The organism is Oceanivirga miroungae (assembly GCF_902505095.1).
GTDB lineage: Bacteria > Fusobacteriota > Fusobacteriia > Fusobacteriales > Leptotrichiaceae > Oceanivirga > Oceanivirga miroungae.
In genome coordinates, this window is the sequence record NZ_CABWIB010000001.1 from 749,729 (window position 1) to 980,414 (window position 230,686).

Consider the following 230,686-nt stretch of genomic DNA (forward strand, 5'->3'; position numbering starts at 1 on the left):
AATACGGACTTGATGCATTTAGATATTTCTTACTTCGTGATTCTAATTTTGGATCAGATTCTGATTATAGTAAGGAATTAGTGATAAGTAGAATAAATTCAGACTTAGCAAATGATTTAGGAAACTTATTAAATAGAACACTTGGAATGCAAAATAAATATTTTGGAGATGTAATACAAGAAGCTACTAAATTAGAAGATATAGAGCATGAAATATATAGCCTATATGAAAAAACAGTAGAAGATGTATATAAAAGCTTACAAGAATTTGATTTTTCTAACGCATTAAAAACTATATGGGTATTAGTTTCAAGAATGAATAAGTATATAGATGAAACAGCACCTTGGCTTTTAGCAAAAGAAGAAAATTTTGATAGACTTAAAACTGTAATGTATACATTATTTGATATGTTAAGAAATCTAGCTTACTTACTATCACCAGTTTTAGTAGAAAGCTCAGCTAAGATTTTACATCAAATAGGACTAGATGAAAAAATAGAACAAAATAATATATATAATATAGGGAAATTAAAAGCAAATACTAGAATAAATGAAGCCCAAATTATATTCCCTAGAATAGAAAAAGAAGTAGAGGAGTATAAAAAGGATTTAAAAATATCTAATCCAATAAAATTAGAAGACTTTAGTAAGGTAAATATAGAAGTTGTAGAAATTGAAAAAGTATATGAAGTAGAAAATTCTAATAGACTTTTAAGATTTATAATTAAAACAAAAAATGAAAAAAGACAAGTAATATCAGGTATTGCAAAAGACTACAAAAACTATAGTGAATTAGTTGGTAAAAAAGTATTAGCTGTACTTAATTTAGAACCAGTTACAATACAAGGTTTTGTATCACAAGCCATGCTTTTAACAACAGTAGAGAAGAAAAAAACTAAGTTAATAGAAGTAGATTTAGATATTAAAGTAGGAGGACTAGTTAAATAATGAAAAAGATAATAATAACAATGTTTTTTGTAGTGGTATCAATCATATCGTTTTCAGAAGCTAATTTTGTAAATGTTTCATCTGATACATTTGATGAAGAAAAATATATAGTGTACACTGCACTTTGGTGTCCTCATTGTAGAGCAGAATATGAACATATACAAAGCATTTATGAAAAATATAAAGATAACTTTAATTTAGTAGTTTATGTATCATCTGATGATACTAAAGAGAAAATATCAAACTATTTTGATGCTAAACATTTTACGTTTCCAATAATTTATGATGAAGATAATTTCTATGCTAAAAGGGTATATAATATAAAATATCTTCCAACAATTATAAAATACAAAAAAGGTTATGATTTAAAAGTATTAGATCTTGTATTTAATGTAAATAACTATTATGAATATAATAAACACTTAATTGATAAAAATGTAAGAAAAAGTCTAAAAGATGTAGTCTTATTAAATAAAGAGAATAAAGAAGTAAAATTAGTAGATATTGCTACAGATAATAAAGTGATAGTTTATGAAAATACAAATGAATTTAACGATGATTATGTATATTTAGTAAATGATAAAATTATGAATATAGATGAATTTCTAAATCTTAATAAAGATAATGTTTTCTATATTTTATCTAAAAACTTAGATTTTGATAAGTCGTATATGGTAATAGTAAAAGATTCATTATTTACAAATTCGTTTATGCCAATAAGATAGATAAAAAAGTGGTAGCTTAGTCTATCATTTTTTAAATATTTTAGTTGACAATTACTCTATTATGGTGTACTATAAACCTATAACACTAAAACAAAAAAAGAAGGTGGTAAAATGAAAAAAAAGCTTGTTTTTATTAGCATGTTTGTAAGCATATTATCAAGTGCTAATATAAAAGAATATAGACCAAATTATGAGCTTTTAGATAAATATAAATTGGCAAAAAAAATTGCAGGTGTTATGCAAGAATATAACTATGTAAGTCCATTTTATTCTAAAACAAATCACAGTGAATTGGTAGGAGTTAAAATTGGAGATATATCTTATTCATATAATAACAAATTAAAAGATTATGAACTAACAATTAGTAAAAATATTTCAGAATTTTTAGATACAACAACGCTAAAGAAATATTATCAAAAATTAAATGAGTTCTATATTTTAAAAGACAAAAAGAAAAATGACTACAAAGAAATTATAGCGGCATATTTTGAATATATTTTAGCTAATATTGAATTAAATAATTCAAAAAATATATATGATAATGCAAAAAAAAGTACTACTGTGTATGAAAAAGCATATGCATTAGGAAATATATCTGAAATTGAATTAGAAAAAATGAAATTGAAGTTAAAATATATAGAGTTAGAGTATATGAAAAATGAGATTAATTTAAAAAATAGAGTGAAGATGCTAGATGTTCTGAATATTGATAAATCTAGTATAGAAGAAGATGATATTAATATATATGAAGTAGAAGAAAAAGATATCAGGAAATATGTAGACTATGAAAATGAAAAGATTGATGTTAATAATAACATAAATTATTATGAGAATTTAAAAAATAGAATTGATTCTTTTATGCCAGATATATATTTAACTTACTCAAAAAACAAAAAAGATAGTGAATTTTCGATTAACGTATCTAAAACAATACCACTAATTGATAGTAAATATATTGATAATGCAGTAAGTGAAAACAGAAAAGTTTTTAGTAAAATAAAATATCAAGATGAGCTAAAAATATATAAATTACATAAAAATATATTAGATATATCAAAAAATGAGTATGAATTAGCTAAAAAAGAATTAGAAATTTCAAAAGTTGAATTAGAACTAGGAAAAATTAGTGAATTAAAGTATATCGAAAAATTAGAAGAAGTTTCTAATAAGGAAATTGAAATGATAAAAAATAAGATAAGTTTATCAAAATATATATTGGAAAGAGAGTAGAAGATGAAAAGAAGATTTAAAAGTAAAATATTAATTCTTATTATAATTTTAATTGTAGCTATAGCATTTATTAAAATAAAAAATAGAAATATGAATGATAATAGTCAAATAATGACAGAAAATGTAAAAGAAAGTAGTTTAGTTTTAAAGTATGATGTACAAGGTTTAATTGAATCTGAAAAAATAGTAAAAGTATTCTCAAATAACATAGCAGTTGTAAAAAAGGTTAATTTTAGAGAAGGACAAGAAGTAAAAAAAGGTGAGGTATTAGTAGAACTAGAAGAAAATATGACAGATAGTGAAGCAAATATTAAAAAAGCTAAATTAGCATATGATAATTTAAAAAAAGAATATGAATCATCAAAAAAACTATATAATCTAGGAGCTATATCTAAAAATGTACTAGAAAGTGCTAAAATGCAATATGATAATTCAATTATTGATTTGAATTTAGCAAAAAGTAGATACAAAAAGTTTGATAGTGAGATTAAATCTCCAATATCAGGGGTTGTTATTGAAACTAATGCGGATGATAATTATACAATAGATAATAGAACTCCCTTATTTAAAATAGCAGATACTGAAAACTTACAAGTTATACTAGAAGTATCTAACTCTATGGCTAAAAATATAAAGTTAGCAGATAGTGTAAGCATTACATCAGATTCATTAAATCAAGGAACAATTTTAAAAGGGACTGTAGAAAAAATTTCTAAAAGTAGTTTTAAATCAAGATTTAGTAATGAAAACATAACAAGAATAATAGTTAAATTAGATAATTATGCTACTTTAAAAACAGGTGATCAAGTAGAAGCTAGTATAATATATAAAAATATTGAAAATAAGATAATAATACCTTTTCAATATATAGTAAATGAAAATAATAAAACAGTAGTATATGTATTAGAAAATGGACTTGTATTAAAAAAAGAAATAGTATTAGGAGCATCAGATGGTATTAACTACGAAGTAACTAGCGGACTTAATAAAGATGAGCTTATGTTATATAATCCTAACGGAAAATATAAAGTAGGAGATAAAATAAAATGATAATTTCAGTTAAAAATTTAAGAAAAACATATACTAATGGAAACTTATCTGTTGAGGTTCTAAAGGGAGTAAATTTAACTGTAGAAAAAGGAGAGTATATCTCAATAATGGGACCTAGTGGTAGTGGTAAATCTACTTTTTTAAATATATTAGGTTGTCTTGATTTATTAACATCAGGGGAGTACATATTAGATGATAAAAATATAACTAATCTAAGTGATGACGAACTATCTGAAGTTAGATGTGAAAAAATAGGCTTTGTATTTCAAGCATATAATTTATTAGCAAAATTAACATCTAAAGAAAATGTAGAATTACCTGCAATATATAAAGGTACTAGTTCAAATAAAAGAAGTGAAAAAGCAGTTGAATTACTTAAAATGGTAGGACTAGAAGAAAGAATAAATCATAAACCTAGTGAATTATCAGGTGGACAAAAACAAAGAGTAGCCATTGCAAGATCTTTAATAAATAATCCAAGCATAATATTAGCAGACGAACCAACTGGAAATTTAGATTCAAAATCAAGTGAAGAAATACTAGAGATATTTAGAAAATTAAATGAGATGGGAGTTACAATAATTATGGTAACTCATGAAGAAGATGTTGCAATGCATACCAAAAGAATAGTTAGATTGAAAGATGGAATAATTGAAAAAGATTATTTAGTAGAAAATAGGCTGGGTGGTAAATAATGAATATATTAGAAATAATGAAATTAGCAGTAGAAAATTTGCTTAGCTTTAAATTCAGATCTTTTTTAACAATGTTAGGTATAATAATGGGAATAGCTTCTGTAGTCTTATTATCATCACTAGGAAGTGGATTTCAAGCTAAAATACTAGATGATGCTAAAGATTCTGTGAATTCTTTAATAAGTGTTAGAATAAATTCAAAATACTATCAAGAAAAAAAAGTTAAAAGTAGTGATTTATTTAATTTAACTGATGCAAAAAAATTATCTAAAATTGATGTTGTAGACAAAGCATTAATAGACATTGAAAATGGATTTTATGAACCAGTAAGTCAAAAGAATTTTATGATCTCAGGTGCTAATGATGACTATTTTGATGTTTTTAATAAAAAGATATTAAAGGGATATAAGTTCATAAGACAAAATGATAATGTAATAATAATATCTGAAAATACAGCCAAAAAATTATTTGATAAAGAAAATCCTATAGGTAAAGAAATAAAGCTTAATAACTATAATGATGATATAGTTGGTAAATTTAAAGTTATTGGAGTATATAACGGTAATTTAGATAAAACATCAGAAATTTTTGGAGATAATATACCATTAGAAGCATTAGTACCATTTGAAGTACTTGATAGGCTAAATTATAATAGAGAAAAAAAATATGAGAATATTATATTAAAACCGAAAGATAATAAAAACCTAAAAGAAAAAATAGATATAATAAAAAAATATCTAGAAACTCGTGGAAGTAAAAAAGATATGTATGAAGTTAAACCAATATCTGAACAATTTAATGAAATAACTGGTATTTTAAATAAAATAGGATTATTTATTAACCTAGTAGCCAGTATTGCTATAATAGTAGGTGGTATAGGTGTTATGAATATAATGCTAGTTAGTGTTAAAGAAAGAATAACAGAAATTGGTTTAAGAAAAGCAATAGGTGCTAAAAATAAAGATATAATGATACAATTTTTAATAGAAACTGTAATACTAACATTATTTGGAGGATTAATTGGAATAGTTTTAGGATATATACTAGCCTTAATTGTAGGAAGTGTTGTAAAGGTATTACCTATATTAGAATTTAAGGTAGTTATAATTTCCTTTATTATATCAAGTTTAACAGGTATAATATTTGGAATATACCCAGCAAAACAAGCAGCAAAACTATCACCAATGGAAGCTTTAAGAAAAGAATAATACATAATATGTATTATTTTTTTTTAATTTGGTATATAATATTAAAAGGTGATAAAATGAATGATAGATGTTATCTAGCGATAGATTTAAAATCTTTTTTTGCATCAGTAGAGTGTGTGGAAAGGAATTTAGATCCACTTACAGCTAATTTAGTTGTCGCAAATGAAGAAAAAACAGATAAAACAATATGTTTAGCAATAACACCAAATTTAAAATCTTATGGTATATCTTCAAGACCAAGACTATATGAAGTAAAGTCTAAAATAGAGATGTTAAATAAAACTAGAAAAGATAAAATAGACTTTATTATTGCAAAGCCTAGAATGAAAAAATATATAGAGTATAGCTCAAAAATATATCAAATATATTTAGATTATGTTTCAAAGGATGATATTCATGTATATTCAATAGATGAAGTGTTTATAGACATTACATCATATTTAAAGCTATATAATATGAAAGCTTATGATTTTGCAAAGCTTCTATTAGAAAAAATATATGAAAAAACTAATATAACAGCAACAGCTGGAATAGGAACTAATCTATATTTAGCAAAAGTTGCTATGGATATTCTAGCTAAAAAAATGAAAGCAGATGAAAATAATTTAAGAATAGCAACACTAACAGAATTAAAATATAAAAAGCTATTATGGGATCATAAGAGCTTAACTGATTTCTGGAGAGTAGGTAAAGCTTATGCTAAGACATTAGAGGCTAATAATATGCATACTATGGGTGATATTGCTATAAAATCAATAGAGGATGAGAATTTACTATATAAGTTATTTGGGGTAGCAGCAGAACTACTAATAGATCATGCTTGGGGAGTAGAAACTTGTAGTATAAAAGAAATTAAAAGATATAAGTCAAAAACCCATAGTTTACAAAGAGCTCAGGTTTTAGATAGACCATATACAAATCAAGAACTACTACTTATTATAAAAGAAATGGTAGATAATATTACTTTAGAGCTAGTTGAAAAGAATTTACTAACAAATAAAGTTATACTTGATATTGGCTATGATGTAGAAAATTTACAAAAAGAGTATTTTGTAAAAGAAACTATAATAGACATGTACGGTAGAGAATTACCAAAAAATACAAAGATTACTTTAAAACTAGATAATTATACTAATTCAGAAAAGAAAATAAAACAGGAGTTAATAAGGCTATATGAAAAAGAGTCTAATAAGATATTTAGTGTAAGAAGGCTAAGTATAACTGTAGCTAATATAATAAATAGTTTTGAATTAGGAGAAAAAAATTATACTCAACTAGATATTTTTAATCTTGGAAATAAGTTGATAGAAGAAGAAAAGTATGAGAAAAAAGAATTAGATATAAGAAATGCAGTTGTTAAAGTTAAAAAAAAATATGGAAAAAATGCAATACTCAAACTAAACAACTTGGAAAAAAATTCAACAGCTATTAAAAGAAATGAAAGCATAGGTGGGCATAATGAGTAAATATGATAAGTATATAAATTTATCAAGACCGCTTAGTAAAAAAGAAAAAATGCCTATAATTAAAAGAGCAGCACAGTTCATGTCATTTGATGCACTGGAAGGTTTTAAAACAGATATTAGAAAAAAGGGTATAGTTTTAGATGAAAAAATCTTACTAAGTGATGAAGAAATTGAAAAAATTAATAGTTTTCTTTATTACTTAACTAGAAATAAAGATCTTTTAATAAATATATGTTATTATGATAAAGGATATATAAAAGAAATAAGTAATAAAAAAGTTAAGAAGATTAATACATATGAAAATTATTTAATCTTAGAAGACTTAGAGAAAATAAATTTTAATGATATAGTAGATATAAATATTGTAGAATGAAAGGAAAAATATGGGGAATTTAGTAATATTAGGTAATTTTGATGGAGTTCATCTAGCACATAAATATCTAATAGAAAAAGCTATAGAATATGCAAAAGAAAATAATTTAAAAACTATCGTATATACTTTTAAAACACTAAAAAAAGATAAAGAATATATTTTATCATTAGATAAGAGAAAAGAAGCAATAAAAGCATTAGGAGTAGATAAAATAGTATTTGATGATTTCGAAAGAGTAAAAAAATTAAGTCCAGTAGAGTTTGTAGAAAGCATTTTAAAAAAGGAATTAAATGTAGAAGTTGCATTTTGCGGATATAACTATACATTTGGATATATGAAAGAAGGAAATGCAAAAATATTACAAAAACTAATAAAAACCATAGTAGTTGATGAGTTTAGACTTGATGATAAATTAGTATCTAGTAGTAAGATAAGAGAACTCTTATACGAAGGGAACATTGAAAAAGCTTGTAGACTACTTGGTCGAAAACTTGAATATGAAGGAATTGTTGTGAAAGGAAGACAATTAGGAAGGTTAATAGGATTTCCAACAGCTAATATAAAATTAGATGACAATAGAATAAAACTTCCAAATGGAGTGTATGGAACAGTAACTAAAATTGAAGGAGATAGTAGAGAGTATCTAAGTGTTACAAACATAGGAAATAATCCAACTATAGCAGAAAATAATAACTTAAGCATAGAAACCTTTATATACAATTTTAGTGAAGATATCTATGGAAAAAGAATATGTGTTAAAATACTTAAGATGATAAGAAAAGAGAAAAAATTTAATACAATTGATGAATTAAAAAATCAAATAAAATTAGATAGTGATAAGTGGGAAGAAGAATATGTTAGATATAAAGATAAATGAGTTTGAAGGACCACTGGATTTACTACTTCATTTAGTAGAAACTAAGAAAATGGATATATTATCTATTAGAATTAGTGATTTAATTGATGATTATCTAGAAATAATAAATCAAAATGAAAAAGATGATAAATTTAAATTAAAGGTAGAATTTCTACAAATGGCATCTGTTCTTTTAGAAATAAAAGCATTTAGTATATTAAGAAAAGATAAGAAAAATAATAAAGAAGTAGATTTAGAAAAAAGATTAGTAGAGTATAAGTTAATAAAAGAATTTTCAGAAATGTTTTCAAAAAATGAAAATGAGTATTATAGATCATATAAAAAATATGGAAATAAGGATTTTTCAGTAGACATAATAGAACATGATAATGATAATTTAACATTAGATTCATTAAAAGAGGCGATAGATAATTTAATAAAAAAATTAAATATTAGAGAAGATAATAAGCTAATACTTAATCTAGAGGAAAAATTTAGTGTAGAAGATGCTTTAGTAGAAATTGATGAATTTAAAGAAAATAAATTTTCTTTTAGCCAATTACTTAAAGCAAAATATACAAAAGAAAGAATAGTATCTTTTTTTATGGCTATTTTAGAAGCCTACAAAGAAAATAAGATAGATATAGAAATAACAGAAGAAGAATTCTATATCATTAAGGGGCAATGTAATGTTTAAAAAGAGTTTTATGGTTTCATTTATCAATATGGTAAGTAGAGTATTAGGTTTAATAAGAGAAGTACTAATGGCAACTTTTTTTGGAAGTAACTCTTTAACAGATGCCTATTTTGCAAGTACAAAGATTGCAAACTTTTTTACAACTCTACTTAGTGATGGTTCTATGGGAACTGTTTTAATCCCCCTTTATTTAGAGAAAGATAATAAGAAAAATGCCAATAATTTTATAAATTCAATTTTACTATTGCTATTTAATTTTAGTTTAGTAATTGCACTTATAATATTTTTTGGATCAGAGTACATACTAAAATATTTAATAGGATTTACTAATATAGACTTATTAGAAAAAGCTAGTTTTATGTTAAAAATAATGTCATTTTATATAGTATTTATTGCATTATCAGCAGTAGTTTCAGCATATCTAAATGCACATAAGTTATTTTTAGTATCTAGTTTAGTTGGAATTTCATTTAATATTACAATAATAAGTGGAATAATACTTGCTAAAAAGACAATGAATATATACGTACTAGCAGCTAGTTTTTTAATATCAGGTTTAGTACAGCTTTTAATACAAGTTCCTAAATTTTTAAGCCTTATTAAAAATACTAATTTTAAAATAGATTTAAAAGATAAGGCAGTAAAAGAATTTTTTGTTTTAATGCTCCCAACTATAATAGGAATATTTGCATACCAAGTAAATGAAATTGTAGATACAAACTTTGCTGCAAGGCTAGAAGGTGGAACAATAAGTGCTATAAACTATGCAAGTAGGCTATACTTACTTCCTGTTGGAATATTTGCAGTTTCTTTTTCAACTGTAATATATACACATATAACAGAAGCAATTATTAAAAAAGAAATTAAAAAGGCAAATAATATGTTTAACATTGGTATGAATATGATAAGTTTTTTTATGATACCCTGTACATTTGGACTATTTTTTTATGGGGAGGATATAATAAAATTAATATTCAATTATGGTGCATTTAATATGCAAAACGTTAAAATGACTGCTGAAATACTTATGATTTATTCACTAGGATTAATATTTTTTGGTCAAAACCACATGCTAATAAGGGTACATTATGCAAATAAAAATAGATTGATTCCAGTAATTTCGTCTTTTATAGCAATAGCTATAAATATATTACTCGATTACTATCTATACCTGCCATATAAGCATATAGGATTAACTATAGCAACTGTTATATCAGCAGCTATAAATTACTTAATATTATTAGTATCGGTTAAGTTAAATTACATAGACTTTAATATAAAAAAACAGCTAATATTTATTACAAAAATACTAGTATTTTCAACAATTTGTTTGTATATATCATCTAAATTTAATTTAGTTATAATAAAAGTAATTGTATTTATGATAATATATGCAATATTATGGGCTTATCCATTTTATAAAAAAAGAAGAAAAATGTTTGATTAAAAAAGATATTTACATAATTAGAAAATTTTAATATAATATACATAGTTTTAAGTAGTAACTTATTTTAAGTTATTTGTATTATTTTTAAAATTTAAAAGGAAAATTTATGTACAAGTTCACATATTTTAATAATGTGCACATAAAAACTATACTATTTTGTTTAATAGTAGGGCTTATTATGATCGCATTACCGTTTTTTGTAAAAGGTCTTGAAAAAACAAGATACACGGTTTATCTAGGGTATTTAATTATACTTGTTAAAATTGCTGATTCTATATACAGATATGTCTACGAAAACGAATCAATTATAGAAACTATGCCACTAAATCTATGTAATATAGCTGTTTTAATAGCCGGAGTATATTTTATAACTAAAAAAAATATACTAATAAACATTGTTTATTTCTTCTCGCTAGGAGCAGTGTTAGCTATATTACTACCAGGTATTGGTAGCTATAATACAAAAATGTATCCATATTTCTTTATGGCTGCACATATGATGGAGTTAATAGCATTAGTGTATGCATTTATTTGGTTAAATGCTAAAATAACTAAAAAAGGATTAATTACATCTATTACACTATACTTAGTATTATCAGTTTTAGTTAAAATATTTGATAATTTAACAGGAATGAATTTTATGTATCTAAATGATTATATAATTCCATTCATGTCAGTTATTAAACCAATAATATTATATGATGTTGTGTTAATATCACTTTTTGTTTTATCAATGATAATAGCATATTTACCATTTAGAAATAGAAAAAAATAGGTTAAGCCCTTTGGGGCTTTTTTTAATTACACTAAGCTTTTTTTGTAATTGAAAAAAATTGATAAAAATGCTAAAATAAATAAGAATACACATACAAATAAAGGGGAAAAATATGAATATATATGATTTAAGCGGAGTAGAAATTGCTAAAAAAATTAAAGATAAAGAACTTAGCAAAGAAGAAGTAATACTTGCATTAGATAAAAGAATAAAAGATGTAGATTCTGATATAAATGCATATATTAGTTATGATACTAAAAAAGCTATAAAAATGGCTAATGAATTAGAAGTTAAAAATGAAACTAATTTAACAGGAGTTCCAGTAGCACTAAAAGATAATATAGTATCGTATCAAGATAAAACAACAGCAGCATCTAAGATTTTATCTAACTATGTTGGAACATATAATGCAACAGTAGTAAAAAGAATGCTAGATGCAGGGATTATACCATACGGTAAATCAAATATGGATGAATTCGCAATGGGGTCATCTAATGAAAACTCTAGCTATAAATCAGTATCTAATCCATTTGATTTAGATAGAATACCTGGAGGAAGTAGTGGAGGAGCTGCAGCTATGGTTGCTGCAAAAGAAGCCTTTATAGCCTTAGGTAGTGATACTGGTGGTAGTGTAAGACAACCAGCAGCATTATCTGGAGTTGTAGGATTAAAGCCAACTTATGGAAGAGTAAGTAGATATGGACTTATGTCATTTGGTTCATCATTAGATCAAATAGGTATACTTGCTAGAAATACAATGGATATTGCTAGTTTATTAGAAGTTATAGCTGGTTATGACGAATTAGATGCAACAAGTTCAACTAAAAAAGTAGACAAGTATTCAGAATTATTAGATAAAGATATAAAGGGATTAGTTGTAGGACTACCTGAAGAATACTTTACAAAAGATTTAAATGAAGATATTAGAAACAACATAAATGAAGCAATTAAACTTTTAGAATCAAAAGGCGTTATATTCAAAAAAATAAATTTAAAACATACTAAATATGCAATCTCAACATACTATATAATATCATCAGCAGAAGCAGCTAGTAATTTATCAAGATATGATGGTGTTAGATATGGTGTAAGACAGTCAAATGAAACTGTAGAGGATATGTATGTAAAAACAAGATCACTTGGATTTGGTAAAGAAGTTAAAAGAAGAATAATGATAGGAAACTATGTACTATGTTCGGGATTCTATGATGCATATTATAAAAAAGCATCACAAGTTAGAAGACTTATAAAACAAGATTTTGTTTCAGCATTTTCTGAAGTTGATTTAATTTTAACACCAACATCACCTTTTATAGCATTTAAAAAAGGTGAAAAAGTAAATCCAATAGACATGTACTTATCTGATATTTACACAGTTTCTATAAGCCTAGCAGGACTACCAGCTATATCAGTACCAAGTGGAATGGTTGATAATATGCCAGTAGGTATTCAACTTATAGGAAACTACTTTAGAGAAGATTTAATATTAAATTTTGCAAACCAATATGAAAAACTTAGAGGAGAAATAAAATACCCAAGTTTAGGAGGAAATGATAATGAATAATTATGAAATAGTTATCGGACTTGAAGTTCACATACAATTAAAAACAAAATCTAAAATTTGGGATAGTTCAGATGCTAATTATGATGATAAAGCCCCTAATACATGTATAACTCCAACAACTGTTGGAGAACCAGGGTCTTTACCTAAGTTAAATGAAGAGGTTTTAAATTATGCAATAAAAGCAGCTCTAGCACTTTCATGTGATATAAATGAGATAAGTTACTTTGATAGAAAAAACTATTTCTATCCAGACTCTCCTAAAAATTATCAAATAACACAATTCTATAAACCATATGCACAAAATGGGAAATTAGAATTAAAAACAAGTAGTGGTAGAGATTTTGTAGCTGAAATTGAAAGAATACAAATAGAAGAAGATACTGCTAAAAGCATACACTTAGATAAAGAAACATTACTTAACTTTAACCGTGCTTCAATGCCTTTATTAGAAATAATAACTAAGCCTTGTTTTAGAAGTAGTGATGAAGCTTATGCATATTTAGTAGCTTTAAAAGAAAGAATTAAGTATACAAATATAAGTGACGTGAGTATGGAATTAGGGTCACTTAGATGTGATGCTAATGTGTCTGTTAAAAAAACAAGTGATACTGTTTTAGGTACTCGTACAGAAACTAAAAATTTAAATTCATTTAAAGCAGTTGTAAAAGCAATTGAATATGAGGCAAATAGACAAATAGAGTTATTAGAAGAAGGTAAAAGAGTAGTTCAAGAAACAAGACTATGGGATGATGAAAATGGAGTTACTCGTGTAATGAGATCAAAAGAGGAAGCTATGGATTATAGATACTTCCCTGAACCAGATTTACCTTTAGTTAGAATAACTAAGGATAGAATTGAAAAAATAAGTAAGACTATGCCAGAATTTTCTGATAAAAAATTAGTAAGATATATTAATGAATATGATATAAAAGAACTAGAAGCTAAGGTATTAGTATCAGATATGAGCCTTGCTACATACTTTGAAAACTTAGTAGCTCTTACAAAAGATGCAAAAAAATCGTCTAACTGGATTTTAACAGAAGTACTAAGAGTTCTAAAAGAAAAAAATATTGATATTGATAGTTTTTCAATAAGAGAGAATAGATTAGCAGAGTTAATTTTATTAATAAATGAAAATGTAATAAGTTCAAAACTTGCAAAAGAAGTATTTGAAATAATGTTAAGTACAGAGGATAATCCTAAAAAAATAGTTAAAGACAATAATATGGGACAAGTTAGCAATGTTAATGAAATTTATGAACTTGTAAAAAAAGTAATGGACGAAAATAAAGAGGCTGTAGAAGACTTAAAAAATGGACGTGATAGAGCTATGAAACATTTAATGGGACAAGCAATGAAATTATCTCGTGGTAAAGCTAATCCAAAACTTGTTACTGATATAATAAATGAGGAAATAAGTAAAAGATGAAAATTAAAATAAAGCATTTATTTCAAAATATAGTTTTAAAGCTATATTTTCTAACTGTAATAGGATTTATACTAGCTTTTATAATCATACTTGTAATTTATCAAATAAAAGGCAATAAGGATGCTAATAATAGGTTAGATAAACTAAGATTTAAAAATGAGTTAATTATTGCTAAAAGAGGAAGTATAATATCTAGTGATAATCATAAGCTAGCTTTTGATATTGATATGTATAATCTTATTTTAGATCCGATGAATATTAAAAAGACAAATAAATATACTCAGGAACAAATGATAGAAAATATAGCAGATGTTATATCCAGAAATACGAATTTAAATAAGTATGACTTAATAAAAGAAATAACTGCTTCAATAGATTCTAAAAAAAGAAACCTTGATTTAAAATACAAGGTTGAATTAGAGCAAAAAGAAAAAATACTAAAAGATATTAGACGATATACAAGTAATAAGATTGTATTTCCTAAAAAAGATAATTTAAGATATTTTAATAGTTATGATGTATTTAAAAATATAATTGGATATTTTAAGCTTGCAGATGGTGTTAATGACTTAGGTGAGAATACTATATATGATAAACCTGTTTATGGATTAGAAAAAAGATATGATTCATATTTAAAAGGAGAAAATGGTATAAGAAGATATTTTATACCAGCTAGTGATAATACACAAATAGTAGCAGCAACTACTCCATATAAGACAGAGGAAAAAATTTTAAAAGATGCAAAAAATGGATATGACCTTCATTTAACTATTGATACAGTTATGCAATTTAGTTTAAATGAAGAATTAAAAAATGTATACGAAAAGTTTAACCCTCAAAATGTCATGGGGATTATAATGGAATCAGATACTGGAAAGATTATAGCAATGGATTCTTATCCAAAATCAGAAAATATAGCAAATATTAAAAACATTAATATATCAGATGTATTTGAACCAGGATCTATATTTAAACCAATAACAACTTCAATAGCTTTAAATGAAAATTTAATAGATACAGACACCATAATTCATTCTAACGGGTACATAGCAGTAAGAGATAGAGTATTTCATGATCATGATAATTCAACAGTAGGTGATTTAACTTTAACTGATGTAATTGCAAAATCAGGGAATGTTGCCATGGTAAAAATATCTAATTTAATTGATACAAAGGTGTTTTATGAATATTTAAAAAACTTTGGATTTGGATCTAAAACTGGAATTGATACTGATTATGAAATAAGAAGACCTTTATTTAAGTTAAAAGACTTAACTGAGGTTAAAAAAGCTACAGTTTCATTTGGTCAAGGTATTGACATGACACAAATGCAGATATTAAACACACTAAATTCAACAATAAATGGAGGTAAATTATTAAGACCATATATTGTTGACTATATTAGTGACCAAAAGGGAAATGTAATAGAGGAAAATAAGCCACTTGTAATAAGTAATCCAATTAGTGAAAAAACTTCAGAAAAAATTAGAAATTTACTTTATTCAGTTGTTGAGACTGGTACAGGTAGAAGTGCTAAAATTAATGGGTATAATATAGGTGGAAAAACTGGAACTGCTCAAAAATCAGGTAAGGGTGGATATATAAAAGGGAAGTATTTCTCATCATTTTTCTCATTTTTCCCAGCAGATAATCCAAAATATTCTATAATAATTACAGTTAATGAGCCTAATAATGAGAAAAAAATATACTATGCAGCAGTAGTTGCTGTTCCTGCAGTTAGAAAAATTGCAGAAAAACTTATTAACTATAAATCAATAACACCAGATTATGAAAAAGAAGAAGTGAAAAATAAAAAGAAAATTGCAAAGAAAGTTTTAAAATCAAATCTTAAAGAAATTGATGCAAAATTTGATAACTTTATTATGCCTAATTTATTAGGACTTAGTTTAAAAGAATTAATATCACTAGATGCATTTACAAAATATAACATACAATATATAGGTAGTGGTAATGTATTTATACAAAATATAGATGAAGGAAAAATAATTGATAAAGATAGTGAGATAATTTTAGAGTTGAGGTAGGAATTATGTTTTATTACAATATACAAGTTGGAAAAAGAAATATGCTATTTACATATAAAAGTGAAATAGAAATTGAAAATGGAACTTTTTGTAGTGTAAGTTTAGCAAATAAAGTAAATGAAGGTATTGTAGTAGGAAAAGTTAATGTAGATGAAAAAAAATTAGACTATGAAATTAAAGAAATTTTAGAAGTAAAAAAAGATAAATTAAATAAAAATCTTTTTTCTCTAATAAATTTTATACACTCTTATTATCTTGAACCTTATTCTAGTTTAATACCACTAATTGATTATTCAAGAGAAAATAGTGAAGAAAAGATAAATGAAGTTATTTCTAATAAAGAATATGAAAAATTTAAATTAAATGACGAACAACAAAAAGTATCAGATGATATAGTAAATTCAAGTGAAATGTTTCATTTAATAAATGGGGTTACAGGTAGTGGTAAAACTATAGTATATATGGATATAATAAGAAAAGCACTAATTGAGGATAAGTCAGTCATCTTTATAATCCCAGAAATATCTTTAACACCACAGTTTTTAAAAAGACTAAATGACGCATTTAAAGACGAACTTGCAATATGGCATAGTAAATTAAGCGAAAAGAAAAAAGAAGAATATAGAAAGAGTCTTAAAATTGGTGAAAAAAAGATACTATTAGGAACAAGATCCTGTATATTTCAAGAGGTCAAAAATTTAGCATATATAATAATCGATGAGGAACAATCTTCAAGCTATAAGCAGGAAAATAGACCAAGGTATCATTTAAAAAATGTTGCAATAAAAAGAGTTATGTTAGAAAATGCAAAATTAATTCTAGGAAGTGCAACTCCATCATATGAAACAACTTACCATGTAAAAAACGGCCTTATTAAACAGCATAATATTTTAAATAGATATAATAATGTTGCTATGCCAGAATACATTATAGTTGATTTAAATAAATATGACAGCTATTTAACTGATGAGTTAATTAAAAATATAAATGAAAAAATTGAAAAAAAAGAGCAAGTCATAATATTATTAAACAGAAAAGCATATTCAATAGCTATTAAGTGTAATGATTGTAAAGTAATACAAGAATGCAAAAAGTGTACATATAATTTAACATACTATGCAAAAAAGAATATATTAAAGTGTAAGCAATGTGAGACTACGTATAAGTATAAACAGAGTTGTTCTAATTGTAATAGTCAAAATTTAATAAAATTAGGATATGGTACTGAAAAACTAGAGGAAGAATTGTGTGAAATATTTGATGAGAACAGAATACTTAGAATGGATTCAGATACAATGAATACAAATAAGAAAATATTAAAAGCATACAATGAATTTTTAGATTATAAGTACGACATTTTAATAGGTACTAGTATAATAGCAAAAGGATTTCACTTTCCAAATGTAACATTAGTTTGTATTTTAAATGCAGATGAACTATCAAATATACCAAGTTTTAAAATACAAGAAAAAACATTTGAGTTAATAACTCAAGCAGCTGGTAGAAGCGGTAGAGCTGATAAAAAAGGTTATGTAATAATTCAAAGTTTTAATAAAGACTCTGATTTAATAAAAGCAGTTATTAGTAACGACTATGAATATATGTATAACAGTCAAATGGAAACTAGAAGGCAACTTAATTTCCCACCATTTACAAAAGCAATAAAAATTTTAATAACAGATAAAAATGAAAAAAGATTATTAGAATTTTCGAATAAATTGTATATAAAAGTATATGGTGCACTAAATGAATTAGCAAGTATAACTGCGTTAAATGATGAATATATATATATGGTATCTAATAGGTATAGAAAAAATATAATAATGTATTTTGAAAAAGCAAATGAAAATAAGGTAAAAAGAATATTAAAAAATATTATAGATAATTTAGATGTAAAATCAAGTATGAAAGTATTAGTAGATGTTGACCCAACATAAAGGAGGAAATTAAATGGATTTACAAATATATGGTTCTAAAGTGTTAAGAGAAAAATCAACTTCTCTTATTGATAATGAAATAAATGATGAATTAAAAGCTGTATTAGATGATATGGTTAGAGTAATGAGATTGGCAAATGGTATAGGACTTGCTAGTAATCAGGTTGATATAAATAGAAGATATTTTGTAATGGAAATAGATGATGTTATAAGAAAATGCATAAATCCTGAAATTGTTGAGGTCTTATCCAAAGAAGACGTTCCAATGGACGAGGGTTGTTTATCTGTTCCAGGAATATATAAAGAAGTTAGAAGACCAGATAAAATTAAAGTGAAATACTTAAACGAAGATGGAGTAGAAGTAGTTGAAGTTTTAGAAGGTTTATGGGCAAAATGCTTCCAACATGAATTAGATCATATAAATGGCTTTTTATTCATAGATAGAATATCAAATATAAATAAAAACTTAATTAGAAAAAAATTGGCTTTATTAAAAAGAAATTCTAAGCCAATTACATATTAGGTGATATAAATGATTAAAACTATTTTTATGGGTACACCTTCTTTTGGAATAAATGCACTAGATTACTTAAAAGAAAATACAAAACTAGTTGCAATTTATACAAAAGAGGATAAGTTAAACAAAAGAGGGAATAAAGTAGAGTATTCACCTGTTAAAGAATATGCTATAAAAAATAATATTGAATGCATACAGGTTAAAAGTCTAAAAGAGGAGTCTGTATGTGAAAAGTTAAAAAGCTTTGATGCTGATTTAATAGTAGTAGCTGCATATGGTAAAATTATACCTAAAAATATAATAGACTTACCAAGACTTGGAATAATAAACATACATTCGTCACTTCTTCCAAAATATAGAGGGGCTTCACCAATACAAAATGCAATTTTAAACGGTGATAAAGAAACGGGAGTTACCATAATGATGATAGATGAAGGTTTAGATACTGGTGATATGCTAGAAAAAGCAAGTATAGAAATTAGTGAAGATGATAATTTAGAAACTTTAACTAATAAATTAGCAATTTTATCAGTAAAACCTTTAGATATAGCTGTAAATAAGCTAATATCTGGTACTGAAACTAGAGAAAAACAAGATGATAGTTTAAAAAGTTTCGTTTATCCAATAAAAAAAGAAGAAGCACTAATAGATTTTTCTAAAGAAAAAGAGCAAATATTTAATATGGTAAGGGCATTTAATCCTAAACCAGTTTCGTACGCCATATTAAATAATGAAGTTTTAAAAATATATGAAGTTGAAAAAGTTGATGAAAATTTTGACGCTAAGTTTGGGGAAGTTGTAAAATTAGAAAAAAAAGGACCTGTAGTAAAAGTGAATGGTGGTGCAATAAGGCTTAAAAAAGTTCAACTACCAGGAAAAAAAATAATAGGTGGATTTGATTTAATAAACGGAAGAAAAATAAGTTTAGGAGATGTTTTAAATGCATAAAAAAATCAAATATGACTCAAAAGATATTTCAAGTAAGATGGTAAGAAGACTTACAAAATATTTAAGAGTATTAAAAGATATTAAAAAGAAAAAAGATAGAGTAAATTCTGTAGAACTTGCAACTAAAATGAATACAACTGCATCGCAAGTTAGAAAAGACTTATCTACTTTTGGAGAATTTGGTGTTAGATCAAAAGGCTATGATTTGGATCATTTAATAAATATTATTGAATCTATACTAGGTATTGATGAAGATAATAAGGTGATAATTATTGGATTTGGTAATATGGGTAGACTACTTAGTTCAAATACAGATGTATTAGGAAAAGGGTTTGTAATTACTGGTATTTTTGATAATAATAAGGATAAAATAGGTACTAAAGTAGAAAAAATAGGTTTAGAAGTTTTAGATTATTCTCAGGTAGCTAAGTTTATAAAAGAAGAAAAAATAACATCTTGTATTTTAGCAGTAAATAGAGAATTTGCACAAGAAGTATCAGAAGAATTAATAGAATACGGTATAAAAGCAATTTTAAATTTAACTACAAAAAGATTACATCTACCAGAAGATATTGCAACAGTTGAAATTGATTTTTCAATTAAATTACAAGAGTTAAATTTCTGGAGAAAGTATAAAAATATAAAATATGGAAATAATTAATACAAAAAATATTATAGAAAAAGAGCTACCTATTTTAAAAAATAAGTATAATGCTTTGAAAAAAAAGTATAAAAAGGAAGCTAATTTTAAAATGATAGTAGTTGGAAATGATTTAGCAACAAAATCATATATTAAATCTAAAGAAAAAATGGCTGATGAAATAGGTATACTAAATGATGTAATATCATTAGATGAAAATATAAGAAAAGAAGAACTAGAAAAAATAATTAAAGATTTAAACGAAGATACCAATGTTAGTGCTATTCTTTTACAAATGCCACTTCCAAATCATTTAGAATATAAAGAGTTAATAGATTTAATTGATCCTATAAAAGATGTAGATTCACTGTGTTCTACAAATATGGGGAAATTAGTACTAGATAAAGCTAACTATATACCTTGTACAGCTAAAGCAATTATAAAAATACTAGATGAAATAAATGAAGATGTTGAAAAAAAAGATATATGTATAGTAGGTAGAAGCAATATTGTAGGAAAACCGCTAGCTAATTTACTAATAAATAAAAGAGCTACAGTTCAAGTATGTAATAGTAAAACAAAAGATTTAGCTAGTAAAGTAAAAAATTCAGATATTGTAATAAGTGCTACTGGAGTAGCTTCATTAATAAAAAAAGAATATATAAAAGAGGGTAGTATATTATTAGATGTTGGAATAAGTAGAGTAGATGGTAAACTAAAAGGCGACTTTGATTTTGATAATATAATAAAAGAAGGAAATGCAAAATATATAACAAAAGTTCCAGGTGGAGTTGGACCGATTACAGTTTTATCTTTAATGGAAAATATAATACTTGCATTTGAAAGGGGAAATGTTGAAAAGTAAAATAAAAAATATAGTAAAACTATTAGCTATCTTTCCCTTTATATTATCTTGTTCTTTGACACAAATAGATTTAAAAGAGGATGTTTTAGCTGTTATAAGTTTTTTAGACTATATAAATATAGATAAGGAGAAGTTTTTACAAAATGCTAAGAGTTTAACAGCTCTTGAAATAAAAGAAAAAGGTGATAGTAATATTTCATATGAAAAATTAGTATTTAAAAAAGCAAAATTAGAGATATTTGCACCTAAAAATAAAAGTAATAAAAGTGTAATATATATAGTTCATGGAGGAGCTTATGTATATCCTTTATCTAATATTTATAGAAATTTAGCTAAATTCTTTATAAACAATAATGATAATTATGATGTTGCACTTTTAGATTATGATATATTAGATAGTGCTAGATACCCAATTGCAAACGATCAAACTTATGATGGTCTAGAATATTTAATGAATAGATATGAAAAAGTAAACGCATTAGGAGATAGTGCAGGTGCTAATCTAGTTATGTCAACTTTAATAAAAAGAAATGAAAATAAAGAAAAATTAGTAAATTCAATTGTTCTATACTCACCATTTCTAGATATAAGTTTTACAGTTGATAGTAGAACAAAAAATAAAAATAAAGATATTTTAATAGGTAGTGTACATAATAAAGATTATGAATTTATAAATCTATTGAAAGATAATGATTATTATAAAAATGTAGAAAACAAAAAAGATTACTACATTTCACCAATTTATTATAACAATTTTAATAATTTCCCACCAACATATATAGAAGTTGGTATGGATGAAGTATTATTTGATGATTCAAAAATACTAGCAAAAAAACTGCCTAGAGTAAAATTAGTAGGAATTAAAGGCTTATTTCATGATTTTCAAATCCTAACTTTCATATCTACAGCAAGAGAGTCAGTAATAAGAACTATAGAATTTTTAGATAAATTCAATTAGAAATTTGACAAGATATAAAAAATATAATAATATAAACTGTAAAAGGAGAAAACAATGAAAAGAGCAATAATACTGGCAATTTTACAAGTAATAATTACAGTATCACTATTCTATATATTTTTTAAAGAAAGAAAAGAAAAAAAACTAGATGAAATAAATATTACAAATGAAAATAACATAGAAAGTGAAATTAAAAGTAACATGCTAGAATTTTCTGACACTAATGTTAAAGAAATTATGACAGCAAGAACTTCTATATACGCACTTGAGAAAAAGGATATATTAGAAGATGTAATTGATGATATAATAGAAAAAGGATTTTCAAGAATTCCTGTTTATGAAGAAAGCATAGATAATATTATAGGTATATTATACATAAAAGATATACTAAAAATAGATTCTAAAAAAAGTGTTGGTGAATATATGAAAGAAGCTTTCTATATTCCTGAAACAAAATCAATTTCAAAATTATTAGAAGAATTTAGAATGAATCACAAGCATATTGCAATAATAATAGATGAATATGGTTGAACTTCAGGTCTTGTTTCAATAGAAGACATACTAGAAGAAATAGTAGGTGAAATAAGAGATGAGTACGATGAAGAAGTTGATGATTTAGTAAAAATTTCAGAAAATATTTATGAAATACAAGGGGATAAATTAGTAGAAGATGTTGATGAAGAATTACAAATTTCAATCCCAATTTCAGATGAATATGATACAATCTCAGGGTATGTACAATATGCATCTGGTAAAGTACCAGAAATAAATGACATAATTTCAACAGATGATTATGTTATTAAAATTCTAGAATTAGAAAATAAGAGAATAAAAAAAGTAAAGTTAGTACTTTTTAATGCAGGAGGTAGCGATAATGAATAGTTTAAAAAAAGTAGAATTAGAAGAAATGATAAGAACTGTTCCAAATTTTCCAAGTGAAGGTATATTATTTAGAGATATAACAACAGCTCTAAAAGATAAAAAAGGTTTAAAGTTAATTATTGAGGATTTCACAAAAAGATATGAAAATAAAGGAATTGACTATGTATTAGGAGCAGATGCAAGAGGATTTATCTTTGGTGCTGCGCTTGCATATAATATAGGGGCAGGATTTGTACCAGCTAGAAAACCAGGAAAACTACCAGCAAAAACTGTAAGAGAAGAATATACATTAGAATACGGTACTAATGCAATAGAAGTACATGAAGATGCAATAGAAAAAGGTGCTAAGGTTGTAATAATAGATGATTTATTAGCTACAGGTGGAACAGCTAAGGCAATGATTAATTTAATGAATAAATTAGAGGCTAATATATATGAATTAGCATTTTTAATAGAGTTAGAGGATTTAAAAGGAAGAGAACTTATTGGGGACTATAGTGTTTATTCAATATTAAAATATTAAGGAGTAAAAATTGATAAAAGAATATAATCATTCAGCATTTGCACTGCATTATGAATTAGTTTTAGTTAGTAAAAACAAGCAAAGAATATTTAGAAAAGAAATTGCTGAATTTTGTATAGATACATTTAAAAAAATTGCAGATAATTATCAAGTTAAGTTTTTAGACGTACATTACGAAGAAGATCATTTACATTTTAAATTTGAGTGTTATCCCACTACAAATTTATCGAAGTTCATAAATGCATTTAAAAGTGCTAGTAGCAGAAAAATAAAAAATAATTATGAGGATATAAGACAAATGCTAAGTACTGGAGCTGTATGGGAGGCTCAATACTTTTTAATGACAGTAGGTATAGAATCAGAAGATTTAGTACTACATTATCTTGATAAGATAATTAGATGTGATGAATTACATCACCAACATAAAATAGATTGTGACGATAAATAATGCACTTTATGGTGCATTTTATATTATTAGGAGAATAATATGATATATGGATTAACAGGTGGTATAGCAAGTGGTAAATCTAATATTTTAAAAGAATTTAAAAATTTAGGATATGATATATTGGAACTTGATAAACTTGGACATGAGCTTTTATTTGATAAAAATATAAAAAATGAAATTTTAGCTAAAATTGATTCTAATATTTTAAATAATGAAGACGAAATAGACAGAAAAAAACTAGGAAAAGTTGTATTTTCAAACAAGGATAAGTTAGAAATACTAAATAGTATACTACATAAAAACATTTTAGATATTATGGACAGTAAAATAAAAAAAGCAAGAGAAAATAATACTAATCTAGTAATTGAAGTTCCTTTACTATTTGAATTGAATTTAGAAAATAAATTTGATAAGGTAATTGTAACTTATGTTGATGAAAAAACACAAATAGAAAGAATTATGAAAAGAGATAATAAGACTAAAATAGAAGCTAAAAAAGTTATTGATAAGCAAATGCCTCAAGAGTTAAAAATTAAAAAAGCAGATATAGTTATAAAAACAGATAAAGATTTATCTTATGTACATGACTATATTATTAAGGAGTTTAAAAAATGAATATAAAAAAAGCAGAATATATAAAGTCATCAGTATCTTTAAAAGATTATCCTGAGACTATAAATAAGGAATTTGCCTTTGTAGGTAGATCAAATGTAGGGAAATCTTCACTAATAAATACATTACTATCAAGAAGAAATTTAGCAAGAACAAGTAAAACACCAGGTAGAACACAACTTATAAATTTTTTTAAGATAAATGATAGTTTTTTTATGGTAGATTTGCCAGGTTATGGCTTTGCAAAAGTTCCTGCAGCAGTTAAAAAAAATTGGGGTAACATTATGGAAACTTATTTATCAAGTGAAAGAGATAAAGTTATATTTTTACTACTTGATATAAGAAGAATACCTAGCGAGGAAGATATGAAAATGCTCGAATACTTAGAATACTATAAGGTAGAATACTATATAGTATTTACTAAAATTGATAAATTATCTAATAATGAAAAATTTAGACAATTAAAAGAAATAAGAAAGAAATTAGTTTTTGATAATGAAGATGTATTTTTCCATTCATCACTAAAAAACACAGGAACTACTGAGATTTTAGATTTTATTGAAGAAAAATTAAATAATTAACTATCTTGTCAATAAAAAAAACTTGACAACAATATTTTTATAGTGTAATATATAGAAGTTATGAGAGAAATAGATGAATTTTTAAAGTATTCAAACTTATTTAATATATATAAGGACTTATTAAGTAATAAGCAAAAAGAATATATGAGTGCATTTTTTGAGGAAGACAATTCCTTTTCTGAAATTGCAGAAGCGCTTAATATCAGTAGACAAGCTGTATTTGAGAATATAAAAAAAGGATGCATTAAATTAGATTTTTTTGAAGAAAAATTAGGTATATTAAAAAAAGAAGAAGAATACATAAATATGTTAGAAGACTTAGATAAAAACTTTAGTAGAGAAAATCTTACTAAGATTATTTCTAAAGTGAAAGGATATTAAAATGTTTGATGCATTAAGTGATAAATTAAAAGGACTTATGAAAAAAGTTAGTGGACAGTCTACTTTAACAGAATCTAATATGCAAGAGGTATTAAGAGAAGTTAAATTAGCCTTATTAGAAGCTGACGTAAATTATAAGGTGACAAAAGATTTTGTTAATAGAATAAAAGAAAAATCACTTGGTTCTAAAGTAATAATGGGAGTAAATGCTAGACAACAGTTTATTAAGCTAATTCATGATGAATTAGTTGAAGTTCTAGGTGGGCAAAATGTTTCATTAAATCCAAAAAACAATAATAAGCAAAATATAATTATGTTAGTTGGATTACAAGGTGCTGGTAAGACTACATTTGCAGCTAAATTATCAAAACTTTCTAAAAAAGAAAAAGAAAAAGTAATACTAATTGGTGCTGATGTATATAGACCAGCAGCTAAAAGACAATTACAAGTTTTATCAGAACAAATAGGAGTAGAATTTTTTACTATAAATGATTCAAATGATGCCTTATTAATTGTTAAAAAAGGATTAGAAAAAGCAAGTGATATTGAAGCTACAACCATAGTAATTGATACAGCAGGAAGATTACATATAGATGAAACTTTAATGAAGGAGTTAGAAGACATAAAAGCTATGGCAAGTCCCACTGATATATTATTAGTTGTTGATGGTATGACAGGGCAAGATGCTGTAAATGTTGCTAAAAAATTCAATGAAACTCTAGTAATAGATGGTGTTGTATTAACAAAATTAGATGGAGATACAAGAGGTGGAGCTGCTTTATCAATAAAAGAAGTTTCAGGTAAACCAATAAAATATATAAGTGAAGGCGAAAAATTAGATGAGATATCTAAATTTTATCCAGATAGATTAGCATCAAGAATACTTGGTATGGGAGATGTTGTATCATTAGTTGAAAGAGCTAAAGATGCGATTGATGAAAAAGAAGCTAAATTAATGGAAGAAAAGTTTAGAAAAAATCAATTTGATTTTGAAGATTTCTTAAAACAATTTAAAATGATAAAAAGAATGGGCTCACTTGGTGGTATTTTAAAATTAATTCCTGGTGTTAACCTTGGAGATTTTGACATGGCTAACGCAGAAAAGGAAATGAAAAAAATTGAGGCAATCATATATTCTATGACATTAGAAGAAAGAAGAAATCCTCAATTATTAAAAGTTTTTTCAAGAAAAAATCGTATTGCAAAAGGTAGTGGAGTAGAGGTAGCAGATGTTAATAAACTTCTTAAGCAACATGAGAATATGAAAAAAATGATGAAAATGTTTAATAGTGGAAATATTCCAGGATTTGGGAAATTTCCAAGATAATATATAAATAAATTTGGAGGTATAAAAACATGGTTAAATTAAGATTAACAAGAATGGGTAGAAAGAAAACACCTTTTTACAGAATAGTAGCAATGGAAGCATTAGGAAAAAGAGATGGAAAAGCAATAGCTTATTTAGGAACATACAATCCTTTAGTAAGTGAAAATCAAGTAAAAATAAATGAAGAAGAAGCTTTAAGATTTTTATCAAATGGAGCACAACCAACTGAAACAGTTAAATCGTTATTAACTAAAATGGGAATTTGGGCTAAATTTGAAGAATCTAAAAGAAAATAGAGGCAGTTTTTTGATAACTGTCTTTTTAAGTTAAAGAGGTGGAAAATGAAATATCATATTGAAGAAATGATAGCAAAAAGCGAAATTGCAAATAAAGTTAGATTATTAGCTGATAATATAAATAAAGACTTAAATAATGAAGATGTCTTATTAATAGGTCTTTTAAGAGGTTCAGTTATGTTTTTAGCAGATATTGCAAGAGAAATAAATAATGTATCTGAAATTGATTTTATGAGTGTTTCAAGTTATGGTTCAGGTATGGTAACAAGTGGAGAAATAAAGATATTAAAAGACCTTGATGTAAATATAGAAGGAAAAAATGTTATCATAATAGAAGACATAATAGATACAGGATTTACTTTATCTAAAGTTACAAAGATATTAAAAGAAAGAAATCCAAAGTCTTTAAGAATTTGTACACTTTTAGACAAACCTGAAAGAAGAGTTACTGATGTATTTGTTGATTATGTTGGATTTATCATACCAGATGAGTTTGTAGTAGGATACGGAATAGATTATGCTCAAAAACATAGAGCTCTTAGCTATATAGGAAAAGTTGTGAAAGATGGTGAAGATAATGAATAATTTTGATACATATGTAATAGTAGGTACACAATTTGGTGACGAAGGAAAAGGTAAAATAATAGATGTATTAGCTCCAGAAGCTGACTATGTAGTTAGATTTCAAGGTGGAAATAATGCAGGTCATACAGTAGTAATTGGTGAAGAAAAATTCATATTACACTTATTACCATCAGGGATTATGAGTTCTAAAGGAAAATGTATTATAGGAGCGGGAGTTGTAGTAGATCCAGTTGTTTTACTAAAAGAAATTGATGAAATAGAAAAAAGAGGCTTAAAAGTAGATAAACTATACATAGATGAAAGAGCACATGTAATAATGCCATATCACATAGCTATAGATAAAGCCAAAGAAGAAGAATTAGGTGAAAATAAGATAGGTACAACTTTAAGAGGAATTGGACCTTGCTATAATGATAAAATATCAAGAAATGGTATAAGAATGGGAGATTTACTAGATAAAGAAAGATTTGCTAGTAAACTTTCATGGAATTTAAAAGAAAAAAATGACTTACTAACTAGATATGGTAAAAAAACATTTGATTATGACAAAATTTTTAATATGTACTTAGAACTAGCAGATAAACTAAAAGACAAAATAATAGACGGAGTATATGAAGTAAATGAAGCTATAAAAGATGGTAAAAAAGTACTTTTTGAAGGTGCACAAGCAATGATGTTAGATATAGACCATGGGACATACCCATATGTAACATCATCATCACCAACATCTGGTGGAGTATGTATTGGTAGTGGAGTAGCTCCTAATAAACTAAATAGAATAATAGGGGTTATGAAAGCATATACAACAAGAGTAGGAGAAGGACCATTCCCTACAGAGCTTGATAACGAATTAGGTGAAAATCTAAGACAAATAGGACACGAATATGGAGCTACTACAGGTAGACCAAGAAAATGTGGTTGGTTAGATTTAGTAATGGGTAAATATACAGTTATGATAGATGGTCTAACAGATATAGTTTTAACAAAATTAGATGTGCTAACAGGTCTTGATAAGATAAAAGTAGCTGTTGCTTATGAAATAGATGGTAAGAAATATATGACATATCCTAGTTGGATTAGAAAAAGTACAAAAGTTAAGGTTATATACAAAGAATTAGATAGCTGGACAGAGGATATATCTAAGATAACTAATTATGATGATTTACCAGAAAACTGTAAAAAATATGTTGAATTCATAGAAAAAGAATTAGATACTAAAATATCTATGATATCAGTAGGACCAGAAAGAACTCAAAATATATATAGAGCCAAATTTTAGGAGGATAAATGAATAAATACAGTAATCCGTTAATTGAAAGATACGCTAGTGAAAAAATGCAATACATATTTTCGCCAGATTTTAAATTTAGTACTTGGAGAAAATTATGGGTTTATTTAGCTGAATCAGAAAAAGAATTAGGAATAGATGTAATTACAGATGAACAAATTGCTAAAATGAAAGAAAATATATACAATATTGATTACGATTTAGCAAAAAAATATGAAAAAAAATTAAGACATGATGTAATGGCACATGTACACACTTTTTCAGATTTAGTTCCTATTGCAAAGCCAATAATTCATCTTGGAGCAACAAGTGCTTACGTAGGAGATAATACTGATTTAATTCAAATAAAAGAAGCCCTATTATTAACTAAATCAAGACTATTAAATGTAATAATAAAACTAAGAGATTTTGCTATTAAGTATAAAGATATACCAACTTTATCATACACACATTATCAAGCAGCACAATTAACTACAGTTGGTAAAAGAGCAACACTGTGGCTAAAATCATTTATGTTTGATTTAGAAGAAATAAATAGAAGAATAGATTTACTTGAATTTCGTGGTGTTAAAGGAACGACAGGAACAGGAGCTAGTTTTAAAGAGCTATTTAATGGAGATTATGATAAATTTAAAAAGCTTGATTTATTGGTTACAAAAAAAGCAGGATTTAAAAAAAGACAAGAAGTTTCTGGTCAAACATATGATAGAAAACAAGATAGCCTAGTATTATCAGCACTTACTGGAATTGCAACAAGTGCGCATAAATTTACAAATGATTTTAGATTACTTCAAAATTTAAAAGAATTAGAAGAGCCATTTGAAAAAAATCAAATAGGATCAAGTGCAATGGCATATAAAAGAAATCCAATGAGATGTGAAAGAATCTCATCTTTATCTAAATTTGTAATAAGTGAAGAATTAAATGGACATTTAGTACATGCAACTCAATGGTTTGAAAGAACTTTAGATGATTCAGCCAATAAAAGATTAAGCTATCCTCAAAGTTTTTTAGCTATAGATAGCATACTTATCATTTTATACAATATATTAAGTGATACAGTAGTTTATGATAAGATGATAGAGAAAAACCTTAAAAGAGAATTACCATTTATGGCAACAGAAAATATAATAATGAGATCTGTGAAAAATGGTATGGATAGACAAGAAGTACATGAAATAATAAGACAATTATCTATGGAAGAAACTAAAAGTATTAAATTAGAAGGAAATGAAAATAGATTAATTGACAGGATTATTGAAGATAATAGACTTGTAATTACAAAAGAAGAATTATCTGATATTCTAGATCCCAAAAAATACATAGGCTTTTCAGTAGAACAAGTACTAGACTATATTAAAGATATTGACTTAGTAATTGAAAAAAATAAAGAATATATAATAGAAAATGATGAAGATTTAAAAGTATAAGCCTTGACAAAGCTACTATATTTGTATATAATAGCTTTGTTAGTACGCCGCTTTAGCTCATTTGGTAGAGCAACTGACTTGTAATCAGTAGGTGGTTGGTTCGAATCCGACAAGCGGCACCATTTATATATATTAGGCAATTTTATGCCGCTTTAGCTCATTTGGTAGAGCAACTGACTTGTAATCAGTAGGTGGTTGGTTCGAATCCGACAAGCGGCACCATAATATGCCTATTTTTTTTTACTTCATTATGATATAATAAAAGTTGAGGTGATTATATGAAAAGTTATGAGGATATACTAGAATTTTATAAAATAAAAAACGAATTAGTTGATTTTTCATATTTTAACGAAACAAAGGAAAAATTTATTGATTTACAAATATATAATAAAAAAGAGGACTTAGAATATGAACTATCATTATTGCAAGATCTAATTGATTTTTATAAATACGATGGTGGTTTTAATATAGAAGAAATTAAAGATATAAATCATGAATTAAAAAAATTAGAAATATTAGGAAGTTACCTAGAAGCTATTGATTTATTAAATATTAGAATAAATTTAGCAATTTATAGAAAATCACAAAATAGGGCAAAGGCAGTTAAGGAAAAATACAAAAAAATAAATGATATTTTTAGTTTAAATATTGATACTCGTGAAATGGAAAAAGTAATCGACGAAATAATTGATGAAAAAGCTAATATTAAAGATGAAGCAAACTCAAATATTTTAGATATTAGAAGACAAAAGAAAATAATTAATCAAAATATTAAAGAAAAAATTGAAAATATATTTAATGATCCAAATTTACAAAATGCAATAGATAATAAGATAATAACAACAAGAAATGATAGATATGTTATAAATATTAAATCTGATTTTAAAGGCTTAATTAAAGGAATAGAACATGATAGATCATCTAGTGGTAACTCGGTATTTATAGAACCATTATCTATAGTTTCATTAAATAATAAGATGCGTGAATATGAATCAAGAGAAAGAGAAGAGATAAGAAGACTACTTATTAGACTAAGTGAGTATTTAAGAAAAAATAGAGATGATATTAAAAATGTATTTGAAACTATAAAGAACTTAGACTTTTTAAATGCAAAAGTCTTATTTAGCAATAAATATGAATGTAATATTGCAAAAATAGCACAAAAACCTATATTAAACATAGTTGATGCAAGACATCCACTACTTGATAAAAATAAGGTAGTACCACTTAGTTTTAGTCTTTTAGAAGATCAAAGAATAATGCTAATAACAGGACCTAATACAGGTGGTAAGACTGTTACACTAAAAGTAGCTGGATTACTTACTTTAATGACTTTATCAGGGCTATCAATTCCTGCAAGTGATAAAACAGTTATTGGAATGTTTGATAATGTCTTAGCTGATATTGGTGATGAACAAAGTATAGAGCAAAATCTATCATCATTTTCATCACATGTTAGATCAATTTCTCATCTAGTTGATGTGTGTACAAGTAAAAGTCTAGTACTACTAGATGAGTTAGGTTCAGGAACAGACCCAACAGAAGGCTCAGCATTTGCTATGGCAATAATAGACTATTTAAGAGATAAAAAAGTCTTTGGAATAATTACGACTCACTATAGCGAAGTTAAAGCACATGCTTTTGAAAGTGAAAATATTAAAAGTGCTTCAATGGAATTCGATGTTGCTACATTAAGCCCAACATATAGATTAATTGAAGGTATACCAGGGGAAAGTAACGCTTTAATTATTGCTAAAAATTATGGAATTAGCGATGAAATTATCAAAAATGCAAAATCATATATTAGTGATGATAATAAGCGTGTTGAAAAAATGATTCTGGCTATAAAAAGTCAAAATGACATACTAGAGAAAAAAAATAAAGAGATTGAGGATTTAAAACTAGAATTAGAAGATAAGAAAAAAGAACTTGATTACGAAATATCAAATCTAAAAATGCAAAAAGAAAAAATAATTGAAGAAAGCATACAAAAAGCAGATGAGTATATAAGGCAAATGCAAAATAAAGCAAAATCTTTAATTGATAAGATAAATAAAGAAGAATCTAATAAAGAAAACATAAAAGATGCTCAAAGAAATATAAACATGCTATATGATTCAATTAGAGAAGATAAAAAGAAAATTAAAGATAAAACTAAATTAAATAAAGAAAAGATAGACTTTAAAGTTGGAGAAGAAGTTTATGTTAAAACTATTAACCAAAATGCAATAATAATTAATATAGTTGAAAATAAGAATTCTGTACAAATACAAGCAGGTATATTAAAGTTATTAGTTCCAATAGCAGAAATTAAAAAGATAGATAAAAAAAATGTAGCTAAAAAAAGAGGAAGCATTAGCTACAAAGCATCAGGTACTAAGCATGAAATTGATGTACGTGGTAAATACGCTGAAGATGCTATACATGAAATAGAAGCCTTTTTAGATAAAGCAACACTAGGAGGCTATCATAGTGTATATATAATTCATGGAAAAGGAACAATGGTTTTAAGATCCAAAATTAGAGAATACTTAAAAGAATCTGCATATGTAAATGATTTTTTTGATGCTAATGAAACTGAAGGTGGTAAAGGATGTACCATAGTTAATTTAAAATAGGAGAAATAGATGAAAATATATAATACTTTAACAAATAGTTTAGAAGAATTTAAACCTATCTCAGATGATTTAGTTAAGATATATGTTTGTGGACCTACAGTATATAACTATATTCATATTGGAAATACTAGACCTATTGTAGTATTTGACACACTAGCAAGGTTTCTTATGCATAAAGGATATAAGCTAAAATTTGTACAAAATTTTACTGACATAGATGATAAGATAATAAAAAAAGCAAATGAAATGAATATATCGATAGAAGAGGTAACTAAAAAGTATATAAACGCTTTTATAGAAGACACAAATAATTTAAATTTAATTAAAGATGTAATAAGACCAAAGGTTACTGAAAATTTATCAGAAATTATTGAAATGATACAAAAGTTAATAGATAATGGCTATGCATATAAAAAGGAAAATGATATCCTATTTTCTATTGATAAATTTAAAAATTATGGTAAGTTATCAAATCAAAAACTAGATGAATTAAATAAAGGGGTTAGAATAGATTTAACTGATAAAGAAAATGAAAAGGACTTTGTATTATGGAAAGGGAAAAAAGAAAACGAGCCATATTATGATTCACCATTTTCAAAAGGTAGACCAGGTTGGCATATAGAATGTAGTGCAATGATAAATAGATATTTAGGAGAAAATATTGATATACATGCAGGAGGTCAGGATTTAATATTTCCACATCATGAAAATGAAATAGCACAATCAGTATGTTCTACAAATGAAAAATCATTTTTTGTTAAATATTGGATGCACAATGCATACATTACATTAAATAATGAAAAAATGAGTAAATCAACTGGTAATTTTTTACTGCTTCATGATGTATTAAAAGAATTTAGTGGTGAAGTTGTAAGATACTTTATTTTAACAAGCCATTATAGAAAGGCACAAAATTTTAGTAAAGAAGAGTTAATAATAGCTAAAAAGACAGTTTTTAATATAAAAAAACAAATAGCTAAATTTAATAATGAAACTGAAAATAATTCTAGTTTAGTAGAAGAAGTTATTAAAGATTTTGAAACTGAATTTAATAAAGCTTTAGAAGATGATTTAAATACTCCAAAAGCCTTAGCAAGTATATCAAAAGCAATAAAAAGTGGTAATAAGTTACTTAGCGAAAACGAGAAAATAAACCTTAGACCACTTGGTCAAAGGCTTGTTTACTACATAGAAAATGTGTTAGGAGTTAAATTAGATAAGGAAATTGAGATGAATAATAATGAAATTTTAAATATACTATTAGAAGTTAGACAAAAATTAAGAGATGAAAAAAACTATAATTTATCTGACTATATCAGAGATAGATTAAAAGAAATTGATATTGACATTAACGATAAAAAATAGGAGTTAAATATGAATTTTACAAAATTTTTAAATATGTTAAGAATAAAAAAAAGCATATCCATTGATTTGGGTACAGCTAATATTTTAATATATGATAAACAAAAAAGAAAAGTTGTTTTAAATGAGCCAAGTGTAGTAGCACTTGATAAAAAAACAGGAAAAGTAATAGCAGTAGGTAAAGATGCAAGACAGATGTTAGGAAAAACTCCAGATAGCATTCTAGCTATTAAGCCTTTAAAAGAAGGAGTTATAGCAGATCTTGATGTTACTCGTCAAATGTTAAATGAGTTTATAGGTAAAATTTACGGTGCTTCATTATTTAAGCCAGAAGTTATGATATGTGTACCATTAGAAGTAAGTTCTGTTGAAAGAAAAGCTTTATTTGATGCTGTAAGTGGTGCTAAAAAGGTATATATTATAGAAGAAGGTAGAGCTGCTATAATAGGATCTGGAATTGATATTTCAAAACCTAATGGGAATATGGTTGTAGATATTGGTGGAGGTAGTACGGATATTGCAATCTTATCATTAAATGAAGTAATAGCAAGTAAATCTATTAAAATTGCAGGAAATACATTTGATGATGATATAGTTAAATATATTAAAAATAAATATAGCTTATTAATAGGTGATAGAGCTGCTGAAAGAGTTAAAAAAACTTTAGGTACAGCTATTAAAAAAGATAATCCTGAAACTATGGAAGTAAAGGGGTTAAATCTTTTAATAGGTTCACCAGATTCAATTACAATAAGTGAAAATGAAATATATGAAGCAATAGAAAATTCTTTATATAAAATAGTAAATGCTACAAAAGATGTTTTAGAAAAATGCCCACCTGAACTAGCATCTGATATACTAGATAATGGTATAGTTATGACAGGTGGTGGATCACTTATACATAACTTTACTGACTTATTAGAAAAAGAAACTAAGGTAAAGGTATTCTTATCTGATAATCCATTAGACTCAGTAGTTTTAGGTGGTGGTTTAGCATTTGATAATACTAAATTACTACATACATTACAAATGAAAGAGAATTAGTATGTTATCAAGTACAATACTACTTTATTCTGATAAGAGGGTGGATTTAAAATCATATGCATATAACAGAGCTAGAAAAATATTTTCAGATAATAACATTGAGTATGTAGAAAGTGATGTTAGATATTATGATAATATTAAAATAAAAGATACAAGAGAAATAATTGAAAAAAGTGTAGAATCTTCATACAAAGGAATAAAGATATTTATATTAGATTTTGATAATATTAGAGTAGAAGCAAGTAATTCCTTATTAAAAGCTATAGAAGAACCTGTAAATGGAACATTTTTTATTCTAATATCAACTAATAAAGACAAGATATTACCTACAATTTTATCAAGATGTATAAAAGAATATATAAAGCCAGAAGTAATTGATGTTAGTGATAAAATATATAGTATTTTAGACGGTGATTACGGGTATATTAAAAGGTTTACTGATGAAAATATTAATTTAGATGATTATAAAGTATCTAATTTAGAAGAGGCATATCAAAATATAGAAAATTATTTTAAATCAAGCGAAAAAAACATATATCAGTTTGTATCATATAACCTAAGTATAATTTATTTGGTACAAGAAGGTAAATTTTCAAAATTAGATGATAAGATTTTATTTATTTCAAATATTCAAAATCTATTATCACAAGATAAAGATAATTTACTACTATTTTTTAATAGAATATTAGTTTTAATTGCGTTTAAAGTAGATAAAAAAGTATATGAAATATTAGTAAATCTAAAAAATAGTATAAAAAATAATGTGAATAAAAAGATATTGATTTATCTTTTTTTATCAATAGTACAAGAGGAGGTTTAATGTATAACACGGTAATAAGTGACTTAGATGGTACATTATTAGGAGAAAATCACGATATAAGTGAGGATAGTATAAAATTATTAAATTATTTAAATAAAAAAGGTGTTAGAATTATTTTAGCAACTGGAAGAAACTATGTAGATGCTAAAAGAATAGCAGAAAAACTTGATTTTACTCCAGAACTTATTACATCTAATGGTGCAGAGCTAACTAATACAAATAAAGAAACAGTATTTAAAAAGACATTAGATAGTAAAATAGTAGAAGGATTAATAAATCTAGATTATAAAAAGTATGATAAGAATACTTATTTAAATCTAATAGAAGATGAAATGTGGTCAGGAGTAGAAGCATATAAAGAAGGTAGTAAGATGCTTGAGTGGCAAGATGATGATTGGAAGTTTTATGTTAAAGAAAAAAAAGACTTAAACATAAATAATACAGATAAGGTGTTCTATATATCAGATCACGATAAATTAGTCTTACTATTAGAGGATATAAAAAAGGAGTTTAAAGACAGTATAAATTATGCATTTACTTTACCTTTCTGTCTTGAAATATTTCCAAATAGCGTTGATAAATCAGAAGGTTTAAAAGAATTATCTAAGATAAATAAGGTTGATTTTGAAAATGCTATAGCTTTTGGAGATGGATATAACGATGTAAATATGTTAAAACTAGCTAAAAAAGCATATATAATGGGGAACGCTCCAGATTCACTAAAAAAAGAATTAAAAGAATTAGAAGTAGTTGATTCTAATGCAAATGAGGGATTACAAAAGAAATTAAAAGAAATTTATGGGATAAAATAATGGCTATAGGTATTTTTGATTCAGGAATAGGTGGTATTACTGTTTATAAAAAAATAAAGGAAAAATACCCAAATGTTCAAGTTATTTACTTTGCGGATTTACAAAATTTTCCATATGGAGAAAAAACTGAAAAAGAGTTAAATGAATTTACAAAAAATATTACAACATACTTAATGAATTTTGATATAGAAGCTCTAATAATTGCTTGTAATACAGCAAGCTCAGTTTCAAAAAAGTATTTAGAAAAAAATTTTAATATAGATATTTATTCTATAATAGAACCTATAACTAATTACTTAAATGCTAATGAATATAGTAATTTAAGCTTGATTGCAACTAATATGACTGTTCGGTCTAATGTTTATCAAGAAATACTTTTAGATAAATTAAAGCATGTTGTATCAGCACCTAAGTTAGTTAATTGTGCTGAAAATTTAGATAAAAGTAATGTATTAGATGTTATAAAAGAATATATTAGTCCTGATATGGCAAAAAATACAAATATTATATTAGCTTGTACTCATTTTCCTTTACTTAGTGAATATATTTATAAGCTATACCCTGATATTAGTTTATTAGATCCAGCAAAATATTTAAGTGAGTCGCTAAGTTTAAAAAATATTAATGATAATAAAAAAGATGTGTTTATAACATCTGATAAATTAGAATATTTTAAAACTCAATTAAAAGATATATTAAAAACGGAGGATTTAGATGTACGAATACATAAGTGGTAAAGTAGTTGAAAAGAACTTAGAATACGTTGCTATAGACATTTCTGGTCTTGCTTACTTAATATATATACCCTTTAAAACATATGAAAAAATTGAAGGTGAAGATGTAAAATTATACATATATCAAAAAGTAAAAGAAGATGATATAAGGCTATATGGATTTTATACTAAACTAGAAAGAGAAGTATTTATTAAAATAATATCAGTTAGTGGAATAGGACCAAAAATTGCGTTATCAATATTATCTAGTTTTACAACTCAAGAAATTTTATCAATTATTAATGCAAATGATCATAAAATGCTAAGTAGCGTACCAGGATTAGGAGTAAAAAAAGCACAAAAGTTAATAATAGAATTAAAAGATAAGTTTGATGATATTGAAGTTGACAATAACTTATTTGAATCTAAAATTATTAAAAATGAGTTAAAATTAGCATTATCATCACTAGGTTACGCAAATGTTGATATAGATAAATATATTAGTGATAGTGAAATTCAGGAAATTAATGATAGTGGTAAGTTAATGAAGTTAATACTAAAAAAAATAGGGAATAAAATTAAGTGAAGTGAGAAATATGAAAGAAAACTATAAAGGTATTTTATTTTGCTTTATTATAGCAATAATCTCAAAATTTATAGGAGATATGTATAAAATAGTAGGTGGAGCTGTATTTGGGCTAATAATTGGAATGATTTTAGGTTTATTTTATTATAATAAAGAATTAGATAAAGGATTAAATTTCACATCAAAAAAAATACTACAGTATGCTGTAATACTATTAGGATTTGGCTTAAATTTAAATGAAGTATTAAAAACCGGAATTGAATCACTTCCAATAATTATTTCAACAATATCAATTTCATTGATAGTAGCATATATTATTCATAGGTTCACAGATATAAATACAAATGTTTGTATGCTAATAGGAGTAGGATCTTCAATATGTGGTGGTTCAGCAATTGCAGCTAGCTCAAATGTAATAGATGCAAGTGAAGATGAAATAGCAAAAGCTATGTCAATTGTATTTTTATTTAATGTAATAGCAGCATTTACTTTCCCAATATTAGGTAAATTACTAGCATTTTCAACAACTACACCAGATGCTTTTGGTTTATTTGCTGGAACTGCTGTAAATGATACATCATCAGTAACAGCAGTAGCATCAGTATGGGATAATATGTATAACTTAGGTAGTTTAACACTAGATAAGGCAGTAACAGTAAAACTTACTAGAACTTTGTTTATAATTCCAATAGTACTAGGCCTTGCTCATTTAAATAAAAGTAAAAATAATGGGAAAAAGAAATTTCCAGTATTTATTATCTTTTTTGTATTAGCTAGTTTAATAACAAGCATATTTGTATATTTTGGTTTTCCTATAAGTATATTTAAGCCGTTTAAAGAATTATCAAAATTTTTAATAATAATGGCAATGGTAAGCATAGGGTATAAGACAAATATTGTAAATCTAATAAAAACAGGAGGAGTAGCATTTTTAGTAGGTTTTTCTTGTTGGGTTTCAATAATAGCGGTAAGTTTAATAATGCAAAGCTTAATGAATATATGGTAGTATAGGACCTTTGGTCCTTTTTACTTTAAAAAAAACTAATTTTTTGGTATAATTATATTAGTAAAAAAAGAAAAAATAAATTATTAGATAGGAGAATACATGTTTAAAATACTTTGTTTAGACGGTGGTGGAGCTAAGGGATATTTTAGTGTATATATATTAAAAAGAATTGAAGAAGAATTTAATATTAAACTAAATGACTACTTTGACTTAATTGTTGGTACAAGTACAGGTGCTTTAATTTCAGCTGCAATTTCAGCAGATATTAGTTTAAATGATTTATCAGAAATGTATTTAACAAAAAATAAAGAGATATTCAAAAAAAGATCTAATAATTTTTTAAAGTTAAAAAGTACTTATATAACAGAATCTTTTGAAGAAGAATTAAAGAAAATATTAAAAGATTTAAATTTTTCTGATCTTAAAACTAATATAATGCTTCAAACGACAGATATAGAAAAAAAAGAACCTATAGTATTTAAATCATGGGATAAGGATAATAATATATGCCTAGTAGACGCTGTAATTTCATCAGCTTCAGCACCAATTTATTTTGATCCGCATCAAGTGGGAGATAAACTATATGCTGATGGAGCTATATGGGCAAATAATCCATCTGTTGTAGCAATAGCAGAAGCAATTTCAAAAGATTCATTTAAGCAAAGTCTAGATAACATTAAAATCTTATCTATAGCTACAGGTAAAAATGAAGAAATAATTAATTTTAGTAATCAAAAAAACTGGGGACTTCTTGCTTGGGCTAATGATATAATGGATATAATCATAGAATCAAATAATGTATCAGATGAATTAAGTGCGAAAAAGATTTTAGATGATAGATATTTAAGAATAAACTATAAGTTAAAAAATAAGGTAGATATAGAAAAAATTCCAACTTATGTTCTGGAAAATAGTGAAGAAATTTTTATGAACTATTATGAAGATATAAAAAAATTTATTAACTTAGAAAAAAATGAAAAGAAAAAATATAATTTAGTTCAAAGAGTAGCTAAATACATATTTAGAATATAGGAGTTATATATGAGCATTACTTTATATAGAAAATATAGGCCACTTAATTTTAATGAAGTTTACGGTCAAGAAAATATAAAAAAATCGATAATAAACGCACTAAATGAAAATAAATTAGCACATGCATATTTATTTAATGGACCACGTGGTACTGGAAAAACTACAATTGCAAGATTAATTGCAAAAGGTGTTAACTGTATGGTAAATGGAATAAGTGCGAATCCATGTGATACCTGTCAAAATTGTGTTAACATAAAAAATGGAAGTTGTCTAGATGTTATTGAAATAGATGCAGCTTCAAATAGGGGTATTGATGAAATTAGAATACTTAAAGAGAATATAAACTATCAACCAGTAAGTTCAAGAAAAAAAGTATATATCATAGATGAAGTTCATATGTTAACTAATGAAGCTTTCAATTCACTATTAAAAACTTTAGAAGAACCACCTGAACACTCAATGTTTGTACTAGCAACAACTGAGATACATAAATTGCCGGATACAATAATTTCAAGATGTGTAACATTTAATTTTAAAACACTAAGTGAATTTGAAATAATTTCTATGTTATCAAGTTTATCAAAAAAAGAAGATGTTAATATATCAGATGAAGCACTAGAAATTGTATATAAAAAATCAGGAGGGAGTGCTAGAGACTCGCTATCTTTATTAGAACAGTTAATTAGTTCTTTTACAGATGCAGAAATTAAAACTCAACAAATCGATGTTAAAATGACAAGAAAAGCACTTGGTTTAATTTCAGAAGAATATTTTAGTGAATTTAATGATATATTAAAAGAAAAAGATAAAAAGAAATTAATTGAGTATATATCAAAAATATATAAAAATGGGATACAAATAGATGTATTTTTAAAAGAATTTTGCGACTATTTAAGATATTCTAATGAAAATCTTGATTATGTAATTTTAACAATAGGAAAAATATATGATATTTTGGCTAAATTTAAAAATGAAGAGGATTTAAGAATATTAGCATATTTAATTTTATATAATCTATTTGAAAATACAGAACCTAGTATAAGAAAAGTTGAACAAAAAGTTAGTGTAGAAAACGTTGAATTTAGTTATGTTGACTTTTTAAAATACTTAGAAAATAATAACTCTATGGTTTTTTATAATCTACTTAATAATTTTGAAGTATATAAAATAGATGATTTTAGTATAATAATAAAACAAAAAAATGAAAGAAAAGATATTAGGCTACTAATTGAAAATGATATGATTTTAAGACAAATAGAAGAGGGTATATTTAAGTATGCTAAGCTAAGATATAAGCTAGTAAATATAGATAGCCAAGGTATACAAAAGAAAAAAGAGGTTGAAAATATTATTAAGATATTTGAAGCAGTAAGAATGTAAATGTGAAAGGATGATTAATATGAAAGTAAGCGTAATTTTATTAGAAAATGTAAAAGGAATTGGGAAAAAAGATGAAATAGTAATGGTAAAAGATGGTTATGCAAATAACTTTTTATTCCCTCAAAAAAAAGCAGTAGCTGCTACAAATGAAAACTTGAATAAATTAAGACAAAAAAACGATAAAAAAGTTAATGATAGCAGAAAAGAATTAGAAGCTTCTAATAAATTAAAAGAAGAAATAAATAATAAAAAAATAGTATTAGAGGTTAAAGCAGGAGATAATGGAAAAGTATTTGGATCAATTGGACCAAAAGAAATTATAGAGGCTATTAAAAAACAATTAAATATTAAATTAGATAAAAAATTATTAACTTCTGATGCAAGAATTAAGGATTTAGGAACACATAATTTAGTTATAAAATTACATAAAGAGGTAGAAGCAAATTTAATAATTGATGTAAAAGGACTATAAAATGGAAAATAGTAGAATTGAAGTAGAAGAAGCAATAATTGGGATGCTAATTGAACATCCTGATATGATGTTAGAAGCAAACGATATATTAAGACCAGATGATTTTTCGACACTAATGTATTCAAAACTTTATAGCATATTATTAGATTTATCTAATACTAATGGAGTTTTTGATATCTTATTAATAGAGAATCAAATGAAAAAAATGGGTATATTTGATAGTTTTGGAGGAAGAGAAAAGTTATTTGAATTAACATCAAATGCTCCTATAACTGTTTCACTTACACAATATATAGAAATACTAAAAACATATTCAATACAAAAAAAGATTGAATCTGCATGTATTGAGTTATTAAATGAAATAAAAACACCAGAAAAGTATAACTATAAAGACTTAATAGATTTATCTCAAAAAAGAATAATGGATATTGATAAAGACGAAAATAGTATAGGAGTTACTAGAATATCAGATGTTGCTAAAAAACAAGTACAAAATCTATTATTATTATCAAAATCAGGAGAATCATCTGGTAAGGGTATACCAACAGATTTTAAAGAATACGACAGAGTAACTGGTGGACTTAATAAGTCTGAATTATTAATATTAGCAGCAAGACCCGCTATGGGAAAAACAGCATTTGCATTAAATATTGCTACAAATTTAGCTAAACAAGGTAAAAGTGTTCTAATATTCTCACTAGAAATGGGAGTTGACCAACTATTTAAAAGAATTTTATCAAATATATCTGATGTAGAGATGTATAAATTAAAAAATAAACATTTAACAGATTTTGATATAAAAAGAATTACTGATAAGCACGAAGAAATGAAGAACTATAATTTATTTATTTCTGAAAAAGCAGGGGTTTCTATACTAGAAATAAAAAATATAGCTAGAAGATTTAAAACACAAAATGATTTAGATTTTATAGTAATAGATTATTTACAACTAATCAACTCTTCTTCAAAAAATAAGAGTCGTGAGCAAGAAGTATCTGAAATATCAAGATCATTAAAAAATTTAGCTAGAGAATTAGATATACCAATACTTGCATTATCTCAATTGTCACGTTCAGTAGAATCAAGATCAGATAAAAGACCTTTATTATCTGACTTACGTGAATCTGGAGCAATAGAACAAGATGCAGACCAGGTTATGTTTTTATTCAGAGAAGAGTATTATAAGCAAATTGCAAGTAAAAGTGAAAATAAAGTAGAAAATGAACAAGTACAAAATAAAGAAACAGAAATAGCAGAACTAATAATAGGAAAGCACAGAAATGGAGAAACAGCCGTAATACACTTAGGAATTGATTTTAAATATCAAAGATTTATAAATGTGCACAAGAAGTTCTAAGAGGAGGAATATTGAATAAAGTAGAATTATTATCACCAGCAGGAAATATGGAAAAATTAAAAGAAGCAATACACTTTGGAGCTGATGCATGTTATATAGGTGGAGGAGCTTTTAATTTAAGAGGAATGTCTGCAAATTTTAGAGATAAGGAATTAAAAGAAGCAGTTGAATATGCACACAGCAAGGGGAAAAAAATATATGTGACATTAAATATTTTTGCACATAATAAAGATATTAACTATATGCCAAGATTTATAAAATATTTAGATGAAATTAATGTAGATGCTGTAATAGTATCTGATTTAGGAGTATTTCAATTAGTTAAAGAGCATGCACCAAATTTAGAAATTCATGTTAGTACGCAAGCTAATACTATAAACTGGGCAGCAGTTAAAGCATGGCGTGATTTAGGTGCTACTAGAGTAATATTAGCAAGAGAAATGTCATTAAATGAAATTAAAGAAATTAAGGAAAAAGTACCTGATATTGAAATAGAAGTCTTTATTCATGGAGCTATGTGTATGGCATACTCAGGTAGATGCTTATTAAGTAATTACATGACAAATAGAGATGCAAATAGAGGGGTTTGCGCACAAGATTGTAGATGGAATTATAAAGTAGTTGCGCAAGATCACGAAGGAACAGGAGCTCATGATATTATAGAAGATTCTGAAGGAACGTATATTTTTAATGCAAAAGATTTATGTACAATAGAGTTTATAAATGAAATTATAGAAGCAGGAGTAGATTCTCTTAAAATAGAAGGTAGAATGAAGTCTATTTACTATAACTCAACTGTAACAAAACAATATAGACAAGCAATAGACTCATATTTAAGTGGTAACTACAAATATAATCCTGATTGGATGTACGAACTTCAAACTATAAGTCACAGACTATATTCAAAAGGATTTTTCTTTGGTAAGACAAGTGATTTAGACCAAAATTATGATACTAACTTATCATATAGTCAAACTTATCAATTAGTAGCTAATGTATTAGAGGATTTAGGAGATAATTTATATAAAGTATATTTAAGAAACAAAGTAATAATAGATTCTGAATATGTAGAGTTTGAAATATTACAACCTAAATTAGACCCGATTTCATTTAAAGTATATGAATTTTTAGATACTAAAGATGAGGAGTATAAAAAAGAGGTTAATCCAAATACAATAGCTATTATTAAATGTCCATATAAGTTAGAAAAATATGATCTATTAAGAAAGAAATTACCATTAGGTGAAGAAGAACCTGATATAGATTACAGTATAAATAGAGAATAAGAATATGGAAAATAGTAAGATAATACTTATAAATAAAGAAATGAATATATCATCGCATAAGGCTATAAAAAAGGTACAAAAGGAATATGGATTTAAAAAAATTGGGCATGCTGGAACACTAGATCCCAGAGCAACTGGACTTATGATTGCGATGTCAGATAAAGCTACAAAATTATCGGACCTTCTTATGAAAAAAGATAAAATCTATAAGGTAGAATTAGAACTAGGGTATGAAACAGATACTCTTGATTTAGATGGTCAAATTATATTAAAAAAGGAGTACCAAGTTCCTAATTTAGATGAATTAAAAGATATTTTAAATAAGTTTTTTAAAGGTGAAATAGAACAAATACCACCTATGTACTCAGCAATAAAAATAAATGGAAATAAGCTATATAACTTAGCTAGAAAAAATATACAAATTGATATTCCTAAAAGATTAGTTAAAATTTATGATTATAGTGATATCCAAATTAATGAAAATAAAATAAGTTTTATTGTAAATGTTTCAAGTGGTACATACATAAGATCTCTTGTTAGAGATATAGCGTATAAATTAGATACAGTTGCTACAATGACATATCTTGAAAGACTTTCAATAGATAAGTTTAAAAATCCAAAAGATATTGAAATAATTGATGTATATGATGCACTTGATTATAAAAGACTAAATCTAGATTTAGTACAATGTGAAAGATTAAAAAATGGACTAAGTATATTTATTAAAAAAGAAAATATTAAAGAAAATGAAAAGTTTCATATATTTTATGAAAATAAATACTTAGGTATTGCAGATGTAATAAGTTTAAATAATGGAACAATAGAATTGAAAAGAAACAAGTTTTTTGGAGGAATTCATGAATAAAATAAAGCCAAATAGACAAAAAAAAGTTTATTGGGCTTTTTTTGTAATTTAGTGTTATAATATATTGACTTAAATATAACTAATAAAGAAAGGTATGTATTATGAAAAAGATTAGAAAGGCTATTATCCCAGCTGCTGGATTAGGTACTAGAGTTTTACCAGCCACGAAGGCACAAGCAAAAGAAATGCTACCAATATTAGATAAACCTGCTATGCAGTATCTAATAGAAGAGCTTGTATCATCAGGTATAACTGAAATCCTTATTATAACAGGAAGAAATAAGGTGAGTATAGAAAATCACTTTGATGTATCTTATGAATTAGAGATGCAATTAGAAAAAAAAGGTAAATTTGAAATGTTAGAAGAAATTGATAAAATTTCAAATATGGCAAATATATATTATGTTAGACAAAAACTCCCTTTAGGATTAGGACATGCTGTATTAAAAGCTGAAGCTTTTGTAGCTGATGAGCCATTTTTAGTCTTATTAGGTGATGATATAATGTATACAGCCGATAAAAAGCCAGTTTCACTACAGTTAATAGAAAAGTACAATGAATTAGGAAAAGAATGCTCTATTTTAGGCGTTCAAAAAGTTCCTAAAAAAGATGTAAATAAATATGGAATAATAGAAATCGAAGATCATGTAGATAAAAATACCTTCTCTGTTAAAAATTTTATTGAAAAACCAGATATAAATGAAGCACCAAGTGAATATGCAGCATTAGGAAGATATGTTTTAGACCCTAAAATATTCAAATATCTTAAAAATACTAAACCTGGTAAATCAAATGAAATACAATTAACAGATGCAATACTTGATATGTTAAAACACAATAACTCTTTATATGCCTATGAATTTGATGCAATTAGATATGATACTGGCGATAAATTAGGTCTATTTAAAGCAACAGTTGAATTTGGACTTAGAAATGAAGAGTTAAAAGACGATATAAGAGAATACTTAAAAGAACTAGGAAAAAAACTATGATAAATATTACAAATAATGAAGAATCAAAAAATATAGATAATATATTGATTAATGAGTATAAGATAGCAGAAATAATTTTAATTGAAAATGCAGCCAATGCAATATTAAATAGTTTAGATTTAGATAAATATGAATCATTTATTATAGCTTGTGGTCCTGGAAATAATGGAGCAGATGGATTAGCCTTGGCTAGACTACTTAATATGAAAAATAAAGAAGTTAAGCTTATTTGTCCATATAATAAGACAATACATTATGATATCTGTAAAAACTTAAATATAGAGTTTATTGAAAAAGTAGAATATACAGACATAATAATAGACGCTTTATTCGGAACTGGGATTAATGATGAAATTAAAAGCCCATATAAAGAAATAATAGAGGATATTAATAATAATAGACATAAAGCCAAGCTAATATCTATAGATCTAATTACAGAAGGTCTAGACAACGTAGATGAAGTTTTAATGTTATCTAGTTATAAAGAAAATATGCTATATATGGATGTGAAAAATAGAGTTTTAAATATAGGAGTTAATAAGAAATACTACAAAAAAGCATCTAATAAGTATATAGTAGACGAAGATTTTATTAAAAGCATAACTAAAAAGATAAGTATCTTTGCAAGTAAAAAAGACTTTGGAAGAAACACTATAGTAGCTAAAAAAGGAGCAGCCTTATTAGCAACAAGAGCTAGTATAAGATGTGGGGCAGGATACACAACATTATTATCGGACGCAGTAACATTAGATAAAAATCTTATAATTAATAATGAAGCTTTGAATAAAGAAATTAACTATGAAATAGAAGAAAAAGTAATCGCAATTGGTCCAAATATAGGATTAGAAGATGAAAACATCGAATTTATAGAGAAGAATCTAGAAAAAGATCTAATAATAGATGCGGATATGATAACTGTTTTATCTAAACATAAAGAATATATTCCATTATTAAATGAAAATACTATATTAACCCCTCATTACGTCGAATTTTGCCGTTTAACGGGCGATTCGTTAGATAGCCTAGTAAGTAATCCTTTTGAAGCTCTAAAACGCTTTAAAACGCATTTTAAAGGGGTAGTAGTATTAAAGGGAAAGAATAATATAATATATGATGGAAATAATTTCTATGTAGTCAATTTAGGCAACAGTAAAATGGCAAAAGCAGGTATGGGAGATACATTATTAGGTATGATAAGCTCATACAAAGCTCAAGGCTATAGCTCACTTAACGCAAGTATAATAGCTACATATAAGCAAGCAAAAGTAGGAAAAGAACTTAGTGAAAAACACGAATCAATAAGTGCAAGTATGATAATAGATAATTTATAAGACCAGAAATGGTCTTTTTTATTATATTAAATAACCTTATCCAAACAAAATGTACATTGATAATAGTTGTTTTATTTTTTAAACAACAAAATAACAAGATAACACACAAGAACAATAAAGCTAATTCCATTTACAATGTACATTGAATTTATTTGTTTTATTTTTGAAACACACTAAAATAGGACGCTTAGATTTAAAACCTAAAATCACGACAACTTATAACACAGAACAAAAGATAAATTAAAAAAATAGAGAACCTTAAATTGACACCCAGTTCATATAAAAAGAGATAGATACACAAAAGATGAAAGTTATCCACAACAACATTTTAGTTTTCCACATTTGTATCAGCCTCATATAAATGTCCGATAATGTATCTTATGATAAAATTAAAAATAAGAACCATTACATAGATTCTTCTATCTTTTATACAAATTCTTATTCTTGTTTTTTATAGCGTCTATTTAAATCAATTTTAAGCTCTTTTATTGTTTATATATGATATTTTATACCTCTATACTCTCTAATTGCTCTTAAAACGCATTTAATTTGATATTTGACTCATTTAAATCAATTTTAAGCTTCTTTTTATATATTCCTCTACAATTTATACCTTTACACCCTCTAATTCGCCTTAAAAAAAATAGAGCCTTAGCTCTATTTGTTACGTCCGATAATTATAGAGTTTTTAACTTACCTCTAAACTCATCTAGACTATTATAGTTTTTTTCTTTCATAATTTCTTTCAACTCATTTAATATTCTTTCAAATACTTTGCTTTTTTCTTTTTGTAATCTTGTTCCTATTTGTACCATATATGCCCCACATAATATGTGTTCATAAACATCTCGTCCTGTATTTACTCCACCTGTTCCTATTATCTTAATGTCTTTATTTAATCTTCTATAAAACGCATTTACATTAGCCAAAGCTGTTGGTTTAATATACTCTCCACCTAGTCCACCAAATCCATTTTTAGGTTTAATAACTACTGTGTCATTTTCGTCAATTATTATTGCATTCCCAATACTATTTATTGAATTTACAAATCTTATAGGGTATTTATTCAATATATTAGCCATTATATCAAAATGCGCTAAATCAAAATATGGCGGCAATTTAACTCCTAAATCTTTTTTAAAATATTTAAATATATCCGCTAATAGTTTATCAGTTGTTTTAAAATCATATGCAATTTGTGGTTTACCCTCTATATTAGGACACGATAAATTAAGTTCAACTAAGCCATTAAAGCTTGATTCATTTATTTTTTCTAAAATTTTATGTATATTTTCAGTATTCATTTCAGTAACTGATAAAAAATATGTTCCATCTAAACTTTCTAAGTAGTTTAAATAGTAATCAATCCCTAAATTTGGTAAACCCATTGAATTGATTGATCCTAGTTCATTTTCATAATATCTTGGTTCTAAGTTACCTTGTCTAGTATTTAATGTACATGTTTTTGTAACGAAACTTGCTGCTTTTGAATTTCTAATTTCCTCTAGCTCGTCTATAGTATAGCAATTAACACCTGCTGCATTCATAAGCGGATTTTCAAACTCAAAATCTTTTATTTTAACTTTTAAATTCATATTTTCCTACTTCCTGGTTTATATATTTCTACTTTATTTTTACATAACTCACAATCTAACTCATCATAATTTTCTACATTTAATTTTAAGGCTGAATAGATGTTATAGCCTATATTTTTTATTTCTGTTCTTCTATCTATTATGCTTGCAATACCTACTATATCTGCACCTAAATTTTCTAAAACACTTATAGTTTCAAGTGATGATTTTGCAGTTGTTACAACATCTTCCACAATTAAAATTTTTTCACCTTTTTCTACACTAAATCCTCTTCTTAAAGTCATTTTGTTATCTACTCTTTCAGTAAACATTGCCTTCACATTTAAGCTTCTTGCCAATTCATAACTGATTATAATTCCGCCCATAGCTGGACCTACTAGTTTATCTATTTTTAAATCCTTTAGCTTTTTAGCTAATATGTCTGCAACTATTTTAGTTTTATTAGGATCTGTTGTAAGCTTAGCACATTGTATGTATCTATTGCTATGTCTTTTACTTGATAATAGAAAATGCCCTTCTAATATTGCATTTGACTCTTTTAAAATATCTAATACTATTTTTTCATCATTACTCATTTATCCCCCTAATATCTGCTATCATATCTATAACAGCCTCTCTTGTATATTTTTCAAAATTTATATCTCCATCTTCATAGTTTTTATAGTTTGTTATAATTTTTCTTGATGAATTTACAATACCTCCTGTATAATCATCTTTCAAATATGTTTTTACTGTATTTGAGTTAGCATTTTGACTGCCATAGCCTGGTAATAAGAAAAATATATTTTCGTATCTATTTCTAATTTTCATTGCTTCTTTGTCATTTGTTGCACCTACTACAAAGCCAATATTACTATACTTTGATTCTCCTTTAAATTCTTTTGCGATTTTATCTAACTTATCACCTACATGATAAAAAATTTCTTTACCTTCTGAATTCAAGCATTCAATATCCTTTGCTCCTTCATTAGATGTTAATAATAGTACAAATACTCCCTTATCTTTTTTTGTATATTCTAAATATGGTAAAATGGTATCTATTCCCATATATGGATTTAGTGTTATAAAGTCGGCTTCAAAATCACCTTCAAAATGTGCTTTTGCATATGCCTTAGCTGTACTTTGTATATCCGATCTTTTAATATCTGCTATACTTATTAAGTTCTTATCTTTTAAGTATTTTAATGTCCTTTTATACGCCATAAGACCACTTATGCCATACTTTTCATAATAGGCTATTTGAAGTTTATATATAGCCACTAAATCACTACTACAATCAATTATTCTCTTATTGAAATTAAATATTATATCTTCTACACTTTCATATTTACTTTTAATACTTTCTGGTATATGTATAAGATCTGAATCAAGTCCTACGCATACAAAACTTTTATTTCCTACCTCTTTTAAAAGCCTATCTATTATCATATACAATTTCTCCTTTTTTCATAGTAAATAAAATTTTTCCATAAAAACTCATATTTTCAAACGGGGTATTTTTACTTTTAGATTTCATATTTTTAGTATCAACTACTACTTTTTCATCTAAGTCAACTAATATTAAATCTGCTTCATATCCTTTTTTTATTAGTCCTTTTTTCTTTTCTATTCCTAGTATTTTATTTGGATTATAGCTCATAAGTTTTGATAACTTTCTAATATCTAAACCATTATTTTTTACTAAACTCGTATAACATACCATAAAAGCAGTTTCAAGATTTATTAAACCAACTGCTCCATTTTTCTTATCTTCTATACTGTGTGGTGCATGGTCTGTTTCTATTATATCAACATAATCTTTTTTTATAGCTTCTATTATATAGTCTACATCCTCTTTCCTTTTTATTGGAGGATTTACTTTATAGTCATTGTCATATAAGCTAATATGATGTGGTGTTACCCCACAGCTAATTGATATATTACTATCTTTTGCCCTTATTATATTTTCCATCGTCTTTTTTGTACTAATGTGAGAAAAATGAACCCCATAAGCTAAGTTTTCACACAGATTTATATCTCTTATAGCCATTATATCTTCTGCTAATCTATAATCCAACTTAGATAATCTAACATTTCCTAAATGCGAAAATATATATTTATTATACTTTTTAGCTTCTTTTATAGCTTCATACATAGTATAGTCATTTTCTATAGAAACGCCATCATTACTATATATTCTACATGATTCAATACTAAAATCAGATAGTTTTTCATCATCAAAGTTTTCTGTCACAGACAGTGCTTGGTACATATCTAAGTAAGTTATTTTTTTTGCTCTATTTAAAATTTCATCGTATATAGACTTATTGTCTACAATAGGATTTGTATTAGCCATCATATTTACAGTTGTATATCCTCCAGAAATAGCAGCTCTGCTTCCACTTACTAAATCCTCTTTATATGTGTACCCTGGATCTCTAAAATGAACATGTAAGTCTGTTAATGCAGGCATTAAATACTTATTTTTACAATCAATAACTTCATATGAATTATTTTCTATTTTTTCATCTACTTTTAAAATATACCCTTCATCAGATATTAATACTTCTAATTTTTTCAATGTATCTTTATCAACTAAGGTGCAATTTTTCATTAGTTTCATTATTTTACACCCATTTTTCTATAATGATCACAGAAATGACATCTATATATGCAGTTTTTTTCATCTTCTAGTATAAATCTTGTAACTACTTTTTCATGCATTGTAACGCATCTTGGATTTTTACATTTTATAAAGCCATAAACAACTTCTGGTAACTTTATTTTAGATTTAGATATTATTTTTTCATTTTCAATAATATTTACCGTTAAATTAGCATCTATTAAACCTAATATATCATGATTTATATCTATAACATTATCTATTTTAATCATATCTTTAACACCATTTTTTTTAGAATCAACATTCATAATTAATGCTACTTTATAGTTTGTTTTGTCTAGCTCTAATAATTTAAATATTTCATAAGCATAACCTGCTTTTATATGATCTATTACAATTCCTTTTTTTATACTATTTACATTTAACATTACATAACCTCCAAAAATTTAAGAATTAATGCCATTCTAACTATCATTCCATATTTAACTTGTTTAAAATATTTTGCTCTATTATCATCATCAACTTCTTCTGCAATCTCATTTACTCTAGGTAGTGGATGTAATACTATCATATCTTCTTTAGCTAAACTCATTTTCTTGTTATCTAAAACAAAAGAATCTTTTAATCTCATATACTCTGCTTCATTAAAAAATCTTTCTCTTTGGATTCTTGTCATGTATAGTATATCTACTTTATCTATTACTTCTTCAATCGTTCTAACTTCTTTAAATTCTATATTTTTTTTAATTAAATCATTTTTAATATATTCTGGGATTTCTAGTTCTTCTGGTGAAATGAAAATGAATTTGTTATTTGGAAATTTTGAAAGTGTTTTTACTAAAGAATGTACTGTTCGACCAAATTTTAAATCTCCACATACAGAGATCACTAAATTATCTAATCTATTTAAACACTGTTTAATTGTAAGTAAATCTGTTAAGGTTTGAGTTGGATGTTGATGTCCTCCATCTCCTGCGTTTATAAAAGGAACATCTGAATTTATAGCTGCAAGTTCTGCACTACCTTCTTGGCTATGTCTCATAACAATAATATCAGAATATTGTGAAACAGTTTTTATTGTATCTTTTAATGACTCTCCTTTAGTAACTGAACTAACATTAGGCTCAGGTATACTTACAACAGATCCACCTAGCCTTAACATGGCTGATTCAAAACTTAGTCTTGTTCTAGTCGAGGGTTCAAAAAAAAGGGAAGCTAATACATATCCATTACATAAATTAGAATACTTCTTAGGTTCCCTATATATATCACTTGCAAGATTTAATATCTCGTATAAATTATCAACATTAAAGTCATCACTACTTACTAAAGATTTCCTTTTCTTCAAAAACTTACTACTTAACATAATTACCTCCTTAATTTGTTCTTTGTAATTATACACAAACTTTTTATAAATGTAAATACTTTTTTTGGAAATTTTAATATTTTTTTATTTTGAGTAAAAATACTTTTACAAATATAAAAGGGTTATTGCTAACCCTTATAATTTCCAATATCTTTTCTAAAATGTTTATCTTTAAAATTAATTTTATCAACCAATTTATATGCATCATGTTTGGCAGCTTCTAAATTATCTCTAATAGCTACCACATTTAAAACTCTACCACCATTAGTTAAAAATTTGTCATTTTCATACTTAACACCTGCTAGATATACTTTATTATTTTCATCTACAATAAAATTCTCTATCCCACTAATTTCATAATTTTTCTCGTATTTATTAGGATAACCTCCACTTGCTAATACAATGCAGCATGATGATTTATTAGACCACTCTAAATTAAATTCACCTAGTTTTTTATCATTAGCAGATATTATTAAATCCAGTAAATTCGACTTCATTAAAGGTAATACTGCCTGAGTTTCAGGATCACCTAATCTCATATTATACTCTAATAAATAGGCCCCATTTTTAGTTAGCATCAATCCAAAGAATATTATACCCGAAAAATCCATATTTTCTTTTTTTATACCTTTTAATGTTGGATTTAAAATATCAGTTATAAACATATTTTGATAATCTTTTGTAAAATATGGGTTAGGAGCAATAACACCCATTCCTCCTGTATTAGGTCCTTTTTCACCTTCAAATACTTTTTTATGGTCTTTTGCAGATATAAAGGGTAAAATAGTATTAGAATCAGTTATAGAAAGCACTGATACTTCAACTCCTTCTAAAAACTCTTCTATTACTATACGTGTTCCAGCTTCACCAAATTTTTTGTTTTCCATCATATCTATTATAGTATCTTTAGACATTTTAATATTCTCTGATATTACAACTCCTTTACCCAGTGCTAATCCACTTGCTTTTATAACTAATGGGTGGGGCATATTTTCTACGTATTTTATCGCTTCATTTATGTCATCAAAACTTTTAGACCGAGCGGTCTTAACGCCGTATTTATTCATAAATTCCTTTGAAAATGCTTTACTTCCTTCTAACATAGCTGCTTTTTTATCTGGACCAAATATATTTAAATTTTCTTTTTTAAAACTATCTACAATTCCTGAAACTAAAAGTTCTTCACTACCTACTATAGTTAAATCAACTTTATTTTCTTTAGAGGCTTTAATTAATTCTTCTATTTCATAAGCATTTATATTTTCTATTCTAGAATCTAGTCTATCTACTGCATTTCCACTTGCTATATATACTTTTTCTACTCTTTTATCTTCCAATAATTTAGAAGCTATTGCATGTTCTCTAGCACCACTTCCAACTACCATTATTTTCATATTTCCTCCTAGTGTTTAAAGTGTCTAATCTTGCTAAATACCATTGAAATTCCTAGTTCATTACATTTATCAATTGAGTCTTGGTCTTTAATTGAGCCACCTGGTTGTATTATACTAACTACTTTATTTTTAGCTACATATTCAACAACATCTGAAAATGGGAAAAATGCATCTGACGCTAGTACTAAATTGTCTAAATTAAATTTTTTAGCTCTTTCTACTGCATTTTCACTAGCCCAAATTCTACTTACTTCTCCCCCGCCAATTCCTAAGGTTACATTATCTTTTGCAATAACTATTGCATTTGATTTAACATATTTACAAACCTTCATTGCAAATTCTAAGTCATCTAATTCTTTTTCACTTGGCTTTTTATCTGTTACAAACTCTAGTTCATCATATATTGTATTATCTGCTTCTTGTACTAATATCCCACCATCAACTTTAATATATTCATATTTATCGCTTGCTTTAACACTGCATTTTATTACTCTTAAATTTTTCTTAGTCTTTAATACTTCTAGTGCTTTTTCTGTAAAATCAGGAGCTATTACTATTTCTAAAAATATTTTAACTAATTCACTTGCAGTTTTTTCATCAACAGTCTTATTAAATGCAATTACTCCCCCAAATATTGAAACTGGATCACTAGTATATGCTTTAATATATGCACTGTATACATCAAAAGATACTGCTACACCACACGGTGTTGAGTGTTTTGTTGCAACACAAGCTGGTTTTTCAAATTCACAAGCTAATTTCCACGCTAAATCCATATCTCTTATATTATTAAACGATAACTCCTTACCATTTAATTTTTCTATATTATTCATTGCTGATTTATTTACTGTATCTGTATAAAAGACTGCTTTTTGATGTGAATTCTCACCATATCTTAAATTCATTTCCTTTTTATATGATACACTTAGATATTCTTTTTCAATATCATCTGATAAAAAATTAGCTATTGCTGCATCATAACTAGAAGTTAGATTAAATACCTTTGATGCTAAATACTTACGAGTATTATATGAAACAACTTTATCATTTATTAGCTCATTTTTAACTAATTCATAGTCTTTTTTATCACTTATTACAACAACATCTTCAAATGATTTTGCAGCACTTCTTAACATTGTAGGCCCACCAATGTCTATAAATTCAACTTTTTCTTCAAATGATATATTGTCATTTACTTTTTCAAAAAATGGATATAGATTAACTATAACATAATCAATAGTATCTATGTTATTTTCTTTTAAACTTTTCATGTGATTTTCATTAGATCTAATTGCTAATATTCCACCATGAATATTAGGATGTAATGTTTTAACACGCCCATCTAACATCTCATTAACACCAGTTACACTGCTTACTTCTAATACATCTATATTATTTTCCTTTAAATACTTATATGTTCCACCTGTTGATATTATTTCTACTCCATTTTCTACTAAAAACTTAGCAAAATCTAATATATTTTCCTTATCATATACTGAAATTAATGCTCTTTTCATTATACTCCTTTATTTATTATACTTTTTACTACCTCTGGTAATAATTTATGTTCTATTTCTAATACTTTTTTAGCAATTTCAAACTCATCTTTGCAATTTGTTATATCAATACTTACTTGCTTTATTATATCTCCTTTATCAACAAGTTCATTTACATAATGTACAGTAGCTCCACTTACTTTCTCACTATTTTTAAATACAGCCTTATGAACATTCATACCATACATTCCAACTCCACCATATTTTGGAAGTAATGATGGGTGTATATTTATTATTTTGTATTTATCTGTAAGTTCTTTAGATATTATTGATAGAAAACCTGCTAGTACAATTAAATCTATTTTTTCATCTTTTAAAATTTCTAATATTTTTTCACTTGTATTAACTCTACCCACATTATATGTTTTAATATTATGATCCTTAGCTCTAGTTAAAGCTAGGCATTCTCTATCTGCTATAACTAATGAAATATTTATATTATTCTCTATTAAAGATAACATATTAGAGCCACCACCAGATACAAAAACCGCTACACTAGACATAAGCTATGTTCTCCTTTTTCTATATATCCTATCGTGTATGCATTCTCACCTAATGAATTTAAATAAGATATGACATCATTTTCAATATTTTTATCAACTATTATACAGAATCCTACTCCCATATTAAATGTCCCATACATTTCATCTTCAGATATATCTGCTCTTTTTTGTATTAATTTAAATATATCTAATACTTTTATTTTATCTTTGTAAACAACTGGTCTTAAATCTTCTTTCATAGCTCTTGGCAAGTTTTCAATTAATCCTCCACCAGTTATATGTGCCATAGATTTTACTTCAAACTTTTCAAGTAAGGATAAAATTGACTTCACATATATTCTAGTTGGTGTTAATAAGGTATCAGATATTTTTTTACCATCTATTATTTCATTGTAATCAGTAAAAACTTTTCTTACTAAAGAAAATCCATTGCTATGTACTCCAGATGAACTAAGAGCTATTATTACATCACCCTCATTTACCTTAGATCCATCTAATAATTTATCTTTTTCAACTACTCCAACGCAAAAGCCGGCTATATCATAATCACCTAGTTTATAAAAGCCAGGCATTTCAGCTGTTTCTCCTCCTACTAATGCTTGATCACTTTCCATACACCCATTAGCAATTCCTGATACAATTTCAGAAGCTACAGTACTATCTAACTTACCACAAGCTAGATAATCTAGAAAAAATAAAGGTTTAGCACCATGACATAAAATATCATTAGCACACATTGCAACACAGTCAATACCTACTGTATCGTATTTTTTTTGTTTTAACGCAATTTCTAATTTAGTTCCAACTCCATCAGTTCCAGATACCAATATCGGATTTTTATACTTTCCTAACTCGTACATAGCACCAAAACTACCAAGGTTTGCTAAAACATTTTTATTATGAGTTTTTTTTACATTTTCTTTCATTAGCTCAACTGCTTTATATCCTTCATTTTTATCTACACCTGCATTTTTATATGTAATACTCATTTTTCCTCCATTTTTAATAATTTATGATAATAAGGACTATTTATATTTTTCAAATATTCTCTTTGTATAGGTGTAATGTGTTCTAAAAATGCTTTTTCATAATCACCCAATCCTGCTACATAGTCAGCATTAAAAGAATCTAAACATAATCTCATACCATCTTTTAGATTAACTGATTCTATAAGACCATCAATGCTTAAAAACTCTAAACTTGTTGCTCCTAGATATTCACACATCTGTTCTTTATTCATATTAGCAGCTAATAGTTCTACACTTTTTGAAATATCTATTCCATAAAAGCTTGGAAATATTAATTCAGGGCTTGCGATTCTTACATGAACTTCGCTAGCTCCTGCTTCATAAAGCATTTTTACAATTCTTTTTGAAGTAGTACCTCTAACTATTGAATCATCCACCATAATAACTTTTTTATTTTTAACTATACTCCTAACAGCCGATAATTTCATCCTTACACCTTGTTCTCTTAACTCTTGTGTTGGCTCTATAAAGGTTCTTGCAATATACTGATTTTTTATTAAGCCCATCTCATAAGGAATCTTAGCTTCTTCTGCATATCCACTAGCTGCAGATAAGCTTGAGTTTGGTACTCCTATTACTATATCTGCATCTACCGGTTTTTCTTTAGCTAATATCATACCAGCTTTTTTTCTAGCTCTATGTACATTTACTTCTGCAATATCAGAATCTGGTCTTGCAAAATATATATATTCCATAGCTGCTATCGTGATATTTCTATTTTCAGTGTACTTTTCAATTCTAAGCCCATTTTTATCTATTATTGCTAACTCGCCACCATATATATTACATAAAAACTCCGCTCCAACTACATCAATAGCACAAGTTTCACTAGCTAATATATATGATCCATTTTTAAGTCTTCCAACTGCTAAAGGTCTTAGTGAATTTTCATCAACTGCACCATAAAGTGTATCCTTAGTTAATAATAGGTAAGTAAAACCTCCTTTTATATTGTTTAGAGCATCTTTTATTTGTTCTACTAAACCTTGTTTTTCACTTCTTCTTATTAAGTGTATTAAAACTTCTGTGTCTGATGATGAATGAAATATAGCTCCTTTTTTTTCTAAGTCTTCTCTTATTGACTTGGCGTTTATAATATTACCATTATGACAAATTCCAATTGAATAATCATAAAAATCATATTTAAAAGGTTGTATATTTCTAATTGAATTACTTCCTGATGTTGCATATCTAACATGTCCTATAGAACTATTTCCAACTAGTTTTTCAAAATCCTTTTCATCAGAGAAAACTTTTGAAATTAAACCAAGTCCACGTTTGTTATATAAATTATTTCCATCAGTTGTTAAAATTCCAGTTCCTTCTTGTCCTCTATGTTGAAGGCTATGAAGTCCAAAATATGTTATCTTGGCAGCATCTTTTGCATTGAATACTCCAAATACGCCACATTCTTCATTTATGCTACGCATTATTTTGCTCCTAATCTTCTAAATATTTCAAGATATGCATCTTCTACATCTCCTAAATCAAATCTAAATCTATCCTTATCTAATTTTTTCATTGTTTTCATATCCCAAAATCTACAAGTATCTGGTGTTATTTCATCAGCTAATAATATTTCTCCTTTAGAGTTTTTACCAAATTCTATTTTAAAGTCAACTAATATTATTCCTAATTCTTCAAATTTTTTCTTTAATAATTCATTTATTTTCATGGTAACTTCATATATTTTATCAAGTTCTTCATAGCTTGCTAAATTTAATGCAACTGCATGATCGTTATTTATTAATGGATCACCATATTCATCATTTTTATAGCATAACTCAAATATTGTATTATTAATCTTTGTTCCTTCAGTTATTCCTAGTCTTTTAGCCATTGATCCTGCTATTATATTTCTAACTATAACTTCCAATGGAAAAATTTTAACTCTTTGACATAATTGATCTCTATCGTTTAATTTTTCTACAAAATGCGTTTTAATATTATTTTCTTCTAACATTTTAAATATGATAGTTGTTATTTCATTGTTTAGAACACCTTTATTTAAAATAGTTCCTTTTTTAGCTCCATTTCCTGCAGTTGCATCATCTTTATAGTGTACTATCACTAAATCTTTGTCAGATGTTTCATAAAGTTGTTTTGCTTTTCCTTCATAGATAAATTTTCCCATTTTCATTTTATTTTCCTCCTATAACTCTACGTTAATATTTTTTTTGAAATTTTCTTTCATATCAATTCTAAATTTTGATAACTTTTCTTTTAAATCTTTATTACTAATAGCTAAAATTTGTACTGCTAAAAGCCCTGCATTATATGAATTATTTATACCAACTGTTGCAACAGGTATGCTTTTTGGCATTTGAACAATTGCTAAAAGTGCATCCATTCCCTGTAAACTTGCATTTATTGGAACTCCTATAACCGGAATTGTAGTAAGACTAGCTATAACTCCTGGCAAGTGTGCTGCCATTCCAGCTCCTGCTATAATTATACTAAAATCCTCTTTTTCTAAATTTTCTATTGTCTCTTTTAATAATTCTGGTACTCTATGTGCTGATAATACAAATGCTTTATACTCTATATTAAATTCTTTTAAGCATTTTGCTGCATTAGACATAATTTCTTTATCTGACAAACTACCAAATATGATTGCTACTTTCATTTAACCTCCTATTTGAAATACTCAACTCCATTTTTAAATATGTTTTGATCCTTATCTTCTAATATATTTTTATAAATATTTTTACTATATCTTTCACTATGTCCCATTTTACCTAAAATATGTCCATCTTCTGATATTATTCCTTCTATCGCTAGACTACTTCCGTTTGGATTAAATGGTGATTCATTTGTTGCATTTTTATCTAAATCTACATACTGAGTTGCAATTTGATTATTTTTTATTAGTTTTTCTAATACCTTCTCATTTGCATAAAATCTACCTTCTCCATGTGATACTGCTATATTATGTACATCTCCTATATTATATGAACTAAGCCAAGGACTGTTATTTGTAACTATTCTAGTATTTACCATTTGAGAAATATGTCTTGATATTTTATTAAAACTTAAAGTAGGACTATCTCTATCTAATTTTCTAACTTCTCCGTAAGGTAATAAGCCTGATTTTACTAAAGCTTGGAATCCATTACAAATCCCTAGTATAAGGCCATCACGAGCAATGAATCTATTAATTGCATCTTTAATTTTAGCGTTATTTAAAATTGTTGCTATAAATTTACCACTTCCATCTGGCTCATCAGCTAGGCTAAATCCTCCAGGTAAAACAAATATTTCTGCATTTTCTAACTCTTTTACTATTTTATCTATTGAATCTTCTATGTATGTTCTATCTAAGTTTCTGAATAATAGAATCTTAGATTTTGCTCCATTTTTATTAAATGCATTATACATATCATATTCTGAATTTGTTCCAGGAAATGCTAGTATTAAGACTCTTGGATTTACTAGATTTAATTTTGAATGCATATCAATTTCTTTTTCTTTACCTACTAAATTTTCATAGATTACTTTTTTATCCTCATACTTATACTCAAATACTTTTGAAAATTTATTTAACCAATGATTTAAAACATCTTCTAAGTCTATATTATAGTTATTTATATTAGCTACAAACTTATCAGTAGTTTTACCTAATAAAACTAGCTTAGAATTATCTAATTTAACACTTGATTCTATTACTAGACTAGATGGTCTAAGGTTGAAAATGTTAATATTTTCATTAGTTATATTAAATCCTATCTTATTTCCAAAACTCATTTTAAGTATAGCTTCTATTATACCTCCAGATGTTACTACATAAGCTGATAAAATATTTTTATTTTTTATATTTTCTAATACATAGTCAAAATTTTTCGTTATAGCATCTTTATCATATAAATTATTTTTACTTATATTATTATCAACTAAATATATATATGAATTAGATTTTTTAAACTCAGGACTTATTATATTTTCTATATTATCACTAGCTACAGCAAATGATATTAAAGTACTTGGTACTTCTAAATCATTAAAAGTCCCTGACATACTATCTTTACCACCAATAGCAGCTGTATTAAAGTCTAATTGAGCTCTCATACTTCCAAGTAGTGATATAAAGGGTTTTGACCATTTTACAGGGTCATTAGCAAGTTTTGGGAAGTATTCCTGGAATGATAATCTAGCCTTTTTATAATCCACACCACTTGCTACTAATTTAGCTAATGATTCTATTACTGAATATATAGCTCCATAATATTCTGAATATTCAAATAAGCTTGGGTTAAAACCATATGTAATAGCACTTACTGTATTTGTATCTTTATCTAGCATAGGTATTTTTGATATAGAAGTTTGTATCGGTGTTAATTGATATTTACCACCATAAGGCATAAGTACAGTAGATGCTCCTACTGTTGAGTCAAACATTTCAGCTAATCCTTTTTGACTTGCTGTATTTAATTTTGTCATATTATTTATTATTTTTTCTTTTAAACTACTTCCTTCTACCTTATTTTCAAATGGATCATATTCTTTTTTATCTTGTATTTGTACATTCGTTTTTTGTGTAATTCCATTAGTATTTAAAAAGCTTCTATCTATATTTACAATTTCTGTTCCTTTCCAACTTAGTACTAGTCTATTATCATCTCTTACACTTCCTACTACTGTTGCTAATAGATTTTCTTCTTTTGCAAGTTCTAAGAATTTTTCTGTATTTTCTTTTGTAATTACTACAGCCATTCTTTCTTGAGATTCAGATATAGCAAGCTCAGTTCCGTTTAAGCCATCGTATTTAGTAGGTACTAGATCAAGATTTACATATATAGAATCAGCCAGTTCTCCAATAGCTACACAAACTCCTCCAGCTCCAAAGTCATTACATTTTTTTATAAGCTTTGTTGCATTTTCATTTCTAAATAATCTTTGTAATTTTCTTTCTTCAGGTGCATTTCCTTTTTGAACTTCAGCACCTGATAATTCTAGAGAATCATTATTATGCTCTTTAGATGATCCAGTAGCTCCTCCTATTCCATCACGACCTGTTTTACCACCTAATAAGATGATGTTATCACCAGCTATTGGTTCTTGTCTTATTACGTTTTCTAGTTTAGCAGCAGCTACTACTGCCCCTACTTCCATTCTTTTTGCCCTATATCCTTCATGATAAATCTCATTTACTAAACTTGTCGCAATTCCTATTTGATTACCATAAGATGAATAACCTTTAGCAGCTCCTTTTGAGATTTTTCTTTGACTTAATTTTGATTTTAATGTATCTTCTATCTTTTCTAGTGGGTTAGCTGCCCCACTTACTCTTATTGCTTGATATACATAAGCTCTACCTGATAGAGGATCTCTTATAGCTCCACCTAAACAAGTTGATGCTCCTCCATATGGTTCAATTTCTGTTGGGTGATTATGGGTTTCATTTTTAAACATTAGTAGGTATTTTTCTATTGCCTTATTCCCCTTATTATCAATGGTATCTACATCAATATATATAGAACAAGCATTATTTTCACTACTTACTTCTAAATCATCTAATTTACCAGTTTTTCTTAAGTATTTAGCAATAATTGTTGCCATATCCATTAAACAAATATTCTTATTTTTTGAAATATCATTTTTTAGTAAGATATATTTTTCAAATTCTTTATTTAACATTTCTCCATATTCACTATCTGGAAATGTTATCTTTTCTATTTTAGTTTCAAAAGTAGTGTGTCTACAGTGATCTGACCAATATGTATCAAATACTCTTATTTCTGTTTCTGTTGGATTTCTTTTTTCTTTTATAAAATAGTCTCTTATATATCTTAAATCCAAATTAGACATAGATAAACTTAAGTCATTTCTCATCTTATCAATTTCTAAATCACTTAGAGTAATAAAGTTATCAAATGTATCAACTTTGCTATTGAATACAACTTCATTTAACTTTAAAACACTTAAATCTTTTTGCCTAGCCTCTATTTTATTTATATAGTTAGACTTTATTTTTTCAAGATCAGCATAACTTATATCTCCATATAGCATAATAAGGTGTGCTGATTTTACATTAAAGTTTTTATTTGTATCAATTAATATATTAATACATTCTATAGTAGAGTTTGCTCTCATATCAAATTGACCATCTAGATATTCAACTGCAAAATAGTTTTTTGTATCCATTTCTATATTTTCATATATATCATCTGTTGTAATTTCAGATAATATACTGTATTTAATAGCTTCTAAATCTTCTTTATTTACTTCTAAATTAAATATATCATATATATTTAGTAATCTTACATTTTCTAATTTTTTTATACCCAGTTCTAACTTAAATTCCTCTAATAGTTTTTTTGCCTCTAAATTAAAACCTTCTTTTTTTTCTACAAAAAACCTTAAATTTGACATCTTACCTCCAAAAATTTTAATAAAAAAAGTCTAAGTAAAACTTAGACTAAAATAGTAGACGCACCTACTCCATAATTTTTATTCTTTATATTTTCAAATTTATTTAATAATAAAAATAGCATATTTCCTCCATTCATAGTCGGTAATTTACGGTAAACCGGTAGAAACGCTCAACCATATTATGAGCTTATACGAACTTATATTTCAATAGTACACTATTTTATTTTTTTTGTAAATAGGAAAGTTCAGCTAATCTGAATTTAAGATAGTCATCAAACGAAATCATTTCACAACCACAATAAGCATTTTCATTATCTTTATATTCTTTCTCTATTTGTTTTATTAATTTTTCATCCATAATAAATCCTTATACTAATTTAGGTATTATTACATAATCTTCATCATTTTCAGGAGCATTTTTTAAAAAATCTTCTTTTTTTAATGTATTACCTTGTAAATCTTCTCTTAATATTTCATTTATTTCATTTACACTATATAAAGGTTCAACATCTGTAACATCAACTTCATTTAATATTTCAACATGCTCTAGAATGTCATTCATTGATTTTCTAATATCTTCTATATCACTATCATTAAATTCTAACTTAGATAATTTTGCTATCTTATTTACTTCTTCTTTTGTTATCATATTGCCTCCTATAAGCTTTTTAAATATTTAATTTCATCACTTGTTAAAGCTCTATATTTACCTACTTCTAAGCCACCTAATGTAAGATCTCCTACTTTTACTCTTTTTAAAGCTTTTACGTTATATCCTAATGTCTTTAACATTTTTCTAACTTGTCTATTTCTTCCTTCAAATATTGCTATTCTTACTTCATTTTTCTTATTTAATTTTTTTACCTTAGCTGGTGCTGTTCTATATTTTGTACCGTCTTCTTCTTTTATTACAACTCCACGAGCTAGTATTTCTATATCTTTATCCATAACTTCTCTATCCACTGTTGCAATATAGCTTTTGTATAGTTTTTTACTAGGGTGCATTATATGATTATATAGCTCTCCATCATTACTTATTATTATTAAACCTTCTGTCATATAGTCTAATCTTCCATATGTAAATAATCTTTTTCTCGATTTTATTAAAGAAACTGCTGTAACTCTGCCTAATTTATCTTCATTTGAACAAATTACTTTAGCAGGTTTATTTAATAAGTAGTATTCCAGACTTACAGCTTTTTTACTTATTTTTTCACCATCAATTCTTACTATATCATTTTCGTTTACTTCATCACCTTTTTTAGCAATTCTATTATTTATTTGTACTCTAGCTTCATCTACTAATTCATCTGCTTTTCTTCTACTACAATATCCAGCATTAGCTATATATTTATTTATTCTCATTTTCATTTCCTTCTATCTCATCTAAGGCCATAAACCATTTAGCCTTATCTAAATTCATTAACTCTTCTTTATCTTCTAGTCCAACATAAGCATAAAAGTTTTCTGTAACTTCATATAGCTTAGGATTTCCTATAGCCTTTTTTCTTTCATTTGACATTATTAATTTTTTTTCCATTAGCTGCATAACACTAGAATCTACACTAACACCTTTAATATCCTCTATTTCAGATTTAGTAATAGGTCCTTTAAAAGCAATTATTGCAAGTGTTTCCATTGCTGACTTACTTAATTTTTTTACCCTAACTGTTGGTGAAAAAAACTTATTTATAGCTTCTCCACACAAAGGATTAGTCATAAAACTTACAAGATTGTTTTTTATTTGTAAATTTATACCAGTATCTTTCTTTTCTTCTTTAATTTCTTTTAATATATCTTTTATTTTTTCTATATCTTCATTAAAAAAATCAGCTAAGTCATCTATTGGTACACTTTTATCACTCATAAAAATTATTGCTTCAATTTCTTTTTTCATTCTAATACTCCGTATGATCAGATATTATTAGGTTTGTATATTTATTAAAGTCATCTAGTATTATACTAAGTCCTTTTATTACAGCGTGTCTTGGTTCTTCAACTACTGTTACATTTAAATTAAACGCTTCTTCAATTCTTTTTTTAAGTAGTTTAATTCTTGCTCCTCCACCAGATAAATATATACCAGTTTCGTAAATATCTGCTGAAATTTCTGGAGCAATTTCTTCTAATGCTTGTTTTATACTGTCAATTATTAAATTTATTTTATAGATTATTGCTTTATTTACTACATCAACTTTAATTTCAACAGATTTTGGTAGGTATGTTATTGTATCTATTCCTCTTATTTCAAATTTTTCATCATCTGTTTCACTCAAGTTTGATTTTATTTTTAATGTTTCTGCAGTTTTTTTACCAATTATTATACCATATTCATCTTTTACATATTCAACTATATCTTGGTCAAAGTGATCACCTGCTATTCTTATAGATTTTGAATTTGAATCACCTCCTGAAGATATGAATGATATTTCAGTAGTTCCTGCACCTACATTTACAACTAGATGAGCTTTTGGCTCAAATATATCTATCCCACTACCTATAGCTGCTGCTATTGGTTCCTCTACTAAATTTACTTCTTTAGCCCCTGCATCTAATACTACATTAAATACTGATCTTCTTTCTACCTGTGTAACACCACTTGGAATACAAACTAATACACTATCATTTGTAATTGCATCATCTCTAATTTCTTCAAAAAAACCTTCTAACATATTTAATGTTGCTTCGTAATTAGATATTACTCCATTTTTTAGTGGTCTTATTATATCTATATATTTTGGCTCTTTACCTGCAATTTTTTTAGCTAATTCTCCAATTTTATCTACTCTTTCTGTCTTATTATTTCTTGATATATATGAAGGCTCATCTATTTTTATACCTTCTTCTTTTATATATATTATTGTATTAGCTGTTCCTAAATCAATACCTATATGTCTAACTTTTTTACCATTAAATATTGAATTTTTTATTTTTTTAAACTTACTAAATACTTTCATCTTCTCTCCTTACAACTTATACCCATTAACATCTAAAACACCATTTTCTTTAAGTGTGTTCATTAAATTTCTTGCTCTATTAAAACCTAATTTCAAATTATTTTGTAACATATTAATTGAAACTTTATCATCAACTTCTTCAACTAAAATTAAAGCTTGTTCATATAAAGAATCAGTGTTAGTATCTTCTTCATTAGGAACTAATATATCCATATTGTAGTTAGGTGGCATATTTTCTTTTAAAACTTCTGTTAATTTATATACTTCATCATCTGAAATATATGCCCCCTGAATACGTTCTAATTTAGCACTTCCATTTTCAATTAGTAACATATCCCCCTTACCTAGTAGTTTTTCAGATCCTCCTTGGTCTAAAATTGTTCTAGAATCATTATATGATGGTAATGCAAATGAAATTCTACTTGGTAAATTAGCTTTTATCATACCTGTTATAACATCTGTTGAAGGTCTTTGCGTTGCAACAATTAAATGTATCCCAACTGCTCTTGCTTTTTGTGCAATTCTTGCTATTGATGATTCTACACTATTTGCTGATGACATCATAAGATCTGCTAACTCATCTATTACAACAACAATAAACGGCATTTTATCATTTTCATTTTTACTATTATAGTCTGTAATCTTTTTAAATCCTAGTTTAGCTAGCTTTTTATATCTTTCGTCCATTTCTGTTTCTGCCCATTTTAATGCAATTGTTGCTTGATTTGGATCATATATTACTGGAACTAATAAGTGTGGTATATCCTTATATGGCATAAGTTCAACCATTTTAGGATCAATCATAATAAACTTAACCTCATCTGGACTTTTTTTAGATATTAATGTTGCTATAAAGGTATTTATTGCAACAGATTTTCCTGCCCCTGTTTGTCCTGCTATCAATAGATGTGGCATTTTAGCTATATCTATTATCTTTTCACGACCAACTACATCTTTACCTAAAACAACATTTAAATCACCCTTATCTAATTCTTTTGAGTGAATTAAGTTAGAGAAAAATACTGTTTCTTTTATTTTATTTGGAGTTTCAATACCTATTGTATTTTTACCAGGAATTGGTGCTTCAAATCTTATACTTTCAGCTGATAAATTCATAGCTATTTCATCTGATAAACTTGTTACTTTTTTAACTCTAGTACCACTTGGTATTGTTATTTCATATCTTGTAACTGTAGGTCCTGTTGTGTAATCTACAACTTTTGCTTCAACACCATATGATAATAGTGCATCTTCTAATTTTTGTATATTCTCTTCAATGTATTTTAGCATTTTTTCTTTTTCGCTATCATCCATTTTCTTATACACAAATATATTTTCAATAGATTTTTTTAACTCTTCTCTTTCTAAAACTTTTTCAAAATTATTCTCTGTTTCTATTTTTTCTGGTTCTGGTGTTTTTATTATTTCATCATTAATAAAATTAGTTTCAATTACTTCTTCTTCATTTTCAAAAGTATTTATAGGTTTAATCTCTTCTGGTACTGGTACTTCTACCTCTTCTTTTGTTATATTTTCTATTTTTTCTTCTACTTTTTCTTCTTCAATTTTTTCTTGCTTTATTGATGATATTACAAGTGATTCTGTTTTAGCTTTTATTTTTTCTTCTTTTTCTTCTTCAATTTTTTCTAACTCTATTTCTTTTTGTTCGTTTATAATTTCAAGCCATCTTTGTCTATTTTCAAAATCTTCTTTTTCGCTATATATCTTTTTTTCTTCATTTTTAGCATTATTATTAGTTTTCAACTCTTTTTCTAGCTTACTATCTACTATATTAACAATGAGCCTTTTATACGCTAAGTCTTCTTTTTCAATTTTTAATTTTTTAGCTTTTCTCTCTTCTTCTAACTTGATTTCTTTCATTCTTTTTTTTGTCTTATATTCATCACTATCATAATAGTCGAATGTGTAGAATATGAATTCGAAAAATAACTTTATTATACCTCTAGCTGATAAGAATAAGAAAAGTAAGGCTAAAATAAATATAAATATTTTATATTCGTTTAAGTTATTAAAACTATACATTGGAATTGATACAAAAGCTCCAAAAAGCCCAGCTCCATAACCTTCAAATGCTTGCTCTATTAACTTTCTACCTGCTCCTATCATTCCTTCATTAGTTATTGTAGGTATTACTGTTATTGTCTTATATGATGAAATGATAATAAAAAATATAGCAAAATATATTATTCTTATGTAATTTAAACTTTTATTTATCAATATTATTATGCTTAGGATTATTAAAAAAGAAAAGAATATATAAAAACTAGTTCCTAGTAGCATATTAAATACATAATATACTTTATAAGCTATGTTATTTAGAACTATAAATTTCTCTGGTGTGAAAGAAACATATAGCATAAATGAAGAAAAAACTAGTAAAATAATTCCTATTAAAAATCTTAATACTTTTTTATTTTCCTTTTTTTTAATTTCCTGCTGTAATTTTGTGTTATTTTTATTCATCTTATTTCTCCTAAATACGTAATTTTACTTATATATCATAACATAAATGCAAAAAAAATTAAAGGAGAAATCAAGATATGAAAAAATGAGATTAGAATAAATCTAATCTCAAATTTTAATCTATTATTGCTTTTGCGATATTTTCGTGAGTCATTCCCATAAAATATCTATTTATGTCTATAGTTTTTAATTTTTCTAATATATCCTCATGATTATATTTTGTACCTGTTAATAATTCTTCTATTTTAGACACATCTTCTATACCAAAAAAATCTCCATATATTTTAATGCTTTTGATTACAGATTCATGTATATCCATATATACATCTACCTTACCACTCGCAAATTTATTTTTTCTCTCTATATTATAGTCAGGAGATTTACCATAAGTCCAATCCCAGTTTGCAAATTTTTCAGTTTTAATTTTTTCAATTTCTTTTTTATCTTCATCAGTTAAAACATATTCAGTCATGTCCTTGTATTCATCTTTCATATATTTTAAAATTAAAGATTTAAACTCTAAAACACTAATTCTTTTAGGAAGTTCTGATAAAATATTAGTAACTCTTGCTCTTACTGATTTAACACCCTTAGACTCTATTTTATCTTTAGATACTTTTAATGCGTTTGATAAAACAGATAAATCTACATCAAATAATAAGCATCCATGATGCATAATTCTTCCATTTATATATGCTTGAGCATTTCCACATATTTTTTTACCATTTATTTCTAAATCGTTTCTTCCAGTAAAATCTGCCTTTACTCCAAGATTAGCTAGAGTGTTTATAACAGGGTATGAAAAAGCTTTAAAATCAAAAGCTTTTTCTTCCTTTTCATTAGATATTATTGTGTAATTTAAGTTATTCAAATCATGATAAACTGCTCCACCACCACTTATTCTTCTAACTACTTTTATACCGTGTTTTCTAACATACTCTGTATTTATTTCTTCTATTGTATTTTGATGTCTTCCCACTACTATCGTAGGAGAATTTATCCAAAGTATAAAAATACTATCAAATTGTTTTAATTTCTTAAAAGCATATTCTTCTAGTGCTATATTATACGCTGGATCATTTGAAATGTTTGTTATATATACCATAATTATCTACTTCTTCATAACATGAACAGATAATCCTAATACATCAGCAAATGCTTCATACATTGCTTCAGAATATGTAGGGTGACCATGTATTGATTTTATAACTTCCTCAATAGTAACTTCTGCAGACATTAATGCAGCAGCTTCATTTATCATCTCTGCAGCATTAGGCCCTATTATATGAACACCTAATATTTCTCCATATTTCTTATCAGCTATTACTTTAATAAATCCATAGTTATTTCCACTTGCTAGTGCTCTTCCGTTACCTGCAAAGTTAAATTTACCTATTTGTACATCATAATTTTGTCTAGCTTGTTCTTCAGTTAACCCAATTGCAGCAACTTCAGGTAAAGTATAAACAGCACTTGGTGTAGCATGTAGGTTAGCTTTAACATGGTTACCTAGTATAGCATTTTCAGCAGCAACTTCTCCCATTCTATATGCAGCATGTGCTAACATCTTAACTCCGTTAACATCCCCTGGTGCATATATACCTTTTATAGAAGTTTCCATATAGTCATCTACTTTAATCTTTCCTTTTTCCATTTGTAAGCTTATTCCTTGGATTCCTTCTAAATCAGGTACACGACCTATTGATAATAAGGCTCTATCTACAACTAAATCAGGTTTACCATCAAGTATTAATCTTAATTTACCATTTTCTTCTTTAATTTCTTTTAATCCAGTTGAAGTATAGAATGTCATACCATTTTTAGCTAATTTAGCTTCTAATGCTTTTGAAACTTCTTTATCCATAGCAGGAACTATTCTGTCAGTCATTTCAACAAATGTAACTTTAGATCCATATGTACTAAATACTTCTCCTAACTCAACACCAACTACTCCTGCACCTATTACTGCTAAAGTTTCTGGTACTTCATTTAATTGTAATATATCATCACTTGTCATAACTAATTTAGAATCTATTCCTGGTATATTTATCTTACTTACTTTAGATCCACCTGCAAATATTATTGTATTAGTAGTTAATACTTTTTCACTATTTACAACTACATCTTTATCTTTAGTTATTTTAGCTACACCTTTGAATACATCTACTTTATTACTCTTTAATAAGGCTGCTACTCCACCAACTAAAGTCTTAACTACTGTATTTTTCATAGCTAACACTTTTTCCATATCAATTTTAAAGTTAGAATCTATTAAGATACCACGACTATTTGCCATGTGTATTCCTTCAATTATTTCAGAATTATGTAAGTATGCTTTTGTAGGTATACATCCTCTATTTAAACATGTTCCACCTAATTCATCTTTTTCAACTATAGCAACTTTTCCACCAACTTGTGCAGCTCTTATAGCAGCTACATACCCTGCTGGTCCTCCACCAATTACTACTGTATCATATTCTTTATTATGTTTTGGTTTAGCTGGTTCTTCTTTTTTTACTTCCTCTGCTTTTTCTTCTTCTTTTTTAACTTCTACTGGTTTTTCTTCTTTTACTTCTGATTTTGTAGTTCCGTCTGGTATAGCTTCACCTTGTTCTCCTAAATATCCAATTACTTCAGCAACTGGTACAGTTTCACCATCACCTTTTAGTATAGCTAGTAGGTATCCACTTTCTTCAGCTTCAAGTTCCATACTTGTTTTATCTGTCATTATTTCTAATAGAACTTCTCCTTCTTTAACTTCGTCTCCTACTTTTTTATTCCATTTAACGATCTGCCCTTCTGTCATGTCGACACCAGCTTTAGGCATAATTACTTCTAACGCCATATTTCTCTCCCCTTTATATTAACATTCCCATTGGATTTTCTATTAATTGTTTCAAGTCTTTCATAAATTTAGCACCTTCTAGTCCATCTACTACTCTGTGGTCTACTGTTAATGCTAAATTCATCATTGGTCTAATTACAACTTCTCCATTTAATGCAACTGGTTTTTCTATAGTTGCACTTACAGCTAGTATTGCTGAGTTTGGTTGATTTATAATAGCGCCAAATGAGCTTACTCCAAACATACCTAAATTACTAATTGTAAATGTAGAATTTTCTAATTCGTTAGCTTTTAACTTCATATTTAATGCTCTTTTTGTAACATCTTTAGATTTTTCTACAAATTCACTTATACTTAATGAATCAGAATTGAATATTACTGGAGTTAATAATCCTCCATCAAATCCAACTGCTATTGCTAAGTTTACATAATCATGTAATTCAATTTCAGTCCCATTATTAACTAAACTTGAATTTACATAAGGGTGTTTTTTTAGTGTTTTAATAACTGCTATTGAAATTAAATCTGTTACTGTTAATTTCATACCAGTTTTTTCCATAATAGGATCTACTAAACTTTTTCTTAAAGCTAATAACTCTGTCATATCTACTTCATAGTTGATTATAAATGTTGGAGCACCTAAATAACTTTCAACCATTCTTTTAGCTATAACTTTTCTCATGCTAGACATTTTAACACGTTCAATATTACCAAATTGATTTTTATTAACTTCTTCTTGTATAGTTTCTTCTTTTTTAACTTCAACTTCTTTTACAACTACTTCTGGTTCAATTAGTTTTAAAATGTCATCTTTAGTTATTTTACCTCTAACTCCAGTACCTATAACTTTAGTTAAATCTATATTGTTTACTAAAGCCATTTTCTTAGCTAGGGGTGTAACTTTAAAGCTATTATGACTAAATTCTATAACATCATCTTTATGAATTCTATTATTTATTCCAGTACCAATAACTTTTGATAAATCTATATTTAACACATCTGCTTCTTTTCTTGCAGCTGGTGTTGCTCTTAATTTTTCATTATTCATATTTGTAACCTCTACTAATATTATCTTTTATTTACTGTATCTCTTACTGCTTCTACTATATCTTCAACATTTGGGATCATTTTCATTTCAAGATTTTGTGCATATGGCATTGGAACATCATATCCAGCTAATCTTCTAATAGGTGCATCTAAGTAATCAAATACTTCTGATTCAGATATTAATGCTGATATTTCACCAATATATCCACTAGTTTTATGTGCATCATTTACTAATACAACTTTACCTGTCTTTTTAACTGATTCAAATATAGCTTCTTTATCTAAAGGAACTAATGTTCTTAAATCTACAACTTCAGCGTCAATTCCTTCTTTTTCTAGTATACTAACTGCTTCCATTACTCTTCTTAACATTTTACCATAAGTTATTATACTTACATCTTTACCAGATCTTTTAATATCAGCTTTACCTAAAGGTATTATGAAATTATCATCTAAAGGTACTTCACCTTTTTGATTAAATTCTGATTTGTATTCTAATATTATAACTGGGTTATTATCTCTTATTGAAGCTTTTAATAAACCTTTCATATCTCTAGGTGTACCTGGTGCTACTACTTTTAATCCAGGAATATGAGTAAACCAGCTTTCTAATGATTGTGAGTGTTGTGCAGCTGATCCTACACCGTTACCTGCAGCACATCTTATTGTCATTGGAACTTGAGCTTTACCACCAAACATATATCTTGTTTTAGCTGCTTGGTTTACTATAGCATCCATTGCTATAACTGAAAAGTCCATAAATGTCATATCAACTATAGGTCTTAATCCTGTCATAGCTGCCCCTGCTGCTGCTCCACTTATTGCAGCTTCTGATATTGGAGTATCTCTTACTCTTTTTTCTCCGAATTCTTCTAACATCCCTACAGATGTTCCAAAGTCTCCACCAAAAATTCCTACATCTTCTCCCATTAAGAAAACATTTTCATCTCTTCTCATTTCTTCAGACATAGCTAATATTATTGTATCTCTAAAAGTCATTAATTTTGTTTCTTCCATTTAATTCATCTCCTTAATCTGCATAGATATCTTCAAATGCTTCAGAAAATTCAGGCTCTGGGCTATTTTCAGCAAATTTAGTTGCTTTTTCTACATTTTCTTTAACACTAGCTTTAATATTATCTAATTCTTCTTCAGTAGCTATACCATTAGACATTAAATAATCTCTAAATTTAAGTATTGGATCTTTTTGTTTCCATGCATCTACTTCTTCTTTAGTTCTGTATTTTCCAGGATCTGATGATGAGTGTCCATACCATCTGTATGTTATACTTTCAATTAAAACTGGTCCTTTACCACTTCTTACATGGTCAACAGCTTTTTTGAATTCATCATAAACTTTAATAACATCATTACCATCTTCTATAAACATACCTTTTATACCGTATGCAGATGATCTTTTATATATATGATCTATATTTATCATTTTAGAAATGCTTGAACTTATTCCATATCCATTATTTATTGAATAAAAAATTACTGGTAAATTCCATATAGAAGCCATATTTAATGCTTCGTGGAAACTTCCTTCATTAGTAGCACCATCACCAAAGAAACATACTACTATTTTATCTGTTCCTAAATATTGTTGTGTTAAAGCTGCTCCTACTGATAAACCATGTCCTCCACCAACAATACCGTTTGCTCCTAAGTTCCCATTTTCAAGTGTAGCTATGTGCATAGATCCACCTTTACCTTTACAAACTCCTGTAGCTTTTCCAAGTATTTCAGCCATCATTTTATCTAAATCTATACCTTTTGCTATAGCTTGTCCATGACCACGGTGATTAGATGTAATTAAATCATCACTATTTAATGTAGCCATAGCTCCTACTGATGCTGCCTCTTCTCCTACTGAAAAGTGAGTCATTCCAGGAACTTTTCCTTTTTTTACTAGTTGTGCAACCTTTTGATCAAACTGTCTAATTTCTTCCATTTTAGTTAACATATCTAACAGTTGCTCTTTACTTAATTTAGCCATACTATATCCTCCTTCTTGGACTTTTATTTCTTACACCTATATTATATTCCTACTTTTATTTAATTTCAAAGCTATTAGGAACTTTTAGATAGTTTTGGCTATTTTTTTAAATAAGATAAAAAAATAACTATTTGTTGTTTCATTTTGTGAAACACGTTTAATAAAGATAAAAGCTGTATAAAAAAAAACATGCACCCAAGCTTTCACAAAATTTTTATCATTTTTATGTCTAGTTTATTGGTACATGTTCTCAATTTTTCATAATTTAACAGTGTCCGTTTTAGGATTTTTTTTTCATTTGCTTCTTTTGTTATTACATATTTAATAAGCTTTCTGTATTTTCTTCACCTAATATTTTTGCTACAAATTCAGCATCAGAATAAGCTATAAACGTAAATTTTGATTCTCCATTATTTATATTTATTTTTCTAAATCCGTGCTATATTGCTATTATTTTATTTTTCATTTCTATTCATTTCTATAACTAATTTATTCTGGATCGCTTAAATCCCGTATTACAAATGTGAATGTAACTTTATTATAGAATTTTTCTACATCTTTATAGATTTTTTGTCTCGTATTTATTCTTCTTATTCCAATTTCAGAAAGTTTGCTACTACTACTAAGAATATTAAAATCACTTGAATATATATGATAATCTTCTTTATACATTTCATTTTCTTCTTCACTATGCAAAACTTTATACTCTATCTCCATAACTAATACAGGATAATCTTCCATGTATTCTATATATTTTCCCCAATCTATATCTTCATATTTGATTTTAGTTTTAAAGAATTCTTTTTCTTTTAAATCTCTTTCTTTGTAAAATAAGTCAGAATCAAAATTTTCATTTTTAACTTCTCTTAAAATATTATCTTTAATTTCATGAATGTCATTGTACCAAACATATTTATTATCATCTAATTTATGAAGAATTAAAGTATAAAATCTAATATTTATTCCATTTTCCCAAGTCTCTCCTAACATACCTTTAAAAATTTCTTCCTTATGCTTTTCTATATATTCTTCTATTTTTTCAAAATGATTTCCTTTACTTTTATCATATATTAATTTTTCTCCTACATAATTATTTTCTCCTAGAAGATGAATATTTAAAGGAATTTCATTCTCATACCATGTATCATATTCTTCTGGTTTTACAATATCATTTTCAAACTTTTTAGTTCTAATCCATTCTATGTCATATCCTGTATTTCCACCAGTATCATAATGGCGTGTTATTTTTATATTTCTTACATTCATCATTATATTTAATTCTTTATTATATCTATTTACATAAGCTAATTTCCATTGATACGGCTTTATATATACACATGAAGCTATTTTAAACATTATAATTAATAATATTCCTAGTAATATTTTTCTTATCATAATTACTTTTCCTTTTCTCTAAACATTAATTTATTCAGGTATTCTTAAATCTCATATTACAAATGTTGGTAATTTTGTTGGTTTTAATACTTCTATTTTATTTTTATATTATTATTTTTTGCAAACTTAAAATTATCTACCAATGCATCTATTTTAGATACCTCTAGTAAATTATTCTTTTTAATAGTATAGTAGAGTTTATATTTATTTCATTACTACCTTCTTTCCCAATTTTTTTATAAATTATTCTCCTTTGTAATAGTTTTATTATTTATACATTAATATTCTACATTGAAATTTATTAAAGGGCAAAAAAGTATTAGGAGTTTAAAAAACTTAAAATTACATGTACACCATTAAAATATTAGTTTTTTAGTCAAGTTTTTTGTAAGTGTAAATTAGAAATATACAAAACAACTTTATCTAAACTACACCTAAAACAAAAGCCCTATAAACTTTTATAAGGCTAATTCTTATTCTATTACTTCATTTGTTTTTCGTATCCTGTCATATTTAAAGCTACAAATCGAGCGTTAGCTGAATATTTAATTTTTATTTTAATTTATTTATTAATGTATCTATTATATCCTTATCTTCCCATTTAGATATAGCAAATGTTTTTCTTCCTGCATCTTTAACTGATGCTCCTATATGGTATACAATTTCATCGTCTATAACTAAAAATCTATCATGGAAATCATCTGTTAATCTTAACTCTAATTTTGGATACTGTTTATTAAATTTATTTATATCTATTTTACTTAATTTTAATTTATTTGATCCAAATATAATAACTTCTACATTAATATTTTTCTTACATAGTATATTAAGAGTTTCTATATCTATATAATTATCAACTAATACTATTTTATCTTTAGCATCTTTTATTAATTCAACTAATAACTTAAACGCATCATATATCTGTCCTTTATAGAAAATATATTTATTTTTAGATTCTTCTGGTTTAAATATTTCAAATATTTCTTCTATTCTTTCTTTATTTTCTTTTAATTTTTCTGTATCTTTAGACGTAGATTCCAATAGTTCCCTAGTTATTTTAGTTTCTTTTTATAATAAATTAATTTTTTCAAACATCAATATATTTGAGCTTATAAATTTCCACATTTCAACAAAAGTTCTCATTATGGTTACGCTTACTTTTGTAGCTACCTCACTTTTTAAAACCGATGCTAACATTGCCACACCTTGTTCTGTATATACTTTTGGCATTTTTCTTCTTCCACCATAGTTTTTTTCTAAACTTGATATTCCATTTTGGAACATCAAGTTATCATATTCTGCTTTTGTTAATTCAAAACAAAAATCATCAGGAAATCTCCCTTCATTTCTCTTAACTGCTTTATTTAAGTTTCCTGTTGTAACATTATATAAATTAGCTAAATCACTATCTAACATTACTTGTTTTCCTCTAATTTCATATATTAAGTTTTTTATATTTTCAGTTTGTATTTCTAGATTTTTTCCCATATTTTCTCCATCATACTTTTATTAATCTATTAAATATTAATAAGTAGAAATTTTTAATTTTCTAGATTTTAATCATTATATAAATATTATAACACTTAAAAATTTTATTTCCAAAAAACTTTATCTAAAAAGCCCTATAAACTTTTATAAGGCTTATTCTTATTATAACTTCTGACTTTTAAAATAAATTAACTTATGCATTTATACAAGCTAAAAAGAGTGAGTTGTATAACTCACCCTATTTAACTTTACCTGTGTATATATCTTTCCATTCGCCTAATATTTCGTCTTCTTTTATTGCTTTTTCCCAAGCATCTTTTTCTTCTTTTTTTAATGGTATTCCTTTTTTCTCAGTAACATGTCCAACCCCACCATTAAATATTACTGTATATTTTTTAGTTTTTGGTTTTGGCAATACTATTGAACCATCTTCATCAAAAACACCTTCAAAAAGAATTAGTTTTCCTTCCCATGTCTTATATGCCCCGTTATAGTTTTTGTCTTGTACAACTATAACTGGTAAGTTATATGCACTTTCTCCATTTGAAAATCCAGCTTGTACAAATATATATCCTGGTTCATCTTCTTCTATTTCTATTGTTGGTGCATGAGAAAAAGTTATAAAAGATAGTGTTGTTATAAGTAATAATAATAGTCTTTTCATTATTCCCCCTTTAAGTTTTTTAAGTTATCTAATAAATAAATATCAAGCCCATCTTCTTTCATTAAATCTTCATCGTCATCATCTTCTAATGGATAAGCTCCTGTATTTATTAGTATATATTTTTTATTGTTTTTATTTAATATTTTAACTATATCACGTTTTAGTGGTTTAGATGTCATTATTACATCTATTTGCTCATCATTTAATATATTTAAAATATTATCTTTTGTTATATCATCATAGTCTTTATTAATAGAGTAAATATTTAAAAAGCCTGCTAAATACTCTATATCTTCTGTTAATAGTATAGCACTATCTAATTCTATACTACTGTATTCTTTAATTAAATTATCGATTTTTTTAAGATTTTTATCTAAATTTTCTAGTATTTTATCTTTATCACTTTCAAATATTTTTGCTAAGTCCATAGCTACTATTTTATACATTTTTTGTAAATTATATAGATTTAACCAAACATATGGGTTTATTTTAGCTAAATTAGAGTTATATTTTTTAGTTGATATTACTAAACTTGTATTATCACTATATGAATAAGTAGCATCTATATTTATTATTCTAATATTTTCTCTTCTTATATGTTCAAATAGACTATCTTCATCCCAAACCTTATCTAAAGTGATTACAGCTATAGCTTCTTTAAACTCGCTTAAATCCATTTTAGATAATTCTTTGTATTGGTTTGCTCTCATATTAGAACCTGTATTAAATACGTCTTTTACTTCAATATTTGTATCTTTAGTTAGATTTTTAGTAATTGTGTAATTTACTTGATTATTTGTTAATACTAAATTAGATGAATAAGAAAATATTGGCAATATTAAAAGACTTATTAGTAATTTTTTCATTAGTTCTCCTTTTTTATTCTAATATTTATAGATTTTATTATTACAGTTAATATAAATATAACTGAAGATACTAGTATAATACTTCCACCTGATGGTATGTTTAGATCTAAATATAAGGGGAGAAGTATTCCTATTATACAGCTTAAAAGAGCAAAGAATATACTATAATAGACAAAACTCTTAAGCGAATTTGATATATTCTTACTACTTGCTGCTGGGATTAAAAATAAGGCTTCTACTAGAGCTGCTCCTATTATTTTTATAGATGATACCGTAACTATTGTTATTAGGATTATAAATAGATACTCTATTAAAACTGTATTTACACCTTTAATTTGAGATATACTTTTATTAAAACTAGACAGTAGCATATGATTATATTTATATAAAACAACTAGAAGTATAAGAATCGTTGAGATTAGTAATATGTATATATCTTTATCTGAAACTGTTAATATAGATCCAAATAAAACACTTTCTAATATATGTGCATTTACCTTATCTGATACTAATATAATTAAAGTTCCTCCTAATGCTATTGATATTGATAAAAATATACCAATTAGGGTATCTTGACCCATTTTTGTTCTATTTCTTGTAAAATTTATTAAAATAGCAAACATCAAACAATAAGTATATAGTAAAATGTATGGACTCTCATAACTCTCACCTAATAAAACTGCTAGTGCTATTCCAGTAAGTGCTGCATGTCCTATAGCTTCACTAAAAAAAGCCATTTTCTTTATTACTACCATAGTACCAAGTCCTCCTAATAAAGGGCCTATTAAAATAGACGATATTAGAGCATTTACTACAAATGAATATTTGAAGTAATTTGGTAATATGTTACTATCTGCTAATTTAAAAAAATACATCCTAATAATTTCAAGCATATTATTTATTCCCGTCTAAACTTTTAATTGCATCAACTATATATGAAAAATCTTCTTTTATAAACTTTTCAAAGGCATCTTTTTCATATTTACCAGTAGTTAAATGTGATAGATGCGCAATTTTAATACCAGTTTCTTTATTTAAAATATTTGCATTCTTAGGATTTGCTCCTAATTCATCAAATAAAATTTGAATATTTTCTTCTTTAATTTTTTCTATAGTATTTTTTAAATCCTTTGTATTTGGATTTTGAGCATGACTTGGTTCTACTACTAATGAAACAGTCATTCCAAACTCATTTAATAAGTAGTCATAACCTGCATGTGTTGTTGCTACTTTTAAGTTAGATAGGTTAATTCCATCTAATTTTTTCAATTCTTCTCTTTTTATTTTTCTTAATTTTCTACTATAGTTTATTGCATTTTTTACATATGTTTTCTTATTTTTGCTATCATACTCAGATAATTTTTTTGCAATATAGTTTACTTGTTCAATAGACTTTTGAATAGATATAAAAGTATGTGGATTTTTTATACCATTTCTTCTTTGCCCTTTAGTATCAAGTAATGCAGTTTCTGTATTTGCATATATTACTTTTAAATTCTTATTATCTTTTTTTATAGCTTCTATCATAGGATAAACAAAATCGTCATGTCCTATTCCGTTTACAACTATATAGTCTAAGTCTAATAGTTTTTGCATATCTTTTGTACTTGGTGAATATGAGTGAACATCTACATTTTCAGGTATTATAGTAACAACTTCCATTTTATCATCTACTATATTTGAAACATAACTATAGTATGGCAGTAATGTTACCCCTATTTTAGCTTTTGCAATACCCATTATACTTAATGTTAAAAAACTAAGTATTAGAGTTATAAGTTTTTTCATTATTTTCCCTTTCCTCTTTCAATATACTCTTTACCTGTATAAGAAATAACTTTTTTATATCTATGAAAATCATTTAGCTTGGTAATATTTTTTTCATAATATATATTGTATTCATTAGTGTCATTTTCAAATACTAATAAAAAATCTGAATTCTTTTTACTTCTTCCTATGTATATTACATGATCTTTATCTTTTTTTAATTCCCAAGAATAACTTTTTTCTACTTCATTTTGAGAATAAAAAGGCTCTATAAATTCATCTTTTAAATCATCTATACTTAAACTGCTAGTATCTTTTAAAAATTCATACGAAAATGCAAAATTTTTAAGTTCAGAGTATATTAAATTTTCATCATTTGTTAAACTAGTATTTAGTATCTCATTTTTTAATATATGATTTTTTTTACTGACGCTATGATTTAACCTAAGTAATATTGTAGCAAATAAAATAAGAGATACTAAAGTTAAAAACACATAGATATACTCATATTTATAGTTGCTACAACTTATTTTTTTTATTTTCATCTTATTTTTCTACTTGTATCCATAAAACAGCATCTAATGATAATTCTTTACCGTCAACTGTTTTTTCACCACCTGCACCAAGAGCTGCAAATCCCCATTGTCCTTCTTTTGTTGGGATAAATGTAAACATTCCATTATCATCTGCGTATATTTTAGCACTACTATGATTAGTTTTTTCTACATCTGAAAAATCTCCATCTTTTATATCATAGTTTCTAAATTCTATTTCTATTTCTGCATTTTTTACTGGTTTATTATCTCCATCTACTACTTGTCCTACAAAAGCTTGATTTACCCAAATATTTGTTGGATCTATATATGAAATTATATCTGGATAACCTTTTTTAGTTTGTTTAGTATGCCACATATCATCATCTACTAATTCACCTTTATGTAAAAATACTTTTGTAACCTGTTGTATATATATATCTTCTGATGCTTCATAGTATGGACTTGGAACCATTATTAATGACCATATACCACTACCACGAAGTCCTAATTTTCTATCTAATGTAAACTTATATGACAAAGCATCTCTAAATTTAGATTTAACTAGCTTAGATTTTGCTTCTATTTCTTTATCACCTTTTTTAACTACAAATGATACTACATCTTTAATATTACCATTCATATCTTTTCCTATATCCATAGAGTGTCCACGTTCTGCTGGATGAGTGAATACTATATCAAAATCAACACTTCTTGTGTCGTTTTCTACATTTAAATTATCTGTATTTATCATTTGAAAATGTGCTAATGACATTGTACTTAATAAACAAAATATTGAAATTAATTTTTTCATTTTTATTTTACCTCCATAATAATATAGTTTTATTATCAAACTTTTTTTTTATTTTGTCAAGTAAAATGTTTTAGAGGGTATATAAAAAGCAAGCTTTACACTTGCTTTAAATCAATTATTTTTCATATGGTTTACCACTTGCTTTAGGTGGTATTGCTTTTCCTATAAATCCTACTAATACTATTAATGTTAGTATATATGGAATCATTGTTAAAAATTGTTGTGGTACAGCTAATGCGTTTGATTTTGAATAATCACTAAATGCTTGTCCAAAGGCAAATAGTAATGAAGCAAGTATTGCTCCTAACGGATTCCATTTACCAAATATCATAGCTGCTAGTGCTATAAATCCTCTTCCTGCTGACATGTTTGTTATAAATTGTTGTAAAACAACTGTTGACATATATGCTCCACCAAGTCCTGCAAACATTCCTGATAGTATAACTCCCATATATCTATATTTATATACGCTGATTCCTACTGTATCTGCTGCTAGAGGGTGTTCTCCAATAGATCTTAGTCTTAATCCAAATACTGTCTTATACACTACAAAGTATGTAAGTATTGCTAATGAATATATGATTATTAATACTAATAATTTATTAGCTGTATTTGGTGCACTTGGAGTTGAACCTGCAGAATTAAAGATTGCTTTTATTAAAAATCCTGTTATTGATACAGCAAATAAGTTAATTGCTACCCCTGATACTATTTGATTTCCTTTTAAATTTATACTAATCACTGCATGAATTACTGATATTAATCCTCCAATTATTATACCAAATAATATTCCTAAATACGGATTACCTGTATATATATTTACAACAGCTGCAGCAAACGCACCACTTAACATCATACCTTCAAGTCCAATATTTACAACTCCTGATAGTTCACAAAGACAAGCTCCTACTGCTGTTATTAAAATAGGCGGAGCTAAAATTATAGTTTGTTGCAGTAAAATTTTTATTGTTTCCATACTATTTTTTCCCCTTTCTATTCATTAGATACTTAAATATATTACCCCCTGCTACTAATATGATAATTAGTGCTTGTATGATATATACAATTTCTTTATCTAATTTATAGTCAATTTGTAAGCTTTGACCACCAATTTCTAATGCTGCATAAAATATTGAAGCCACTATTATACCAAATGGATTATTATTTCCAAGTAATGAAACTGCTATTGCTGTAAATCCAAAGTCTCCCATAATAGCATCTGTATAAACATAACTTGTAGATCCTCCTAATATACGCTCAGCTCCTGCAAGCCCTGAAACAGCTCCTGCTATACCCATAGATATAAAGGCAATCCATTTAGAATTTATTCCAGCATTTTCTGCTGATGTTACATTATATCCAACCGCTTTTATCTTATACCCTAATGTTGTATATTTAAAGAAGAAATATATTAGTATACATACTACTATTGCTATTATTAATCCAATATTTAAACTTTGTTTTGTTATACTTTGAAATAGTGTTGGCATTCTAACACCTTCACTGATAGGTACTGTTTGTACATTTGAAGATGCTTGGTCTCTCATCGGACCTGATATTAGGTAGTTTTGAAATGGTGATATAATATAGTTTAGCATTATTGTACTTATTACTTCATTTATACTAAATACTGATTTTAATACTCCTGCTATACCAGCCCATATAAATCCAAATAACATAGCTACAAAAATTGCAACATACATATTTGAGAAATAATCATTAAAATATAAACCAACTATTGCTGCACCGATTCCTCCAGCCATCATTTGACCTTGTACACCAATGTTAAACATACCTGCTTTAAATGCTATCATAACCCCCATAGATGCAAATATTAATGGTGTTGCATATACTAGAGTCTTTGCTAATCCATTAAATGGATATCTTGTTGATGTTTGATAAAATGCTGCTTTTATCATACTTCCATATGCATTAAATGGATTTACTCCTTTTATTGTAATTATTATTCCACCTATTACTAGAGCAACAAATACAGCTAAGATTGAAGGTAGAATAGCTTTTATCCATAAATTTAATTTCTTGTGCTTAATCATGTAATTTACCTCCTGCCATAAGTATTCCTAATTTTTCAGTAGTTGCATCTTTTCTATCTAAAATATCAACTATTTTTCCTGAATACATTACTGCAATTCTATCACTTAAAGACATTATTTCTGATAATTCCGCTGATACTACTAATATTGCCTTCTTTTTAGTTCTTTCATGAAGTATTGTATTATGTATCATTTCAATTGCCCCTATGTCAACCCCTCTTGTAGGTTGAGCTGCAATTATAAATTTATTTTCTTTTTCAAGCTCTCTTGCAACAACAACTTTTTGTTGGTTACCACCTGATAATCCAGAGAATACTACATTTGGATTTGTAGGTCTTATATCATACTTCACTATCATGTCATCAACACATTTATTTATCTTATTATAGTTTAATATACCCTTATTTTTATAAGGATCTAATACACCTAAGATTAAATTTTCTTTTATAGTAAATTCATTTATTGTAGCTCTTTTATGTCTATTTTCTGGTATGTGTGATAATCCATTGTCTCTAATGTATTTAGCTGACTTATTAAATAAATCAATTCCATTTAAAGTATATGAACCACTATTTGCATCTCTTAATCCTGCTAATACTTCTATTAACTCAGTTTGTCCATTACCTTCAACACCAGCTATCCCTAGAACTTCTCCTTCTCTTATACTAAAGCTAACATCTTTTACTTTATCAAAGCCTAGATCATTTTTAGCATTTACATTTTTAAGCTCAACAACTACATTACCAATTTCAACTTCTTCTTTTTTTACATTAAATAAAACTTCACGTCCAACCATTAAATTAGCAATTTGTTGTTTTGTAGCATTTTGAGTAACTAAATTACCTACATCTTTACCACGACGTATTACTGTTATGTTATCAGATAAGTCTAAAACCTCTTGTAATTTATGTGTTATAAATATAATTGTTTTACCTTCTTTAACTAGATTTCTCATTATAACATAAAGTTCTTTTACTTCTTGTGGTGTTAAAACTGCACTTGGTTCATCAAATATTAATAGTTCTGCACCCTTAAATAGTATTTTTAAAATTTCTATTCTTTGTTGTATTCCAACCGATAAATCTTCTACCTTTGAATCTGGCTCAATATTTAATCCATATTTTTTAGATACTTCTATAACATCTTCTCTTGCTAATTGCTTATCAAATAAGAAACCATTTTTTTTAGGTTCAAATCCTAAAACCATATTTTCTGCTACAGTTAAAGTGTCTATTAACATAAAATGTTGATACACCATTCCAATCCCTAATCTTGCTGCAACAGTTGGACTTGCTATATCAACTTTTTCACCTTTATAAAAAATTTCACCACTTGTCATATCATAAAGTCCGTTTAATATTTTCATAAGAGTAGACTTACCTGCACCATTTTCACCTACTATCGCATGGATTTCACCTTTTTTGACTTTTAGGTTGATATTGTCATTGGCAATAATTTTACCATTTAAAAATGTCTTCCTAACATTTTTCATTTCTAAAATATATTCACTCATATACACTCCCCTAATAATTTAGTAATTTTTCAGCTATTTGTATTGCGTTAGTTGCAGCACCTTTTCTTATATTATCTGCAACTATCCATAAGTTTAAACCATTTTCAACTGACTCATCTTTTCTTATTCTACCCACATAAGTTTCATCTTTTCCTTCTATAAATAAAGGCATCGGATACATATTATCTTTATTTTCATTTAATACTACGACTCCTTCTTTTTCACTAAGTCCTTTTATTAGTTCATCTAGGTCAAACTCATTTTCAAGTTCAACATTACAACTTACAGAATGTGCATACCTAACTGGTACTCTAACACAAGTAGCTGTTACTTTTAAGTTTTCCTTGCCTAAAATTTTTCTTGTTTCATTAATCATTTTAAGCTCCTCTTTAGTATACCCCGTAATATCGAATTTGTCTATGTGTGGTATCAAATTAAAAGCAATTTGAGTTGAAAATTTAGTTGATTTCTCACCTACTAAATTTCTCTCTAGGTCGTTTAAAGCCTCATTTCCAGCACCTGATACTGATTGATATGTTGAATATACCACTCTTTTTATCTTATACTTATCATCTAAATATTTTAATGCTGGCATAACTGTTATTGTTGAACAGTTAGGATTAGCTATTATCATACTATCTGAAATTTTTTCAGGATTTACTTCCGGTACTACTAAAGGTATATCTTCTCTCATTCTAAAATTACTACTGTTATCTATTACAATTGCGCCTTTTTTATTAAATAAAGGAGCATAAACTTCAGAAATACTAGCTCCTGCAGAAAATAGTGCTATATCTATATCATCTTTTATATTTTCTTCAGTTAACTCTATTACTTGATATTTTTTTGATAAAAACTCTAATTCTTTTCCAGCTGATCTTTTAGATGCGTATAAATACAGCTTATTTACTGGAAAATTTCTTTCTTCTAAAACTTTTAAAAACGTTCTCCCTACTAAACCTGTAGCTCCAACTATTGCAATATTTTTTTTCATTTAGATTTCTCCTTTATATACAAATTTTGCTGGTCCTGTCATATATATTTTATTATCTTCTGATATTTCTATTTCTAGCTCTCCACCTAGTAATTTCACATTTACTATATTGTCTACTAGTCCCTTTTTATATGACATATATGCACTAGCACTTGCTCCTGTACCACATGCTAGAGTTATTCCAACTCCTCTTTCATGAGTCATTATTTCTATATTTTTTCTATCTTTCACTCTAACTAAATTAACATTTGTTCCATTTGGAAATAGCTTATTATCTTCTTCTAATTCATGACTATTTTCATTTAAAAAATCTTTTCCATATTTTTTTTCATCATCATAAATTAGTAAATGATGACATCCTGTAAAAACTGCATCAAAATTAATGTTTTCTAATAGAGGTTTATCAGTAAAATCTACTGTTGGCTCTCCCATATCTACTCTAAATTTATCTCCAACTTTTTTTATGTGCTTTATTCCAGATAATGTATCTATTTTAGAGAAATCTTCGCCTTTACTTTCTAAATATGAGGCATAACATCTAATTCCATTACCACACATAGTAGCAATACTTCCGTCTTGGTTATAAAAATGCATATATGGTAATCCATTTTTTTTGCTATTAACTATAATTCCATCAGCTCCAATTCCATAATGTCTATCACACAATAATCTTACTTCTTCTTTTGTTATATCTTTTTCTAGTATTATAAAGTCATTTCCTATTCCTTGATATTTTTCAAATTTCACTGTATTAACCCCTTTTTTCTGAATAATTCTTTTAATGTATTAGTTGTATTCTCACTTGCATTTGCTAATGGTAATCTTACATAGTTTTCACATAAGTCAAGTATACTCATTGCTTCTTTTACTGTTACTGGATTTCCTTCTATAAACATACTTCTACTTATTTCATATAAAAACTCATGAATTTCATATTTTTTTTCATCATAAATGTAAAAGTCCGATAATATTTTTGGTAGTATATTAGATACAACTGATATTACTCCATCACACCCAATAACACTCATTGGCATTATTAAATGATCTTCTCCAGATAATATACTAATACTATCTTTACACTTTAGTTTTATATCTATCATTTGCTCTATTATTCCACTTGCTTCTTTTATAGCTACAATATTTTCTAACTTAGATAATGTGTAAGTTGTGTCAGCTAATATATTAACACCTGTTCTACTAGGTACATTATATATAACAATAGGTATCCCTATTTCATTGATTTTTTCAAAATGCATAATTATACCTTTTTGTGTTGGCTTATTATAATATGGTGCGGAAACTAATATGGCATCTACTCCTAAACTTTTACATAATTTAGCATTTTCTAGAGCTTTTAGTGTTGAATTTGAGCTAGCTCCTGCTATTACTAAAACTCTTTTATTTACTTTTTTTACTACAAATTCAATAACACTTTTATACTCATCGTTTGATAAGGTTGGAGTTTCTCCTGTTGTTCCACATACGACTATACCACTTACCTTATTTTCTATTTGAAATTCTATTAATTTTTCTAATGCAATATAATCTATTTCATAATCCTTATTAAATGGCGTTACTATTGCTGTAAAAACCCCTTTTAATTTTAATTTAGTCATCCTGCTCACTCCCTAAATATATATAGACTATTATACCATATTTGGTATCAATTTCATATAAAAAAAGAGTACAAAAAAAAAATGAAAAATGATATAATAAGAAAAACGATTTATAGGAGGCAAAATGTTATCACTTATACTAGCAGCAGGCAAAGGAACTCGTATGAAATCTAATTTGCCAAAAGTACTGCATTTAGTTAATGGTAAAACTATGCTTGAAGTTGTTATGGACAATACAAAAGTATTTGGAGATAATCTAGTAATTCTAGGGCATAAAAAGGAACTTATACTAGAAAAATATCCTGATATTAACTATGTTGTACAAGAACAGCAACTTGGAACAGGGCATGCAATACTAATTGCTAAAGAAAAAATAAAAAATTATAGTGAAGTATTAATTACTTATGCAGATGGGCCTTTACTAAAGAAAGATACTATTTCTCAAATGATAGCTAAATTTAACAATGAATCATTAGATTCAGTTATGTTAAGCTCAGTTGTAGATGATCCTACTAACTATGGTAGACTTATTAAAGACGGAGAAAATGTATTAGAAATAAAAGAAGAAATTGATGCTACTTTAGAAGAAAAAAAGATAAACGAAATAAATGTTGGTGTTTATTTATTTAAAACTTCTGCTTTACTATCTGTTATTGACAAGTTAGATAATAATAACAAAAAAAATGAATATTATTTAACTGATGTTATAAAACTATTAAATCAAAATAACTATAAGACAAAATCAATTATTTTAAATGATAAAAATGAAATGCTAGGCGTTAATTCTAAAAAGGAATTGTCTTATGCATCTTCTATTTTAAGACAAAGAAAATTAGATAAACTAATGTCTGATGGAGTAATAATTATAGACCCTATGTCTACATATATTGAAGAAGATGTAGAAATAGGAATGGATACTACGATATATCCACAAACAATAATACAAGGTAAAACAAAAATTGGTTCTAACTCTACAATATACTCTTCTAGGATAATAGAAAGTAATATTGGAAATAATGTAGTTATTGATAACTCTGTTATTGAATATTCAAATATAGAATCAAATGTAACAATTGGGCCTTATGCTCATTTAAGACCAAATGCTAATTTAAAAGAAAATGTACATATTGGAAATTTTGTGGAAATTAAAAATTCTACTATAGAAAATTCTACAAAGATTGGTCATTTAAGCTATATAGGAGATAGTATTGTTGGATATAATACAAATATAGGGGCTGGAACTATTACTTGTAACTATGATGGACATAAGAAAAATAAGACATTTATAGGAAATAATTCATTTATTGGTAGTAATTCTATACTAGTTGCTCCAGTAACACTTGGAAATCAAGTTTTAACTGCTGCTGGTTCTGTAATAACTAAAGATGTTGATGATAAAAAACTTGCCTTTGGTAGATCAAGACAAGTCGTATTAAATAGAAAAGATATATAAGAAAGTGAGTTGGGTATGAAAGAAGAAAACAACATTAAAATTTTTTCTGGTTCAGCAAGTACTGAACTAGCTAAAAAAATAGCTAAGAATTTAGGTATTCCATTATCAAAAAGTGAGATTATTCATTTTGCTGATGGTGAAACTTTTGCGAAATCAGATACTACTGTTAGAGGGGATAAAGTATTTATTATTCAATCTACTTCTACTCCAGTAAATGAAAATATAATGGAGCTACTAGTTTTCATAGACTCTTTAAAAAGAGCTTCTGCTAAAGAAATAGTTGCAGTTGTTCCTTATTATGGTTATGCAAGACAAGATAGAAAAGCTCATCCGCGTGAGCCAATTACAGCTAAATTAGTAGCAGATTTACTAACAACAGCAGGTGCTACAAGAGTTGTAACAATGGATCTACACGCAAGACAAATACAAGGTTTTTTCAACATCCCAGTTGATCACATGGAAGCATTACCTATATTTGCAGAATACTTCTTAACTGCTGGATTCTCACCTGAAGATACAGTTGTAGTATCGCCTGATATTGGTGGAGTTAAAAGAGCAAGAGCATTAGCTACTTGGTTACACTCTCCACTTGCAATTATAGATAAAAGAAGGCCTAAACCAAATGTATCTGAGGTTATGAATTTAATTGGAGATGTAAAAGGTAAAAAAGCAATAATTATAGACGATTTAATAGATACTGCTGGTACTATTTGTAATGCAGCTGATGCCTTAAAAAAATTTGGCGCTAAAGAAGTTTACGTATGTGCTACTCACCCAGTTTTTTCAGGGCCTGCAAAAGAAAGATTACAAAATTCTGTTGCTAAAAAAGTAATAGTTTCTGATTCTATTGAATTACCTGAAGATAAGAAATTTGAAAAATTAGAAATAGTTTCTTGTGCTGATATACTATCAGAAACAATAGAAAGAATATATAAAGATATTGCTATTAGTGGATTATTTGAAATACCAAAAGAAATTGAGGTAAAACTAAATGACTAATTCTAAGATTGAAAGTATTTTAAATGGGGAGCTTGTAATTTTTCCCACTGATACTGTTTATGGTCTTGGAGCTATTGCTGAAAAAAAGGCAATAGAAAAGATTTATGCTATAAAAAAAAGAGATAAATCAAAAAAAATAATAGCGCTAATATCTAATATAGATAAAATAAAAGAAATAACAGATGAGAAAATTGATGAAAATATTTTAAAGACATTTTTTCCAGGTCCACTTACTATTATTACCAAATCTAATGATAAATTTAAAGATTTAGTAGGTGATACTGTTGGTATTAGAATGCCTAATTCTAAAATTAGTTTAGAAATTATTGAAGCTTGTGGTGGAATACTAATGACTACTAGCGCTAATATTTCTGGTGAGCCTTCTGCTTCTACTAAGGAAGAATTATCTAAAACTTTACTTGAAAATGTTAAAAATATATTCTATACTAATAATGTCCTATCTGGGATTCCTTCTACTATAGTATCGTATATTGATAAAAATTATGAACTTATAAGAGAAGGTGAAATAAAATATATAGACATACTAAAAGTTGGAGGAAAAATAAATGAAATCTAAAATGGTAAATCCTAATTCCGTAACTGATATGGAAATTATGAATATTAAAAATCAAGCTAAAATGACTCAAGTTCTACAAAAAGTAGGGCGTGGACGTAGAAAAGTTGAAGTTTACTTATCAAAAACTTCTCAAAAATTTATAGAACAATTAGCAACTGAGCTAAAAAAACAAATGGCAATTTATGACAAAAAAATGCCTAATATATTTGATTTTTTTGATTATATTATCAAATGTGTTCATGTTGAAAAAAGACAAAAAAGAGAAAAATATAAAAAGATAATGTTATCTTATGATGAAAAAGATTTCCTAGATATGCAAATAAAAGGTACTTTAGAAGAATTAGAAAGACAGAAAAAAGCTCTTAAATGGTATAACATAATTAAAAAAATTGCTTTTTCTTCTGTAAAAAAACAAAACGAATTCTTATTAAACGAAATTAGAGGAAATATAAAGAAATAGGTGGAGATTACTCCACCTTTTTTAAAAACTTACTTATAATATCCCAATATTCTTTTTCATATACAAAATATGCCTTAACATGTTTTACATCTTTGAATGTATGTACTTCTTTTTTAAAGTTACCATATTTTATCATTTCATTTAAGTTATCTATTGGTACAAATGTATCTTTTTCGCCATGTAAAAATAGTCCTGGTATTTTATTATCTTCTAGTGCTTTTTTAGCATCTACATCTTTAAAATAAAAGCCTGCCCTTATTTTTGTAATAGTTGACGCTAAATTTAGTAATGGGAATTTACTTAGCTTATAGTTTTTCTTTAATTGATAAGTGTATAATTTATCTAATGATATATACCCACTATCTTCTATAAATGCTACTACATTTTTAGTTAAATTCTCATCTAGTGAATTTAATACAGTTGCTGCTCCCATACTAACACCAAATAAAATTATTTTAGACTCCTTATTTTCGCTACTTATTAACTTTACCCACTTAGCTAGATCTTTTGAATCATATGATCCCATAGTATAAAAATCATTTTTACTCTTACCGTGTCCTAATAAATCAGGAAATAGTACATTATATCCTAAATCATAAAAATGTCTTATAAATGTTGCCATTGCATGTCCATTTCTACTATAACCATGCACAGTTATAATCCATTTATTAGCTTCCTTATTTCTTAACTCATAAGCATATATGTCTTTATTTAATACTGATTTTATTTTTCTTTCTTTAACATTTTGTTTTTTTAACCATTCATAATTTTCTTCATACTTAGTATCTTCTATATCTTTTTCTACATCTTGCTCTCTAACACTTGTTTTAGTATTAACATTAAGTGCAACATTATATAAATGATTTGCTGCAAATACTGAGCCTAGTAAAATTATAGTAATGGTAGTTAAAAGGATTTTTAATTTTTTGTTTTTCATTTGCCTCCTTTAAATAAACTGCTTTACTCTTATTACAAACTTCCCTTTTTTACTTTGTTTTATAACTGATTCATATATATATCTACCATATTTTTTTATTGAGATAATGCTATTTTCTTTCACTTCTTTTGAATAGTCTAATACTTCTTCATAATCAAGGCTTACTCCACCTAAAAGTATATATTCTTTAGTTTTTTCACGACTTAGATTAGTTATTTTAGCCACAATACTATCTAACCTAATAGAAGATACTGTATATTCTTTTATTTCATATTTAAAGTCTAATTCAAGTTCTTCTTCTATTACTGATATATAGGCTGTATTTTTAGAAACCTTGTCAAGATTTAAAACTATATCTAAAACCTTATTTGAAACATATACATAAGCTATATTATCTTCTACAAATATATCTCCTATATATTTTCTATCTATATTAAGTGACATTATAGAGCCTAGAAAATCTTTATTACTAAGCTCTTTAAATTTATTACTAACTTCTATTTTAACTAAACTAATTGGGAATGCAACTAAATCCTCTTGATATTCTGGTACAAAGGCTAACATTTTTCTAAGCCTTCCTTTTTTGAATATTTTTATTTCCTTATACTTTTCACCTAATTTTTTATACTCATTAGGTGTTAAAAAATCCGTGTAGTTTATATATGAATAATTAATTGTATCATTTAATAGTTCTTTTACTCTATCAGATAACATTATCTTAACTCATCTAATATCTCTGTTTTACTTAAAGTTTTACCGTCAACTTTTTTTATTATTCTAGCTGGTGTTCCTGCTACAACAACAGACTCTGGTACATCTTTTGTAACTATACTTCCTGCTGCTACTACTGAATTTTTACCAACTCTAACTCCTTCTAATACAACAGCATTAGCTCCAATTACAACATTATCTTCTATTACTACTGGATTAGCACTAGGCGGCTCTATAACTCCTGCTAGGACTGTTCCTGCTCCTATGTGGCAATTTTTACCAACTACAGCACGTCCTCCCATTACAACACCCATATCTATCATAGATTTTTCTCCAATTTTAGCACCAATGTTAATGATAGCACCCATCATTATTACTGCACTTTTACCAATTTCTACCTTATCTCTTATTATTGCACCTGGTTCTATTCTAGCATCTATTTCTTTAATATCTAACATAGGAACTCCAGAATTTCTTCTGTCATTTTCTAGTTTATAGTTTTTTAAATTATTTTCTTTAATTATTTTTTTAATATCTTCATAATCACCAATTATATACTTTAAATCTTTTCCAATTACTTGTAAATTATATGTATTTTTAACATTTTCATCTGTTATTAAAGTACAAGGTGTAACTTTTTTAGCATTTGCTATAAAAGATATAATCTCTTTTGATTTTTCTAATTCTGTCATTATATTCTCCCTATTTTTATTTTATTGTTTTCTAAATCAACATGACACATCGCATCATACTGCATTATCATATGAGGATAACTATGCCCAAAATTTAAGTTATACGCTATATTTATATCTCTATCTTTAAATACTTCTAAATATACCTTTTTATATTCCTCATAATACATCTCATCTTGCGGTTTACCTATTAAAAGTCCATTTATATTATCAAAAAATCCGTATTCTTTTAATAATTCTAAATTAAATTTAAGCTGTTCTTTAGATATTTTATTCTCACTAGTTTCTAAAAATACAATTTTTTCTTTATTATCCTTTGGAATAATTCCATACTTACTATTAACTAAATATACATCACTAAAATTCTTTTCATCTAAATATCTACATATCGATTCTATACAGCCTCCAATTAATCTACCACTAAAGACTTTATTCCCTTTTAACAACTCATAGCCTCTTAGCTCTTTGTGTTTTACTCTAGGAATATTTAGCTGTTTTTTAGAAAAATCTTTTCTTTCTTCATACCAATATTTAGATGGGCTATATATAAATTCATTTTCAGTAAAAAGATTATATAAGGCATTTTTACTGTACTCTAGCATATCTAAATCTAATTCAGAAATATCTGTTAGTATTGACTGACCATAAAAGCTACTAAGACCTAATTTATTTAACATTAGATGATTGGTTGTTGTATCAGAATATCCCATGAAAAACTTTTTATTATTTTTTATTATATCTACATATTCCTTATTTTCTAATATATACTCTACTGTTTTATATGTATCAACTCCACCAATGGCAGTTATTATTCCTTTTATAGTTTTATCAGAAAAAGCTTTAATTAAATCTTCTACTTTTAAAATGGGATTTGCTTCTAATTCTTTTATACCTTTTAAACTATTTGGCATAAATACTGGTATTAAACCTAATTCTTCTAATCTTTTTTTAGCTAAGTCTACTTGATGAGAACAAAAGCTCTCACCTAATATCCCGCTTGATAAACTAACTATTGCTATTTTATCCCCTTTATTTAACTTAAACACTTTAATACCTCCTCTTTATCAGAAAAATGAGTCTTTACCTTCCCTATAATTTGATAATCTTCATGACCTTTTCCTGCAATCATTAAAGAATCATCTTTATTTAACATAGAAATTGCTTTTTTTATAGCTTCTTTTCTATTTTCTATTATTTCATAGTCTTTAAAATTAGATTGAATAAGTCCAAGCTCTATATCTTTTAAAATTTGATATGGATCTTCTTCTCTTGGATTATCACTAGTTAAAATTATGTAATCAGAGTATAAACTAGCCTTATTTGCCATCTTAGACCGTTTGGTCTTATCCCTATTTCCACCAGCTCCAAACAAAGTAATTACCCTTTTTTTTGTTATTTTTCTTAAGGTTTTTAATACATTATCTAGTCCATCTGGTGTATGAGCATAGTCCACTACTATTTTGGCATCTAAGTTGTTTTTAATAAGTTCAAATCTACCAGGAACTGCTTTAATTTCTTCTATACTCTCTATTATTTTTTCTATATCAATCCCTAAATTAGTTAACATTGATATAACCCCTAGTATGTTATATAGGTTATGTTCTCCTATCAATCTAGTTTTTAACTTATACTCACGATTATCATATTCTACTACTGCGTACATATACTCATTACCTGTTTCTATTATACGTCCGATAATATTTCCGTTTCTTATTCCAAAACTAATTGTTTTATCACCATCTAGTCTTTTTACAGTTTTGTCATCTATATTTATACTTAGTTTTGCATCTTTTTTTAGTAAATCCACAATTCTAGCCTTAGCTAAAAAATACTCTTCCATTGTTTTATGGTAGTCTAGGTGATCTTGAGTTAAATTAGTAAAAATTGCTCCACTAAATTCTAACATGTCACATCTACCCATAGATAGCGCATGACTACTTACTTCCATAATAAAGTATTCTACATTTTTTCTAACGCTTTCATCTATTAGCTTTATTAAATCTAATGATTCTGGAGTTGTATTAACTGCTTCATATATTTTATCTAATATTCTATAATTAGTTGTTCCTATTCTACTTGAATTTTTTAGAACATTTTCTAATATATATGTGCTTGTAGTTTTACCGTTTGTACCAGTAACTGCTAATATTTTTATTCTATTTTGTGGGTGCTTATATAGATTAGATGCAATTTCTCCTAATCTATATCTTAAATTTTTTACATAATAAAAATTAGTATTAGGGTAACTTGATATATCTAAATCAATTTTATCTGTTATTACAGTTTTAGCACCGTTATTTATAGCAAAACTAATGTAGTCGTTTGCGTCTACATTAGTTCCTTTCATTGCTATAAATATATTTCCCTCTTTTATTTTTCTTGAATCGTATTCTATTCCGTTAAATTCTACATTAGCTACAAATTGTAATGTAGTGTATTCTATACCTTCAAACATATTAGTAACTTTCTAACATTTTTGAAACTTCATCAAATACATTTTCAACTTTTACTTCTAATACTTCATTAGATTTTCTAGATTTTAATTCTACTAAACCATCTTTAATATTCTTACCAACTATTACTTTAATTGGTATTCCTATTAAATCAGCATCTTTAAACTTAAATCCTGCTTTTTCTTTTCTATCATCAAATATTACATCTACATTTTCTTTTAGTAATTCTTCATATATTTTTTCTGAAGCTTTATATATTTTATCATCATTAATATTTGTAGCTATTACATCTACTGTAAATGGTGCAATATTTTTAGGCCATATCATTCCATTTTCATCATTATTTTGTTCAATAGCTGCTGCTGCAATTCTACTAACTCCTATCCCATAACAACCCATTATTACAGTTTGAAGTCGTCCATTTTCATCTAACACTTTTGCATTCATTGCTTCACTATACTTATATCCAAGTTTAAATATATGTCCTACTTCTATACCTCTAGCTATTTCTAGTGTCCCTTTATTATCAGGTGATATATCGCCTTCTTTTGCCACTCTAATATCAGCTACTTCGTCATATCTGATATCTTCTAGATTAGTGTTAATATAGTGGTAATCTTTTTTATTAGCACCTATTACAAAGTTATATAAGTATTTTACGCTCTCATCTATAACAACTTTTACATCCTTATTTAAATCTTTTACAGGTCCCATAAATCCTTTTTCTATACCTAAGCCTTCTAATTCATGTGATTCAACCATTTCTAATTCTACACTTAGTTTAAAAGCATTTTTAACCTTAATTTCATTAACATCTAAATCCCCTCTTACAACAGCCATAAAGTATTTAGTTTCGTTTTTTATGTTAGCTTTTAATAAGACAGATTTAACTAATTTTTTCTTATCTATATTTAAGAATTTTGATAATTCATCAATTGTTTTAATATCTGGTGTATTAACTAATTCAATAGTTTTTTTATCTTCTATAGCTTGTTCTAAATCAATTATACTCTTAGCTTTTTCTACATTTGCTGCATAGTCACTTACATTTGAATAAAGTATATCATCTTCACCAGCACTCGCTAAAACCATAAATTCATGACTTTCAGCTCCACCAATTGACCCTGTATCTGCTTCTACTGGTCTAAAATTAAGTCCACATCTATTAAATATTCTAATATATGTGTTTTTCATATTTTCATATTCTTCATCCAAACTTTCTTTAGTTAAATGATAACTGTATGCATCTTTCATTATAAATTCTCTACCACGCATAAGTCCAAATCTAGGTCTCATTTCATCTCTAAACTTAGTTTGTATTTGATACATATTTAAAGGTAAATCTTTGTATGAAGTTATCATATCTCTAAATACAGAAACACTTACTTCTTCATGAGTTGGTCCTAATACAAAATCTCTACTATTTCTATCTTTAAATCTCATTAACTCTGGACCATAATCATTAAATCTACCTGATTCTATCCATAAATCACTTGGCTGCATTATAGGCATTAAAATTTCATTAGCTCCTGCATTATTCATCTCTTCTCTTATAATATTTTCTATTTTTTTAATTACTTTTAATCCTAAAGGTAAATATGTATAATTACCTCTTGAAATTTGCTTTATCATTGAAGCTCTTAACATTAACTTATGATTAATTGCTTCTGCTTCTTTTGGACTTTCTTTATATGTCTTTACCATTAATTTTGAAAATCTCATAGTTTCCTCCTACTTATTATAAATAATACTTATTCTATCATTTTGATAAGCTTAATACAAGGTTTTATAAATATATATTTGACTTTTCTCATTTTCAAGTTAAAATACATATTGAGAACGGTTACAAAAGAGGAAATAAATAAATACAGACCTCTTTTTTGCTTAAAATTTAAAAATGAAAACGATTTCAAAAAAGGAGGAGTAAATTTGAATATACGAAAACTAATTATACCTATGTCATTTGTAAGCTTAATTTCATTTGCTGATAGAGTAGACATTGGTACTAATCCAAATTCTGTTTTTATTGAAAAAACAGGTAATACTATAGATGTTACAGGTAGTGGTGAAATAAATAAAGAGAAGTTTAGAAATTTTATGAAAAGACACCTTAGTAAAAATGAAACTACATTAAATTTAAAAAGCCCAGATCTTAGATTTCCAAATGATTCTAGTCGATTTTTTTACGAATATATTGGTCAAATAGAAATTGATAGGGAAATTGATACCTCTAATGTTACTAATATGGAGTCAATGTTTGAGCATACTATAAATGCAAACCCAGATGTTTCTAATTGGAATACTTCTAATGTTACTAATATGAAAAACTTATTTAATTATGCTCGTAATTCCAATCCTGATGTAACTAACTGGGATACTTCTAATGTTACTGATATGAGCTACTTATTCTATTATGCTGAAGAAGCGACTCCTAATGTATCTAATTGGAATACTTCTAGTGTTACTACTATGAAAGAAATGTTTACAAATGCTGTAAAAGCTGATCCTAATGTAACAAACTGGGATACTTCTAATGTTACTGACATGTCTGGAATGTTCTGGGCTGCAAGAGCTTCTAATCCTAATGTTTCTAAGTGGGATACTTCTAATGTTACTAATATGAGTAAGATGTTTTATGGTGCAAGTATTGCTAATCCTGATGTTTCTAATTGGGATACTTCTAATGTCATTAATATGAGTGGAATGTTTAGTACATATAACGCTAATCCTGATGTTTCTAAATGGGATACTTCTAAAGTTAAAACTATGGACTGGATGTTCTATAATAACTATGTAGCTAATCCTGATGTTTCTAAATGGGATACTTCTAGTGTTGTTGATATGGACCATATGTTCTCTAGTACTAAAAAGGCAAATCCTGATGTTTCTAATTGGAATACTTCTAATGTTACTAATATGGCCGCTATGTTCTCATCAACTGATGTTGCTAATCCTGATATCTCTAAGTGGGATACTTCTAAAGTACGTGATATTTCGTTTATGTTTAATGGTTCAAATTCAGCATACCCTGACATAACTGAGCTAAATTTTGATAGTATTAAAAATTCTAATTCCATGTTCAGTAACTCTGCGTTTGAGAAAGAAATACAAAAAACAAAACCATATATATCTAAAGATGACCTTAATGCCTCACATATGAATGAATTAAAAGCTTTACAAAAAAAGCTAAAAAATGAAGCTCCTGAATACACTAAGGTTATTATTCACTATAAGGAAAAAGATAATAAAAATAGAAAAGTTCATGTGTGGGATAATAATTATCACGATAACAATGAAAACTTCTCATCAAGTGGTACTGATGATTATGGTAAGATTTTTGAAGTTGTGCTAAAAGGTAATATTACTAAAATGGGCTATATATTTGCTAATACAGATAATTGGTATGATAAAGATTGTTTAGGAGATAGTAGTTGTAATGCAGATAGAATAATAGACACGACTAAAACTAAAGAAATTTGGGTAGAACAAAATAATAGAGACAGAGATGTAACGAAAGAAACTGATGCAAAACAAAGTAAGGAAGAAAATATACAAAAAATCAATGACTTAACTAACCTAAATGAGAAACAAAAAGAATATTTACTTAATTTAGCTAATAATTCTAGTGATAGTGAATTAAAAGAGTTAGTAAAAACTGCTACTTATTTAGATACTGAAATGAGTAAGTTTAATAATGCTAACGAAACATTTTCAAATAAAACAAGTGAATCAACAGATGATAAAATTATTAGACTTAAAGAATATATCAAGATGCAAAAAATAAAAAATCTAAAATTAAATGATGTATCAGATTTAATAAACAAAATAAAATCTATGGATATTAGACTTCTACAAAATTTAAATAAAAAACAAAAAGATGCGTTAGTAAATAAAGCTAATTCTTCTGATAATTTAGATGATTTATTAAATAAAGCTAAAAAATTAGATGAAGAAATGCTTAAATTAAATAATACTATAGATGCATTTTTAGAAGAAATAAAAAATATACAAAATGATAAGGCTGAAATATTTAAAAATAATATTAATACTGACAAAGAAAGTAATTTAGATATTGATAAAATATCAGACTTAATAAATGAAATAAATGCTTTTAAGTCTAATATTTTAAAGATTGAAGAAATTAAAAAGTTAGAAAATCTAAACGATTCACAAAGAAATGCTTTAATTAGTGAAGCTGATACTTCTGATGACTTAGATGCCTTACTAGAAAAAGCTAGTACTTTAGATGAACAAATGAAAGTATTAAAAGATTTTTTAGTTAATACAGAAAATTCAACTGCTGCAGATGTAAGCAAACTTAGAACTGAAATTAATAGTGTAAAAGAAACTAATTTATCTATTGAAAAAGTAAATGACCTAATAAAGAAAATAAATGAGTTAAATAATTCTAAAAATGATACTATTACCAAAATACAAAACTTAGCAAACTTAAATGCCTTACAAAAAGAAAAACTAATTGAGGTAGTTAATTCTTCTAATGATACTTTTGATATCATATTAGAAAAAGCTACTGCTTTAGATACTAAAATGGGTGAATTAAGACAAAAATTAAAAGATTTAGAAAATATCTCTAATGAAAAAATTACCGAGTTTATAGCTTCTACTACTAAGGAAATAGAAAAAATTACTGTTGAAAATGCTAGAACTTCCATAACTAAATTAAAAAATGATATTACTACATTTGAAACTAAAGTACTTAAGATTGAAGAAATTAAAAAGTTAGAAAATCTAAACGATTCACAAAGAAATGCTTTAATTAGTGAAGCTGATACTTCTAATGACTTAGATGCCTTACTAGAAAAAGCTAGTACTTTAGATGAACAAATGAAAGTATTAAAAGATTTTTTAGTTAATACAGAAAATTCAACTGCTGCAGATGTAAGCAAACTTAGAACTGAAATTAATAGTGTAAAAGAAACTAATTTATCTATTGAAAAAGTAAATGACCTAATAAAGAAAATAAATGAGTTAAATAATTCTAAAAATGATACTATTACCAAAATACAAAACTTAGCAAACTTAAATGCCTTACAAAAAGAAAAACTAATTGAGGTAGTTAATTCTTCTAATGATACTTTTGATATCATATTAGAAAAAGCTACTGCTTTAGATACTAAAATGGGTGAATTAAGACAAAAATTAAAAGATTTAGAAAATATCTCTAATGAAAAAATTACCGAGTTTATAGCTTCAATAGAAAAAATTACAGTTGAAAATGCTAAAACTTCTATAGACACATTAACACAAGAAATTACTGACTTTAAAACTAAAGTTCTTAAGATTCAAAAAATTAGAAAGTTAGAAAATCTAAACGAATCACAAAGAAATGCTTTAATTAGTGAAGCTGATACTTCTAATGACTTAGATGCCTTACTAGAAAAAGCTAGTACTTTAGATGCACAAATGAAAGTATTAAATGACAAATTAAATGACTTCTTAGAAAAAGCAGAAAATCTAGGTGATGAAAATGCTAAAAAAATTGGTAATAATATTAAAGCTAAAATAGTTAAAGAAAATTTAACCATTGATGATATAAATAATCTAAAAAATGAGATTAATAAATTCAAGTTTGAAAACAAGAAAATAGATCTTACTAAGTACAAAAAATACGCTGATGCATTTTACTATACAGATAATAGTATAACTAATAAATTCGATGAAAACTTATACTTTGATGTTAATTTATCTAAATCTTTAGTTACTGTGCTAGATGATTTGGTAAATAAGAAAAAAGTTGATATTAATATTATATCTGGAGTTCAATTAGGTGCTAATTTTAAAGTAAAAAATGATTTAGATTTAAAATTAGGTGGATTTATAGAATATCAAAATGGTTTATCACGTAATATCTCAATTGGTACTAGTATAACATATAAAGAGTTTTTAAGCTTTTTAAGATATAGACGTGCAAGCAAAGATAAATTAGTAAATGATAATATAGATATTTATGCAAGATACTCTAAATCATTTAAATTTAATAATATTAATCTGCAACCCAAATTTGGTCTATATTTAACTTATTCAAGTAAGGTTAAATTAGATAAAAATGTACTGCTAAATTCAAGAATTGGATCTATAGCTGATTTTGCACTTCTAATGTCATATGATATAAATAGATATAGCATATATTTAGAACCTAAATTAGCATTTTCTCAAAATACTCAAAAAATAGTACAAACTAACTATAAATCTAATGAACTTTTAATTAATAGAGCCTATCTAAATTATAGTTTAAGACTAGGAGCTAAATATAGATTTATAAATAATATAACTCTTGATGGAAGCTTTAATTTTAGTAATGATATTAATAAGAATAGTAAGATTGGTGCAAATTTAGGAGTTTCATATAAATGGTAAGTAAAAAGCAGCTAAAGCTGCTTTTTCACTTATTTAAAATAGACTTTGTTGGTCTGTTTCATCCATCCCTTTTATTATTTCGTATTCCTCCATAGTTTTTAAAACTGTACTATTAAGTCCTGTTCTTTTAACTAAATCTTCTTTTGAGCTAAAGCTTTTTTCTTTTCTTTTTTCTTCTATATTTTTTGCTACTACTTCTCCTAGTCCATCAACAACTAAAAATGGTAATCTTATTTTTCCATCTTCTATTATGAATTTATCTGCTTTTGACTTATATAAATCAACATTTATAAGTTCTATATTTCTATAGTGCATTTCTATTAAAATTTCTAATAAAATAACTTCATTTTTATCATTTACATTTTTACTATTTAAATCTCTTAATTCATAATAACGTTTTTTAAGTTTATCTATACTAGCAAAATTTTTACTTAAAGTAAATGAAGAAATTTTTCTGTTTAAGTAAGCTGTATAAAATTCTAATGGATAGTAGACTTTAAAGTAAGCTATTCTTATTGCCATCATAACATATGCTACAGCATGTCCTTTAGGGAACATATATTTAATTTTCTCACACGAGTCAATATACCAACTAGGAACTTTATATTCTTGCATAACTTTTTTATATTCTTCCCATTTTTCTTTATCTTTATTTGGTCTTCCTTTTCTAATGAATTCCATAATAGTAAAGCTTAATCCCTTATCTATACCTTGTAATATTAGATAGTTCATAATGTCATCTCTTACTGTTATTATTTCATTTAAGCTAGCAATTCCCTCATTAACATAATACTGAGCATTATTTAACCAAACATCTGTACCATGTGATAATCCTGATATTCTAACTAGTTCTGTAAATGATGTTGGTCTTGTATCTTTTAACATTCCTTTAACAAATGCTGTACCAAATTCTGGTATACCATTTGTCCCTAAATCTGTTTCAATATCTTCTGGCTTTACATTTAAAGCACTTGTATTTGAAAATAGACTTATAACCTTTTCATCAGTTAATGGTATATCATATGGACTAAGTCCTGTTAAATCTTCTAATAGTTTTAATGTAGTTGGATCATCATGTCCTAGTATATCAAGTTTTACAAGCTGTGCATCCATTACGTGATAATCAAAGTGTGTAGTAGTACTTTGACTTGTCATATCATTTGCTGGTTTTTGAATAGGACTAAATTCATATATAGACTTATCTCTTGGTACTATTACCATACCTCCAGGATGTTGTCCTGTAGTTTTTCTTGCACCTTCTATCATTCTAGCAAGTCTTTCAATTTCTGCCTTATTTTTTCTTATATCTTCTTGAATATACTCTTTTTCAAACTCTTTATTTACTTTGTCTTTACCAAATATTTTTTCACTTTCTTCACGAGCTTTTGCTTGTGAATTTATTTCAAAATATTTTTTAACATAACCCATTGCATTATTATATGCAGTAGTTGATATGGTTCCTGCTCTAAATGTATTTTCTGCACCGAATAATTCTTCAGTGTACTTATGAATATTAGATTGAAATTCTCCAGAAAAATTCAAGTCTATATCCGGTACTTTATCTCCGTTAAATCCCATAAAGACTTCAAATGGTATTGCATGTCCATCACGAATTAGCTCTATATTACATTTTTCACAGTATTTTACTGGAAGGTCTACTCCACTTTTTTCTAACTCAAATATTTCAAAATATTTACATTTAGAACATCTATAATGTGGATATAGCCCATTAACTTCCGTTATACCCATTAAATATGCAACCAAGCTACTACCAACAGATCCTCTTGACCCTACTAAATAACCACTTTCTACTGATTTTTTAACTAACTTTTGGGCTATTAGATATAGAACTGAGAAGTTGTTTCCTATAATTGAATTTAACTCTCTTTCTATTCTATCTTGAACTACCTTAGGTAAATTCTCTCCATATAGCTCATGTGCTTTTTCATATGTTAGTCTTTTAACTTCTTCTTTATCTCCATCTATTTTAGGTGGATAAAATCCATCAGGTATTGGTCTTACCTTTTCTATCATATCTGCTACAATATTGGTATTTTCAACAACTACTTCATAGGCTATTTTTTCTCCTAAATATGAAAACTCCTCTAACATTTCTTTTGTTGTTCTAAAATGCGAATTAGATTCATACTTAGATTCTCTAAATTCATTATTAGCTACCTGTAATACTTTTTTAGCAGGTGCTTCTTCTTTTGTCATGTAAGAAACATCTGATATAGCTACCACAATTTTCCCTAATTTTTTACCTAGATTATAGAAATATTTATTCATTTCTCTTACATATTCAAAATCTGTTATCTCACCTGTTTTAACTTCTTTTTCATATTTTGATTCTGGATAAATTTCTATTAGATCATAAAAATTAGCAGCTTTTTCTATTTCTTCTTTATCTATCCCTCTTATATATAGTTTTACTAGCTCTCCACTTTTGTTGTAACCCATTGAAGGATTTGAAGCTATTAAAAGCTCTTCTCTATTTTTTTCTAAATCACTTTTTTTAATTCTTGGTAACTTATTCCCATAGTTATATATTAATGAATCACTTACAAGTTTATATAAGGTAGGTAGACCTTTTTGACTTTTAAGCAGTATATTAGTTACATTTACCTCTGCAACTTCAATATCTAATTGTAATTTTTCATTAACATCTTTTAAAGTTTTAACATTTTCAGTTAGTACTCTTTTTATTAACTCTATAAATAGTTTTGTAGTAACTTCTGCGTCATTTACTGCTCTATGGTGATTTTCATTGTCTATATTAAATCTTTTACATAAAGCATCTAAATTAAATCTTTTTTGATCTTTTAAAGTTAATTTAGCCCATTCTATTGTATCAATATAGCTAAAATTAGTAGATATATTTAATTGATTTGATTTTTCACTAATAAATCCAACGTCAAATTTGGCATTATGAGCTACTAATGTAGAGTTTTTACAAAATTCTAAGAATCTAGGTAGTACAATATCTACTGTATCAGCATCTTTAACATCATCATCACTAATACTAGTTAAATCTTTAATAACTTTAGGTATGGGTATTTCGGGATTTATAAACTCTGAAAATCTATCTACAATTTCTAATTTCTTTATTTTTACAGCTCCAATTTCTATTATTTTATCATTATATGGATCAAATCCTGTTGTTTCAATATCGAATACTACATATTCTTCTTCTAAAATATCCACATCTTTAGGGTTTATAACTAGCATTTTATTATCATCTACTACATAAGAGCTAAGTCCCAATATTGCTTTTACATCAGAGTCTTTTTTATATACAAAAGGAAATGCATGTACTACTCCTAAGTCAGTTATTGCATATGCACTATGCCCCATTTTAGACATTATTTCATTTAAATCTTTTGCATTTATATTTGAACTCATTTCGCTCATATTAGTTCTAATGCCTAGTTCTACTCTTTTAACATCGCTATCGTCTATTATACTATGATCTACACTTGCTATTTTTTTAATAAACTTAATTTTTATATAGTAATCTTTTTCAAAACTAATATCTTTTGTAAATGTTCCTGTAATTTCTACTACATCATTTACCTTTAGTTCATGGTCATTATCATCATTGTAGAATTTTTTACAAACAAATGATCTTTTATTATTAGTTACATAAAAAGAAACTAGTTTTAATTTTCCACCATCTTTTTTTGTGATTTCCTTTTCATCAATATAGAAAATCTCTGCTTCTATTGTAATAGTTTTCCCTAATTCAAAGTCAACTATTAAAGGTTTTATAGTAAAATTACTGTCTTGTTTTTTAGATTTTTCTTTAGTCTTTTCCAAAACATTAAAATTTAATTCATTTAAAGAAATTTCTAATGCTATATCTTGTTTTAATGATTTTATAAGCTCTTTTTTTAATTCATGGTCTAATTTATTATGAGTAATAAAAGTTTTTTGAATTTCATCACTTATTTTTATATATACAATATTATCATTAGCTAATATTTCTAAGTCTTTTGTAAAAGCAGGATTATTATATGTATAATTTACGTAGTCCCATAAGTATTTTGCCACTTCTTGTAAATTTTCATTTTCAAATCTAAAATGGTATTCTATTCTGTACTTTTTTACATCCTTTGATATCTTATTTCTAATATTAGTATCTAATTTAGTAAAACTTTCAAAATCATTATTATCTAAAACGTTTATATAGCAGGTAATTGTTATTGTATTGTTAGAAATTATTTCTAATTCTTTTAACTCTATACTATTTATACCAAAAGCTAAATCTAAATCTAGTTTTGGTTTTAGTTTTATTATTTCTTTCATTATTTTAATCCTAGTTTTCTATCTATTATATCAAATATGTATTCCCTATCTTCTAAATTATTAACAAAATCTATGTCATCAACATTTATTTTTAAAAAGTCTGATAAATTATAGTTATCAAAATATTCTCTATAATTTTTATCGAGATTAGTCCAATATTCAATTGGAACTATTTGTTCGTATTCTCTTGCTCTTTTTTTGATTTTTTTCACTGCATTTTCTACGCTTGTTTCTAGATATATCATAAGTGCTGGTTTTTTTACATTTTCTAACATGTTATATAGAAGCTCTTCGTATAACTCGAATTCTTCTTTTGTCATATCACCATCGTCTGCTAACATTTTAGAAAAAATCACATCTCCGTATATACTTCTGTCCATAACACAAGCCCCTAAATTTTCAGCTTCTTTTATCATTTTAAATCTTTTATTTAAGAAAAATATTTGTAAAGGAAAACTCCATCTTTTTTTGTTATAGTAAAATTTATCTAATATTGGATTATCTAAAACAGGTTCTTCATATAACTTTATATTGTATCTTTCTGCAATTAGCCTCCCTAATGAACTTTTACCTACTCCTACTACTCCATCAACACAAATTGTTCCCTTCATTACTTCCTCCTTAATCTTTGCTTTTTTAAAAAAGTCTTTATAATAGCTCTGCATTTTTATCTCCTTATGTTCTTAACTAAATATATTTTAACATTATTCTTAAGATAAAAAAAGGAAAAAACTATAAAAATTTTCCCTTTCAATATTCTATTTAATTATCTATCAATATAACTATTTTCGTTCTCTGCCACTGCAATTTTATCAAATTTTATACCTAAATAACCTTCAATATATTCTACATATCTTTTACAATTTTTTGGTAATTTTTCATATTCTTTTATATTTGAAATATCTTCTTGCCAACCATCAAATTCTTTGTATAACACACTAAACTCATTTAAGTTAGATACATTTAAAGGAAATGTTTGATAAACTATTTTATCTATTTCATATGCTACACCTAATTTAATTTTATCCAAACCACTTAGTACATCTAGTTTTGTAAGGTAAAGCTTATTTACTCCATTTAATAATAGACTATATTTTAAAATACCTAAATCAAGCCATGCACATCTTAATGAGCTTTTATTATCTTCTCCTTTTGATATTAAATGTTCTTTTATGTCATAGAACACTTCTGTTGGTAAAAATCCCTCATCTTTTCTAGTTGTATAGGCTTTTAATACTCCTATTTTATTTTCTATTTTATTTGTACTAACACCTACATTATAGCAAATACCTGAAATTGTAGCATTTGTAATATTTACATCTGGATATGTTCCATAATTAATGTCTAGCATTGTAGATGTATTAGTTTTAAATAGTATCTTTTTACCTTCTAATATTCTATTATTTATATCTATCATGGTATCAGTAATATTAAATTTTAAAATATTAGCATACTCTTTATATTTTTCTATAATATACTCAAACTCTATCTCATTTTCTCCTAATTTAGATAATATGGTATTCTTTTCCTTTAATGTATTTCTCAATTTTAATGAAAAATTCTCCATATTTAGTAAATCACAAAATCTTATCGCATTTTTTTGGATTTTATCTAAATACGCATATGATAATCCTGTCATTACATTCTTTATATTATTTTTCCCAAATAATTTTTGTCTAGATTTTTCAATTAAAATATGATAAGACATTATTATATTCGCTCTATAATCAATCCATATCTTAGCAATTTCTAAATTATGTTTTTCTAAAACACGAATATCTTCTAATAATAAATTTATATCTATAAAAGTGCTAGCAGCAAATATTATATTTAAATTTTTATTTATAACCTCAACAGGTAAAACTGAAAGAGAAATTTCTACATCATTTATTTTAACTGTATTTTTTATATTATCACAATTCGCTATAACAATATAGTCACTATCATTTGAAAGTTCTTTTAAAATTCTAGTCTTACCTTCTTCTCCAAATTGTAATCCTACAACTACACTTGTATTAAATTTTTTTTCCATAATATGCCTTTCTTTATTTTTACTCACACATCTATTATACTATTATTTTTATTATTTACAAGTATATAAACTTGTGATATAATTAACATAATAAAAAAAAGAAGGGCGGTATATTCAAAATGAATAACGTAAAATTTCAAACAATAATTGAAGATGTTTATGCAAGAGAAATCTTAGATTCAAGAGGAAATCCAACTGTTGAAGTTGAAGTTTACTTAGAAGGAGGAGCAATGGGAAGAGCTTCTGTACCTTCAGGAGCTTCTACAGGAGTTCACGAAGCTGTTGAATTAAGAGATAATGACAAATCAAGATACTTAGGAAAAGGAACTTCTATCGCGGTTGCAAATGTTAATGGTGAAATAGCTGAAGCTATTATAGGTATGGACGCTTTAGACCAAGTTGCTATCGATAAATTAATGATAGACTTAGATGGTACTGAAAATAAAGCAAGATTAGGAGCAAACGCAATCTTAGGTGTTTCATTAGCTGTTGCTAAAGCTGCTGCTAACCAATTAGGTTTACCTTTATACAGATACTTAGGTGGAGTTAATGCTAAAGAATTACCTTTACCAATGATGAATATCTTAAATGGTGGATCACATGCTGATTCTGCTGTTGACGTTCAAGAATTCATGATCCAACCAGTAGGAGCTAGTAGCTTTAAAGAAGGATTAAGAATGGGTGCTGAAATTTTCCATCACTTAGGAAAATTATTAAAAGCAAATGGAGATTCTACTAACGTAGGTAACGAAGGTGGATATGCACCAAGTAACATTAATGGTACTCGTGGAGCATTAGATATCATATCTGAAGCTGTAAAAGCTGCTGGATACAAATTAGGTGAAGATGTTACATTCGCATTAGACGCTGCTTCTTCTGAATTCTATGATGAAGAAAGAAAAATGTATGTATTCAAACGTGAAGGTGGAGAAAAAACATCTGAACAAATGGTTGAATGGTATGCTGAATTAGTAAGAGACTATCCAATAATCTCAATAGAAGATGGATTAGCTGAAGATGATTGGGACGGATTCAAACTAATGACTGAAAAATTAGGAGATAAAATTCAAATAGTTGGAGACGACTTATTTGTTACAAATACTAAGAGATTAGAAGAAGGAATTAAAAAAGGAATTGCTAACTCTATCTTAATTAAATTAAACCAAATAGGTACTTTAACTGAAACATTAGATGCTATTGAAATGGCTAAAAAAGCTGGTTATACTGCTGTTGTTTCTCACAGATCAGGTGAAACTGAAGATGATACTATAGCTGACGTTGCAGTTGCAACTAACGCAGGACAAATAAAGACTGGATCTGCTTCAAGAACTGATAGAATAGCTAAATACAATCAATTATTAAGAATCGAAGACGATTTAGCTGGTGAAGGAATTTACAAAGGTAAAAAATCTTTATACAATATAACTAAATAGTAAATTAATATAGCGAGTAAGTAATTACTCGCTTTTTATATATATATAAAAATCTCATCTATTTTATTAGATGAGACTTTATAACTATTTAACGAATTCTACTCTTTTGTGTTCGTCTTTTAATTTATCAGAAGGTTCTTCTACTATTCCACCAAATGGCATTTGAGCTAATAATTTGTAGCTTTCAGGTAAGTCAAACATTTCTTTTACTTTTGCGTCTATTACTGGGTTATAGTGTTGTAGAGAAGCACCTATATTTAATTCTCTTAACATACTCCATATAGATAATTGTAACATACCGTTAGTTTGGTTTGCCCATATTGGGAAGTTTTCTGCATATAAGCTGAATTTTTCTTGTAATCCTTTTACAACGTTTTCATCATAGAAGTATAAAACTGTACCTGCTCCAGCTTTGAATGAATCTAATTTTTCCTTTGGTACTTGTCCACCAAATACATTATAGATTTCATCCCATAATTTATCATGTTTTTCACCAAATACTACTAATACTCTTGTACTTTTCATATTAAATGCGTCTGGTACTAATTCTGTTATTTCAGATACCTTTTCTATAATTGTTTCTTCTGAAACATCTATTTTTTTGTTAATGTTGTAATAAGATCTTCTATTTCTTAATGATTGTATTATACTCATTGTAAATTTCCTCCTAATTTTTTTATTCTTCTTTTATACTTTTTTCTAATCTTTTATCTGGTACTATCCATATTAAAGCTATAATAATAAATATTATATATGATACTATTGGATAAAAAATCGAAAAAATAACTGCTAATCCATAAGCTAGTATTGAAATTTTACCTTTCATATCTTTTCCAATATTTTTTGATACCTTTGACTCCTCACCATTTATTTTCACAACTTCTTTTTGGACTATATTATATGATATAGCACACATAAAAAGACTTATTGCGTAAAATAAAGTGGGCAACTTCTCTTTTGGGTTTAAACCCATCCACTCTGTCGCAACAGGAATTAAAGACATCCAAAATATCCAGAATAGATTTCTCCAAAGTAAACTCGCTGAAACTGATTTAACCATATTAATTAAATGGTGATGATTTGCCCAATATATAGCTATGTATATGTAACTTAAAACATAGGCTAAAAATGTTGGGTAAACTGCAATTAAAGCATTAAGTGAAAGCTCATCTGGTGGACTTAGCTTCAATATCATAACAGTTATAATAATTGCTAATATTCCATCGCTAAAAGCTTCCATTCTTCCTCTTGACATTGTAGTCATAATTATTCTTCTTTCCTATTATTGTATATTTTTTTTAAAAGCATAACTAAGTTTTCTTTTTCAGAATCACTTAAAACACTCATAATATCTATAATATTCTTTTCATTCTCAGGAGCGATTTTACTTATGACTTCATAACCTTTGTCCGTTAATTCTAAAATACAAATTCTTTTATCATTTGAATCAGATAACCTTCTTACATAACCCATTTTAACAAGGTTATTTATTATTACAGGTATTGTTCCAACGCTACTTAGTATTCTATCTCTAACTTCTCCAACTGTCATTTTCCCTTTGCTGTATAGTGCTTCCAAGACCATAAACTGACTGAATGTCAAGTTATACTCACTTGCAATTTTTGATGTTTTTTTATCTAATACACTTACATTCCTATGTAAACCAATTAGTATTTTCATTTCAGATTTAATCAAAATAAAATCTCCTTCCAACTTATATCTAATTAGATATAAATATACTATCATAAATATTTTTTTTTGTAAAGTAAAAAACAAAAGTTAAAAAACTAACTTTTGTCTTCTTCTCTATATATTATATACATACTTCCTTTTTTAAATTCGACTACACACTCATTTCCTGTTACAATATTGCTAACTAGACCAATATCAAGTGATATATCTTTATTTATTAAAGGATATTTAAAACCTTTTAAACTTAGTTTTTCTATATTTTCTATTGGAATTATTGAAAATGTATATGAATTTATTCCCTTATACACCTTAGATTTATTAGTATACTCTATTATTTCAAAATTATGACTTAAAAATCTAATATTCTTAATACCATGCATTTTTTTTAAGTTTGATAGTGTCATATCAACTCTATTACCTGTTGCACCTAAAACTAAAATGTCTGTATCATCTAGATGACTAAAATCCTCCTGTAAATTATCTTTTTTAAATCTTCCACTTTTATTCGGTGTATAATTAAGTAGAGCCACCTCAAAATCTGTATGATCTTTTTCTTTTTCTAGGTACACTTTTTCTATATTTTCATATTTTTTCAAAATATTTTTATCTACAGAGTCCATATCTCCTACTATTTTTTTTGGAATTAAATTCAATTTATATACTTCATTTAATCCACCATCTACAGCTATAATTTCTCTATCTTTTACATACTCTTTCATTTTATCTAGATCTTTGCTGTACTCCCCATTTAAAAATATAGCTAGCTTTTTCATTACATTTTACTCGAACAAGGTTTAACTCTACGCATTAACTTATCAGAAGCACCAATATATATTAAATTACCTTCTTCATCATAAATGTAGTGAGTAAACATTTCACCTAAAACTAATTCAGCATCAGTTATTTCCATAGCTAAAATTCTATCTTCTGGAAGATTGTCTTTAGTATAAAAATCTACCGCTATTTTACCCTCTACAAATTTAGGTATTGCCCATTTAGTAGCTCTATTTTTTGAAACTTTTCCACTTGGTGTTACAACTTCACTAGATTCACTTAGTTCATAGAAATTATTGTTGCTATCCATAAACCCTATCTTTGCAACATAGTTTTTATCTCCCTCAACATTATTTATATAGTATGAACCAAATCTACTTAAGCCTGATATTTTTCTATATAATTTTTCATTTTTATATAGCATTATTACTGCATCATCTGATACATTATGTTTTTCCTTTAATAAATTAAAGCTATCTTCTCTTATTTCCCAAAAAGCAAATACTGTTGTAATGTTTTTAGGTAATAAAGTTATTTCATTTACATAGTATAAATCAGGTAAAGGCGCTCTATCAAAATAGATATCTTCTCCCATATCATACTTTCTATATTCTCTTACAGAATTTTTAATTGCATTTCTATATTTTAAATACGGCTTTCTTCTTCTTACTCTTTCTTCAAATCTTGTATTTATTTTTCTATTTCTAAAATTTCTAAAAAACATAAACACCTCCTACTTTCTATGAAATTCCTTTGTTGATGTAGCATCAAAAGTCTTTTCAATATCACTTTTATATTCTAGATTATAGTATGCTGCAGCTGCTATCATAGCACCATTATCTGTACAATATTCCATTTTTATAGGAAACTTAATTTCAACATCTTTTAATTCTAAAGAGGTATATAACTCATTTCTTAAGTGCTTATTTGCTGAAACTCCTCCTGCTATAGCTAATGTTTTTGAATTTGTATCAAGACAAGCTTTTACTATTTTTCTTTTTAAATTTTCAACTGCTGCTATTTCAAAAGATTTACATATATCATTTATTCTATATTCTTCATTTTTCATATTACATTTATTTATATAGTTTGTGACAAAGGTTTTTATACCACTAAAACTTAAATCATAGCCGCTAACATTTGGTATTGGTATATTTAAAGTATTTTCACCACCTACACTATTTTTTTCAATAGATGGTCCTCCTGGATAACTAAGTCCAACCATTCTAGCAACCTTATCATAAGCTTCTCCTATTGCATCATCTTGTGTTTCACCAAGTAGATTTAATTCGTGATTCTCACTCATGTTATAAATACTTGTATGCCCTCCTGAAGCTACTACAACAGTTGCAGGCATTTTTACATCTTGATGTAAGAAAGTTGAATATATATGTCCTTCTAAGTGATTTACTGGTATTAAAGGTATGTTATATCTAAAACTTAAACCTTTTGCAAACATAATACCCACTAATAAAGAACCTATAAGACCTGGTTTATTAGTTACTGCTATATAATCTATATCTGTAATTTTTTTATTTGCTTTTTCTAGTGCTTCTTGTAAAACATAAGAAATATCCTCTATATGATGTCTTGATGCAATTTCTGGAACAACTCCTCCATATTTTTTATGTATTTCTATTTGAGTAGCTATTACATTACTCAAAACATTTTTTCCATCTTCTACTATTGCTATACTTGTTTCATCACAAGAACTTTCTATACCTAATATAAGCATATCTTCTCCTATTATTTATTATATCTTCTATTTTATTTTTGTCAATTTTCTAATTCTCTCATTTTATATAAAAACACAGCTAATGAAACACTTACATTTAGTGAATTTACCTTATTTGATATTGGTATAATTAGCTTATTACTAATATCTAATAGCTCTTTACTAACTCCTCCACCTTCGTGTCCAAAGATATATGCATTTTTATTTTTTGTAAGCTTTGCCTGTCTATAATCCTTAGAATCACTTGCTAAGGCCGTTGCGTATATATTGTATCCATTTTCATTTAAGAAATTTATAATATTCTCTCTTTCTTCGTATATTATATTTAACTTAAATATAGAGCCCATAGAGGCTCTTACAGCTTTTGGATTATATACATCAACAGAGCCTTTAGTTAGCACTAAATTTTCATAGTCTAACGCAACCATAGTTCTTATTATTGTTCCAATATTACCTGGATCTTGAATATCGTCTAGTATTACTATATCACCTTTTATACTATCTATATTGCTTACTTCTTTTGAATATATGAATATAACTCCTTGACTATTCTCCTGAGTTGATATTTCATTAAATAAATTATCTTTTAATACTACTATTTTATTATATTTATTTAAATCATATTTTTTCATATAATATTCATAAGAACTACTGGAAATTATAATTTTATTAAAGTTATTTGATTCATAAAAAAACTTTTCGCCCTCTGCTATGAATATATTATTTTCATCTCTATATTTTTTTTTAGTTAATTTTTTCAATAATTTATATTTTTTATTGTCTTTACTTTCAATAAAGTCAACATTACATGTCAAATCCAAGTTTTCTCCCACCTACTAAATGATAGTGAATGTGTTTAACACTTTGCCCACCATCTTCTCCTATATTTGTAACTACTCTATAACCACTTTTATCTATTTTAAACTCTTTAGCTAATTTAGCTATTACTAATTGAATTTTACCTAATAATTCTATGTCTTCTATAGACACCTTATCTAAACTTTCTATTTCTTTTTTTGGTATTATTATTATATGTACTGGTGCTATTGGACTTATATCATGAAAAGCCATTATTAAGTCATCTTCATACACTATATTAGCTGGAATTTCTTTATCAATTATTTTTTTAAATATTGTACTCATTAACATCCACACTCCATCTTATCTACTCTTCTTTGATGTCTACCACCTTCAAATTCTGTTTCTAAAAAGGCTTTTAATGTTGATTTTGCAACTTCAATCCCTAATACTCTAGCTCCAAATGCTATTACATTACTATCATTATGAGCTCTTGTAATACTTCCCATATATTCGTTATAACAAAGTGCAGCTCTAATACCTGGTATTTTATTTGCTGTTATTGATATTCCAATACCTGTACCACAAATTAAAACACCATAATCTACTTCTTTATTTAAAATTGCATTACATACCATTTTTGCATAATCTGGATAATCAACTGAATCTAATGTATCAGTACCAAAATTTACAACTTCTACTCCTAGTTCTTTCATATATTTTACTAATTCATTTTTATACTCTACTCCTGAGTGATCATTACCTATTGCTACTCTCATTGTTTTTTCTCCTTTTTTTTCTACATTTATTATACAATTTTATTAAGTTAATTACAAATAAAAAAATAATAGCTTTTACACTATTATTTGTTTTTTCTCTATGAATTTATTCCATGATTTTATATACCATACATAACTTACAACACCTTTTAATAGCATGCTCATTGATATTATTATCCAAATTGCATTTAATCCAAATATTGGAGCAAATATGAATACAAATGGTATTCTAAGACCTGTACCAACTGCACCTATTATTGTAGGTTCACTTACTCTACCCATACCATTAAATGCACCAGCTGTTATAATTTCAATACATTGGAATACCTGTGATAGTCCTATTATTCTTAAATAACTAACTCCGTATCTTATATATACTTCTTCTTCAAAGAATGTTGAGAATAAAGGCCTAGCAAATATTACAAACACTGCTGTTATTAAAAGACCAAATACCGTCATCGAAATTAATGCTATCTTGTATGTTTCATTAACTCTATCATACTTTTTAGCTCCATAATTTTGAGCTACATATGTTGATACCGCACTTGATACCCCCATAGAAATATTCCAAGATAAGGCTTCAAATTGAACTCCAAGTCTTTGAACACCTAGTGCATTTACATCTATTTTTGATATTTGTGTTGCAATTATTATACTTATTATTGTAAATAATGCTTGACTTATTCCTGCAGGTAAGCCTATTCTTATTAAATTTATATACCTTTCCAAAGGATCTAATTTAAATATTTTCATATTTCTAAATTTAGATTTTGGTGTACGAATATATATTACTAACATTATAAACGAGATAAATTGAGATATAATAGTTGCTAGGGCTGCACCTGATATACCAAAATGAAGTGGTCCTAAAAATATATAATCTAAAATAACATTTGTAAGTATTCCTGTTGACGTGCATACAAATGGTATAAATGTATTACCATCTGCACTGATTATCGCTGATAATGTAAACATCATAAATAAAAATGGAAATCCAAGTGCTGATATTCTTAAAAATATTGAAGCCATTTTTAGTATATTTAAATCTGTTACCCCAACCATTTTTATTAAACCTTCTGTAAATATAGTAGCTACTAATAAACAGAAAATCGAAGCTAAAAATGTTAATATTATACTTATTCTTGCATAACTTCTTGCATTTTTATATATCTTAGCACCTATACTTTGAGCAACTAAAATTTGTGCTCCATTTTTAGGAACGATTAAAAAAGCAGCAGAAAATACAATGAAAAAAGTAGCAGCTGCAGCGCTTGATACTGCGTTATCTCCTAAAAAGCTACTTATAAATTTAATATCAGTTAAATTATATAAAATAGATATTAAAGATGTAAGTATAATAGGTAAAGACAATCTAAATAAATTTTTAGCAATTTTTCCTTCTATTATATCTATTTTTTTATTCATTAAATCCCCTTTTTATTAAATAAAAAACTTTTATAAGCAAACACTTATAAAAGTTTAGACTTTATTTTCTTAATCCTAATTTTTCAATTAAATCTCTATAATCATTAAGTCTTCTGTCCTTGATGTAGTTTAACATTCTTCTTCTTTTACCAACCATTTTTAATAGTCCTACTCTTGAATGTACATCTTTTGGATGAGTTTTTAAGTGTTCAGTTAAGTGATTAATCTTTTCTGTTAAGATTGCTATTTGCACTTCTGAAGACCCTGTATCTTGTGGGTTTTTCCCAAATAATTCAATAATTTCTTTTGCTGATTTCATGCCTTTTCCTCCTTATATTTATTTCACCTAAGAATATATCGGCTCATATATTCTGAGAATGAATACTTAAGTATAGTAGCACGTTTTAGGTAAAGATGTCAATAGTATATCGAAAACTATAATTTTCTTTGTTCCCTAATTGATTTATTCCTTAAACAATTTTAGTTTATCAAATACATTTTCAATAACAAGATTAAAGGCAGCTTTTTTCTCAATATTTTTGCCTAGTTTTGAGTATTCTATTTTAGCTATATCATTTATATAGTTTTCCTTTATCCCTTTATTAAATCCATCTAAAAAAATATCACCAGAGTATGTAATATCACCAGCTATTATTATATTCTCTATATCTAAAATATTCAAAATATTCCCTACTACTTGTCCTACTTCAATAGATATATCACTAATAATTTTTTTTGCAATTTCACTTTTTTTTGAAATTTTTTCATATAGATCATACATATTATTAATTTCTAATTTTTTGTTATACTTATCATATTCTTCTTCCAATTTTAGTAGAATTGAATTTTCTGAATACATAGAATTTATACAACCTCTTTTACCACACTCACAACTTTTATTATCTGTATTTACTGGCTTATAGTGTGCAATTTGACCAGAGTGCATATTTTTACCTACTAATATTTTATTATTTATCATTATTGATGAGTATATTCCGTCATTAATGTATATATATAAAATATCTTTATATTTTTTTAATTGAGTGAAATGTATTTCAGCCTTTAAAATTGATCTTACATTATTGTCTATAACTACCGGTATTTTATATCTGCTTTCAATAATTTCTACTAAATTTAAATTTTCCCATCTAAAATATGGATGATTTATTATTATTCCCTTTTTACTATCAACTATAGCATTTATACATATGCCTACTCCTATAATTTCAAAGTCTTTAACTTCTTCTAAAAAAAGAGTTAGTTCTTCTAACAAGATATTTACAATTGACATACTTTTTTTTAAGAAAAACTTTTTTAGTCTGGTTTTTAATAATTCACCCTTTATATTCCCTAAACTTATTTCAAAATAATCTTTTCCAAAATTAATACCTATTATTTTTTTATCTAGCTTATTTATAACTAGATACTGCTTCGGCCTTCCTTTTTTCTTTATTTCATTTACTAAAATTTCTGAAACTATATTTTGTTCTTTCAATTTATTTACTATTTTACTAATAGCAGCTTTACTTATCCCTATATTTTTTGAAAGTTCTACCTGTGACATTTTACTGTTTTTCAAAATTAAATCTAAAACCTTATACTCATTATCACTCATAATACCTATCATCCCCTTTTATACTAGTATACCTTAAATCTATAAATATTCAGCTAAATTTTATTTTTTTAATAAGTTATTTTATTAACTAATCAAAAAAATAAGTGAAAAAATACGCTAAAATATAACTTAAGTTAAGAATTTCACTAAATCTTATGTGTTTGGGTATTAACTATTATAACTTAGTTAATAATTGTATATAAATAGCTCTAGGTGTGTGCCACTTGTTCAGCTATTGACATGATTTCAAAATATGGTAAACTAAATTACAAACTAATTAAAGAAATTTTAAAAAGGAGGATTGAAATTTTATGAAAATGAAAGCTCTAGTTTATCACGGAGAACATAATATTGCATTAGAAGAAGTTGAAAAACCAGTATTAAAAAGACCTGGAGATGCAATCGTAAAAATCACTAAAACTACAATTTGTGGAACGGATTTAGGAATTTACAAAGGTAAAAATCCTGAAGTAGCAGATGGTAGAATTTTAGGACATGAAGGAATAGGTATAGTAGAATCTGTTGGAGAAGGTGTAACAAACTTTAAACCAGGAGATAAGGTTCTAATTTCTTGTGTAACTCCATGTGGAACTTGTGATAACTGTAGAAAACAACTATATTCTCACTGTAGAGATGAAGAAGGTGGATGGAAATTTGGTTATATGATAAACGGTACACAAGCTGAATATGTAAGAGTACCTTTTGCTGATAACAGTCTATATAAATATCCTGAAACAATATCTGACGAAGTAGCAGTTATGCTAAGTGATGCATTACCTACTGGACATGAAATAGGTGTGCAATATGGAAAAGTTAAAGTAGGAGATACTATAGCTATAGTTGGTGCTGGTCCAGTTGGAATGGGAGTTTTACTAACATCTCAATTATACTCACCATCTAATATAATAGTTATAGATTTTGACAAAAACAGATTAGAATTAGCTAAAGAATTAGGTGCAACTCACACAATAGTACCTTCTGAAAATTTAGTAGAAGATGTTAAAAAAATTGCTGGTCCAGACGGTGTAGATGTTGCTATAGAAGCAGTTGGAATGCCTGCAACTTGGGATACTTGTCAAAAAATAGTTAAAGCTGGTGGAAACATAGCTGTAGTAGGAGTTCATGGTAAGAAAGTTGATTTTGATGTTCAAAACTTATGGATAAAGAATTTAACTATAACTACTGGATTAGTAAATACTAATACTACACCATTATTAATAAATGGAGTTTCAACAGGAAAATTACCAGTTTCTAAATTAATAACTCATAAATTTGATTTAAGCGACATAATGAATGCATACGATACATTCTTAAACGCTTCAGATACTAAAGCAATGAAGTTATTAATAGATGCAGAAAAATAGTTTATAATTTAAAAAAAGTATGTACTTTTATGTGCATATTTTTTTATACAAAGAAAAAAGAACTACTCCTAATTTTATTAGAAATAGCTCCTTTATATATTATTTGTTTATAATTTCAACAATTTTTTTGACATCTTTGGATTTTTTTAATACATCTAGATATTCTTTGCGCATTATTTTTTTAGATACATTCATAAGCATATCAATGTGATAGTCAGCTTCATCATCTTTTGCAAGTATTGCAAATATTTCTTGAGCTTTTGCCTCATCAGACCATTTAATAGGTTTTTTTAATCTAATAAAGAATATACAACTTTCTAAAACATTTTCTGTTCTAACATGAGGTACTGCACATTCATTGTCTAAGTATGTTTCAAAAGATTTTTCTCTATCATAAAAATCTTCTATTAGTTTTGCTTCATTTGAAACTAATTTAAGTTCATATGCTTTTTTAGAAACTTTTTCAAATAAATGAAGCTTATCTTTAACATCTATATCTAATATAATTAATTCTTCTCTTGTCATTTTTATTCTCCCTTTTTATTGAATTTTTTTTCATACTCATCTGCACCGTAGTAGCATTTTAAGTATATTTCTTTTAATTCTGATATTAATGGATATCTAGGGTTTGCTGGAGTACATTGATCGTCAAATGCTTCTAGAGCCATTTCATCAACTGCTGCTAAGAAGTCTTCTTCTTTAACTCCTGCTTCTCTAATTGTTTTTGGTACACCTATTCTTGCCTTTAATTCTTCTACTGTTTCACATAATTTTTCAATTTTTTCATCAACTGTGTTTCCACCTAGATTTAAGAAGTCAGCAATTTTAGCATATCTATTTCTTGCATCTGGATATTTATATTGTGGGAATACCCCCATTTTAAACGGTGCATCTGTAGCATTATATTTAATAACCTCTGTTAATAACATAGCATTACACATACCGTGAGCTAAATGGAATTGGTTTCCTAATTTGTGTGAAAGTGAGTGAACTATACCTAGGAATGCATTTGAGAACGCAATACCTGCTATACATGATGCATTAGACATCTTTTCTTTAGCTTTTATAGCTTTTGGTCCTAATGCTACTGATTCTGGTAAGTAATCAAATACTATTTTCATTGCTTCTAATGAATAAGGTTTAGTATATTCAGTAGCCATTATTGAAACATATGATTCTATAGCATGTGTTAATACGTCCATACCAGATGCTACAGTTAATCCTTTAGGCATTGATAACATTAATTCTGGATCATTTATTGCCATATCAGGTGTTAATTCATAGTCAGCTAATGGATACTTAACACTTTGTTCACTTGTATCATCAGTTATAACAGAGAATGGTGTTACTTCTGAACCTGTACCAGCACTTGTTGCAACTGCTACAAAGTATGCTTTTTTACCCATTTTAGGGAATTTAACTATTCTCTTTCTAATATCCATGAATCTCATTGCTATGTCTTTAAATCTAATTTCTGGATGTTCATATAGAACCCACATAATTTTAGCAGCATCCATAGCACTTCCTCCACCAATAGCTATTATTAAATCTGGTTGATATTCTTGCATTGCACGAGCACCTGCTTGAGTTGCAGATAATGTAGGATCTACTCCAACTTCACTGAATATTCTATAATCTATACCAACTTTTTCTAAAACTTGCGTAACATGATTTGCATAACCTAATTCAGCTAATGTTCTATCTGTAACTATCATTGCCTTTTTATATGAACCTTTTAGTTCTTCTAAGGCTTCTGGTAAACATCCAAATTTGAAATATATTTTTTCAGGCACTTTAAACCAAAGCATATTTTCCCTTCTTTCTGCTATTGTTTTAACATTTAATAAGTGTTTAACTCCTACGTTTTCTGAAACTGAGTTTCCTCCCCAAGATCCACAACCTAGTGTTAATGAAGGTGCTAATTTAAAGTTAAATACATCTCCTATTGCTCCTAAAGCAGCTGGCATGTTTATTAAAGTTCTTCCTGTTTTCATTGCTTCTCCGAAAATATCTATTTTAGCTTTTTCAGATAAATCAATGTATAAACTTGAAGTATGTCCTAATCCTCCTAATTCAACTAAAGTTTTTGCTTTTTCTAATGAATCATTAAAGTCTTTTGATTTATACATAGCTAAAATTGGAGATAATTTTTCATGAGCTAATGGTTCACTAACATCTGTACTATCTATTTCAGCTATAATAACTCTTTTATCTTTAGGTATTTCAAATCCAGCTATTTGAGCTATTTTATATGCACTTTGTCCAACTATATCTGCATTTATACTTGTAGTTCCTTCTTTAAATAGAACTTTTCTTATTTTATCTGTTTCTTCCGCATTTAATATATATGCACCTCTTTTTTGAAATTCTTCTTTAACTCTTTCATATATTCTTCTTGGAACTATTACAGATTGTTCTGAAGCACATATAACACCATTATCAAAAGATTTACTCATTAAAATGTAGTTTACTGTCATTTTAATATGCGCACTTTCATCAATTATAACTGGAGTATTCCCTGATCCTACCCCAATTGCTGGTGTCCCACTTGAATAAGCACTTTTAACCATACCTGGACCACCTGTTGCTAATATTAAATCAGATTCTGCCATCAATTCTCTTGATATATCTAAACTTGGTTCATCTATCCAACCAATTATATTTTCTGGAGCTCCATATTTTATAGCTTCTTCTAAAGCTATTTTTGCTGTATAAATTGTTGATTTTTTAGCTCTTGGGTGTGGTGATATTATTATCGCATTTCTAGTTTTTAATGCTAATAAGATTTTAAATGCAGCTGTTGATGTAGGGTTTGTTGTAGGTATAACTCCTGCTACTATCCCTATTGGTGTTGCTATTTTCTTAATTCCATATGCTCTATCATCTTCTAGTACACCACAAGTCTTTTCATCTTTATATTTATTATAAATATATTCACTAGCAAAGTGGTTTTTTATAACCTTATCTTCTAAAACTCCCATACCTGTTTCTTCTACTGCTAACTTAGATAAAGTTATACGTTCGTTGTTAATTCTTTGCGCAACTTTTCTGAAAATTTTGTCTACTTGTTCTTGATTAAACTTAGAATACTCTTCTTGAGATTTTCTAACTTTTTTCATCAATTCGTTTAATGTTTTTATGTCTTTTACCATAACCTACTCCTTTGTGATTTATTTCACATTTATTATATTACTTTGTGAAATTTTTGTCAATACCTTTTTTTTTATTTTATATAAAAACACATATTTTACTCTCTAAATACTTTTTAGCTTTCTTATATATGTGTTAATTTAATAAATTTGATACCTTAAATAGCTTTTATATCCATTTTTTTATTTTACCTACTAGATTTTCATCTTTTTTTACAATCTCACTAAATTCAAAAAGATATTTTAAAGCATTTGTTTTATTTTCTACAATATGATTTATTCTTAAGTAATTATCATTTGAATTAGTCAAAGAATATATTGTATTTAATATGTCTAGATGACCATTATTTGTTGCATTAAAAAATGATGTAGCATAATTATATGAATAAGAAGCTGGACTTCCAACACTTACAAAGTTTATAAATTCTATACTGTTTGATTTTGTTGTTAAATATTTTAAAAATTTACTTTCCTTTGATACATAATCCGAAATTTTTTCTTTTGTTTCTTTATATATATCTTCACTATTAACCACTTCATCTAATGTCCCTATTGAGATTATTTTTATTTTACTAATGTCTTTTTCTATTTTTAATGCTTCACTTAATGCCAGCAATGATGGGTCATTATATAAAACACCACCATCTGAATAAAATTTACCATCTATTTCATGTGGTTTAAATAAACCTGGTAGAGCAGTAGTTGACATTATTCCGTCTACATAGTCCTTAATTTCACTGTTTCCGTCTAATTTAAATATCTTTAGTTTTCTATCAGATATATTTATGCTAACAGTTAAAAGTGTTTTAGTTATTTTTTTATCTAGAAACTCTTTTTTTATGTTTTCCCTATATTTTTTTAGTGTTGCATCATTAAATTTAAATAATCTTATAGTTTCTTGTATTTCTATACCTTTTTCATCTTTTTGTATTTTAAATGTTTCATTTAAATTTTTCAAGTAGTTATTTTCTACATCGTCCATTTTAAGCCCCATTCTAATATACGCACCTAACATAGCTCCAACACTTGTCCCAATAATTAAATCAAAATAATCATTTAAATTACCTACTTCTTTTTCTAAAACTTTTAAAACTTCTATTTGATAAAGACCTCTAATTCCTCCACCATCTAAACTAAGTACCCTCATATTAACTCCTAAATTCAACGTAAAAAGCATAACGCCATTGTTATGCTTTATACTTTTTTTAATCTATATAATTTTTTACTGCAATTTTTTTAATATTCCAGATTTCATCTGCATATTCTTGTATAGTTCTATCTGATGAGAACTTACCTGCATTTGCAATATTTTTCAACATCATATGTGACCATTTATCTTTATTTCTATATGCTTTTGTTACTTTTAATTGAGCATCTCTATATGAAGCAAAATCTTTTAGAACAAAGTATACATCTGGTCTATTCCCATCTACTCCATAAAGTAGTGAATTGTATAAATCTTTAAACATTCCTGTTCTATTATCATCATATGTTCCATCTACTAATTGTTCTAATACTTTATTTAATCCATCTACAACATGATATTCTTCAAATGGATTGTATTTACCGTATTCAACAAGTTTTTTAACTTCATTAGCTTTAAGACCGAATATAAATGCATTTTCTTCTCCAGCCTCTTCTACTATTTCTATATTAGCTCCATCTAATGTTCCTACTGTCATTGCACCATTTACCATGAATTTCATATTACCAGTTCCACTAGCTTCTTTTCCTGCTGTTGATATTTGTTCAGATATATCTGCTGCTGGGAATATTATTTCAGCAAGTGACACTCTATAGTTTTCTAAGAATATTACTTTAATCTTACCATTTATGCTTTCGTCATTGTTTATAACCTCAGCAATCGAATTAATTAATTTAATAATTGATTTTGCTCTTCTATAACCTGGAGCTGCTTTAGCTGCAAATATAAATGTTCTTGATTCTATATCTAATAATGGATTTTCTTTTAATTTATTATATAAATCCATAATATGTAATATATTTAATAATTGACGTTTATATTCGTGTAATCTTTTAACTTGTACATCAAATATTGAATTAGTATCTACCTCTATACCAGTTGTTTCTAATATGTATTTAGCTAATCTTTCTTTATTTTCTTTTTTAATTTTCATTAAGTTATTACGAACTTCTAAGTCATCTTCAAATTTTTCTAACTTTTTAAGTTCCTCTAGATTTGTAATCCATTTATCTCCAATTAAGCTTGTTATATAGTCTGATAATTTTGGATTTGCTTCTAGTAACCATCTTCTTTGAGTAATTCCATTTGTCTTATTTTGGAATTTTTCAGGATATAGTTCATACCAATCCTTTAATTCTTCATTTTTTAATATTTCAGTATGTAATCTTGCAACACCATTAACAGCGTGTGATCCTACTATTGCAAGCCATGCCATTTTAACTTTTCCATCACCTATAACACTCAACTTATTTATTTTTTCATAGTTATTTGGATATTTTTCTCTTAATTCTAATATAAATCTTCTATTTATTTCTTCAATAATTTGATAAATTCTTGGTAATAATGGTTGTATTAATGTTATATCCCATTTTTCAAGTGCTTCACTTAAAATTGTATGGTTTGTATAAGCAAATACTTCTGTACATATTGACCATGCTTCATCCCAACTTAATTTTTCATAATCTAAGAAAATTCTCATAAGTTCTGGTATTGCTACAACTGGGTGAGTATCATTTAATTGGATTGCAATTTTAGATGCAAATTTATCAAAATTATTTCCATACACAGATTTATATCTTCTTATAATATCTTGTAAACTAGCTGATGTGAAGAAATATTGTTGTTTTAATCTTAACCATTTACCACTTCTTTCAGTATCATTAGGGTATAGTACTCTTGATATATCTTCTGCTTCTACACCTTTTTCACTTGCTTTTTCGTATCTTTGTTCATTAAATAATTTTAAGCTAAATCCAGATTCACTTGTAGCTTCCCATAATCTTAATGTATTTACAGTACCATTACCATAACCAATTATAGGTACATCATATGCAGTTGCTATAACATTTTCTGTTTCAACTCTTTTATAGTATTCTTTTCCTATTTCATCTTTGTGAATTTCAACTCTTCCACCAAATTTTACTTCATAAGATCTATCTAATCTCTTTATTTCCCATGGAGTTCCATTTTTTGTCCAGTTATCAGGATATTCTACTTGGAATCCATCTTCTATTTTTTGTTCAAACATTCCATATTTATATCTTAATCCATATCCATGACCTGGTAAACCTAAAGTTGCTAATGAATCCAGAAAACATGCAGCTAGTCTTCCTAATCCACCATTTCCTAATCCTTTATCCATTTCAGCATCTTCTATATCGTTTAAGTTGAATCCTAATTCTTCTAGTGTTTCTTTTACAACTTTTTGATACCCTAAATTTATTATATTATTTCCCATGTATCTACCCATTAAAAATTCTGCAGATAGATAGTATGCTTGTTTTTCACCGCTCTTTTGATAAGTTTTTTTAGTGTTGTACCATTTTTCTGTAACTTCGTCCATTACAGCTCTACTTACAGCGTAGTATATTTCATATTTCTTAGCATCTTCTAAACTTTTCCCGTACTGTCTTCTTAAATTTAGTTCTATTTTATTCTTAAATTCTTCTTTTGTAATCGGTTTCATCATTCTCTCCTCAAATTTTTCTTCGTTTCTTAATTTTAGCACTTGATATATAAATTGTCAAATAATTGTTCGGATTTTCACTTACAATGTGCCATAGTCCTCTATATAAATGTCAATTTATAATTTCCTTAAGAATAAAAAACACCTACTATAATGAGCAGATGTTATTTTATAAAATGATTATTTCGCTTTTTGTATCAATGCCACAGTCTCCATATGATTTGTGTAAGAAAACATATCAACAGGCGTTATTTTAATTAGTTTATATCCATATTTATTAAAGTCTTTTAAATCATTTGCAAGTGTTACTGGATTACATGATATATATACAAAATTATCTACATCATATTTAACTAATTTTTCTATAGTTTTAGTTAGTACTCCCATTCTTGGAGGATCTAGTATTATTATATTAGGTTTTTCACTAACTTCATCTAAAACTTTAAATACATCTCCAACTAAAAACTCTATATTATCTATATTATTTAATTTTGCATTTTCTTTTGATTTTTGTACTGCTTCTTCTACAATTTCTACTGCATAAACTTTTTTAAACTTTCTTGATACAATCTGAGCTATTGTACCAGTTCCAGAAAATAAATCATATACTACTTTTTCTTTTTCATTTTCTAGTTTTACTTCATCTAAATAGTCTATTGCTTTTTTATATAAAGACTCTACTGTATATGGGTTAACTTGAAAAAAACTATATGGACTAATGTTAAATTTTAAATCAAATATTTTTTCAACAATATCTTTTTTTCCATACAATAATCTTTCATAATCAGCACTTACTGCATCTGCTAGTTTATCACTAGTACTATGTAATATTCCAGATATATGATAATTACCTAAATCTAATTCTAATAATTTTTTAACATAATCATTTAATATTTTTTCTTCTAATTCTTTATCAATATATGACGTAGTAACAAGATTAATTAATACCTCTTTACTATATCTAGATTTTCTTAAAACTAGATATCTAAAATACCCAAGCTTAGTCATTTTATGATAAAAACTAATATTTAACTTTTTTTCTACCGATTTAAAATATTCATTAGAAAATTTATATATTCTATTAAATTCTTCCCCCATTAAATTATTATCACTAACATCTACAATATCATACATGGAATTTTTTTTATGAAGGCCTAATAACATTTCTCCATCTTTTGTTTCATTTCCAAAACTAAATTCCATTTTATTTCTATATCTAATTGGCCTACTATTTTTTATAGCTTTTTCAAATATATATTCATAGTTACATACATCATCTATTAATTTTTTTATATGACCTGATTTAATTTCTAATTGAGTATCATAGTCATAATACTGATAATTAGCACCACTTAATTGTTTATCAAGTATATTATCATACATACTATTTAATTTGTTGTTATAGTCTACTATTACACAATTTTTTAGTTCTAACTTATTTTTTCTTAATTTAGATAAAAGCCCTTCTACTACTTGACCCTTAGATGCATTAATATTAACATAAATCTTTTTATCATCAACTATAGAATAACTTTTACCTCTAATATCAGTACCACTTATTGTCACTCTTATTACGTCATTTTTTTTCAAAATTTCCTCCTATTTCCCATATAGCTGTTCTATATATTTACTTTTTTTACCATTTTCATATACATATATTGGACTTAGTACATGAGTTTCACTTGTTGTATTTTTAACAATATCTAATAAAGATATAATACTCTCTTTTTCATTACTTGTATATACAAATTTTAAATGTTTACTACTCATTTTATATTTTTTTACATAAGTTAAAATATCTATAAGTCTACTCGTTCTAAAAACAAGATATAGATGTCCATTATTTTTAAGTAGTCTAGATGATATTTTAATAAGTTCTTCTAGACTTAATAAAACCTCATTTCTTGCTATTATTTTTTCTTCACCATTTCTCATTTGACTTAAATTTTTCTCATTTTTAAAATATGGAGGGTTAGAAAATATTATGTCATATACTTGCATTTCATCTTTTTTATATTTTTTAATATCTTCACACACTAAATTTATATTTTCTATCTCATTATTTTCAACATTAATTTTAGCTATATCACAGGCTTTTTCTTGTATTTCAACAGCATCTATAAAAGCTTTAGTTCGTTTACTTAAAAGCATTGAAATATTTGCATTACCACTTCCAATTTCTAGAATCTTTTTGCTGTTTCTATTTATTTTTATAAAATCTTCTAACAATACTCCATCTAAACTCATGCCTTGCATAGAAGGGTCTTGTAATATTTTTAAACCTCTAATTTCAACTTCGTGCATTTTTCTCCTTTACTAAAAAATTCTTTTATCTAGCCTTAACTAGTTAAAAGAATTTCTTTTATTCTAATATTAATTGAATTATTTCTTCATTACTAATATTATATATATATTTTTTTGTTAATCTTTTTTTTAAATCTTCTTTTTCTAATTTTGAGCCTATTAGATCAGCTACTAAAAAATCAAAATCTGCATTTGCAAAAAAATCTCCATTGACTAGTACATTATCAATAATCCCTTTTTTAATAGAAAGATTTATTGTAAGTAAGCCCCCTTTTAGTTTTTTCTTTTTTTTCATAAGAAAATCAGGATTCTTTTTATATAAATAATCCATATTATCAAAGTACTCTTTTTCTATTTCTAATATTCTTTTTTCATCTTCTTTTGTTAATATGTATTCTCTAGAATCTTTAGACATGACAGCTTTTATTAATTTTTTTTTAAATTCTTCTATCGAAATATTAAAACTTAAATGTTCTTTAATATTTGTAACTCTATCTCTTACTGATTTTATTGATTTTGATTCATATTTTAATGGATCCACTGTAGTAGATTTTATCATTTCATCTATATTAGTGTCAAATAAAATAGAACCATGATGTACTGTTGAATTTTTTGTTTTATACTGAGCATTACCTGAAATTTTTTTATTTTCAACTTGCAAATCATTTCTACCAGTAAACTTAACATCTATATTAAGTTCTTTTAAAAATGATATTATAGGCTCTACATAGCTAGAAAAGTCTATATTATTATCTTTTTTATACTCAATAAAACTAAACTGATAACCACCTAAATCTGTATAAATAGTTCCTCCACCACTCATACGTCTTACTATATTTATATTGTTTTTTATAGCATAATTATGATCAATTTCTTCTAGTATATTTTGAAATTTACCAACTAATAAAGTTGGGCTTGTTCTCCAAAGTAAAAAAACAGTGTCATCTAGTTTTTTTTCTGTTGCAAAATAGTATTCTATTGCAAAATTCCTATATACAGATACTGAATTTGTTTCTACATATATCATTTATATTCCTTCTTTTTAGCTTGTTCAAATGCTTCTGCTGCTTGATATGATGAACGAACTAAAGGTCCACTTGCAACAAACTTAAATCCTTTTTCCATTGCAATTCTTTTATATTCATCAAATTGATTTAATCTAACATATCTTGAAACCTTTTTATGTTTTGGACTAGGTCTTAAATATTGACTTATTGTTAGTATATCACAGTTAGTTTTTAAAACATCATCCATTAATTCATAAACTTCTTCATCAGTTTCTCCTAAACCTAACATAAATCCTGTTTTTGTTAATATATTAGGATCAATTTTTTTAGACTCTTCCAATATTTTTAAAGATCTTTCATATCTTGCTTGTGGTCTTGATTCTTTATATAAGCTTTTAACCATTTCTACATTATGATTTAACACATCTGGTTTTGCTTCTAGAATTACACGCAGAGCATCAATATTCCCTCTTAAATCTGATATTAGTACTTCAACTGTAACATCTTTACAAATTCTTTTTATTTCTTTTATTGTCTGTGCCATATGGCTAGCTCCACCATCTTTTAAATCATCTCTTGTAACTTGGGTTACAACAACATGTTTTAATTTAAGATATTTTGTAGCTATAGCTATATTACGTGGTTCATTTGAGTCTAGTGTTTCTGTTCTTCCACAAGGTATATTACAAAATCCACAAGTTCTAGTACAAGTTTTCCCCATAACCATAAATGTAGCTGTTTTTTTCTTATAGCACTCCCCTAAATTAGGGCAGTTTGCTGATTGACAAACTGTATTTAAACCAAGTTGTGCTAAAACTCCATCTACTGGTTGTACTGCTAATGAATTGTATTTAACCTTTAACCACTCTGGTTTTTTCTCCATTTTTTATTTCTCCTCTACGTATGCAATAAGTTGTTCTGATTTAACTACATCTCCTACTTCAATTAGTTTTTCTAATAATACTCCGTCAAATTCTGCTTCAATTTGGTTTATAACCTTTTCTGTTTCTACTTCAAACAAAGGATCTCCTGCTTTAAATTCTTGGTTTTCTTCTACTAACCATTCTACAAAAACAGCCTCTCTAGTTTCATGTCTTAAAACTGGCATTATAAGTTCTTTTTTCATTGTATTCCCCCTAAAAAATGTATTTATAAAATTTGTTATATTTTTTTGCTAGTGTTTCTTTTATTTTCTTATAATCTAAGATATGTCCATTTAATACTTCATCTAAGCCTGCTATATTAGGCTCTACTTTAAAATTATTTATAATGCCACCTACCGCATCATATTCTATACTATACTTTATGCCATTATCTGAAATATCTCTTTTAAAATGAAAATTAGGTGACTTTGAAAAAGTCCATTCCCAACTCTTATATTTTTCATCAGCAATTTTTTGTATTTTCTCTTTAGTTTCATCATCTAATTTTATCACACTAATATCTATTTCTTCTTTAATTTTAGATAATAGTAAGTCCTTAAACTCAAATGATGATATATTTTTATTTTCATAAAAATCTTTAATATTACCAACCTTATATGGATTTGAATTAGGTGCTTTACTTATATACGACATATTTTTACCATTTGCCATTATATATATATCTTCAAGATTAGTATTATATAATAAGGTTCCATGGTGCATTATTCTACCTTTTGCTATTTTTTGCGCTCCACCTGATATTTTATAATCCTCTATCTCTATACCACTTTTTTGTAAAATAGAACTATTTATACCTAATTTTTTTAGTGCTTTTATTATTATATTTAAAAAATATTCATAATTAGTTTTATCGCTTACATTTTTTATAAAGCTATAATTAATATTTCCTAAATCATGATATACTGTACCACCACCCGATGTTCTTCTTATTATTGCAACATCATTTTCAATGGCGTATATTAAATTAGCCTCTTCAAAAATATTTTGATATTTTCCACATACAATAACTGGTTTATTTATATAAAAAAGTAAAATTTCATCTTCTTTATAATTTTCAAAAATATAATCTTCAAATGCTAGGTTATAATAAGGATCATTTGAATCATTTTCTATATAAATCAATATCATCACCTCTTATTTAAATTATATAATACTGATTTTTAAAAATCAATTTTTATGCTTTTTTTACTAATAATTTTACTTTTTTTTCGCTTTTTTTTTATTTTTTACCGTTATATGAAAAAGGTATATAAGTTTTTAGCTTATATACCCTTTTTATCTATGGTGTTGTTTTAGCAAACATGTATAAATTATAATATTCTTTAGCTGACCTTGTCCAAGAATTATCTATATTAAAATTCTTCTCAACTAATTTATTCCAAATATCTTTTCTATCAAAGAATATATGTTCTGAATATCTAATTACGTTTAACATATCATCTGCATTAAAGTTAGTAAATGAAAAACCATTTCCTTCATTTGTTTGCATATTATATGCTGTAACAGAGTCTTTTAATCCACCTGTTTCTCTTACTAATGGTATTGCACCATATCTCATAGCTATCATTTGAGATAGTCCACAAGGTTCATATCTACTAGGCATTAAGAATAAATCAGAACCCGCATACATAAGATTTGCCAATTCTTCACTATACCCTATATATACTCTAAATTTATCTGGATACTTAATACATAGATTATTAAAAATTGACTCGTATTTATAGTCTCCTACACCAAGTATTAGTATATTTACACTGTCATATCTTAATATTTCTTCTATTTTATCTATTATTAAGTCAAAACCTTTTCCTTCAACCATTCTACTAATAACTGAAATTGTTAAATTATTACTATTTTTTAAATTAAATTTTTCTAATAAAAGTTCTTTGTTTTTTTCTTTAAATTCTAGATATTTATTATCTTCTAATGGAGCAAATGACTTATTATTTCTAGGATCATATACCGTATAATCTATTCCATTTAATATTCCAAATATTTTCCTAGATTTAATTGTATCCTCTAGTCCCTCTGCAAAATATGGATAATTTATTTCCCCTGCATATGTAGGACTTACTGTATTAACTACATCAGCATATTCTATTCCAATTTTCATGAAATTCACATATTCTTCATTTATATCATATCCTAAATTCTTTATTGCATATGAGTTATATCTACCTTGATACATTAAATTATGTATAGTGTATACTACTCTAAAATCATAAAAGAATGGATCTGTTTTATATCTTTTTTTTAGAAAATATGGTAGTAATCCTGTTTGCCAGTCATTACAGTGAATGATATCAGCTCTCATTTCTAATTTTCTAATAAATCTTAAAGCAACTTCACAGAAATTAGCATATCTAATATCATCATCATTATCTCCATAAATATGACCTCTTTCAAATAGACTCATATTTTCTATAAATAAATATTCAATATTTTCATCTTCATATTTAACTAAGTTATATCTATCATAATTCATGTCAATACTATCTACAAATTTAATATCTTTTAAATATTTCATATTTATTTTATCATATTTAGGGATAATAACGCTTACTTTATGTCCCATTTCGCTCATTTGTTTAGGAAGAGCATACATAACGTCTGCTAGTCCTCCTGTTTTAATAAATGGAAATGCCTCTGATGCTATATATATTATTCTCATTTTAATGTTTCTCCACTACCTATTTGTGCATGACTATCGATATCTTTTTCTGGGAATATTCTTACATTTCTTCCAATAGTTACATTCTCACCAACATGAACTTTTTTACCTAATACACTAATACCACTACTTAATAAGTCAGGTTTTTCATTATTAGCCTTATAATCATCTCCGTGTCCAATTAAACTATATTTACCTACATATACTTTTTTATCAACAATTACTTTTTCTAAATGTGAATTTTCATCTATATATGTATCTTCAAATATTATACTATTTCTAACAGTTGATCCTGCTCTTACAGTAACATTTGGTCCTATAACTGAGTTTTCTACTCTTCCTTCTATCTTACAACCATCACATACAAGCGAATTTAATATACTTCCAGTAACACCTATTCTAACAGGTGCTGCATTTTTACTTCTAGTATATATTTTCCAATTTTCGTCATATAAGTTTATTCCTACTTCTTCTGACTTTTTAATTAAGTCTATGTTAGCTTCTAAGTAACTATCATAAGTTCCTACATCTTTCCAGTAGCTGTCATAGCAGTGTAAGAAGATTCTTTCATTATCAGTTAACATTTTTGGTATAACATGTTTACCAAAATCAAGATCAGGAATTTCTTCATTTTCTATATATTTAATTAATGTATCTGTATTGAATATATATATTCCCATAGAAGCAAAATTACTCTTAGGGTTTTCTGGTTTTTCTTCAAATGATAATATTTTTTTAGTGTCATCTACCTCAAAAATACCAAATCTATTTGCTTCTTCATAAGGAACTGTTTTCGCTGCTATTGTTAGAGCCGCATTATTTTTCTTATGTTCATCTAACATCCATTGATAGTTCATCTTATATATATGATCTCCACTTAATATTAATACGTATTTAGCATTACTATTTTTTATATATCTAATATTTTGTCTTATAGCGTCGGCTGTTCCTTTATACCAACTTTTATCTTCACTTGTTTCATATGGTTGCAGTAATGTTATGCTAGAATCCCTTCTGTCAAAATCCCATGGTCTACCAGAACCTATATGTTCATTTAATGATAGTGGTAAATATTGTGTTAATAACGCTACATTGTATATACCAGAATTACTACAGTTACTTAATGTAAAGTCAATTATTCTAAATTTCCCAGCAAAAGGTACACCTGGTTTAACTCTATGTGCAGATAATATATCTAACCTAGAACCTCTACCTCCTGCTAAAATCATTGCTAAAACTTCCATGTTTTTATCCCTCCTAATTAATGTATAATATATTTTAACTTGAAAAAAACAATAGTCAACAAAAAAGGGCCAAAAAGCCCTTTTTAATATTTTTTTAATTCTTTTATAACTTCGTCAAATGAATAAACTAATACTCCGTGTTTTAGTATAGCTCCTAATACAAAGTGATTCATTGAATAGCTTGGTATTTCATATTTATTTGCACTTTTTAGCCTAATATCAGAATTTACTGCTATTATTTTTTTACCATATGCAATAGCCAATCCTAGCTCAACCATAACTCCAGCATCTTCATTAGTTACATCAAATATACATACATCTGAATTAAATACTGCATTTTTATCGTTTGTATATATTGTTTCTGGTGTAGGTAGAGTTTGCTTATCTTCATTAAAAGGTTGTTCTATTGGGTTAAATAATTCTATATCAGAAAATGCTTCTCTTAATAATTTACCTTCTTTTAGTCTTCTTTCAACTTCTGCTTCGTTAAATAAAGCTCCTGCTAAATATACTTTCATATATCCTACTTTATATCAGCTATTGCTTCAACACCTGGTAATTTCTTACCACCTAAATATTCAAGTGATGCTCCTCCACCAGTTGAGATGTGAGAGAATTTTTCAGCATATCCTAATTGTATAGCAGCTGCAGCTGAATCTCCTCCACCTATTATTGTGATAGCATCTTTAAGATTTGCTATAGCTTCACATACACCTATTGTACCTTTTGCAAAGTTAGACATTTCAAATACTCCCATAGGTCCGTTCCATACAACAGTTTTTGCCCCTTCTAATTCTTTTGCAAATAGTTCTACTGTAGCAGCTCCTACGTCTAATCCCATGTCATCTTCTTTAATTTCGCTTATTGAAACTGTTTCAAATTTAGCATCATTATTAAATTCTTTAGCTACAACTGTATCTATAGGTAATACTAATTTAACTCCTTTAGCTTTAGCTTTTTCTATTATTTCTTTAGCTATTTCTAATCTATCTTCTTCTAGTAAAGATTTACCTATGTTATATCCCATAGCTTTTAGGAATGTAAACATCATACCTCCACCAATTAAGATTTTATCAGCTTTTTCTATTAATTGTTCAATTATTTGTATTTTATCTGAAACTTTTGCACCACCTAAAATAGCAACATACGGTCTATTTGGATTTTCAACAGCTTGTCCTATGAATTTAACTTCTTTTTCTACTAAGAATCCTAGAGCTGTATTTTCACCTAAGTTACTTGCAATACCAACATTTGAAGCGTGAGCTCTATGAGCTGTACCAAATGCATCATTTACATACATATCTCCAAGACTTGCCCAGTATTTACCTAATTCAGGATCATTTTTAGATTCTTTTTTACCATCTAAATCTTCAAATCTTGTGTTTTCGAACATTAGAATTTCTCCATCTTTTAATTCAGATATAGCTTTTTCTAATTCTTCTCCTCTTGTTGATGGTACAAATTTAACTTCTTTACCTAATACTTCTGATAATCTAACAGATACTGGTAATAAAGTTTTTGAAGCTTTATCTTCTTCAGCTTTAACTTTTCCTAAGTGTGAAAAAGCTATAACTTTTGCTCCATTACTTAATAAGTATTCTAATGTTTCTTTTGCTGCTTTTATTCTATTATCGTCAGTAATTACACCATTTTTAATTGGTACATTAAAGTCAACTCTTACTAAAACTTTTTTACCTTTAACATTTAAATCTTTAACTGTTTTTTTCATTTTTCCTCCATTAAGAAGGCTTCTAGTAAACTAGAAGCCTATATTTTCATTATTTACTTGTTTTAAATTTATTTAGAAATTTCAACAAAGTGGTGTAATGTTCTTATTAATTGTGCAGTATATGACATTTCATTATCATACCATGCTACAGTTTTAACTAATTTTTTATCTCCAGCTTTAACTATCTTAGTTTGAGTAGCATCGAATAATGAACCAAATTGAATTCCAATTACATCTGTAGATACGATTGGATCTTCATTGTATCCATAAGATTCGTTAGCTGCTTCTTTCATAGCTGCATTTATTTCTTCTACTGTAACATCTTTTTTAAGTATAGTTACTAATTCAGTTAATGAACCTGTACCTACTGGAACTCTTTGAGCTGCTCCGTCTAATTTTCCTGCTAATTCAGGTATAACTAAACCAATTGCTTTAGCTGCTCCTGTTGTATTAGGAACTATATTTAAAGCTGCTGCTCTTGCTCTTCTTAAATCTCCTTTTCTGTGTGGACCATCTAATGTATTTTGGTCACCAGTGTAAGCGTGGATAGTAGTCATTATTCCACCTTCGATTCCAAATTTATCTTCTAAAACTTTAGCCATAGGTGCTAAACAGTTAGTTGTACAAGAAGCTCCTGATAAGATTGTTTCAGTTCCATCTAATATATCATGGTTAACATTATATACTACTGTTTTCATATCTCCTGTACCTGGTGCAGATATAACAACTTTTTTAGCTCCTGCTTGTATGTGAGCTTCAGCTTTTTCTTTTTTAGTGAAGAATCCTGTACATTCTAATACAACGTCTACACCTAATTCTCCCCATGGTAATTCAGCTGGGTTAGCGTTTGCAAATGATTTAATTTCTTTACCGTTTACAACGAAAGCACCTTCTTTAACTTCTACTGTACCATCAAATCTTCCTTGAGTTGAATCGTATTTAAATAAATGTGCTAACATTTTTGCGTCTGTTAAGTCATTTACTGCTACTACATCGAATTTAGGATCATTTATCATTAATCTTAATGCTAGACGACCAATTCTCCCAAATCCATTTATTGCTACTTTTACTGACATAATAATTACCTCCTATAATTTTTATAATTTTCATCTGTCAAACTCATTATAGCATTTTTAAAAAAAAAATCAAAGCACTTTTTTGTGAAAGTTTTAACAATAGGATATTTTTAAATAAATAAAGGGATAAAATATATATTTAATAATATTTTTTTTCTAGAATGCTTTTAATAAAAAACACTTAAATTTAATTAAGTGCTCCTATATATTTATTTAATTTTTAGTGAGACTATTTAAAAAAGTTTGTAATATAATAGTTGCAGCTATCATATCTACAACCTGTCTTTTTTCCTTAGCATTTTTTTTAGAAAAATTTCTTAAATAATACTCTGCTTCTTTTGTTGTATATCTTTCATCTACGTAAAATATTTCTATTCTACTGTCCATTTTTTTTAATTCTTCTGAAAATTTTTCAACTTTTTCAACTTGAATTTCGCTATTTCCATTTAATCTTAATGGTTTTCCCATAACTATCTTGTAAGTCATCTCTTCTTTGCAAATTTCAAGTATTTTTTTTATTGGATCTTCTTTTTCACGATTTATTGTAACAAGTCCTGTAGCTAATATACCTAAGGGGTCGCACTTAGCTACCCCTATTCTAACATCACCTAAATCTATTCCTATATATTTTTTCATTATTTTGCCTTTATAAATTCTATAGTTTCTGATAAAGAAGAAGCTAATTTAGCTTGGTCTTTTCCACCAGCTCTTGCAAAATCTGGTCTTCCTCCACCGTTTCCACCAGTTTTTGTTGCTATAAATTTAACAATTTCCCCAGCTTTATATTTCTTAGTTAAATTTTCACTAACTGTTGAAACAAACACTATATTTTCTTTATTTTTAGCCGCAAATAATATTACAACATTATCTAACTTTAATTTAGCTTTATCTGCTATTGTTTTTAAATCTTCGCTATCAACTTTTAATTCTTTAACAAGTATTTTAACACCGTTTACTTCTTCATACCCTTTTAATGTTTCGTTTAATTCAAGATCTATTAATTTTTCTTTTAATCTTAATATTTCATTATCTTTTTCTTTTAATTCTTCTTTATTTTTATTTATTTGTTCTAATAAATTACTTTGATCAACTTTAAAAATTTGAGACATATCATACAGATAATCCATATTTTCTCTAGATTGCTCATATGCAGACATAGCTGTTATAGCATTTATTCTTCTAACCCCAGAAGCTTTTGATTCTTCTGACGTTATATAAAATGAACCAACAAGTCCTGTATGAGAACAGTGTGTTCCTCCACACAATTCAGCTGAGTAATCAACTATATCAACTACTCTTACAATTTCTTTATATTTTTCACCAAATAAAGCAATAACCCCCATTTTGTCAGCTTCTTCTTGTGTTGTATATGTAACTTCCACTCTATTGTTATTTTGAATAATTTCATTTACTCTTTTTTCTATTTTTAAAATTTCTTCTTTAGTTAATGCTTTGTTATATGTAAAGTCAAATCTTAATCCTTTATCAAATACTAATGATCCTGCTTGATTTACATAATCTCCTAACACTTCTTTTATTGCCTTATGTAGTATATGTGTTGCTGTATGGTTTCTCATAGTTCCTGCTCTAAATACCTTATCTACTTCTAAATTAACTATGTCCCCAACTTGTGGCACACTACCTTCTAATATATCAATATAGTGCATGAATATATCAGATTTTTTAGCCATTTCTATAACTGAAGCCTTAAATTTATCGTTATAAATAATACCTTTGTCACTTACTTGACCACCTTGAGCTGAGTAAAATGGAGTTTTATCTAATATTAATTGAATACCATTCTCTGTTTTTTCAACACTTAAAACTGTTGCAGTATCAACTAATGTTTCATAACCTGTAAATTTAGTTTCTCCATGCTTTTTATAAAAGTCATCTATAAATTCATCCTTAATCATGTCACTTAAAACTACTCTAGCATTTTTAGATCTATTAACTTGTTCTTGTAATTTTTCGTTAAATTCTTCTTCACTTACTTTTTTACCATGCATATCGCTTACTAATTTTGTAAGTTCAAATGGGAATCCATATGTATCATACAACTTAAATGTAACATCTGAAGATAATTTATCTGTTTTTTCAATCTTTATTTGTTCTAATAATAGTTCAGTTCCTGATTTTAAAGTTTTAGCAAATTTTTCTTCTTCTTCTTTTAAAACTTCTTTTACCATTTCTTTTTTATCTACTAACTCTGGGTAAGCTTGTTTCATTGTATCTACTACTACATCAACTAATTTATGTAAAAATAAGTCTCCATTATTGAATACTTTTTCATTTTGAGTAGCACCTGTACCATAAGCACGACGAATTAGTTTTTTTAATATATATCCACGACCTTCATTACTAGGCATTACACCATCAGATATTAAAAACACAGAAGCTCTTATGTGATCTGCTATTATCTTAGAAGCTGTTGTATTTTCTTTTATATCTAATAAATTTTTTATTTCTTTTGTAATATTAGTAAATATATCTGTTTCAAAATTATTTTCTTTATTTTGTATAACACTTGCAATACGTTCAAGACCTGCACCTGTATCTATATTTTTTTCAGGTAGTGGTACTAAACTTCCATCTTCTAATCTATTCCATTCAGTAAATACTAGATTCCATATTTCTAAATATCTATTACCTTCTTCACCAAATTTTAGATTTAATTCTTCGTTATTAGGCCCCATATTTCTTGTATCAAAATATATTTCACTACAAGGTCCACAAGATCCAATAGGTCCTGCTGCCCACCAGTTATCATCATCACCTAATTTAGCCATGTGAGATGGGTCTATTCCTACTTCTTTAACCCATATATCATATGCTTCATCATCAGTATAGTGAACTGATATGTATAGTCTTTCTTTATCTAATTTTAATACTTCTGTAATGTATTCCCAAGACCATTTTATAGATTCTCTTTTAAAGTAATCCCCAAATGAAAAGTTACCTAACATTTCAAAGAAAGTGTGGTGTCTAGGTGTTACTCCTACATTTTCTAAATCGTTTGTTCTTATACATTTTTGATATGTAGTTATTCTTTTATATGGAGCTTTTTTTTCGCCTAAAAAGAACGCTTTAAATGGAACCATCCCAGCAACTGTTAATAAAAGTGTTTTGTCTTCTGGTATTAAAGATGCACTTTCAAAATGTTTATGATTTTTTTGTTCAAAAAATTCAATAAAACTTTTTCTAATTTCATCACCTGTCATGTACTTGCTCATAATCTCTCCTTTTTTAAATTTCTATTTTATCACTAATTTCTTTTAGATTTTGTAATATATTTAATGCCTTTAGTGGTGTTAGGTTATTTATATCTATATCATCAATCTCATCTTTTAATACAGTTAAATTTTTAACTTTATCCTCTAAATTTTCTTCATCTTCTAAATAGTTTTTACTATCAAATAAAGATAATTGCCCTATATTTTCTGTTTTTTGTATTAGTATATGTCTTTTTTCTAATTTTTCAAGAAGCTTTTTTGATTCTCTTAGTATTTCATTAGGAAGACCTGCTAATTTTGCTACATAATTCCCATATGATTTATCTGCGCTTCCTCTTGAAATTTTTCTTAAAAAAATTACTCTTTGATTTTTTTCTTCAACTTCTATTCTATAGTTTATTATTCTAGGATATCTATCTTCTAACTCATTTAATTCGTGATAATGTGTTGCAAAAATTGTTTTTGCCATTATTTTATCATGTATATATGTAGATATTGAAGATGCTAGAGATAAGCCATCATATGTTGAAGTCCCACGTCCCACTTCATCTAATATTATTAAACTATTTTTTGTAGCATTATTTAATATATTAGAAACCTCTGACATTTCTACCATAAAAGTCGACTGACCTGTTATTATATCATCACTAGCTCCTATTCTTGTTAAGAACTTATCTATTATTGAAATATTTGCTGACTTACAAGGTACATACATTCCTATTTGAGCCATTATACATATTAAGGCAATTTGTTTCATATATGTAGACTTACCTGCCATATTAGGACCTGTTAGTATTATAAAGTTTTTATCATTATTTAAAATTACATCATTTTCAATAAAAGCATCGCTTATTATTTTTTCAACAACAGGGTGTCTTGAATTTATTAATTTTAAATCACCATTATCATTAAATGTTGGTTTTACATAAGAGTTATCAATACTTACAGTAGCATAAGATGCTATTACATCTATATACGCTATAATATTTGATAATTCTATTAAATTATCTTTAAATCCTTTTATATATTCATTTAAATCTTGCAAGATTTGATATTCTAGTTCATTTAATCTAGCTTTAGCATTTACTATTTTATCCTCATATATTTTTAATTCTTCTGTTATATATCTTTCTGCATTTGCTAGTGTTTGTTTTCTAATATATGTATCAGGTACATCTTTAATATTAGACTTACTGATTTCAATAAAATATCCAAATATCTTATTATACTTTATTTTTAAATTTTTTATACCTGTTTTTTCTTTTTCTCTTAATTCTATATCAATTAAAAATTTATTTCCGCTATGTAGTATTTGATTTAATTCCAATGTATCGCTAGAGTAATCTTTTCTTATCATATTTGCTTCTCTAACAGAAAAAGGAGGACTATCTACTATAGTTTCATCTATTTTTTTTATTATATCATGTATATAGTCTAAATTAATATCTAAAAACTTATTTTCCCATAATTTTTTTATGTTTAAGTATTTTTTTAATGTTTTTGATATTGCAACTAAATCTTTTGCGTTACTAGAACCAAAAACTATCTTACTCAAAATTCTTTCTAAGTCATATATTTCTACTAATTCCTGCCTTAAATCGTCTTTTAGTATCATATTATTGATTAAATACTCTACATCATTTTGTCTTGATATAATTTCATTTTTATCTAGTAATGGATAATTTAAAAACTCTTTTATAAGTCTACTTCCCATAGATGATTTACATTTATCTATAATATATAAAAGTGAACCATAAGTAGTTTTATCCCTACCATTTTGAAAAATCTCTAGGTTTTTTGCACTTGTTAGATTTATATCAGCAAACTTTTCACTTTTCATAAGTGTTATTTTAGGAATTTCCAATTTTACTGCTATTTGATGCTCTAGTACATAATCTAAAACTAAACTACAAACATCTACTAAGAAGCTATCTTTTATACCAAAACTATCTAAACTAAGTATATCAAAGTACTCACATAAAAATTTTTCTCCATTTTTTACTTTATCTCTTATTGAAACTAAAATATTTTGTGTATTTAAATAGTCTTCTAATTTATTGTAGTTTGACTTTGTTAAAACTAGCTCCTTTATATCTAGTCTATATATTAAAGAATCCAGATTTGCTATATTTGAATATAGCGCTTTAAATGTATTTGTTGTTATATCTATATATGCTATATACGCTTTATCTTGGTCTATACTAATTGACGCAATATAGTTATTCTTTTTTGCATCTAAGTTATCCACATCAATTACAGTACCACGACTTATTACTTTTATAACTTCTCTTTTAACTATACCTTTAGCTAAACTTGGATCTTCTACTTGCTCACATATAGCTACTTTATATCCAGCATCTACTAATTTATTTATATATGAATTAGCGCTATGATACGGAATTCCAGCCATTGGTATTTCTACGTTTTTTTCTCTATTTCTAGAAGTTAGAGTTAAGCCTAAAATTTTTGACGCTATTTTTGCGTCATCAAAAAACATTTCATAAAAATCACCAAGTCTAAAAAAAAGTATCTCTTCTTTATATTGATTTTTTATCTCTCTATACTGCTTTAATAGTGGTGTTTCTTTATCAGCCATTATTTCTCCTCATTGTTATTATAGAAATCTTTTTCCCTAATATTAAAAGAATCAATTACACTTTGAGTTTTTATATTAGATTTATACCTATAGTATTCATATTTACTATATGTATGATACATTAAGAAAAAAACTATTACTACAATTAATATCTTATAAATTTTTTCCATTTTCAATAAACTTTCCTAATAATTTTAAAAGAAAGTCTTTAGAATTTCTACTAGCTAAATATACTAATTCATTGAATTCTATACCTGAATTGTCACCTAGTGAGTCTGATATAGATCTAATTATTAAATATGGTATATTAAGTTCTATGCAACTATGAGCAACTGCTGCTGACTCCATATCAACAGCAACCGCTTGAAATTCGTTATATATTCTTTCTTTTTCATTTTTACTATCAACAAATACATCGGCTGATGCAATTTTTCCATAATGTTTTTTTACATCTATTTCAATATCTTTTGTTAATTCTAACATAGAGTAGTCTGCTTCTAAATCTCTTTTAGAAGTACCTGCTATTTGACCTAATACATAATTTCCTGCAGCTCTTACATCAAATGTATATTCTACAAATGAGTTAGCTATAACTATGTCTAATGCTTTTATACTGTCTACATTACTTCCAGCTACTCCACTGAATATTATTTTCTCTACATTAAATATTGTTTTTAAAAGTGTTGTTGTTATACTTGCTCTTACCATACCTACACCTGATTTTACGACAACTACATCAAGTCCTTTGTAATTAGCTAAGTAAAATGTTCTACCGGCATAATTTTTTACTGTAACATCACTCATTTCAGATAAAATAACTGAAATTTCTTCTTCCATTGCCCCCATTATACCTATCATTTATTCATATCCTCCTTGTATTTTTCAAATATATTATAGCACTCATCTACAATTTGTTCATAAGATTTATCCTTAGGACTAACCTCATCTAAAACATCAACTGTTATCTTTTTAGGCTTCGGAAAATAACTAAATCTATCATATGCCTCATAAGCTCCATTTATACCAATACATCTAACATCTACATCTAGTTCTTTTGATAAAATAGCAAAAACTTTTTTAAATTCTTGTAAATTTCCATCCATAGTTCTACTTCCTTCTGGGAATACAAACACATTTTTACCTGATTTTAAAACTCCTGCTAACTTTTCTATACTTTCTTTTATATTTTTTTCAATATCAACTGTAATTACATTTGAATTATTTGCAACAAATTTCATAAATGGTGATTTAAAATATTTTAATATTGCTAAAAAGAAAGTATTTTTTCTCATTTTAAATGGTATTGCATAACTTAAAAGTGGCGCATCTACAAAACTTTCATGGTTTGCTATAAATATTGTTGGTTTATCTTTTATTTTTTCTTTTCCTCTAACTTCAAATCTAAAGTAAAGCTTTGCTAATACCCACATAAATGGTCTTGTAATATACGGTAAAAACCCAACTTTTAAATTTAATTCTTTTGAATTTTTTACTATTTCATCTAATTTATTTAATGATTCTGTAAATCCGCTAGAATTAGTAGATATAAGTTCCGATAATAATAAAAGATTGTAGTGAGTTATAAATATGTCGTTTGCTAATTTAATATTAAAACTATTTTCTATATATGTTCTAAACTCAACTAAATCTAGCGAGTCCATAGCTAACTCTACTTCTAAGCTAAATTCTGGATGAATATAGTCAATTTTTTTTAAATCCATTATATATTCTTTTAATTTAGCGTAGGCTATATTATTGGGTTCTTTCACTTCTTCTTTTTTAGTTTCTACTGCACCTTCAAAGATTTTAGGCAGCATAAATCTTCTTAATTTACCAACACGAGTTTTAGGAAGTTCTTCTTCAACTATTTTATAGTTTAGTATTTTTTCATAATTATGTACATTTTTATTATATAACTGTATAACGTTTTTTACGTATGTTGATATATTTCCTATTTTTTTAGATCTTATATATTCAAAATTTGGAACTACTATAGCAGCTAATTTATCATTGCTTCCAAATATACCAACTTCTTTTAATAAATCACTATCTTCTTTTATTAATTTATTTTCTAATTTTTCTGGATCTATATTTTTACCATTACTTAGTACAATCATAGCATTTTTTCTACCTATTATTGTCACATAACCTTCTTCATCTATACTTACTAAATCTCCAGTCTTAAAATATCCATCTTCTGTCATTACTTCTTTTGTCTTTTCAGGATTATTATAGTAACCAAGCATTACCATAGGTCCTTTTACTAGAAGTTCTCCATCAACCACCTTTATACTAACACTTTCTACTGGTTTTCCTATCGTTCCTATTTTATAGTGTTTTGGAACTGACCCCATAAATACTGGACTTGTTTCACTTAAACCATAACCTTCGCAGTATGTAAATCCTAGCACATTGAAAAATTCTATCATTTCAGGATCTGATTTAGCTCCACCTGCTATTATCGTACGAAGACTTCCTCCAAATGTTTTATGAACTTTTTTAAATATTAGTTTTGAAAACTTTTTGTTATTTACTTTTTTGGCAAGTTTATACATTAATTTCGCTATACGACTAGCATTTATCTTATCATTTATTGATTTATAGAATAATTTGTATAGCCTTGGTACACTTGATAATATTGTTATATTATTTTCATCTAAACATTTTAATATTTCAGTTGAACTTAATTTTTTACAAAGCACCACTGAATTTTGATTTTCATAATAGAAAAAGTATAGTACTGTACTCATTAGTGGTAATATATGGTGAAATGGTAATATTGCTAATATTTGTTCATCATCATATGTAACATCAAAGTATTTTATAGCCTCAATTTCTTTTATTATATTATTGTGGCTTAACATAACACCTTTTGGACTTCCTGTTGTTCCACTTGTATATATCATAACAGCTAAGTCATCACCAGAATGTGTATTTAATTCTGTTTCGTCATCTTTTTCTAAAATCTCTATTTCATCTAGGTTATATATATTTATATCTTTTATACCTTCAACTGATTTCATTGTTTGATTAGTTACAATTACTGTGTGTGAATTTGCATTAGATAAAAAGTATTCAATTTCTTCTTTTGTACTCAGTGCATCTATACATACAGGAACTGCATATCTATCCCATATAGCGAAAAAACTATATATCCATTCTATTCTATTTTCTGCTATTATTAAAACATTTTCTTTTTTGTTAATATCTTTATATATTTCTCTTGATAAATATTTTATCTTACTACACATCGTATCATAGTCAACTTTTTTTCCGTCCATATCAACTATAGCTAGTCTTTTAGATTTTTTTAGAAACATCTTACTCCCCTTTGTATTTTTCAAATACTTTTTTACACTCAGATACAATTTCTGATACAGTTTTATCCTTTGTAGTTATTTCATCTAGCACTTCTACTACAATTTTTTTTGGACGTGGAAATTTATCAAATCTACTATATGCTTCATAAGCTCCACTTATACCAATACATCTTATATCTACATTTAATTCCTTTGCAAGTACTGCAAATAACGGCTTAAACTCATCTAACTTCCCATCTTTTGTTCTTCCTCCCTCAGGGAAAATAAAGACATTTTCATTGTTTTTTATAAGGCCAGAAACTTCTTCTATACTATTTTTTATATCTTTTTCAATATCTATTGTAACTACATTTAAACTTTTTGATACTAATTTCATAATTCCAGAACTAAAATATTTTTTAAGTCCTAAAAAATTTGTCTTATATCTTATACCTAGTGGTATAGCCAAACTCATTAAAGGAGCATCAATAAAACTTTCGTGATTTGCAATAAATATTGTAACTTTATCCTTTATTTTATCTTTTCCTTTTATACTTACTCTAAAGTAAATTAAAGAGATTAGATGTACTAATATCGATGTAATAAATATTAATATCTTTGAGTGTTTTACTTCTTTAACTTTAGCCTCTTTTATTAAATCTTCAATCTTTTTATTATTTACCTTATTAAAAGCTTTTTCCTTTTTACTTACGTATTCACTTAAAAGCATTAGATTATTATTTTCTATAAATATATCATCTTCTAATGTAATAGAAAAAGTTTCTTCTAAAAAGTTTTTAAATTCTACTAAATCAAGAGAATCCATACCAAGCTCAACTTCAAAACTATAATTTGGATTTACATTTTCTAATCCTTTACTATTTTTAATATACTCTTTTAAAAGCTTATATTCTTTTAATTCTGGTTCTTTTATTATTTCTGTTTTATTTTCAGCATTGTTAAATAAATCTTTAAATGTAAATCTTTTTAACTTCCCTACACGTGTTTTAGGTAATTCATTTTCTACTATTCTATAATCTAGTATTTTTTCATAATTATGTGCACTTGCATTATATATTTGGATAATATCTTTTATATGCGTTTTAATATTCCCTATCTTATTTTCAACTATATATTTTCTATTAGGGACTATTATTGCATTTAATTTATCATTTTGCGCAAAAATTCCAATTTCTAATATAAGGTTATTAGAATCTTCTAATATTTTATCTTCTAATTTTAGAGGATTTACATTTTTACCATTTGATAAAACTATCATTTCATTTAGACGTCCTAATATTGTAATAAATCCATCCTCATCCACAATAGCTCTATCTCCTGTTTTAAAATATCCATCTTCTGTCATTACTTCTTTTGTTTTTTCAATGTTATTATGATACCCCAACATAACAACAGGGCTTTTTACTTGTAATTCTTCATTTAAAACTCTAATAGTAGCCCCTGTCATAGCCTTTCCTATTGTGCCTGCTTTATAGTTTGTTCTTCCACTACCAGCTACTACCGGACTTGTTTCACTAAGCCCATAACCTTCGCAGTATAAAAAACCAAGTGTGTTGAAAAATTCTATCATTTCAATATCTGCTTTTCCTCCACCAGATACCATGGTTCTAAGCTTTCCTCCAAATTTATCGTGTACTTTTTTAAATATAAACCTACTAAATTTAATATTATTTACTCTCTTAGCTAATTTATACATTGTTCTTGTTATAAAAGATGACATTATTTTATCTTTTATAGGCTTATAAAAAAGTTTATAAACTCTTGGAACTGCTGATAATCCTGTTATTCTATTTTCATTTAAACATCTAAATATTTCGCTGCTTGTTAATTTTTCAAGCAAGACCACTGAATACATTTGTTCATGGTGATAAAAATATAGCCCTGTTGAAACTAGTGGGAAAATATGATGAAAAGGTAATATTGCCAAGGTTTGTTCATCATCAAAAGTAAATCCTAAACTTTTTATTCCCCTTACTTCATTTTCTAAATTATTAAAACTTAACATTACTCCCTTAGGTTTCCCTGTAGTTCCACATGTATATAGCATTAGTGCTAAATCATCATTTTCTGGATGATTTGGATTTCTATCGTTATTTATCACGCCAATTTTAATTTCGTCTAAGTTATATTTCACTATATTCTTATCTTCAACTAAATTCTTTGTTTTATTTGTGACAATGACAACACTAGCACCTGATTCAGTTAAAAAATAATCTATTTCTTCTTTTGTGCTTAGCGCATCAACTGGTACTGGTGTTGCATATCTATCCCATATAGCAAAAAAACTATATATCCACTCTAATCTATTTTCAGCTATTATTAAAACTTTATCTTCCTTATTTATTTTTTCATAAATTTTTTCACTTAAATACTTGATACTGTCAACCATTTCGTTGTATGTGATATGTTTACCATCAAAATCAACTATGGCTAATTTATCTGATTTTTTTAAAAACATCTTCCCTCCAAAAATATTTCTTTTTCAAGAAATTATACCATTTTTAAAGCTAATTTTGCAAATAAATTGTTGACAATGTGTAGTTTTAGTGGTAATATTTAAGTACAGCAAGGAATTAACTTGACTGTCTAATTTTCGTGGTCACCGAATGTAAATTTAAGCGACTTGTAAAGTCGTCGTCCGTGAAGACTAAATGTAGTATAAAACTTTACCCGTGTACCTAATAAGTTACGGGTTTTAATTTTGAAAGGAAAAAAAATGAATCTATATATATATTCTGATGAGTCTGGAGTTTTTGACAAGAAAACAAATGATTTTTTTGTTTTTGCTGGTATACTATTTACATCAAGAGATGATAGAAATAAGTTAAAAAGTAAATACTTAACTCTTGAAAAAAGTATTAAATATGACAAAGAAATATCACCTAAGGAAGAATTAAAAGCTTCTAATTTAGCAAATAAGACAAAAAAAAGACTTTATTCTTATCTAAAAGATGTTATAAAGTTTTCAGTTATAATTGACCTTAGAAAGCTTTATGATTATAAAGGTAAGGATAATAAGCAAAGATATTTAGATTATGCCTTCAAAATTGGACTTAAAAGAACTTTAAAAAAATTAGAGAAAAATAATATACTGAAGCTAAATGAAATTGAAAGAATATTTATAGAATGTGATGAACACACAATAGCTACCAGTGGAATTTATGATTTACGTGATACTATTTATAATGAATTTAAGTATGGTGTTGTAAACTTTAATCATAATGCTCAATATGGTGCTATTATTCCTGATTTAGTAGATGTTGAAGTAAAATATTTAGATTCTAAAAATAACGCACTTATTCGTTGCGCTGATATTGTATCAAACTTTGTTTATACTTCTTATAGAGACTTTAATATAGCTAGAATAGAAAAATTAAATAATGAGGTATATATTGAACTGTTACCTTAAAAATAAGGCTATATGCCTTTTTTTATTGACTTTGTTATTTAAAAATGTTATTGTTTACTAAGTTTTATGTACTAGAGAATTAATAACTATGGCATTAAATTTCATTTATTTTACTTTTAATTGTAGCGTTTTTTTGGTTTATACCTAATAAAAAAATTAAAGGATTGGAGGATAATTTTGAATAATAAATCAGAGAAAAAAGCCTTATTATTTGGGGTTTTGATAAATATAATAATGGGGATTGCAGGTATTTATATGTATTTCATAACAGATATAGATGCTTTATTTCTAGATGGTAGCTTTAGTTTAATTTCAGCAATTGGTTGTATTTTTGCAATTATAATCACTAAATACTCTAATGTTAAAACTAAAAGATTCCCATACGGTTTAAACTTTTTAGAGCCACTATATGCTAGTATAAAAGGAATTTTTATTTTATCTTTAATAATAGCTGCAGGTATTTCAGCTATTACTAAGTTATATAATTTCTTTTTCTTAGATAAGGGTCAAATTCTAGAAATGGGAGAAGTATTAAATTACTCTTTATTAATGACCGTTTTATGTTTTTTACTAAGTTATATATTTTATTACTATAACAAAAAAATTGGCAGAAAAAGTATAATATTAACTACGGAGTCAAAAGCATCTTTTGTAGATGGAGTTATTTCATTAGGACTTGGAGTAGCAATTTTATTAATATCATTTTTACCAAAGCAAGGTAACACTTTATTTGTATATTATATAGGGGATTCTTTAATAACTATAATTTTAATTGCTTTTACTACTAAAGAACCTTTAGATGCATTTAAAGAAAGTTTTACTGAACTAATGTATGGAACAATTAAAAAGGGTAAAATAAAAAATGATATAGAAAGTATAATATCTAAAAAAGATGACGCTTTTTATACCGTTAATATATCTTCTATAACTATTCATAAAGTTGGTAAGAAAATAGATGTTAATATATTTATAGATATATCTAATAAAAATGTTAAACTCGTTGAGATATATGAATTTAAAACTAAGCTTTTTGCAGAGCTAAATAAGAAATATAGAAATATAGGATTAAATATTGTATTAGACTAAAGGGTGAGAATTATCTCACCCTTTTTATTAAATCTAGTACTTTGACTTCTATTGTATTAATTATTTTAATAAATTCATCATCAGATTTACCACTAGGATCATCTAATCCCCAATCAAACTTTTCTACCTTATATGAAAAACTAGGGCAAACTACATTACAACCCATAGTAATTACATAATCAACTTTTGGTATATCTTCTATTAATTTTGGCTTTTGAGAAACTTGCATATCAATATCATGAATTTTTTTCATAAGTCTTACAGCATCTTCGTTAATTTTATCTTTTAACATAGTCCCTGCAGAATAAACTTCTAATATATCTTTTCCATATTTTTTAGCTAAAGCTTCTGCTATTTGACTTCTACATGAATTATGCACACATAAAAATACTACTTTTTTCTTCATTTATTTTGTACCTTCCAATTATTTTCTGAAAACCAATGATAATTTTCTGAAAGATTATCATTTTCAAATACTTCAAACATTTCTAAAAAACCATCTGCTAGCTTATATTCTTTTAAACTACTTTTTTCAATCCAAAAAACTTCACCCTCACAAGAAGATTTTAACTCACCTTCATACTTATCTGTCTTATATAAAAAAACAATATAACGGTAATTTCCCATTTTATGCGTAAATTGTTTTAAACCACAAAGTTTTACATCTGTTATGGTAAGTCCTGTTTCTTCTTTTACTTCTCTAATTACTGAATCAACAAAAGATTCCTTAAACTCAACATGCCCTCCTGGAAATGTAATACCATTCCAATCAGATTTTTTTCTATCTAATACTAATATACGATTTTCATCATATATCATACACATATTTGTTAAAATACAAACTTCTTCTCTTGCCATATTACTTATCAACTCTAATATTAAACTCTAATATATTATCTTCATATGAAATTTTTGTATCATCTGCTAACATAAAAAGAAGTTCTAATTCTGCTTCTTCTGAATTTTCTCCTACCAATTCCCAGAAAAAGTCATATTCTAAATCTCTATGTATCTTATAATTTGAAAATATCTCTTCTAATTCATATTCACTAATATATACATCTGATTTTGCTTGTAAATAATAATGCTCACTATCCTCTTTAATATTAAGCGAAATATCTTTTCCATCTCTTTCAAGAAAATACTGAACTACCTCATCTCCCATTTTAACTATCTTTTTCTTAACCTCTTCCAATTTTTTATTCCTCCTCTTATTCCTAGTATTATTGGTAGATATACAGAAACTACTATACCTGCAGCTAATCCTGAATTATATAAATTTATTCCTCCATGTACCGTTCCTACACTTGTTACTGTTGCATAGAATAATATACCTGCTATTATTCCATTTATTACGCCAAATTTACCTGCTATAGGTGCTAATGTTGTTGATAAAAATACTGTTAGTAAAAATATTGTTATTGATATATCATGACTAAAAATATACTTTGATGCTATTACACCTATTAGTATCGGGTATACATTTTTTAAATGTTTACCAAATCCACCAAAGGCGACTAGGGCAAATAGTCCTGTTAGAACTGGTCCGTTTAATCTTTGATAATATATGATAATTAAAAGACCTAAAACACCTAAAGTTCCCATATTAAATAATGAAATTTCAAGACCATCTTTTTGTATAAAATCACTTACTAATATTCCTGTATGCTTGTATAAATTTAATAATTTTTTTATGAAATTTTTTCTAGTTCTAATATATCCTAAAATCATTAAAAATATAAAATACATTAAAAGTAGTATAAACAATCTATAGTCAAATTTGTCATAATATCCATTATTAAGGTCAAATTCTATTCCTGATGCTTTTACTACAGAATACAAAACTATTCCTATCATACCACCTGCTAAGCCAGAGTTATACAAGCTATATCCACTATGAAAGTGAACAACGTGTTTTGTAACAAAGGGAAATATAAATGATATTATTATGGCTAATATAAAGCCAATATAGGGTATAGAACTTACAACTGGAGCTAATGATGTTGACATTAAAGCACCGACTACCACACTTCTATAACTTTTTTTTAAAAATTTTGCATGAAAATATGTACCTATATAAAAGGGGATAATATTTAAAAGAGTTTTCCCCATTAGTGCATAACCTAGCATTAAAAATATGGCAGTAATTATAAATCCATTAATTCTTAAGTCTAATTTGTATAGTAATAGGATATTAAGTAATGTAATTACTGAAGCATTTATTAAAGCAGCTGAAGTTCCTGCAATATAAAAGTAGTCTGTAGTTAATATATTATTAGATTTTGTTATTATAACTAAACCTCTATATATATTTTCTAAGTCATCATTTAAAAACGCATATATCAACATAGCTATTGGCAAAATAGATATGATAATATAGTTTTTTGTTATATTTCTCATTTTACTCCTTTACATATAAAGAAAATAGCTAGAGATAACTAGCTATTTATCAAATATTTCTTTTAAATATCCGTATCCTCTTTCTTCCATTTCATCATATGAAACAAATTCAAGTGATGCACTATTTATACAATATCTAAGTCCACCTTTATCAGATGGTCCATCATCAAATACATGACCTAAATGAGAATTTGCTACTCTACTTTCAACTTCTATTCTTCTCATATTATAACTTAAATCCTCTTTATACTTAACAACTTCAGTAGATATTGGCTTTGTAAAGCTAGGCCAACCACATGATGAGTTGAATTTATCAAGTGATGAAAACAAAGGTTCACCACTTGCTATATCTACATATATTCCTTTTTCAAACTTATCAAAGTATTCGTTATTAAATGCTGGTTCTGTTTCACCATTTTGGCTAACACTGTATTGAATATCACTTAGAGATTTTAGTTTTTTTTCATCATATTTAGAATATTTTTCTTTTTCTATTATTGGTTCATAGGCTAGATTTAAATCAATATGACAATATCCATTTGGATTTTTTTCAAGATAATCTTGATGATATTCTTCTGCAATTATAAAATTAGATAATTTTTCTAATTCTATTGCTACTTTATTATTCTCATATTCTTTTTGAAGTTCATCTAATGATTTTTTTATATCATTATAATCATTAATATCTGTATAATATATTCCAGTTCTATACTGTCTTCCTACATCTTCGCCTTGCTTATTTACAGATATTGGATCTATAACTCTATAATAGTAATCAAGTAATCTACTAAGGCTTACTTTACTCTTATCATATGTTATTTCAATAGTTTCTGCATGGTCTGTAATTTTTAACATTTTATAATTTGTTTCAGTAGTATTACCATTAGCATAGCCTGAAATTACTTTAGATACACCTTTTATTCTTGAAAAATACGCTTGCATTCCCCAAAAGCAACCACCTGCTAAATATATTTTATCCATAATATCACCTTATTTCATAAAAGCAAGTGATCCCATAGGATCCCAAGGTTTTAAAACTATTGGTTCTTTTTCTAATGATTTTTTCATTTCTTCAGTTAAATACTTTTTATTTATTACAACTTGATATGTGTATCTATCCATCCAAGCATCTGTCATTAAAAAGTATCCTTTTTTACCTGGTTCTTCTCCCCAGCTATTTTCTACTTTCCAACGATTAGCAACACCATCTACTAAATTAACACCAGATAATACCATAGCATGTGTCATTAAACTATCACAATAATCTAATGCTTCTTCTTTAGTCAAATCAAAGTTAATATTATAGCTATTATTAATATCAAAAATATCTAAATCCATAAGTCCTAAAACTCTATCTGAACTTTGACCTACATCACAACCAAACCATACTGTGTATCCATCTTGAAGTTGACTAATTGCTAGTTTTTTTAGTACATCCATAGGTACATTTAAGTATTTTACATCTCTTCCTGAAATTACATTACCTAAATATGAAACTGTAAACGTATTGTAATATGGTTTATCCTTTGTAGGTGCATTTATTATACTTACATAGTCATCTAAATCAATTCCTACATATTTATCATAAAATTCTTTCGGTGTAATATTTGCATCTCTTACAAACTTACCATCTTTATCTTCAAATTCAAAATCAAAACTTTTAGGAGGTTCTCCTAAACTTACTGCTAGGAATGAATAAATTTCATCTAGTATTAATTCTTTTTCTTTTACTAATTCTTCTAAACTTGCCTTATTTTCATTTAACTTTCTTAATTTAACTGCAGCTTGTCTTAATTTTTTGTTAAGTAAACTATTTAATTTTACAGAACTTGTACTATGGAATACATCTGGCATAACATATTTTGGAACGATCCCATATTTCTTTATAATCGATACTAACATATCCCATTGACCACCATCTTGTTGTGGAGTAGTTAATAGGAATCTAACTATTCTAGAGTCTATATCCTCATCTTTAGTTTTTATTATATTTTCTAAAAAATAGTTTGATTTTTCTAACTTATCCCAGAAAAATGTATATGTTTGAGATAATTCAAAATCCAATATATTAAAATCCTTATTTAATTTATGTCTAAAATTATTTAATGCTGCAAACATCCAACATCTACCTGATTGTTTTTGGTTTGAAACTTTTCCTGTTTTAATATCTAGTGAATATATATGTTGATCTAATGTAGATGCTTTTGTATTAAATGTTGCATTATTTATTCCATTTTTTTGTACAGAATTTTGTAGTGTTTTTAAATTTCTTGTTTCATAATTTTTACTATATTTTTCTATATTATCTAAACTGATTTCTCTCATTTTGTAATCCTTTCTACCCTAACATATATTTTTGTAATTTTCTACTGCTTAATGCAAGGACTAATGTTCCTATTATTAAAATAGTTGATAGGGCATTAATTGTTGGGCTTATTCCATATTTTAACATCGAGTATATTTGTATAGGTAAGGTATCAGAACCTGGCCCTGTAACAAAGCTTGTTATTACATAATCATCTAATGATAATGTTAATGACATTAAAAATGCAGAAATAATACCTGGTTTCATACTAGGTAAAATAACCTTTGTTAGACTTTGAAATTCTGTTGCTCCTAAATCTCTAGAGGCTTCAATTATTGAATAATCAAATTCGTCTAATCTAGACATTATTATGAATAGAGAAAAAGGAATATTAAAAGTTGTGTGTGCTATAAATATTGACATCATTCCAAGAGGTATCATTTTATTCATATTAAAGAATATTAAAAGTGAAACCCCTATTATTATATCTGGCAAAACTAAAGGGATATAGGCTAATAACTTAACATATCCTTTAATACGGTAGTTATACCACTTAATACCAATGGCTCCTAATGTTGCTATTATTACAGCTATAAATGATGATGTTAATGCAATAATTATACTTCTAAAAAATGTGGCCCATAATTTAGGTGAACTTAAAAATAGTTCCTTATACCATTTAAGTGAAAATGCTTTCCACATATATGCTTTTGATTCGTTAAATGATAGCACTATCAACATTATTATAGGTAGGTATAAAAATACTATTACTGAAAAAAACACTATTTTTGAAAATCTATTGTTTGTCTGCATTTTTACCCCCTATTATTAAAGTAAATATTGTTATAATTATAAATACTGTAGATATAGCTGCTGCACTTGGCCAATCACGAAGCACAAACATCTTATTAGCTATAATATTACCTAACATGATTCCATCAGTTCCACCTACTATATCGGGAACTGCGTATGATCCAATTGCTGGGATAAATGTTAAAATTATCGCTGTTATTATTCCACCTTTAATTCCTGGTACGAATACTTTTAAAAGTGCCTTATTTTTAGTTGCTCCCAAATCTCTTGCAGCATCTATTAAAGAAAAATCAAATTTTTCTATAGCTGAATACAAAGGGAGTATTGCGTACGGCATAAATATATACACACTAATTAGTATAACTGCAAATTTATTATATAACATAGGTATAGGGTTTTGTAAATTAAATACAGTCATAAAAAATCTATTTATAATACCATTATTTCCAATAAGACCAACAACTGCAAAAATTCTAACTAGAAAGTTTGTCCAAAATGGTATTACAATTAATAATAACCATAAATTCTTATGTTTTGATCTTGATATGTAGTAAGCTGTTGGTATCGAAATTATTACAACTATAAACGTTATTATAATAGACATCTCCAGTGTTTTATATGTTATGTACATTAGTTCTGGAGTTAGTAATTCACGATATGCATCTAATGAAAAACTTGTATATGATTTAATACCTCCATAAACTCCTTTTTTTAATATACTAAAGTATACTATTATTAAAGTGGGTATCATAAAAAATATTGTAAGCCATATTGTAATCGGTAAGTAATATAGTTGTTTTAAATTTTTTTCCTTATATTTATTTTTCATTTTCTACATCACCTCTACAAGATAAGCATCTTCATAGTTCCAGTAGAAATACACCTTCTCTTTCCATTCAAATAATTCGTCTTGTTCTACAAACTCTCTATGTTGTTCAAATGCTTTAAATATTTTATCTGAATTATCTAATTTAATAAATAGCTTACTTTGAAATCCGTTATATATTACTTCATCTACTATTCCTTCTAGTATTTTATATTTATCATTTGGATTGTTTGGCATCTTATTATCAGCTAGTATCTTCTCTGGTCTTAATGTTAATTTAACTTTATTTCCAACTTTAACAGGCTTGTCTAATTCTACTTTAAATTCTCCTAAATCCTTTTCATAAGCTATAGCGTAATTATCATATACTTTTATAATTTCGCCTTCTAAAAAGTTTGTTTCTCCAATAAAATCAGCAACAAATGTATTAACTGGAGTTTCATATATTTCATTTGGTGTCCCTACTTGTAGTACATCCCCTTTATGCATTACAGCTATTCTATCAGATATACTTAAGGCTTCACTTTGGTCATGAGTTACAAAAACAAATGTGATTCCTACTTCATCATGTATAGTATCTAATTCTATTAAAAGCTTTTGTCTTAGCTTTGCGTCAAGTGCTGATAATGGTTCATCTAATAATAGCACTTCTGGTTTATTTATTAATGCTCTTGCTATTGCTACTCTTTGTTTTTGTCCCCCTGATAAGCTATCAGGATATTTATCACGATGTTCAGATAAACCTACTAAATCTAGGTACTTATGAACTTCTTTATCTATTGTATCTTTATTTGCTTTTTTTAATTTTAAAGAAAATGCAATATTATCATAAACTGTCATGTTAGGAAATAGAGCATAATTTTGAAAAACTGTATTTACATTTCTTTCGTTTGGCGCCAGATGGTCAATTCTCTCACCATTAACTCTTATTTCACCGCTATCTGGACTAATAAATCCAGCAATCATTTTAAGTAGGGTTGTTTTCCCACATCCACTAGGTCCTAAAATAGAGAAAAACTCTCCTTTTTTTATATCAAGGCTCACATTATTCAATGCCTTGTACCCATCTTTAAATTCTTTTGAAACTGAAATAATTCTTAATTCGTTTTCCAATTATCTACCTCCTTAGTTTGTTTTTTTATATTATATCAAAAAAATTTTTTTTTTAATACTATACATTCATTAAATTCTTTTTAGAAAGCTCTAAAAGATCTTTGCTCCTACTTTTTATCTTAGGAATTATTATTTTTATATTTTTATTTTTCTCTTTTATAAACCAAGTTTTAAGAATTTCTACCTCATCTAAAAATTCTTCATTTAATATTATCCGATTAGGTAATATGTTATCATTATAGTACATAGATATTATGTTTATTAAATTATCATCTTCTATAAATTCATTAAAAGTATAAATTTTTTTATCTAGTACCTTCCCATTTATTACCTTTAAAATAGATGCATATACCTTATCATTTATTCTTTTTATATAAAAGACATCTTCAAATATTTTTGCAGTAGATTCTATAACTTGAGATACTGATAATCTAGAAAGTATTTCTAATTTTTCCTTTTCTATTATAGCTTTTTCAAATTGCATATTTTTAGTATAGGTCATCATATTATTTTCAATACTTTTTAAAATACTTGTATCTTTATTTTCCAAAAACTTTATTAAGTTATTAAATGGCTTTTTGTAATAAGTTATGGTATCTAAAGACTTATTTACACATATTCCATTACACCTTTTTATATGATAATTCATACAAGGCTTATCATATATCTTATCTAAATTAGAATATCCACATTCATATATATCAAATGATTTTAATAAAATAGAATGTAACTTTTTCTTATTCATATTTGGATATGGTCCAAAATACATAGACTTATCTTTTAATACTTTTCTTTCTATTTTTAATTTTGGTAAATTATCTTTTGTTATTTTAATATATGGATAAGTTTTTTCGTCTTTTAATAAAATATTATATTTGGGTTTGTACTTTTTTATTAAATTATTTTCTAAAATAAAAGCCTCTAATTCATTATTACACAAGAAAAATTCAATATCTTTTATATTTTTTACTAATTTTTCTGTTTTTATATTATGTGCACCTATAAAATATGAACTTACCCTGTTTCTTAAATTTTTGGCTTTTCCAATATATATTATTTTTTTATTTATATCCTTCATTAAATAAACACCAGCAGATTCTGGTATTTTTTGTCTATCTATTTTCATTTTTATACTCTTTATATACAGTAAGAAGTGTTAAATCATCATCTAATTCATAGTCTTTTAAACTATGTTCTATTTTATCTATATTATGTCTGTCTTTTAAAAACTGTTCTTTTAAATTTTCTATACCGTATAGTTTATCATTTTTAATTGCTTCTGTAATACCATCAGTATAAAGTAGAATTACAGAATCATCTTTAAATTCTATTTGTTTTTCTTCAAATAAGACTAAATCTGAAAATTCCTTTTTTGAAAATAGTCCTAGAACTTGTCCTTCTGTTTCAAGTTCTATAACCTTGTTATTTTCAATAATAAGTCCTGGCTCCTGTGAAGCTTTTGTATACATTATTGTATTTTTATTAGTATCTATTATCATACAAAAAAGACTCACAAACTTCCCACTTGGAAATACTTCTATAATCTTTTCATTTAAGCACTCGACTAACTCTTTAGTACTTTGATATTTGCCAACATATTCTCTTAAAAATACCCTTAACATTGAAGATAATAAAGCTGCAGGAATCCCATGTCCTGATATATCAGCAAATATTACTGCAATTTTATTATTTTCTAGAAATATCACATCACAATAATCCCCACCTATACCATTTGATGGTTTAAATAAATATGAAATATTATACCCATTAAAGCTTATATTATTTTTGGGTAAAAAACTTTGTTGTATATCTTTTGCTAAACTAATTTCATTTTCTATGTCATCTAACATCAATTTTAATCTATTATTAAGTTCTATATTTTCATATTTTAAATTAGTGGCATTTGCTAATTTTTTTATTGTATTAATAAAAGATGTTATATTAACTGGTTTTTCTATAATTGCATCTACAAATTCAACCATTTTTAGAGCTTTTTCACGTGCTTTTACATCTATTACTAAAACAACCATAGTATCACTGTTTTTGTTTTTTATTTTCTTTATTTCTTCTTCTTTTTCAGATTTATAATTAGTAAAATCAATAATATATATATCTTTTATTCTTGAATCATGTTCTTTATTAAAAAAGTTTGACTCATATCTTTCCTTTACTAAAAAAGAATTTTTCATAAGAGTTTCTTTTAAAAGATTTCTTAATTTTTCATTATTCATATATATTTTAGTTTGAAATGTACCATAAATCCCTAATTCTTTATATTCTTCATATGTTTTAAATATTCGTATATACTTTTTTAAATCTATATCAAAATCACTATCCGATAAAAATATGATTTCTTTTTTTAAAATTTTACATAATCTAAATATATTAAGTAGTTCATTTAAAATGGATACTTCAATTTTTATATTATTAAGATCAACTATAAAAACATCATAGTCATTACTGTATCTTTTTAGTTTTTTTTCAACATCAACATAATTTGTATATTTTAATATTTTCTCCATTAGTTTCCTTTAACTAATGCTGCTAAAATTCCGTTTATAAACTTTTTAGTTTTTTCATCTCCATATATTTTAGATAATTCTACTGCCTCATTTATTGCAATCTCAAATGCTTCATTTTTTATCTTTATTTCATAAAAAGACATCTTAAGTAAAACTCTTTCAACAGCACCCAATCTTTCAAAAGTCCAACCTTCTAAATTTTCTTTAATGATATCTATTACTTTATTTTCATTTTCTATATATGCCTTTATATAATTTTTTAAAAAGTCTTCCTTTGATTTATTTAATACTTTTTCATTTTCAATTATGAAATCATCTACTCTTTTTAAAGTGTCACTTTCAAAAATCAGCTCATGTTCAAATAATATTTTGAAAATTTCTTCTCTTATTACCCTTATTTCTAATTTTTTTTGCATTAATTTTCTCCTACAAATTCTTTTTCTTGTATTTCTTCAATAGCTAATTCATCACTTATCATAACCACTTTTAGACTAATTTTTTTAGGTTTAACACCTATCATTTTTTCTAAGTGTTCTTCTAACTCAACTTTTATTTTATCTAGTTTTTCATTTAGGTTTTGTGTTTTATAACATTCTATATCTATATTAATATCTGGAGTTTTTCTTGTAGGTATTATATTAACTTTAACTGTTTTTATAATATCCTTTACTTCTAAGAAATTTTTTATAATATTTTCTAGAGTTTTAAAATTAACCTCTATTTTACCATTTTTTGTATTTGATAAAATTGTTTTTTTCTTTTTAAATAGCCCCTCTGTCATTGATAATAGATATATTATAAAATATAGAGCTAATAAAACAATTGCTATTATGTGATATAAGTTATTATCAAAATTAGAAAGAAGCACTTCTAAAATTTCTTTAACCTTACTTGGATCTATTATTAAATAAATCATAAGTATTAAAAATAATATTTTAGCTACTAAACTAATAAGATAATTTAAAAATTTAAACATTTTCTTCATCTCCTGTCTTAGTAGTTTCTACTTCTATTTTTTCGTAAGAAACCACAATTATATTTATTTCTTTTACAGTTATTTCAGTAAGCTTTTCAATATTTTCTTTAACTTTTTCTTGGATTTGGCTTGAAATATTTACAATATTTTTACCGTAAACAATAGAAATTTGCATATCAATAACACATTCACTATTTGTCATTTCTACTTCTAGACTATTTTGAAGATTTTTCTTAAAAAAATTCCCCTTATTTTGTTTAGCTATTCCTAAAACACCATCAATATCTTCTAGTGTTTGTACAATTATTCGCTTTATAACATCTGGCGATATTAAAATTTTACCATTACTATTCATATTCCCAACTCCATTCTTGCATATCTTTATATAAAGGTATTTTTAATTCTATTACTTCTTCTTTTCTTGGATGTTTAAACTTTAAATAATATGCATGTAATAATTGTCTTCCTTTATACTTATTATTATCATTATATAACTTATCACCTAATATTGCGTGTCCTATATATGAAGTATGTACTCTTATTTGATGTGTTCTTCCTGTTAGCAAAGTACACTCTATTAAACTTATATCATTTTCTTTATTATATGCCAATCTTTTTATTATTGTCTTAGCTTCTTGTCCTCTTTTGTCTATTATTCTTCTTAAATTGTCGTTATCTTTGTAAATTGGAGCATCTACAATGTATTCTTTTTTTTCGAGTTTTCCCTCTACTATTGCCATATATTTTTTCTTTAGATCTCCAAATTTTTGTAAATAGCTTTGCGAAAAAGCATTTTTAGCAACTACTATAAGGCCTGTTGTATCCATATCTAGTCTATTATAGAATCTAGGTACTGTATTTATATGAGCCACAACAAAATTAGCAAGTGTAAAATCTACTTTTTTTAAAGTGGGGTGTGTTACTAAATTATATGGTTTATTTATAACTAATATATCCTCATCTTCAAAAACAATATCTAATTCTTTTTTTATTGGCTTAATATTTGTTTCTTTTTCTTTTTCATAAACTTTTAATATACCTGTACTAGGTAATTTTTTAGAAGCTTTTACTTTTTTACCATCTAAAAATATTTGTAAAGTTCTCATACTTCTACTAGAATAAGAGTGATATGTTTTTAAATACATAGACACTCTCATTCTTCTTGTACTACTATCTAATTTAAATTTTTTCATAATAACTTAGGTACAACTAAAACCCCTGATACAGGTCCAGCGTGAGTTCCCACTGTAGGCCCTATTTCAACAATTGGTTTTATTATACTTGCCTTTCTATTATAGTTAGAAACTTGACTTCCCAATTTATTTATAAACTCAAGTTGTCCTCTTGTTCCACCATAAGCTAATACTACATAAGTGCTTTGATTTTTGTATATATCGTATACGTTTCTTTCTACATATTTTATAATAGAACTTTCTCCACCTAATACTTTTTTCTCTACACTTAAAGTTCCATCAACCATAGTAATAATTGGTTTCATATTGAAAAAATCACCTATTTTTTGACTTGTTTTAGATATTCTTCCACCTTGTTGTAGATATTTTAATGTATCTATCATTATATACAATTTAGATCTATCTCTAACTTTTATTAAGTGCTCTACTATTTCATCCATTTCATAGTTATTATTTACTTTTTTTACTGCTTCTTTTACAAGGTAACCTTGAAGTAGTGAAACAGCCTTCGAATCAAATATTTTAACTTCTTTTTCTTTTTTTGATATTTCACGTGCTAATTTTAATACTTGATGTTCTCCTGATAATCTACTTGAAATTGGAATAACTAATACCTTTTTATATCCCTTCATAAATTGCTCTAGGTATACATTAACAATTTCTTTTGGACTTGGTTGTGCTGTTTTAAATGTCTTGTTTTCATTGATTAACATATTCCAAAATTCTTCTTTTGATAAATTAACTCCATCTTTATAGCTTATAGAGTCATTATCTACTAATCTAATTGGGATTACAACAATATCTTGTTCTTTTATTTCTTTTTCAGATAAATCAGCTGCTGAATCTGTGACAATAGCAATATCTTTCATATTCTTATCTTTATTTTCAATTAAAACATATAAATCATAGTTTGCCATATCAGAATCTATTATTTTTGTATCTTGTACTAACTTATCAATAGATTTTAAAGCTTTTATTTCTTTTTCATTTTTATTTGCACCAACTACTATAGTAAGTGCTATTGATAGATCATTTATATACTCATTTTTAATAATATCTACTAATTCAGATAAATTACTACTTGCGTTTTTTATCTTAGTATTTACTAATAATAGATAATCATCTTTTTTTATCTCTATTCCATCATTTTTTGTATCTCTAACTGCTTTTGTGATTTCAATAGAACTTGCTCTTTTTAGCATTTCATCTTTTTTATCTATATCTGTGTAGTTGTATTTTAAGTATATAATTCCTTCTAACATTGTCTTAGTTGGTATAACTATTACAGTTCTCTCTGTTTTCTCACCTGCTAATTTAGCAGTTGATATTATATTCTTATTATTTGCAAGTACATATATATGTTTTTTAGTATCATCTAACTTACTTATTGCGTCTAAAATATCTTTAACACTAGGGTTTTGACTTTGTCCACCTAATATTACAACATTTGCACCTAATTCTAAGTAGTAATCTTTCAATTTATCAGTATCTGCTACAGCTATATACGCAATATTAGATAATTTATCTTGATTTTTGTTTATAAATATCTTTGTAGTATTCTTTTCGTTTTCTAATACACCTTCATTTTGAAGTTTCATATTTTCAATTTTAATATTTTTCAAATCACCAATTTTAGCGGCAATTTCTATTGCTAATCCTGGGTTATTTGTATGTATGTGAGTTTTGAATTTCTTACTTGATTTTGCAAATACTGCAGAATCTCCAATATCAAGTAAATCCTCTTTTAATTTATCTTCATCGAAATCTGAGTTTAAAATTATAAATTCTGTACAGTATTTATATTTAATATCATAAGCATTGTGGTCTATATCTAATATAGTTCTATCAAAATCCTCTTCTACAACAGATGCTTTTGTTATTAAATCTATTTCAGTTAAAACTTTCCCCATACCTTCAAAAAAGTAAAATAAACCTTTACCACCTGAGTCTACAACATTTGCTTCTTTAAGTTTTTCTAATAACTCTGGTGTTTCTTCTACTGCTTTATTAGCTGCTATTACAAGTTCATCTATATATTCATTGAAAAACTCATAATCTTTTATTTCTTCACTTCTTTCATAAATTCTTCTAATAACAGTTAGCATTGTTCCTTCAACTGGATTACTAACTACATTATATGCTAGCTCTTTCGCTTCTTTTAATGCTATTGTTATATCTGCTGGTACTAGTCTTTTTTTACCACCAATACCTTTTAAAAATCCATTTATAATTTGTGATAATATTGTACCTGAATTTCCTCTAGCTCCAATTAAAACTGCTTCTTCTACAACTAAACTTAAATCTTCCATACTAGTTTTGTCATTAGTGTTTTCTTCAATTTCACTTATCATGGTCTGAACTGTCATACACATATTCGTTCCAGTATCGCCATCTGGTACTGGATAAACATTTAACTCATTTAGATAAGCTTCGTATTTTTGAAGCCACTTTGCTCCACCTATTAAAACACTACGAAGTCTTTTTGCATTTATATATTTTATACCCATATTTTTCTCCAATCTAAACCTCAGTTATCATAGTTAAAATCATTGGTGCTCTTTTTGTTTTCTTGTATAAATAATCAGAAACTTTTCTTCTTATTATTTGTTTAACTTTTGATATTTCTAAGATGTTTTGACTTTCTAAATTTTTAAGTTCTAATTTTATTAAATCTTTTGCTTCGTATAAAAGTTCTTCAGCATTTTTAACATAAACAAAACCTCTTGTAGCAAGCTCTATTTGTTCACCGTAAGTTCCGTCTTTGTATAAAGGTATACTTACAACAAAAATTCCATCATCTGCTAAACTTTGTCTATCTTTTAATACAGCATTTCCTACATCTCCAATAGATCCACCATCTATTAAAGTAAGTCCTGCTGGTACTCTTTCAGCTAGTACCCAGTTATCTTTCATTAAGCCTATTTTATGTCCATTTTCTGCTATTATTACATTTTCCTTTTTAACCCCAGTTTCAACTGCAGTTTCACCATGCTTTTGTAACATTGCGTATTCACCATGTACTGGCATAAAGTATTTTGGTTTTACTAAATTTAAAAGTAATTTTTGTTCATCTTGGCTAGCATGTCCTGATACGTGTACACCTACTGATCTTTCAAAGATTACATCAGCCTGTTTTTTTAAGAGTTGATTTACATTTTTAGTAGTCGCTTTTTCATTTCCAGGAATTGGAGTTGATGATATGATTACTGTATCACTTTCACGAAGCGTTATAAACTTATGATTAGAGTTTGCTATTCTACTAAGAGCTGCTAGTGGTTCTCCTTGTGTTCCAGTACATAATACCATAACTTTATCTTCTGCCATTTTTTCAGCTTTTTCGATATCTATTAAAATATTTTTAGGCATATCTAAATAACCTAATCTTTTACATATATCAAATGTTTTTAACATTGATTTTCCATCTATTGCAATTTTTCTTTTATATTTTTTAGCTACATTTATTATTTGTTGTATTCTATGTACATGAGATGCAAAGGCTGCTATTATTACACGTCCTTTGGCTGTTGATACTGCTAGGTCTATATTCTTACCTACTGTTCTTTCTGATGGTGTATATCCTTGTCTTAATGAGTTTGTAGAATCAGACATTAATAAGTCTACTCCTTCTTCTCCTATTTGTGCCATTCTTAAAAAGTCAAATCCTTCACCTGATACTGGAGTTAAATCTATTTTAAAATCTCCTGTGTGAACTATTGTAGCGCTTGGTGTTTTTATCTTTATTGCAGTTGAATCTGCAATACTGTGTGTTACACTTACAAATTCAGCTGTAAAGTATTTTGATATTTTAACTTCTTTTCTTGTTTTTACTACATTAAACTTAGGCTTTTTTACTTCCTTTTTCTCAAATTTAGACTCAACAAAAGCCATACTTAATTTTGTTCCATAAACATCCATAACATTACCTAATTTTTCATAAATGTATGGGATAGCTCCTATATGGTCTTCATGCCCATGCGTTACAAGTAATGCTTTTAATTTATCTTTATTATTTTCTAAAAAAGCTAGATTAGGTATTATTATATCTATTCCTAAATGTTCATCTGATGGGAATGCTAGTCCTGCATCAACTAAAATCATTTCATCTCTATATGAGATTATATTCATATTTTTACCAACTTCTTCTAATCCACCTAAAGGTATTATGTAAGTTGGATAGAACTCCTCGTTTAGCTTCTTATTTTTTAAATTCACTTTACTTTTTTTATTATTACTCTTATTATTTTCTTCATTATTATTCAACTTTGGCATCGCTGTTAGGCTTTGAAGCCTTTTGGATACCTTTATCTTCTTTTCCATTCTCATTTCCTTTCCCATAGTATTCTTCAATAAATTTTTTGGCCTGCCTACCGGCTGCAATTGCACCATATCCACCTTCTTCTACAAAGGATACAAATACAACTTCAGGGTCTTTTGAAGGGAAATAACCTGCTATCCATGAGTGGTTATTTATATTACTATTTTGTGCTGTCCCTGTTTTAGCTGACACATCTACATAGTCTAAATTTAATACATGTGCCGTCCCATGTTTACCTTTTACAGGTAACTCTAGTGATTTTTTTAATATTTCTAAATTTTTAGAATCAATTTCTAATTTTCTTAAGACTTCCGGCTTTATTTCTATAACTTTATCATTACTATCTACAAATTTAGATACTAAACTTGGTTTCATTTGTACTCCATTATTAGCTATTGCTTCATAAATCATTAAAACTTGTATTGGAGTTAATAATAAATATCCTTGTCCTATTGACATATTTATAGTATCTCCTGGTAGCCATATATTTAATTTTCTATTTGAAAATCTTCTTTTCTTCCACTCAGGTGTTGGTAGTAATCCACTATTTTCACCTGGTATATCAATTCCTGTTTTTTTCCCTACACCAAACTCTGATGCAACATCTAAAAAGTCAGATCTAGGTATTTTTAATGATAAATCATAAAAATATGTATTTACAGATTCTTCCATTGCCTTATTAAAATTTGTAAGACCATGTCCTAATCTATGTGAATCTTTAAATGTAACTCCCCCATATTCAAATCTGCCTGTTGACAAAATCTCTAAATCAGGTGATACATTAGCTTCTAATATTGCAAGCCCTGTTACTGGTTTAAATGTAGATCCTGGTGGGTAAAGTCCAGCTATTCCTTTATTTAGTAAGGGAGTCATTTTAGAATTTACAATTTCACTCCATTCCTTGCCATTTATTTTTGAACTTAATTTATTTGAGTCAATTTCAGGTGATGATATAAATGTGATTATTTTACCAGTTTTTACATTCATTGCTATAAAAGTTGCAGATGTATCTTTCATATACTCTGTCATTTTTTTCTGTATATTCTTATCAATACTAAGATAAACATCATTTCCTTTTACTGGCTTTAGCTCATTTACTATATCAATAATATTTCCTTTAGCATCTATTTCAACTAAAGTTTGTCCTTCTTTTCCTTTTAATTCTAGATCATATTGTTTTTCTATACCCTTTTTACCAATCAAATCATCTGGTGCATATCCTTTATCTTTTAATTCTTCGTACTCATCGTCACTAATATTTTTAACATAACCTACAACATGTGATGCAAGGTCATCTTCTACATATTTTCTTTTACTATATTCAACTATATCAATATTTTCTGAATCAATATTTTCAGCTTGTATTAAAGCTTTTTTTACATCAATATCATCTTCTATTATTATTTCGTGAGTAAATCTATTTGGGGTTTTACTATAGAATATTTCTAGTACTTTTTTATAGCTTAGGTTTGTCATTTCTGATATTTTTAATATATCTTTGTATAACACTTTTATTTTATTTGTTTGTTCCTCTAAATTAAGCTCATTATCTTCTAATTTAGATAATATATTTCTCTCTTTTCTACTAATTTCTGGAGTATTTTTATATACCAACTTGTATCCAGTACGATTATCAGCTAATAATTCACCATTTTTATCGTATATTTTCCCTCTTGTTGGTTTTAAAATTTCCTCTCTAAAGCTGTTTTTTATTACTTTCTCTTTATAATAATCTTCTTTTAGTATTTGTAAATAAAATAGTCTAATAATTAAAAGAGAAAAAATAAAAGCTACAATAAGTATAAAGCTAATATATCTTTTACTTTCATTTTCTTCATCTATTTCTCTTTTTAAATTCATTTACTATAGTTCCTCGTATAATCCATCTAAATCATAGTATTCTCTAGCGTCTTTTGTAAAGATTGATACTAATATATCAGCTGCATCTATTAAAACCCACTCTGCTTCTTTTTGTCCTTCAACAGATTTTAACATATCTATATTTTCTTTAACTGCGTCTAATATAGCTAGTACATTTCTTGTTGAACTTCCTGTACACATAACCATATAGTCATAAAATGCAGTTTTCCCTTCAACATTATATACCTTAATATCTGATGCTTTTTTATCTTCCATTATACTTACTATTTTTTCTACTCTATATTTTGCTTCTAACATTTGTTCTCCTATCTATTTGTTGTTATCACTATTTTATTTTCTAATGAACTATCTTTTTCTAATCTTGCACTTGGAACTAATGATAATAACTTATGTGCTATTACAAAATCCTCTGGATTATATTTTATAGTAACACCCACTATTGTGCTTGATTCTTTCGCTTTATATATCTTAGGTGTGTATTCTGATAATTGATCTTTTAACTCTGAAACTCCAGTTGTAGAATATATATTAACTGCATATTTTACCTTTTTGTCATTACCAGTTATTATTACAACATCAGCATCTGGTCTTAAACTTGGATCTTCTTTTATCTTTATGTATTTTAAACCAATACTATTAACAAATTTTAAGAATTCATCTTCATTTAATTTATGGTTTACTACATATGACATATCTGATCTTGATCCATAGTTATCTGCATTATAGTTCATATCTAAATTATTTTTAAATGCTTCACCTAATTTTTTTGCAAATCCATTTATACCATTTGCATTTAATACATCAACTGTTTTTCCCTCAAGTGATACTTCTGGGTCAATTTGGTTACTTGGTTTAATTTCTACTATATCAGATGTATTATCAACTATAAGTAAAGCCTTACCATCTTCACCTGATAAAATATTAGCTAGTTTTATACTGTCAATTATATATTTCCCATCTAAATCCATAGTAGGTACTTCTACTACAGTATCTGGTCTATTTTTACTTATTACTACATCTTGTATACTATGTGGGAAATATTTTGATAAGTCTGATATCAATAACTTTTCATCCTTTACATGAGCACCAAAAAAGTTAAAGAAGTAGTCTTCAATTTTTTTATCTTTAGTAATATATGACCCTCTTGTGATTTCAACTACTTCATTATCATAATAAACATAGTAGTTACCATCTACATACGCTAGTCTATTTACACTTTTATCTTCTTCTTTCCCACAAGCAAAAACTGAAAGCATTGCTAATGTGATTATTATTTTTTTCATATTGACTCCTTGTATATTATATTATTTTATTTTTCCATACCATTCATAGTTATTATACCATAAATATTAGTTTTTTTATACATTTTAATGCTATAAAATTTTGTAAATAGATTTTTTTTAATAAAATCAATAGAAAAATAGAGATAAGCTAGTACTTATCTCGTATTTTTAAGCTATATAATTGTCTATTACATCCATTATTTTTCCATTTTCAAAACATATGATTCTTTTTTCGTTTTCAAGCGTTAATTTACCACAATTAGCCAATATTTTTTTACTAATATAATATTCGGATTTAACTGGTTCAACTCCTAAAAAAACTTCTTCTGAGTATGATCCAAATATATATGCTACTCCAAAGAAATATTCTTTTGTTTTTGTATTTTCGGTAATTTCATATCCTAATTCATCAACTATATAGTCAATTCCATAATATCTAAAATATTCTTCCTCTGTTTGATTTAAAGTTATGGACTCAGAATTAAGACCAACAGCTAAATGTATATATTGATTTTCATAATTAAGAATTTCTAATCTTTCATCAGCCTCATCCCATATATCTAATTTTTTTTCATCTAAATTGTTTATTCCAAAAGAGATTCTATGCCTTTTTTCATCTGGTTCTATATTTACTTTAACACAATACATCCCATCAGTATTAATTGTTCTAATTGTTTTTTCTATAGGTACTACCTCATAATTAACCTCAATACCATCTAAATATACCTTGAATTCTCCTATTGGGCTTATTAACTTATTATCTATAATATCATTTCTATATTCATATTTTTTTAACTTTTCTATTTCACTTATTTTTATTCTTACTGCCCTATTTAATATTATATATTCATCATGTAAATCAGTTATTCTTCCAATTCTAAAAGCTTTATTTGAAATCTTATAATCATATTTTTTATTTTTATAGCTAATAAAACTTGCCAGTTTATATGGGTATTTAATTTTAACTATTTCTCCTAAATATTTTTCAACATTTTCTCTTTTCATATACTTTACTCCAAAATTACATAATCATTTATATAAACGTTCCTTCTGAAAGAATATCAACATATTCTTTATATACATATTGTCTATATCTTTTTTTATCACTCACAAGCTCAAGTATCCCCATCTCAACTAAATTTGCTAAAAGTTTGTTAATTGTTGGTGTAGATACATTTAAAACTTCTTTTATATCTTCTGAATAAACAAATGGGTGTTTTAATAGATAATCATATATTAAAATTAAATTTGATGTATTGGTACTCGAAAAGTTTTTAATCTTATCTATATCATTTTTTTTAAGATTAGCAATTCTTTGTATTGAATAAATTGCATCCTTTGATATTTCACAAATACCTGTTATAAAAAATTTAATCCAGTTTTCAAACTCACCTTTAAAACGAACATTATTAAGAAGCTCATAATATCTATCCCTATTTTTTTTAAAATAATAACTCAAATAAAGAACTGGATATTCTATTAAGTTTTTTTCCTTCAAGTATAATATTATTAAAAGTCTTCCCATTCTACCATTACCATCTAAGAATGGGTGTATCGTTTCAAATTGATAATGAATTAAAGCTATTTTTATTAAATTAGAAATATTGTCATCTTCATTTATGTATTTTTCTAAATCACTTAAACAAACATCCATCTCATAAGGGGCTGGTGGAATATAGCTTGCATTTTTTAAAGTTGAACCAGCATATCCTATCCAATTTTGTGATTTTCTAAATTCACCAGGCATTTTTTCATTACCTCTAACTTCAGATAAAAGGATCGAATGTGTTTCTTTAATAAGCCTCATGCATAAAGGAAATTCTTTGAGTCTTTTAAATGCATAATTAGTCGCTTTAACGTAATTTACAATTTCTTCTGTTTCTTTAATTTTTTCATTCTCATTATCTTTTTGTAAAATATCAACAAGAGAAGCTTGTGTCCCTTCAATTTGAGAACTTATAACTGCTTCTTTTTGAACATACATAGATACAAAAAGAGAAATATCTGGTAAAAGCATTGCCATACCATCTAATCTTCCAAGCAATAAGTATGCTTTATTTATTAAAACATTCATTTCATCATCTATATTTAGTTTTATATCTTTTAAATTATGAGGAACAAAACATTCATAATCACTTTGCATTCTATTTAATTTACCTGCTCTATTATTTTCTAATTTCAAAATATCACCACCTAAGCTAAATTTGTTTTGCTTAAAACAAGTATATATATTTTAAGTAAAATTTTCAAGTGTTTTTTTTACTTAGAATTTCGTTTATACTTTTAAGTAAAATTTTTAGTTGTTTTTTTTATTTAGAATTTTAAAAACAGTTTTAAGTTAAATCTTTTTTACTTAGAATTCCATTCATACTTTTAAGTAAAATTTTTGGCTATTTTTTTTACTTAGAAAAAATACCCGGTAAACTTTTTTGGTTTACCAGGCATTAGCTATTATCGAACTAATCACAATTGCAGCTGTTTCTGCTCTTAGTATTCTTTTACCTAAGCTTATTTCTATCATTTCTTTATTTCTCATATATTCTACTTCTTTTTCTGTAAATCCACCTTCAGGCCCTATTATACATAAAATGTTTCTATCACTTTTTTTAATTATTTCATGTATTTTTTTATTCTCTTGTGAGTTTTCATACAGGAAGAATACTTTATCGTATTTAGTTAAATCTAATTCTTTTAAATACTTAATGTCTTCTACATTAGTTTTTCTAACAGCTCTACATTGTTTCATAGCTTCTTTTACAGTATCAGTCCATACATCTTTTTTTTCATTTATTTTAACTACTACTCTTTCCGTTTTTAAGGGTATTATACTATTAACTCCAATTTCAGTAAGTTTTTTTATAGTTAATTTCATATTATCATTTTTAATAATTCCCATAGCTATGTCTATTTTAATATCTAAAGAATAATTATCTTCTTTTTTTTCTACTATTTCACTTAATACTTCTTTTTTTGAGATTTTAACTATTTTAGTTAAGTACTCAAACTCTCCATCGACTACTCTTATCTCATCTGAAATATTTAATCTATATACATTAACTATATGAGTTATATCACTTTTATCATTTATTAAAATATATTTATTATCTAATACATTTTCTTTTTCTACTACTATACTAAGCATTGCTACCACCATTTAATCCTAAGTGTCTATATGCTTTTTCTGTTACCATTCTACCTCTACTTGTTCTTTTTATTAAACCTTGTTTTATTAAGTATGGTTCATAGACTTCTTCAACTGTTCTTTTATCTTCACCTAATAAAAGTGATAAAGTTTCAAGTCCAACTGGACCTCCGTTATAGTTTTCTATTATTTTATACAAAATATTTCTATCCATAGAATCTAGCCCAAACTCGTCTATCTCTAGCATTTTTAGTATTCCTTTAACACTTTTTTCATCAATTATCATATCTCCATTTATCATGGCATAGTCTCTTGCTCTTTTTAATAGTCTATTAGCTAATCTTGGAGTCCCACGACTTCTTTTTGCCATTATATCTATAGCTTCATCATTGTAATCAATGCTAAGTATATTTGCTCCTCTTTTAATAATAGTAGAAAGTTCTGCTTCTGTATAGAATTCCATTCTATGAGTTATTCCAAATCTATCTCTTAAAGGTCTACTTAATTTTCCAGCATTTGTAGTTGCTCCTATTAATGTAAATTTAGGTAATTCTATTCTTATGCTCTTAGCTGCATGACCTTTACCTATTAAAATATCTATTTCCCCGTCTTCCATTGCTGGATACAATATTTCTTCTACATTCGTATTTAATCTATGAATTTCATCAATAAATAGTACGTCTCCATCTTCTAGTGAAGATAAAATAGAAGCTAAGTCTCCAGATTTATCTAGTACAGGCCCTGATGTTATTTTAATATTTCTTCCCATTTCATTTGCTACAACATAAGCTAAACTTGTTTTACCCAATCCTGGTGGGCCGTATAAAAGAATATGGTCTACATTTTCGTTTCTTAATTTAGCAGCTTCTATATACATTTTCATAGCAGATTTTAACTTTTCTTGACCTATATACTCATCAAAATTTTTAGGTCTTAAGTTATTTGTCATACTGTCTTCTAAATGCATATTAAGATCTGTAAATCTTTCTTCATTATTCATTATTTTCTCCTATTTTATTAGGCATCTGATCTTGCAAATCCATTTTTCATATTACAACTTGCAACATATAGTACATCTTGTAATAATTTATCAGTTTCTTTTTTAGCTATATTAGCTACTTCTTCATTTGCTTTTTCTAATACTTTTTTATCTTTTGTTTCAAGATAAATCTTATCGTATTTATTTATAACACTATTACCTAATTCTTGTAATTTTAATTGGTATCTTTCTATTAAATTAGCTGTATCAGAATAATTAGCATCAGCTAGTGCTGCTATTATTCTATTTGACCAATAAAAATCACTTGTTACAACATCATCACTTGTTTTAGATAAATAATCTGGAGTTGTATCAACCATAGCATATTGAGGTATTTGTGCATTAAATGTATTAGATCCAACTGCAATCCACTCTATACTTTTAATATCATCTGGCATATACGGTCTTATTTGTACTAAACCATATACATTATTTCTATTTATCCCTATTGGTCTAAACATTGCTTTTTTTAATGGGTCTGAATGTTTACTGTATGGATCATAATCTGTTCCTTGGAAATGTAATGATAGTACTCTTTTTACATCTTCATTTGTTATTTTTCTATTTGGTTTCATACTCCAAGCTATATTATCTGATACTGGAGATTGAATAACATCTTCATTAAAGAATTTTTGTATTATCCAAGCTCTTGGAGTATTGTATATGTGATCAGCATCACTATTACTTCCAAATGCTAATCTTGGATTAAATTTATCATCTAGGTTTAAATTTAAGTGATTATTATCAATAAAGTCTTTTAAATCAGATGAACAAATATGATTTTTCATTTCACCAAAAGCATCTTCTAAATCAAAATCATCTATACCTAATTGGTTAGGCATAACAACATAAGCATCATCTGGTACTCTTTTAGCTATAAAGTGATGTCCTCCTATAGTTTCTAACCACCATATTTCATTTTCATCTTGAAATGCTATACCATTCATTTCATATGTTCCGTATTCTTCTAGTAATTTACCTAATCTTACTACTCCATCTCTTGCAGATTTGATATATGGTAAAGTTATTGTAACTATATCTTCTTCACCAATTCCACCTTCAACTAATGGATCAGCTGCTAACACTCTTTCATTAGATGTTATAGTTTCAGTAGCTGTCATTGATATATTTAATTCATTTACACCAAATGCTCCCCATATTCCTTCTTTTTCATATACAGCATTAGGATAAGCTGTATACTTTAATGGATTATCAGGTAATGATATTTTCACTTTTGAAATTTTAGATACATATTCTCTTGGTTGTTCTTCTTTTTTTACTACTACAAATTTTTTAGGTGTGAACACTTTTGATGGTGAATCTTCATTTCTAGCAACTAAAGTTGAACCATCATATGATACATTTTTACCTACTAATATTGTTGTACAAGCCATTATTTTCCCTCCTTGTTTATAATAACTGTATAGTTATCATACACACTTATTTTATCTTTTTTATACTTAAACGCTAATATTTTTTCAATATTTACATTAAATACACTTTGCATTATTCTTTTTTTTATATCTTTATCTTTTTCTTCTAAACTAGCAATTAGTTCTTTTATTTCACGTCTTTTACTTTCAATTATTCCGCTAGCTACCTCACAACCACAATTCATTGCATATATTTCATTATGTTTCATAAATCTTTTAATATTTTTTTCTTCAATATAGAATAAAGGTCTTATTAACTCTATATCAAAATTATCTGCTTTTAATTTCGGTAGCATTGTTTCAAATTTTCCCATGTACAGCATACTCATCATAGTTGTTTCAACAACATCATCCATATGATGACCTAGCGCTAATTTATTACACCCAAGACTAGTCGCCTTTGTGTATAAACTTCCACGACGAAGCCTTGCACACATATAGCATGGTTTTTTTGAATTTCTTAAATCTGACATTTTTTTAGCTATTTCAAATACATTGTCATCATATATCTCACAATCTATTCCCATATTTTTTAAATTACTTTTCATATTTTCTAAATTCATTGTAGAAAATCCTGGGTTCATAGATATAAAGAAAACTTCAAAATTAACATCACTTATTCTTTTTAATTCTTGAAATAGTTTAGATAAAAGTAAAGAATCTTTTCCACCAGAAACTGCTACTGCAATTCTATCTCCTTCTTGTACCATGTTAAATTCTTTTAGTGCATGTATAAAAGGGGTAAAAAGTTCTTTTCTAAACTTTTTTTGAAGTGACTTTTCAATTTCTTCAATACTTTTCATTATTTATCTTCTTTTAATAGGTAATAAAGTGTTTTAACATGAACTCCTGTTGCACCTTTTGGTAAGTATGAATTAGCACTTGATAAAAATGCTGTTCCTGCTATGTCTAAATGTACCCATGGTAAGTCATTTATAAATTCAGAAATAAATAGACCTGCAGTTATTGTTCCACCTAGTCTACCACCAGAGTTTTTAATATCTGCTACATGAGATTTATTTAATTTTTTAAACTCTTTATCATATGGTAATTGCCATATTTTTTCTCCAGCTTTATATGAAGCTTCTAAAAGATTATTATAGAATTCTTGATTATTAGTTAAAGCACCTGTGTATACTTCACCTAATGCTACTAAACAAGCACCTGTTAAAGTTGCTAAATCTATTACTTTTGTAGCATTTTTAAATTTAGTTGCATAATAAACTGAATCTGCTAATGTAACACGACCTTCAGCATCAGTATTATCTACTTCTATAGTTTTACCTGATAAGCTTCCTATTATATCTCCTGGCTTATATGAATGACCTGATACAGCATTTTCACAAGCAGCTACTACACCTACTACATTTGTTTTTACCTTATTTTTAGCAAGAGCTAATATTGTTCCTATAACACTAGCTGCTCCTCCCATATCACAAAACATTGTTTTCATAGAATCACTTGGTTTTAATGAATATCCACCTGCATCATAAGTTATACCTTTTCCTACTAATGCAATTTTTTCATTTGAGTCACTATTATTATCATATTCCATTACTATTAATCTAGGTTCATTATCAGACCCTTTACCTACTGCATAAAAAGCTTCCATTCCCATTTTTTTTATTTCTTCTTTTCCATATATGCTAACCTTAACACCTAATGGGCTTAAAAGTTCTTGGGCATTTTTAGCTAAAGTTTCTGGGTAAATGTAATTTGATGGTAAATTTACTAAATCACGAGTTTCAAATACAGCTGACATTAAATTTTCTAAATCTTCGACTTCTTTTATTTGTTTTTCAGTAGCTTTATTTAAATTAACTACTAATTCATATTTATCATTTTTATCAGATTTAAATCTATTAAAATCATATTCACTTTGTATAAATCCTTCTGTTATTCCTGTTACTATACCTTCCTCACAAATGTTTTCTAATTTAGGTAATTCTATTTGAACTTCTTCTACTTTTTTAGCTTTTAATTCATTTGCTAATTTAAAGAATATTTCTCTTAGATTATCCACTTCTAATTCTTCTTTTTTACCTAAACCTACAAAGCATGCACCGTTATATATATCTAAATATATTTCACCACTTTTTTTAGAAAATATTTTCTTTTCTACTAATTTACTAAATACATCGCATTTTAGTGCTGAATCCTCAAACATTAAATGTACTAATAGTCCTTTTTCATTATTAAAATTAAATTTCATTTTTCCTCCTAATTTTTATTATATTTGATCGTTTAATACCTTTTCATTTATATTTCTAGCATGATCACAAATTCTTGTAAAGTGATTAATTACATCTACGTAATATAGACCTGCTTTTATACCGCATTTACCATCATTCATTCTAGATATATGTTTTTTTCTAACTTTCTTTTCATATACATAAATTCTATTATGTATATCTAGTGCCTCTATAGCCATATTTTTATCATTTTTTTCAAGCGATATTATTGTTTTTTGTAACATTTCATTAGCAATACTATGAAGTATTACAACTTCTTCTCTTGCACTATCTGAAAAATCTAGTTCTTTTTTTACTTGATATTTAACATCATTAACTAAACCTATAGCGTGATCTCCTATTCTTTCAATATCTCTTGTTGAATCTAATATACTTGATATTATTTCACTATTTTTTTCAGACATAGGTTGTTTGAATAAGTCAGTTAAATATGTTGTTATATCATGATCTAAATTATTTATTTCTTCTTCTCTTGTAATTGCTTTTTCAGCTAATTTAGGGTTTCTAGTATCAAAGTATTCACTAGCACGATTTAAATTTGCTATTGATTTTTTAAGCATTACAATAACTTCTTTTTTAGCTTGTGATAATGCTAATATTGGAGCTGATTCAAGTAAATTTCTATCTAAATATTCTGCTTGATATACTTTTTCATCTTCTTTTTCTGGTATTATTTTAGTTACAATATATGCTAAAAGACCTATAAATGGAAACTGTATAAGTACATTAACTATATTAAAACTTCCATGAGCAAATGCTATTGTTAACTTCGGTGATAAATGCAATAAAACTTGCATATATTCAATAAAGTATGCAAATGGTGTTAAAAATATTACAAATATTACAGTACCTATTAAGTTAAATAATACGTGTGATAGTGCTACTCTTTTAGCAATATTCGTAGAACCTATACACGCTAATATAGCTGTTATAGTTGTTCCAATATTGTCTCCAAATAGTATTGGAAGTGAGGCATTTAAAGGTATTAAGCCTTCTTGATATAGCCCTTGTAGTATACCTATTGTAGCTGAGCTTGACTGTATTACAACAGTTAAAAAAGTACCTACAAAAACACCTAAAATAGAGCTGTGACTTAAATTTACCATCATATCCATAAAAACTTGTGAACTTCTTAATGGTACAAATGAACCCGACATTAATTTTAAGGCGTAAAATATTCCACCAAACCCAAATAAGACTCTACCTATGTTATTTAATCTTTCATTTTTTACAAAAAATAGTAAAACTGATCCAATAAAAATTATAGGTAAAGCGTAAGCTGATAAGTTGAACCCAATAATAAAGCTGGTTACTGTAGTCCCTACATTAGCACCCATTATTATTCCTATAGCTTGTCTTAAACTTAAAAAACCAGCTGCTACTAATCCTATTGTTATAACGGTAGTTCCTGAACTTGATTGTATTAAAGCTGTAACTAATATTCCTGTTAAAACCCCTAAAAAAGGATTTGTAGTGTATTTATCCAATATGTACCTAAGTTTATCACCAGCTGCTAGCTGTAAACCATCACCCATATATTTGATACTGAATAAAAATAATCCTAATCCACCTAAAAATGGAAACAAAATCGCAGAATAATTCATCATTCCTCCTCTATTTATTATTATACTTAGTCTTTATTTTTTCTAAGTCTACTTCATTTATTATATCATCAATTAAAGAATTTATTATTTTTTTCTTAGAATCTATAACTTCCATCTCTTCTTTATCAAATTTTCCTAAAACATAGGATATTGTATCATATTCTTTTTTAGATCCAATACCTACTTTTATTCTAATAAAGTCATCACCTACATTACTAAGTATATTTTTTATACCATTATGCCCGGCACTAGAACCTTTATCCCTTATTCTAATTTTACCTAAATCTATATCTTTATCATCGTATATTACATAAATATCTTTTGATTTTAGCTTATAGAAATTCATGATTTCTCTTATAGAGGTTCCACTTAAATTCATATATGTAAGTGGTTTTAAAAATATTACATCATCTTTTTTTACATACTCTGCCTTAAAACCTTCTCTTTTGAATCTGTGTAAATTTTTTTCTTCTAGGTAAGAATCAATGAAGATAAAACCAATATTATGTCTTGTGTTTTCGTATTCTTGCCCTTTATTACCTAAACCTACAATTAATTTCATTTTTCTCCTTTTATATCTACAACATAAAAATTTTTACCTGCATTTAAAAAATCTTCTGGTAATAAAAACTCTGTATTATGAGGGAAAATAGTTGTATCTGTCTTATTTATTTTTTCATATAAGTCATATACTAATTTAGAACAATAACTTATATGCATATTATCTGTTCTTGGAAGTATTAGACTATATTTGTAATTTATATTTTCATATATATTTTTTAAAAATTCTTTTTCAAAATTACTGTCTTTATGTTTATACCTTAGCACTATAATATCTCTATTTTCAATATATGTCATTAATTTTAATGGCATTTCTCTAAATCTAATGCTTGTATTTGGCATATCTAACATTTTATTATTTTCAACAATAATTGCAATATGTCCAAATATAGATTGTATTTTATCGTATTCTGGTTTAAATAAAAGAATATCTCCTACTTCTAATTTATCCTGATTTAAATATATTTCATACGTGTTAGTATAAAATTTTTCATTAACATCTTTAAATTTTAATGAAAAACTAATTATTGGGAAAAATAGCATTATAATTAACTTTTTCATACTATATCAAGAACTTATCTGCTAAATTAGCAGCAATTCTTTTTTCTCCCACCGAAAATTCAACTGTAATTGCCTTATCATCTACTTTTTTTACTTTACCTTTACCGTATGATTTATGAATTACTATTTGTCCTATTTTATATTTTGAATCATTTTTAATTTTCTTTAAAGGATTAAAGTTTTCTACATTTGACGCAGGTTTTTTATATGGATTTTCAATCTTATTTATGTGATTTATATAGTTTTTATCCATATCATAGAAAAATTCACTAACCATTTTATTATATATAGTAACTCCATTTACCATTCTAGATTTTGAATAAGTTAAGTAAAGTTCTTTCTCTGCTCTTGTTAGTGCTACATATAGAAGTCTTCTTTCTTCTTCTATTTCGTTTTCATCTTCTAATGATTTAGAATTAGGGAATAGTCCTGATTCAAATCCTGCTAGAAAAACTGTTTCAAATTCAAGTCCTTTTGAACTATGAATAGTCATAAGTTTTACAACACTATTATCACTCATATCATCTAAACTTGATGATAAAGATATAGTTTGTATATATTCATCTAGTTTTAAATCTGTATTATTTTTTTCAATTTCTATTATTGAGTTATATAGCTCTTGTATATTTAATACTCTATCTTCATAATTATCTTCTTTTTCAATATATGCTAGATATTCTGTTTTGTCTATAATTTCTTGTAATAGTGAAGATATATTGTTATTTTCACTAAAATCTATTAAATACTCCATTAAATTTTTAAATTCTTTTAATTTAGCTGTATTATTTACATCAAGCGCTTCTATATAGTTTAAATTATTTTTATTAGCATACTCAACTATATCTGCAATTGTTTTTGCACCTATTTTTCTTTTTGGATTTGTTATAGCTCTTTCAAAATTTACACTATCGTTTGGATTATTTATTAAAATTAAATATGACATTAAATCTTTTATTTCTTTTCTTGAATAAAATGATAATCCTCCATAAACTTGAGATTTAATTCCTTCAGCTAATAATTCTTGTTCTATTATTCTAGACTGATAGTTAGTTCTATATAGTATTGCAAACTCATTTAAATTTCTATTTGATAGTTTTATAACCTTCGCTATATATCTAGCTTCCTGGTATGGAGTTTCTGCATCAAATAAGACTATTTTTTTTCCTTCTTCATTTGTTGTCCAAAGTTTTTTACCTAATGATGTCATATTATTTTTAATAACAGAATTTGCTAAATTCAAAATATTAGATGTTGATCTGTAATTTTGCTCAAGCCTTATTATATTTACATTATCATAATCTTTTTCAAAATTTAATATGTTACTTATATCAGCTCCACGAAAGGCATATATACTCTGGTCCTCATCTCCAACTACCCAAATGTTTTTGTATTTAGATGCTAAGTTTTTAATAATAGCATATTGTAATTTATTTGTATCTTGATACTCATCAACTAATATATATCTATATCTATCTTGAAGAATTGGTAATATTCTTTTGTTTTCTGTTAATTTTTTTGTATAGTATAAAATATCACTAAAATCCATGCTATTACTTTTTTTCAGTTCATCTTGGTACTCTTTATATATATCATAAAACTCTCTATTTGCATTTATTGATATATTGACCATTTTTTCATAATCTTCTGGCATTATTTCATCTTCTTTTAGTTTAGAAATTTTAGCTAAATATGCTCTTGGTGTTAACTCATTTCTTAATACTAATTTTTTTATTATTTTTTTAATAATAGACATGCTATCATCTGTGTCATATATATTAAAGTTAGAAGTAAATCCAATATTACTACCATACATTCTAAGTAGTTTTACACCAAATGAGTGAAATGTTGATACTTGCATATCTGCTGTATTTTCATTCATCAATTTTTTTATTCTTTCTTTCATTTCATTTGCTGCCTTATTAGTAAATGTTAAAGCCAGTATATTTTCTTTCTCTATACCCATTTCTTTTACCATATAAGCTATTTTGTATGTTATAGTTCTTGTTTTCCCACTTCCAGCACCTGCTAGTATTAATCCAGGCCCTTCTACAAGCTTTGCTGCTTTTTTCTGCATATCGTTTAAATTATCTAAAATACTCATTTTTTCACCTTTCCTTATTAGCTAAATTATATCATAACTTGCTAGTAAAAAAAAGAAAAAATCCTCCATAAAGAAGGATTTATATATTTTACTTAACTATATATGATAACTTATCATCACCAGCTACATAATCTACTAGTATATTCATATTTTTACTTATTTCATTTTTAATTATCATCATAGATAATTCAGTTTCTATATTTTTTTGTATATATCTTTTTATTGGTCTTGCTCCATATTCACTGTTATACGACTTATTAGAGATATATTCTATAGCATTTTTTGTAAACTCTATTTTTATCATTCTATCTTCCAATAGTTTATTTATTTCTTCTAATTCTTTTTTAACTATCTTTTCTATATCTTTCATATCAAGACTATTAAATTCACAAATTTCATCAATTCTATTTAAAAATTCTGGCTTAAATTTATACTTTAAATCCTCATTTTTTAAGTTTGATGTCATTATTATTATTGTATTTTTAAAGTTTACAGTTTTTCCTTTATTATCAGTTAATCTTCCATCATCTAAAACTTGAAGTAATAGATTAAATACATCAGGATGTGCTTTTTCTATTTCATCAAATAGTATTACAGAATATGGCTTTCTTCTTATTGCTTCTGTTAATTGTCCACCTTCTTCATAACCAACATAACCAGGGGCTGCTCCTATTAATCTACTTACACTAAATTTATCCATGTACTCACTCATATCAATTCTAACTATATTATCCTCATCATCAAATAAGTTGTATGCTAGCGTTTTTGCTAAATATGTTTTACCAACTCCTGTTGGTCCTAGGAATATAAACGAACCAATAGGACGGTTTGGATCTTTTAAACCAGCTCTACTTCTTAATACGGTTTTGGCTATTTTTTCTACAGTTTCATCTTGTCCTACCACTCTACTTTCAATATTTTTTTCTAAGCTTAAAATCTTTTCTTTTTCTCCTTCTAATAATTTAGATACTGGGATATTAGTCCATTTAGCAATTATTTCTGTAATTTCATCTTCTGTAATCATTTGTTTTATTAATTTTGTTTGTTCGCTATTTTCTTTTATATTCTTAATTTTTGATTCTAATTCTGGTATAGTTTTATATTGAAGTTCTCCTGCTTTTGCATAATCTATATTTTTAAAGCTATACTCTTCTAATTTTCTTTTAGCTTCTTCTAAATCACCTTGTAGCTTTTTAATATCTTCTATTTTCTTTCTTTCAAGTTCCCAAACACTTAATAGTTGTTTTTGTTTTTCTTTTTTATTTCCCAATTCTTCTTCTAAAAATTTTAATCTTTTTATACTAGCATCATCAGATTCTTTTTTTAATGAGGACTTTTCAATTTCTAATTGCGCAATTTGTCTTGATATTTCGTCTAATTCTGTTGGCATAGAGTTTATTTCTGTTTTTAATTTAGCACTAGCTTCATCTACTAAATCTATTGCCTTATCAGGCAGGTATCTATCGTTTATATATCTTGAACTTAGTTTTACAGCAGAAACTATTGCATTATCTGTTATTCTTATACCGTGAAATTGTTCAAACTTTTCCTTTAAACCTCTTAATATTGAAATACTTTCATCTATACTCGGTTCTGTTACCATAATAGGTTGAAAACGTCTTTCTAGAGCAGCATCTTTTTCTATGTATTTTCTATATTCATCTATAGTGGTAGCCCCTATTACTTTTATTTCACCTCTTGCTAACATCGGTTTTAATAAATTAGAAGCGTCCATCGCTCCTTCTGTTGCTCCTGCTCCTACAATATTGTGAATTTCATCTATAAAAAGTATTATATTACCATTACTTTTATCAAGTGTATCAATAACAGCTTTTAATCTTTCTTCAAATTCACCTCTATACTTAGCACCACTTATTAAAGCCCCCATATCAAGACTAAATATTATCTTATTTTTTAAACTTTCAGGCACATCATTTTTAAATATTCTATGTGCAATTCCTTCTACTATAGCAGTTTTACCTACTCCTGGCTCACCTATTAATATCGGATTATTTTTATTACGACGGCTTAAAATTTGTATAGCCCTTCTTATTTCATCGTCTCTACCTATTATTGGATCAATTTTACCATTTTTAACTAATTCTACTAAATTTTTACCATATTTATTTAAAACATCATATAAGTCCTCTGGATTTTCTGTTGTAACTTTTGTATTACCTCTTAATTTTTTTAATTCTTCTACAAATTTACTCTTGTTAATATCAGTATAGCTAATACTTGCTAAAAATAAATGTTCTACACTAATATACTCATCACCATACGATTCTTTTATATTATTAGCTTCATTTAATACAGTTACAAATTCCTTACTAAATTTCATATTAGATGTATCACTTACTTTTGGAAACTTTTCTATTTTTTCTTTTAATACATCTATCTTATCTTTCGCACTTATTCCCATTTTATTTAGTATTGTCGGTATTAATCCATCTGCTTTTGACAATAATGCTAGCAACAAATGTTCCACCTTTACTTCTGAATTTTTATAGCTCGTTGCAAAATCAACTGCCTCTTTTATAGCTAAATTTGCCATATTTGTATATTTATTATCCATATTATCACTCCCATTCTTTTTAGCACTCGCAATACTTGACTGCTAATAACTGTATTCTATACCTAATTTATCTATATGTCAATACTTTTTTAAAAAAAAATCAACTATTTAAAATAGTTGACTTATACATTAGTGCTTATATTATTCACTACAAAATCATTAATCCTTTTTTCTGTTAAAAAGTAATTTCTCATTCTATAAAATACTCTTGCCATGATTTTTACGTCATAGAGACTATTATGAAGTTCATTCTCTTCTAGTGGAACTTTATAGTAGTCTGCACACTCTAGTAATTTTGGCCATTTTGCGCTAACTATCATTACATTTTCTAACATTGTATCAAATTGGTATTTTAATAAATCCTTTGGTAAAAACTTTCTATCAAATCTAATATTATGAGCTATAAAATGTGTTGCTCCATCACAGAACCTAAGAAAAGAATCTATATCATCATAAAAATATTTTGGATAATTTATTTTACTTTCCATTCTTCTTTTTTCTATACACTCATCTGTTAGCCCATTTACTTTAATAGCTCCCTCATTTATTTCTTCGCCTTCTTTTCTAAAGTAATATCTATCATACTCATCTATAAATTCCATTTTCTTATTTTCTGTATCATATGTTAATTTCATAGCTGATAAAGATAGTAAAGAAGCGCTATTAGGATCTACTCCATTTGTTTCAGTGTCAAAAAAGATTAATTTTACTATTGCCATATTTTATACTTCTCCTAGTTTTAAAACTGCTAAGAAAGCTTCTTGAGGTATTTCAACATTACCAATAGCTTTCATTCTCTTTTTACCTTCTTTTTGCTTTTCTAATAGTTTTTTCTTACGAGTAATATCTCCACCATAACATTTTGCTAATACATTCTTACGAAGTGCTTTTATAGTTGTTCTCGCTATTATTTTAGTTCCTAATGCTGCTTGTATTGGAATTTCAAACTGTTGTCTTGGTATTACATCTTTTAGCTTTTCTGCTATTAAACGCCCTCTTGTATACGCGTTATCACTGTGAGCTATAAATGAAAAGGCATCTACCGGCTCTCCTGACACTAATATATCTACTTTAACTAGATTAGATTCTTTGTATCCAGTAAATTCATATTCAAAAGAAGCATATCCTTTTGTTTTAGATTTTAGTTTATCATAAAAATCTATAACAATTTCTGCAAGAGGTAAATCATATTCTATCATTACACGATTCTCATCAATGTAACTCATGTTTAAAAAAGTTCCTCTTTTTTCTTGGCATAACTCCATAACATTTCCTACATAATCTTTTGGAACCATTATTGTCCCTTTTATATATGGTTCTTCTATTATTTTTCTACCATCTTCAAATTCCGCTGGGTTATCAATAACTTTTGTTTCAGTGCTTCCTTCCATTGTTACATAGTATTTAACAGAAGGTGCTGTTGAAATTAAGTCTATCTCAAATTCTCTTCTTAGTCTTTCTATTATTATTTCCATATGAAGTAAACCTAAAAAACCACATCTAAATCCAAATCCAAGAGCTACCGATGTTTCTGGTTGATAAGTTAAAGAGGCATCATTTAATTGTAATTTTTCAAGAGCTACTTTTAAATCTTCATAATCATCTGTTGATATTGGGTAAATTCCAGCAAAAACCATGCTAAGTGCTGGTCTATATCCAGCTAGTGGACTACTAGCTCTATTATTTACTAATGTTATTGTATCTCCCACTTGCGTATCTTTTATTTCTTTAATTCCTGTTACTATATACCCAACAGATCCTGCTTGCAGCTCATCTGTTTCTTGCATTTTAGGTACAAATCTTCCAAGTTCTAGCACTTCAAATTCTTTGTTTGTTGACATTACTACAATTTTATCACCTTTTTTAATGCTACCGTCCATTATTCTAATATATGTAATAACACCTCTAAAATCATCATAGTGAGAATCAAATATTAATGCTTTTAGTGGTTTATTTTCGTCACCACTAGGAGCTGGCAAGAAATTCACAATTTTTTCTAAAAGTTCGTCTATTCCAAATCCTGTTTTTGCCGATACTAAGGCTGCATTATCTGTAGGCAGTCCTATTACATCTTCAACTTCTAATAAGACCTTATCTGGATCAGCTGATGGTAAATCTATTTTATTTACAACAGGTAATATTTCCAAATCATTTTCTAGTGCTAAATAAACATTGGCTAAAGTTTGTGCTTCTATACCTTGCGCTGCATCTACTACAAGTAATGCTCCATCACATGCAGCAAGTGATCTACTAACTTCGTATATAAAGTCAACGTGTCCTGGTGTATCAATTAGGTTTAACTCATAAGTGTTGTTGTCCTTTGCAGTATAATGAAGTGTCACTGCTTGTGCTTTAATTGTAATTCCTTTTTCACGTTCTAAATCCATGCTATCTAATATCTGGCTTTTCATTTCACGGCTAGTTACAGTATGTGTCATTTCTATAAGTCTATCTGCTATTGTAGATTTACCATGATCTATATGCGCTATAATAGAAAAGTTTCTCTTATATTTTTTATCTATCATCTCTTCTCCTATAATTAATTTTAATATCAAGTAATCTTCTTACTACATAAGAAGCTACAGTTATGCCTGCTACAGGTGGTACAAAACTTGTACTTCCTAGATTATCGTTGTCATGTCTTATTGCAAATTCTTCAGAGTAAATAACAGGTAATTCCCTTGCTGAATTTATATTTTTTAACTCTCTTCTTAGTTTTCTTGCAAAAGCACAAAATCTTGTATCATATAACTTTGTTATTTTTACCTTTGTTGGATCTAGCTTATTAGCCATTCCCATTGATGATACTATTTTAATCTTATTCATTAGACAATGTCTTATTAAGGTAAGTTTTGCACTTATATCATCTATTGCATCTATTACATAGTCATATTCTTTTAAGTTAAATTCATCAATGTTTTCTATCATTAACTTCTTATCTATCTTAAAAACTTTGCATTCACTATTTATATCTTTTATTCTATCATACATTACATCTACTTTTTTTCTTTTTATTGTAGAATTTAGTGCTACTAATTGTCTATTTATATTAGATATATTTACTATATCATAATCTACTATAGTAATGCTACCTATAAAACTTCTAGTTAAGGCTTCTGCCGCAAATGATCCTACACCACCTAAACCAAATATTATTATTTTAGAGTTTTTTAATATTTCTAAATTTTTATCTCCAATTAAATACTCTAATCTCTCACTGTTTTTACTCATTTTATTCACTCATTTTTAAGGATTCTATCATATTTATGTTTCTTATTTTAAATTTTAGTATAAATAGGACTATAAACACAAATATTAGTGGTATTATGAAGCTATATAGTAATAAATATATATTAAAGTTTAATACTAATATTAACGATTCTCTAAATTGATAAGCTACAAGTCTTATAAGTAGATTACCTAAACCTATTCCTAAAATAATGGAAATAATAGCAAGAATTATTATTTCTCTAAATATGTATAAATCCAACTCTCTTTCTTTATATCCAAGAACTTCTAATGTAGAAAGTTCTCTTCTTCTTTCAATTATATTTATGTTAGCTAAATTGTATGTAACTAAAATAGCTAAAACTCCTCCTAAAACAACCATAAATATCACTATTATATCTAAACTTGATACTTGGTCATTAAAATATTTTCTAACATTATTCAAATTATTTATACTGTATACTATATCAGATTCTAAATTTATACTCTTATTTTTATCATTAAATCTAATATATATGGCATTTGTTTTTGCTTTTTTATTTTTAGTATATATGTATTGTGAAATGTAGTTTTTAAAACTTTTTGATATACTTATATCATACAAGATATTATACATATCATAGTAAACTAATTTATTAGTTTCTTTTAATTTTAATATATCATAAAGACTTTCACTTATTGCACTTTTATTTTCATCTAATTTAAAATTTAAAAAGCTTTCATAATTGTCATCAATTATTTCTACTTTTTGAACCTCTACTTCTCTTAATTTATTTTCAACTTTAATTGAGTCTATTTTTACTCTTAATATATCAACATTTTCTAGATTATTAATATATTTATTTATTTCATCTTGAGTAGCATTTGGTTTAAAAAATACCTTCGCATCAAATTTTTCAACATCCGTATACTGTTTTTTAGCTATATCTTTAATTGAATAACGAAGTCCGACTCCTAGATAAATTAAAGATGTACATAATCCTATTCCTAAAAGTGTCATAAAAAGTCTTAACTTATATTTTAAAAGATTTCTTATAACTATATTTTTTATTTTAAAATTAACCTTATCATCCTCATTACCAGATAATAGTGTTATAACTTTTTCAGACAAAATCTTTTTAAGTATAAATATTATAGTTAGAACTATAACAATAATTAATAAACTTAAATTTAGAAATATTGATAAAAGTTCTCCTCTTACTGTATATTTACTAAATATATCGATTGTTGATGTAAAAAAGCTAGGATATATTATGCTTGGCACAAAATATGTACCCCCTACCGTACCTATAACTATACCTAAAATTGCAGGAATTAATGCATATATCATAAATTTAGAAATTATTTTTAAATTACCATATCCTAAAAATTTATATGTCCCTATTATATTTCTTTGTTCTATTGAAAATCTAATAATTGTTGTTGAAACTATAAATAGACTTATCAAGAAAAATAGACTTGTAAATACAAAAGATATCAAAAACATTGAATTGTAGTTATTATATAAGGCTTGGTAATCTAGGTTATCATATATAGAAGAAACTGCGTATAAAGGCTTAATAACTTTAGATTTTAATGATATTAGCTCTTTTCTTTTTTCTTCTAACTCTTGTCTTTTATCAGCCAAGATCTTGTGTGAAGCTTTAATTTGTTCTCTACCTTCATTTAATTTATTTAAATTTTTCTTGTACTCTAACTCATATTTATTTTCTTCTTTTTCAAGCAAAAGCTTATTTTTTTCTATTTCTTCTTTTGCTTTTTTGATTTCATTAAACCCATTTTCTATTTTTTCTCTGTTTTCTATCAATTCTTTTCTTGTTTTAAAAGTATCATCTACTATCTTTTTATTTTTATCTAACTCCTCTTTATATTTTTCATATTTAGATACAGATAAAAATATACTATCTTTTTTATTTTCTAATTTTTTATACCCTTCACGAAGTTTACCACTAGACACTAGAAGTTCAGGTAATTTTTCATTTATCTTTTTTAAACCCTTATTTATTTTTTCTTTATTTAATTCTAATTCTTTTTCCTTATTTTCTAATTCACGATTAGCTTTTTTTAACTTCCTTTTATTTTCTTTAAAAACTTTTTTAGCCTCTTCTAGCTTTAGCTTGTTTTCGTTTACTTCATCTAATTTTTCATTTAATAAAAGTTCATTTTTACTAATTTCAATAAAAGCATTGTCTATTTCTAATATACCTTCATTTATTTCATTTACTATTTCTTTTTTTCTAGCTTCAGGTCTATTTCTAAACAAGCTTCTTAACTCATGTTTTTTTTCTTTTATATATCTTAAATATTTTTTTGAAAATAAGTCAAATTTATACGGTCTATCAAAGTATATTAAAACTACATTGGGCTTTTTAGAATCATTACTATTCTCATAATACACCTTATTTACTTCTACACCATTTTTTATTATATTTTTACTTATATATGATATTGAATAGTATTTAGAATCTTTATTTGAGTTTTTAAGTTCTACTTTTTTTGACTTTTCTAAATTTTTGTTTTGTATTATTAGATTATTATTATCATCTATTGTTTCATTAAGCTTAACTATTTTTTTTATTCCATCTAATCCATTTATTAAATCAAAATCACTATCACTAAGCTCTATATATGACTCTAATCTTAAATCATAAATATCATTTTTTTCTAATACCATATTAACATTTTTATTTATATTATATGTTGTAGTACTTAATCCAACAAAAACTAGAGTACCTAAAAGTACTATTAAAAGTATAGATAAAAATCTACTTTTTGATTTCAGAATTTCTCTTAAAATATCTTTAGTTGATGCTCTCATAATTACCACTCTATTTCATCTACTGATAACTTTTTCTCATTAATATTTATGCTTTTTACTTTTGAATCAGATATTTCTATTATTTTATCAGCTATTTTTGCAATTTCTTGATTGTGAGTTATTAAAATAACTGTAGTTTTTGTTTCACTGCATATTTTTTCTAGTAGTTTTAATACTTGCTTCCCTGTATTGTAATCAAGTGCTCCTGTTGGTTCATCACATAAAAGAATTTTTGGATTTTTAGATATTGCTCTTGCTATACTTACTCTTTGTTGTTCACCTCCACTTAGTTCATATGGAAAATTGTTTTCTCTTTTTTCTAAACCAACTAAGCTAAGGGCTTTTACAGGTTCAATTCCACCTTCTACTAAGTCATATGCTAACTTAACATTTTCTAATGCTGTTAAGTTAGGAATTAAATTATAGAATTGAAAAACAAAACCAACTATGTTTCTTCTATACATAGTTAGTTTTTTATTATTATATTTAGTTATATCTTCACCATCTATTAAAACAGAGCCACTTGTTGCTACTTCAATACCACCTAATATATTAAGTAAAGTTGATTTCCCCGCTCCAGAAGCTCCTAATATTACTACAAATTCACCATCATCTATTTTAAAGCTAATATCATTATTTGCAGTTATAAAGTTATATTTTTTATATAAATTTTTAACTTCTATCAATTTAAATACCTTCTTTTAATTCATTAAGTCTATCTATTACTCTATTTACTCTTTCTTTAAAAATTTTAACTGCATCACGTTTTATTATTTCTTTTTTTATAGCGATTGCTACATATATATTTTCGCCTTCTTTAAATTTACCTAATTCTCTACTTTCTCTTGTTCTTAAATCAGCAATTTCATTAGCAAATTTTTCCATTTGATATTTATCAAACCCAGGTCCGTTTAAGTTAGAATCATTTAGCATAATCATCAACTCTTTATATGCATAATCACTAATTGCTTTGTGCATTCTAGATTCTGCATTTACTTTAGCTGACATTTCAGAATGACTTTCTTTTGATGCTACAGCTATATCTTTATCATAGTCATATCTTCCTTGCAAGTTAGCTTCAATCACTGATTTCCCTAAATGTGCTTCATGAAAAGATCTATCGCTTGTTAATAAAACAGCATTACTACAACTTAGTATACTTATACTTAGTACAAAAATCCCAATATATTTTTTCATATTTTTCATTTTTCCCCCTTATATTAAGTACTCTTTTGCACTTAAATTACATTTATTTAATAAAAATAGAGTTGTCATCATTGAATTTTCTATATTAAACTCTTTTTTGGCATATACTACTATATTGCATAATTTACTATACTCTTTCATAAGATCTATTATTGTATAATTACCTTCTATTTTTTTAGAAACACTTTCATTAGAAAAAATTATTATTTTTTTATGTACCTGTCTTAAATCATTTATTTTATCTCTAATTTCTGAAACTTTTAAACTTGTATCCAGCTTATATACATAATAATCTTTTTTAATATTTTCATCTAATTCAGATGAATTTAAGCTTATTACAAATTTTAATTTTAGATTTGCATATTGTCTTTTTCTTACTATATGGTGCATTCTACAACGAGCTTCATAGTTCTCAACACTACCTATCGAAACTAAAGGGTCATCTTCAAATGCAGGTTCTCCATTTATTAGTCTTTGACTAGAATATGCATTTTTCCCACACACCATACAAATAGCTTTTAATTTTGTAACATCATCTGCTAGTGCCATAAGTTCTGGTAATGGTTTAAATGGTTCTGCTCTAAAATCTTGGTCAAGACCTGCTACTATTACTCTTTTACCTAAGTCAACATATTTTTTACAAAGTTCTACTATTCCCTCTGGTAAAAATTGTATTTCATCTATTCCTATTACTTCAACATCAATATTTTCTTGTAATATTTTTTCCATTTGTTCTAAACTACTTACAGAGTATGCTGGGACTGTATTTTTATTATGAGAGTATATTCCGTTTTCACCGTATCTATTATCTATGCTAGGACTAAAAACTAAAATTTTTTGTTTTGCATAATTAGCTCTTCTTAATCTTCTTATAAGTTCTTCACTCTTACCTGAAAACATACTTCCTGTTACTACTTCTAAACGTCCTATAAAATTCTCCACAAAACTCACTCCCTTATTAAATTATATTATATATACTTTATTTATGCAATTTATTTTTTTATGATATTTTTATTTAATTTTTTAACCATGAAAAACACACTATGACTATTTCTTTTTGTATCATAAATAACTAAATCCGCATTCTTTATTTTATCTCTATACCTTACTGCATCTTCCACACTAATGTATTCTACATTTTCATCTGTAACTGATTTGTATCCACCAACTCTTACTATCTTTTTACCTTTTTCTCTCGGCTTTATTTTATCATCAAAGTCAATTTCAATATCTAAATCTATATCAGTTAGCTTTATATTATCTAATATTTCTTTTAATTCCTTATTTTCTTTTTTATACTCTTCCAGCTCTTTTTCAATTTTTTTTACGTATTCTATATACTCAAGATACATAGCTACTGTATTTGAAAATTCACTATCTTTTTTATTATGGTATCTTTTTATACTATCATCTAATTTTTGCATACTTTTTATGTATTCTAAATAAATGTTATAGTAAAAAGTTTTGTTATACTCTTTAACTACGCTATATACATATGAACTTACTGGATTAATACCTACTTTTTGTAAATTTAGTTTAAATTCACTTTTAATATCTAGTATTCCTTTACTTTCACAAAAACTTATACAGTCATTAGCTAGTTTAAGTCTTAATTTATCAAATTTTAATTTTGGATTTACTAAATTTGAAATTAAATTATCTATAATCATTTCTTTTGTATAATAGGTGTCAATGTAAAAATTTTTTATTAAACTTTTATCATCATATATATTTAGTATTAAGGATTCTAAAACCTTGTCTTCATTTAATTTATTTATTATATCACTTATTATTTTTTTCATTACAATATTCTCTTGTGCATTTTATCTAACATTTCTTTACTTACTTTTGCAATAACTGGCCTACCGTGTGGGCAGTTATACTTGTTTATTTCATGTAGTTTACTAACAAGTTTTTGCATCTGATTTGCATCTAGTTTTTGCCCTGCCATTATAGAAGATCTACAAGCTATTGATATTATTACATTTTCTCTAATATCAACAACTGAATCACTTGTTTTAAGCGACTCTACCATTTTTTCTATAACACTTTTTATACTTACCCTTAATTCAAAGTCAGGAACTTGTCTTACAACTATTTCTTTTTCGCTAATTAATTCTATATCAAATTTAAATTCGTTAAATATATCTATATTTGAAAAAATTACATCTTTTGTTATTTCATCAAGCTCTATAACTTCTGGAATTAGTAACTGTTTTGCACCTAATATTTGATTAGCATATCTTTCTTTTAACTCTTCATATTTTATACGCTCATGCATTGCATGTTGATCATAAAAATCTATAGAGTCTTCTTTTTTTACTAATACGTAGGTATCAAAAGCTTGCCCTATTATATCATATATATCCTTTGAATTTTCACTAACAGAAAATATACTTTGTATATATCCTTTTGGACTATATGAAAAGCTATCAATTTTATCTACTTCTTCTTTCTTATTAGTTTCAGAAATTGTTTCATTCGTATAATCTTTTCTATCATCTAATCTAAAAAAATCTTCAATTTCTTTTTTTATTTGACCATACACAATTTTTTCATCTGAAAATTTAACTATTTTTTTTGATGGATGCACATTAACATCAACCTCACTTGGGTTTATGTCATAAAAGATTATAGCAAATGGGTATTTGTGCTTCATAAGTTTCATATAGTAAGCATCGATAACTGCTCTTTCTATTAAATTTGACTTAGTATATCTATTATTTACATAAGTAAATATATAGTTTTTAGAGGCCCTAAAAATTTCTGAATTCCCTAGATAACCGTACTTAAATTTCTTTAAATTTTTAAATATACCCTTACCAAATACTTCATATACAGTATTATCAATTCCTCTACCTGATGTTTTTATTACACTTTTTCCATCAATAACAAGGTTTGTACTAACCTCTACTGCACTAAGTGCTAGCTTTAGTACTATATCTTTAATATTCATTATTTCTGTTGATTCTTTATTTAAAAATTTTTTTCTGGCAGGGGTATTGTAGAATAAGTTTCTAATTTCTATTACAGTTCCTGTTTTCATGGCAACACTTTTATCAGCTATTATATTTCCTCCATATATTGTTACCATATGACCAATTTTCATATCATTAGTCTTTGAAGATATATTCATTTTAGATACAGCTGCTATAGAAGCTAATGCTTCTCCACGAAACCCAAAACTAGATAAATTAAATATATCATCTTTTTTTGATATTTTAGATGTTGCATGTCTTTCAACTGATAAATATATATCGTCTTTTTGCATACCAGTTCCATCATCTGTTATTTTAATATAGTTTAATTTATCAGAAATCTCTATTAAAATATTTTTAGCCTTCGCATCTAAGCTATTTTCATAAAGCTCTTTTATTAAAGAAGCATAGTTTTCGACTACTTCTCCAGCAGCTATTATATTTGATATATTCTCATCTAATATGTGAATTAGTCCCATATCTCTCCCTATTTATCACTTTTATATATTATATACTTATTAAATATTATGTGTATTACTATTAAGATGATTAGAATAAATAAGCTGTCTATATTTAATTTTATTGAAAATAAAATTAGTATTATAAAAGATTGCACTATAGCTTCTATCATACTTACTTTATATGCTAAGTAATTTACTTTTCTCCAATTATATATATTTTTTATTGAATATTCTGTTCTAAAACCATCTTTTTGAGTTAGTTTATAGTCTTTTGAGGCTTTTTTGTATCTTAGCCCACAAAACACAACATACATTGGAATTATACTAACTAAAATAAGGTCTATTACTACTTTATTCATACTTTTTAGATACCATTATGGTAATTCCATATGAAATTAATATTGATAATAAGTAGCTTATTATTATAAATGTTAATAAGTCTTCACCTAAAAAATGCTTAGAATAAAGCTTTAGTATATTTTCTGCAATAACTACAGCTACTTGAATTACATATATTACAAAATAAGTTATATATGTTTTTTTATTAACCTCATTGTATATTTCTAGGCTTTTTTTAGCTGTTTTAAATTGAACACCTACTTTATCTTCTATTTTATCAGCAATAGATGCTTTTTTATATGACATTAGTATAAAATATGATGGTACTAATAAAAACACTGGTACAAAATAATCAAGTATTATTTTAAACATAAAATCTCCTATTCTCTTAAAATATATCCAGCTCCCCTTACTGTTTCAATAAGTTTAACTGGATTATCTTTATTTATTTTCTTTCTAATCCCTGTTATGTATACATCAACTAAGTTACTATTAAATGTAAAACTAACATCCCAAATTTTTTCAGCTATCATACTTCTTGTTAAAATTCTATTTTTATTTTTCAAAAAAAACTCTAATATCTTATATTCTTTATTAGTTAAATCTATTAGTTTATTATTTCTTAAAACTTCCCTATTTTCTATATTTAATTTTAAGTCACGACACTCTAATATATTTTCATTATTAGCTTGACTGTAACGGTTTATAATTCTCTCTATAGCTTTTAACTTATATGATAATTCAAATACACTTTTTTTTGCTGGATAATAGTCATCTACTCCTAAATAATAACCATCTATTTTAAGATCAACATTTATATCCTTGTAAATAGCTAATATATACATTTTTTTTGCTCTTATTCTAAGTTTTTCAACTAAATCTAAAAAGTCTAATATATCATCTATATATATTATAGCCATATCATAGTTATCTATGTTTTTCAACATTTCTATGTCTAATTCATCTTCTATGTTGTTTATAAAATAGTTTAGCTCTGATAAAATATTTTTATACTTAGTTTTCATACTGTCTTGTTTACTAAAAAGTAATATTTTCATATTTTACTTCTTTTCTAATAATTTTTTTTCTAATTCTTTTATCTTTTTTTCATTTTCTTTTCTTTCTGCATCCCATTTTTCAATGTGTGATTTAAATCTATCTAAGTACTCTTCTTTACTTTCACCATTTATTATTACATCTTCAATAATATCTCCAACTTCAATTGATTTTGCTAAAATTAAATCATCACTTGATTTTAATGTTGCAAAAGCTGTGTAGTTATCATTTAATGAAGGCAATGCTTCTTTTGTTATGAAAAATTGTGAACTACTTGTATTTTTACCAGCATTAGCCATACCAACCATTCCTGAATAATTGAATTTTAAAAATCCATCAAATTCATCAGGAACTACATAACCTGCTCCACCTGTACCATTTGCGTTAGGATCTCCTGATTGTATTACAGCAGCATCAACTCTATGGAATACTAAGTTATCATAAAAATTACTTTCAGCTAAGTATATAAAATTAGCTACAGCAAGTGGTGCTGATGTTGGATATAGGAATAAATTTATATCCCCTTTATTTGTAACTATAGTTGCACTTAAATTGTAATTTTCATACATTTTTTCTCTATCTGTTAAACTTGAACATGCAAGTAGTGATATACCTAACATAACTGTCATTAAAAATTTTTTCATGTTTTTTTTACCTTCCTTCTTGTAATCTTATTTGTTCTTCTATATTTATTTCCATATTAAAATCATAGTTATATATTGGAAAATCAAATTCAACAACCTCTAATTTTAATTTATCTTTAAAAAATGTTCTACTATCTCTAGCTATTTTATCATATATAACTAGTATTAATATTGACTTAGTATCTCCTTGAACTGCTTCAACAAGCTTTACCATTCTATTATTATCTATCCCGAGACTATTCTTTAATACTCTTTCATAGGCTTCTTCACTTAAAGCTATATCGTATAGGGCATATACAACTTCTGGTAAAACCATGCCAAATAATATTTTAGGGCTACTTATTTTTTTTATATTTATAACTCCCATTATATCTTATACCCCATTTCTTCTATAAATTTCTTGTCTTTTCTCCAATTTTTCTTTATTTTAACCCACAATCTTAAATTTACTTTTTTAGAAATTAAATTTTCTATTTCTTTTCTTGATTCTATTCCTATTTTTTTTATAAGCTTACCATTTTCACCTATTATTATCCCCTTTTGTGATGTTCTTTCAACATAAATAGTAACATCATAATGCCTAATATTAGGTAGAGTTTTAACATTTGTTATTTCAACAACCACACTATGAGGTATTTCATCTCTTGTATTTAGTAAGATTTTCTCTCTTATAACTTCTATTACGATTCTATTAACACTCATATCAGTGTAATAGTCTTCTGGATAAAACCATATATCATTTGTAAAATATTTTTTTGTAACATCATATATTTTATGAACTCCAATTAAATATTCGCTACTTAATGTTATTATTTCTGAATAACCTTTTAACTTTTCATCTATTTCTTTAATTTTTTCACTAATATCTTCATCAGTCATTTTATCAATCTTATTTATTACAATTACAAATGGTGTATTAACTTTTAATATATTTTCATATATAAATAGATCGCCTGTTGATATGACCTCTTCCCCATCTAGAATAAATAATATTACATCTGACTCTTCTAAGGTATTTAAAGATACAGTTGTCATGTATTCTCCCATTAAATTTTTGGGCTTGTGAATACCTGGAGTGTCAAAAAATATATATTGAGTATCCGCTATATTTGTTATTCCTTTTATTTGTTCTCTTGTTGTTCCTGATTTGTCTGAAACTATTGCTAATTTTTCCTTTATCAACCTATTTAATAAAGTAGATTTACCTACATTTGGTCTTCCTATTAATGATACATATCCTGATTTCATTTAATTTGCCTCCTTTATATCAAACATACTTATGTAGTCTTTTTCATTTTCTATTGGTTCAGTCCCTTTTTTAAATAAGGCATCTTCAGCATTTATATTGTCATTATCTAAAAGTCCGTTTGTAATATCTATTCTTTTTTCAATATATTTACCTGATATTTGTCCATCTATAATTTCTGTAAAATCTCCTACATTATAGATATTGCTATCTACAATAGATTGCATGTATCTTTTCCATATTGGAATTGCAGCAGCTGATCCTGTCATTTTTTTACCCATTGACATATTATCATCACGACCTACATAAACTACTGTTGTTAAATTTGGTGTGTATCCCGAAAACCAAGCAGTAACATTATCATTTGTAGTTCCAGTTTTTCCTGCCATAGCTATTAACTTACCATTTTTGTAGACTTTTGACCTTACACTTGCACCGTGTTTTACTGTGTTAGCTAACATATATGTCATTAAATTTACTGAATCTTTATCATATATTCTTACTTTTTCTATATTTGCATCATATATTACTTCACCGTATCTATTTTCTATTTTATAAATAAATTTAGGTTCAACTTTGTATCCTCCATTAGACAAGGCTACATAGAATTTAGCTAACTCATAGGGGCTTGTACTTATACTACCTAATGCTAGTGTTAGATTTTCAGGGAAATCTTTAGTCTTAATACCGGCTTTATACCAGTTAGAACGAACTTTATCTATTCCAACTTTTTCTAATAGCTTAATACTTGCTATATTATTTGAAGTTTCTAATGCTTTTAACATTGTAATATTTGACTTATACATATTATTGTAGTTTGATGGTATCCACTCACCATATTCTACTAAACTATCTTCTAATACAATATTCATTGGATATTTTTCATCTAGTGCGGTTAAATATACAACAGGTTTAAAATTAGAACCTACTTGTCTATTAGCTTGAAGTGCTCTATTAAAATCACCTTTATTATTATTTTTACCACCAACTATAGCTTTAATAAATCCGTTATTACTATCTATTGAAATTAATGATGCTTCCAACTCTTTAATTTTATTTAAGTTATCATCATCTCTAAATGCGTTATATGCTGCTTTTTGCATATCTATATCTATAGTTGAATATACCTTATATCCACTAAACAGTTCATTTTCTTCATCATCTTTAATTCCTAATATTCTTTTCATTTCACTTAAAACAATACTTGTTATCTCTGGTGCTATATTAGAATTAGAAATCTCACTTGCTTCTTTAATTTCCTCTAGCTTTTTACTTGTAACAAAGTCTATTTCCTCAAGTTTTGATTTATTGTAATCAGCCTCGCTTATGAACTTCCCATCATACATTAATTTTAATACAACTAAATGTCTAGCTCTTGCATTTTTTAATTTTGAATACTTTGCAGGAGACTTAGGAATACTAGCTAGTGTTGCAGCTTGAGCTATAGTTAATTTATCTGGAAGTACTCCAAAATATTTTAAAGATGCATTTTTTATTCCATATACTCCCTTACCAAAATTGATGGTATTTAAGTAATATTCTAGTATTTCATCTTTTGTATAAATTCTCTCCATTTCAGTTGCTAATACTGCTTCTTCTATCTTTCTTTTTATTGATCTTTCTCTTGTTAAAAAAGCATTTTTAACTAACTGCTGAGTAATTGTACTACCACCTTGTCTACTTTTACTAAAAACATTTAAATAAACTGCTTTTGCTAATCTTAAATAGTCTAATCCATAGTGATTTTTAAATCTTTTATCTTCAACAGCTAAAAAAGCATTTTGAACATGAATAGGTATATCATTAATTTTAATTGGGTCTCTATTTTCAAGTGCTAGAACATCTATTTGTCTTCCTTTTATGTCATAAATTATTGAAGGTTTTATTGGTTCATAATTTTCTAGTATTTCAACTGGATATTTTTTTGATACTTTGTAATAAGTATAGCCCGCTAACGATAGTAAAAAAATCATTGAAAATATAGCTAAAATCAATATATACTTAAATATTTTCTTTATTACTTTCAATATCTTCTTTCTCCTTTTTAATTTTTAATTGTCCACATGCTGCAGCTATATCTTCACCTTTTGTTTCCCTTAGTGTTACATTTATTTTAGATCTTTTTAATGTATTATAAAATTCTGTTGCTTCTTTTTTACTTGGTGTCTCATAAGGTTTACCTTCAACAATGTTATATGGTATTAAATTAACATGAGCATTAAATGATTTTAAAAACGCAACTAAACTACTTGCAGCGCTACCATCTATATTAAAATCTTTTATCAATATATATTCAAAACTTACTCTATTTTTTGTAAGTTCTTGATATTTTATTAAAGACTCTTTTAATCTTTCTAACGGATATCTTTTATTTATTGGCATAATAATATTTCTTACCTCATCAGTTGCAGCGTGTAATGATATTGCAAGATGTACTTGTTTTTCATCCTCTGCCAATTTCTCTATTTGAGGAGCTAATCCTGATGTTGAAATTGTAAAATTTCTTTTAGATATATTTTGCCCTTTTTCATAATTTAGTATGTTAATTGATTTTATTACATTATCATAATTTAAAAATGGTTCTCCCATACCCATATATACTAAGTTAGAAACTTTCTCGTTAGTTTTTCTTAACTCTTTTTGTACAAAATATAGCTGCATAACTATTTCGGCTGCTGTTAAATTTTTTTCAAACTTCATAGTTCCTGTAGCACAAAAATCACAAGCTAATGCACAACCTACTTGGCTACTTACACATAAAGTTTTTCTATTATCATGCATTAATAAGACTGTCTCAACTAAAAACTTATGATTTAGTGAGAACAAGAACTTTTTGGTTTCCTTATCTTTTGATTCAAGTATCTTTATACATTTAATACTTGGTATCTCAAAATACTCAGGTAGTTTTAATCTTATATCTTTTTTTATATTTGTAAAGTTATCAAAATCAAATTCTAGCTTATTATGTATAAAATCAAATATTTGACTTGCTACATATTTTTTACAATCTAATTTATTTACAACTATATTTTCTATTTCTTCTAAACTAGCTTCTATTAAGTTTAGTTTTTTTATTTCACTCATTTTTATCCCCTATAAAAGAAAAAGTAAATCAAAGGCATTTTTTGATATTTCTATAAAATCTAATAAATCTTTATATACAAAAGTTTTACCTTCGCCTGTACCTTGTATTTCTATAAATTCATTTTTATTATTCATTATTATATTCATATCAACTTCAGCTATTGAATCTTCACTATAATCTAAATCTAGTAAGACTTCTCCATTAACCTTACCTACACTAACTGCTGCAATTTTTGATTTTAATGGATTTTTTTCTAATTCTTTAGTTTCTAATAATTTTTCTATTGCTTTTTCTAAAGCTAAATAACCTCCTGTAATAGAAGCTGTTCTAGTTCCACCATCAGCCTGTAACACATCGCAGTCTATAGTTATTGTTTTTTCACCTAGTAATTCAAAATCTAGTGCTGCTCTTAGACTTCTACCTATTAATCTTTGTATTTCAACCGTTCTACCACTTTGTTTTCCTTGTTGGCTTTCTCTTTTTGTTCTTTTTTCAGTTGCAGTAGGTAACATTTGATATTCTGCAGTTAACCAACCTCTATTTTGACCTTTCAAAAATAAAGGAACCTTATTTTCTATACTTGCTGTACATAGAACTTTAGTGTTCCCATACTCTATTAGAATTGAACTCATCGCATTGGTTGTAAAATTTTCAGTAATTTTTAATTCTCTTAATTCATTGTTTTTTCTATTATTCTTTCTCATACTTCTTCCCTCATTATATATATATTCATTATATCAATTTTAGGCACTTTTTTCAAATAAAAAAAGCCGCCATAAGGCAGCTTAATAACTTATTTAGATGCTACTAAATCAGCTAATTTTTTACCAACTTTGAATTTAATAACTCTTTTTGAAGGTATTTCTATATCTTCACCAGTTCTAGGGTTTCTTCCTTTTCTAGCTTCTTTTTCTTTAGTTGTAAATGATCCCCATCCTACAAATTGAACATCTTTACCTTCTACTAAAGATTCTTCAACTAATTGTAAGAAAGCATTTACTAATTCTTCTGATCTTTTTTTAGATTCACCTGATTTAAGTGCAAATCCTTCAACAAATTCTTTTTTTGACATTGTTTTCCTCCCAATTTATCTAAATATACTATAAATAACTGCTAATACTAGAAATAGTATCGCTGTGTATTCCGTAAATTTTTCTATACCGTCTTTTTCTTGATCTAGTATAGCTTCTGTTTTTGCAACAGTTTGACTTTTATCTGGTTGCATAAGCACTACTGTAACTAATGTTATTGATACAAGAACCATTACGATAACAAGTAAATTTCTCATTATCCCTCCTAATTTTTCCCTGCTTCAATTAACTTAGCAAATGATTTTGCTTCTAAACTTGCACCACCTATAAGTCCACCATCAATATCAGACTCATTTAATAATTCAACTACATTTTCTGGTTTCATTGATCCACCATATAGTATAGATATTTCATCTGAAACTTCTTGACCATACATATCTGCTAGTAAGTCTCTTATATACTTATGTACATCTTGTGCCATTTCAGGAGTAGCAGTTTTACCTGTTCCTATTGCCCAAACTGGTTCATAAGCTATTACTACATTTTTTGCATCTTCTTTGCTTACATCTTTTAAACCTTCAACTATTTGTGTTTTAACAACATTTTTAGTTTCGTTAGCTTCTCTTTCTTCTAATTTTTCACCAATACATAAAATTGGGATTAGTTTTGTTTCAAGAGCTAATTTAACTTTTTCATTTACATGAAAATCAGTATCTCCGTAGTATTCTCTTCTTTCAGAATGTCCTATTATTACATAGTTTACATCTATATCTTTTAACATAAGTGGAGAAATTTCTCCAGTATATGCACCTTTTAAACGATTTCCCATGTTTTGTGCTGCAATTTTTACTATTGAATTTTTAGTTAGTTCACTCGCTACTGTTAATGAAGTGAAAGGTGTTGCAATAATTACATTTGCATTTACATCTTTTATCATAGGTAGTAATTCGTTTAAAAATTCCTTTGTTTCAGAAACTGTTTTATTCATTTTCCAGTTTCCTGCAATTATAGTTTTTCTCATTATTTGTCCTCCATGTCTATTATGGTATGATTTTAACACATTTTTTTTACTAATGCAATAAAATAAGGCTTAAATTAGAAATTTTCTAGTATTTCTTTTAATTTTTCTATTTCTTCTTCGCTAAGAGATAATCCCTTTGACATAGATTTATGTTCTGGGTCCCATTCCCTTATATCTAGCTTAGCCTTTCTACCATTCCAACTAACCATATTAACTTCCTTTGTCCAACCGCTTTTGTTAGTTGATAATATTCCTAAATGTTTTTCAATTTCAAATTTAATATCTGCCATTTTTTCTCCTAAAATTGATTTATTCTGTTTAATGTTCTTGTTTTACCTATAACTGATATTATTGTATATAAATCTGGTCCTTTACTTTGTCCTGTTAATAATGCTCTTATTGGCATCATAACAACACTAGGCCCTTCATTTAAAGTTTGCTTTATTTCATCTAAGATTTCAATAGCACGAGCTTCACTAATTTCTTCATTTTCATTAGAAATTTTTTCTTTAAATAACTTAATAGCTTCTTTTCCTTTTTCATTTTCTAATGCTTCTAGTAATCTTGTAACAGATTTTCTTTCTTTTTTATTCATATCTTCAGTTACAACTGGAAGTGAAAATTTATCTACAAAGTATACACTACTTAGACTTGCAAGTTCTTTTAAGGTGTGTGCCCCTTCTCTTACTATTTCTACTACTCTTTTGAATTTTTCATCACTAATAGCGCTCATATCATATAGATTTTCATAATAAGGTCTAGCTAGTTTCATTAACTCATCTAAATCTTTTAATCTCATATGTTGATTATTTACCCAAGCTAGTTTAACTAAATCAAATACAGGCCCACCTAAAGATATTCTATCAAAACTAAAATCTTTTATCATTTCGTCTAATGTGAATATTTCTCTACCATCAGGCATACTCCAACCCATTAGGGCTAAGAAATTTAACATTCCTTCTTTTAAGTAACCTTCTTCTTTATAGTAGTTTAATGATACTGGATTTTTTCTTTTAGATATCTTTGTCTTATCTGCATTTCTTAAAAGTGGCATGTGATACCAATTAGGTTCATCCCAACCAAATGCTTTATATAATTGAACATGTTTTGGTGTTGATGCTATCCATTCTTCTGCCCTTATAACATCAGTAACACCCATTAAATGATCATCAACTATATTAGCTAAATGATATGTAGGAAAACCATCTGATTTTAATAAGACTTGGTCATCTATTTTTGAGTTATCAAAAAATACATCTCCTCTTAATTTATCTTTTACAACAGTTTGTCCTTCATAAGGCATTTTTAATCTAATTATATGTTCAACTTTATCTTCTATTTTTTTATCTATTTCTTCTTTTGTAAGCTTTCTGCATAGGCCATCATAACCAGGAGCAATTTTCATTGCTTTTTGTCTTTCTCTTAATTTTTCTAATCTTTCATTAGTACAAAAACAATAATATGCTTCACCTTTTTTTACTAAATCCTCTGCATATTTAGCATAAACATCTTGTTCCATTCTTTCTGATTGTCTATATGGTCCATATGGTCCTCCATTATCTGGACCTTCATCGTAATATAGCCCTAACCATTTCATAGCTTCAAATATTTGAGCTTCAGATGTTTCGCTATATCTAGTTCTATCTGTGTCTTCTATTCTTAATAAGAAATCTCCACCGTTATGTTTAGAATAAGCATAATTAAATAAACCAATGTATGCCGTTCCTACATGCGGATCTCCAGTTGGAGATGGAGCAATTCTTGTTCTAATTTTTTTCATTTTCCCTCCGATTATTTAACTAATTGATAAGAAAATTCTAATAATCCAGAACTATGTGGTCCTAATACATATTGTGGGAAAACAAATATTAAATTTTTTCCATTTAAAATCATTACAGCATCATCTAAATTAACTTTCGCATCATTGAAGTATTTTCCTGTTTTATCTTGTTTAACAATTTTTTGAATATCCTCTGTAAAGAATTTTTTAGTTTCCTCATTTACAAAAGCTTTTCTAAGATCTACTAATTTACCATCTTGATTATATGATTTTGCTTCAATTTTTACTTCAGGATTTGCCATACCTTCAGTTAATTTTTCTATAATCTTAAATTCTGTTGTTATTCCAAACACGCTTTCAAATTTTGCAACTGATTCTTTTACTGGATTTTCTTTCACAGCCTTTGTTTGCACATTTTCATTTTTTACTTGTTCACCATTTGTTGCTGCTGAACATGAAGCAAATGATAACACTAACCCCAATCCTAATAATGTTTTTTTAACTTTGTTTAATTTCATTTCTATCTCTCCTTTATTTTTCATTTTCTATCATTTCAATAATTTTTTCAGCACATCTTATTCCATCGACTGCTGCACTCATAATACCACCAGCATATCCTGCACCTTCTCCACAAGGTATGATTCCTACTACACTAGAATTAAATTGTTCATCTCTATCTATTCTAATAGGGGAACTACTTCTACTTTCAACACCTGTTAGTATTGCTCCATTTTCACTAAAGCCTTTTAATTTATTATTAAGTAAACTAAGACCTTCTCTTAATGAGATATTTAAATATTCTGGTAAAATTTCATTTAAATTTGCCAGCTTATACCCTATACTATAACTAGGTACTACATCTAGAATTTTTGTAGACTTCCTATTATTTATATAGTCAGTAACTAACTGAACTGGAGCATGATAGTTAGATCCTCCTAATTTAAATGCTTTTTCTTCAATCTCTCTTTGAAATTCTACCCCTGATAAAACATCTTCACCTAAATCACTTGGATTAACATTTACTAATACTGCTGAATTTGCATTTTCTAAACTTCTAGCATTGTAGCTCATACCATTTACAACAAGCCTATTTTCCTCACTACTAGATGGTACTACAACTCCTCCAGGGCACATACAAAATGTATATACTCCTCTATTATTTGCTCTAACATTTAGCTTATACTCAGCAGGTGGCAGCTTAAATCTAAAAGCCCTATATTGACTTTTATCAATAAAACTTTGTTTATGCTCTATTCTAAATCCTACAGCAAATATTTTTTTACTCATAGTCATATTTTTATCTCTTAGCATATAGAAAGTATCTCTTGCACTATGGCCCAGAGCTAAAATACAGTGATTCGTATCTATCTGGTATATATTACCACTTATTTGCTTAATTTTCAAACTTTTTAACTTATTTTTTTGAGTTTCATAATCTATGAACTGACTATTAAATCTATACTCCCCACCTAAGCTTTCTATAGTGTGTCTGATATTTTTAACAATATCAACTAAAACGTCCGTTCCTATGTGTGGTTTTGATATATATGCTATTTCTTTATCAGCTCCTGCTTTTATTAGCTCGTCTACTACAACTTTTATTCTATCATTATGAGTATTAGTTGTTAATTTACCATCAGAAAAAGTTCCAGCTCCACCTTCACCAAATTGTACATTAGACTCTGTTTTTAATTTACCCGTTTCAAAAAAGTTATATACATCTTTAACTCTATTTTCAACTTTTTCTCCTCTTTCAATAATTATTGGCTTTAAATTAGCTCTAGCTAATATTAAACCAGCAAATATACCGGCAGGTCCTGATCCTACAATTATTGGTCTTTTACCCTTATACCAAGATAAATCAGGAATTATATATTCTGCTTCAATAATTTTTTTAATATTATTGTCATTTACATAGTAATCTTCATTATCAAATTCAATATCTACTGTATATATATATTTAGGAACTTTTAGCTTTGCTCTTGCATCTATTGCCTTATTTGAAATTCTAAATTTATCAATCTTAAGATTTCTATTTTTTAAAACTTCTCTTATTTTATCCTTTATATTCTCTTCATTATGATCAATGTCAACTGTTATACCTGTTATTCTAATCATCTAATCCTCCAACTGTAAGGCTACTTGCAAAATTAAACTGCAGATTATATCCTCCACAATCTCCAAATATATCAACTATTTCACCAATGAAATACAAGTTTTCATGAATTTTTGACTCGAAATTTAATGTTAATTCATTAGAGTCTACTCCACCTTTTGTAACTTGTGCGTTTTTAAAGCCTGTTGTATCATAAGCTTTTATTCTATAATCTTTAATATTTTTGACTAAGTTTTCCAATATCTTATCGCTAATTTCACATACCAATACATTTAATTTTTCAAGTCCTGATTTTTTTAATAAAAACATTCCTAGTTTTTTATGTAAAATGCCATTTAAAAATTCTGTTGCTTCTAAAAAGTATAGTTTATTAACCCTATCTTTTAGAAATTCTAGTAATTTTGTATGAGTATATTCTTCTAAAAAGTCTATTGAAAATTCTATTGAAAATCCATGTAAAGCCGTTAGATATGAACTATTAAATATTACAGGCCCTGATATTCCATAGCTAGTGAATAGAATTTCATCTTTTTCTACCCTTAGTAATTTATTATTATCATATACCTTTAAAGTTACATCTTGTTTTATTCCTTCAAGACCTTTAATATATATAGGGTCTGTTTTTAATTGAACTAATACAGGTTCCAAACTTGTTATGCTATGTGAGAAACTTTTAGCTATTTCATAACCACTACCATCACTACCAAGCTCTTTATATGAATTACCACCTGTTGCAATTACTAATTTATATGCTTTATATTCATTTACATAAAAAATATCTTTTGACTTATAGCACGAATTAATTTCCGTATTATATACTATATCGCAAGCTAAGTAGCTTAGCATATTTCGTATAGCATCAACTACAGAACTTGCTTGTAGTGAATTGGGATAAACTTTACCATTTTTTAGTTCTTTATGTAATATCCCTAAATTCGAAAAATATTCTATAATCCTTTCTGGAGGATAGTTTTTCATTGTATTTTCTATAAGTAATTTATTATTTCCATAATAGTTATCTTTAGTAGCATTTATATTTGTAAAATTACATCTACCATTTCCAGTAACTAACAACTTTTTTAAAATTCTATCCTTATGTTCAATTATCAAAACTTTTTTTCCTTTTTTTAGTAGCTCAATTGCTAGTATACAGCCACTAGCACCACCACCTATAATTATATAATCGTATACCATATTTACCTCACTTTTTACTAGTAATATTTTATCATACTTTTTTTATTTTATCAAAAAAAGATGGCATAAAGCCATCTTAAAAATATAAATATATGGAAATTGTTATTTCTATATACCGTCATCTAAATCGTCATCTTCTGCTGGTGCTTTTATTGCATCTAAAGAGAATGAGACTATATCAGACTTACCAGTTTCAAGTGCTATTTCTATAAGTTCATCTATGGCTTCATCTTCCATTTCTGAAGCTAAACTCATAAGCATAGGAATGTTTGTTCCTGCTATAACTTTAACTTTTGAATTAGCTATAGATATTTGAGCACAAGTTTTAAATGGTGTTCCACCTTTTATATCAGTAAGACATAAAACAGCTTCACTTGTCTTTAATAATTCATCTATCTCGTTTTTTATTTTAACTTCTAAGTTTTCTGCTGTATCTGATTCTAAAAAATCAATAAATTTAATATTATCATTTACACCAAATAACATTTTTAAAGTTGCATACATTCCAGAAGATACTTTTCCGTGACCTGTTAGTAATAATGAAGTCATCTTATATTACTCCTGCAACGTGTCCTAATACACCTGCTATTAAAGTAATGAATACTAACCAAACTGGTGATACTTTTTTCTTAATTAAGTATAACATTAAGAATGTATATAATACTGGTAATAATCTAGGCATAACTTTGTCTAATTGTGCACCGAAGTCCATGTATTTAGTAACTTCTTCAAATCCACCGTTTGCAGCTTCTTTAAATTCTTTATAAGAATATCCTAATTTTAATGATAATCCACCAAATGTAGCAATCATTGATCCTATTACAGTTAATCCTAAGATATTAATAGCTCTTGTAAATTTAGCTGTATTTTGTTGTAATGCTGCCATTGATTTAACACCTGTATTGTATCCATAGTACATGAATCCAAATTTTAATGCGAATTGCATAGCGTTAAATATTACTAAGAATACGATTGGCCCTGCAACTGATCCTTGTAATGCTAATGAAGCTCCTAATGAAGATGCTATTGTTAAGAATGTTAACCAGAATAATGAATCTCCTATACCACCTAAAGGTCCCATAGTTGATACTCTTACTGATCTTATACTTTCAACATTTTCCTTATTTTCTTCCATAGCTACTACTAATCCAGCTATGAATGTAATTAATAATGGGTGAGTATTGAAAAATTCCATATGCATTTTCATTGATTCTTTTAAATCTTCTTTATCTTGGTGAATTGCTTCTAATCCTGGTAATATTGTATATAACCAACCTGCAGCTTGCATTCTTTCCATATTAAATGCTTCTTGACAGAAAAATGATCTTATAGTCATTTTATTTAATAACGAAGGTGTTATTACTTTTCTAACTGTTTTATCTCTATATTCCATCTTCTTCAACTCCTTCTACTTTACTTACTTCAGCTGTTGGTCTAAAGAAATCATACATAGCTATTGAAACTCCTACTAATGTAATAGCAACCATATCTAAGTGTAGGTAAGCAGCTAATACAAATCCGAACATTAAGAATCCAGCATATTCTTTCTTTAACATAATGTTTAATAGTATAGCAAATCCTATAAATGGCATCATACCTCCTGCTACACCAAATCCATCAACAACTACTTTTGGTAATAAATTGATTAAATCTTTTAATGAGTTTGCACCATACATAACAAATAAGAAACCTATTGCTCCGAATAATACAAATCTTATTACAGCTTGGAACCATATTGTAAATGAAATTCCAGATGGTCTTGCTTCTTCAGCAGCTTTATCAGCATAACCCATCATTCCTGAATATAAAGCGAACATTAAGATAACTATTATTGTTCCTAATGAAGCTAATGGGAATACTGTACCAAGTGCTTCTTGTGGTGATACATTAGCAATAATTGCATAAGTTACCCCTAAAACTCCCCCAACTACTATGTTAGGTGGTTGTGCTCCTGCTAATGGTACTAAACCAGCCCATGCTAATTCAATAGTTCCTCCAACTACTAGACCTGTTTGCACATCTCCTAGTATTAAACCTATTACTAGACCCGCGATTACTGGTCTATGTAAAGATTGTAATCCATCAAATTGCTCTATACCAGCTATACCTGCATAAATAGCAATTAATAATGCTTTAATAAACATAAAAATGTCTCCCTTCTAAATTAATTTCATTATATCTTCGCCTGAATCAGTAGGAACTCCTTTAATTGTAAGTTTAACTCCTAATTCATGCAATTTTTTTAGCGTATTTACATCATCTTCATCAACAGAAACTGTAGGTCTTATTTGTTTTTTTCCTTCAGAAAAATGCATATTTCCTACTATCCATTCTGGTAATACTAATCCACCTTCTGTTAATCTTAAAACATCTTGAGGTGTTTTACATACTAATAATATTTTTTGTCTATCTGCAGCTTTTCCTATTACTGATAAAGTTTTTTCTATTGAGAAAAATCTCATTGCAACTCCTGCTGGAACAACCATGCTCATTAAGCTTTGTTGTACAGGATCATTTGAAACTGCATCATTTGCGACTAATATTAAATTAGCATTTAAACTATTAACCCATGTCATACCAACTTGTCCATGAACTAATCTATTGTCTATTCTAGCTGCTAAAATATTTGCCATAACAATCACTCCTTTTATTTATATTATATATTATATATTAAATATTAATATCTATTATTTGATCCACAAACTAATATCTTATTCTTACAATATTCTTTAACACTTTGTCTTCCTAGTGCTAAGTATTTCTTAGGATCTAAAGGATTTTTTTCTTCTAACATATATTTACTAACTTCTTTTGTAAATGCTTGTCTTAAGTCTGTTGCATAGTTAACTTTACATATTCCTAATGATATTGCTTTTTTAACATCTTCATCATCAACACCACTAGTTCCATGTAATACTAAAGGAACAGAAACCTTTTTTTGTATTTCTTCTAATATTTCGAAATTTAAATTTGGTTCTTCTTTATATACACCGTGAACAGTTCCAATAGCTACTGCTAATGAACTAACTCCTGTAACTTTAACAAATTCAACTGCTTCATCAGGATCTGTATATTTTGCATGTTCAACTACTAAGTCATCTTCTTTTCCACCAACACGACCTAATTCTCCTTCAACATGAACATCAAAGAATTTTGCTAAATCTACTACTTTTTTTGTAACAGCCGCATTTTCATCAAATTCATGTTTTGAACCATCATACATTGCTGATGAATATCCTGCTGCTAAACATTTAACAGCTAATTCATAAGAATCTCCATGATCTAAATGCATTGCTATTGGTACATCTGCTTTTTTAGAAGCAAATGTTGCCATACCACAGAAAAATTCTGGACTTGCATATCTTAATGTTGATGGAGTTGTTTGTAATATTACTGGACTTCTTAGTTCAGTTGCAGCTTCTATTACTGCTTGCATCATTTCCATATTTTCAACATTAAATGCAGGAACTGCATATTTATTTTCTTTTGCATGTATTAAAATTTCTTTTGTATTTACTAACATTTTATTAGTCTCCTTTTTATTTTGTATATTTATGTATTTCAAACTTTTTAACTACTCTATTAACTTCTCCAGTTGGGAAAGGATTATCAGTAGTTAATCCAAAGTGTTGTGATTTAAAGAATGCATACATTTGTCCATATACTAAATATGTTAATATAGCAGTTATATCATTTACTAACACTTTTCTAGAAGGACTAATAGTTAAATTAGATACCTTTGAAATCTTTTCAGGATTTATGCTGTATGATACTATCATATTAGCCATTTCTTCCTCAAACATTTCTGAATATAGTCCTAAATCATATTTACTTGCATATTCATCTACTGAATTACATAAGAATACTATTGTCTTATTATTTACTATTGCTTTTGGTCCATGTCTAAATCCTAATGTAGAATCGTACTTAGCAACAACTTTACCTGCTGTTAACTCTAATACTTTTAAACATAATTCTTGGCTTAAACCTTTTAAAGGCCCTGAACCTAATACAATTATTCTTTCATGTTCCTTATTTGCTAAATCTTTTATTAATTCATATTTAGCTTCTAATTCTTCTTCAGATACTTTAATAGCTTCTAATAAAGTTTTTTCATCCTTTTCATAGAATAATAATATTCCAGCTAATACCATTGAGCTAAATGAGCTTGTCATTGCAAAACTTTTATCATTAGTTCCTTCTGGCATTAAGTATAGGAAAGTATTTTTTTCTACTTTACTTCTTTTTGCTAATTCTCCTTCTTCATTACAAGTAATAAATAAGTGATAAGCATCTTTTACTAATTGGTTTAATAATTCAACACTTGCTACAGACTCAGGTGAGTTTCCAGATCTAGCAAAAGATATTAGTAATGTTTTTTTATCTTTTTGTAAATACATTTCTGGATTATTTACAAGGTCTGTTGTTGCAACTGATCTAAATCTATATTCTCCCTTAGAATTTAATAGAGGTTCTAGAATATTCCCAACATATTCACTTGTACCAGCTCCTGTAAAGATTATATCCCAATCTTTACTAAGACCAATTTCAGAAAAATATGCTCTTATTTCTTTTTCTTTTCCATTGAATCCTTCTACTAATTTTCTCCATTTACCAGGTTGACTACAGATTTCATTAGCAGTATCATAAGAATTTGTTTCTTTTAATACGTTTTCATCAATCCCTAAAATTTTCATTTTTCCTCCTACAAAGTGGTAGATACCATTTAGTATAATTTACCTCGATTTTTGTCATTTGTCAAATTTTTTTTACCAAATTTCTGTGAACTCTATTAATTTCTTAGCTATTTCTGGTTCCATACTTGAATGCCCTGCAGCTTCTACTATATGTAGTTCACAATTATTCATCTTTGATTTTAATTCATATGCTCCACTTGGTCTACAATCTACATCATATCTTCCATGGCATATTAAGGTTCTAATATCAGCGATTTTATCTATATTATTCAAAATATAGTTATCTTGTGGTAAAAATGAATTGTTATAAAAATAATGGCATTCTAATCTAGCAATAGCTATATCATAGTCTGTAACTTCGGCTTCTAGTTTTCTAGGGTATAGTCTTACAATACTACTTTCCCAGTCATTCCAGTTTTTCGCATATTTCTTTACTATTTCTTTATCATCAGATGATAAATACTTCATATATGATGCTATTATATTTTTCTTTTCATCATCAGTTAATATACTTATATATTTTTCAAACTCTTCTGGGTAAAAATATGCTGCTCCACCCTCATAAAGCCACCACAAATCACTTTTTCTAGCTAAAAATATACCTCTTAGTATCATTCCTAATACTTTATTTGGGTGATTAATTGCATAAACTAAACTAAGAGTCGTTCCCCAACTTCCACCAAATAGTATCCATTTATCTATCCCTAATAGTTTTCTTAGCTTTTCCATATCTTCTACTAAATCAAAAGTTGTATTTTCTCTTAGTTCTACAAAAGGTTTACTTCTACCTGATCCTCTTTGGTCAAATATTATTACTCTATATTTATCTTTATTAAAAAATTTTCTGGGTAAACTCTCTATAACCCCACCTGGTCCTCCATGTACAAATACTATTGGAATACCATCTTTATTCCCACATTCTTCATAATATATACTATGAATATCACTGACTTTTAAATAACCACTATTATATGGTTTTAATTCATCAAACATCTTTTTTCTCCTTTTATTACTACAAAAACTCCTATAAAGGAGTTTTTACTTAATCAAAATTCTTTTCTTTTTTTAGTGTAGGGAATAGTATAACATCTCTTATAGATGATGAGTTTGTAAGTAACATGCATAATCTATCTATACCTATTCCAAGTCCTCCTGCAGGTGGCATACCATATTCAAGAGCTCTTATATAGTCTTGGTCCATATCAGTTGCTTCTTCATCTCCAGCTTCTTTTTTAGCTACTTGTTGTTCAAATCTTTCTTTTTGATCTACTGGATCATTTAATTCAGAGTAAGCATTACCGTATTCACGACCTGTTATAAATAATTCAAATCTATCTACCCAATCTTCACTATTTTGTGAATTTTTAGATAGTGGTGATATTTCTTTTGGATAAGTTGTTACAAAAGTTGGATTTATTAATGTATGCTCAACTTTTTCTTCAAATAATAAGTTTAAAATTCCATATTTTGTATATGTAACTTTATTATCTAATTCAACACCTAAATTTTTAGCAAATAAAGTAGCTTCTTCATCACTTTTAATTGTTTCAATATCGTATGAAGTTACTTCTTTTACTATATCTTGCATTCTAACTCTTCTCCAAGGTTTAGCTAAGTTTACAGACTTATCTTCGTATTCTAACTCATATTTACCATATAAATGGAATGCTAAACTTGATATTAAATCTTCACTAATATCCATCATTGTATTATAGTCTGCATAAGCTTGATATAGTTCCATCATAGTAAATTCTGGATTGTGTTTTATAGATACTCCTTCATTTCTGAAGTTTCTATTTATTTCAAATACTTTTTCAAATCCACCAACTAATAATCTTTTTAAGTATAATTCTGGTGCTATTCTTAAATACATTTCTTGATCTAACGTATTATGATGCGTTATAAATGGTTTAGCAGCTGCACCTCCTACTACAGGATGTAGCATTGGTGTTTCAACTTCTATAAATCCTTTTTTCTCTAAGTATGTTCTTATATATCTAACTATTTCAAATCTTTTTTTCATAGTTTCCATAACTTCATCATTCATTACTAAATCAACATATCTTTGTCTGTATCTTATTTCTATGTCAGTTAATCCATGGAATTTTTCAGGTAGTGGACGAATATTTTTTGATAAAATAGTAAAGTCTTTTACTCTTATTGTTAATTCACCAGTTTTAGTATAGAATAAAGTTCCATTTAATCCAACAAAATCACCTATTGCAAGATTTTTAAATTCTTCGTACTTTTCTTCTCCAACTTCTTCTTTAGATACATAAAATTGAATTTTCCCTGTTTCATCTTTTATAGCAGCAAATCCATTTTTACCCATTCTTCTGTAAGCCATTACTCTTCCAGCTGTTATAAATACTCTTTCTAAATCTTCTTTATTTTCTATAATATCTATAACATTATCTTTTTTATCAAAAAATCTACCATAAGGTTCTATTCCCATTTCCTTTAATTGGGCTACTTTTTTTAATTTTTCACCTCTAATATATCCAGTGTTTTGTTCTGACATTTATATCTCCTTTATTTTTATATTAATTTTAACATCTAGTATCTTATCATTATCAGTAGTATATTCACTTGCTAAAATCATATATACCCCATTATTTTCTTTAAATTTATTAGTCTTTATTTTAGTTTCTAATAAATTAGAATTTACTTCAAGCCTAGCTCTTGTAATTTTATCTAATTCATATCTTTTAATATAGTAAGCATTTTTTTTACCAATAACTTCAATAAAGTTTTTACCAAATCTCAAGTCAATTTCATCTGATATATATGTATCATCTAATAAATTTGCTAGATAGTCTTTTTCAATTTTTTCAATCTCGTTATTTTCATATCTATATATACTATTTATGCTTATTTTATACATAGACTAATCTTCTTCATCTTCATTAAATATTTCATCAAATATATCATCTAATTCCATATCTTCTATTTCTTCATCTTCTTCAAATTCCATGTCTTCATCTGTCATATATTCATCAAACTCATCGTTTTCATCGTTTAAATCCTCATATTTATTGAAGTCATCATCATCTGTTGTGTAAAAATCTCCATCTAGAATTTCTTGCCTATCGTAAATATCTAGTATCGTTTCTTCATCTTCTTCATCAACCATAGATATAATTTCTTCATCCTCATCTTCAATTAAGAAAACCCTTTTTACACCCATTTCATTTTCAGCAACAATATATTCATTTTCATTTATGTTTAAAGTTGTAAGACAAGTATAATATTCTAAATCTCCGTCTACTTCATATGTAAAATCATCACCGTAAGAATACATTTTTCCTCCTAATTATTTATGATATTTAATATTATTATTTATACAGATCGCTCTATATATTTGTTCTGTTAACATCAATCTGAATAATTGATGTGGAAATGTCAATTTTGAAAAACTAATTCTTTTATCTACCAATTTTCTTACTTCATCAGTAACCCCACGAGATCCACCAATTATAAAGCTAATCTCGCTATTTGTAATAGATAAATTAGAAACCATATCAGCAAGTTCTTCTGAACTCATATAATCTGCAGATATATCCAAAAGTATTTTATACGACTTATTTTTTTCAAAGAATTTTAATATATTTTTACTATCTTGAACTACTGATAGATTACTATCCTTATTTTCATTTAATTCTACTATATTAAAATTAACGTATGTACTAAGTCTTTTTTTAAACTCGGAAATACCATCTACAATATATTTTTCTTTAATTTTTCCAATAGCGACTATATTTATTTTTAACAAAATTTTCCCCCTGTATTATAGGTTATTATACTAATTTATTCATTTAATTTCAATACTTTATTTAATTTACTTAGTTTCAAAAAATTCTTTTGTTAAATTTTTCAAATCAAACAAGTCATATATTCCACATAATTCTTTTATAGAATGCATTGATAAAATAGGTATACCTATATCAACTGAATCAATATCTAAGTGTGTACTAGATAATGGCCCTATAGTAGAACCACCTATTTCATTTGATCTATTTACAAAATATTGTAAATTTAAACCAGCATTTTTAGCTATTTGTTTTATTACTGCCATAGAAAATCCATCAGATGTGTATCTTTGGTTAACACTTAATTTAAGTGATACTCCCTTATTCATTTCGCATTGATTTGTTGGATCTTTTTTATTTGGAAAACTTGGATGAGCTACATGCCCTGTATCACAAGATAGCATAAATGAATTAGCTAACATTTCTAAAAAGTTTTGACGGTTTAATGAAAGTGAATAACAAATTCTTTCTAAAATACGAGATAAGTATTCTGAGTCTGCACCTTGTTTTGTTGAACTTCCTATTTCTTCATTATCAAAAGCCGCATATACATTTATTTTGCCAGAATCATTTCCTGATTCTGCTAATGCTATAATACCTGCATACACTGATAATAAGTTATCCATTTTTGTAGATTGCATCATTTCATCATTCATACCAACTAATATACCTTTTTCTAATGGATATAGTGCTAAATCAAAATCTAATATATCAGAGACTTCAATTTTCATTTGCTTTGCAATTAATTTTAATAAATAGTTATCTTTTTCAAAGTTAGAATTAACTAGGGCTATTATTGGTAATATATCATTTTGTTTATCTATTTTATAACCATTATTAACATCTCTATTTTGGTGTATACATAAGCTTGGTATAACAACAGCTTTATCTTCTATTTTTATTATTTCAGTTTTTGGTCTAAATACATCATCTGTTTTTAAAACAACTCTACCTGCAATACCTAGTGATCTATCAAACCATGTCGATAAATTTGGTCCACCATATACTTCAGTATTTAATCTTAACATATTATTAGTTATCATTTCCGGATTAGGTTTTATTCTAATACTTGGGCTATCTGTATGACATCCAAATATTTTAAATCCTTTTTCTAAATTTAATTTATTAGGAATTGTAAAAGCAACTACTGTTGTATTAGTTTTTTTAACATAATATCTTCCGCCTTCTTTTAAACTCCAACTAACATATGGATTAAGTCTAACAAAACCATTTTCATCTAATATATCACTTAAACCTTTTACTACATGATATGTAGTAGCACATTCATCTATAAATTCTAAAGTTTCTCTTGCAAAACCTTTTACTTCAAGACTATTTAACTGTTCTTTTAGTTCAATTTGCATCTTATATCTCCCCTTTTTTTTACTTTATATATTATATTACTTTAATTACATTTAGTCAAAAATCTATATTTATTATATATATTTTAGAAAAAAAAGTAAAACACAAAAAAAGGTGGGCTAACCCACCCGGTATTTAATAAGCCGAATTTTGTTTATGTTAATCATTTATCTAGATATATATTTGCATATATATTCAAGCGAATACCCAAAAGATATTGCGAGCAACAACTTTTTATCTTTAACTTTTCTTGCTTCAAAAGGGGTTTACCGATGAATTTAGTCCCCTAAACTCATAGTGAGCTCTTACCTCACTGTTTCACCCTTACAGTTCCCTGCGGTTTGTTTTCTGTGGCACTTTCCTTAGGATTACTCCTAGCATCCGTTAGATGCCTTTTTGCTCTATGAAGTTCGGACTTTCCTCTATATTTCAAGCGATTAACTTAAATACCTTTTTTATTATATCTTATATATTTTTCATTTACAAGACTTATTTTTGTTTATCTGACTCATTAGCTCTTATAGTTGGTGAGAATGATGAAAATTCTATACCATTTACTTTACTATTTATTAAGTAGTAACTTACTTCTTGATAAAGTGGCATTATTGGCATTTTATCAGCTAAGTACATTTCAGCTTCTTTTAAGTAATTAATTCTATCTTCTCTATTTACACTACGTGTTGCTTTTGATAATATTTCATCATATTTTTTGTCATCAAATCCTGCAGAGTTATTACCATTAAATGATGCTAATAAGTCTAAGAACGTCATTGGATCTTGGTAGTCTGCTCCCCATGCTGTTAATAATACATCAAAGTTACCGTTTCTTGATCTTACTAATCTTTCTTTAAATGTTACTACATCTACTGCCACATCTATACCTAATACAATTCTTAAATCTTCTTGTAATGATTCAGCTATTTTTCTATTGTATACATATCTATCATCAATTAATAAAGTTACTTTTGGTAATTCTTTTAAATTCATATCTTTTAAAGCCTTATCTAAGTATTCTTTAGCTTTTTTCTCGTTATATTTTTCAAAAACAGCACCAATTTCTTTTGCATAATCTTTTTCTATACCTTTGAATCCTGAATTTGCAGGTGTAAATGTATAAACATCGTCTTTTAATCCACTAAATACAACATCTACTAATTTTTCTTTATCAAATGCTAAAGCGAATGCTTTTCTTAAATTTTCGTTTTTAAACATATTATTTTCTCTAACATTAAATGCTATATATGTAGTTCTTGCTTCATTATTTTTTATAGCTTTATCTTTGTATTTCATACTTTCTTCTGGTGATAATCTTACAAAGTCTAACTCTTCATTATTAAATGCATTTAATGCTGCTACTTCATCTTTAATATATTTCACTAAAACTTTATCTAATACAATTTTATCTTTATTGTAGTATTTATCGTTTTTTACTAACTCTATTCTATCACCATGTGTCCAACTATCAACTACAAATGGACCATTGTATAAAATAGAGTCTTTATCTAGTGCATATTCTTGCCCCATTTTTTCTACAAATTCTTTTTTAGCTGGCATATATGTAATAAATGAAGTTAATGAATCAAAGTAAGGAGTTACATTTTCTAAATTAACTACTAAAGTCTTATCGTCAACTGCTTTAACACCAATTTCATCTAAGCTAGCTTCACCTTTTGTATATTTTTCTGCATTTTTTATAGGGAATAATATGAAAGCATATTCAGACGCTAACATAGGATCAAGTCCTCTTTTCCATCCATATTCAAAATCAGCTGCTACTACATCTGAACCATCAGACCATTTTATATCATCTCTTAAATGGAATGTCCATGTAAGACCATCTTTAGATACTTCCCAAGATTTCGCTTGCATTGGTACAACACTTCCATCTGGCATCGTTTTTGTTAATCCTTCTGTTATGAAGTTATGTACATTTGATGTAAATGCATCAGTTACTTGTTGTGGATCAAATGTAGGTCCTTCTGCTGTTGCGTTATATAGTAATACCTTTTCGTCTTTTTTACTATTGTTAGTCCCACAAGCTACTATTGTCAGGCCTAATGCCATAAGTGCTATTACTTTTTTAAATTTTTTCATCATAATTTTGTTCTCCTTTTTTTGTCTATTTTTGGGTATTAAAAAAGATATACATCCAAAAATGCTTTTTTTTTATTTGTAGTATATCTTTTTTACTTAATTATTTACTATTTAGCGTCTTTATCTACTGTTACATAGTTAAATACTATATCTGCTCCAAATGCTGGTAATACAACATTTTTGAACTTAGGATTTATTAATCTATATGTAGATCTGTGGAATAATGTAGATACAGGCATTTCGTCTGCTAACATTTTTTCTGCTGCTAATAAAGCTTCATATCTTTCTTTATCACTAGGGCTTACTGTAGCTTTTTTAATTAAAGCGTCATATTCTTTATTTGCAAAGCTTGTGTGGTTATTTCCTCCACCACTTACCCATAAGTCTAAGAAGTTAATTGGATCTAAGAAATCTGCTCCCCAACCTGCTGATACTATAGCAAAGTTCTTTTGGTTCATTCTATTTAATCTTTCTTTAAATTGCATTAACTCGATATTTAATTCTACTCCTAAATTTTTTCTTAATTGTTCTTGTATAAATTCAACGTGTTTTTTAGATATTGGCGTATCTCCTGCTATCATTGAAATTTCAACTTTATCATTTGGGTTAAGTCCTAATTCAACTAAACCTTCAGTAAATAATTTTTTAGCTTTTACTGGATCAAATGAAGGTACTACTTTACCAAAATCCATACCTAATCCTTGTGGAGTGAATGAATCTGCTACTCTATTTAAGTTTTTATATACTACGCTTACTAATTCTTCTCTATCAACTGCTAAGTGTAGTGCTTGTCTTATTTTTTTGTTTTTTAATAATGGGTGAGTTACATTAAATTCAGAATACCAAGCTGTTGCTTCAGTTGTTGCAACTAATCTAGGATCATTTTTATATTTTTCATATGATTCAGCTGGAATTGAAACTATATCTAATTCTTCATTATTAAATGCGTTTAGTGCAGCATTAGGATCTCCTATTTGTTTAGCTACAATTTTATCAACTTGTATTGCATCTTTATTGTAGTAGTAAGGATTTTTTACAAATTCCATTTGTGAATTATGTACCCAATCTTTTAAGATATATGGACCAGATGAGATTAATGTATCTGCTTCTAGTGCATATTCATCTCCTTTTTCTTTAACAAATTTTTCATTAGATGGTAAGTAAATTGCATGAGTTAATACAGCTTTAAAGAATTTAATATCAGCTTTTAATGTAACTTCTATTGTCTTATCATCTATAACTTTTATACCAACTTTATCAGCAGTAGTTTTTCCTGAGTTATACGCTTCTGCTCCATCTATGTAGTATAGCATGTAAGCATATTCTGCAGCTGTTTCTGGATTTAATACTCTTAACCAAGAGAATTTAAAATCATTTGCTGTAATTTCATCTCCATTTGACCATTTTATATTGTCTTTTAAATGGAATGTCCAAGTTTTACCATCTTCTGATGTAGAATAATCTTTAACTAAACCATTTTGTATAGTTAAGTCTTTACCAACTTTAAATAATCCTTCTTGTGTTAGTCCAAATATTTGTGTTGAACTTGAGCTTGTTGCTAAGTTTTGGTCTAAAGTTTTTCCTTCTTGACCTAAGTTATATGTTAATTTAACTTCATTTGACGATTTAGCTCCACCACAACTTAGTATAGCAACTGCTAAAAATGCACTTGTTAAAAATTTCTTCATATTTTTACTCCTTTTCATATTATATATTTAATGTTTTCATAAACGCTTCTTCAACCCAGTGATTTGGTTCTACTTCTATTAAACCAGAATCCACTACTATGTTTGGTATTTCACTAGGAGTCCCTACTGGACTTCTTAAATAGTTTTCATCTAATTCTATTTTCTCTACTTTTTTATGTTCAGGATCTGGTATAGGAACTGCTGATATTAATGACTTAGTATATGTATGTATTGGATTATTATATACTGCATCACTACTTCCAAGTTCTACTATCTTCCCTCTAAACATAACTGCAACTCTATCTGAAATGTATTTAACCATTGATAAATCATGTGCTATAAATACTAAAGTTAAGTTTTTTTCTTTTTGTAATTTTTTAAGTAGATTTACTACTTGTGCTTGAATTGAAACATCTAATGCTGATATAGGTTCATCACAAATTAAAACTTTTGGTTTAACTGCTAACGCTCTTGCTATACCTATTCTTTGTCTTTGTCCACCACTAAATTCGTGTGGGAATCTATTAGAATGTTCTCTACTAAGTCCAACTAACTCTAATAGTTCATAAATTTTTTCTTGTCTTTCTTTTCTATTGTTATATAGTCCGTGTATATCCATTCCTTCTGCTATTATATCAGCAACAGTCATTCTTGGATTTAAAGAAGCTTGTGGATCTTGAAATATCATTTGAACCATTCTTGTAAATTCTTTTCTACTGTATTCTTCAATTGGTTTTCCATCTAATGTGATGTCACCTAGTGTTTTATCATAAAGTCTACATAATGTACGACCAAATGTTGTTTTACCACTTCCACTTTCTCCTACTAAACTTAATACTTCTCCACGATGTATATCAACACTAGCATCATCTACTGCTTTTAATACTTTATTTTTTCCAATCGGGAAGTATTTTTTCATATTTCTGACTTTCATTATTATATCATCTTGCATATTTTACTCCTCGCTAACATTAATATCTGTAAAGCTTGTTTTTACTTTTTTTACAGTACCATCTTTGTATTTATAATCAATAGTTCCATCTCTGTGGAATTTGATGTCTGGTGCTCCATCTACATACATCCATGATTTAACATAGTGTTCATTTTCTAATTCAACCATAGGTGGTTTTTTCTCATATTCTATTTTCATTGCAAATTCTGATCTAGCTGCAAATGGATCTCCAACTGGTGGTTTTAATAAATCAGGTGGTGTACCATCTATAGAGAATAATGCAACATTTGAATCCATATCTAATCTTGGTAATGATTTTAATAATTCCCAAGTATATGCATGACAAGGATTTTTAAATAGTTCTTTAACAGGTGCTTCTTCTAATTTTTCTCCTGCATACATAACCATTACTCTGTCTGCTGTTTCTGCAACAACTCCTAAGTCATGTGTTATTAGTATTACTCCTATATTTAAACTTGCCTTTAATTCATTTATTAAATCTAATATTTGTGCTTGTATTGTAACGTCTAATGCTGTTGTTGGCTCATCACATATAAGTAGGTCTGGTTCACAAGCTAGTGCAATTGCTATAACTACTCTTTGTCTCATTCCTCCACTAAATTGATGTGGATATTGATTAAATCTTTTTTCAGCATCAGGTATTCCTACTTTATTTAACATTTCTAAAGCTAATCTTTTAGCTTCTTTTTTAGAAACATTTTTATGTATTCTTATACCTTCCATTATTTGTTTACCAACTTTTATTACTGGATTTAATGAAGTCATTGGATCCTGGAATATCATTCCGATTTTCCCACCACGGTATTTTCTCATCTCTTTTTCAGATAAATCTAGTAAGTTAACACCATCAAATATTATTTCTCCACTTTTTATTTCACCAGGTGGCATTGGGATAAGTCTTGTTATAGTTTGAACAGTAACAGATTTTCCACTTCCACTTTCCCCAACTATTGCTAATGTTTCTCCTCTTTTTACGTTAAAACTTATATCTCTTAATGCTTTTACTTCTCCTGCATAAGTATTAAATGATACACTTAAGTTTTTAACTTCTAATATGTTTTCGTTATTCATTTTATACTCCTAATCTCTAAGTTTTGGATTTAATGCATCACTTAGTGCATCTCCTAATACATTAAATGCTAATGTAATCAATGATATAGCTAATGCTGGTATTATAAATAGGTATGCATGTGAACTAATTTCTCTAAATCCATCTGATACTAAATTCCCTAGTGATGCTTGAGGAATTGGTACTCCTAAACCTATAAAGCTTAAGAAAGCTTCTGAGAATATTATTGATGGAATATCCATAGTAAGTTTTACTATTATTATACTTAATGTATTTGGTATTAAGTGTTTTTTAATTATCCACCAGAAATTAGAACCTAGCGCTGTTGACGCCATAACATATTCGTTTTCTTTTAATTTTAATACTTCTCCCCTTATTAGTAGGGCATACCCTAACCAACGAGTAAGTGATAATGCTATTACTATAGTTTCAACACTATTTCCTAAAACTACCATAAGTAAAATTATGTATATCATTGAAGGAACAGCTATTAAAACTTCTATAAATCTAACCATTAATAAATCTATTATTCCACCAAAGTAAGCTGCCATAGCTCCGTATATAGTACCTATTACCACACAAATAGCTGCTACTATTATTGATAGAATCATTGATATTCTTATACCTTGACTAATTCTTGCAAATATGTCACGTCCAAGTGAATCTGTTCCTAGGTAGTGTCCTAATTTGAATCCTTGTAATGGTGATAAGAATCTATCATCAGTTATTTGTTCAAAGTATTTAAATTTTGTTAAGTGTTGTCCAAATACAGCTATAAAGACTGCAAATGCTAAAAATCCTAAAAAGAACATTGCTACTTTATTTTTCTTTAATCTTCTCCAAGCATCTTGCCAATAAGTTAAACTTGGCTTATATATTTTTTCCCCTTCACTTCTATCAGGACCTACATATTCAAAATCAGATGGAACTGTAGTATATTTTTCTCTGTCGTATATTGGTTTAATTTTGTTATCCATTAATTACTACCTCCATTCAGTTTAATCTTAGGATCTACTAGTGCGTAAACTAAATCCATTATTATCATCATTATTATTAAGAATGCTGCATAGAAAACTGTAACTCCTAAAACCATAGTATAATCTCTATCAACTATACTTGATATATAGTATTTACCTAAACCTGGAATTCCAAACATTGTTTCTATAACGAATGAACCCGTTAGTACTCCAGCTATTGTTGGTGATATTACTGTAATAACTGGTAATATCGCATTTCTTAAAGCATGTTTTATTATAATATCAAATGGCTTAACTCCTTTAGCTACTGCTAATTTAATGTAGTCTTGTTCCATTATTTCTATCATCTTAGATCTCATAAGTCTTGCTATCATAGCAACTGTAAATAATCCTAATGCTATAACAGGTAATATTTTCTTAGATGGCGAATCCCATCCAGTTAATAGAATTCTTCCTAAAGGTAAATTCAATTTATCTATTAATATTCCTTTATGTACATTTACTACGTATAGCTGCAATAGCCCTGCAATAACGAAACTTGGTACCGATATACCTACTATAGCGACTAACATCGCGACCCTATCTGCTATCTTATTTCTATATAGAGCACCTATTATACCTAATGGTATACCTACAATAAGACCAAATATAATTGATCTTGCTCCTAAATCAGCCGAAATTGGAAAACTTTGTTTTATAACTCTGTTTACTGTTCTTCCTTTTTCCTTCATACTCATACCTAATTCACCTTTTGTTAAATTTTTAAGGTAAATTACATATTGTTCTGATAATGATTTATCTAACCCATATTTTGCCATCAAATTAGCTTTTACTTGTGGTGGTATTGCTTTTTCACCATCAAATGGATCTCCAGGTAATTGATGTAATAGTACAAATGTTATAGTTATTACCAAGAATAAAGTTACAAACCCAGTTGCAATTCTTTTAGCTAAGAACTTTAATATGTTTTTCATATATCCCCTTTTCTAATCATTTTATAAATTAATGATTGTTTTTT

217 protein-coding genes, 2 tRNA genes, 1 other RNA gene and 1 riboswitch (1 of these 221 only partly in view) are annotated in these 230,686 nt (G+C 26.7%); of the genes, 60 read left to right on the plus strand and 160 right to left on the minus strand.

The window, feature by feature from the left end; translation table 11 throughout:
• The 51 genes from metG to OMES3154_RS03965 all read left to right on the plus strand — a co-directional run.
• On the plus strand, positions 1–947 hold the 3' portion of the coding sequence (gene metG / locus OMES3154_RS03715; protein ID WP_156683455.1) for a methionine--tRNA ligase. The gene continues 928 nt to the left of window position 1, outside the view; only the last 947 of its 1,875 coding nucleotides appear in the window; its start codon lies off the left edge, out of view; its stop codon occupies positions 945–947.
• Positions 947–1,672, plus strand: a complete 726-nt coding sequence (locus tag OMES3154_RS03720) for a TlpA family protein disulfide reductase (RefSeq protein WP_156683456.1) — start codon at positions 947–949, stop codon at positions 1,670–1,672. Before metG ends, OMES3154_RS03720 begins: the two co-directional genes overlap by 1 nt.
• A gap of 111 nt (positions 1,673–1,783) precedes the next feature.
• Positions 1,784–2,902, plus strand: coding sequence for a hypothetical protein (locus tag OMES3154_RS03725; protein WP_156683457.1), 1,119 nt, complete (start codon positions 1,784–1,786; stop codon positions 2,900–2,902).
• A gap of 3 nt (positions 2,903–2,905) precedes the next feature.
• A complete protein-coding gene (locus tag OMES3154_RS03730; protein WP_156683458.1) occupies positions 2,906–3,952 on the plus strand; it encodes an efflux RND transporter periplasmic adaptor subunit in 1,047 nt (348 codons plus the stop codon).
• The gene (locus tag OMES3154_RS03735) at positions 3,949–4,647 is read left to right on the plus strand and encodes an ABC transporter ATP-binding protein (protein ID WP_156683459.1); all 699 of its coding nucleotides are present in this window, start codon (positions 3,949–3,951) and stop codon (positions 4,645–4,647) included. Before OMES3154_RS03730 ends, OMES3154_RS03735 begins: the two co-directional genes overlap by 4 nt.
• Positions 4,647–5,855, plus strand: a complete 1,209-nt coding sequence (locus OMES3154_RS03740) for an ABC transporter permease (protein ID WP_156683460.1) — start codon at positions 4,647–4,649, stop codon at positions 5,853–5,855. The genes OMES3154_RS03735 and OMES3154_RS03740 overlap by 1 nt, the downstream gene beginning before the upstream one ends.
• A gap of 56 nt (positions 5,856–5,911) precedes the next feature.
• Complete coding sequence (locus OMES3154_RS03745) at positions 5,912–7,321, plus strand: Y-family DNA polymerase (RefSeq protein WP_156683461.1); 1,410 nt, start codon at positions 5,912–5,914, stop codon at positions 7,319–7,321.
• A complete protein-coding gene (locus OMES3154_RS03750; protein ID WP_156683462.1) occupies positions 7,314–7,694 on the plus strand; it encodes a YolD-like family protein in 381 nt (126 codons plus the stop codon). The genes OMES3154_RS03745 and OMES3154_RS03750 overlap by 8 nt, the downstream gene beginning before the upstream one ends.
• 10 nt (positions 7,695–7,704) lie before the next feature.
• The gene (locus tag OMES3154_RS03755) at positions 7,705–8,571 is read left to right on the plus strand and encodes a bifunctional riboflavin kinase/FAD synthetase (protein ID WP_156683463.1); all 867 of its coding nucleotides are present in this window, start codon (positions 7,705–7,707) and stop codon (positions 8,569–8,571) included.
• Positions 8,549–9,247: a segregation and condensation protein A gene (locus OMES3154_RS03760; protein ID WP_156683464.1), complete on the plus strand. Its 699-nt coding sequence runs from the start codon at positions 8,549–8,551 to the stop codon at positions 9,245–9,247. The genes OMES3154_RS03755 and OMES3154_RS03760 overlap by 23 nt, the downstream gene beginning before the upstream one ends.
• Positions 9,240–10,694, plus strand: a complete 1,455-nt coding sequence (gene murJ / locus OMES3154_RS03765) for a murein biosynthesis integral membrane protein MurJ (protein ID WP_156683465.1) — start codon at positions 9,240–9,242, stop codon at positions 10,692–10,694. Before OMES3154_RS03760 ends, murJ begins: the two co-directional genes overlap by 8 nt.
• 106 nt (positions 10,695–10,800) lie before the next feature.
• A complete protein-coding gene (locus OMES3154_RS03770) occupies positions 10,801–11,469 on the plus strand; it encodes a TMEM164-related integral membrane acyltransferase (RefSeq protein ID WP_156683466.1) in 669 nt (222 codons plus the stop codon).
• A gap of 112 nt (positions 11,470–11,581) precedes the next feature.
• Positions 11,582–13,033, plus strand: a complete 1,452-nt coding sequence (gene gatA, locus OMES3154_RS03775) for an Asp-tRNA(Asn)/Glu-tRNA(Gln) amidotransferase subunit GatA (protein WP_156683467.1) — start codon at positions 11,582–11,584, stop codon at positions 13,031–13,033.
• The gene (gene gatB, locus OMES3154_RS03780) at positions 13,026–14,462 is read left to right on the plus strand and encodes an Asp-tRNA(Asn)/Glu-tRNA(Gln) amidotransferase subunit GatB (RefSeq protein WP_407938957.1); all 1,437 of its coding nucleotides are present in this window, start codon (positions 13,026–13,028) and stop codon (positions 14,460–14,462) included. Before gatA ends, gatB begins: the two co-directional genes overlap by 8 nt.
• A complete protein-coding gene (locus tag OMES3154_RS03785; protein ID WP_156683468.1) occupies positions 14,459–16,507 on the plus strand; it encodes a penicillin-binding transpeptidase domain-containing protein in 2,049 nt (682 codons plus the stop codon). The genes gatB and OMES3154_RS03785 overlap by 4 nt, the downstream gene beginning before the upstream one ends.
• Positions 16,508–16,512: 5 nt before the next feature.
• Positions 16,513–18,444 (plus strand): replication restart helicase PriA, encoded by a 1,932-nt coding sequence (priA, locus tag OMES3154_RS03790; RefSeq protein ID WP_156683469.1) that lies wholly within the window; start codon positions 16,513–16,515, stop codon positions 18,442–18,444.
• Between the two features lie 13 nt (positions 18,445–18,457).
• Positions 18,458–18,967, plus strand: coding sequence for a peptide deformylase (def, locus tag OMES3154_RS03795; RefSeq protein WP_156683470.1), 510 nt, complete (start codon positions 18,458–18,460; stop codon positions 18,965–18,967).
• Positions 18,968–18,976: 9 nt separating this feature from the next.
• Positions 18,977–19,909, plus strand: coding sequence for a methionyl-tRNA formyltransferase (gene fmt / locus OMES3154_RS03800; protein WP_331458791.1), 933 nt, complete (start codon positions 18,977–18,979; stop codon positions 19,907–19,909).
• Positions 19,902–20,570, plus strand: a complete 669-nt coding sequence (locus OMES3154_RS03805) for a redox-sensing transcriptional repressor Rex (RefSeq protein ID WP_156683471.1) — start codon at positions 19,902–19,904, stop codon at positions 20,568–20,570. The genes fmt and OMES3154_RS03805 overlap by 8 nt, the downstream gene beginning before the upstream one ends.
• Positions 20,557–21,414: a bifunctional 5,10-methylenetetrahydrofolate dehydrogenase/5,10-methenyltetrahydrofolate cyclohydrolase gene (locus OMES3154_RS03810; RefSeq protein ID WP_156683472.1), complete on the plus strand. Its 858-nt coding sequence runs from the start codon at positions 20,557–20,559 to the stop codon at positions 21,412–21,414. The genes OMES3154_RS03805 and OMES3154_RS03810 overlap by 14 nt, the downstream gene beginning before the upstream one ends.
• Entirely contained in the window at positions 21,404–22,372 is a 969-nt protein-coding gene (locus OMES3154_RS03815) for an alpha/beta hydrolase (protein ID WP_197271489.1), read from the plus strand. The genes OMES3154_RS03810 and OMES3154_RS03815 overlap by 11 nt, the downstream gene beginning before the upstream one ends.
• Positions 22,373–22,426: 54 nt before the next feature.
• Complete coding sequence (locus tag OMES3154_RS03820) at positions 22,427–22,903, plus strand: CBS domain-containing protein (protein ID WP_156683474.1); 477 nt, start codon at positions 22,427–22,429, stop codon at positions 22,901–22,903.
• A 114-nt stretch (positions 22,904–23,017) separates the two neighbouring features.
• Positions 23,018–23,254 carry a transporter associated domain-containing protein gene (locus OMES3154_RS06655; RefSeq protein WP_407938969.1) on the plus strand — a complete coding sequence of 79 codons (237 nt, stop codon included), beginning with the start codon at positions 23,018–23,020 and terminating at the stop codon, positions 23,252–23,254.
• Positions 23,247–23,777 (plus strand): adenine phosphoribosyltransferase, encoded by a 531-nt coding sequence (locus OMES3154_RS03830; RefSeq protein WP_156683475.1) that lies wholly within the window; start codon positions 23,247–23,249, stop codon positions 23,775–23,777. The genes OMES3154_RS06655 and OMES3154_RS03830 overlap by 8 nt, the downstream gene beginning before the upstream one ends.
• 10 nt (positions 23,778–23,787) lie before the next feature.
• Positions 23,788–24,225: an IS200/IS605 family transposase gene (gene tnpA / locus OMES3154_RS03835; RefSeq protein ID WP_156683476.1), complete on the plus strand. Its 438-nt coding sequence runs from the start codon at positions 23,788–23,790 to the stop codon at positions 24,223–24,225.
• Between the two features lie 39 nt (positions 24,226–24,264).
• Positions 24,265–24,840 (plus strand): dephospho-CoA kinase, encoded by a 576-nt coding sequence (coaE, locus tag OMES3154_RS03840; protein WP_156683477.1) that lies wholly within the window; start codon positions 24,265–24,267, stop codon positions 24,838–24,840.
• The gene (gene yihA, locus OMES3154_RS03845; protein ID WP_156683478.1) at positions 24,837–25,418 is read left to right on the plus strand and encodes a ribosome biogenesis GTP-binding protein YihA/YsxC; all 582 of its coding nucleotides are present in this window, start codon (positions 24,837–24,839) and stop codon (positions 25,416–25,418) included. Before coaE ends, yihA begins: the two co-directional genes overlap by 4 nt.
• A gap of 60 nt (positions 25,419–25,478) precedes the next feature.
• The gene (ylxM, locus tag OMES3154_RS03850; RefSeq protein WP_156683479.1) at positions 25,479–25,799 is read left to right on the plus strand and encodes a YlxM family DNA-binding protein; all 321 of its coding nucleotides are present in this window, start codon (positions 25,479–25,481) and stop codon (positions 25,797–25,799) included.
• A gap of 1 nt (position 25,800) precedes the next feature.
• Complete coding sequence (gene ffh / locus OMES3154_RS03855; RefSeq protein WP_156683480.1) at positions 25,801–27,126, plus strand: signal recognition particle protein; 1,326 nt, start codon at positions 25,801–25,803, stop codon at positions 27,124–27,126.
• A gap of 29 nt (positions 27,127–27,155) precedes the next feature.
• The gene (rpsP, locus tag OMES3154_RS03860; protein ID WP_156683481.1) at positions 27,156–27,422 is read left to right on the plus strand and encodes a 30S ribosomal protein S16; all 267 of its coding nucleotides are present in this window, start codon (positions 27,156–27,158) and stop codon (positions 27,420–27,422) included.
• A gap of 45 nt (positions 27,423–27,467) precedes the next feature.
• Positions 27,468–28,007 carry a hypoxanthine phosphoribosyltransferase gene (gene hpt, locus OMES3154_RS03865; protein ID WP_156683482.1) on the plus strand — a complete coding sequence of 180 codons (540 nt, stop codon included), beginning with the start codon at positions 27,468–27,470 and terminating at the stop codon, positions 28,005–28,007.
• Positions 28,000–29,286, plus strand: a complete 1,287-nt coding sequence (locus OMES3154_RS03870) for an adenylosuccinate synthase (protein WP_156683483.1) — start codon at positions 28,000–28,002, stop codon at positions 29,284–29,286. Before hpt ends, OMES3154_RS03870 begins: the two co-directional genes overlap by 8 nt.
• An 8-nt stretch (positions 29,287–29,294) precedes the next feature.
• The gene (gene purB, locus OMES3154_RS03875) at positions 29,295–30,725 is read left to right on the plus strand and encodes an adenylosuccinate lyase (protein ID WP_156683484.1); all 1,431 of its coding nucleotides are present in this window, start codon (positions 29,295–29,297) and stop codon (positions 30,723–30,725) included.
• 46 nt (positions 30,726–30,771) lie between these two features.
• Positions 30,772–30,847, plus strand: a tRNA-Thr gene (locus OMES3154_RS03880).
• 24 nt (positions 30,848–30,871) lie between these two features.
• Positions 30,872–30,947, plus strand: a tRNA-Thr gene (locus OMES3154_RS03885).
• Positions 30,948–31,003: 56 nt separating this feature from the next.
• Positions 31,004–33,343 carry an endonuclease MutS2 gene (locus tag OMES3154_RS03890; RefSeq protein WP_156683485.1) on the plus strand — a complete coding sequence of 780 codons (2,340 nt, stop codon included), beginning with the start codon at positions 31,004–31,006 and terminating at the stop codon, positions 33,341–33,343.
• A 9-nt stretch (positions 33,344–33,352) separates the two neighbouring features.
• Positions 33,353–34,708, plus strand: a complete 1,356-nt coding sequence (gene cysS / locus OMES3154_RS03895) for a cysteine--tRNA ligase (RefSeq protein ID WP_156683486.1) — start codon at positions 33,353–33,355, stop codon at positions 34,706–34,708.
• 9 nt (positions 34,709–34,717) lie between these two features.
• Positions 34,718–35,749: a rod shape-determining protein gene (mreB, locus tag OMES3154_RS03900; RefSeq protein WP_156683487.1), complete on the plus strand. Its 1,032-nt coding sequence runs from the start codon at positions 34,718–34,720 to the stop codon at positions 35,747–35,749.
• A gap of 1 nt (position 35,750) precedes the next feature.
• Positions 35,751–36,569: a hypothetical protein gene (locus OMES3154_RS03905; RefSeq protein WP_156683488.1), complete on the plus strand. Its 819-nt coding sequence runs from the start codon at positions 35,751–35,753 to the stop codon at positions 36,567–36,569.
• A complete protein-coding gene (locus tag OMES3154_RS03910; RefSeq protein ID WP_156683489.1) occupies positions 36,569–37,381 on the plus strand; it encodes a Cof-type HAD-IIB family hydrolase in 813 nt (270 codons plus the stop codon). The genes OMES3154_RS03905 and OMES3154_RS03910 overlap by 1 nt, the downstream gene beginning before the upstream one ends.
• Positions 37,381–38,118: a glutamate racemase gene (gene murI, locus OMES3154_RS03915; protein WP_156683490.1), complete on the plus strand. Its 738-nt coding sequence runs from the start codon at positions 37,381–37,383 to the stop codon at positions 38,116–38,118. The genes OMES3154_RS03910 and murI overlap by 1 nt, the downstream gene beginning before the upstream one ends.
• Positions 38,096–38,680, plus strand: a complete 585-nt coding sequence (gene ruvA / locus OMES3154_RS03920) for a Holliday junction branch migration protein RuvA (RefSeq protein ID WP_156683491.1) — start codon at positions 38,096–38,098, stop codon at positions 38,678–38,680. The genes murI and ruvA overlap by 23 nt, the downstream gene beginning before the upstream one ends.
• 10 nt (positions 38,681–38,690) lie before the next feature.
• Positions 38,691–39,686, plus strand: a complete 996-nt coding sequence (locus OMES3154_RS03925) for a YeiH family protein (protein ID WP_197271490.1) — start codon at positions 38,691–38,693, stop codon at positions 39,684–39,686.
• Between the two features lie 99 nt (positions 39,687–39,785).
• The gene (locus tag OMES3154_RS03930) at positions 39,786–40,718 is read left to right on the plus strand and encodes a CBASS cGAMP-activated phospholipase (protein WP_156683493.1); all 933 of its coding nucleotides are present in this window, start codon (positions 39,786–39,788) and stop codon (positions 40,716–40,718) included.
• 9 nt (positions 40,719–40,727) lie between these two features.
• Positions 40,728–42,098 (plus strand): DNA polymerase III subunit gamma/tau, encoded by a 1,371-nt coding sequence (dnaX, locus tag OMES3154_RS03935; protein ID WP_156683494.1) that lies wholly within the window; start codon positions 40,728–40,730, stop codon positions 42,096–42,098.
• 19 nt (positions 42,099–42,117) lie between these two features.
• Positions 42,118–42,570, plus strand: a complete 453-nt coding sequence (gene rplI / locus OMES3154_RS03940) for a 50S ribosomal protein L9 (protein ID WP_156683495.1) — start codon at positions 42,118–42,120, stop codon at positions 42,568–42,570.
• Position 42,571: 1 nt separating this feature from the next.
• The gene (gene dnaB / locus OMES3154_RS03945) at positions 42,572–43,927 is read left to right on the plus strand and encodes a replicative DNA helicase (protein WP_156683496.1); all 1,356 of its coding nucleotides are present in this window, start codon (positions 42,572–42,574) and stop codon (positions 43,925–43,927) included.
• 11 nt (positions 43,928–43,938) lie between these two features.
• A complete protein-coding gene (locus OMES3154_RS03950; RefSeq protein ID WP_231679263.1) occupies positions 43,939–45,213 on the plus strand; it encodes a peptidase U32 family protein in 1,275 nt (424 codons plus the stop codon).
• Between the two features lie 4 nt (positions 45,214–45,217).
• Positions 45,218–46,078 (plus strand): tRNA pseudouridine(55) synthase TruB, encoded by an 861-nt coding sequence (gene truB, locus OMES3154_RS03955; RefSeq protein ID WP_156683497.1) that lies wholly within the window; start codon positions 45,218–45,220, stop codon positions 46,076–46,078.
• Positions 46,079–46,179: 101 nt separating this feature from the next.
• Positions 46,180–47,070 carry a UTP--glucose-1-phosphate uridylyltransferase GalU gene (galU, locus tag OMES3154_RS03960; protein WP_156683498.1) on the plus strand — a complete coding sequence of 297 codons (891 nt, stop codon included), beginning with the start codon at positions 46,180–46,182 and terminating at the stop codon, positions 47,068–47,070.
• Positions 47,067–48,401 (plus strand): bifunctional ADP-dependent NAD(P)H-hydrate dehydratase/NAD(P)H-hydrate epimerase, encoded by a 1,335-nt coding sequence (locus tag OMES3154_RS03965; protein ID WP_156683499.1) that lies wholly within the window; start codon positions 47,067–47,069, stop codon positions 48,399–48,401. Before galU ends, OMES3154_RS03965 begins: the two co-directional genes overlap by 4 nt.
• Before the next feature lie 677 nt (positions 48,402–49,078).
• Here the strand turns inward: OMES3154_RS03965 and OMES3154_RS03970 are convergent.
• From OMES3154_RS03970 to dapA, 40 genes are all read right to left on the minus strand, one after another.
• Positions 49,079–49,996, minus strand: a complete 918-nt coding sequence (locus tag OMES3154_RS03970) for a dihydroorotate oxidase (RefSeq protein WP_156683500.1) — start codon at positions 49,994–49,996, stop codon at positions 49,079–49,081.
• Positions 49,993–50,571, minus strand: coding sequence for an orotate phosphoribosyltransferase (pyrE, locus tag OMES3154_RS03975; protein ID WP_156683501.1), 579 nt, complete (start codon positions 50,569–50,571; stop codon positions 49,993–49,995). Before pyrE ends, OMES3154_RS03970 begins: the two co-directional genes overlap by 4 nt.
• On the minus strand, positions 50,564–51,424 hold the full coding sequence (gene pyrF / locus OMES3154_RS03980) for an orotidine-5'-phosphate decarboxylase (RefSeq protein ID WP_156683502.1): 861 nt from the start codon (positions 51,422–51,424) through the stop codon (positions 50,564–50,566). Before pyrF ends, pyrE begins: the two co-directional genes overlap by 8 nt.
• Positions 51,411–52,598 carry a dihydroorotase gene (locus OMES3154_RS03985; RefSeq protein WP_197271491.1) on the minus strand — a complete coding sequence of 396 codons (1,188 nt, stop codon included), beginning with the start codon at positions 52,596–52,598 and terminating at the stop codon, positions 51,411–51,413. The genes pyrF and OMES3154_RS03985 overlap by 14 nt, the downstream gene beginning before the upstream one ends.
• Entirely contained in the window at positions 52,598–53,026 is a 429-nt protein-coding gene (locus OMES3154_RS03990) for an aspartate carbamoyltransferase regulatory subunit (protein ID WP_156683504.1), read from the minus strand. The genes OMES3154_RS03985 and OMES3154_RS03990 overlap by 1 nt, the downstream gene beginning before the upstream one ends.
• Positions 53,026–53,964, minus strand: coding sequence for an aspartate carbamoyltransferase (gene pyrB / locus OMES3154_RS03995; protein ID WP_197271492.1), 939 nt, complete (start codon positions 53,962–53,964; stop codon positions 53,026–53,028). The genes OMES3154_RS03990 and pyrB overlap by 1 nt, the downstream gene beginning before the upstream one ends.
• Before the next feature lie 128 nt (positions 53,965–54,092).
• A complete protein-coding gene (purD, locus tag OMES3154_RS04000; RefSeq protein ID WP_156683505.1) occupies positions 54,093–55,358 on the minus strand; it encodes a phosphoribosylamine--glycine ligase in 1,266 nt (421 codons plus the stop codon).
• 8 nt (positions 55,359–55,366) lie between these two features.
• Positions 55,367–56,878 carry a bifunctional phosphoribosylaminoimidazolecarboxamide formyltransferase/IMP cyclohydrolase gene (gene purH / locus OMES3154_RS04005; protein WP_156683506.1) on the minus strand — a complete coding sequence of 504 codons (1,512 nt, stop codon included), beginning with the start codon at positions 56,876–56,878 and terminating at the stop codon, positions 55,367–55,369.
• The gene (purN, locus tag OMES3154_RS04010) at positions 56,875–57,417 is read right to left on the minus strand and encodes a phosphoribosylglycinamide formyltransferase (RefSeq protein ID WP_156683507.1); all 543 of its coding nucleotides are present in this window, start codon (positions 57,415–57,417) and stop codon (positions 56,875–56,877) included. Before purN ends, purH begins: the two co-directional genes overlap by 4 nt.
• The gene (purM, locus tag OMES3154_RS04015) at positions 57,405–58,406 is read right to left on the minus strand and encodes a phosphoribosylformylglycinamidine cyclo-ligase (RefSeq protein ID WP_156683508.1); all 1,002 of its coding nucleotides are present in this window, start codon (positions 58,404–58,406) and stop codon (positions 57,405–57,407) included. The genes purN and purM overlap by 13 nt, the downstream gene beginning before the upstream one ends.
• Positions 58,403–59,875, minus strand: coding sequence for an amidophosphoribosyltransferase (gene purF / locus OMES3154_RS04020; RefSeq protein WP_156683509.1), 1,473 nt, complete (start codon positions 59,873–59,875; stop codon positions 58,403–58,405). The genes purM and purF overlap by 4 nt, the downstream gene beginning before the upstream one ends.
• Positions 59,875–60,585: a phosphoribosylaminoimidazolesuccinocarboxamide synthase gene (gene purC / locus OMES3154_RS04025; RefSeq protein WP_156683510.1), complete on the minus strand. Its 711-nt coding sequence runs from the start codon at positions 60,583–60,585 to the stop codon at positions 59,875–59,877. Before purC ends, purF begins: the two co-directional genes overlap by 1 nt.
• Positions 60,586–60,597: 12 nt before the next feature.
• Positions 60,598–61,071, minus strand: coding sequence for a 5-(carboxyamino)imidazole ribonucleotide mutase (gene purE, locus OMES3154_RS04030; RefSeq protein WP_156683511.1), 474 nt, complete (start codon positions 61,069–61,071; stop codon positions 60,598–60,600).
• An 8-nt stretch (positions 61,072–61,079) separates the two neighbouring features.
• Positions 61,080–64,814: a phosphoribosylformylglycinamidine synthase gene (locus OMES3154_RS04035; RefSeq protein WP_156683512.1), complete on the minus strand. Its 3,735-nt coding sequence runs from the start codon at positions 64,812–64,814 to the stop codon at positions 61,080–61,082.
• A 116-nt stretch (positions 64,815–64,930) separates the two neighbouring features.
• A riboswitch (purine riboswitch) is annotated at positions 64,931–65,029 on the minus strand.
• Between the two features lie 5 nt (positions 65,030–65,034).
• Positions 65,035–65,172 (minus strand): hypothetical protein, encoded by a 138-nt coding sequence (locus tag OMES3154_RS04040; protein ID WP_156683513.1) that lies wholly within the window; start codon positions 65,170–65,172, stop codon positions 65,035–65,037.
• Positions 65,173–65,181: 9 nt separating this feature from the next.
• Entirely contained in the window at positions 65,182–65,463 is a 282-nt protein-coding gene (gene gatC / locus OMES3154_RS04045) for an Asp-tRNA(Asn)/Glu-tRNA(Gln) amidotransferase subunit GatC (protein WP_156683514.1), read from the minus strand.
• Between the two features lie 8 nt (positions 65,464–65,471).
• Positions 65,472–66,179 (minus strand): pseudouridine synthase, encoded by a 708-nt coding sequence (locus OMES3154_RS04050; protein ID WP_156683515.1) that lies wholly within the window; start codon positions 66,177–66,179, stop codon positions 65,472–65,474.
• Positions 66,166–66,711, minus strand: a complete 546-nt coding sequence (gene scpB / locus OMES3154_RS04055; RefSeq protein WP_156683516.1) for an SMC-Scp complex subunit ScpB — start codon at positions 66,709–66,711, stop codon at positions 66,166–66,168. The genes OMES3154_RS04050 and scpB overlap by 14 nt, the downstream gene beginning before the upstream one ends.
• 1 nt (position 66,712) lies before the next feature.
• On the minus strand, positions 66,713–67,771 hold the full coding sequence (gene mreB, locus OMES3154_RS04060) for a rod shape-determining protein (protein WP_156683517.1): 1,059 nt from the start codon (positions 67,769–67,771) through the stop codon (positions 66,713–66,715).
• A 9-nt stretch (positions 67,772–67,780) separates the two neighbouring features.
• Positions 67,781–70,255 carry a DNA translocase FtsK gene (locus OMES3154_RS04065; protein WP_156683518.1) on the minus strand — a complete coding sequence of 825 codons (2,475 nt, stop codon included), beginning with the start codon at positions 70,253–70,255 and terminating at the stop codon, positions 67,781–67,783.
• Positions 70,256–70,370: 115 nt separating this feature from the next.
• Positions 70,371–71,360: a lipoate--protein ligase gene (locus OMES3154_RS04070; RefSeq protein ID WP_156683519.1), complete on the minus strand. Its 990-nt coding sequence runs from the start codon at positions 71,358–71,360 to the stop codon at positions 70,371–70,373.
• Between the two features lie 6 nt (positions 71,361–71,366).
• Entirely contained in the window at positions 71,367–73,100 is a 1,734-nt protein-coding gene (lpdA, locus tag OMES3154_RS04075) for a dihydrolipoyl dehydrogenase (RefSeq protein ID WP_156683520.1), read from the minus strand.
• A 13-nt stretch (positions 73,101–73,113) separates the two neighbouring features.
• Complete coding sequence (locus tag OMES3154_RS04080) at positions 73,114–74,148, minus strand: dihydrolipoamide acetyltransferase (protein ID WP_156683521.1); 1,035 nt, start codon at positions 74,146–74,148, stop codon at positions 73,114–73,116.
• A 20-nt stretch (positions 74,149–74,168) separates the two neighbouring features.
• Complete coding sequence (locus OMES3154_RS04085) at positions 74,169–75,164, minus strand: alpha-ketoacid dehydrogenase subunit beta (protein WP_156683522.1); 996 nt, start codon at positions 75,162–75,164, stop codon at positions 74,169–74,171.
• 13 nt (positions 75,165–75,177) lie between these two features.
• Positions 75,178–76,146, minus strand: a complete 969-nt coding sequence (locus tag OMES3154_RS04090; protein WP_156683523.1) for a thiamine pyrophosphate-dependent dehydrogenase E1 component subunit alpha — start codon at positions 76,144–76,146, stop codon at positions 75,178–75,180.
• A 489-nt stretch (positions 76,147–76,635) separates the two neighbouring features.
• Entirely contained in the window at positions 76,636–77,541 is a 906-nt protein-coding gene (locus tag OMES3154_RS04095) for a hypothetical protein (protein ID WP_156683524.1), read from the minus strand.
• 552 nt (positions 77,542–78,093) lie between these two features.
• Positions 78,094–78,582, minus strand: a complete 489-nt coding sequence (locus OMES3154_RS06445; protein WP_197271493.1) for a hypothetical protein — start codon at positions 78,580–78,582, stop codon at positions 78,094–78,096.
• Positions 78,583–78,609: 27 nt separating this feature from the next.
• Complete coding sequence (locus OMES3154_RS06450) at positions 78,610–79,029, minus strand: ORF6N domain-containing protein (protein ID WP_197271494.1); 420 nt, start codon at positions 79,027–79,029, stop codon at positions 78,610–78,612.
• 238 nt (positions 79,030–79,267) lie between these two features.
• Positions 79,268–79,693, minus strand: a complete 426-nt coding sequence (locus tag OMES3154_RS04105) for a hypothetical protein (protein ID WP_156683525.1) — start codon at positions 79,691–79,693, stop codon at positions 79,268–79,270.
• The gene (locus tag OMES3154_RS04110; RefSeq protein ID WP_156683526.1) at positions 79,693–80,559 is read right to left on the minus strand and encodes a metal ABC transporter solute-binding protein, Zn/Mn family; all 867 of its coding nucleotides are present in this window, start codon (positions 80,557–80,559) and stop codon (positions 79,693–79,695) included. Before OMES3154_RS04110 ends, OMES3154_RS04105 begins: the two co-directional genes overlap by 1 nt.
• Positions 80,559–81,452 carry a metal ABC transporter permease gene (locus OMES3154_RS04115; RefSeq protein WP_156683527.1) on the minus strand — a complete coding sequence of 298 codons (894 nt, stop codon included), beginning with the start codon at positions 81,450–81,452 and terminating at the stop codon, positions 80,559–80,561. Before OMES3154_RS04115 ends, OMES3154_RS04110 begins: the two co-directional genes overlap by 1 nt.
• A 1-nt stretch (position 81,453) precedes the next feature.
• Complete coding sequence (locus OMES3154_RS04120; protein WP_156683528.1) at positions 81,454–82,347, minus strand: metal ABC transporter solute-binding protein, Zn/Mn family; 894 nt, start codon at positions 82,345–82,347, stop codon at positions 81,454–81,456.
• Positions 82,347–82,871 (minus strand): hypothetical protein, encoded by a 525-nt coding sequence (locus tag OMES3154_RS04125; protein WP_156683529.1) that lies wholly within the window; start codon positions 82,869–82,871, stop codon positions 82,347–82,349. The genes OMES3154_RS04120 and OMES3154_RS04125 overlap by 1 nt, the downstream gene beginning before the upstream one ends.
• 1 nt (position 82,872) lies before the next feature.
• Positions 82,873–83,673 (minus strand): DUF4198 domain-containing protein, encoded by an 801-nt coding sequence (locus tag OMES3154_RS04130; RefSeq protein ID WP_156683530.1) that lies wholly within the window; start codon positions 83,671–83,673, stop codon positions 82,873–82,875.
• Positions 83,674–83,788: 115 nt separating this feature from the next.
• On the minus strand, positions 83,789–84,649 hold the full coding sequence (locus OMES3154_RS04135; RefSeq protein WP_156683531.1) for an ABC transporter permease: 861 nt from the start codon (positions 84,647–84,649) through the stop codon (positions 83,789–83,791).
• 1 nt (position 84,650) lies between these two features.
• On the minus strand, positions 84,651–85,727 hold the full coding sequence (locus OMES3154_RS04140) for an ABC transporter permease (RefSeq protein ID WP_156683532.1): 1,077 nt from the start codon (positions 85,725–85,727) through the stop codon (positions 84,651–84,653).
• Positions 85,720–87,240, minus strand: a complete 1,521-nt coding sequence (locus tag OMES3154_RS04145) for an ABC transporter ATP-binding protein (RefSeq protein WP_156683533.1) — start codon at positions 87,238–87,240, stop codon at positions 85,720–85,722. The genes OMES3154_RS04140 and OMES3154_RS04145 overlap by 8 nt, the downstream gene beginning before the upstream one ends.
• Before the next feature lie 10 nt (positions 87,241–87,250).
• A complete protein-coding gene (locus OMES3154_RS04150; RefSeq protein ID WP_156683534.1) occupies positions 87,251–88,234 on the minus strand; it encodes an aspartate-semialdehyde dehydrogenase in 984 nt (327 codons plus the stop codon).
• Positions 88,235–88,981 carry a diaminopimelate epimerase gene (dapF, locus tag OMES3154_RS04155; RefSeq protein WP_197271495.1) on the minus strand — a complete coding sequence of 249 codons (747 nt, stop codon included), beginning with the start codon at positions 88,979–88,981 and terminating at the stop codon, positions 88,235–88,237. It abuts the gene before it with no gap.
• Entirely contained in the window at positions 88,978–89,850 is an 873-nt protein-coding gene (gene dapA, locus OMES3154_RS04160) for a 4-hydroxy-tetrahydrodipicolinate synthase (RefSeq protein ID WP_156683536.1), read from the minus strand. Before dapA ends, dapF begins: the two co-directional genes overlap by 4 nt.
• A 124-nt stretch (positions 89,851–89,974) precedes the next feature.
• On the opposite strand from dapA, the gene glmU reads away from it, so the two are divergent.
• Genes glmU through OMES3154_RS04180 form a run of 4 tightly spaced genes read left to right on the plus strand, consistent with a single transcriptional unit; the run spans position 89,975 to position 93,339 of the window.
• Positions 89,975–91,303 (plus strand): bifunctional UDP-N-acetylglucosamine diphosphorylase/glucosamine-1-phosphate N-acetyltransferase GlmU, encoded by a 1,329-nt coding sequence (glmU, locus tag OMES3154_RS04165; RefSeq protein ID WP_156683537.1) that lies wholly within the window; start codon positions 89,975–89,977, stop codon positions 91,301–91,303.
• A gap of 15 nt (positions 91,304–91,318) precedes the next feature.
• On the plus strand, positions 91,319–92,302 hold the full coding sequence (locus tag OMES3154_RS04170) for a ribose-phosphate diphosphokinase (RefSeq protein WP_156683538.1): 984 nt from the start codon (positions 91,319–91,321) through the stop codon (positions 92,300–92,302).
• Complete coding sequence (locus OMES3154_RS04175) at positions 92,295–92,879, plus strand: L-threonylcarbamoyladenylate synthase (RefSeq protein WP_156683539.1); 585 nt, start codon at positions 92,295–92,297, stop codon at positions 92,877–92,879. Before OMES3154_RS04170 ends, OMES3154_RS04175 begins: the two co-directional genes overlap by 8 nt.
• Entirely contained in the window at positions 92,869–93,339 is a 471-nt protein-coding gene (locus tag OMES3154_RS04180; RefSeq protein WP_156683540.1) for a viral A-type inclusion protein, read from the plus strand. Before OMES3154_RS04175 ends, OMES3154_RS04180 begins: the two co-directional genes overlap by 11 nt.
• A 7-nt stretch (positions 93,340–93,346) precedes the next feature.
• Here the strand turns inward: OMES3154_RS04180 and OMES3154_RS04185 are convergent, their stop codons facing one another.
• Genes OMES3154_RS04185 through OMES3154_RS04210 form a run of 6 tightly spaced genes read right to left on the minus strand, consistent with a single transcriptional unit; the run spans position 93,347 to position 99,854 of the window.
• Positions 93,347–94,276, minus strand: a complete 930-nt coding sequence (locus tag OMES3154_RS04185; RefSeq protein ID WP_156683541.1) for an alpha/beta hydrolase — start codon at positions 94,274–94,276, stop codon at positions 93,347–93,349.
• 9 nt (positions 94,277–94,285) lie between these two features.
• Positions 94,286–94,990, minus strand: coding sequence for a YlmH/Sll1252 family protein (locus OMES3154_RS04190; RefSeq protein WP_156683542.1), 705 nt, complete (start codon positions 94,988–94,990; stop codon positions 94,286–94,288).
• Positions 94,990–95,679: a 2,3,4,5-tetrahydropyridine-2,6-dicarboxylate N-acetyltransferase gene (dapD, locus tag OMES3154_RS04195; protein ID WP_156683543.1), complete on the minus strand. Its 690-nt coding sequence runs from the start codon at positions 95,677–95,679 to the stop codon at positions 94,990–94,992. Before dapD ends, OMES3154_RS04190 begins: the two co-directional genes overlap by 1 nt.
• The gene (locus OMES3154_RS04200; protein ID WP_197271496.1) at positions 95,679–96,725 is read right to left on the minus strand and encodes a S66 family peptidase; all 1,047 of its coding nucleotides are present in this window, start codon (positions 96,723–96,725) and stop codon (positions 95,679–95,681) included. Before OMES3154_RS04200 ends, dapD begins: the two co-directional genes overlap by 1 nt.
• Positions 96,713–98,134 carry a UDP-N-acetylmuramoyl-L-alanyl-D-glutamate--2,6-diaminopimelate ligase gene (locus OMES3154_RS04205; protein ID WP_156683545.1) on the minus strand — a complete coding sequence of 474 codons (1,422 nt, stop codon included), beginning with the start codon at positions 98,132–98,134 and terminating at the stop codon, positions 96,713–96,715. Before OMES3154_RS04205 ends, OMES3154_RS04200 begins: the two co-directional genes overlap by 13 nt.
• Before the next feature lies 1 nt (position 98,135).
• A complete protein-coding gene (locus OMES3154_RS04210; protein ID WP_156683546.1) occupies positions 98,136–99,854 on the minus strand; it encodes a proline--tRNA ligase in 1,719 nt (572 codons plus the stop codon).
• Between the two features lie 207 nt (positions 99,855–100,061).
• Between OMES3154_RS04210 and OMES3154_RS04215 the strand changes: the two genes are divergently transcribed.
• Positions 100,062–104,510 (plus strand): BspA family leucine-rich repeat surface protein, encoded by a 4,449-nt coding sequence (locus OMES3154_RS04215; protein WP_156683547.1) that lies wholly within the window; start codon positions 100,062–100,064, stop codon positions 104,508–104,510.
• A gap of 33 nt (positions 104,511–104,543) precedes the next feature.
• Here the strand turns inward: OMES3154_RS04215 and OMES3154_RS04220 are convergent, their stop codons facing one another.
• The 3 genes from OMES3154_RS04220 to OMES3154_RS04230 all read right to left on the minus strand — a co-directional run bounded on the left by OMES3154_RS04220 (position 104,544) and on the right by OMES3154_RS04230 (position 110,847).
• Complete coding sequence (locus OMES3154_RS04220; protein ID WP_156683548.1) at positions 104,544–108,815, minus strand: PolC-type DNA polymerase III; 4,272 nt, start codon at positions 108,813–108,815, stop codon at positions 104,544–104,546.
• Positions 108,815–109,426 (minus strand): deoxynucleoside kinase, encoded by a 612-nt coding sequence (locus OMES3154_RS04225; protein ID WP_231679264.1) that lies wholly within the window; start codon positions 109,424–109,426, stop codon positions 108,815–108,817. The genes OMES3154_RS04220 and OMES3154_RS04225 overlap by 1 nt, the downstream gene beginning before the upstream one ends.
• A 155-nt stretch (positions 109,427–109,581) precedes the next feature.
• The gene (locus tag OMES3154_RS04230; RefSeq protein WP_156683550.1) at positions 109,582–110,847 is read right to left on the minus strand and encodes an adenylosuccinate synthetase; all 1,266 of its coding nucleotides are present in this window, start codon (positions 110,845–110,847) and stop codon (positions 109,582–109,584) included.
• 119 nt (positions 110,848–110,966) lie between these two features.
• On the opposite strand from OMES3154_RS04230, the gene eno reads away from it, so the two are divergent.
• Positions 110,967–112,280, plus strand: a complete 1,314-nt coding sequence (gene eno, locus OMES3154_RS04235) for a phosphopyruvate hydratase (RefSeq protein ID WP_156683551.1) — start codon at positions 110,967–110,969, stop codon at positions 112,278–112,280.
• An 84-nt stretch (positions 112,281–112,364) separates the two neighbouring features.
• Here the strand turns inward: eno and OMES3154_RS04240 are convergent, their stop codons facing one another.
• The 12 genes from OMES3154_RS04240 to OMES3154_RS04295 form a co-directional block, all read right to left on the minus strand.
• Positions 112,365–112,934 (minus strand): nitroreductase family protein, encoded by a 570-nt coding sequence (locus OMES3154_RS04240; RefSeq protein ID WP_156683552.1) that lies wholly within the window; start codon positions 112,932–112,934, stop codon positions 112,365–112,367.
• A gap of 22 nt (positions 112,935–112,956) precedes the next feature.
• Positions 112,957–113,544: a TMEM175 family protein gene (locus tag OMES3154_RS04245; RefSeq protein ID WP_197271497.1), complete on the minus strand. Its 588-nt coding sequence runs from the start codon at positions 113,542–113,544 to the stop codon at positions 112,957–112,959.
• Positions 113,545–113,546: 2 nt separating this feature from the next.
• On the minus strand, positions 113,547–114,026 hold the full coding sequence (locus tag OMES3154_RS04250; RefSeq protein WP_231679265.1) for a MarR family winged helix-turn-helix transcriptional regulator: 480 nt from the start codon (positions 114,024–114,026) through the stop codon (positions 113,547–113,549).
• Positions 114,027–114,067: 41 nt separating this feature from the next.
• On the minus strand, positions 114,068–114,745 hold the full coding sequence (locus OMES3154_RS04255) for a thiamine diphosphokinase (protein WP_156683554.1): 678 nt from the start codon (positions 114,743–114,745) through the stop codon (positions 114,068–114,070).
• Complete coding sequence (locus OMES3154_RS04260; RefSeq protein WP_156683555.1) at positions 114,745–115,470, minus strand: DUF4912 domain-containing protein; 726 nt, start codon at positions 115,468–115,470, stop codon at positions 114,745–114,747. The genes OMES3154_RS04255 and OMES3154_RS04260 overlap by 1 nt, the downstream gene beginning before the upstream one ends.
• 9 nt (positions 115,471–115,479) lie before the next feature.
• A complete protein-coding gene (gene tsaD / locus OMES3154_RS04265; protein ID WP_156683556.1) occupies positions 115,480–116,481 on the minus strand; it encodes a tRNA (adenosine(37)-N6)-threonylcarbamoyltransferase complex transferase subunit TsaD in 1,002 nt (333 codons plus the stop codon).
• Between the two features lie 41 nt (positions 116,482–116,522).
• Complete coding sequence (locus OMES3154_RS04270) at positions 116,523–117,302, minus strand: TrmH family RNA methyltransferase (protein ID WP_231679266.1); 780 nt, start codon at positions 117,300–117,302, stop codon at positions 116,523–116,525.
• Positions 117,286–117,624: an HIT domain-containing protein gene (locus OMES3154_RS04275; protein ID WP_156683557.1), complete on the minus strand. Its 339-nt coding sequence runs from the start codon at positions 117,622–117,624 to the stop codon at positions 117,286–117,288. The genes OMES3154_RS04270 and OMES3154_RS04275 overlap by 17 nt, the downstream gene beginning before the upstream one ends.
• Positions 117,624–118,058, minus strand: coding sequence for a ribose 5-phosphate isomerase B (rpiB, locus tag OMES3154_RS04280; RefSeq protein WP_156683558.1), 435 nt, complete (start codon positions 118,056–118,058; stop codon positions 117,624–117,626). The genes OMES3154_RS04275 and rpiB overlap by 1 nt, the downstream gene beginning before the upstream one ends.
• Positions 118,059–118,133: 75 nt before the next feature.
• The gene (locus OMES3154_RS04285) at positions 118,134–119,483 is read right to left on the minus strand and encodes an MATE family efflux transporter (protein WP_156683559.1); all 1,350 of its coding nucleotides are present in this window, start codon (positions 119,481–119,483) and stop codon (positions 118,134–118,136) included.
• Between the two features lie 61 nt (positions 119,484–119,544).
• Complete coding sequence (rpsO, locus tag OMES3154_RS04290) at positions 119,545–119,802, minus strand: 30S ribosomal protein S15 (protein ID WP_156683560.1); 258 nt, start codon at positions 119,800–119,802, stop codon at positions 119,545–119,547.
• 144 nt (positions 119,803–119,946) lie between these two features.
• Positions 119,947–121,110, minus strand: a complete 1,164-nt coding sequence (locus OMES3154_RS04295; RefSeq protein WP_156683561.1) for an ROK family transcriptional regulator — start codon at positions 121,108–121,110, stop codon at positions 119,947–119,949.
• Positions 121,111–121,409: 299 nt separating this feature from the next.
• Between OMES3154_RS04295 and OMES3154_RS04300 the strand changes: the two genes are divergently transcribed.
• A complete protein-coding gene (locus OMES3154_RS04300) occupies positions 121,410–122,462 on the plus strand; it encodes a zinc-dependent alcohol dehydrogenase family protein (RefSeq protein ID WP_197271498.1) in 1,053 nt (350 codons plus the stop codon).
• A gap of 99 nt (positions 122,463–122,561) precedes the next feature.
• On the opposite strand, the gene OMES3154_RS04305 is transcribed toward OMES3154_RS04300, so the two are convergent.
• From OMES3154_RS04305 to OMES3154_RS04405, 22 genes are all read right to left on the minus strand, one after another.
• Positions 122,562–122,987: a PTS sugar transporter subunit IIA gene (locus OMES3154_RS04305; RefSeq protein WP_156683562.1), complete on the minus strand. Its 426-nt coding sequence runs from the start codon at positions 122,985–122,987 to the stop codon at positions 122,562–122,564.
• Between the two features lie 2 nt (positions 122,988–122,989).
• On the minus strand, positions 122,990–125,614 hold the full coding sequence (adhE, locus tag OMES3154_RS04310; RefSeq protein ID WP_156683563.1) for a bifunctional acetaldehyde-CoA/alcohol dehydrogenase: 2,625 nt from the start codon (positions 125,612–125,614) through the stop codon (positions 122,990–122,992).
• A gap of 166 nt (positions 125,615–125,780) precedes the next feature.
• On the minus strand, positions 125,781–126,758 hold the full coding sequence (locus OMES3154_RS04315; protein WP_197271499.1) for a patatin-like phospholipase family protein: 978 nt from the start codon (positions 126,756–126,758) through the stop codon (positions 125,781–125,783).
• Positions 126,759–126,816: 58 nt separating this feature from the next.
• Complete coding sequence (locus OMES3154_RS04320) at positions 126,817–129,282, minus strand: glycogen/starch/alpha-glucan phosphorylase (RefSeq protein ID WP_156683565.1); 2,466 nt, start codon at positions 129,280–129,282, stop codon at positions 126,817–126,819.
• Between the two features lie 180 nt (positions 129,283–129,462).
• On the minus strand, positions 129,463–130,872 hold the full coding sequence (rlmD, locus tag OMES3154_RS04325; protein ID WP_231679267.1) for a 23S rRNA (uracil(1939)-C(5))-methyltransferase RlmD: 1,410 nt from the start codon (positions 130,870–130,872) through the stop codon (positions 129,463–129,465).
• Positions 130,873–130,881: 9 nt separating this feature from the next.
• Positions 130,882–131,586 carry a tRNA1(Val) (adenine(37)-N6)-methyltransferase gene (locus tag OMES3154_RS04330; RefSeq protein ID WP_156683567.1) on the minus strand — a complete coding sequence of 235 codons (705 nt, stop codon included), beginning with the start codon at positions 131,584–131,586 and terminating at the stop codon, positions 130,882–130,884.
• 58 nt (positions 131,587–131,644) lie between these two features.
• Positions 131,645–132,613, minus strand: coding sequence for a lipoate--protein ligase (locus tag OMES3154_RS04335; protein ID WP_156683568.1), 969 nt, complete (start codon positions 132,611–132,613; stop codon positions 131,645–131,647).
• Positions 132,610–133,476, minus strand: coding sequence for a lipoyl synthase (gene lipA, locus OMES3154_RS04340; RefSeq protein WP_197271500.1), 867 nt, complete (start codon positions 133,474–133,476; stop codon positions 132,610–132,612). The genes OMES3154_RS04335 and lipA overlap by 4 nt, the downstream gene beginning before the upstream one ends.
• Positions 133,477–133,479: 3 nt before the next feature.
• A complete protein-coding gene (locus OMES3154_RS06455; RefSeq protein WP_197271501.1) occupies positions 133,480–133,719 on the minus strand; it encodes a biotin/lipoyl-containing protein in 240 nt (79 codons plus the stop codon).
• 10 nt (positions 133,720–133,729) lie between these two features.
• Positions 133,730–134,659, minus strand: coding sequence for a lipoate--protein ligase family protein (locus tag OMES3154_RS04345; RefSeq protein ID WP_197271502.1), 930 nt, complete (start codon positions 134,657–134,659; stop codon positions 133,730–133,732).
• A 157-nt stretch (positions 134,660–134,816) separates the two neighbouring features.
• Positions 134,817–136,208, minus strand: a complete 1,392-nt coding sequence (locus tag OMES3154_RS04350; RefSeq protein WP_156683570.1) for a glycogen synthase — start codon at positions 136,206–136,208, stop codon at positions 134,817–134,819.
• Positions 136,205–137,452 (minus strand): glucose-1-phosphate adenylyltransferase, encoded by a 1,248-nt coding sequence (locus OMES3154_RS04355; RefSeq protein WP_156683571.1) that lies wholly within the window; start codon positions 137,450–137,452, stop codon positions 136,205–136,207. The genes OMES3154_RS04350 and OMES3154_RS04355 overlap by 4 nt, the downstream gene beginning before the upstream one ends.
• An 83-nt stretch (positions 137,453–137,535) precedes the next feature.
• Positions 137,536–137,970: a nucleoside 2-deoxyribosyltransferase gene (locus OMES3154_RS04360; protein ID WP_156683572.1), complete on the minus strand. Its 435-nt coding sequence runs from the start codon at positions 137,968–137,970 to the stop codon at positions 137,536–137,538.
• A 5-nt stretch (positions 137,971–137,975) separates the two neighbouring features.
• On the minus strand, positions 137,976–139,181 hold the full coding sequence (locus tag OMES3154_RS04365; RefSeq protein ID WP_156683573.1) for a phosphoglycerate kinase: 1,206 nt from the start codon (positions 139,179–139,181) through the stop codon (positions 137,976–137,978).
• A 68-nt stretch (positions 139,182–139,249) separates the two neighbouring features.
• Positions 139,250–140,257, minus strand: a complete 1,008-nt coding sequence (gene gap / locus OMES3154_RS04370; protein ID WP_156683574.1) for a type I glyceraldehyde-3-phosphate dehydrogenase — start codon at positions 140,255–140,257, stop codon at positions 139,250–139,252.
• A 213-nt stretch (positions 140,258–140,470) separates the two neighbouring features.
• Entirely contained in the window at positions 140,471–140,893 is a 423-nt protein-coding gene (gene ruvX, locus OMES3154_RS04375; RefSeq protein ID WP_156683575.1) for a Holliday junction resolvase RuvX, read from the minus strand.
• Complete coding sequence (gene alaS, locus OMES3154_RS04380; protein ID WP_156683962.1) at positions 140,893–143,478, minus strand: alanine--tRNA ligase; 2,586 nt, start codon at positions 143,476–143,478, stop codon at positions 140,893–140,895. The genes ruvX and alaS overlap by 1 nt, the downstream gene beginning before the upstream one ends.
• 25 nt (positions 143,479–143,503) lie before the next feature.
• Positions 143,504–146,086, minus strand: a complete 2,583-nt coding sequence (gene mutS, locus OMES3154_RS04385) for a DNA mismatch repair protein MutS (protein WP_156683576.1) — start codon at positions 146,084–146,086, stop codon at positions 143,504–143,506.
• Positions 146,086–146,256 (minus strand): hypothetical protein, encoded by a 171-nt coding sequence (locus OMES3154_RS04390; protein WP_156683577.1) that lies wholly within the window; start codon positions 146,254–146,256, stop codon positions 146,086–146,088. Before OMES3154_RS04390 ends, mutS begins: the two co-directional genes overlap by 1 nt.
• Positions 146,240–146,944 carry a 5'-methylthioadenosine/adenosylhomocysteine nucleosidase gene (locus OMES3154_RS04395; RefSeq protein ID WP_156683578.1) on the minus strand — a complete coding sequence of 235 codons (705 nt, stop codon included), beginning with the start codon at positions 146,942–146,944 and terminating at the stop codon, positions 146,240–146,242. The genes OMES3154_RS04390 and OMES3154_RS04395 overlap by 17 nt, the downstream gene beginning before the upstream one ends.
• Positions 146,941–149,406: an AMP-binding protein gene (locus OMES3154_RS04400; RefSeq protein ID WP_156683579.1), complete on the minus strand. Its 2,466-nt coding sequence runs from the start codon at positions 149,404–149,406 to the stop codon at positions 146,941–146,943. The genes OMES3154_RS04395 and OMES3154_RS04400 overlap by 4 nt, the downstream gene beginning before the upstream one ends.
• A gap of 1 nt (position 149,407) precedes the next feature.
• A complete protein-coding gene (locus tag OMES3154_RS04405) occupies positions 149,408–151,864 on the minus strand; it encodes an AMP-binding protein (protein ID WP_156683580.1) in 2,457 nt (818 codons plus the stop codon).
• 258 nt (positions 151,865–152,122) lie between these two features.
• Between OMES3154_RS04405 and OMES3154_RS04410 the strand changes: the two genes are divergently transcribed.
• Both OMES3154_RS04410 and OMES3154_RS04415 read left to right on the plus strand, forming a co-directional pair.
• Complete coding sequence (locus OMES3154_RS04410) at positions 152,123–152,815, plus strand: DUF3800 domain-containing protein (protein WP_156683581.1); 693 nt, start codon at positions 152,123–152,125, stop codon at positions 152,813–152,815.
• 177 nt (positions 152,816–152,992) lie between these two features.
• The gene (locus tag OMES3154_RS04415; RefSeq protein WP_156683582.1) at positions 152,993–153,901 is read left to right on the plus strand and encodes a cation transporter; all 909 of its coding nucleotides are present in this window, start codon (positions 152,993–152,995) and stop codon (positions 153,899–153,901) included.
• A 10-nt stretch (positions 153,902–153,911) separates the two neighbouring features.
• Here the strand turns inward: OMES3154_RS04415 and OMES3154_RS04420 are convergent, their stop codons facing one another.
• The 77 genes from OMES3154_RS04420 to OMES3154_RS04800 form a co-directional block, all read right to left on the minus strand.
• Positions 153,912–154,307 carry an arsenate reductase ArsC gene (locus OMES3154_RS04420; RefSeq protein ID WP_156683583.1) on the minus strand — a complete coding sequence of 132 codons (396 nt, stop codon included), beginning with the start codon at positions 154,305–154,307 and terminating at the stop codon, positions 153,912–153,914.
• Positions 154,304–154,759, minus strand: a complete 456-nt coding sequence (locus OMES3154_RS04425; RefSeq protein ID WP_156683584.1) for an 8-oxo-dGTP diphosphatase — start codon at positions 154,757–154,759, stop codon at positions 154,304–154,306. The genes OMES3154_RS04420 and OMES3154_RS04425 overlap by 4 nt, the downstream gene beginning before the upstream one ends.
• 1 nt (position 154,760) lies before the next feature.
• Positions 154,761–155,096, minus strand: coding sequence for a hypothetical protein (locus tag OMES3154_RS04430; protein ID WP_156683585.1), 336 nt, complete (start codon positions 155,094–155,096; stop codon positions 154,761–154,763).
• Entirely contained in the window at positions 155,072–156,301 is a 1,230-nt protein-coding gene (locus tag OMES3154_RS04435; RefSeq protein ID WP_156683586.1) for a DUF1576 domain-containing protein, read from the minus strand. Before OMES3154_RS04435 ends, OMES3154_RS04430 begins: the two co-directional genes overlap by 25 nt.
• 42 nt (positions 156,302–156,343) lie before the next feature.
• On the minus strand, positions 156,344–157,282 hold the full coding sequence (msrB, locus tag OMES3154_RS04440) for a peptide-methionine (R)-S-oxide reductase MsrB (RefSeq protein WP_156683587.1): 939 nt from the start codon (positions 157,280–157,282) through the stop codon (positions 156,344–156,346).
• A 9-nt stretch (positions 157,283–157,291) separates the two neighbouring features.
• Positions 157,292–158,626, minus strand: a complete 1,335-nt coding sequence (locus tag OMES3154_RS04445; RefSeq protein WP_156683588.1) for a C1 family peptidase — start codon at positions 158,624–158,626, stop codon at positions 157,292–157,294.
• Between the two features lie 13 nt (positions 158,627–158,639).
• A complete protein-coding gene (locus OMES3154_RS04450; protein WP_156683589.1) occupies positions 158,640–159,419 on the minus strand; it encodes an ABC transporter permease in 780 nt (259 codons plus the stop codon).
• Positions 159,403–160,248: an ABC transporter permease gene (locus OMES3154_RS04455; RefSeq protein WP_156683590.1), complete on the minus strand. Its 846-nt coding sequence runs from the start codon at positions 160,246–160,248 to the stop codon at positions 159,403–159,405. The genes OMES3154_RS04450 and OMES3154_RS04455 overlap by 17 nt, the downstream gene beginning before the upstream one ends.
• Positions 160,249–160,251: 3 nt before the next feature.
• Positions 160,252–161,358, minus strand: a complete 1,107-nt coding sequence (locus tag OMES3154_RS04460) for an ABC transporter ATP-binding protein (RefSeq protein WP_156683591.1) — start codon at positions 161,356–161,358, stop codon at positions 160,252–160,254.
• Positions 161,359–161,416: 58 nt separating this feature from the next.
• A complete protein-coding gene (locus tag OMES3154_RS04465) occupies positions 161,417–162,484 on the minus strand; it encodes a GIY-YIG nuclease family protein (RefSeq protein ID WP_156683592.1) in 1,068 nt (355 codons plus the stop codon).
• The gene (locus tag OMES3154_RS04470; protein ID WP_156683593.1) at positions 162,471–163,880 is read right to left on the minus strand and encodes a PP2C family protein-serine/threonine phosphatase; all 1,410 of its coding nucleotides are present in this window, start codon (positions 163,878–163,880) and stop codon (positions 162,471–162,473) included. Before OMES3154_RS04470 ends, OMES3154_RS04465 begins: the two co-directional genes overlap by 14 nt.
• Entirely contained in the window at positions 163,880–164,296 is a 417-nt protein-coding gene (gene nusB / locus OMES3154_RS04475; RefSeq protein WP_156683594.1) for a transcription antitermination factor NusB, read from the minus strand. Before nusB ends, OMES3154_RS04470 begins: the two co-directional genes overlap by 1 nt.
• A complete protein-coding gene (gene amaP / locus OMES3154_RS04480; RefSeq protein ID WP_197271503.1) occupies positions 164,296–164,856 on the minus strand; it encodes an alkaline shock response membrane anchor protein AmaP in 561 nt (186 codons plus the stop codon). The genes nusB and amaP overlap by 1 nt, the downstream gene beginning before the upstream one ends.
• On the minus strand, positions 164,849–165,211 hold the full coding sequence (locus OMES3154_RS04485) for an Asp23/Gls24 family envelope stress response protein (RefSeq protein WP_156683596.1): 363 nt from the start codon (positions 165,209–165,211) through the stop codon (positions 164,849–164,851). The genes amaP and OMES3154_RS04485 overlap by 8 nt, the downstream gene beginning before the upstream one ends.
• Positions 165,204–166,049: an RluA family pseudouridine synthase gene (locus OMES3154_RS04490; protein ID WP_156683597.1), complete on the minus strand. Its 846-nt coding sequence runs from the start codon at positions 166,047–166,049 to the stop codon at positions 165,204–165,206. The genes OMES3154_RS04485 and OMES3154_RS04490 overlap by 8 nt, the downstream gene beginning before the upstream one ends.
• Positions 166,046–168,556 (minus strand): DegV family protein, encoded by a 2,511-nt coding sequence (locus tag OMES3154_RS04495; RefSeq protein ID WP_156683598.1) that lies wholly within the window; start codon positions 168,554–168,556, stop codon positions 166,046–166,048. Before OMES3154_RS04495 ends, OMES3154_RS04490 begins: the two co-directional genes overlap by 4 nt.
• Before the next feature lie 13 nt (positions 168,557–168,569).
• Positions 168,570–170,366, minus strand: a complete 1,797-nt coding sequence (locus OMES3154_RS04500; RefSeq protein WP_231679269.1) for a ribonuclease J — start codon at positions 170,364–170,366, stop codon at positions 168,570–168,572.
• On the minus strand, positions 170,302–172,224 hold the full coding sequence (mrdA, locus tag OMES3154_RS04505) for a penicillin-binding protein 2 (RefSeq protein WP_156683600.1): 1,923 nt from the start codon (positions 172,222–172,224) through the stop codon (positions 170,302–170,304). The genes OMES3154_RS04500 and mrdA overlap by 65 nt, the downstream gene beginning before the upstream one ends.
• A 3-nt stretch (positions 172,225–172,227) precedes the next feature.
• On the minus strand, positions 172,228–172,542 hold the full coding sequence (gene rsfS, locus OMES3154_RS04510; protein ID WP_156683601.1) for a ribosome silencing factor: 315 nt from the start codon (positions 172,540–172,542) through the stop codon (positions 172,228–172,230).
• 8 nt (positions 172,543–172,550) lie between these two features.
• Complete coding sequence (locus OMES3154_RS04515) at positions 172,551–173,528, minus strand: LytR C-terminal domain-containing protein (protein WP_156683602.1); 978 nt, start codon at positions 173,526–173,528, stop codon at positions 172,551–172,553.
• A gap of 168 nt (positions 173,529–173,696) precedes the next feature.
• Positions 173,697–174,533, minus strand: a complete 837-nt coding sequence (locus OMES3154_RS04520) for a restriction endonuclease subunit S domain-containing protein (RefSeq protein WP_156683603.1) — start codon at positions 174,531–174,533, stop codon at positions 173,697–173,699.
• 28 nt (positions 174,534–174,561) lie between these two features.
• Entirely contained in the window at positions 174,562–175,710 is a 1,149-nt protein-coding gene (locus tag OMES3154_RS04525) for a Fic family protein (RefSeq protein WP_156683604.1), read from the minus strand.
• 252 nt (positions 175,711–175,962) lie between these two features.
• Positions 175,963–176,670: an RsmE family RNA methyltransferase gene (locus tag OMES3154_RS04530; protein WP_156683605.1), complete on the minus strand. Its 708-nt coding sequence runs from the start codon at positions 176,668–176,670 to the stop codon at positions 175,963–175,965.
• A complete protein-coding gene (gene ruvB, locus OMES3154_RS04535) occupies positions 176,663–177,670 on the minus strand; it encodes a Holliday junction branch migration DNA helicase RuvB (RefSeq protein WP_156683606.1) in 1,008 nt (335 codons plus the stop codon). The genes OMES3154_RS04530 and ruvB overlap by 8 nt, the downstream gene beginning before the upstream one ends.
• A 17-nt stretch (positions 177,671–177,687) precedes the next feature.
• Positions 177,688–179,103, minus strand: a complete 1,416-nt coding sequence (locus OMES3154_RS04540; protein WP_156683607.1) for a C69 family dipeptidase — start codon at positions 179,101–179,103, stop codon at positions 177,688–177,690.
• Positions 179,103–179,945 carry a tRNA 2-thiocytidine biosynthesis TtcA family protein gene (locus tag OMES3154_RS04545; RefSeq protein ID WP_156683608.1) on the minus strand — a complete coding sequence of 281 codons (843 nt, stop codon included), beginning with the start codon at positions 179,943–179,945 and terminating at the stop codon, positions 179,103–179,105. The genes OMES3154_RS04540 and OMES3154_RS04545 overlap by 1 nt, the downstream gene beginning before the upstream one ends.
• On the minus strand, positions 179,945–181,354 hold the full coding sequence (locus tag OMES3154_RS04550) for a leucyl aminopeptidase (RefSeq protein ID WP_156683609.1): 1,410 nt from the start codon (positions 181,352–181,354) through the stop codon (positions 179,945–179,947). Before OMES3154_RS04550 ends, OMES3154_RS04545 begins: the two co-directional genes overlap by 1 nt.
• A gap of 18 nt (positions 181,355–181,372) precedes the next feature.
• On the minus strand, positions 181,373–182,998 hold the full coding sequence (locus tag OMES3154_RS04555; RefSeq protein WP_156683610.1) for a Na/Pi cotransporter family protein: 1,626 nt from the start codon (positions 182,996–182,998) through the stop codon (positions 181,373–181,375).
• 10 nt (positions 182,999–183,008) lie between these two features.
• On the minus strand, positions 183,009–183,560 hold the full coding sequence (gene pth / locus OMES3154_RS04560) for an aminoacyl-tRNA hydrolase (protein ID WP_156683611.1): 552 nt from the start codon (positions 183,558–183,560) through the stop codon (positions 183,009–183,011).
• The gene (locus OMES3154_RS04565) at positions 183,557–184,120 is read right to left on the minus strand and encodes a C40 family peptidase (protein ID WP_156683612.1); all 564 of its coding nucleotides are present in this window, start codon (positions 184,118–184,120) and stop codon (positions 183,557–183,559) included. Before OMES3154_RS04565 ends, pth begins: the two co-directional genes overlap by 4 nt.
• Position 184,121: 1 nt before the next feature.
• Positions 184,122–186,221: an ATP-dependent helicase gene (locus tag OMES3154_RS04570; protein ID WP_156683613.1), complete on the minus strand. Its 2,100-nt coding sequence runs from the start codon at positions 186,219–186,221 to the stop codon at positions 184,122–184,124.
• Positions 186,222–186,309: 88 nt separating this feature from the next.
• Entirely contained in the window at positions 186,310–188,796 is a 2,487-nt protein-coding gene (locus OMES3154_RS04575; protein WP_156683614.1) for an ATP-dependent Clp protease ATP-binding subunit, read from the minus strand.
• A gap of 122 nt (positions 188,797–188,918) precedes the next feature.
• On the minus strand, positions 188,919–189,515 hold the full coding sequence (locus OMES3154_RS04580; RefSeq protein WP_156683615.1) for a 3'-5' exonuclease: 597 nt from the start codon (positions 189,513–189,515) through the stop codon (positions 188,919–188,921).
• 3 nt (positions 189,516–189,518) lie between these two features.
• Entirely contained in the window at positions 189,519–191,321 is a 1,803-nt protein-coding gene (gene lepA, locus OMES3154_RS04585; protein WP_156683616.1) for a translation elongation factor 4, read from the minus strand.
• A complete protein-coding gene (locus OMES3154_RS04590) occupies positions 191,311–192,027 on the minus strand; it encodes a tRNA threonylcarbamoyladenosine dehydratase (RefSeq protein ID WP_156683617.1) in 717 nt (238 codons plus the stop codon). The genes lepA and OMES3154_RS04590 overlap by 11 nt, the downstream gene beginning before the upstream one ends.
• Before the next feature lies 1 nt (position 192,028).
• Positions 192,029–194,842 carry an FtsX-like permease family protein gene (locus OMES3154_RS04595; protein WP_156683618.1) on the minus strand — a complete coding sequence of 938 codons (2,814 nt, stop codon included), beginning with the start codon at positions 194,840–194,842 and terminating at the stop codon, positions 192,029–192,031.
• A 2-nt stretch (positions 194,843–194,844) separates the two neighbouring features.
• Positions 194,845–195,528, minus strand: coding sequence for an ABC transporter ATP-binding protein (locus OMES3154_RS04600; RefSeq protein ID WP_156683619.1), 684 nt, complete (start codon positions 195,526–195,528; stop codon positions 194,845–194,847).
• A gap of 1 nt (position 195,529) precedes the next feature.
• Positions 195,530–196,048 (minus strand): hypothetical protein, encoded by a 519-nt coding sequence (locus tag OMES3154_RS04605; RefSeq protein WP_156683620.1) that lies wholly within the window; start codon positions 196,046–196,048, stop codon positions 195,530–195,532.
• Between the two features lie 9 nt (positions 196,049–196,057).
• Positions 196,058–196,990, minus strand: coding sequence for a thymidine kinase (locus tag OMES3154_RS06595; RefSeq protein WP_269432418.1), 933 nt, complete (start codon positions 196,988–196,990; stop codon positions 196,058–196,060).
• Between the two features lie 50 nt (positions 196,991–197,040).
• A complete protein-coding gene (locus tag OMES3154_RS04615; protein WP_156683621.1) occupies positions 197,041–197,850 on the minus strand; it encodes a hypothetical protein in 810 nt (269 codons plus the stop codon).
• Entirely contained in the window at positions 197,850–199,505 is a 1,656-nt protein-coding gene (gene mutL / locus OMES3154_RS04620; RefSeq protein ID WP_156683622.1) for a DNA mismatch repair endonuclease MutL, read from the minus strand. Before mutL ends, OMES3154_RS04615 begins: the two co-directional genes overlap by 1 nt.
• Positions 199,506–199,513: 8 nt before the next feature.
• Complete coding sequence (locus OMES3154_RS04625; RefSeq protein ID WP_156683623.1) at positions 199,514–199,846, minus strand: hypothetical protein; 333 nt, start codon at positions 199,844–199,846, stop codon at positions 199,514–199,516.
• Positions 199,839–200,198, minus strand: a complete 360-nt coding sequence (locus tag OMES3154_RS04630; RefSeq protein ID WP_156683624.1) for a hypothetical protein — start codon at positions 200,196–200,198, stop codon at positions 199,839–199,841. Before OMES3154_RS04630 ends, OMES3154_RS04625 begins: the two co-directional genes overlap by 8 nt.
• 8 nt (positions 200,199–200,206) lie before the next feature.
• On the minus strand, positions 200,207–200,884 hold the full coding sequence (locus OMES3154_RS04635; protein WP_156683625.1) for a response regulator transcription factor: 678 nt from the start codon (positions 200,882–200,884) through the stop codon (positions 200,207–200,209).
• Between the two features lie 3 nt (positions 200,885–200,887).
• A complete protein-coding gene (locus OMES3154_RS04640) occupies positions 200,888–201,526 on the minus strand; it encodes a peptidylprolyl isomerase (RefSeq protein ID WP_156683626.1) in 639 nt (212 codons plus the stop codon).
• Positions 201,527–201,533: 7 nt separating this feature from the next.
• Positions 201,534–201,893, minus strand: coding sequence for a hypothetical protein (locus OMES3154_RS04645; protein WP_156683627.1), 360 nt, complete (start codon positions 201,891–201,893; stop codon positions 201,534–201,536).
• Positions 201,893–202,774: a GTPase Era gene (gene era / locus OMES3154_RS04650; RefSeq protein WP_156683628.1), complete on the minus strand. Its 882-nt coding sequence runs from the start codon at positions 202,772–202,774 to the stop codon at positions 201,893–201,895. Before era ends, OMES3154_RS04645 begins: the two co-directional genes overlap by 1 nt.
• On the minus strand, positions 202,775–204,799 hold the full coding sequence (locus OMES3154_RS04655) for a transglycosylase domain-containing protein (protein WP_231679270.1): 2,025 nt from the start codon (positions 204,797–204,799) through the stop codon (positions 202,775–202,777).
• Positions 204,774–205,856, minus strand: coding sequence for a 23S rRNA (adenine(2503)-C(2))-methyltransferase RlmN (rlmN, locus tag OMES3154_RS04660; protein WP_197271505.1), 1,083 nt, complete (start codon positions 205,854–205,856; stop codon positions 204,774–204,776). Before rlmN ends, OMES3154_RS04655 begins: the two co-directional genes overlap by 26 nt.
• A gap of 9 nt (positions 205,857–205,865) precedes the next feature.
• The gene (rph, locus tag OMES3154_RS04665) at positions 205,866–206,561 is read right to left on the minus strand and encodes a ribonuclease PH (RefSeq protein WP_156683629.1); all 696 of its coding nucleotides are present in this window, start codon (positions 206,559–206,561) and stop codon (positions 205,866–205,868) included.
• A gap of 89 nt (positions 206,562–206,650) precedes the next feature.
• Positions 206,651–206,929: an HU family DNA-binding protein gene (locus OMES3154_RS04670; protein WP_156683630.1), complete on the minus strand. Its 279-nt coding sequence runs from the start codon at positions 206,927–206,929 to the stop codon at positions 206,651–206,653.
• A gap of 15 nt (positions 206,930–206,944) precedes the next feature.
• Entirely contained in the window at positions 206,945–207,145 is a 201-nt protein-coding gene (secG, locus tag OMES3154_RS04675) for a preprotein translocase subunit SecG (protein ID WP_231679271.1), read from the minus strand.
• An 8-nt stretch (positions 207,146–207,153) separates the two neighbouring features.
• Positions 207,154–207,909, minus strand: a complete 756-nt coding sequence (gene tpiA / locus OMES3154_RS04680) for a triose-phosphate isomerase (protein WP_156683632.1) — start codon at positions 207,907–207,909, stop codon at positions 207,154–207,156.
• Positions 207,910–207,983: 74 nt separating this feature from the next.
• On the minus strand, positions 207,984–208,199 hold the full coding sequence (locus OMES3154_RS04685) for a YdbC family protein (RefSeq protein ID WP_156683633.1): 216 nt from the start codon (positions 208,197–208,199) through the stop codon (positions 207,984–207,986).
• A gap of 8 nt (positions 208,200–208,207) precedes the next feature.
• The gene (gene gltX, locus OMES3154_RS04690; RefSeq protein ID WP_156683634.1) at positions 208,208–209,689 is read right to left on the minus strand and encodes a glutamate--tRNA ligase; all 1,482 of its coding nucleotides are present in this window, start codon (positions 209,687–209,689) and stop codon (positions 208,208–208,210) included.
• An 11-nt stretch (positions 209,690–209,700) separates the two neighbouring features.
• Positions 209,701–210,207, minus strand: a complete 507-nt coding sequence (locus tag OMES3154_RS04695; protein ID WP_197271506.1) for a DUF3298 domain-containing protein — start codon at positions 210,205–210,207, stop codon at positions 209,701–209,703.
• A gap of 13 nt (positions 210,208–210,220) precedes the next feature.
• The gene (locus OMES3154_RS04700) at positions 210,221–211,807 is read right to left on the minus strand and encodes an NAD(P)/FAD-dependent oxidoreductase (RefSeq protein ID WP_156683636.1); all 1,587 of its coding nucleotides are present in this window, start codon (positions 211,805–211,807) and stop codon (positions 210,221–210,223) included.
• On the minus strand, positions 211,800–212,999 hold the full coding sequence (locus OMES3154_RS04705; protein ID WP_156683637.1) for a BaiN/RdsA family NAD(P)/FAD-dependent oxidoreductase: 1,200 nt from the start codon (positions 212,997–212,999) through the stop codon (positions 211,800–211,802). The genes OMES3154_RS04700 and OMES3154_RS04705 overlap by 8 nt, the downstream gene beginning before the upstream one ends.
• A 108-nt stretch (positions 213,000–213,107) precedes the next feature.
• A complete protein-coding gene (locus OMES3154_RS04710) occupies positions 213,108–213,548 on the minus strand; it encodes a PTS sugar transporter subunit IIA domain-containing protein (protein WP_156683638.1) in 441 nt (146 codons plus the stop codon).
• Between the two features lies 1 nt (position 213,549).
• On the minus strand, positions 213,550–214,392 hold the full coding sequence (locus OMES3154_RS04715) for a PTS system mannose/fructose/sorbose family transporter subunit IID (RefSeq protein ID WP_231679272.1): 843 nt from the start codon (positions 214,390–214,392) through the stop codon (positions 213,550–213,552).
• Positions 214,382–215,143, minus strand: coding sequence for a PTS mannose/fructose/sorbose/N-acetylgalactosamine transporter subunit IIC (locus OMES3154_RS04720; protein WP_156683640.1), 762 nt, complete (start codon positions 215,141–215,143; stop codon positions 214,382–214,384). The genes OMES3154_RS04715 and OMES3154_RS04720 overlap by 11 nt, the downstream gene beginning before the upstream one ends.
• 15 nt (positions 215,144–215,158) lie before the next feature.
• Positions 215,159–215,632, minus strand: a complete 474-nt coding sequence (gene agaV / locus OMES3154_RS04725; protein WP_156683641.1) for a PTS N-acetylgalactosamine transporter subunit IIB — start codon at positions 215,630–215,632, stop codon at positions 215,159–215,161.
• A gap of 44 nt (positions 215,633–215,676) precedes the next feature.
• Positions 215,677–216,522, minus strand: coding sequence for a class II fructose-1,6-bisphosphate aldolase (gene fba / locus OMES3154_RS04730; protein ID WP_156683642.1), 846 nt, complete (start codon positions 216,520–216,522; stop codon positions 215,677–215,679).
• Between the two features lie 16 nt (positions 216,523–216,538).
• Complete coding sequence (locus OMES3154_RS04735; protein ID WP_156683643.1) at positions 216,539–217,696, minus strand: SIS domain-containing protein; 1,158 nt, start codon at positions 217,694–217,696, stop codon at positions 216,539–216,541.
• A 72-nt stretch (positions 217,697–217,768) separates the two neighbouring features.
• Positions 217,769–218,689, minus strand: coding sequence for a prolyl aminopeptidase (pip, locus tag OMES3154_RS04740; RefSeq protein WP_156683644.1), 921 nt, complete (start codon positions 218,687–218,689; stop codon positions 217,769–217,771).
• Between the two features lie 49 nt (positions 218,690–218,738).
• A complete protein-coding gene (lysS, locus tag OMES3154_RS04745; RefSeq protein WP_156683645.1) occupies positions 218,739–220,217 on the minus strand; it encodes a lysine--tRNA ligase in 1,479 nt (492 codons plus the stop codon).
• A complete protein-coding gene (locus tag OMES3154_RS04750; protein ID WP_156683646.1) occupies positions 220,218–220,580 on the minus strand; it encodes a hypothetical protein in 363 nt (120 codons plus the stop codon).
• Positions 220,581–220,583: 3 nt separating this feature from the next.
• The gene (locus OMES3154_RS04755) at positions 220,584–220,997 is read right to left on the minus strand and encodes a hypothetical protein (protein WP_156683647.1); all 414 of its coding nucleotides are present in this window, start codon (positions 220,995–220,997) and stop codon (positions 220,584–220,586) included.
• 12 nt (positions 220,998–221,009) lie between these two features.
• Positions 221,010–221,468 (minus strand): 23S rRNA (pseudouridine(1915)-N(3))-methyltransferase RlmH, encoded by a 459-nt coding sequence (locus OMES3154_RS04760; RefSeq protein WP_156683648.1) that lies wholly within the window; start codon positions 221,466–221,468, stop codon positions 221,010–221,012.
• Positions 221,469–221,534: 66 nt separating this feature from the next.
• The gene (locus tag OMES3154_RS04765; RefSeq protein WP_156683649.1) at positions 221,535–222,869 is read right to left on the minus strand and encodes a M18 family aminopeptidase; all 1,335 of its coding nucleotides are present in this window, start codon (positions 222,867–222,869) and stop codon (positions 221,535–221,537) included.
• A 124-nt stretch (positions 222,870–222,993) separates the two neighbouring features.
• Positions 222,994–223,318, minus strand: an RNA gene (gene rnpB / locus OMES3154_RS04770) — RNase P RNA component class A.
• 38 nt (positions 223,319–223,356) lie between these two features.
• On the minus strand, positions 223,357–224,964 hold the full coding sequence (locus OMES3154_RS04775) for a peptide ABC transporter substrate-binding protein (RefSeq protein WP_156683650.1): 1,608 nt from the start codon (positions 224,962–224,964) through the stop codon (positions 223,357–223,359).
• A 104-nt stretch (positions 224,965–225,068) separates the two neighbouring features.
• On the minus strand, positions 225,069–226,649 hold the full coding sequence (locus OMES3154_RS04780) for a peptide ABC transporter substrate-binding protein (RefSeq protein WP_197271507.1): 1,581 nt from the start codon (positions 226,647–226,649) through the stop codon (positions 225,069–225,071).
• A gap of 19 nt (positions 226,650–226,668) precedes the next feature.
• Positions 226,669–227,601, minus strand: coding sequence for an ABC transporter ATP-binding protein (locus tag OMES3154_RS04785; RefSeq protein WP_156683652.1), 933 nt, complete (start codon positions 227,599–227,601; stop codon positions 226,669–226,671).
• A gap of 3 nt (positions 227,602–227,604) precedes the next feature.
• Positions 227,605–228,693, minus strand: a complete 1,089-nt coding sequence (locus OMES3154_RS04790) for an ABC transporter ATP-binding protein (RefSeq protein ID WP_156683653.1) — start codon at positions 228,691–228,693, stop codon at positions 227,605–227,607.
• Between the two features lie 9 nt (positions 228,694–228,702).
• Positions 228,703–229,668: an ABC transporter permease gene (locus tag OMES3154_RS04795; RefSeq protein WP_156683654.1), complete on the minus strand. Its 966-nt coding sequence runs from the start codon at positions 229,666–229,668 to the stop codon at positions 228,703–228,705.
• Positions 229,668–230,642, minus strand: a complete 975-nt coding sequence (locus OMES3154_RS04800; protein ID WP_156683655.1) for an ABC transporter permease — start codon at positions 230,640–230,642, stop codon at positions 229,668–229,670. The genes OMES3154_RS04795 and OMES3154_RS04800 overlap by 1 nt, the downstream gene beginning before the upstream one ends.
• Positions 230,643–230,686 lie beyond the last annotated feature (44 nt).

Bases quoted from the DNA above. Each gene is read 5' to 3' on its own strand.
- OMES3154_RS03720 (WP_156683456.1), top strand. From the start codon at position 947: ATGAAAAAGATAATAATAACAATGTTTTTTGTAGTGGTATCAATCATA.
- OMES3154_RS03725 (WP_156683457.1), top strand. From the start codon at position 1,784: ATGAAAAAAAAGCTTGTTTTTATTAGCATGTTTGTAAGCATATTATCA.
- OMES3154_RS03730 (WP_156683458.1), top strand. From the start codon at position 2,906: ATGAAAAGAAGATTTAAAAGTAAAATATTAATTCTTATTATAATTTTA.
- OMES3154_RS03735 (WP_156683459.1), top strand. From the start codon at position 3,949: ATGATAATTTCAGTTAAAAATTTAAGAAAAACATATACTAATGGAAAC.
- OMES3154_RS03740 (WP_156683460.1), top strand. From the start codon at position 4,647: ATGAATATATTAGAAATAATGAAATTAGCAGTAGAAAATTTGCTTAGC.
- OMES3154_RS03745 (WP_156683461.1), top strand. From the start codon at position 5,912: ATGAATGATAGATGTTATCTAGCGATAGATTTAAAATCTTTTTTTGCA.
- OMES3154_RS03750 (WP_156683462.1), top strand. From the start codon at position 7,314: ATGAGTAAATATGATAAGTATATAAATTTATCAAGACCGCTTAGTAAA.
- OMES3154_RS03755 (WP_156683463.1), top strand. From the start codon at position 7,705: ATGGGGAATTTAGTAATATTAGGTAATTTTGATGGAGTTCATCTAGCA.
- OMES3154_RS03760 (WP_156683464.1), top strand. From the start codon at position 8,549: ATGTTAGATATAAAGATAAATGAGTTTGAAGGACCACTGGATTTACTA.
- murJ (WP_156683465.1), top strand. From the start codon at position 9,240: ATGTTTAAAAAGAGTTTTATGGTTTCATTTATCAATATGGTAAGTAGA.
- OMES3154_RS03770 (WP_156683466.1), top strand. From the start codon at position 10,801: ATGTACAAGTTCACATATTTTAATAATGTGCACATAAAAACTATACTA.
- gatA (WP_156683467.1), top strand. From the start codon at position 11,582: ATGAATATATATGATTTAAGCGGAGTAGAAATTGCTAAAAAAATTAAA.
- gatB (WP_407938957.1), top strand. From the start codon at position 13,026: ATGAATAATTATGAAATAGTTATCGGACTTGAAGTTCACATACAATTA.
- OMES3154_RS03785 (WP_156683468.1), top strand. From the start codon at position 14,459: ATGAAAATTAAAATAAAGCATTTATTTCAAAATATAGTTTTAAAGCTA.
- priA (WP_156683469.1), top strand. From the start codon at position 16,513: ATGTTTTATTACAATATACAAGTTGGAAAAAGAAATATGCTATTTACA.
- def (WP_156683470.1), top strand. From the start codon at position 18,458: ATGGATTTACAAATATATGGTTCTAAAGTGTTAAGAGAAAAATCAACT.
- fmt (WP_331458791.1), top strand. From the start codon at position 18,977: ATGATTAAAACTATTTTTATGGGTACACCTTCTTTTGGAATAAATGCA.
- OMES3154_RS03805 (WP_156683471.1), top strand. From the start codon at position 19,902: ATGCATAAAAAAATCAAATATGACTCAAAAGATATTTCAAGTAAGATG.
- OMES3154_RS03810 (WP_156683472.1), top strand. From the start codon at position 20,557: ATGGAAATAATTAATACAAAAAATATTATAGAAAAAGAGCTACCTATT.
- OMES3154_RS03820 (WP_156683474.1), top strand. From the start codon at position 22,427: ATGAAAAGAGCAATAATACTGGCAATTTTACAAGTAATAATTACAGTA.
- OMES3154_RS03830 (WP_156683475.1), top strand. From the start codon at position 23,247: ATGAATAGTTTAAAAAAAGTAGAATTAGAAGAAATGATAAGAACTGTT.
- coaE (WP_156683477.1), top strand. From the start codon at position 24,265: ATGATATATGGATTAACAGGTGGTATAGCAAGTGGTAAATCTAATATT.
- yihA (WP_156683478.1), top strand. From the start codon at position 24,837: ATGAATATAAAAAAAGCAGAATATATAAAGTCATCAGTATCTTTAAAA.
- ylxM (WP_156683479.1), top strand. From the start codon at position 25,479: ATGAGAGAAATAGATGAATTTTTAAAGTATTCAAACTTATTTAATATA.
- ffh (WP_156683480.1), top strand. From the start codon at position 25,801: ATGTTTGATGCATTAAGTGATAAATTAAAAGGACTTATGAAAAAAGTT.
- rpsP (WP_156683481.1), top strand. From the start codon at position 27,156: ATGGTTAAATTAAGATTAACAAGAATGGGTAGAAAGAAAACACCTTTT.
- hpt (WP_156683482.1), top strand. From the start codon at position 27,468: ATGAAATATCATATTGAAGAAATGATAGCAAAAAGCGAAATTGCAAAT.
- OMES3154_RS03870 (WP_156683483.1), top strand. From the start codon at position 28,000: ATGAATAATTTTGATACATATGTAATAGTAGGTACACAATTTGGTGAC.
- purB (WP_156683484.1), top strand. From the start codon at position 29,295: ATGAATAAATACAGTAATCCGTTAATTGAAAGATACGCTAGTGAAAAA.
- OMES3154_RS03890 (WP_156683485.1), top strand. From the start codon at position 31,004: ATGAAAAGTTATGAGGATATACTAGAATTTTATAAAATAAAAAACGAA.
- cysS (WP_156683486.1), top strand. From the start codon at position 33,353: ATGAAAATATATAATACTTTAACAAATAGTTTAGAAGAATTTAAACCT.
- mreB (WP_156683487.1), top strand. From the start codon at position 34,718: ATGAATTTTACAAAATTTTTAAATATGTTAAGAATAAAAAAAAGCATA.
- OMES3154_RS03905 (WP_156683488.1), top strand. From the start codon at position 35,751: ATGTTATCAAGTACAATACTACTTTATTCTGATAAGAGGGTGGATTTA.
- OMES3154_RS03910 (WP_156683489.1), top strand. From the start codon at position 36,569: ATGTATAACACGGTAATAAGTGACTTAGATGGTACATTATTAGGAGAA.
- murI (WP_156683490.1), top strand. From the start codon at position 37,381: ATGGCTATAGGTATTTTTGATTCAGGAATAGGTGGTATTACTGTTTAT.
- ruvA (WP_156683491.1), top strand. From the start codon at position 38,096: ATGTACGAATACATAAGTGGTAAAGTAGTTGAAAAGAACTTAGAATAC.
- OMES3154_RS03925 (WP_197271490.1), top strand. From the start codon at position 38,691: ATGAAAGAAAACTATAAAGGTATTTTATTTTGCTTTATTATAGCAATA.
- OMES3154_RS03930 (WP_156683493.1), top strand. From the start codon at position 39,786: ATGTTTAAAATACTTTGTTTAGACGGTGGTGGAGCTAAGGGATATTTT.
- dnaX (WP_156683494.1), top strand. From the start codon at position 40,728: ATGAGCATTACTTTATATAGAAAATATAGGCCACTTAATTTTAATGAA.
- rplI (WP_156683495.1), top strand. From the start codon at position 42,118: ATGAAAGTAAGCGTAATTTTATTAGAAAATGTAAAAGGAATTGGGAAA.
- dnaB (WP_156683496.1), top strand. From the start codon at position 42,572: ATGGAAAATAGTAGAATTGAAGTAGAAGAAGCAATAATTGGGATGCTA.
- truB (WP_156683497.1), top strand. From the start codon at position 45,218: ATGGAAAATAGTAAGATAATACTTATAAATAAAGAAATGAATATATCA.
- galU (WP_156683498.1), top strand. From the start codon at position 46,180: ATGAAAAAGATTAGAAAGGCTATTATCCCAGCTGCTGGATTAGGTACT.
- OMES3154_RS03965 (WP_156683499.1), top strand. From the start codon at position 47,067: ATGATAAATATTACAAATAATGAAGAATCAAAAAATATAGATAATATA.
- OMES3154_RS03970 (WP_156683500.1), bottom strand. From the start codon at position 49,996: ATGAATTTAAAAGTTAAAATAAAAGATTTTGAGTTTGAAAATCCGCTT.
- pyrE (WP_156683501.1), bottom strand. From the start codon at position 50,571: ATGAGTAATGATGAAAAAATAGTATTAGATATTTTAAAAGAGTCAAAT.
- pyrF (WP_156683502.1), bottom strand. From the start codon at position 51,424: ATGATAATAGATAGGCTTTTAAAAGAGGTAGGAAATAAAAGTTTTGTA.
- OMES3154_RS03985 (WP_197271491.1), bottom strand. From the start codon at position 52,598: ATGAAACTAATGAAAAATTGCACCTTAGTTGATAAAGATACATTGAAA.
- OMES3154_RS03990 (WP_156683504.1), bottom strand. From the start codon at position 53,026: ATGTTAAATGTAAATAGTATAAAAAAAGGAATTGTAATAGATCATATA.
- pyrB (WP_197271492.1), bottom strand. From the start codon at position 53,964: ATGTTAAGTAGTAAGTTTTTGAAGAAAAGGAAATCTTTAGTAAGTAGT.
- purD (WP_156683505.1), bottom strand. From the start codon at position 55,358: ATGAAAATAATGGTAGTTGGAAGTGGTGCTAGAGAACATGCAATAGCT.
- purN (WP_156683507.1), bottom strand. From the start codon at position 57,417: ATGTCTAGTGTAGCGGTTTTTGTATCTGGTGGTGGCTCTAATATGTTA.
- purM (WP_156683508.1), bottom strand. From the start codon at position 58,406: ATGAGTATTACATATAAAAATGCAGGTGTAGATAAAAATGAAGGATAT.
- purF (WP_156683509.1), bottom strand. From the start codon at position 59,875: ATGCGTAGCATAAATGAAGAATGTGGCGTATTTGGAGTATTCAATGCA.
- purC (WP_156683510.1), bottom strand. From the start codon at position 60,585: ATGAAAATGGGAAAATTTATCTATGAAGGAAAAGCAAAACAACTTTAT.
- purE (WP_156683511.1), bottom strand. From the start codon at position 61,071: ATGAAAGTAGCAATCATATTTGGTAGTTTGTCAGATAAAGAAATTATG.
- OMES3154_RS04035 (WP_156683512.1), bottom strand. From the start codon at position 64,814: ATGTCAAATTTAAGGTTTTTTGTAGAAAAAAAAGAAGGTTTTAATTTA.
- OMES3154_RS04040 (WP_156683513.1), bottom strand. From the start codon at position 65,172: ATGGATGAAAAATTAATAAAACAAATAGAGAAAGAATATAAAGATAAT.
- gatC (WP_156683514.1), bottom strand. From the start codon at position 65,463: ATGATAACAAAAGAAGAAGTAAATAAGATAGCAAAATTATCTAAGTTA.
- OMES3154_RS04050 (WP_156683515.1), bottom strand. From the start codon at position 66,179: ATGAGAATAAATAAATATATAGCTAATGCTGGATATTGTAGTAGAAGA.
- scpB (WP_156683516.1), bottom strand. From the start codon at position 66,711: ATGAAAAAAGAAATTGAAGCAATAATTTTTATGAGTGATAAAAGTGTA.
- mreB (WP_156683517.1), bottom strand. From the start codon at position 67,771: ATGAAAGTATTTAGTAAGTTTAAAAAAATAAAAAATTCAATATTTAAT.
- OMES3154_RS04065 (WP_156683518.1), bottom strand. From the start codon at position 70,255: ATGAATAAAAATAACACAAAATTACAGCAGGAAATTAAAAAAAAGGAA.
- OMES3154_RS04070 (WP_156683519.1), bottom strand. From the start codon at position 71,360: ATGGTATATATAACAAACATTTCAAATGATCCAGCGTATAATATAGCA.
- lpdA (WP_156683520.1), bottom strand. From the start codon at position 73,100: ATGGCGTTAGAAGTAATTATGCCTAAAGCTGGTGTCGACATGACAGAA.
- OMES3154_RS04080 (WP_156683521.1), bottom strand. From the start codon at position 74,148: ATGAATAATGAAAAATTAAGAGCAACACCAGCTGCAAGAAAAGAAGCA.
- OMES3154_RS04085 (WP_156683522.1), bottom strand. From the start codon at position 75,164: ATGGAAGAAACAAAATTAATGACTTTTAGAGATACAATAATATTAGCT.
- OMES3154_RS04090 (WP_156683523.1), bottom strand. From the start codon at position 76,146: ATGGCTAAATTAAGTAAAGAGCAACTGTTAGATATGTTAACTAAAATG.
- OMES3154_RS04095 (WP_156683524.1), bottom strand. From the start codon at position 77,541: ATGATAAGAAAAATATTACTAGGAATATTATTAATTATAATGTTTAAA.
- OMES3154_RS06450 (WP_197271494.1), bottom strand. From the start codon at position 79,029: ATGGGAAAAAATCTAGAAATACAAACTGAAAATATAAAAAACTTAATA.
- OMES3154_RS04105 (WP_156683525.1), bottom strand. From the start codon at position 79,693: ATGAAAAGACTATTATTATTACTTATAACAACACTATCTTTTATAACT.
- OMES3154_RS04110 (WP_156683526.1), bottom strand. From the start codon at position 80,559: ATGAAAAAATTACTAATAAGTCTTTTAATATTGCCAATATTTTCTTAT.
- OMES3154_RS04115 (WP_156683527.1), bottom strand. From the start codon at position 81,452: ATGCTTGAAATTATTAGGATGTATTTTTTTAAATTAGCAGATAGTAAC.
- OMES3154_RS04120 (WP_156683528.1), bottom strand. From the start codon at position 82,347: ATGAAAAAACTTATAACTCTAATACTTAGTTTTTTAACATTAAGTATA.
- OMES3154_RS04125 (WP_156683529.1), bottom strand. From the start codon at position 82,871: ATGAAAATAAAAAAAATAAGTTGTAGCAACTATAAATATGAGTATATC.
- OMES3154_RS04130 (WP_156683530.1), bottom strand. From the start codon at position 83,673: ATGAAAAAATTAATTTCAATATTTTGTTTATTAAGTACAATGTCATTA.
- OMES3154_RS04135 (WP_156683531.1), bottom strand. From the start codon at position 84,649: ATGGAAACAATAAAAATTTTACTGCAACAAACTATAATTTTAGCTCCG.
- OMES3154_RS04140 (WP_156683532.1), bottom strand. From the start codon at position 85,727: ATGATTAAGCACAAGAAATTAAATTTATGGATAAAAGCTATTCTACCT.
- OMES3154_RS04145 (WP_156683533.1), bottom strand. From the start codon at position 87,240: ATGAGTGAATATATTTTAGAAATGAAAAATGTTAGGAAGACATTTTTA.
- OMES3154_RS04150 (WP_156683534.1), bottom strand. From the start codon at position 88,234: ATGAAAAAAAATATTGCAATAGTTGGAGCTACAGGTTTAGTAGGGAGA.
- dapA (WP_156683536.1), bottom strand. From the start codon at position 89,850: ATGACTAAATTAAAATTAAAAGGGGTTTTTACAGCAATAGTAACGCCA.
- glmU (WP_156683537.1), top strand. From the start codon at position 89,975: ATGTTATCACTTATACTAGCAGCAGGCAAAGGAACTCGTATGAAATCT.
- OMES3154_RS04170 (WP_156683538.1), top strand. From the start codon at position 91,319: ATGAAAGAAGAAAACAACATTAAAATTTTTTCTGGTTCAGCAAGTACT.
- OMES3154_RS04175 (WP_156683539.1), top strand. From the start codon at position 92,295: ATGACTAATTCTAAGATTGAAAGTATTTTAAATGGGGAGCTTGTAATT.
- OMES3154_RS04180 (WP_156683540.1), top strand. From the start codon at position 92,869: ATGAAATCTAAAATGGTAAATCCTAATTCCGTAACTGATATGGAAATT.
- OMES3154_RS04185 (WP_156683541.1), bottom strand. From the start codon at position 94,276: ATGAAAAACAAAAAATTAAAAATCCTTTTAACTACCATTACTATAATT.
- OMES3154_RS04190 (WP_156683542.1), bottom strand. From the start codon at position 94,990: ATGTTATCTGATAGAGTAAAAGAACTATTAAATGATACAATTAATTAT.
- dapD (WP_156683543.1), bottom strand. From the start codon at position 95,679: ATGACAGAATTAGAAAAATCAAAAGAGATTATATCTTTTATAGCAAAT.
- OMES3154_RS04205 (WP_156683545.1), bottom strand. From the start codon at position 98,134: ATGTTTGAAGGTATAGAATACACTACATTACAATTTGTAGCTAATGTA.
- OMES3154_RS04210 (WP_156683546.1), bottom strand. From the start codon at position 99,854: ATGAGATTTTCAAAATTAATGGTAAAGACATATAAAGAAAGTCCAAAA.
- OMES3154_RS04220 (WP_156683548.1), bottom strand. From the start codon at position 108,815: ATGAAAGAAATAATAAAACTAAAACCAAAACTAGATTTAGATTTAGCT.
- OMES3154_RS04225 (WP_231679264.1), bottom strand. From the start codon at position 109,426: ATGAAGGGAACAATTTGTGTTGATGGAGTAGTAGGAGTAGGTAAAAGT.
- OMES3154_RS04230 (WP_156683550.1), bottom strand. From the start codon at position 110,847: ATGGAAAAAAAATTTAATACAAGTGTAGTTGTAGGATTACAATTTGGA.
- eno (WP_156683551.1), top strand. From the start codon at position 110,967: ATGAATAACGTAAAATTTCAAACAATAATTGAAGATGTTTATGCAAGA.
- OMES3154_RS04240 (WP_156683552.1), bottom strand. From the start codon at position 112,934: ATGAGTATAATACAATCATTAAGAAATAGAAGATCTTATTACAACATT.
- OMES3154_RS04245 (WP_197271497.1), bottom strand. From the start codon at position 113,544: ATGACTACAATGTCAAGAGGAAGAATGGAAGCTTTTAGCGATGGAATA.
- OMES3154_RS04250 (WP_231679265.1), bottom strand. From the start codon at position 114,026: ATGATAGTATATTTATATCTAATTAGATATAAGTTGGAAGGAGATTTT.
- OMES3154_RS04255 (WP_156683554.1), bottom strand. From the start codon at position 114,745: ATGAAAAAGCTAGCTATATTTTTAAATGGGGAGTACAGCAAAGATCTA.
- OMES3154_RS04260 (WP_156683555.1), bottom strand. From the start codon at position 115,470: ATGTTTTTTAGAAATTTTAGAAATAGAAAAATAAATACAAGATTTGAA.
- tsaD (WP_156683556.1), bottom strand. From the start codon at position 116,481: ATGCTTATATTAGGTATAGAAAGTTCTTGTGATGAAACAAGTATAGCA.
- OMES3154_RS04275 (WP_156683557.1), bottom strand. From the start codon at position 117,624: ATGAGTACAATATTTAAAAAAATAATTGATAAAGAAATTCCAGCTAAT.
- rpiB (WP_156683558.1), bottom strand. From the start codon at position 118,058: ATGAGAGTAGCAATAGGTAATGATCACTCAGGAGTAGAGTATAAAAAT.
- OMES3154_RS04285 (WP_156683559.1), bottom strand. From the start codon at position 119,483: ATGAATAAAAAAATAGATATAATAGAAGGAAAAATTGCTAAAAATTTA.
- rpsO (WP_156683560.1), bottom strand. From the start codon at position 119,802: ATGAAATCAGCAAAAGAAATTATTGAATTATTTGGGAAAAACCCACAA.
- OMES3154_RS04295 (WP_156683561.1), bottom strand. From the start codon at position 121,110: ATGATAGGTATTATGAGTGATAATGAGTATAAGGTTTTAGATTTAATT.
- OMES3154_RS04300 (WP_197271498.1), top strand. From the start codon at position 121,410: ATGAAAATGAAAGCTCTAGTTTATCACGGAGAACATAATATTGCATTA.
- OMES3154_RS04305 (WP_156683562.1), bottom strand. From the start codon at position 122,987: ATGACAAGAGAAGAATTAATTATATTAGATATAGATGTTAAAGATAAG.
- adhE (WP_156683563.1), bottom strand. From the start codon at position 125,614: ATGGTAAAAGACATAAAAACATTAAACGAATTGATGAAAAAAGTTAGA.
- OMES3154_RS04315 (WP_197271499.1), bottom strand. From the start codon at position 126,758: ATGAGGGTACTTAGTTTAGATGGTGGAGGAATTAGAGGTCTTTATCAA.
- OMES3154_RS04320 (WP_156683565.1), bottom strand. From the start codon at position 129,282: ATGAAACCGATTACAAAAGAAGAATTTAAGAATAAAATAGAACTAAAT.
- OMES3154_RS04330 (WP_156683567.1), bottom strand. From the start codon at position 131,586: ATGCACGAAGTTGAAATTAGAGGTTTAAAAATATTACAAGACCCTTCT.
- OMES3154_RS04335 (WP_156683568.1), bottom strand. From the start codon at position 132,613: ATGATATATGTAGAAACAAATTCAGTATCTGTATATAGGAATTTTGCA.
- lipA (WP_197271500.1), bottom strand. From the start codon at position 133,476: ATGGAGAAAAAACCAGAGTGGTTAAAGGTTAAATACAATTCATTAGCA.
- OMES3154_RS06455 (WP_197271501.1), bottom strand. From the start codon at position 133,719: ATGAAAAAAGAACTTATAATGCCAGTTTTAAGACATGAAACTAGAGAG.
- OMES3154_RS04350 (WP_156683570.1), bottom strand. From the start codon at position 136,208: ATGAGAATAATATATATAGCATCAGAGGCATTTCCATTTATTAAAACA.
- OMES3154_RS04355 (WP_156683571.1), bottom strand. From the start codon at position 137,452: ATGGAAGTTTTAGCAATGATTTTAGCAGGAGGTAGAGGTTCTAGGTTA.
- OMES3154_RS04360 (WP_156683572.1), bottom strand. From the start codon at position 137,970: ATGAAAGTATATTTAGCAGGAGCTTTATTTAACGAAGCAGAAGTTGAA.
- OMES3154_RS04365 (WP_156683573.1), bottom strand. From the start codon at position 139,181: ATGAAAAAAACAGTTAAAGATTTAAATGTTAAAGGTAAAAAAGTTTTA.
- gap (WP_156683574.1), bottom strand. From the start codon at position 140,257: ATGTCAGTAAAAGTAGCAATAAATGGATTTGGGAGAATTGGTCGTCTA.
- ruvX (WP_156683575.1), bottom strand. From the start codon at position 140,893: ATGAAAAAATATATAGGAATAGATTTAGGTGATGTTAGAATAGGGGTA.
- alaS (WP_156683962.1), bottom strand. From the start codon at position 143,478: ATGACAGGTGATGAAATTAGAAAAAGTTTTATTGAATTTTTTGAACAA.
- mutS (WP_156683576.1), bottom strand. From the start codon at position 146,086: ATGGCTGATAAAGAAACACCACTATTAAAGCAGTATAGAGAGATAAAA.
- OMES3154_RS04390 (WP_156683577.1), bottom strand. From the start codon at position 146,256: ATGGAAAAAATTTATAAGATATTAATTGTAGTAATAGTTTTTTTCTTA.
- OMES3154_RS04395 (WP_156683578.1), bottom strand. From the start codon at position 146,944: ATGATAGGTATAATGGGGGCAATGGAAGAAGAAATTTCAGTTATTTTA.
- OMES3154_RS04400 (WP_156683579.1), bottom strand. From the start codon at position 149,406: ATGTTTCTAAAAAAATCTAAAAGACTAGCTATAGTTGATATGGACGGA.
- OMES3154_RS04405 (WP_156683580.1), bottom strand. From the start codon at position 151,864: ATGTTTTTAAAAAAATCAGATAAATTAGCCATAGTTGATTTTGATGGT.
- OMES3154_RS04410 (WP_156683581.1), top strand. From the start codon at position 152,123: ATGAATCTATATATATATTCTGATGAGTCTGGAGTTTTTGACAAGAAA.
- OMES3154_RS04420 (WP_156683583.1), bottom strand. From the start codon at position 154,307: ATGAAGAAAAAAGTAGTATTTTTATGTGTGCATAATTCATGTAGAAGT.
- OMES3154_RS04425 (WP_156683584.1), bottom strand. From the start codon at position 154,759: ATGGCAAGAGAAGAAGTTTGTATTTTAACAAATATGTGTATGATATAT.
- OMES3154_RS04435 (WP_156683586.1), bottom strand. From the start codon at position 156,301: ATGAGAAATATAACAAAAAACTATATTATCATATCTATTTTGCCAATA.
- msrB (WP_156683587.1), bottom strand. From the start codon at position 157,282: ATGGATAAAATATATTTAGCAGGTGGTTGCTTTTGGGGAATGCAAGCG.
- OMES3154_RS04445 (WP_156683588.1), bottom strand. From the start codon at position 158,626: ATGAGAGAAATCAGTTTAGATAATATAGAAAAATATAGTAAAAATTAT.
- OMES3154_RS04450 (WP_156683589.1), bottom strand. From the start codon at position 159,419: ATGCAGACAAACAATAGATTTTCAAAAATAGTGTTTTTTTCAGTAATA.
- OMES3154_RS04455 (WP_156683590.1), bottom strand. From the start codon at position 160,248: ATGAAAAATAAATATAAGGAAAAAAATTTAAAACAACTATATTACTTA.
- OMES3154_RS04465 (WP_156683592.1), bottom strand. From the start codon at position 162,484: ATGAAAATAGATAGACAAAAAATACCAGAATCTGCTGGTGTTTATTTA.
- OMES3154_RS04470 (WP_156683593.1), bottom strand. From the start codon at position 163,880: ATGGAGAAAATATTAAAATATACAAATTATGTTGATGTTGAAAAAAAA.
- nusB (WP_156683594.1), bottom strand. From the start codon at position 164,296: ATGCAAAAAAAATTAGAAATAAGGGTAATAAGAGAAGAAATTTTCAAA.
- amaP (WP_197271503.1), bottom strand. From the start codon at position 164,856: ATGTTTAAATTTTTAAATTATCTTATTAGTTTAGTAGCTAAAATATTA.
- OMES3154_RS04485 (WP_156683596.1), bottom strand. From the start codon at position 165,211: ATGAATAGTAATGGTAAAATTTTAATATCGCCAGATGTTATAAAGCGA.
- OMES3154_RS04490 (WP_156683597.1), bottom strand. From the start codon at position 166,049: ATGAAAAAATTTAAATTAGATAGTAGTACAAGAAGAATGAGAGTGTCT.
- OMES3154_RS04495 (WP_156683598.1), bottom strand. From the start codon at position 168,556: ATGGGTATAAAATATATAAATGCAAAAAGACTTCGTAGTGTTTTAATA.
- OMES3154_RS04500 (WP_231679269.1), bottom strand. From the start codon at position 170,366: ATGGAAAAGAAGATAAAGGTATCCAAAAGGCTTCAAAGCCTAACAGCG.
- mrdA (WP_156683600.1), bottom strand. From the start codon at position 172,224: ATGAATTTAAAAAGAGAAATAGATGAAGAAAATGAAAGTAAAAGATAT.
- rsfS (WP_156683601.1), bottom strand. From the start codon at position 172,542: ATGTTAGAAGCAAAATATAGAGTAGAAAAAATAGTAAGTATAATGGAA.
- OMES3154_RS04515 (WP_156683602.1), bottom strand. From the start codon at position 173,528: ATGAAAAAAATAATAATCACATTAGCAATGCTTTCAGTTTTTGCTTGT.
- OMES3154_RS04520 (WP_156683603.1), bottom strand. From the start codon at position 174,533: ATGAAAAGAGAAAATGTTGAAAAATATTTAGGAGAAATAGTTAAAATT.
- OMES3154_RS04530 (WP_156683605.1), bottom strand. From the start codon at position 176,670: ATGCTTAGTATAGTAGTAGAAAAAGAAAATGTATTAGATAATAAATAT.
- ruvB (WP_156683606.1), bottom strand. From the start codon at position 177,670: ATGAATAATGAAGAAAGATTTACAGATCTTAATATGCATTTAGAAGAC.
- OMES3154_RS04540 (WP_156683607.1), bottom strand. From the start codon at position 179,103: ATGGCTTGTACAACAATATTAGTAGGTAAAAATGTATCATATGATGGT.
- OMES3154_RS04545 (WP_156683608.1), bottom strand. From the start codon at position 179,945: ATGAAAAGTATTGAAGAAATTGAAAAGTCACTTCAAAAAAAGTTTAGA.
- OMES3154_RS04550 (WP_156683609.1), bottom strand. From the start codon at position 181,354: ATGAAATTTAATTTTAATAATGAAAAAGGACTATTAGTACATTTAATG.
- OMES3154_RS04555 (WP_156683610.1), bottom strand. From the start codon at position 182,998: ATGAATTATTCTGCGATTTTGTTTCCATTTTTAGGTGGATTAGGATTA.
- pth (WP_156683611.1), bottom strand. From the start codon at position 183,560: ATGAAATTAATTGTAGGTTTAGGTAATAAAGGGCAAGAATACGAAAAC.
- OMES3154_RS04565 (WP_156683612.1), bottom strand. From the start codon at position 184,120: ATGAAAAAGTTAATTATAATGCTATTTTTCCCAATAATTAGTTTTTCA.
- OMES3154_RS04570 (WP_156683613.1), bottom strand. From the start codon at position 186,221: ATGAGTATTTTAGATAATTTAAACGATATGCAGAAAAAAGCAGCAAAG.
- OMES3154_RS04575 (WP_156683614.1), bottom strand. From the start codon at position 188,796: ATGGATAATAAATATACAAATATGGCAAATTTAGCTATAAAAGAGGCA.
- OMES3154_RS04580 (WP_156683615.1), bottom strand. From the start codon at position 189,515: ATGGCAATAGTAAAATTAATCTTTTTTGACACTGAAACAAATGGAGTA.
- lepA (WP_156683616.1), bottom strand. From the start codon at position 191,321: ATGATAGATAAAAAATATAAGAGAAACTTTTCTATTATAGCGCATATA.
- OMES3154_RS04590 (WP_156683617.1), bottom strand. From the start codon at position 192,027: ATGAGTAAAAACAGTGAGAGATTAGAGTATTTAATTGGAGATAAAAAT.
- OMES3154_RS04595 (WP_156683618.1), bottom strand. From the start codon at position 194,842: ATGAGAGCATCAACTAAAGATATTTTAAGAGAAATTCTGAAATCAAAA.
- OMES3154_RS04605 (WP_156683620.1), bottom strand. From the start codon at position 196,048: ATGAAAAATATGAAAAAATATATTGGGATTTTTGTACTAAGTATAAGT.
- OMES3154_RS04615 (WP_156683621.1), bottom strand. From the start codon at position 197,850: ATGAAAAAAATAATAAGTGATATAATAAATAAATTAAATGAAGACAAG.
- mutL (WP_156683622.1), bottom strand. From the start codon at position 199,505: ATGGGACTAATTCACATATTAGATGAGAATATATCAAATATAATAGCT.
- OMES3154_RS04625 (WP_156683623.1), bottom strand. From the start codon at position 199,846: ATGAATAAAGTAGTAATAGACCTTATTTTAGTTAGTATAATTCCAATG.
- OMES3154_RS04630 (WP_156683624.1), bottom strand. From the start codon at position 200,198: ATGTTTAAAATAATACTTGATTATTTTGTACCAGTGTTTTTATTAGTA.
- OMES3154_RS04635 (WP_156683625.1), bottom strand. From the start codon at position 200,884: ATGAAAATATTACTTTTTAGTAAACAAGACAGTATGAAAACTAAGTAT.
- OMES3154_RS04640 (WP_156683626.1), bottom strand. From the start codon at position 201,526: ATGAAAAAATTTTTAATGACAGTTATGTTAGGTATATCACTACTTGCA.
- OMES3154_RS04645 (WP_156683627.1), bottom strand. From the start codon at position 201,893: ATGGGAGTTATAAATATAAAAAAAATAAGTAGCCCTAAAATATTATTT.
- era (WP_156683628.1), bottom strand. From the start codon at position 202,774: ATGAAATCAGGATATGTATCATTAATAGGAAGACCAAATGTAGGTAAA.
- rlmN (WP_197271505.1), bottom strand. From the start codon at position 205,856: ATGAGTGAAATAAAAAAACTAAACTTAATAGAAGCTAGTTTAGAAGAA.
- rph (WP_156683629.1), bottom strand. From the start codon at position 206,561: ATGAGAAAGAATAATAGAAAAAACAATGAATTAAGAGAATTAAAAATT.
- OMES3154_RS04670 (WP_156683630.1), bottom strand. From the start codon at position 206,929: ATGTCAAAAAAAGAATTTGTTGAAGGATTTGCACTTAAATCAGGTGAA.
- secG (WP_231679271.1), bottom strand. From the start codon at position 207,145: ATGAGAAATTTACTTGTTATCGTAATGGTTCTTGTATCAATAACATTA.
- tpiA (WP_156683632.1), bottom strand. From the start codon at position 207,909: ATGAGAAAAACTATAATTGCAGGAAACTGGAAAATGAATAAAACAGTT.
- OMES3154_RS04685 (WP_156683633.1), bottom strand. From the start codon at position 208,199: ATGGCAGATATTAAATTTGAAATTGAAAAACATTTAGGAATATTATCA.
- gltX (WP_156683634.1), bottom strand. From the start codon at position 209,689: ATGAAAAAAATTAGAACAAGAATTGCTCCATCTCCAACTGGAGATCCG.
- OMES3154_RS04695 (WP_197271506.1), bottom strand. From the start codon at position 210,207: ATGAAATTAAACAAAGTTAAAAAAACATTATTAGGATTGGGGTTAGTG.
- OMES3154_RS04700 (WP_156683636.1), bottom strand. From the start codon at position 211,807: ATGATTAGAATAACAGGTATAACAGTTGACATTGATCATAATGAAGAG.
- OMES3154_RS04705 (WP_156683637.1), bottom strand. From the start codon at position 212,999: ATGGTATACGATTATATAATTATAGGTGGTGGTGCTAGTGGCTGTATA.
- OMES3154_RS04710 (WP_156683638.1), bottom strand. From the start codon at position 213,548: ATGACTTCATTATTACTAACAGGTCACGGAAAAGTATCTTCTGGAATG.
- OMES3154_RS04715 (WP_231679272.1), bottom strand. From the start codon at position 214,392: ATGGAATATAGAGATAAAACAGTTAGAAAAGTAATAACACCTTCGTTA.
- OMES3154_RS04720 (WP_156683640.1), bottom strand. From the start codon at position 215,143: ATGTTTATTAAAGCATTATTAATTGCTATTTATGCAGGTATAGCTGGT.
- agaV (WP_156683641.1), bottom strand. From the start codon at position 215,632: ATGGCAAATATTTTAGCAGCTAGAATAGACAATAGATTAGTTCATGGA.
- fba (WP_156683642.1), bottom strand. From the start codon at position 216,522: ATGTTAGTAAATACAAAAGAAATTTTAATACATGCAAAAGAAAATAAA.
- OMES3154_RS04735 (WP_156683643.1), bottom strand. From the start codon at position 217,696: ATGAAAATTTTAGGGATTGATGAAAACGTATTAAAAGAAACAAATTCT.
- pip (WP_156683644.1), bottom strand. From the start codon at position 218,689: ATGTTTGATGAATTAAAACCATATAATAGTGGTTATTTAAAAGTCAGT.
- lysS (WP_156683645.1), bottom strand. From the start codon at position 220,217: ATGTCAGAACAAAACACTGGATATATTAGAGGTGAAAAATTAAAAAAA.
- OMES3154_RS04750 (WP_156683646.1), bottom strand. From the start codon at position 220,580: ATGTATAAAATAAGCATAAATAGTATATATAGATATGAAAATAACGAG.
- OMES3154_RS04755 (WP_156683647.1), bottom strand. From the start codon at position 220,997: ATGTATTCTTACGGTGATGATTTTACATATGAAGTAGACGGAGATTTA.
- OMES3154_RS04765 (WP_156683649.1), bottom strand. From the start codon at position 222,869: ATGCAAATTGAACTAAAAGAACAGTTAAATAGTCTTGAAGTAAAAGGT.
- OMES3154_RS04775 (WP_156683650.1), bottom strand. From the start codon at position 224,964: ATGATGAAAAAATTTAAAAAAGTAATAGCACTTATGGCATTAGGCCTG.
- OMES3154_RS04780 (WP_197271507.1), bottom strand. From the start codon at position 226,649: ATGAAGAAATTTTTAACAAGTGCATTTTTAGCAGTTGCTATACTAAGT.
- OMES3154_RS04785 (WP_156683652.1), bottom strand. From the start codon at position 227,601: ATGCAAGATGATATAATAATGAAAGTCAGAAATATGAAAAAATACTTC.
- OMES3154_RS04790 (WP_156683653.1), bottom strand. From the start codon at position 228,693: ATGAATAACGAAAACATATTAGAAGTTAAAAACTTAAGTGTATCATTT.
- OMES3154_RS04795 (WP_156683654.1), bottom strand. From the start codon at position 229,668: ATGGATAACAAAATTAAACCAATATACGACAGAGAAAAATATACTACA.
- OMES3154_RS04800 (WP_156683655.1), bottom strand. From the start codon at position 230,642: ATGAAAAACATATTAAAGTTCTTAGCTAAAAGAATTGCAACTGGGTTT.